Source organism: Allomuricauda sp. TY007 (assembly GCF_010468565.1).
Lineage (GTDB): Bacteria > Bacteroidota > Bacteroidia > Flavobacteriales > Flavobacteriaceae > Flagellimonas.
The window spans coordinates 1-208,136 of sequence record NZ_WUEG01000007.1 but is presented as its reverse complement, the minus strand read 5'-3'; the positions used below and the strand labels follow the sequence as shown (position 1 = coordinate 208,136).

Annotated in this window: 186 protein-coding genes, 3 tRNA genes, 1 other RNA gene and 1 pseudogene; 105 read left to right on the top strand and 86 right to left on the bottom strand. The window is 41.8% G+C overall.

All coding sequences use genetic code 11. The features are described 5' to 3' along the window. The first annotated feature begins 244 nt into the window (after positions 1 to 244). Complete coding sequence (locus GO009_RS09920; protein ID WP_163626053.1) at positions 245 to 382, top strand: hypothetical protein; 138 nt, start codon at positions 245 to 247, stop codon at positions 380 to 382. A 68-nt stretch (positions 383 to 450) separates the two neighbouring features. On the opposite strand, the gene GO009_RS09915 is transcribed toward GO009_RS09920, so the two are convergent. The 5 genes from GO009_RS09915 to GO009_RS09895 all read right to left on the bottom strand — a co-directional run bounded on the left by GO009_RS09915 (position 451) and on the right by GO009_RS09895 (position 5,781). After that, on the bottom strand, positions 451 to 1,200 hold the full coding sequence (locus GO009_RS09915; RefSeq protein ID WP_163626052.1) for a DUF2490 domain-containing protein: 750 nt from the start codon (positions 1,198 to 1,200) through the stop codon (positions 451 to 453). A gap of 1 nt (position 1,201) precedes the next feature. Then, positions 1,202 to 1,645 (bottom strand): PepSY-like domain-containing protein, encoded by a 444-nt coding sequence (locus GO009_RS09910; protein WP_163626051.1) that lies wholly within the window; start codon positions 1,643 to 1,645, stop codon positions 1,202 to 1,204. A gap of 69 nt (positions 1,646 to 1,714) precedes the next feature. Then, complete coding sequence (locus tag GO009_RS09905) at positions 1,715 to 2,995, bottom strand: cell wall metabolism sensor histidine kinase WalK (RefSeq protein WP_163626050.1); 1,281 nt, start codon at positions 2,993 to 2,995, stop codon at positions 1,715 to 1,717. Further along, positions 2,992 to 3,669: a response regulator transcription factor gene (locus GO009_RS09900; RefSeq protein ID WP_163626049.1), complete on the bottom strand. Its 678-nt coding sequence runs from the start codon at positions 3,667 to 3,669 to the stop codon at positions 2,992 to 2,994. The genes GO009_RS09905 and GO009_RS09900 overlap by 4 nt, the downstream gene beginning before the upstream one ends. A 294-nt stretch (positions 3,670 to 3,963) precedes the next feature. After that, positions 3,964 to 5,781 (bottom strand): alkaline phosphatase, encoded by a 1,818-nt coding sequence (locus tag GO009_RS09895; protein WP_203532428.1) that lies wholly within the window; start codon positions 5,779 to 5,781, stop codon positions 3,964 to 3,966. Between the two features lie 359 nt (positions 5,782 to 6,140). On the opposite strand from GO009_RS09895, the gene GO009_RS09890 reads away from it, so the two are divergent. The 14 genes from GO009_RS09890 (at position 6,141) to iolG (ending at position 26,413) form a co-directional block, all read left to right on the top strand. Beyond that, the gene (locus tag GO009_RS09890) at positions 6,141 to 9,302 is read left to right on the top strand and encodes a TonB-dependent receptor (protein ID WP_163626047.1); all 3,162 of its coding nucleotides are present in this window, start codon (positions 6,141 to 6,143) and stop codon (positions 9,300 to 9,302) included. 14 nt (positions 9,303 to 9,316) lie between these two features. Further along, positions 9,317 to 10,687, top strand: coding sequence for a RagB/SusD family nutrient uptake outer membrane protein (locus tag GO009_RS09885; RefSeq protein ID WP_163626046.1), 1,371 nt, complete (start codon positions 9,317 to 9,319; stop codon positions 10,685 to 10,687). 18 nt (positions 10,688 to 10,705) lie between these two features. Further along, entirely contained in the window at positions 10,706 to 12,229 is a 1,524-nt protein-coding gene (locus GO009_RS09880; protein ID WP_163626045.1) for a BspA family leucine-rich repeat surface protein, read from the top strand. Positions 12,230 to 12,294: 65 nt separating this feature from the next. Further along, positions 12,295 to 14,208 carry a hypothetical protein gene (locus GO009_RS09875; protein ID WP_163626044.1) on the top strand — a complete coding sequence of 638 codons (1,914 nt, stop codon included), beginning with the start codon at positions 12,295 to 12,297 and terminating at the stop codon, positions 14,206 to 14,208. 79 nt (positions 14,209 to 14,287) lie between these two features. Beyond that, positions 14,288 to 15,160, top strand: a complete 873-nt coding sequence (locus tag GO009_RS09870) for an alpha/beta hydrolase (RefSeq protein ID WP_163626043.1) — start codon at positions 14,288 to 14,290, stop codon at positions 15,158 to 15,160. Positions 15,161 to 15,352: 192 nt separating this feature from the next. Then, positions 15,353 to 16,396, top strand: coding sequence for a LacI family DNA-binding transcriptional regulator (locus GO009_RS09865; RefSeq protein ID WP_163626042.1), 1,044 nt, complete (start codon positions 15,353 to 15,355; stop codon positions 16,394 to 16,396). Between the two features lie 128 nt (positions 16,397 to 16,524). Then, positions 16,525 to 17,490 (top strand): class II fructose-bisphosphate aldolase, encoded by a 966-nt coding sequence (locus GO009_RS09860; RefSeq protein ID WP_163626041.1) that lies wholly within the window; start codon positions 16,525 to 16,527, stop codon positions 17,488 to 17,490. Continuing rightward, positions 17,487 to 18,362, top strand: a complete 876-nt coding sequence (iolB, locus tag GO009_RS09855) for a 5-deoxy-glucuronate isomerase (protein WP_163626040.1) — start codon at positions 17,487 to 17,489, stop codon at positions 18,360 to 18,362. The genes GO009_RS09860 and iolB overlap by 4 nt, the downstream gene beginning before the upstream one ends. Before the next feature lie 3 nt (positions 18,363 to 18,365). Next, positions 18,366 to 19,379 carry a 5-dehydro-2-deoxygluconokinase gene (iolC, locus tag GO009_RS09850; RefSeq protein ID WP_163626039.1) on the top strand — a complete coding sequence of 338 codons (1,014 nt, stop codon included), beginning with the start codon at positions 18,366 to 18,368 and terminating at the stop codon, positions 19,377 to 19,379. A 94-nt stretch (positions 19,380 to 19,473) separates the two neighbouring features. Further along, a complete protein-coding gene (gene iolD / locus GO009_RS09845; protein ID WP_163626038.1) occupies positions 19,474 to 21,333 on the top strand; it encodes a 3D-(3,5/4)-trihydroxycyclohexane-1,2-dione acylhydrolase (decyclizing) in 1,860 nt (619 codons plus the stop codon). A 27-nt stretch (positions 21,334 to 21,360) separates the two neighbouring features. Then, on the top strand, positions 21,361 to 22,959 hold the full coding sequence (locus GO009_RS09840; protein ID WP_203532427.1) for a solute:sodium symporter family transporter: 1,599 nt from the start codon (positions 21,361 to 21,363) through the stop codon (positions 22,957 to 22,959). Positions 22,960 to 22,998: 39 nt separating this feature from the next. Beyond that, entirely contained in the window at positions 22,999 to 24,471 is a 1,473-nt protein-coding gene (locus GO009_RS09835) for a CoA-acylating methylmalonate-semialdehyde dehydrogenase (protein WP_163626037.1), read from the top strand. A gap of 10 nt (positions 24,472 to 24,481) precedes the next feature. Continuing rightward, positions 24,482 to 25,387: a TIM barrel protein gene (locus GO009_RS09830; protein WP_163626036.1), complete on the top strand. Its 906-nt coding sequence runs from the start codon at positions 24,482 to 24,484 to the stop codon at positions 25,385 to 25,387. 18 nt (positions 25,388 to 25,405) lie between these two features. Beyond that, positions 25,406 to 26,413: an inositol 2-dehydrogenase gene (iolG, locus tag GO009_RS09825; protein WP_163626035.1), complete on the top strand. Its 1,008-nt coding sequence runs from the start codon at positions 25,406 to 25,408 to the stop codon at positions 26,411 to 26,413. A 703-nt stretch (positions 26,414 to 27,116) separates the two neighbouring features. Here the strand turns inward: iolG and GO009_RS09820 are convergent. From GO009_RS09820 to ssrA, 3 genes and pseudogenes are all read right to left on the bottom strand, one after another. Continuing rightward, positions 27,117 to 27,309 (bottom strand): annotated as a pseudogene (locus GO009_RS09820) (tyrosine-type recombinase/integrase); the annotation flags it as partial. A 20-nt stretch (positions 27,310 to 27,329) separates the two neighbouring features. Continuing rightward, positions 27,330 to 28,571, bottom strand: coding sequence for a site-specific integrase (locus tag GO009_RS09815; RefSeq protein ID WP_163626034.1), 1,242 nt, complete (start codon positions 28,569 to 28,571; stop codon positions 27,330 to 27,332). 235 nt (positions 28,572 to 28,806) lie between these two features. Further along, positions 28,807 to 29,206: a transfer-messenger RNA gene (ssrA, locus tag GO009_RS09810) on the bottom strand. A gap of 360 nt (positions 29,207 to 29,566) precedes the next feature. Here ssrA and GO009_RS09805 point away from each other — a divergent pair. Both GO009_RS09805 and GO009_RS09800 read left to right on the top strand, forming a co-directional pair. Then, positions 29,567 to 30,772 (top strand): NAD(P)-dependent oxidoreductase, encoded by a 1,206-nt coding sequence (locus tag GO009_RS09805; RefSeq protein WP_163626033.1) that lies wholly within the window; start codon positions 29,567 to 29,569, stop codon positions 30,770 to 30,772. 80 nt (positions 30,773 to 30,852) lie between these two features. Next, positions 30,853 to 31,122 (top strand): hypothetical protein, encoded by a 270-nt coding sequence (locus tag GO009_RS09800; protein ID WP_163626032.1) that lies wholly within the window; start codon positions 30,853 to 30,855, stop codon positions 31,120 to 31,122. 2 nt (positions 31,123 to 31,124) lie between these two features. On the opposite strand, the gene GO009_RS09795 is transcribed toward GO009_RS09800, so the two are convergent. After that, complete coding sequence (locus GO009_RS09795; RefSeq protein WP_163626031.1) at positions 31,125 to 32,240, bottom strand: Sb-PDE family phosphodiesterase; 1,116 nt, start codon at positions 32,238 to 32,240, stop codon at positions 31,125 to 31,127. A 214-nt stretch (positions 32,241 to 32,454) separates the two neighbouring features. On the opposite strand from GO009_RS09795, the gene GO009_RS09790 reads away from it, so the two are divergent. The 3 genes from GO009_RS09790 to GO009_RS09780 all read left to right on the top strand — a co-directional run bounded on the left by GO009_RS09790 (position 32,455) and on the right by GO009_RS09780 (position 34,277). Continuing rightward, a complete protein-coding gene (locus GO009_RS09790; RefSeq protein ID WP_163626030.1) occupies positions 32,455 to 32,913 on the top strand; it encodes a small multi-drug export protein in 459 nt (152 codons plus the stop codon). A 103-nt stretch (positions 32,914 to 33,016) separates the two neighbouring features. Further along, positions 33,017 to 33,886, top strand: a complete 870-nt coding sequence (locus GO009_RS09785) for a DUF808 domain-containing protein (protein WP_163626029.1) — start codon at positions 33,017 to 33,019, stop codon at positions 33,884 to 33,886. 22 nt (positions 33,887 to 33,908) lie between these two features. Continuing rightward, a complete protein-coding gene (locus GO009_RS09780) occupies positions 33,909 to 34,277 on the top strand; it encodes a DUF1801 domain-containing protein (RefSeq protein ID WP_163626028.1) in 369 nt (122 codons plus the stop codon). On the opposite strand, the gene GO009_RS09775 is transcribed toward GO009_RS09780, so the two are convergent. The 7 genes from GO009_RS09775 to kdsA all read right to left on the bottom strand — a co-directional run bounded on the left by GO009_RS09775 (position 34,274) and on the right by kdsA (position 43,146). Beyond that, a complete protein-coding gene (locus GO009_RS09775; RefSeq protein ID WP_163626027.1) occupies positions 34,274 to 35,845 on the bottom strand; it encodes a PepSY domain-containing protein in 1,572 nt (523 codons plus the stop codon). The genes GO009_RS09780 and GO009_RS09775 overlap by 4 nt on opposite strands. Before the next feature lie 3 nt (positions 35,846 to 35,848). Further along, positions 35,849 to 36,148, bottom strand: a complete 300-nt coding sequence (locus tag GO009_RS09770; RefSeq protein ID WP_163626026.1) for a hypothetical protein — start codon at positions 36,146 to 36,148, stop codon at positions 35,849 to 35,851. Positions 36,149 to 36,151: 3 nt separating this feature from the next. Continuing rightward, entirely contained in the window at positions 36,152 to 36,484 is a 333-nt protein-coding gene (locus GO009_RS09765) for a hypothetical protein (RefSeq protein WP_163626025.1), read from the bottom strand. A 2-nt stretch (positions 36,485 to 36,486) separates the two neighbouring features. Then, positions 36,487 to 37,203: a DUF4198 domain-containing protein gene (locus GO009_RS09760; protein WP_163626024.1), complete on the bottom strand. Its 717-nt coding sequence runs from the start codon at positions 37,201 to 37,203 to the stop codon at positions 36,487 to 36,489. 58 nt (positions 37,204 to 37,261) lie between these two features. After that, the gene (locus tag GO009_RS09755) at positions 37,262 to 39,598 is read right to left on the bottom strand and encodes a TonB-dependent receptor (RefSeq protein ID WP_163626023.1); all 2,337 of its coding nucleotides are present in this window, start codon (positions 39,596 to 39,598) and stop codon (positions 37,262 to 37,264) included. 103 nt (positions 39,599 to 39,701) lie between these two features. Continuing rightward, a complete protein-coding gene (locus tag GO009_RS09750; protein WP_163626022.1) occupies positions 39,702 to 42,164 on the bottom strand; it encodes a TonB-dependent receptor in 2,463 nt (820 codons plus the stop codon). A gap of 163 nt (positions 42,165 to 42,327) precedes the next feature. Then, entirely contained in the window at positions 42,328 to 43,146 is an 819-nt protein-coding gene (kdsA, locus tag GO009_RS09745) for a 3-deoxy-8-phosphooctulonate synthase (RefSeq protein WP_163626021.1), read from the bottom strand. A 73-nt stretch (positions 43,147 to 43,219) separates the two neighbouring features. Here kdsA and GO009_RS09740 point away from each other — a divergent pair, with 73 nt between their 5' ends. The 4 genes from GO009_RS09740 to typA all read left to right on the top strand — a co-directional run bounded on the left by GO009_RS09740 (position 43,220) and on the right by typA (position 46,917). Continuing rightward, the gene (locus GO009_RS09740) at positions 43,220 to 43,801 is read left to right on the top strand and encodes a hypothetical protein (protein ID WP_163626020.1); all 582 of its coding nucleotides are present in this window, start codon (positions 43,220 to 43,222) and stop codon (positions 43,799 to 43,801) included. Positions 43,802 to 43,866: 65 nt separating this feature from the next. Continuing rightward, positions 43,867 to 44,424: a hypothetical protein gene (locus GO009_RS09735; RefSeq protein WP_163626019.1), complete on the top strand. Its 558-nt coding sequence runs from the start codon at positions 43,867 to 43,869 to the stop codon at positions 44,422 to 44,424. A 54-nt stretch (positions 44,425 to 44,478) separates the two neighbouring features. After that, a complete protein-coding gene (locus GO009_RS09730) occupies positions 44,479 to 45,018 on the top strand; it encodes a hypothetical protein (RefSeq protein ID WP_163626018.1) in 540 nt (179 codons plus the stop codon). Positions 45,019 to 45,117: 99 nt separating this feature from the next. Further along, positions 45,118 to 46,917, top strand: a complete 1,800-nt coding sequence (gene typA / locus GO009_RS09725; RefSeq protein WP_163626017.1) for a translational GTPase TypA — start codon at positions 45,118 to 45,120, stop codon at positions 46,915 to 46,917. Between the two features lie 431 nt (positions 46,918 to 47,348). Here typA and ppgK read toward each other — a convergent pair whose 3' ends face one another. From ppgK to GO009_RS09700, 5 genes are all read right to left on the bottom strand, one after another. Next, positions 47,349 to 48,107 carry a polyphosphate--glucose phosphotransferase gene (ppgK, locus tag GO009_RS09720; protein WP_163626016.1) on the bottom strand — a complete coding sequence of 253 codons (759 nt, stop codon included), beginning with the start codon at positions 48,105 to 48,107 and terminating at the stop codon, positions 47,349 to 47,351. A gap of 95 nt (positions 48,108 to 48,202) precedes the next feature. Then, positions 48,203 to 48,886 carry a cell division ATP-binding protein FtsE gene (locus tag GO009_RS09715; RefSeq protein ID WP_163626015.1) on the bottom strand — a complete coding sequence of 228 codons (684 nt, stop codon included), beginning with the start codon at positions 48,884 to 48,886 and terminating at the stop codon, positions 48,203 to 48,205. Positions 48,887 to 48,980: 94 nt separating this feature from the next. Then, positions 48,981 to 49,784: a DUF3137 domain-containing protein gene (locus GO009_RS17910; RefSeq protein WP_163626014.1), complete on the bottom strand. Its 804-nt coding sequence runs from the start codon at positions 49,782 to 49,784 to the stop codon at positions 48,981 to 48,983. A gap of 375 nt (positions 49,785 to 50,159) precedes the next feature. Continuing rightward, the gene (locus tag GO009_RS09705; RefSeq protein WP_163626013.1) at positions 50,160 to 51,290 is read right to left on the bottom strand and encodes a DUF3137 domain-containing protein; all 1,131 of its coding nucleotides are present in this window, start codon (positions 51,288 to 51,290) and stop codon (positions 50,160 to 50,162) included. Positions 51,291 to 51,302: 12 nt separating this feature from the next. Then, positions 51,303 to 51,848 carry a LemA family protein gene (locus GO009_RS09700; RefSeq protein ID WP_163626012.1) on the bottom strand — a complete coding sequence of 182 codons (546 nt, stop codon included), beginning with the start codon at positions 51,846 to 51,848 and terminating at the stop codon, positions 51,303 to 51,305. A gap of 311 nt (positions 51,849 to 52,159) precedes the next feature. On the opposite strand from GO009_RS09700, the gene GO009_RS09695 reads away from it, so the two are divergent. The 3 genes from GO009_RS09695 (at position 52,160) to GO009_RS09685 (ending at position 58,651) form a co-directional block, all read left to right on the top strand. Then, the gene (locus GO009_RS09695) at positions 52,160 to 55,183 is read left to right on the top strand and encodes a tetratricopeptide repeat protein (RefSeq protein ID WP_163626011.1); all 3,024 of its coding nucleotides are present in this window, start codon (positions 52,160 to 52,162) and stop codon (positions 55,181 to 55,183) included. Positions 55,184 to 55,195: 12 nt separating this feature from the next. After that, positions 55,196 to 56,950 (top strand): TonB-dependent receptor, encoded by a 1,755-nt coding sequence (locus GO009_RS09690; protein WP_163626010.1) that lies wholly within the window; start codon positions 55,196 to 55,198, stop codon positions 56,948 to 56,950. An 81-nt stretch (positions 56,951 to 57,031) separates the two neighbouring features. Then, the gene (locus GO009_RS09685) at positions 57,032 to 58,651 is read left to right on the top strand and encodes an amidohydrolase (protein ID WP_163626009.1); all 1,620 of its coding nucleotides are present in this window, start codon (positions 57,032 to 57,034) and stop codon (positions 58,649 to 58,651) included. A 153-nt stretch (positions 58,652 to 58,804) separates the two neighbouring features. Here the strand turns inward: GO009_RS09685 and GO009_RS09680 are convergent, their stop codons facing one another. Beyond that, positions 58,805 to 59,338 carry a DUF2911 domain-containing protein gene (locus GO009_RS09680; RefSeq protein WP_163626008.1) on the bottom strand — a complete coding sequence of 178 codons (534 nt, stop codon included), beginning with the start codon at positions 59,336 to 59,338 and terminating at the stop codon, positions 58,805 to 58,807. A gap of 238 nt (positions 59,339 to 59,576) precedes the next feature. On the opposite strand from GO009_RS09680, the gene asnB reads away from it, so the two are divergent. Then, positions 59,577 to 61,247, top strand: coding sequence for an asparagine synthase B (gene asnB / locus GO009_RS09675; protein ID WP_163626007.1), 1,671 nt, complete (start codon positions 59,577 to 59,579; stop codon positions 61,245 to 61,247). 124 nt (positions 61,248 to 61,371) lie between these two features. On the opposite strand, the gene GO009_RS09670 is transcribed toward asnB, so the two are convergent. Then, entirely contained in the window at positions 61,372 to 61,902 is a 531-nt protein-coding gene (locus GO009_RS09670) for a hypothetical protein (protein WP_163626006.1), read from the bottom strand. A 326-nt stretch (positions 61,903 to 62,228) separates the two neighbouring features. Here GO009_RS09670 and gyrB point away from each other — a divergent pair, with 326 nt between their 5' ends. Together gyrB and GO009_RS09660 are read left to right on the top strand one after the other, a co-directional pair. After that, positions 62,229 to 64,169, top strand: coding sequence for a DNA topoisomerase (ATP-hydrolyzing) subunit B (gene gyrB, locus GO009_RS09665; RefSeq protein ID WP_163626005.1), 1,941 nt, complete (start codon positions 62,229 to 62,231; stop codon positions 64,167 to 64,169). A gap of 73 nt (positions 64,170 to 64,242) precedes the next feature. Continuing rightward, entirely contained in the window at positions 64,243 to 65,253 is a 1,011-nt protein-coding gene (locus GO009_RS09660) for a DUF6588 family protein (protein ID WP_163626004.1), read from the top strand. Between the two features lie 74 nt (positions 65,254 to 65,327). On the opposite strand, the gene GO009_RS09655 is transcribed toward GO009_RS09660, so the two are convergent. Beyond that, positions 65,328 to 65,699, bottom strand: a complete 372-nt coding sequence (locus GO009_RS09655; RefSeq protein ID WP_163626003.1) for a hypothetical protein — start codon at positions 65,697 to 65,699, stop codon at positions 65,328 to 65,330. Between the two features lie 245 nt (positions 65,700 to 65,944). On the opposite strand from GO009_RS09655, the gene mdh reads away from it, so the two are divergent. Both mdh and secDF read left to right on the top strand, forming a co-directional pair. Further along, positions 65,945 to 66,871 carry a malate dehydrogenase gene (gene mdh, locus GO009_RS09650; RefSeq protein WP_163626002.1) on the top strand — a complete coding sequence of 309 codons (927 nt, stop codon included), beginning with the start codon at positions 65,945 to 65,947 and terminating at the stop codon, positions 66,869 to 66,871. A 226-nt stretch (positions 66,872 to 67,097) separates the two neighbouring features. Next, positions 67,098 to 70,064, top strand: coding sequence for a protein translocase subunit SecDF (gene secDF / locus GO009_RS09645; RefSeq protein ID WP_163626001.1), 2,967 nt, complete (start codon positions 67,098 to 67,100; stop codon positions 70,062 to 70,064). Between the two features lie 61 nt (positions 70,065 to 70,125). Here the strand turns inward: secDF and GO009_RS09640 are convergent, their stop codons facing one another. From GO009_RS09640 to GO009_RS09605, 8 genes are all read right to left on the bottom strand, one after another. Beyond that, the gene (locus GO009_RS09640; protein ID WP_163626000.1) at positions 70,126 to 71,589 is read right to left on the bottom strand and encodes a glycosyltransferase; all 1,464 of its coding nucleotides are present in this window, start codon (positions 71,587 to 71,589) and stop codon (positions 70,126 to 70,128) included. A gap of 82 nt (positions 71,590 to 71,671) precedes the next feature. Beyond that, entirely contained in the window at positions 71,672 to 72,922 is a 1,251-nt protein-coding gene (locus tag GO009_RS09635) for an ATP-binding cassette domain-containing protein (RefSeq protein ID WP_163625999.1), read from the bottom strand. A 34-nt stretch (positions 72,923 to 72,956) separates the two neighbouring features. Then, positions 72,957 to 73,478: a GNAT family N-acetyltransferase gene (locus GO009_RS09630; RefSeq protein ID WP_163625998.1), complete on the bottom strand. Its 522-nt coding sequence runs from the start codon at positions 73,476 to 73,478 to the stop codon at positions 72,957 to 72,959. After that, positions 73,479 to 73,967: a DUF192 domain-containing protein gene (locus GO009_RS09625; RefSeq protein ID WP_163625997.1), complete on the bottom strand. Its 489-nt coding sequence runs from the start codon at positions 73,965 to 73,967 to the stop codon at positions 73,479 to 73,481. A 1-nt stretch (position 73,968) separates the two neighbouring features. Next, positions 73,969 to 74,931, bottom strand: a complete 963-nt coding sequence (gene lgt / locus GO009_RS09620) for a prolipoprotein diacylglyceryl transferase (protein WP_163625996.1) — start codon at positions 74,929 to 74,931, stop codon at positions 73,969 to 73,971. Positions 74,932 to 75,217: 286 nt separating this feature from the next. Further along, entirely contained in the window at positions 75,218 to 75,439 is a 222-nt protein-coding gene (gene yidD / locus GO009_RS09615) for a membrane protein insertion efficiency factor YidD (protein ID WP_163625995.1), read from the bottom strand. A gap of 63 nt (positions 75,440 to 75,502) precedes the next feature. Further along, the gene (locus GO009_RS09610; RefSeq protein WP_163625994.1) at positions 75,503 to 75,889 is read right to left on the bottom strand and encodes a DUF779 domain-containing protein; all 387 of its coding nucleotides are present in this window, start codon (positions 75,887 to 75,889) and stop codon (positions 75,503 to 75,505) included. 1 nt (position 75,890) lies between these two features. Then, positions 75,891 to 77,414 carry an aldehyde dehydrogenase family protein gene (locus GO009_RS09605; RefSeq protein ID WP_163625993.1) on the bottom strand — a complete coding sequence of 508 codons (1,524 nt, stop codon included), beginning with the start codon at positions 77,412 to 77,414 and terminating at the stop codon, positions 75,891 to 75,893. A gap of 213 nt (positions 77,415 to 77,627) precedes the next feature. On the opposite strand from GO009_RS09605, the gene GO009_RS09600 reads away from it, so the two are divergent. Beyond that, positions 77,628 to 78,536 (top strand): AraC family transcriptional regulator, encoded by a 909-nt coding sequence (locus GO009_RS09600; protein ID WP_163625992.1) that lies wholly within the window; start codon positions 77,628 to 77,630, stop codon positions 78,534 to 78,536. Here the strand turns inward: GO009_RS09600 and cysS are convergent. Beyond that, entirely contained in the window at positions 78,533 to 80,014 is a 1,482-nt protein-coding gene (cysS, locus tag GO009_RS09595) for a cysteine--tRNA ligase (RefSeq protein WP_163625991.1), read from the bottom strand. The two genes, GO009_RS09600 and cysS, sit on opposite strands and share 4 nt — an antisense overlap. A gap of 15 nt (positions 80,015 to 80,029) precedes the next feature. Continuing rightward, a complete protein-coding gene (gene folE / locus GO009_RS09590) occupies positions 80,030 to 80,710 on the bottom strand; it encodes a GTP cyclohydrolase I FolE (RefSeq protein WP_163625990.1) in 681 nt (226 codons plus the stop codon). Positions 80,711 to 80,843: 133 nt separating this feature from the next. On the opposite strand from folE, the gene GO009_RS09585 reads away from it, so the two are divergent. Both GO009_RS09585 and GO009_RS09580 read left to right on the top strand, forming a co-directional pair. Next, on the top strand, positions 80,844 to 82,649 hold the full coding sequence (locus tag GO009_RS09585) for a T9SS type B sorting domain-containing protein (protein ID WP_163625989.1): 1,806 nt from the start codon (positions 80,844 to 80,846) through the stop codon (positions 82,647 to 82,649). Positions 82,650 to 82,762: 113 nt separating this feature from the next. Continuing rightward, positions 82,763 to 84,202 (top strand): T9SS type B sorting domain-containing protein, encoded by a 1,440-nt coding sequence (locus tag GO009_RS09580; protein ID WP_163625988.1) that lies wholly within the window; start codon positions 82,763 to 82,765, stop codon positions 84,200 to 84,202. A gap of 177 nt (positions 84,203 to 84,379) precedes the next feature. On the opposite strand, the gene GO009_RS09575 is transcribed toward GO009_RS09580, so the two are convergent. Together GO009_RS09575 and GO009_RS09570 are read right to left on the bottom strand one after the other, a co-directional pair. After that, entirely contained in the window at positions 84,380 to 85,882 is a 1,503-nt protein-coding gene (locus GO009_RS09575) for an OmpP1/FadL family transporter (RefSeq protein WP_163625987.1), read from the bottom strand. 36 nt (positions 85,883 to 85,918) lie between these two features. Then, a complete protein-coding gene (locus tag GO009_RS09570) occupies positions 85,919 to 87,220 on the bottom strand; it encodes a hypothetical protein (RefSeq protein ID WP_163625986.1) in 1,302 nt (433 codons plus the stop codon). A gap of 95 nt (positions 87,221 to 87,315) precedes the next feature. Between GO009_RS09570 and proS the strand changes: the two genes are divergently transcribed. From proS to rpsT, 4 genes are all read left to right on the top strand, one after another. Continuing rightward, positions 87,316 to 88,791: a proline--tRNA ligase gene (proS, locus tag GO009_RS09565; protein WP_163625985.1), complete on the top strand. Its 1,476-nt coding sequence runs from the start codon at positions 87,316 to 87,318 to the stop codon at positions 88,789 to 88,791. 80 nt (positions 88,792 to 88,871) lie between these two features. Further along, positions 88,872 to 88,943, top strand: a tRNA-Glu gene (locus GO009_RS09560). Positions 88,944 to 89,014: 71 nt separating this feature from the next. Then, positions 89,015 to 89,086: transfer RNA gene (locus tag GO009_RS09555), tRNA-Glu, on the top strand. A gap of 35 nt (positions 89,087 to 89,121) precedes the next feature. After that, complete coding sequence (rpsT, locus tag GO009_RS09550) at positions 89,122 to 89,373, top strand: 30S ribosomal protein S20 (RefSeq protein ID WP_127141287.1); 252 nt, start codon at positions 89,122 to 89,124, stop codon at positions 89,371 to 89,373. A gap of 64 nt (positions 89,374 to 89,437) precedes the next feature. Here the strand turns inward: rpsT and GO009_RS09545 are convergent, their stop codons facing one another. From GO009_RS09545 to rho, 3 genes are all read right to left on the bottom strand, one after another. Continuing rightward, entirely contained in the window at positions 89,438 to 90,124 is a 687-nt protein-coding gene (locus tag GO009_RS09545) for a hypothetical protein (RefSeq protein ID WP_163625984.1), read from the bottom strand. An 814-nt stretch (positions 90,125 to 90,938) separates the two neighbouring features. Beyond that, positions 90,939 to 91,577 (bottom strand): hypothetical protein, encoded by a 639-nt coding sequence (locus GO009_RS09540; protein ID WP_163625983.1) that lies wholly within the window; start codon positions 91,575 to 91,577, stop codon positions 90,939 to 90,941. A 133-nt stretch (positions 91,578 to 91,710) separates the two neighbouring features. Further along, the gene (rho, locus tag GO009_RS09535) at positions 91,711 to 93,318 is read right to left on the bottom strand and encodes a transcription termination factor Rho (RefSeq protein ID WP_163625982.1); all 1,608 of its coding nucleotides are present in this window, start codon (positions 93,316 to 93,318) and stop codon (positions 91,711 to 91,713) included. 191 nt (positions 93,319 to 93,509) lie between these two features. On the opposite strand from rho, the gene GO009_RS09530 reads away from it, so the two are divergent. Beyond that, a complete protein-coding gene (locus GO009_RS09530; RefSeq protein ID WP_163625981.1) occupies positions 93,510 to 93,920 on the top strand; it encodes a DUF4293 domain-containing protein in 411 nt (136 codons plus the stop codon). Between the two features lie 66 nt (positions 93,921 to 93,986). Here the strand turns inward: GO009_RS09530 and GO009_RS09525 are convergent, their stop codons facing one another. After that, a complete protein-coding gene (locus tag GO009_RS09525; RefSeq protein WP_163625980.1) occupies positions 93,987 to 94,481 on the bottom strand; it encodes a metallophosphoesterase in 495 nt (164 codons plus the stop codon). An 88-nt stretch (positions 94,482 to 94,569) separates the two neighbouring features. Between GO009_RS09525 and truA the strand changes: the two genes are divergently transcribed. Both truA and GO009_RS09515 read left to right on the top strand, forming a co-directional pair. Next, positions 94,570 to 95,325 (top strand): tRNA pseudouridine(38-40) synthase TruA, encoded by a 756-nt coding sequence (truA, locus tag GO009_RS09520; protein WP_163625979.1) that lies wholly within the window; start codon positions 94,570 to 94,572, stop codon positions 95,323 to 95,325. Then, positions 95,309 to 97,081, top strand: coding sequence for an ABC transporter ATP-binding protein (locus GO009_RS09515; protein ID WP_163625978.1), 1,773 nt, complete (start codon positions 95,309 to 95,311; stop codon positions 97,079 to 97,081). The genes truA and GO009_RS09515 overlap by 17 nt, the downstream gene beginning before the upstream one ends. A gap of 5 nt (positions 97,082 to 97,086) precedes the next feature. Here GO009_RS09515 and cdaA read toward each other — a convergent pair whose 3' ends face one another. Next, entirely contained in the window at positions 97,087 to 97,875 is a 789-nt protein-coding gene (gene cdaA / locus GO009_RS09510) for a diadenylate cyclase CdaA (protein WP_163625977.1), read from the bottom strand. 44 nt (positions 97,876 to 97,919) lie between these two features. Beyond that, on the bottom strand, positions 97,920 to 98,753 hold the full coding sequence (gene folP / locus GO009_RS09505) for a dihydropteroate synthase (protein ID WP_163625976.1): 834 nt from the start codon (positions 98,751 to 98,753) through the stop codon (positions 97,920 to 97,922). A gap of 95 nt (positions 98,754 to 98,848) precedes the next feature. Here folP and GO009_RS09500 point away from each other — a divergent pair, with 95 nt between their 5' ends. The 12 genes from GO009_RS09500 to GO009_RS09445 all read left to right on the top strand — a co-directional run bounded on the left by GO009_RS09500 (position 98,849) and on the right by GO009_RS09445 (position 111,609). Next, positions 98,849 to 99,415, top strand: coding sequence for a DUF1599 domain-containing protein (locus tag GO009_RS09500; RefSeq protein ID WP_163625975.1), 567 nt, complete (start codon positions 98,849 to 98,851; stop codon positions 99,413 to 99,415). A gap of 10 nt (positions 99,416 to 99,425) precedes the next feature. Beyond that, positions 99,426 to 99,779: a four helix bundle protein gene (locus GO009_RS09495; protein ID WP_163625974.1), complete on the top strand. Its 354-nt coding sequence runs from the start codon at positions 99,426 to 99,428 to the stop codon at positions 99,777 to 99,779. 92 nt (positions 99,780 to 99,871) lie between these two features. Beyond that, entirely contained in the window at positions 99,872 to 101,011 is a 1,140-nt protein-coding gene (locus GO009_RS09490; RefSeq protein WP_163625973.1) for a BT_3928 family protein, read from the top strand. Between the two features lie 28 nt (positions 101,012 to 101,039). Beyond that, the gene (tpiA, locus tag GO009_RS09485; protein WP_163625972.1) at positions 101,040 to 101,789 is read left to right on the top strand and encodes a triose-phosphate isomerase; all 750 of its coding nucleotides are present in this window, start codon (positions 101,040 to 101,042) and stop codon (positions 101,787 to 101,789) included. Between the two features lie 3 nt (positions 101,790 to 101,792). Further along, positions 101,793 to 102,626: a 50S ribosomal protein L11 methyltransferase gene (prmA, locus tag GO009_RS09480; RefSeq protein ID WP_163625971.1), complete on the top strand. Its 834-nt coding sequence runs from the start codon at positions 101,793 to 101,795 to the stop codon at positions 102,624 to 102,626. Positions 102,627 to 102,649: 23 nt separating this feature from the next. After that, positions 102,650 to 102,925 carry an ATP-dependent Clp protease adaptor ClpS gene (locus GO009_RS09475; RefSeq protein WP_014031805.1) on the top strand — a complete coding sequence of 92 codons (276 nt, stop codon included), beginning with the start codon at positions 102,650 to 102,652 and terminating at the stop codon, positions 102,923 to 102,925. 164 nt (positions 102,926 to 103,089) lie between these two features. Continuing rightward, complete coding sequence (locus tag GO009_RS09470; RefSeq protein ID WP_163625970.1) at positions 103,090 to 103,692, top strand: hypothetical protein; 603 nt, start codon at positions 103,090 to 103,092, stop codon at positions 103,690 to 103,692. 259 nt (positions 103,693 to 103,951) lie between these two features. Next, the gene (locus GO009_RS09465) at positions 103,952 to 106,723 is read left to right on the top strand and encodes a TonB-dependent receptor (RefSeq protein ID WP_239057438.1); all 2,772 of its coding nucleotides are present in this window, start codon (positions 103,952 to 103,954) and stop codon (positions 106,721 to 106,723) included. Beyond that, positions 106,723 to 108,030: a DUF4249 domain-containing protein gene (locus GO009_RS09460; protein WP_163625968.1), complete on the top strand. Its 1,308-nt coding sequence runs from the start codon at positions 106,723 to 106,725 to the stop codon at positions 108,028 to 108,030. Before GO009_RS09465 ends, GO009_RS09460 begins: the two co-directional genes overlap by 1 nt. Continuing rightward, positions 108,027 to 109,343 carry a DUF4249 domain-containing protein gene (locus tag GO009_RS09455; protein WP_163625967.1) on the top strand — a complete coding sequence of 439 codons (1,317 nt, stop codon included), beginning with the start codon at positions 108,027 to 108,029 and terminating at the stop codon, positions 109,341 to 109,343. The genes GO009_RS09460 and GO009_RS09455 overlap by 4 nt, the downstream gene beginning before the upstream one ends. A gap of 11 nt (positions 109,344 to 109,354) precedes the next feature. Then, positions 109,355 to 111,127, top strand: a complete 1,773-nt coding sequence (locus tag GO009_RS09450; RefSeq protein ID WP_163625966.1) for a hypothetical protein — start codon at positions 109,355 to 109,357, stop codon at positions 111,125 to 111,127. 38 nt (positions 111,128 to 111,165) lie between these two features. After that, positions 111,166 to 111,609 (top strand): hypothetical protein, encoded by a 444-nt coding sequence (locus tag GO009_RS09445; protein WP_163625965.1) that lies wholly within the window; start codon positions 111,166 to 111,168, stop codon positions 111,607 to 111,609. 301 nt (positions 111,610 to 111,910) lie between these two features. On the opposite strand, the gene GO009_RS09440 is transcribed toward GO009_RS09445, so the two are convergent. From GO009_RS09440 to GO009_RS09430, 3 genes are all read right to left on the bottom strand, one after another. Then, entirely contained in the window at positions 111,911 to 112,366 is a 456-nt protein-coding gene (locus GO009_RS09440; protein WP_163625964.1) for a DUF2267 domain-containing protein, read from the bottom strand. Between the two features lie 42 nt (positions 112,367 to 112,408). Beyond that, positions 112,409 to 112,954, bottom strand: coding sequence for a flavodoxin domain-containing protein (locus tag GO009_RS09435; RefSeq protein WP_163625963.1), 546 nt, complete (start codon positions 112,952 to 112,954; stop codon positions 112,409 to 112,411). A gap of 89 nt (positions 112,955 to 113,043) precedes the next feature. Continuing rightward, positions 113,044 to 113,553 (bottom strand): nicotinate-nucleotide adenylyltransferase, encoded by a 510-nt coding sequence (locus tag GO009_RS09430; protein WP_163625962.1) that lies wholly within the window; start codon positions 113,551 to 113,553, stop codon positions 113,044 to 113,046. Between the two features lie 203 nt (positions 113,554 to 113,756). On the opposite strand from GO009_RS09430, the gene GO009_RS09425 reads away from it, so the two are divergent. From GO009_RS09425 to GO009_RS09415, 3 genes are all read left to right on the top strand, one after another. Beyond that, entirely contained in the window at positions 113,757 to 114,209 is a 453-nt protein-coding gene (locus GO009_RS09425) for a DUF2267 domain-containing protein (RefSeq protein WP_163625961.1), read from the top strand. Between the two features lie 110 nt (positions 114,210 to 114,319). Continuing rightward, positions 114,320 to 114,997 carry a WG repeat-containing protein gene (locus tag GO009_RS09420; protein WP_163625960.1) on the top strand — a complete coding sequence of 226 codons (678 nt, stop codon included), beginning with the start codon at positions 114,320 to 114,322 and terminating at the stop codon, positions 114,995 to 114,997. Then, entirely contained in the window at positions 114,994 to 115,755 is a 762-nt protein-coding gene (locus tag GO009_RS09415; protein ID WP_163625959.1) for an SDR family NAD(P)-dependent oxidoreductase, read from the top strand. Before GO009_RS09420 ends, GO009_RS09415 begins: the two co-directional genes overlap by 4 nt. Positions 115,756 to 115,804: 49 nt before the next feature. On the opposite strand, the gene GO009_RS09410 is transcribed toward GO009_RS09415, so the two are convergent. The 3 genes from GO009_RS09410 to ppsA form a co-directional block, all read right to left on the bottom strand. Continuing rightward, positions 115,805 to 115,975 carry a zinc ribbon domain-containing protein gene (locus GO009_RS09410; RefSeq protein WP_163625958.1) on the bottom strand — a complete coding sequence of 57 codons (171 nt, stop codon included), beginning with the start codon at positions 115,973 to 115,975 and terminating at the stop codon, positions 115,805 to 115,807. Between the two features lie 20 nt (positions 115,976 to 115,995). Next, a complete protein-coding gene (locus GO009_RS09405; RefSeq protein WP_163625957.1) occupies positions 115,996 to 116,397 on the bottom strand; it encodes a DUF302 domain-containing protein in 402 nt (133 codons plus the stop codon). A gap of 658 nt (positions 116,398 to 117,055) precedes the next feature. After that, positions 117,056 to 119,455, bottom strand: coding sequence for a phosphoenolpyruvate synthase (ppsA, locus tag GO009_RS09400; RefSeq protein ID WP_163625956.1), 2,400 nt, complete (start codon positions 119,453 to 119,455; stop codon positions 117,056 to 117,058). Positions 119,456 to 119,707: 252 nt separating this feature from the next. Here ppsA and GO009_RS09395 point away from each other — a divergent pair, with 252 nt between their 5' ends. The 4 genes from GO009_RS09395 (at position 119,708) to GO009_RS09380 (ending at position 121,650) form a co-directional block, all read left to right on the top strand. Beyond that, positions 119,708 to 120,217 (top strand): nicotinate-nucleotide adenylyltransferase, encoded by a 510-nt coding sequence (locus GO009_RS09395; RefSeq protein ID WP_203532426.1) that lies wholly within the window; start codon positions 119,708 to 119,710, stop codon positions 120,215 to 120,217. Between the two features lie 48 nt (positions 120,218 to 120,265). Beyond that, positions 120,266 to 120,472 carry a dodecin family protein gene (locus tag GO009_RS09390; protein WP_163625955.1) on the top strand — a complete coding sequence of 69 codons (207 nt, stop codon included), beginning with the start codon at positions 120,266 to 120,268 and terminating at the stop codon, positions 120,470 to 120,472. A gap of 132 nt (positions 120,473 to 120,604) precedes the next feature. After that, entirely contained in the window at positions 120,605 to 121,243 is a 639-nt protein-coding gene (locus GO009_RS09385) for a class I SAM-dependent methyltransferase (RefSeq protein ID WP_163625954.1), read from the top strand. After that, entirely contained in the window at positions 121,240 to 121,650 is a 411-nt protein-coding gene (locus GO009_RS09380; protein WP_163625953.1) for an archease, read from the top strand. Before GO009_RS09385 ends, GO009_RS09380 begins: the two co-directional genes overlap by 4 nt. Before the next feature lie 49 nt (positions 121,651 to 121,699). Here the strand turns inward: GO009_RS09380 and GO009_RS09375 are convergent, their stop codons facing one another. Together GO009_RS09375 and GO009_RS09370 are read right to left on the bottom strand one after the other, a co-directional pair. Then, on the bottom strand, positions 121,700 to 122,323 hold the full coding sequence (locus GO009_RS09375; RefSeq protein WP_163625952.1) for a phosphoribosyltransferase: 624 nt from the start codon (positions 122,321 to 122,323) through the stop codon (positions 121,700 to 121,702). Continuing rightward, the gene (locus GO009_RS09370; protein ID WP_163625951.1) at positions 122,316 to 122,981 is read right to left on the bottom strand and encodes a dienelactone hydrolase family protein; all 666 of its coding nucleotides are present in this window, start codon (positions 122,979 to 122,981) and stop codon (positions 122,316 to 122,318) included. The genes GO009_RS09375 and GO009_RS09370 overlap by 8 nt, the downstream gene beginning before the upstream one ends. A gap of 284 nt (positions 122,982 to 123,265) precedes the next feature. Here GO009_RS09370 and GO009_RS09365 point away from each other — a divergent pair, with 284 nt between their 5' ends. The 5 genes from GO009_RS09365 to GO009_RS09350 all read left to right on the top strand — a co-directional run bounded on the left by GO009_RS09365 (position 123,266) and on the right by GO009_RS09350 (position 127,074). Next, positions 123,266 to 123,517: a hypothetical protein gene (locus GO009_RS09365; protein WP_163625950.1), complete on the top strand. Its 252-nt coding sequence runs from the start codon at positions 123,266 to 123,268 to the stop codon at positions 123,515 to 123,517. Next, positions 123,514 to 124,059 carry a hypothetical protein gene (locus GO009_RS09360; RefSeq protein ID WP_163625949.1) on the top strand — a complete coding sequence of 182 codons (546 nt, stop codon included), beginning with the start codon at positions 123,514 to 123,516 and terminating at the stop codon, positions 124,057 to 124,059. The genes GO009_RS09365 and GO009_RS09360 overlap by 4 nt, the downstream gene beginning before the upstream one ends. Positions 124,060 to 124,124: 65 nt before the next feature. Then, complete coding sequence (locus GO009_RS17520) at positions 124,125 to 124,280, top strand: hypothetical protein (protein WP_203532425.1); 156 nt, start codon at positions 124,125 to 124,127, stop codon at positions 124,278 to 124,280. A 176-nt stretch (positions 124,281 to 124,456) separates the two neighbouring features. After that, the gene (locus GO009_RS09355) at positions 124,457 to 125,305 is read left to right on the top strand and encodes a universal stress protein (protein ID WP_163625948.1); all 849 of its coding nucleotides are present in this window, start codon (positions 124,457 to 124,459) and stop codon (positions 125,303 to 125,305) included. A gap of 50 nt (positions 125,306 to 125,355) precedes the next feature. Further along, the gene (locus GO009_RS09350) at positions 125,356 to 127,074 is read left to right on the top strand and encodes an adenosylcobalamin-dependent ribonucleoside-diphosphate reductase (protein ID WP_163625947.1); all 1,719 of its coding nucleotides are present in this window, start codon (positions 125,356 to 125,358) and stop codon (positions 127,072 to 127,074) included. A 14-nt stretch (positions 127,075 to 127,088) separates the two neighbouring features. Here the strand turns inward: GO009_RS09350 and GO009_RS09345 are convergent, their stop codons facing one another. Beyond that, the gene (locus GO009_RS09345; RefSeq protein ID WP_163625946.1) at positions 127,089 to 127,469 is read right to left on the bottom strand and encodes a hypothetical protein; all 381 of its coding nucleotides are present in this window, start codon (positions 127,467 to 127,469) and stop codon (positions 127,089 to 127,091) included. Between the two features lie 121 nt (positions 127,470 to 127,590). Between GO009_RS09345 and GO009_RS09340 the strand changes: the two genes are divergently transcribed. The 4 genes from GO009_RS09340 (at position 127,591) to GO009_RS09325 (ending at position 130,696) form a co-directional block, all read left to right on the top strand. Beyond that, positions 127,591 to 127,977, top strand: coding sequence for a hypothetical protein (locus tag GO009_RS09340; protein WP_163625945.1), 387 nt, complete (start codon positions 127,591 to 127,593; stop codon positions 127,975 to 127,977). Between the two features lie 172 nt (positions 127,978 to 128,149). After that, positions 128,150 to 128,941, top strand: a complete 792-nt coding sequence (locus GO009_RS09335; protein WP_163626057.1) for an ABC transporter permease — start codon at positions 128,150 to 128,152, stop codon at positions 128,939 to 128,941. Next, on the top strand, positions 128,938 to 129,717 hold the full coding sequence (locus GO009_RS09330) for an ABC transporter ATP-binding protein (RefSeq protein ID WP_163625944.1): 780 nt from the start codon (positions 128,938 to 128,940) through the stop codon (positions 129,715 to 129,717). Before GO009_RS09335 ends, GO009_RS09330 begins: the two co-directional genes overlap by 4 nt. A gap of 1 nt (position 129,718) precedes the next feature. Beyond that, complete coding sequence (locus GO009_RS09325; RefSeq protein WP_163625943.1) at positions 129,719 to 130,696, top strand: MlaD family protein; 978 nt, start codon at positions 129,719 to 129,721, stop codon at positions 130,694 to 130,696. 44 nt (positions 130,697 to 130,740) lie between these two features. Here the strand turns inward: GO009_RS09325 and GO009_RS09320 are convergent, their stop codons facing one another. From GO009_RS09320 to GO009_RS09310, 3 genes are all read right to left on the bottom strand, one after another. Then, positions 130,741 to 131,820 (bottom strand): response regulator, encoded by a 1,080-nt coding sequence (locus tag GO009_RS09320; protein ID WP_163625942.1) that lies wholly within the window; start codon positions 131,818 to 131,820, stop codon positions 130,741 to 130,743. Beyond that, complete coding sequence (locus tag GO009_RS09315) at positions 131,789 to 134,371, bottom strand: PAS domain S-box protein (RefSeq protein WP_163625941.1); 2,583 nt, start codon at positions 134,369 to 134,371, stop codon at positions 131,789 to 131,791. The genes GO009_RS09320 and GO009_RS09315 overlap by 32 nt, the downstream gene beginning before the upstream one ends. Before the next feature lie 475 nt (positions 134,372 to 134,846). Continuing rightward, positions 134,847 to 135,311 carry an Hsp20/alpha crystallin family protein gene (locus tag GO009_RS09310; protein ID WP_163625940.1) on the bottom strand — a complete coding sequence of 155 codons (465 nt, stop codon included), beginning with the start codon at positions 135,309 to 135,311 and terminating at the stop codon, positions 134,847 to 134,849. A 204-nt stretch (positions 135,312 to 135,515) separates the two neighbouring features. Here GO009_RS09310 and GO009_RS09305 point away from each other — a divergent pair, with 204 nt between their 5' ends. Next, positions 135,516 to 136,391 (top strand): universal stress protein, encoded by an 876-nt coding sequence (locus GO009_RS09305; RefSeq protein WP_163625939.1) that lies wholly within the window; start codon positions 135,516 to 135,518, stop codon positions 136,389 to 136,391. Here GO009_RS09305 and GO009_RS09300 read toward each other — a convergent pair. The 8 genes from GO009_RS09300 to GO009_RS09265 form a co-directional block, all read right to left on the bottom strand. Next, positions 136,385 to 137,062, bottom strand: coding sequence for an ABC transporter ATP-binding protein (locus tag GO009_RS09300; protein WP_163625938.1), 678 nt, complete (start codon positions 137,060 to 137,062; stop codon positions 136,385 to 136,387). The two genes, GO009_RS09305 and GO009_RS09300, sit on opposite strands and share 7 nt — an antisense overlap. A gap of 11 nt (positions 137,063 to 137,073) precedes the next feature. Further along, positions 137,074 to 138,336, bottom strand: coding sequence for an FtsX-like permease family protein (locus GO009_RS09295; RefSeq protein ID WP_163625937.1), 1,263 nt, complete (start codon positions 138,334 to 138,336; stop codon positions 137,074 to 137,076). Further along, positions 138,333 to 139,418, bottom strand: coding sequence for an efflux RND transporter periplasmic adaptor subunit (locus GO009_RS09290; RefSeq protein WP_163625936.1), 1,086 nt, complete (start codon positions 139,416 to 139,418; stop codon positions 138,333 to 138,335). Before GO009_RS09290 ends, GO009_RS09295 begins: the two co-directional genes overlap by 4 nt. Before the next feature lie 324 nt (positions 139,419 to 139,742). Further along, positions 139,743 to 142,217 (bottom strand): outer membrane beta-barrel family protein, encoded by a 2,475-nt coding sequence (locus GO009_RS09285; RefSeq protein WP_163625935.1) that lies wholly within the window; start codon positions 142,215 to 142,217, stop codon positions 139,743 to 139,745. Positions 142,218 to 142,297: 80 nt separating this feature from the next. Beyond that, the gene (locus GO009_RS09280; RefSeq protein WP_163625934.1) at positions 142,298 to 143,110 is read right to left on the bottom strand and encodes an AraC family transcriptional regulator; all 813 of its coding nucleotides are present in this window, start codon (positions 143,108 to 143,110) and stop codon (positions 142,298 to 142,300) included. A gap of 10 nt (positions 143,111 to 143,120) precedes the next feature. After that, the gene (locus tag GO009_RS09275; protein WP_163626056.1) at positions 143,121 to 144,221 is read right to left on the bottom strand and encodes a formylglycine-generating enzyme family protein; all 1,101 of its coding nucleotides are present in this window, start codon (positions 144,219 to 144,221) and stop codon (positions 143,121 to 143,123) included. 66 nt (positions 144,222 to 144,287) lie between these two features. Then, positions 144,288 to 145,970: a sulfatase gene (locus GO009_RS09270; RefSeq protein WP_163625933.1), complete on the bottom strand. Its 1,683-nt coding sequence runs from the start codon at positions 145,968 to 145,970 to the stop codon at positions 144,288 to 144,290. Positions 145,971 to 146,093: 123 nt separating this feature from the next. Beyond that, entirely contained in the window at positions 146,094 to 147,821 is a 1,728-nt protein-coding gene (locus GO009_RS09265) for a sulfatase (RefSeq protein ID WP_163625932.1), read from the bottom strand. Between the two features lie 283 nt (positions 147,822 to 148,104). Between GO009_RS09265 and GO009_RS09260 the strand changes: the two genes are divergently transcribed. The 5 genes from GO009_RS09260 (at position 148,105) to GO009_RS09240 (ending at position 156,304) form a co-directional block, all read left to right on the top strand. Then, complete coding sequence (locus tag GO009_RS09260; protein WP_163625931.1) at positions 148,105 to 148,701, top strand: RNA polymerase sigma factor; 597 nt, start codon at positions 148,105 to 148,107, stop codon at positions 148,699 to 148,701. Between the two features lie 92 nt (positions 148,702 to 148,793). Then, positions 148,794 to 149,828, top strand: a complete 1,035-nt coding sequence (locus GO009_RS09255) for a FecR family protein (RefSeq protein WP_163625930.1) — start codon at positions 148,794 to 148,796, stop codon at positions 149,826 to 149,828. 142 nt (positions 149,829 to 149,970) lie between these two features. Continuing rightward, positions 149,971 to 153,375, top strand: a complete 3,405-nt coding sequence (locus tag GO009_RS09250; protein ID WP_163625929.1) for a TonB-dependent receptor — start codon at positions 149,971 to 149,973, stop codon at positions 153,373 to 153,375. 18 nt (positions 153,376 to 153,393) lie between these two features. Further along, on the top strand, positions 153,394 to 154,827 hold the full coding sequence (locus tag GO009_RS09245; RefSeq protein WP_163625928.1) for a RagB/SusD family nutrient uptake outer membrane protein: 1,434 nt from the start codon (positions 153,394 to 153,396) through the stop codon (positions 154,825 to 154,827). Between the two features lie 22 nt (positions 154,828 to 154,849). After that, positions 154,850 to 156,304: a sulfatase gene (locus GO009_RS09240; RefSeq protein WP_163625927.1), complete on the top strand. Its 1,455-nt coding sequence runs from the start codon at positions 154,850 to 154,852 to the stop codon at positions 156,302 to 156,304. Between the two features lie 72 nt (positions 156,305 to 156,376). On the opposite strand, the gene GO009_RS09235 is transcribed toward GO009_RS09240, so the two are convergent. The 4 genes from GO009_RS09235 to GO009_RS09220 all read right to left on the bottom strand — a co-directional run bounded on the left by GO009_RS09235 (position 156,377) and on the right by GO009_RS09220 (position 159,894). After that, positions 156,377 to 156,625 (bottom strand): hypothetical protein, encoded by a 249-nt coding sequence (locus GO009_RS09235; protein WP_163625926.1) that lies wholly within the window; start codon positions 156,623 to 156,625, stop codon positions 156,377 to 156,379. 164 nt (positions 156,626 to 156,789) lie between these two features. Further along, entirely contained in the window at positions 156,790 to 158,175 is a 1,386-nt protein-coding gene (locus GO009_RS09230) for a S41 family peptidase (protein WP_163625925.1), read from the bottom strand. A gap of 72 nt (positions 158,176 to 158,247) precedes the next feature. Next, complete coding sequence (locus GO009_RS09225) at positions 158,248 to 159,378, bottom strand: AraC family transcriptional regulator (RefSeq protein ID WP_163625924.1); 1,131 nt, start codon at positions 159,376 to 159,378, stop codon at positions 158,248 to 158,250. Between the two features lie 442 nt (positions 159,379 to 159,820). Beyond that, a tRNA-Arg gene (locus GO009_RS09220) sits at positions 159,821 to 159,894 on the bottom strand. Between the two features lie 64 nt (positions 159,895 to 159,958). On the opposite strand from GO009_RS09220, the gene GO009_RS09215 reads away from it, so the two are divergent. Next, positions 159,959 to 160,471, top strand: a complete 513-nt coding sequence (locus GO009_RS09215; RefSeq protein WP_163625923.1) for an adenine phosphoribosyltransferase — start codon at positions 159,959 to 159,961, stop codon at positions 160,469 to 160,471. Here GO009_RS09215 and GO009_RS09210 read toward each other — a convergent pair. The 3 genes from GO009_RS09210 to GO009_RS09200 form a co-directional block, all read right to left on the bottom strand. Beyond that, the gene (locus tag GO009_RS09210) at positions 160,462 to 160,611 is read right to left on the bottom strand and encodes an SsrA-binding protein (protein ID WP_163625922.1); all 150 of its coding nucleotides are present in this window, start codon (positions 160,609 to 160,611) and stop codon (positions 160,462 to 160,464) included. The genes GO009_RS09215 and GO009_RS09210 overlap by 10 nt on opposite strands. A 518-nt stretch (positions 160,612 to 161,129) precedes the next feature. Further along, on the bottom strand, positions 161,130 to 162,872 hold the full coding sequence (locus tag GO009_RS09205) for a M56 family metallopeptidase (RefSeq protein WP_163625921.1): 1,743 nt from the start codon (positions 162,870 to 162,872) through the stop codon (positions 161,130 to 161,132). Then, on the bottom strand, positions 162,872 to 163,231 hold the full coding sequence (locus tag GO009_RS09200) for a BlaI/MecI/CopY family transcriptional regulator (RefSeq protein WP_163625920.1): 360 nt from the start codon (positions 163,229 to 163,231) through the stop codon (positions 162,872 to 162,874). The genes GO009_RS09205 and GO009_RS09200 overlap by 1 nt, the downstream gene beginning before the upstream one ends. Before the next feature lie 150 nt (positions 163,232 to 163,381). On the opposite strand from GO009_RS09200, the gene GO009_RS09195 reads away from it, so the two are divergent. Continuing rightward, positions 163,382 to 164,320: a calcium/sodium antiporter gene (locus tag GO009_RS09195; RefSeq protein ID WP_163625919.1), complete on the top strand. Its 939-nt coding sequence runs from the start codon at positions 163,382 to 163,384 to the stop codon at positions 164,318 to 164,320. 60 nt (positions 164,321 to 164,380) lie between these two features. Here the strand turns inward: GO009_RS09195 and GO009_RS09190 are convergent, their stop codons facing one another. Further along, a complete protein-coding gene (locus tag GO009_RS09190; RefSeq protein ID WP_163625918.1) occupies positions 164,381 to 165,391 on the bottom strand; it encodes a glutamine synthetase beta-grasp domain-containing protein in 1,011 nt (336 codons plus the stop codon). A gap of 211 nt (positions 165,392 to 165,602) precedes the next feature. Between GO009_RS09190 and GO009_RS09185 the strand changes: the two genes are divergently transcribed. The 9 genes from GO009_RS09185 (at position 165,603) to pyrF (ending at position 174,646) form a co-directional block, all read left to right on the top strand. Beyond that, positions 165,603 to 167,789 carry a glutamine synthetase III gene (locus tag GO009_RS09185; RefSeq protein ID WP_163625917.1) on the top strand — a complete coding sequence of 729 codons (2,187 nt, stop codon included), beginning with the start codon at positions 165,603 to 165,605 and terminating at the stop codon, positions 167,787 to 167,789. A gap of 80 nt (positions 167,790 to 167,869) precedes the next feature. Next, the gene (locus tag GO009_RS09180) at positions 167,870 to 169,048 is read left to right on the top strand and encodes an AIR synthase related protein (protein ID WP_163625916.1); all 1,179 of its coding nucleotides are present in this window, start codon (positions 167,870 to 167,872) and stop codon (positions 169,046 to 169,048) included. 48 nt (positions 169,049 to 169,096) lie between these two features. Further along, positions 169,097 to 169,537, top strand: a complete 441-nt coding sequence (locus GO009_RS09175; protein ID WP_163625915.1) for a ubiquinol-cytochrome c reductase iron-sulfur subunit — start codon at positions 169,097 to 169,099, stop codon at positions 169,535 to 169,537. Positions 169,538 to 169,558: 21 nt separating this feature from the next. Then, positions 169,559 to 169,996, top strand: coding sequence for a thioredoxin family protein (locus tag GO009_RS09170; protein ID WP_163625914.1), 438 nt, complete (start codon positions 169,559 to 169,561; stop codon positions 169,994 to 169,996). Beyond that, positions 169,993 to 170,988 carry an FAD:protein FMN transferase gene (locus tag GO009_RS09165; RefSeq protein WP_163625913.1) on the top strand — a complete coding sequence of 332 codons (996 nt, stop codon included), beginning with the start codon at positions 169,993 to 169,995 and terminating at the stop codon, positions 170,986 to 170,988. The genes GO009_RS09170 and GO009_RS09165 overlap by 4 nt, the downstream gene beginning before the upstream one ends. Positions 170,989 to 171,003: 15 nt before the next feature. After that, entirely contained in the window at positions 171,004 to 171,213 is a 210-nt protein-coding gene (locus GO009_RS09160) for a DUF4266 domain-containing protein (protein ID WP_163625912.1), read from the top strand. Between the two features lie 34 nt (positions 171,214 to 171,247). Beyond that, positions 171,248 to 172,543, top strand: a complete 1,296-nt coding sequence (locus tag GO009_RS09155; protein ID WP_163625911.1) for a DUF3570 domain-containing protein — start codon at positions 171,248 to 171,250, stop codon at positions 172,541 to 172,543. 162 nt (positions 172,544 to 172,705) lie between these two features. After that, complete coding sequence (prfA, locus tag GO009_RS09150) at positions 172,706 to 173,782, top strand: peptide chain release factor 1 (RefSeq protein ID WP_163625910.1); 1,077 nt, start codon at positions 172,706 to 172,708, stop codon at positions 173,780 to 173,782. A 42-nt stretch (positions 173,783 to 173,824) separates the two neighbouring features. After that, complete coding sequence (gene pyrF, locus GO009_RS09145; protein ID WP_163625909.1) at positions 173,825 to 174,646, top strand: orotidine-5'-phosphate decarboxylase; 822 nt, start codon at positions 173,825 to 173,827, stop codon at positions 174,644 to 174,646. A gap of 8 nt (positions 174,647 to 174,654) precedes the next feature. Here the strand turns inward: pyrF and GO009_RS09140 are convergent, their stop codons facing one another. Continuing rightward, complete coding sequence (locus GO009_RS09140; RefSeq protein WP_163625908.1) at positions 174,655 to 174,846, bottom strand: hypothetical protein; 192 nt, start codon at positions 174,844 to 174,846, stop codon at positions 174,655 to 174,657. Between the two features lie 204 nt (positions 174,847 to 175,050). Between GO009_RS09140 and GO009_RS09135 the strand changes: the two genes are divergently transcribed. Continuing rightward, positions 175,051 to 175,572, top strand: coding sequence for a hypothetical protein (locus GO009_RS09135; protein WP_163625907.1), 522 nt, complete (start codon positions 175,051 to 175,053; stop codon positions 175,570 to 175,572). Between the two features lie 184 nt (positions 175,573 to 175,756). On the opposite strand, the gene GO009_RS09130 is transcribed toward GO009_RS09135, so the two are convergent. The 4 genes from GO009_RS09130 to purU all read right to left on the bottom strand — a co-directional run bounded on the left by GO009_RS09130 (position 175,757) and on the right by purU (position 181,335). Further along, positions 175,757 to 176,461 carry a DUF4197 domain-containing protein gene (locus GO009_RS09130; RefSeq protein WP_163625906.1) on the bottom strand — a complete coding sequence of 235 codons (705 nt, stop codon included), beginning with the start codon at positions 176,459 to 176,461 and terminating at the stop codon, positions 175,757 to 175,759. A gap of 119 nt (positions 176,462 to 176,580) precedes the next feature. Beyond that, positions 176,581 to 178,869 carry a glycoside hydrolase family 65 protein gene (locus tag GO009_RS09125; RefSeq protein ID WP_163625905.1) on the bottom strand — a complete coding sequence of 763 codons (2,289 nt, stop codon included), beginning with the start codon at positions 178,867 to 178,869 and terminating at the stop codon, positions 176,581 to 176,583. Between the two features lie 71 nt (positions 178,870 to 178,940). Next, a complete protein-coding gene (locus GO009_RS09120) occupies positions 178,941 to 180,290 on the bottom strand; it encodes an MFS transporter (protein WP_163625904.1) in 1,350 nt (449 codons plus the stop codon). A gap of 196 nt (positions 180,291 to 180,486) precedes the next feature. Continuing rightward, complete coding sequence (purU, locus tag GO009_RS09115; RefSeq protein WP_163625903.1) at positions 180,487 to 181,335, bottom strand: formyltetrahydrofolate deformylase; 849 nt, start codon at positions 181,333 to 181,335, stop codon at positions 180,487 to 180,489. A 142-nt stretch (positions 181,336 to 181,477) separates the two neighbouring features. On the opposite strand from purU, the gene GO009_RS09110 reads away from it, so the two are divergent. Continuing rightward, the gene (locus tag GO009_RS09110) at positions 181,478 to 184,936 is read left to right on the top strand and encodes a methylmalonyl-CoA mutase family protein (protein ID WP_163625902.1); all 3,459 of its coding nucleotides are present in this window, start codon (positions 181,478 to 181,480) and stop codon (positions 184,934 to 184,936) included. Between the two features lie 8 nt (positions 184,937 to 184,944). Here the strand turns inward: GO009_RS09110 and GO009_RS09105 are convergent, their stop codons facing one another. Further along, positions 184,945 to 185,346, bottom strand: a complete 402-nt coding sequence (locus GO009_RS09105; RefSeq protein WP_014031733.1) for a hypothetical protein — start codon at positions 185,344 to 185,346, stop codon at positions 184,945 to 184,947. Between the two features lie 121 nt (positions 185,347 to 185,467). On the opposite strand from GO009_RS09105, the gene GO009_RS09100 reads away from it, so the two are divergent. The 3 genes from GO009_RS09100 to GO009_RS09090 all read left to right on the top strand — a co-directional run bounded on the left by GO009_RS09100 (position 185,468) and on the right by GO009_RS09090 (position 188,106). Next, entirely contained in the window at positions 185,468 to 185,920 is a 453-nt protein-coding gene (locus GO009_RS09100) for an Lrp/AsnC family transcriptional regulator (RefSeq protein WP_163625901.1), read from the top strand. A gap of 134 nt (positions 185,921 to 186,054) precedes the next feature. Next, on the top strand, positions 186,055 to 187,404 hold the full coding sequence (locus tag GO009_RS09095) for an alpha/beta hydrolase (protein WP_239057437.1): 1,350 nt from the start codon (positions 186,055 to 186,057) through the stop codon (positions 187,402 to 187,404). Between the two features lie 63 nt (positions 187,405 to 187,467). Further along, positions 187,468 to 188,106 (top strand): DUF1684 domain-containing protein, encoded by a 639-nt coding sequence (locus tag GO009_RS09090; RefSeq protein ID WP_163625899.1) that lies wholly within the window; start codon positions 187,468 to 187,470, stop codon positions 188,104 to 188,106. Positions 188,107 to 188,159: 53 nt separating this feature from the next. Here GO009_RS09090 and GO009_RS09085 read toward each other — a convergent pair whose 3' ends face one another. The 6 genes from GO009_RS09085 to GO009_RS17640 form a co-directional block, all read right to left on the bottom strand. Beyond that, positions 188,160 to 189,212, bottom strand: coding sequence for an outer membrane beta-barrel protein (locus tag GO009_RS09085; RefSeq protein WP_163625898.1), 1,053 nt, complete (start codon positions 189,210 to 189,212; stop codon positions 188,160 to 188,162). 140 nt (positions 189,213 to 189,352) lie between these two features. Then, on the bottom strand, positions 189,353 to 190,633 hold the full coding sequence (locus tag GO009_RS09080) for an ammonium transporter (RefSeq protein ID WP_163625897.1): 1,281 nt from the start codon (positions 190,631 to 190,633) through the stop codon (positions 189,353 to 189,355). A 34-nt stretch (positions 190,634 to 190,667) separates the two neighbouring features. After that, positions 190,668 to 191,006 (bottom strand): P-II family nitrogen regulator, encoded by a 339-nt coding sequence (locus GO009_RS09075; RefSeq protein WP_108246498.1) that lies wholly within the window; start codon positions 191,004 to 191,006, stop codon positions 190,668 to 190,670. Between the two features lie 269 nt (positions 191,007 to 191,275). Continuing rightward, on the bottom strand, positions 191,276 to 191,650 hold the full coding sequence (gene crcB, locus GO009_RS09070; protein ID WP_163625896.1) for a fluoride efflux transporter CrcB: 375 nt from the start codon (positions 191,648 to 191,650) through the stop codon (positions 191,276 to 191,278). Between the two features lie 16 nt (positions 191,651 to 191,666). Further along, on the bottom strand, positions 191,667 to 191,846 hold the full coding sequence (locus tag GO009_RS09065) for a hypothetical protein (protein WP_163625895.1): 180 nt from the start codon (positions 191,844 to 191,846) through the stop codon (positions 191,667 to 191,669). Between the two features lie 120 nt (positions 191,847 to 191,966). Further along, positions 191,967 to 192,155, bottom strand: coding sequence for a hypothetical protein (locus GO009_RS17640; protein WP_239057436.1), 189 nt, complete (start codon positions 192,153 to 192,155; stop codon positions 191,967 to 191,969). A gap of 39 nt (positions 192,156 to 192,194) precedes the next feature. Here GO009_RS17640 and GO009_RS09060 point away from each other — a divergent pair, with 39 nt between their 5' ends. Next, positions 192,195 to 192,581 (top strand): nucleoside triphosphate pyrophosphohydrolase family protein, encoded by a 387-nt coding sequence (locus tag GO009_RS09060; protein WP_163625894.1) that lies wholly within the window; start codon positions 192,195 to 192,197, stop codon positions 192,579 to 192,581. 144 nt (positions 192,582 to 192,725) lie between these two features. Here GO009_RS09060 and GO009_RS09055 read toward each other — a convergent pair whose 3' ends face one another. Next, complete coding sequence (locus tag GO009_RS09055) at positions 192,726 to 193,793, bottom strand: branched-chain amino acid aminotransferase (RefSeq protein ID WP_163625893.1); 1,068 nt, start codon at positions 193,791 to 193,793, stop codon at positions 192,726 to 192,728. Positions 193,794 to 193,899: 106 nt separating this feature from the next. Between GO009_RS09055 and GO009_RS09050 the strand changes: the two genes are divergently transcribed. The 10 genes from GO009_RS09050 to GO009_RS09005 all read left to right on the top strand — a co-directional run bounded on the left by GO009_RS09050 (position 193,900) and on the right by GO009_RS09005 (position 203,390). Continuing rightward, positions 193,900 to 194,376 (top strand): DUF4920 domain-containing protein, encoded by a 477-nt coding sequence (locus tag GO009_RS09050; RefSeq protein WP_163625892.1) that lies wholly within the window; start codon positions 193,900 to 193,902, stop codon positions 194,374 to 194,376. Then, entirely contained in the window at positions 194,373 to 195,038 is a 666-nt protein-coding gene (gene mnmD, locus GO009_RS09045) for a tRNA (5-methylaminomethyl-2-thiouridine)(34)-methyltransferase MnmD (protein WP_163625891.1), read from the top strand. Before GO009_RS09050 ends, mnmD begins: the two co-directional genes overlap by 4 nt. Positions 195,039 to 195,175: 137 nt before the next feature. Then, positions 195,176 to 196,120: a TIGR01777 family oxidoreductase gene (locus GO009_RS09040; RefSeq protein WP_163625890.1), complete on the top strand. Its 945-nt coding sequence runs from the start codon at positions 195,176 to 195,178 to the stop codon at positions 196,118 to 196,120. A 137-nt stretch (positions 196,121 to 196,257) separates the two neighbouring features. Then, positions 196,258 to 196,845, top strand: coding sequence for a nucleotide exchange factor GrpE (locus GO009_RS09035; RefSeq protein ID WP_163625889.1), 588 nt, complete (start codon positions 196,258 to 196,260; stop codon positions 196,843 to 196,845). A gap of 6 nt (positions 196,846 to 196,851) precedes the next feature. Beyond that, positions 196,852 to 197,973, top strand: coding sequence for a molecular chaperone DnaJ (dnaJ, locus tag GO009_RS09030; RefSeq protein ID WP_163625888.1), 1,122 nt, complete (start codon positions 196,852 to 196,854; stop codon positions 197,971 to 197,973). 180 nt (positions 197,974 to 198,153) lie between these two features. Beyond that, a complete protein-coding gene (locus GO009_RS09025; RefSeq protein WP_163625887.1) occupies positions 198,154 to 199,092 on the top strand; it encodes an ABC transporter ATP-binding protein in 939 nt (312 codons plus the stop codon). Beyond that, on the top strand, positions 199,082 to 200,419 hold the full coding sequence (locus GO009_RS09020; protein WP_163625886.1) for an ABC transporter permease: 1,338 nt from the start codon (positions 199,082 to 199,084) through the stop codon (positions 200,417 to 200,419). Before GO009_RS09025 ends, GO009_RS09020 begins: the two co-directional genes overlap by 11 nt. Positions 200,420 to 200,425: 6 nt before the next feature. Further along, positions 200,426 to 201,313: a mechanosensitive ion channel family protein gene (locus GO009_RS09015; RefSeq protein WP_163625885.1), complete on the top strand. Its 888-nt coding sequence runs from the start codon at positions 200,426 to 200,428 to the stop codon at positions 201,311 to 201,313. 6 nt (positions 201,314 to 201,319) lie between these two features. Next, positions 201,320 to 202,216 (top strand): DUF6268 family outer membrane beta-barrel protein, encoded by an 897-nt coding sequence (locus GO009_RS09010; protein ID WP_163626055.1) that lies wholly within the window; start codon positions 201,320 to 201,322, stop codon positions 202,214 to 202,216. 10 nt (positions 202,217 to 202,226) lie between these two features. After that, positions 202,227 to 203,390, top strand: a complete 1,164-nt coding sequence (locus tag GO009_RS09005; protein ID WP_163625884.1) for a sigma-54 dependent transcriptional regulator — start codon at positions 202,227 to 202,229, stop codon at positions 203,388 to 203,390. Between the two features lie 2 nt (positions 203,391 to 203,392). On the opposite strand, the gene GO009_RS09000 is transcribed toward GO009_RS09005, so the two are convergent. Further along, complete coding sequence (locus GO009_RS09000; RefSeq protein ID WP_163625883.1) at positions 203,393 to 204,103, bottom strand: hypothetical protein; 711 nt, start codon at positions 204,101 to 204,103, stop codon at positions 203,393 to 203,395. Positions 204,104 to 204,285: 182 nt separating this feature from the next. On the opposite strand from GO009_RS09000, the gene GO009_RS08995 reads away from it, so the two are divergent. Together GO009_RS08995 and GO009_RS08990 are read left to right on the top strand one after the other, a co-directional pair. Continuing rightward, a complete protein-coding gene (locus GO009_RS08995) occupies positions 204,286 to 205,170 on the top strand; it encodes a PPK2 family polyphosphate kinase (RefSeq protein WP_163625882.1) in 885 nt (294 codons plus the stop codon). Continuing rightward, positions 205,167 to 206,564: a M20/M25/M40 family metallo-hydrolase gene (locus GO009_RS08990; RefSeq protein WP_163625881.1), complete on the top strand. Its 1,398-nt coding sequence runs from the start codon at positions 205,167 to 205,169 to the stop codon at positions 206,562 to 206,564. The genes GO009_RS08995 and GO009_RS08990 overlap by 4 nt, the downstream gene beginning before the upstream one ends. A gap of 58 nt (positions 206,565 to 206,622) precedes the next feature. Here the strand turns inward: GO009_RS08990 and GO009_RS08985 are convergent, their stop codons facing one another. Next, on the bottom strand, positions 206,623 to 207,201 hold the full coding sequence (locus GO009_RS08985; RefSeq protein WP_163626054.1) for a PepSY domain-containing protein: 579 nt from the start codon (positions 207,199 to 207,201) through the stop codon (positions 206,623 to 206,625). A 133-nt stretch (positions 207,202 to 207,334) separates the two neighbouring features. After that, positions 207,335 to 207,622 (bottom strand): hypothetical protein, encoded by a 288-nt coding sequence (locus GO009_RS08980; RefSeq protein ID WP_163625880.1) that lies wholly within the window; start codon positions 207,620 to 207,622, stop codon positions 207,335 to 207,337. Positions 207,623 to 208,136: the final 514 nt, after the last annotated feature.

Genomic DNA, 208,136 nt, shown 5'->3' with positions numbered 1-208,136 from the left:
GCGCCGCCCTTGCCGAAAAGGTTCTTGCCCGACATGAACTGGTCAAGCACCTTCTTTTCAAATTCTGTCTGTTCCTCTGTTCTCATGGTTCTGTCTGAATAAAATTAATGTTTAAATCTATTTCAGACAGAGTTTAATTTACACCCTCGTTCCTATGGTCCTATTTCCGTTTCCCTGCCGCTCCAAAATTTTGTCTACCACTTGTTCCATGCTCAAATATTGTTTAACTAAAAATTCATTTATCATGGAAACAAAAACAAAACAAAGCGGAACCAAAAAAAACGGTAGCAAGACAGAAAGCATCCAATCAGGAGGTCAAGGACCAATTGACCAAGGAGGCTGGGATGGTTCGAACTTGCTTTGGCTTATTTCTTTAGTTTAATTTTTTGCTTCTGTGTCATATTCGTAATGGGCAATATTTTCATTCAAGTCCATTAACAGCCTTGTATTTTAGAATAAATTGTGAACTATGATATCAAGGCCAAAATAATGAGCGGTTTTTGAAAAGGACTTACCTAGAATGTTGTTCATGTATCCAATATTGAATGTTGTCCTGTTAATTGGACTTATGGAATAATAGATACAGAATCGAGCTTCTTTATATTTCAAGACGCCCCAATTATTTGTTCTACCCACCGAAAAAAGAGCTTCCATGGTTGTGGTAAGTTTTTGTGATTTTGATGAATTAAGGTTAACCTCTATTTTTGTTCTAATGCGTGAACGAAACTGGACGGTTTCCTTAGCAGGACTAAAATCCGGGTCAAAGAAATAGCGTAGTTCTGGCCGATAGGTTAAAGAAAATGCATTGTTCAAATATGAAAACCTGCCATAAATACGAAACTCTTGACGGGCATTGGGATTATCCAACAAATAAGGTCGCTCATCGATATAATTGTTCTGCCAACGATAACTCAGTGCTCCTGAATATTGCCATTGTGTGCTGAAACGATGCTTGATTTCTTGGTTTACAACGTAAATGACATTTCTTTCGAATGGATTAAAGTTGTTTGGGTTACTACTACTTCCCAAACCCAAATAAGTAGTTGAAGTCACCCCCTCTTTTTCTGACAACTTTTGTTTTAATCCAATAGCAAACCAACTAGCAGTATTGATATCACCCAGTCCGGGAGGGGAGATTTGGGCAAGACAGGTGGAATAGCATATTATTCCAAATAGTACGGAAAAAAAACTCTTAGACATACTAATCTACTGTTTTACTAAGTATCTTTCCCTTGCTGTCCACAACCACATTCCAGTCTTGGTGTATCAGGGAGTTAAGTTCCAAGCGGTACACTATTTTTTCATTTTCCGTGATACGTTCAAAATCATCAATGATATAGTTGCTAAAGTCCGATTTGATTTTTTGTTTAACGGCTTTGGGCAATTTACTTATTTGAATATCCTCTATATGCTTTACAATATTTCCTTCTTCGTTATACCATACCGTGTGGTTCAGGTACCAACCTGTTTCAAACTCAACACTGTAGAGAGTGCCGTCCATTTCCCATTCAATGTCCGTCGCTTTTTCGAATTCTACGCTGAATTGGTTTACGATTACAGATGGAACTTGGCTTTGCGGAATGTCCTGTGCATTGGAAAAATTAAGTGAGCAAGCCACCACAATGAGTACGATTTGCTTTTTCATTAGTAGTAAATATTAAGGTTTATACTACAAAGGAAAAGCCCAAATTTGGAAAGACTTGGGAATTGAAAACTATTTGAAAGTAAGTTCGAAACAGTGAAGGTCATTTTCGTGGGTGTAGGAAATTGAAAACCCATATAGTTCCGTGATAGCTTTTACCATTGATAATCCGAGCCCTGTGCTGTTAGGTTTACCCGTAGCTTTATAAAAACGCCTGAAAATGTTTGTATCGTTCAGTTTTTGACTCATACTGTAGTTCGATATTTTCAATGTTTCATCCATTATGGCAATATCAATTTTTCCGTTTTTCACATTATGTAGAACAGCATTTCTGATTAAATTGGAAATCAAGATGTTTGCAAGCGATTTGTCCATCATAACGGAAAGTTCCGCAGTATTCCTTATGGTTATTTTAATATTTTTGAATTCTATAATTTCTTTTAAGTCATCTATAGTTTGTGCAACAATTGTATTGATGGAAACATTGTGGCTGCCCATAAATTGATTGTTCTCAATCTTGGCCAATAATAATAGGGACTTGTTGAGACGGATTAAGCGTTGTGCTATTTGATAGGTTTCAGTTATCTTCTTGGCATCTGAATTCTCCAAGGTCTTGTTTTCCAGCACTAGTTCCAAGTTATTAGAGACTATGGCTAATGGAGTCTGCAATTCATGTGAAGCATTTCCAATAAATTGATTTTGTTGCTCATAGGTCTTGATGGTATGCTTCAACAAATTGTCCATTACTTTTTTTAAATCGGCAAACTCCTTGGTCTTTGTATTAATCTCGGGCAACTCTTGATGATAGCCAAGACGGAATCCTTTTAATTGGTCCAAAAGTTTGTAAAAAGGTTGCCATAGTTTTTTTAGAACAATCAAATTAATGGCTATAATGGATGTGATTAATATGGAATAGAGCAAAATGACGCCTTTCATCAATTCATTGATTAGGTCATCTTCCTCTACCATGGAATTGGCTACTTTCAGTTGATAGTATTTTCCATTGATTTCAAATGCGGTTATGAGCATGCGCACAGGCTCTGGTTCGGGCTCCTCATCATCGGCATCCTGCATATAGATTTCGGTATCAATGTATTGGTCTTTTTGGGCAAGTGCTTTTGGTGCGGTCATCCTTTGAATGGAAAAAAAACTCTCATCAAAATAACTTTTATCCAAAATACTGGAATCTTTTTTAGCATTTTGAATGATTAGCCGTTTGTAATTCTCTAGGCCTTCATCAATACTGCCTTTGATTTCATTAAGTGTGTTTATGTAGAAAATTATGCCCCAAAGAATGACAATGCCCAGAATGGAGATTGAAAGATATTTTAAGGATTGGTTTTGGAGCTTCATACCTCGATAAGCTTGTATCCAACACCATAGATTGATTCTAATCGGATGCCCGCCCCAGAATCATTCAACTTTTTTCGAAGATTTTTTATTTGGTAATACACGAAATCAAAGTTATCCGAATTGTCAGAATGATCTCCCCAGACATATTCTGCCAATGCTTCCTTGCTGACCAAACGGTTTTTGTTAAGTAAAAAGTAATTGAGAACACCAAATTCTTTACGGTTCAGAGGGATGTTGTTTCCATTTACCAACAGTTCGTGGTTATTCATTTCTAGGACAACATTAGCCATCTCTATGGAGTTCTTTCCATTTAGTTCTTTTCTTCGCAGCACTGCTTTTACACGAGCATTGAGTTCGGCTAAATAGAAAGGTTTGGTAAGGTAATCGTCCGCACCGAGCTCTAATCCTTCGAGTTTGTCATCCAATGAATCTCTGGCCGAAATAATGATGACATTTTCACTTTTATTCTCTTTTTTCAATTTCTTGAGAATATCCAACCCGCTTCCATTGGGTAACATAATGTCCAATAGGATGCAATCATACTCATAAACGAAAACTCTTTCAATGGCACTATGGAAATCCATGGCAAATTCAACTAAATAACCCTCTTTTTCCAAGGAATCTTTAATAGTATTGACCATTTGTGGTTCGTCCTCAATCAATAGAATTTTCATAAATCAAAATTAAGCTCGAAAGTTAGAAAGAAATGGGAACTTACCGGGATGAGGCCCGATAGTATGTTGTTAATGACAACTTTAAAGGGCAAGATTTGTTGAATTAAGCAGAATATTTCACTTCTAAGATAGCGAATACCAAAGCGGAGGGTAGTAGAAAGGGACCATGGAAAAGTAACTTAATCTATTAGCTAGTGGTGACAGGTTTTAATTGGAAAAAACTTGGGAACGGTTTTGTTCCCAAGCTCTCTCAACATCAGCATCTAAAAGCTAACTAAACTAATTGTTAATAATTCATTCACGGTATATGCTCAAGATGTTCATTATTTTATCGAAGACTTCACTGTTTTCATACACACCCTGAAACTCTTGGGAGTGTGGGCCATAGGCAAAAAGAGGCACCATGGCTGCAGTGTGGTCAAAAGTGGTGAAATCCCCTTCAATGGCCTTGCTTTTGAGATTACCCTGTGGAATGGCAAAACCAGAGGTTTCATGGTCAGCGGTAATGATGACAAGTGTATTTTTCGAAACATCGGCAAATTTTATGGCCTCCGTAATGGCCCTGTCAAAATCTATCCCCTCACTTACAATGCCCGCCACGTTTTTTTTATGTGCATACTTGTCTATTTTTGCACCCTCCACCATCAGGAAAAAGGGTTTGTTCTTTGCCTTTAGGAAATCGATGCTGCCTTTGGTCGCCCTAGCCAATGCATCTCCCCTTCCATCCAGAACACTCGGCACATCGCCATTGGAAAAAAAGTGGCCGATCTTCTCATGGCCAGAGTCATTAATATCATCAATGTGATCCACTAGGGTAAAGCCCATTAGGTTTTCCCTGTTTTCAAAATCGGTTTTGCCACCCCCTACAAATAGAGAAAGCTTGCTTTTGGATAAATCTGCTGCAATGGCGGTCACTTGTGACCGATCTTCCTGATGCGAGTAAAAGGAAGCCGGCGTGGCCCCGGTCAATTTGTCCGTGGTAACACAACCAGAAATAAAGCCCAATGTGGCCAGTTTTTCGGGAATATTTAGTAGAGGCTCCCTCAAGGTATCGAGGCCAATGGAACGATTGTATGTCTTGCTTCCGGTTGCCAAAGCAGTGCCTGCAGCAGCCGAGTCGGTGGTGAAATCATCCGCTGAGGCAGTTTTCAGGAAACCGATGCTCTTCAATTGTGTCAGGGTCAATGCCCCCCCATTGGCCAAGGCTGCCGAAGAGATATGGCTCAGCCCATTTCCATCGCCGATGAACAATATGATGTTTTTCACCGGTTTCTCCTTTTGATCTACGGTATATCGGGGAGTATAAACTTCAGAGAAAATCTTGTTCCTGTATCTCCTTTTTTCCAAGGAATTGACAAAATCGATGCAAACGAAGGGCATATCCGTGTTGATGAAATCCACTCCAAGATCAGCAAGTGCCCGCCAAGCCGTTTTGGTATCGGGAGTGGCCCAAAACCTAAAAGGTTTTCCATAGCTGTGTGCCTTATCGATAGTGGTCTTTACTTTGTCAAGGTCATCTGAGGTTAGTCTTCCCAACCCGTTCCAAGAAGAAATCTTCTTGAAGTTGAGACTGATTAAAGCCACTTTGTCCCAAAGTTTCTCGTTGTTGAAGTTTTCCAAGCTTTGATAATCAAACTTGATATATGGGGGATAGTTTGGGTAGGTTTCAGTGGGCGGACGATTTCCGGAAATGACCAAGGTGATATTGTTGTTCCCTATGATATCCGGGTATTTTTCCAACACATTGACCAATTCTTGCAGAGTCGGTTCCGATTCGGATTTGATATCGATGAGCACTTGGATGGCTTTTTGATTCCCAAGTTTTAGAGCCAAGGCCTTTTGTATAGGTTGGAGATAAAGATTTTCAATGTTCCTGTTCTCAATTATTTCGGATTCCTCATGAGTGGCGTATAATACTCCGTTTTTTAGAAATATATCCACTTCAAAAGATTGGAGACCACCAGAAAAAGCATCCCAAAAAGGAACAGCCTGTTCATAATCATTGTGTGAATGGATGCTCTGGCCATGGACGTTGGACTGGAATTGGAAGACACCAAAGATAATGACCAAATGGAGCAAGGAAATCTTGTACTTGTGTAATGTAAGGTGCATAGAAATCATTTATAAAGGATAGATTCATCCAAAGACCCAGTTGGGAAAATTGGACAATTCAAAACAACGACAAATAATACATTCTTTAAAAAAATATTGTGCAAAGGTTTGCACATAAAAAGGTGTTGCAGCCCCTAAGAATCAAAGAATTGGGAGGGAGTGCCTTCACACTCCTTGCAGAGACTGTTATCACCCTTTATAAAATGTTTTCAAATAGGGCATAAATAAGCGGTTAAATGCTTGCAAATTAAAGGTTAACCAATGCAAACCTTTGCATAAAGTTTTGATGTAGGCGTATTACCGAAATCGTTTTTTTATTGTTATTTGGTTGTCGAATTAACAATTATAATCAACCTAATATGAAGAAATTTAAATTTTTGGTAACAATTTTTCTAATTGGCCTTACAACGGTTTCGTGGGCCCAAAAGAAAATAAATGGTACTGTTATCGATAGTGATGGGTATCCTCTTCCAGGGGCCAGTGTTGTGGAGAAGGGAACAACCAATGGGGCTATTTCCGACTTTAATGGGGAATATTCCATTGAAACCAGTTCCGATACACCTGTTTTGGTGGCTTCTTATATGGGTTTTGAAACAATGGAAAAGACTGTTGGCCCATCAGTATTCACCCTGGATTTTGTTTTGAAAGAGGCCAGCAATGTTCTTGATGATGTGGTGGTCATTGGCTATGGGACAAGCTCCAAGGAAAAAATCACTGGCTCGGTGGTCAGTATAGATGCAGAAAGTATCCAGGAGTATTCCAACGCCAACTTCGACCAGGCCATAGTTGGAAAACTACCGGGGGTCGATATTTTGACCAACGCAAGAAACCCTGGGGATGGTAATACTATAACCATACGGGGGGCGGGCTCCATCACTAGAAGCGCAAACCCACTCGTGGTGGTCGATGGCTTTCCGTTGGCAGAAGGAAGCTCCCTCAATGTCATCAATCCCAATGACATTGCATCCATTGATGTGATAAAAGATGCGGCTTCCTCGGCCATTTATGGATCTCGGGCGGCCAACGGGCTTATCATGATTACCACGAAAGAGGGACGGAGCAAAAAAACGACAGTTCAGATTAATTCCGTGGCCGGGATACAAGAACGTACCGGGACATACGACCTTTTGAACGCTTATGATGCGGCCATTTTCTTTAGGGACGGACGAAACAACGCATATCTGAAAAACCATAACAATGTTAGTGTTAATGACACAGAGTCACAGCGTATTGCTAATGGAGCAAACGTGCGGGAACTTTTATTGGATTATACCCTTCCGTACCTGAATAACGAACAGGGTCTAATGGATTTTAACTGGGAAGATGCTGTGTACAGGGCAGGGATAGTACAGAACCACCATATAAATGTATCCGGTTCGAACGATGCCACCAACTATTCAGTATCATTGGGGTACACCGATGAGGAAGGTATAGTGATTACTGCAGACCAAAAACGTTATACCACTAACATCAAGTTCAACACCAAATTGAGTGAACGCTTGAAGTTCGGGGCAAACATGAACGGTTACTATTCCGAAAGAGGACTTACCAATGGAAGTAACCAATATAGGTTCCCTATAGATCCAGCAGGCAGAGCCATGGTATATATGTACCCATTTTTCTCTGCTTATGACGATTCGCACCCGACCGGGTACAATATTGAGGCACAGATTCGTGCAAACAGGCCCTATAATGCAAACTTGCAAGAAAACCCTGTGGCCATGGCAGAATTGTCCAAGTATGATAGAAGAGAGTTCAGGACTTTCGGAAATGCCTATCTTTCCTATGAGCCTATAGACAATCTGGAACTAAAGACCTCATTGGGTTATCTGTTAGACTACAAGTTTACCGACCAGTATGCGCCAATGCTCACCGGTGCATACCGTGAATTGATCAGTGAAAGAAATCCTCAGCAGGGGTCGGAAAGCAGAAGCGATCAGGGGGATGTTCTTATAGAGAACACGGCCAACTATACCTTCGATATTGGCCAGCATTCGTTCAATGCATTGGCAGGACAAAGTTTTCAGAAAAGCTCTTCATCTGGACTGTCCGTTGACGGGTTCGATTTTCCAAACGATATCATTGAAAATATAGATGGCTCTACTGTGCAGACGGCCGGGGCATCACGAAGCCGATGGACACAGCTCTCCTATTTTGGTAGGATTATGTATGATTACAAGGATACCTATTTCCTATCGGGATCCATACGTACCGATGGTTCCTCCAGATTCGGAAGGGACAATAGGTATGGAACCTTTGGTTCGTTCTCCGCAGGTTGGGTGTTGAGCAATGAATCCTTTTTTCCGGAAAATGATATACTCACGTTTGCAAAATTGAGATATAGTTGGGGGCAAACAGGGAATAATCAGATTGGCAACTATGCACAGTATGCCTCCATTGGCACAGGAAGGGACTATCCCTATGATGGTACGCTCCATCCCGGTGCCGCCCCGTCCAGTGCCCCATCCTATGCCCTTACTTGGGAGACTAATACTTCCAACAACTTTGGTGTGGATTTGAGTTTTTTCAACAAAATCAGGCTAGGGGTCGATTACTACGTAGCAGACATTACCGATCTTTTGTTGGACAGGCCGGTACCCAAACATACTGGTTTCAACAATTCTCTTCAGAACATTGGGGAAATGAGAAACAAGGGCTGGGAATTCCAACTCAGCGGATCTAATTTCAACTTGGGGGATCTAAGCTTTGGCTTTGATGCCAATTTGGCAACCAACAATAATGAGATTCTTTCCCTTGGAGGTGCCGATGAGTTGTTCGAAGGAGGAAATCAAAGATTCATTACCCGGGTAGGGGAGTCCTTGGCGAACCTTTATGGCTATAAGATCATCGGGATTTTGAAATCCGAGGAAGAAGTAGCTGAATATAACAATAGAAAGAATACTACCCTATCTGCAGAAGTGGGTGACTACATATTCCAAGACACGGATGGAAACGATACTATTGATGCCAATGATAGGGTGCTTTTGGGCGACTACAACCCCGAAGTAACCTATGGTTTTGGAATAAACCTCGCCTATAAAGGGTTTGACATGAGCTTGAACTTCAATGGAACCGTGGGAAGAATGGCCTTTGATGAGATGACTTCCAGATATTTGGAGTATGGGGAGGCGTTTACCAATACCAACTACCACTATTTTAACAATTATTGGGACCCTGTACATAATCCGGATGGTTTTTTAGCCCCTCCCGATGCTTATGGCAACACCGCTACAAGGTCTGCCAGTAGAAACCCCACCAATTACAACGTACTTGATGCGGATTACCTGAGATTGAGAAGCGTACAGTTGGGGTATAACATACCTTCCGACGTGTTGGAACAGTTGCACTTAAAGAACCTACGCGTATATGTCTCTGCCAATAACCTGCACACTTGGACCAAGTTCAGGGGAATGAACCCTGATGGAGGCAACACGGGCAACCCACTGAACAGAGGACATATTTTTGGCACAACGGCAGTTCCCAGACTCATTTCTGCGGGCATCAATCTAACATTCCAATAAAAAGAATTATGGTTATGAAACGAATATATATTTACACTTTGGCAATGCTTTCATGCTTTGCATGTGAAGACGAACTGGACCAATTTCCAGAAACAGGCATCTTGGCCGACAACTATTACACCACACAGGAAAATGTTGAATCGACAGTGACCGCTACATATAATGAGTTACAGGCACTCTATGATTATTACATGATACTGTGGGGAGAGATTCCTTCTGACAATGCATATATCCAAGCTCCAAACTCCAATGGAGGTGCGAGACCTTTGGAAGATTTTTCATGGATCAGCACCACTGGTTTTGTTGGGAGTATATGGGAGAATGCCTATGAGGGCATCTTATATGCAAATACCGTGTTGGATGTAATCGATAATGTGTTATATGACAGTGAATCCTTGAAAAGTATAAGGATTGGTGAGATGAAATTCATCAGAGCATTTTTATATGAGCAGCTTACAACAATCTATGGGGATGTTCCCTTGGTTTTGGAGGTGGACGATCCTACCAATGCGTTTGATGATGTCCGGACCCCAGTGTCTGAAATCTATACGCAAATCGAGGCAGACCTGTTGGATGCCATAACACTTCTGCCAAAAACCAATAGCGTGGGCAGGGCAAATGAATATGCAGCACGTGCCATTCTTGCTAAGCATTACATGAGACTAGGGGACTTTGGCAAAGCAGAGGCACAATTGGAAATCATCGTGGGTTCCGAAAAATATGACCTTGCTCCGATTGATGGCCTTTTTGGTGTGGAAAATGAAGGCAACGATGAAGATGTCTTCAGTATTCAGTACACCTCCAATTTAGATGGAATGAGTGAAGGAAGCCGGTTCTATTACATATTTACCCAACCTGATGACCAAGGGGGCATGGGGGCCATGGCCATGGAAAGTTCCCTGTACAATTTATACGAGGCAGAAGATCTTCGTCGAAACTTGATCAACGAATCCAACAATGTGTACTATATCAACAAATGGACACCATCACCCAACAGCAACAGGGAAGATGGTGGGGACAACCACTTTGTGGTCAGGTATGCGGATGTGTTGCTACTATATGCGGAATGCCTCAATGAGAACAACAAGACCTCTACTGCGGAGATTTATCTCAATAGGGTAAGGAACAGAGCAGGTCTGGACAACACCACTGCAAGCGACCAAGCAAGCATGCGCAATGCCATTGCCTTCGAAAGAAGGTTGGAATTGGCAGGTGAAGGCCACCGCTGGTACGACCTACTGCGAACGGGCAAAGCCATACAGACCATGAACAGTTTCTTCCAAACGGAGGGCAGAGATATCACCGTTGACCCCATAAGATTGTTGGCCCCTATTCCACAGGCTGAAGTTGATATTACGGATATGGAACAGAACCCCGGGTATTAATCAATAAAAACACAAACAATGAAACGATTTTATAAATTTTTCCTATTGATCGCATTTATCGGAGCTGCACTCAGTTCCTGTGATGTGGACAGTACAGACTTTTCCCTTGACGACAGGGACGTCTATATCGACTCCATAATCATAGAAGCCTCCAAAAACCCTTGTATTGAGGAAGATATTGAGGTTTCTGTTACCAATTATTCCAGAAGCATTACAGCTTCCCTTCCGGAAAATTGTGATGCCAGTGACATGGTGCTCACCATCCATTTGCAGGATGGAATCACAACCTCGCCTGCATCCGGGGAAAGTTTTTCTACTGGGACTTCCACCCTTTTGGTATCCGGATTTGGGCTGGAAGAGGAATACACCATCAATCTAAAAGTATTGGAACCGTTTGAGTCCGATGATGAATTTGTGTCCGTTTGGAGAGTGGATGCCAATGGCAGTATAACCCTTCCACTTATAGAGACCGGGACTTACAACTTCAAAGTATTCTGGGGCGATGGGCAGGAAAGTATAGTGGCCACCTACGACCTTGAGTCTGCCACGCACACCTACGCAGAGGCCGGTGACTATACGGTCACTGTTTGGGGAGAAATCAATGGGTTCAACTTTGATATGACCAAGGAGAGTGCGGCAAACATCATCGACATCACCAACTGGGGACAAGTTAAGTTGGGCAATGACGGCGGTTATTTTAGAAAGTGCACCAATCTGCAGATAACAGCAGAAGATGCCCCTGACCTAAGTGAAACCACCAATTTCAGGGAAATGTTCAGGGAGGCCACATCCTTTAACAGTAATATCAACCACTGGGACGTGAGCGGTGTCACAAGCATGTGGGACATGTTCTATAAGGCCAATAATTTCAACCAGCCTTTAGATCAATGGGACGTAAGTAATGTGACCACTTTTGAGACCATGTTCAGGGATACCGCTTTCGATCAAGACATATCCGGATGGGATGTGAGTAGTGCCACGACCATGAAAAACATGTTCAGGAACTGCCCGTTCAACCAGCCCATTGGTGATTGGGATGTTTCCAATGTGACCAGTTTCCAGTCCACCTTTAGGCAGAACGATGCCTTTGATCAGGACCTTTCGGGTTGGGGCGACAAATTGGGCAATGTGATTACCATGCGTGAGATGTTCAGGGAATCCGATTACAACGGCGACCTTAGTGCATGGGATATGAGCAAGGTAGTAAGCATGTGGGACATGTTCAAGGACAGCGGATTTAACAATCCCTCAATCAATAATTGGGACTTGAGCAGTATGGACAACATGGAAACCATGTTCGGTGGTGAAAATTGCGCCTTTAACCAGGATATTTCCGGTTGGGACGTGAGCAATGTGGTCAATATGCAGAACCTGTTCAAAGAAAACAAGGTGTTCAACCAAGACCTTTCGGGTTGGGACGTGAGCAACGTAATGTGCAATTACGATTTTGATACCGACGCACCCCAATGGGAAGATGCTAATAAACCCAATTTTGTTGCTGACAAAACAGATAACAATGAGTTCTGCAACAGGGATAATTGATATGGATTTATTTTTAATTGAAAAGGGACCCGATCAGGTCCCTTTTTATACTTTATATTAGTTGTATGACAAGATCAACTCTCTTCAGTATCGCATTGATGGGCTTTTTTGTGGCCCACGGATGCTCATCGGACAGCGGAGAACCCGCTGTGAAACCAGACCCCCCAAAACAGGGGCAGAATCCGGATCCTGATCCAGACCCTGTTGTTACGGATTCCACGACCGCCATATATAGGCAGTTTTTCTTTACAGGGACCCACAATTCCTATTCAGGAAATCTTGGAGGGATGAAAAGGGAAGGAATCGGGACACAATTGGAAAGGGGGCTCAGGTTTTTTGAATTCGACCTATTCACCTTCCATACCCAAAAAGCCTTGCAGACAACTTGGGCCGAGCAAGTGGATGGATTTACCGTGTTCGATCACATGGGAGAACCACATATCCTTTCCTATTCAAAAATCGGGGGCAGTATCAAAATATTCAGCCTGGACAATGGCAATCCACAAATAGTTTACCAGAATACAGGTGAAGGTTTGGAAGAAGTCGACAGGAAATTTTCAATACTGGCTTTTCAGGAAGGGCTATATATTTTTGGATACGAACCAATGGCCGGTGACTTTATCATTTACAGTTTCAATGGCACTTCACTGACTCCCTTGCATTCAGGAAACATAGGGGACACCAATGTGAACCTGTCCACTTTTGTGTTCAACAATACAGCCTACACAGCAGTGCATGCCAAGGACAGTACCACCTATAAGATTATCGAAATCTCTTTTGATGGTGGAGATGTTGCCCTTGGAGAAACACGCTATGAACAAAATTCCGTTCCCTCCAATGAAACCCTGTATCCTTTTGAGCAGGATAACAACCTTTACATGTTTAGGCACAATGTAAATACCGTCACTAATTTCAAGGTCGAATCGGTCGATACCAATGGAAACACTTGGACAACGAACGGCAACCAAACAAGCACATCAAGCCAGCTCACTGGCACGGTACAGGCTTCAATCACCAATGGAAAACTCTTTGTGAACTCCTATGGCGCCAATGGTGATGTAAAGGGTTCGCAATTGATCATGGACAATGGCAAGCCTAATTTGGTCAATGAGTACAACAATGAATCTGATATGTTGTCCGGTGCAGAAGCGGGTATGTACCCATCTGAAAATGGATATTACCTTTTTTTACAAAAAGATACATCCGTCCAATTGATGTCTATAGCGATAGGGGAACTTGTTTTAGGACATGATGCCCCAGGAGATGAGGTAGATTTAAGCGTGGACAATCCATCGTCCGTTTTCTTGGAAGATTGGATAACATATATCTCCAATTGGAGCAATGACAACCCAGGGCATGAACCCCTGTTCATTATGACAGAGCTCAAGGAGTACGAACAATGGATGGCTAATGCCAAATGGCAAAGCATCATTCGTTTGATGCAGGACAAGTTTGGGGACAAGCTGAGGTACCATAGTTCCAGCGGGTTCCATAATGAGGATCTGGTGGATCAAAACAAGATTGTTGATGGCAAGACCTTGTACTTTATGGACGAAAACGGGTCGAAGGAAGGGGGGCTGCTCGGAAAAGTGGTGCTCTATATACAGCCGAACAACAACATAACCAAGAGTGAGCACACCAACAACTTTCAGCCCTTTGCCACAACTGATGGCATACTGCAAGAAAACTTCCTCCAACTCAGACGGTACAGGGAAAACAACAAATTGGTGTCGCCCGATTGGAGAAACCCTGGGAACTATGGCAATGATATCGGGGCGTTCATTGATGCAAAAGACGACAGCTACATCAGTCGGATTTTCCACATGCAAAGCGCATCGGGTGACGGTCAGTACGACAATATCCGTTGCACCGATGTCATGTTTGCCGTTTCCGATAGGCCATATGAAGGCCTGTACACCAACTATGTGGAACAACAGAAAGTAAAGAACGATTTGGAAAAAGTCGTTGGCTGCGATTGAAAAAGGGCATCCAGAGAGCAATAGGAAACAGTAAAATTTAAATGCGCAAAACAGTTGATGGTCGACAAAAACTAGGAAAATGAAATATATTGTATCAATACTATTTTTATGGTCATTCCATTTGTGTATGGCCCAAAACCACATTATCCCCCTCTGGGAAGGAAAAATCCCGAATGCCAAAGAATCAAATCTCGAAGAAGTACAAAAGAATCCAAAGGCCAGGGTGATTTCAAAAGTCATAGGGCCTAGTTTGGAAGTGTATTTGCCATCCAGCGTCATCAAAACAGGCAAGATGGTCATGATATGTCCCGGGGGAGGATACGGTGTGTTGGCCTACGACAAGGAAGGAACGGATGTTGCCAAATGGCTCAATGGCTATGGCATAGCGGCGGCCGTTCTAAAATACAGACTGCCTGAGGACGAATCCAATGAGGTCCCGCACCTCACCCCATTGCTGGACGCCAAGAGGGGAATGGAACTGCTCCGCTCAAATGCGGAAGAATGGGAAATTGACCCCAACAAGGTCGGAATAATGGGTTTTTCGGCAGGAGGGCATTTAGCCTCCACACTTGGGACACACTTTGAAGATGAGAACCGACCGGATTTCATGGCACTTATCTATCCAGTGGTGACAATGAAAGAAGACTACACTCACAACGGTTCAAAGAAAAACTTGTTGGGGGAGCAGCTTTCCGACGATTTGGTGGAGCACTATTCCAATGAATTACAGGTAAGGGAAAACACGCCTCCCACATTTATCCTCCACAGTGCCGATGACGAAGTGGTCCCGCTGGAAAACAGCCTTCAGCTGGTCAAGGCACTCAAGGACAAAAGGATATCGGTTGAGATGCACATTTACCCGTATGGCGGACATGGATTTGCCCTGGCCCTACAAAAGGGTAGACTTGCAAAATGGGGCCAGTTTCTTTTGGATTGGTTGAAAGACATCTAGATAGGTAATATTTTTTCATTGAAAATCAATACGTTACGATTTTAAATTTGCAGTAACCAAATCTGTGGACGCGTAATGGAAAAAATAATTGTATTTTGTTAACAGGTCACTTCCAACCCTTAATAGTTGTACCTGTTCAGGGTTGAAAAGTACAAAAGAACCAGATGAAGAAAAGATTTATACCTATCCACTATGAAAAAGGGACGTGTCACCTTAAAGGATATTGCCGCCAAGCTCAACCTTGCCCCTTCCACAGTTTCAAGGGCTCTTAACGATCATCCCGCTATCGGGGACGATACCAAGAAAGCCATCAAAAAATTGGCCGAGGAACTGGATTATCAACCCAATCCCATGGCCTTGGGGCTCCTTCAAAAAAAATCCAATACTATAGGGGTCATAGTGCCCGAAATAACCAGTCACTTTTTTTCCGCTATTATTACGGGCATCCAGGATGTGGTGGGACCAACGGAATACAATATCATGATTTGTATTTCCAATGAATCCTACGAAGAAGAGGTCACCTTGGTGAAGAAGTTGTCCAAGATGCGGGTGGATGGTATTTTGGTATCCCCTTCATCGGGAACCAAGAGTTTTGACCATTTCAAGAATTTGCAGAAGAACGATGTGCCCGTGGTGGTTTTTGATCGGGACTGCCCAGGGTTGGAAAGCGACAAGGTTTTGGTGGACGATTATTCCGGGGCATTACAAGCTGTGGAATACCTCATACGTTCAGGCTGCAAAAGAATAGCCCATTTGGGCGGCCCTTTGAACCTGAGCACCACAAAGCATAGGCTCCAAGGCTATCTTGATGCTCTGGAGAAGAACAAGGTGCCCTTGCGAAAAGACTACATCCAACACGTTAAGGGGTTTTCCCATAAAGATGGTATCAAACCCACCAAGAGATTGCTGGAACTCGAAGATGCCCCAGATGCCATATTTGCCATTAACGATAATATAGCTGCTTCGGCCATGCACGTGGCCAAAAAAATGGGACTGGCAATTCCTGGTGACATTTCAATAGTCGGTTTTGATGACGAGCCCCATTCTTTATACTTTTCCCCTGCATTGTCTACCGTTTGGCAACCGGTGTACAGTTTGGGCATGTTGTCTGCCAGGATATTATTGCAACGCATAAAAAACAAAAATTCCAAGGAAGAATTCAGAATGGAAGTGTTTAAGCCGGAACTGGTAATAAGGGCGTCCTCTAGAGAAGATTCAGTCGGTATTTCCGATTGATTTTGATGTGGTTTTCATGCAAACCTTTGCATGGAGTTTTCGCCCCAATGCTTTCGGGCATAGCGTTTTTTTTGTTCTTTTAACCTCGGTTTAAGGCTTTTGTCTGACCACTAAAAAAATAAAAGGACATGGTTGTTTCTCCCAAGATTTTTTTTAACGACTGCTACGGCAAATATGCCATTGCGGCCGTAAATGTTTTTACAATGGAACAGGTGCACGGGCTTTTTAGTGCCGCACAGCGGGCCAATGCTCCTTTTATAGTGCAGTTGACCCCCGTGGCAAGGAGCTACGCCCATGCAAAAATGTTGTCCGCCATGATCGATGCCGCGGCAAAGATCTATCCCAAGGCTGTATATGCCGTTCATTTGGACCATGGCAATGAAGAGCATGCCTTTGACGCCATTAACTCGAAAAAGTACCAATCTGTGATGATCGATGCTTCCCACGATGATTTTGAGACCAATGTGGTGCGGACACGTACCGTGGTGGAAAAGGCCCACCAGGCCAATATGGTCGTGGAGGCTGAATTGGGTGTGCTCGCAGGTGTGGAAGACGATATCGACATTGCAGAGGAACATTCCTGCTACACCCAACCATCCGAAGTGGCGGTGTTTGTCAATGCCACAAAATGTGATAGTCTTGCCGTAGCGGTCGGGACCAGCCATGGGGCCTATAAATTTTCGGGAGGCCAGGGAATCCAATTCCATATACTAAAAGAAATACAGGATCGGTTGAACGGTTTCCCCATTGTACTGCACGGGGGCTCTGCCGTCAATGTAGGAGAGATAGAACGAATCAATCAAGCAGGTGGAAAGTTGACCGAGGGAGCAGCGGGTGTTTCTTCTGAAGAGATAGTAAAATCCATACAGTACGGTATTTGCAAAATCAATATTGCGACCGATACGAGATTGCTCTGGGCTAGGGTGCATCGGGAGTTTTTTAAACAGACTCCAGACTTGTTCGATCCAATACTGCCCGGAAAGGAATACATGCAAGAATACGAAAAGTTCATGTTGCAAAAATTTGAACTTTTGGGAGCCACTGGCAAGGCAGAAAGAATAAGGACAAACAACAAAATAGTAATGAGCAGATGAGAAAAGAATCCCATTTATTGGTCAAACCTCTTAAAATACCAGGAACATACCATAGCATAACACCAGAGACCGCAAATTGGAACTATCTGAGTTTTGGTGCTAGGGAAATGAGAAGGGGAGAGAACTGGGAACACAGTACGGGAGACAATGAAATGGTCATTGTGCTCCTCAGCGGAAACTTTAGAGTGAAGAGCGATAAGGGAACATGGGAAACGAAGAATGGGCGGAAAGATGTGTTCAGCGGAGTTGCACACACCCTCTACATTCCAAGGGACAGTAGGTTTGAACTGACCGCAACGAGCGATACTTTGGATATTGCCTACGGATGGTGCAAATCTGATGGGGAATATCCAGCAAAGTTTATCACGCCCGAAGAAACGCCTACGGTCATTTTTGGAGGGGACAACGCAACAAGACAGTTCAACGACTTGGTACCACCCGGTTTTGCATGCAGTAAGATTGTGGTGCGTGAAGTTTACACCCCATCGGGCAACTGGAGTTCCTTCCCCGCACACAAGCATGATGAACGGATTTTGGATGCAGAAGGAAATGTATTGGAGCCCGTTCAAGAGGAAACCTATTTCTACAAATTCCAAAAACCAGAGGCTTATGCCATTCAACAAGTATATACGGCAGACCGTTCTTTGGACGAAATAGTAAGGCCACGCCACAATGATGTGGTTATGATCCCAAAGGGATTTCACCCAGTAGTGGCGGAGCATGGTTTCCATTGTTACTACCTCAATTTTTTGGCCGGCACCGACCAGTGCTTGGCCAATACCACAGATCCCGATCATGAGTGGATCTATGGTTCATGGAAAACAAAAGACAATAGGTTGCCCTTGGTTACCGCACAAATGAACAAACACTAAAAGATGAGCAATAAGAAATACGATGTGATTACATTCGGAAGATCTTCCATAGACCTGTATTCGCAGAACATAGGTTACCCATTCAATGATATCAAAGGATTTGACGCCTTTGTGGGAGGCTCTCCTCTGAACATAGCGGTGGCTTGTGCCCGGCTTGGACTTCAACCCAGCCTGCTTACAGCGGTGGGCAAAGACAAAGTAGGTGAATTCATCATCAACTTTTTGAAAAAAGAAGAGGTGAACACAGACTGCATTCCAGTCAAAAATGGAGCACGAAGCAGTGCGGTCATTTTGGGCATCGAACCTCCCGACAGGTTTCCCTTAGTCTATTATCGCGATAATGCGGCCGATAGCCAAGTAGATATAGATGATGTACTGAAGGCCAACATACAAGATCATAAGATATTGCTCATAAACGGTACGGCCATGAACGTTGAACCCAGTAGGAGCGCAACCTTTCTTGCCGCCGAGATAGCTCAGAAAAATGATGTTGACATTGTTTTGGACCTCGATTTCAGGGCAGATCAGTGGCATGACTACCGTGCCTTTGGAATCACCGTAAGAGCCATTTTGCCCAAAGTCAAGATTGCGATAGGTACCGAAGAGGAAATTCTTGCGGCTACTCTTAGCGAGGCATCACAGGTGGTCATCAAACACCAACAGATATCGGCACCCGAGATCAAAGGGGATATTGAAAAATCAATAACATGGTTGCTTTCTTCGGGAATTGAGACGCTTTTGGTGAAAAGGGGCTCGGAAGGGGTAAGCATCTATTCAAAAGATGGTTCACGGGAAGATGTGCCCGGGTTTCCGGTAGAGGTCTTGAACGTATTGGGAGCGGGTGATGCATTTGCAGGCGGCTTTTTATATGGTCTGCTTCAAGGCTGGGGCCTGTACAAAGCATGCCGGATGGCCAATGCCAGCGGAGCACAGGTGGTGACCAAAAATGGGTGTGCCAATTTTATGCCGACCCTGGAAGAATCCCTGAAATTTATAGAGGATAAAGGCGGTTTCTGAAATATGGAACAGCCAGGTGCAATATCAATGAAGGAAAGATGAAACGGATTGTGAAAAGGTGCACTTTTAAGTACAACCAAAAAGAGAAAGATCAATGAAAACAATACGATTGACAGTGGCCCAAGCGACCATCGCATACCTTAAGAACCAATACGTGGAACGAGATGGCGGGGAGCACAAATTTTTTGCCGGATGTTTTGGGATTTTGGGACATGGAAATGTAGCAGGAATCGGGCAGGCACTCCACCAAGACCCGGAATTTCCGTTTTATGTGGCTCGTAACGAGCAGGGAATGGTCCATTCTGCAGTGGCCTATGCCAAGGTTAAAAACCGTTTGGAAACCTTTGTCTGTACCACCTCCATAGGGCCTGGAGCAACAAACATGGTCACAGGCGCAGCCTTGGCGACCATAAATCGGATTCCGGTACTGCTCATCCCTGGGGATATTTTTGCAACAAGACAAGTGGCTCCCGTATTGCAACAACTTGAATCCAATACTACGCAAGATATTTCTGTAAACGATTGTTTTAAGCCTGTCTCAAAATATTGGGATCGAATCAACCGGCCAGAACAACTGATTACTGCCCTACCTGAAGTCATGCGGGTATTGACCTCTCCTGCGGAGACAGGTGCGGTAACCCTGAGCATTCCACAGGATGTCCAAGCTGAGGCTTATGACTTTCCATCTGAAATGTTCGAGAAAAAAAAATGGACAATAGGGAGGACATTGCCTGATCGTAGCTTGTTGGCACGGGCTGTCTCACTCATTAAAACGAGCAAAAAACCGTTCATTGTTGCCGGGGGAGGGACCATTTATAGTGGAGCCACCGAAGTTTTGCAAAAAATGGTTGCCCGAACAGGAATTCCAGTGGCAGAGACCTATGCGGGGAAAGGATCGTTGCCCTATGATGTGCCCCAAAATTTGGGTGCAGTCGGTGTTACGGGAACCCCAGGGGCCATAGAAGTGGCCAAGGAAGCCGATGTGGTCATAGGCATAGGAACCCGTTACAGTGATTTTACCACCATATCCAAATCAGGCTTCCAAAACCCGAATGTCCGTTTTATAAATATCAATGTAACCGAATTCGATTCTTTCAAACACGGTGCAATTCCCTTGGTGGGAGATGCCAAGGTGATTCTCGAAGAATTGGATCGGCAACTTTCAGATTTTGAAGTAGGGGAGGGATACCGAGAAAAAGTAATGGAACTCAACAAAAGCTGGGATGATTTTGTATCCGGAATATATGCGGAAAAAAACGGAACACCTGCTTTTCAAGGCGAGGTCATAGGTGCCGTGAACAATTTTTCTGAAGCTAAGGACATTGTACTCTGTGCAGCAGGAAGCCTGCCCGGTGATCTACATAAATTATGGCGCACAAGGAATCCGAAAGGTTTCCATTTGGAATACGGATACTCTTGCATGGGCTACGAAATTGCCGGTGGCCTTGGCGCCAAGATGGCTAGACCTAATAGTGAAATCTATGTGATGGTGGGCGATGGCAGCTATTTGATGATGTCACAGGAGATAGTTACTGCCATTCAAGAACGGCAAAAGCTTACCATCATCTTATTGAACAATGATGGTTATTCCAGTATTGGTTCTCTTTCTGCTTCTTTGGGGAGCGAAGGTTTTGGTACATACTACCGATATCGTAACGTAGCAACGGAACATCTGGACGGTGGATTGCTGCCTGTGGATTATGCCGCGAACGCTGCGAGCATGGGTGCTCATGTCATAAAAGCATCCAACGTAGCCGAACTCAAGGAAGCCCTAAAAGAGGCAAAGACCATTGATAGGACCACTTTGATCTACATTGAAGTGGATCGCAAAAAAGGGGTGCCAGGTTTTGCTTGGTGGGATGTTGCTGTGGCCGAAGTATCTGAAAAAGATGCCGTCAAAGAATCTTTTGAAACCTATCAAAACAATAAGAAGACCCAAAAATATTACCTATAACCCCTCTCAACTAAACCAACCAATCCAATGGATTCAGATTTGATCATCATGCTGGCATCGTTTGTCCTTTTTACGGGAGGAGTTGCCCTCTTTACCTGGTACAGTCTAAGAAAAACCAACCTGAGTTCATCAGATGGTTACTTTTTGGGTGGAAGAAGCCTTACGGGGACAGTGATTGCCGGTTCCATGCTATTGACAAATATTTCTTCGGAGCACTTGATCGGCATGAATGGGAATTCATACGTCAATGGGTTCATCGTTATTGCATGGGAAGTGACATCTTCCATAGCATTGGTTGTGGCAGCCGTGTTTTTTGTACCCAAATACCTTAAAATGGGACTCACCACAATCCCCCAGTTTTTGGAGAACCGTTTTGACAGTTTTACACGTTCATTAGTAGCCGTCATCTTGATTTTTTCTTTTGTGGTCACTCTGTTGCCCATAGTACTGTATTCCGGTGCCATTGGTATAGAGAGCCTTTTTGGCGTATCGGAAATTTTGGGGGTGGACAAGACACAGGGCTTGTGGGTTACCGTGGTGGTCATTGGGGCCATAGGATCTATTTACGCCATCTTTGGGGGGTTAAGAGCGGTTGCATTTTCCGATACCATCAACGGGTTCGGCCTTTTGTTGGGCGGTTTGCTCATTCCCTTTCTCGCCTTGATGGCCATAGGTGATGGCAATGTATTGCACGGCCTAACCGAAGTATATGAATTTGCACCGCAAAAGTTCAATGTCGTTGGGGCACCCGATTCCGTACTGCCGTTTGAAGTGCTGTTCACGGGATTGATCATAAACCAGTTGTATTTCTGGGGTATGAACCAGACCATTGTCCAAAGAGCATTGGGAGCCAAAAACCTTAAGGAGGCACAAAAGGGTCTTTTGCTTACGGGTTTGTTCAAAATTCTGATTCCATTGATTATCGTGTTGCCAGGGGTAATCTGTTACTATTATTTTCAGGATGCCTATTATGGCAACCAGGACAGTGTTTATCCACAACTGGTAAAAAAGGTATTGCCAACATGGCTGATCGGTTTCTTTGCGGCCGTCATCATGGGTGCTGTATTGAGCACGTTCAACTCCGTACTCAACTCTGTGGCCACGCTGTTCAGCATAGACATCGTTAAAAAGCATATCAATAAGAATATAAGTGACAGCAAACTTGTGGTAGTCGGCAAGGCCACATCAGCAATTTTGGCGGTGGTAGCCATATTCGCGGCTCCTATGATGGCCAATGCACCGGACGGACTTTACCAATTGCTCCAAGAGCTTAACGGTATCTATTTTATCCCTATTGCATCCATTTTGTTAGCAGGGTTTTTCATGAAGCGCATTTCGGCCACAGGGGCGAAGGCGGCATTGATATTTGGACTTCTGTTCTACATTTTTATGTCGTGGATCTATACGGAACACGGGATCCATTTCGTGCATTTGTGGGGCATTGAGTTTGTCCTTAATGTGGCCATCATGTTTGTGGTCTCCCATTTTTATCCCCGAAAAAGTTCATACAATATGGTAGATGTGGGTGCGGTCAGCCTTGTTTCCTGGAAATACACCAAAGCGATGTCCATTGGGCTATGCTTGGTCACCATACTGATTTACATATTGCTCGGAAGCAATTCATAATAAAAAAAATTATTTTAATATAGCCTTAATAACAAGAAAATGAATATTTTAAAGAATTACATTGACGGAAAATGGTCCGAAAGCGCATCAAAAGATTCGATAGCGGTACATAATCCTGCCAATCAAGAAGTTTTGGCAAAGGTCCCTTACGGTGCGGATACCGCAAAGGATGTAGATCGGGCGACCAAGGCCGCACATAAAGCATACAAAGAATGGAGCAAAGTACCCGTTATGAAAAGAACACAGGTACTGTACAAGCTCAAAACCTTATTGGAGGACAATCGGGAAGCATTGGCAGAGGTCATTACCAATGAATCGGGAAAGACCAGGGCTGAATCGCTTGGGGAGATCCAAAGAGCCATAGAAAATGTTGAAGTGGCCTGTGGTACCCCTATGCTCATGGCAGGAGATGTCATAGAGGACATTGCCACGGGTATCGATGAGATGATGATCCGCCAACCACTTGGAGTGGCAGCCTGCATCACTCCGTTCAACTTTCCGGGAATGATCGTATTTTGGTTTTTGCCCTACGCCATTGCCACGGGGAATGCCTTTATCGTAAAACCATCGGAAAAAGTGCCCATGACCATGATGAAGGTCTTTGAACTGATCGATCAGCTCAATATTCCGGACGGGTTGTTGAACTTGGTACATGGAGGCAAGGAATCCGTAGATGCGATATTGGAAAACCCCATCATAAAAGGAGTAAGCTTTGTGGGAAGTACCCCGGTGGCCCGTTACATTTATTCCAAGGGAACGGCCAATGGAAAACGGGTGCAGGCACAGGGAGGAGCTAAAAACCCCGTGGTCGTACTGCCTGATGCGGATATTGAAATGTCTTCCAAGATCATTGCGGATTCAGTATATGGATGTGCCGGACAAAGGTGCCTTGCCGCCTCAACCATTATCACTGTGGGCGATGACAAAGGAGAGATCAAGGATTCCATTTATGAAACAGTAAAGAACAGGACCACGGGCTATGGTCTGGACAATGTGGATATGGGACCGGTGATTACCCCAGAAAGCAAAACAAGGATTGAAGGACTCATCCAAAAAGGGGTGGACGAAGGGGCCAAACTTTTGTTGGATGGTAGAAATGCAACGATTTCCGGATATGAAAAGGGAAATTTTATAACCCCCACCATTTTGGAAAATGTGGCCTTGGACAAAGAGTTGATACAAACTGAAATTTTTGGTCCGGTGATGAGCTTGATATCGATGAAGAACATTGATGAGGCCCTGCAATTTGTCAACAAAGGCAATTATGGGAACATGGCCTGCCTGTTCACGACCAGTGGTGCCAATGCCAGAAAATTCAGGAACGAAGCTGATGCAGGAAACATTGGAATCAACATAGGTGTTGCCGCGCCAATGGCTCAGTTCCCCTTCAGTGGTTGGAAGGATAGCTTTTTTGGCGATCTGCACGGCCAAGGGAAGCATGCCATTGAATTTTTCACACAGACCAAGGTGGTCATAGAACGTTGGCCAAATATTTGGTCGCGCAAATTTTAAAGGATAACAAATGATCAAGATAGCAAATGCCCCCTGTTCATGGGGGGCTCTGGAATTCGAACTCGAAAAAAAATCTGAAGAAATAGGTTTTGAACAAGTTTTGGACGAGATCAAGGAAACGGGGTATTTGGGCACCGAACTTGGCGATTGGGGCTATATGCCGACCAACCCTAACCTTTTGAGAAAGGAAATAACCAAAAGGGGCCTTCAGCTCTTGGGGGCCTTTGTTCCCGTTGCTCTGGCAGATAAATCAAAACACCTGGAGGGCCTTGAATCTGCCATGCGTGTAGCAAACCTGATGCACAAGGCCGGCTATGAAGATGCCTTTATCGTATTGGCGGACGACAATGCCTCGGTAGTGGAAAGAACTAAGAATGCCGGAAGGATAACTCCAGAAATGGGACTTTCACAGGCCCAATGGGAGGTTTTCGCAAAAGGAGCCAATCAAATAGCAAGGGCCGTAAAGAATGCTTTTGGCATAAGAACCGTTTTCCACCACCATTGTGCGGGTTATGTGGAAACCCCTGAAGAAATAGATACCCTTATGGAACTTACTGATCCCGATTTGGTGGGACTCTGTTTGGATATGGGCCATTATGCCTTTGGAGGAGGGGATCCGATAAAAGCTTTGGAAAAATACAGGGACAGGATTTGGCACGTTCATTTTAAGGATTATGATTCCAAAGCTGCCCTGAGATCCAGAAAGGCCCAAGGGGATTATTTCGATGCACTCAAAAATGGGGTTTTTTGTGAACTGGGGAAAGGAGATATTGATTTTAAGGCAATTGTGGATTTGTTGTGCCGGACTGGATACGATGATTGGATTGTCGTGGAACAAGATATTTTGCCGGGCATGGGAAACCCAAAAGCATGCGCCAAGTCAAATAGGGATTATATTAAAACATTGGGATTATAGTTTATAGAAATCAAATTCATGAAAAAACCAAAATTCGCCGTTGCCGGTTTGGGCAGAATAGGCAAGATTCATTTGGGCAACATTTGCCAAATGGAAGGGGTCCAAGTGGTCGCGGCCATGGATCCCTTGGAAGAGGGCAGACAATATGCCAGGAACAAGAACATACCGTACATTGCTTCTAACTTCGAAGAAATGTTGACAATGACCCCCATAGACGCTATAGTGATCTGCTCACCAACCGACACCCATGCAGATTATGTGGAGATGGCTGCAAAGGCCGGTATCCATGTCTTTTGTGAAAAACCCCTCGATCTATCATTGGAGAGGGTAGTGGAGGTCCTCGATATTGTGAACAAGGCCGGGGTCAAGCTCATGTTGGGCTTTAACCGTAGGTTCGACAAAGAGTTCAGAAAAGTAAAGGATTTAGTGAAGACCGGAGCTGTGGGTCAACCCCACTTGGTCAAGATTACCAGCCGGGATCCCGGGGCCCCGCCCATAAGTTACATTGAAAAATCGGGCGGACTCTTTTTGGACATGACCATTCACGATTTTGATGTGGCCCGTTTTGTGGTCGATAAGGAAGTGGAGGAGGTATATGCCAAGGGCGCCGTTCTTATAGACGAGGCCATTGGTAGGTCAGGTGATATAGATACTGCAGTGGTAACGCTTACATATTCTGATGGTACTATGGCCGTGATTGATAATAGTAGGGAGGCGTCCTACGGATATGATCAAAGGGTGGAGGTGTTTGGATCCAAGGGCATGGTTCAGTCCAATAACAACTTTATGGATTCCCATAAATTATACAACGATAAGGGCATACATGCAGCCTTGCCTTTACATTTTTTCTTGGAGCGGTATAGGGAAGCGTACAAGAACGAAATCTGTGACTTTGCAAAGAGCCTTGAAAATGATGACAAGACACCGGTTGATGGAAATGATGGACTTCAATCTTTGAAAATAGGTCTGGCAGCAATCAAATCACTTAGGGAGAATAGACCTGTTAAAATCACTGAGATATTTTGAATTAGGTAAAATACAAGTATTTATACTTGATTCTTTTGTGAACAAAGAAACCTATGAATGAAAATTACCTGTATTATTCAGATGTCGAGTTGGAAACTATCCATGCACCCGATAACCAAGGAAAAGGACTATATCGATTTTGACACGCCCTAAAACGTGAGATTACCTTCAAGGATATCTACAACATCGTTGGCACCAAATGGTTCACTCACGACATTGATTTTAGGGATGGAGAATTGAAACTGTATGGCGACAGTGCGTCGTCACCTCTCTGCTCTTTTTCGAAACCCTTGCGAGCACCTACACTTCGTTGAAAGTAGCCATGGGTTTTGAGGAATCGGGGATGGGCTTCGACGGAGAACTGGAAATCTACAGTAACGTTAAGAAAATCATCTTTGGGGGCACGTACTGTCAGTATATGGATTTCTCTGGATTTATCAGACAATTATCAAATATTATATAGAACTCATTCACCCTTTTCAATTCCTTCTGACAAACTTGAAAGAGTTAGAACAGTTTTGGAAACTGTAGATGGTTCTATAATATCTGATAGTATTCAAGAAAAAGACCCAAATACGCTTTTTCCATTGCAAGCTGCTCTTGGTTATGATGTAGCCTTACCCCTTTTAGGATATCGCTAAATTCATATTGACTTTGCAAATTCCAATAGGGCAGGGTCATTTTTCAGTTTTTCCATATCGTCCTAAATTTTGCTGTGCAATACCTTTGTGTAGATTTGGGTTGTTTTTAAAGAAGTATGCCCTAGCATTTTGCTAACAGATTCAATCGGCACCCCATTGGAAAAGGTAACGGTCATCGCAAAGGTGTGCTGCCCAAATGGTGGTCAATGTCTTTTTTATCTTGCATGACGTTGCGATTTCCTTCAAATAGGAATTGGTTCATTAATAATGAGATTCTACATCTTTTCAATTTTAGCTATACTTTGATTGCCTAAAATTTCTTTCAAAGCAGCCATATCTTCACTAACCTTTCTATCAATGATCTTGGCATAATGCTGGGTGGTCCTTAGATTTTTGTGACCTAACATTTGCCCCACTGTTTCTATCGGAACTCCATTGGAAAGGGTTATAGTGGTAGCAAAAGTATGTCTGGCTAAATGAGTGGTGAGATTCTTTTTGATTCCACAGAGGTCAGCAATTTCTTTAAGGTAGGCATTGGATTTTTGATTGCTCAAAACAGGTAATACACAATCCCCATTGATAACCTTGGGGTGGTCTTGGTATTTCTGGATAATACCCAGGGCAGTTGGGAGTAGGGGGATACCCAATCTGGATTTTGTCTTGGTACGTTTGGACTTGATCCAAAAGCTGCCATCAATATGTTTCACGATATTATCGGGATGTAATTTTTGGACATCAATATAAGAGAGGCCGGTATAACAACAGAACACAAACATATCCCGAACGATATTTAGGCGTTTTCCTTTAATATTTTTGTCCACTAATGCTTGCAATTCCTCTTTGGAAAGGAATTCCCGTTCTACTGTTTTGAACTGTACCTTATAATTGTAGAAAGGGTCTTTACTAATCCATTCATGAGCTACGGCCATTCGGATAATCTTTTTGAAATTGTTGATGTATTTCAAAGCGGAGTTATGGTTGCATTCTTTGACTGTTTTAAGGAAGTACTCAAATCCTTTGATGAATTTCAAATCGACATCCCGGACGGGGATATCCGATTTTTTGAATTCAGACTTTATAAATTCGGCCACATGGTTTCTTGTGGTATGATATCTTTTGTACGTGCCTAGTGCAAAGTCAATATCAATGAGCTTCTTCATCTGTTGGTTATGCCCATCAAAGAGTTCTAAAAGCATTTTATGCTTTTCACCTTTGCCCAAATATAAATTTTTTATATCCGAAGAGGTAAAGGGTTTATTGTCTTCTACAAGTTGACGGTGAATTCTATTTATTCTGCTCCTAACGGTATCCAAATACTGATTCAATTCATTTGCTTCAAGGTTCGTTCCCTTCATTTTCCCTGTACGAGCACTCCATTTTTGTGGGTCAACTTTGCGTGAAACACTGAGTTCACTTCGTTGACCATCTACCGTTAAACGTAGGTATATAGGCACTTTCACGTCTTTTTCCTTGTGTTTTCCTTTGAGATAAAATAGCTGAGAGAAAGAATGACTCATTTTTGGTATCTTTTTTAACAAAAATAAAAGTATAAAATATAAAAACATAGTTTTCATATTTAACACAAAATCAATTTCTTACAAATAAATCGGTGAGTCTTTTTGAGGTAAATTAATGCTCACCGAATAGGTCCCTTTTTTAATGATAATATTTGATATAAAATGAAATCAAGTAAAATAAAAAAACCTGTAAATCAGTAATTTACAGGTTTAATGTTGTGTTTTGATGGTGTTTCAGTGGAGCCGGAGGGATTCGAACCCTCGTCCAAACAAGCAATAACCATGCTTTCTACATGCTTAGTATCTGCTTAATTTTCGATGCATACCTGACCAGATACGGCCTAATATACACTTAGCTTCTTTAGGTTTTAGAGGTGTCGCCAAAGCGAACTGACACCCTTGTGTTGACTTTTTTGGTGCTCCTAAACGAATCGCCGTCAACAAGGGCTATTCAGGAACATCTCGCTTCCCTACCTTGTAGGGACGAGGCACATCTTACTATAATTCAGATTATGCGGCAAGAGCGTAATTATTTTCGCCAATTAAAAGTGTGAAACATGAGATTTACGAGCTATATCCCAGCGCTCGACATGCTTACATCGCCATTGGTCTTGCTGTCAAAACCGGTCGGCCCCATAATGAGTTAGGTAAGCTTTGCTTACCGTAAACGAATTATGCCCTGAGCGTAGTCGAAGGGCCTAAACGCTTTCTCACTTTTTTATCAAAGAACTTGCCTGCACTGAGTACTTCGACTACGCTCTGTATGAACTCTGTCGAAGTGTGGGCGTTACCAAAATATTGCTTCGCAATAGTTCGGTCGGGCTATCGGCTTTATCTTTTTCTGTTTCTCGATTCCGCTCGAAATGACAGAAAAAGGATATCACCTCTATCCCTAACGCGGTCGGCAAAGGTAACTCATATCCATCAAACAATAAAAAGTTTGCTTACCCTGCCTATTACTCTTATTTTGGTCAACAATTATACCAAAATCATATATGAAGTTCGGAATCATCAGGGAACGTAAAAATCCGCCCGATCGCAGGGTAGTGCTATCACCAGAAGAATGCCAAAATGTCCTTTCCACATATCCGGAAGCCCAAATTTTGGTCGAATCATCACCCATTCGGGTATTTTCGGACAAGGAATATATGGAAAAGGGCCTAGAGATTGTCAAGGATTTGGAAACCTGTGAGGTGCTTTTAGGTGTAAAAGAGGTGCCTATCGAAGCATTGATTCCCAACAAAAAGTATTTCTTCTTTTCCCATACCATTAAAAAACAGCCTTATAATAGAGAACTACTGCGAGCAGTACTCAACAAAAATATTGAACTGTACGATCACGAAGTCATTACCAACGCAAAAGGAGCTAGGTTGGTGGCCTTTGGCCGTTACGCGGGGATTGTTGGTGCCTACAATGGATTCAGGGCGTACGGTCTTAAATACGATTTGTTTCAATTGCCCAAGGCCGAGTCACTTCTGGACCAACAGGCTTTGATCGCCGAACTCAAAAAAATACAACTGCCCAATATAAAAATATTGCTTACAGGAAAGGGAAGGGTAGGCAATGGAGCCAAGGAAATGCTCGATGCCATGGGATTGAAGCAAGTGGCTTCTAGCGAATATCTATCCGACACATTCAACGAACCCGTATATTGCCAAATAGATGTGTCTCAATATGTAAAGCGCAAAGATGGCGCTAAAGGCAGCAAAGCCGACTTTTTCCAAAATCCAGAAGATTACAAATCTGACTTTTTCAGGTTTGCTAAAGTTACCTACTTTTATATCGCAGGACATTTTTACGGGGATGGAGCCCCCTATCTGTATACACGCGAGGATGCTAAACAGCCCGATTTTAAGATAAAAGTAGTGGCCGACATCAGCTGCGATATCGATGGGCCCGTAGCATCCACCATTCGTTCGTCCACCATAGCAGAACCCATTTACGGTTATGATCCCGTATCCGAAACGGAAACCAATTTTAAAAGCGAAAATGCCATTGCTGTAATGGCCGTGGACAACCTTCCGTGCGAGTTGCCCAGAGATGCAAGCGTAGGTTTTGGAGAAGCATTTTCCAAGCATGTAATTCCGTCCTTCTTTAACAACGATAAGGATGGGATTCTCGATAGGGCCCGCATGACCCAAAATGGGAAGTTGACCCCTCGGTACGCCTATCTTCAAGATTATGTAGACGGAAAAGAGTAGCCTTTTGGCCAAAAATACCTTCTAGAGGTTGGTAATGCATTGCTTTTTAGTATATTGTATGTCCTAACTCTTAAAAGCCTGTGACATTTAATTGGGTGTTTTCTGGAGATGACAATCCAGCAATGCAAAGAACCTGTATCGATTTGGAATACAGTCTCAGACCACGAATCATGCGATTCTTGTTGTCCAAATTCGATGTTGATGCAGATTTTGCCAGTTTTTACTTCGATGTGAACGTAGATAAACAATGGGTGTCTATCTCAGATAAAACCCCAAAAGAGTACATCCTCAAAATATCTTCAGACTTTGATCAAGCCATTAATGGCTCTCCTTTTTCGTCCGTGGCTTAAACTTATTCTTTCAACTTAACATTCCAAGTAACAATGGGATGCTCCTTTGGAGCAGTGTATGCCCCTAATGCCTTTAGTCTAATAGGTAGATCTACCAGTTTTTCCAAAGTTTTGATCCGTAGGGTTTTGGTGCCCCCGGCCGGTACTTTAAAAACCGGCGAACTGGAATAGAACGTGTAAGGCATTTGGTTTTCGAATATCAAATCGCTGCTGGTCACATTTTTTAAGGTAATCTCTAAAATGGAAGTGTTGTTAATATATTTGGCATTTTCAAATTTTAACGATGCATTGAGTAAAGGAACCAGATTTTCTTCTTTTCCAACCAAAAGCGAATTAAAAACAGCAACCGTTCTTCCTGCAAATAAGGCTTCTTTTAAGGATTCAATAGACCTTTCTTTGGCAAAAACCAAGGTTATGGGGCGGTCGTGCCCCTTTTCCACATAATCCCAATCAATAAGGCCATGTATATCGCTGGTGCCCATAATGGTCAAATTGTTTTCAAGGGCTAGGGCCAACGACTCTTCAGAATAATCAACCGTATTTATGACCTCTATTCCGTGCAACTCTCCCTTTTTGATCCGTACTTTTTGAAAATCGCTCAAAACAGGGTTTCCACTTGGCGATTGGGCATACCATGCGGGATGGTTCCAAAATACAAAGGCATCTTGCTTTTTGGCCTCTGCAAACGATTCTTCGGCCTCGTCTTTCAAAAGTTTGTTGGCATCTGCTATAAAAATGGCATTGCTATGACCCATGGGTGCCTGGCGGGTAATTTCGGACCCATGAACAATTAGCAGATCATGGTCTTTAGCTTCATTAAGTGCAATTTCGTACGATCTGTTCCTATTGGGGTGGAGAATATCTGCTGCGTGGGGCTGGTATTCAAGGTGTTCGGTAAGCGAAATCACATCCAAATTATCCCGAAGGGCTTCCATGACCCTAATATTGGGCCAAACATTGCCATCTGAAAAAACAGTGTGCTGGTGCAAGTCTGTTTTTAAGGTTTTGTATCCAGGTACATCGGGAAAAACAAGGGTTCTGGAACTTTGGTGCGAATGCTCTTGTGCAAATAGAGTGGAGGTTACGAGAAATAAGGCAAAAAAAGCTTGGAATTTCATGTTGATGGTTTTGTCAAAACTATAAAACTATATAATATGCTTCAATCGCAAGAAGTATATTTTACAAACTGTTAACCTGAGGGTAAAGTAGTTACATGTTTTTTGGTATTGGTGGTATTGTTCGGAAATCACAATTAATAAATATTTAAGGTTTCCAAAAGTGGAAATAAGTAAAATCCTCACTAGGTTTGTCGGTTGTAAAAATTGGTATTCCTTGCATAAAGATTTGATCATAGCAATACTGTGGAGCCTATCTCCTTTTGGGGAGGCCAAAGTTGGCATACCCTATGGCATGTACCAAGGGGTGAACGAGTATATGGTTTTTATAGCCTGTTTTTTGGCCAATGTATTGGTGTTCCCTATTATGATGTTTTTTTTGGAGCACATCAATCGGTATTTGATCAGATGGCGATTCTATAAGAAATCTGCTGTTTATGTGGGCCAAAGGGCCAAGAAAGGGTCTGGAAAAAAGGTACAGCGGTTTGGTTTTTTGGGCATTGTGTTGTTCGTGATGATTCCTTTGCCTGGCACAGGGGTGTATGCGGGCAGTATAGCGGCGTACCTTTTCAAAATGAAAAAACGGGAGGCCTTTGCAGCCAATACTATAGGAATCTTCTTTTCCTCTGTAATTGTTTGGGTTACCACTTTATTGTCCTTGGAAGGAGTTAAATAACATGGCAATCAAAGTATTTTTAGATTTTTTAATACACCAATATGCTTCGATTTGTTTATTTTGCTTCCAATCAATGAAGTTTCTTTAACCATAAAACACATATATGGCTTCAGGTTTTTTTGCTGTTTTGGATGATATTTCTGCACTTATGGACGATGTGGCAACGATGAGTAAAGTTGCTACAAAAAAAACAGCGGGTATTTTAGGGGACGACTTGGCGGTAAACGCCGAAAAAGCGACTGGTTTTTTGTCCAACAGGGAAATTCCGGTGCTTTGGGCCATAACCAAAGGCTCTTTTCTGAATAAGTTAATTATTTTGCCCATCGCATTTTTGTTGAGTGCCTATCTTCCGACCGCAATTACGATCATTCTTATTTTAGGAGGGGTGTACCTTGCGTATGAAGGAGCGGAGAAAGTATATGAGTACCTTTTTCATCGTAAGGAGGAAGCCCATGCAGAAGACCCTATTGATATTCCCGAAGAAGAACTGCCCGAACTGGAGCAAAAAAAAATAAAACAGGCCATTGTTACCGATTTTATCCTTTCCATTGAAATTGTCATCATTGCATTGAGCACTGTGGTAAACGAACCATTGACGATACGGATTGCAACGGTTTCGGTAGTGGCTTTATTGGCAACTGTCGGGGTATATGGCATAGTGGCTTTGATCGTTCGGATGGACGATTACGGGTATAGATTAATCCGTTTGAATGACCGTGACGATAGTTTCTCTGACAAAGTAGGTGGAGTGTTGGTTAATGCATTGCCACGTATCATTAAAGCACTCTCTGTTGTGGGAACCTTCGCCTTGTTATTGGTGTCTGGAGGAATCTTCAATCACAACATAGATTATCTTCATCATCTGTTTCCTGGTCTTCCCAGTTTATTGAAAGATTTTCTGGTTGGGTTGGTCATAGGTTTGGCAGCAGTTTTTTTAATGAAATTGGTGAAAAAGCTGTTCAAAAGAAAATAGGATACAGCTACAGAAATTGTATATGAACCCGGCCGAAGATTACATTCTTAATCAACCTGAACCGTTCAAAAGCATATTGATCCAATTACAAGTGTTGGTAGAAACCACGGTGCCCGAGGTAAGGCTGGACTTCAAATATAGGTTGCCATTCTATTACTTGAACGATAAACCATTTTGCTATTTCAACGCCTCCTGTAAAAAAGGATATGTGGATTTGTGCCTTTGGAATTCGGCACACCTTACCGTCCATTTGGATAAATTGGTCACCGATGGAAGAAAAGTGATGAAGTCCCTACGGTATTTTAATGTGGATGAAATTGACGGCAAGATTGTTGTTGAACTATTACAAGAAGCCAAATCCGTTAACCACAAAGGATTTTACAAAAGTTAGCTTTTGCTCGGAACCAGCTCCGACCTTTTGGTTTTCAGTTTAAAGAAGGCGATCCAAAGGGAAACAATACCTAAAAGCAGCCATAGTAAATCTACCAAAAGAATTTGCTGATATCCATTTTGATATGCTACCCAAAACCAATTACCCGTGGTAATTCCGTTTGCAATCGGAACCAATAAACCCAAAATTCCACCTGAAATCAATGTCCACTTGTTGGTGAAACCAATATCCTTTTTAAGGATAAAGAACACCGTTGCCGCCAACCAAATCGGGAAATAGGTTTGGTAGAGGAAGCCTCTGTTTACTTCGGGTACAAACTTTACAATAATGAATTCCAAAGCGGTAACGGGAAGCAAGCTAAGGCATATCGCCATATACCAATTGGCCACTTGCTTATTGAACTTACGACGCTTTTCTGGAACATTTTTTTTGTCCCGTGCCACCAACCAGATCATAATTCCGGATAGGATTACAAAACAGGAAACCAATCCAAGGATAAAGGAAATCACACGCAAGCCATAACCAGCGTAATCGCCAAAATGGAGTCGGAACATCATATTTTTCACTCCATCCAAATAGGAAGTTGGGGCAATCGGTACCTTTTCCTGCGCAATGGAACCATCGGAAATTTTGTAAATACGGTAACCGACCCCGTTCAATTTGGTGTTGTAACCAAGATATCCGCTGATGGCGGCATGCATATTTTTATCCCCATAATTAAAGATGTGTGCTTCCGTAACCCGAAAATCACCCCAGTCCGCTTTCATTTCTTCGACATATTGATCTAAGTTGACGGTGCCGTTCAATTTTTTATTCTGGAACTCGTAGACAGGGTGGTTGTACTCCAAGTCCTCAAACAACTTGTTTTGATCGCCATCGTACAGTCCCATTACAACTGGGAGAATCAAAATACCTTTGAGCAAAAAGAAAGCTCCGGTTACGGCATAAACAAACTGAAATGGAAATCCTATCACTCCCAAGGCTGTATGGGCATCGGTCCACATGGTTTTGAGCTTGGCCCAAGGTCTAAAAGTGTAAAAGTTGGAAACAATCTTGTTCCAATGCACCAAAATCCCCGTGATGATGGCAAATAGAAAAAAGAATGCCACCAATCCCGCCAAATACCTTCCGTAGGGGTAGGGGATTTGATCTAAAAAGTGCAGACGGTACAAAAACTCCCCCAAATGATAGTTCTCCGCATAGGTTTCCGTTTTGGTCTTGGCTACTGGATCTAAATAAAAGAATACAGGGGCCCGATCATCTTCCAAAGCCAACGAGTCTTTGGATGCACCCAGATTAACGGAAATACTTCTCTCGTTGTAATAATGCCGTAGTTCCACATCACGGCCATAAAGATTATATTCTTCGGAAAGATCGTTAAGGTAGCCGTTAATGCTACCGGGCAATGCATCTTCTTGGCTAACGGTATGTCCGCGTTCCCAATTGGCAATTTCATCCCTAAAAAAGGAGAAAGATCCTGTAAAGAAAATAACGTAGAGTGCTACGCTGATTACAATACCGCTTACGGTATGTGTGTGGAACAAGATATTGTAGATACGGTTTCCCATGGTTTAAACAAGAGGGTTGGTTTGATTTCCAAAATAAAATATGACAAAGAGCACTAAACTGGCCAAAAGGTAAATACCCCAGACTTTCCAGCCATTTTTGCCCAAAAAGGCAATAACCATTAAAACAGCCCAAAGGATAAAGGCCGTAAAGGTGCTGGTAATGATGACCGCCACATGGTTGAACCAACTGGCCAAGGCCATATGGAACATCACGGCCACAATAAGTCCGCCCAAAATGGCAGCGGTAATTTTGGCAAATCGTTGCGAGAATGATGGGGTCAAATATTTTTTGTTGGCAGGCATAGCTTAAAACAATATGGTTTCAAAAAGGATGGAACACAAAAAAAGAACACCCAAAAAGCGGTAGTTTAACAAGCGTAAGGGTGCCAAGAGAATCACTAAACTGGCAACCGTCATCAAAATGATAAAAAAAGTGAACGTACCCGAACCTAGTCCCCAATAAATACAGCTAAGCCCCAATGAAAAAATCATTAGGGCCAAACTGACATATTTTGAGGCTTTTTTATGCTCAGCTATAGAGTGTTCAAAACCAAGATTTCCCATTGCCGACATTTTTTTTGATGTACTGTACAGCAGGTAAAAGGAAATAAACGCAAGAAGGGAAATTCCGGTGGCCATGGTTATCTTTTTATGCAATAGGTGGCACAATGCCAGATAAATTCATAGTCCTCACCGTTATAGGTGCCGGGAATTTCTTCTTTGGTCGTCGTCTCCACAATGTACTTGGTGTCCCAAGGCAGGGCAAAGGAAACCTCTCCATTATCGTCGGTGTACAAGGTTTTGGACCACAGGTCCGCAACATAGACTTTAAGTTCGTTTTTTGCGATGGGCTCCCCCTTGTACAAAACTTGGAGCTTGATTTCTTTTCCATCATTTTCCAATTGTTTTACTACGATTCCATCTGGATTTGCCGTTTTTGTATCACCATCAGAACCTACTTGAACCTTTGCAGTGGAATGGTAATGCGTTTTGAAAATACCAAAGTCGTACTGGGTATAATCGATTACATCAATTTCATTGTTGTTCAGGGCAACGGTATAAACACCACTTTGTGACGGTGTGAAGCTGGCCAGATAATAATCTTCTTTGGCTTCGGTGCTTATTTCAGTTTTTGTGCCATCGGGAGCTATTACCCAAAGGGTAAATTTGGAAACGGCAGGAAACGCTTCGCCTTCCACTTTTTCAATCACACCATAGGTGTATTCCCCATAGTGCACGCGTACTTCCTGTGCTTGACCAAGTTTTCCAGTTCCATTGGTCTCTATCCACAAGTAATGGGCTTGGGCTGTAAGGGTCCCGAAGAGACAAGTTAAAAAGAGAATGAATTTTGTTTTCATAATGATTTACATTTATAGCCCTATGCGAGTACATAGGACTTGTTTAATTTGTTTGATGTTAAAAACTATATGCCACGGTAAGTCTTCCATTGATTCCGGGTTCCGATTGCCAATATAGATAGGAACCATAATTGGCACCGGAATATAGATATTCGTCCAAAATATTGTTGATGTTCAACTGAACCCTGAAATTGCTGTTTCTCCATGATAGGGCACCATCCATCCTAAAATAATCTGGAAGGTCTGACTGGTTATCTGCGGCCCAGGCCCAAGTAGATCTATCCACTTGGTATTGGTAGCCCAAGGAAACGCCGAACCCGTTCAACGATGATGTCTGGGCGAAGTTGTAGTTCAACCATCCATTGGTTACATGTTTGGCGTGGCCGGCCACTCTGGTGCCCACAATGTCCGGATTGGGGTCTTCGGTCACTTCAACTTTGGTGTTGGCGTAGTTCAAGATTACATTTAGCTCTGGGGTAATTTCCCCTTGCAAGTCGAACTCTATACCTTTTGATTGGACTTCGCCCAAATACATGGAGAAGTTGGGATTGGATGGGTCAGTGGTCAAAATGTTCTCTTTTGTAATTTGGAAGGCTCCCAATGAGGTTCTCAGGCGTCCATCGAAGAAACTCTTCTTAATACCGCCCTCAATATCGTTCGCATCAACAGGGTCGTTCAAAGGCTCCATATCAACACTCATTCCCGCTTGTGGCAAGAAAGATTGGTCATATAGTCCGTAGACGGTCAAATCGGGCAAAATATCAACACTCAATCCAACACGTGGCGTAAATACATCATCGTTTTCAGTTTTTCCTTGAGTGTACAAGTTCGTGTACCGTCCGGCCAAGGTCAATCGAATTTTATCCTCCAAGAAACCAATCTCATCTTGCAGGTAGTATCCTCTTAACGTATTTGCACTATATGGAGCACCTCCGTTTCTATATTGAACATTTACTGAACGGTCGAATTCTGGAATAGTGACGCCATATTGGGGATTGTAGATATTGAAAGGTGTAGCAGTATCTACAGGAAGTGTAACCGAAAAGTCGGCCCAATAGGCTTTTTCACTAAAGTCGAAACCTCCCAATATTTTATGGGAAACAGCGCCGGTATTGAAGGCTCCATTGATGTATAACTGGGCATATTTACCTACGGATAGTGCATCCCACTGGGATATAGTCCTAACAACATCTCCGGTATCGCTATCAAGTCCTCCAATCCATGCAGAGTTCCCAACTTGATCATATCTTAGGTATGCCATTTGACCTTCAACGCTCCAATTATCTGAAAATTCGTGTTTGGCATTCAAAAAGAAAGTAACTTCTTGGATGTCGGTTTTTGGATAATTGGTATCAACAAAATTGAAATCACGGGGCAGGCTCGCGTATCCATCTTCCACAGGCGCAAAAATATAGGCAGACCCCAAGAAGGATTCGGCATCCTGTAGGTTCATCTCTGCTGTAACGGAAGTTTTATCGCTAAACTTATAGGTTAGGGCAGGGGCAATGCCAAATCTATCGGTTTGCTCATTTCCTCTATGGCTGTCCGTAGTTTGATACATGGCGTTGAAGCGATAAAGCAACTTTCCATTTTCGGAGGCTTTGCCACCCACATCAATGGTACCGCGATAAAAATCAAAGCTTCCTGCCGTAAAAGAGGCATTGGCGACAAATTCTTCCGTAGGTTTTTTGGTGACTACGTTATAAAAACCACCGGGCTCGCCTGCGGACATCATGAATCCGGCTGGACCTTTTACAAACTCAATGCGTTCCACTGTGTTCATGTCTTCGGCCAAAGGCCCCCAACTGTCCTGAACGTTTACTCCGTTCCTAAAAGCGGGCAAACGGAAACCACGCATGTTGATTCTTGCAAACTGTCCCCAGTGTTCCAACATTGTTACACCACTTACGTTTCTGGTAAGCCCGTCCATTATGGTGGTAACCTGTTGGTCTTTTAACAGCTCATTGCTGATTACCTGTACATTTTGTGGAAGCTTCACCAATTCGGTTTTCAACCTTAGCGATGTTGAAGGTTCTCTTTCTAGATATTTGTTTTGATGGCCTTCAACAATCACTTCGTTAAGTTGTTCTTGTTTTTCCATCATTTTAACGGTTGGAACTTGTGTGGTTTGTCCAGCATTAATAGTGATGGTCTTAGTTTGCATACCATAACCCACCATAGAAAAGGTAAGGGTATAGGAGCCAGCTGCAAGGTTGTCGATTTTATAGGACCCCGAACTATCGGTTGTAGCACCCAAACTTGTGTTGGATAGCATGATGTTGACGTCGGGTAGGGGGGTGTTTCTTTGGTCTGTAACTTTTCCTTCCAAACCTCCTGTTTGAGCTTGCGAAAAAGAAAAGACAGCTAGGCTGAGGATGAGTAATATATTTTTCATTCTTATTTGTAATTGGTTTCCAATCATAAATAGTAGGCTGATACCGATTTTACTGGTAGGATTAAGAAGTAATGTGACAATTGTTTTTTTCATGGTACCTTACTTAGAATTTATAAGTAAAGTTGGCAGAAATACTTCTCAAGTTTTGTGGGCTGATGGTGGACCAACCTTTGTAATAGTCTTTGTTGGCTATGTTGTCCAACTTCAATGTGATTCTGAAGTCTCTTGCATCGTAAAAGGTTGATGCATTTAAAATGGTGTACTCATCAATGGCGAACGTACCGTTGGATCTGTTGAAGATTTTGTTTTCGCTGGCGTAGTTACCCCCAAAGCCAAGTCCAAAGTTCTCCAAGCTGCCTTGGGTAAATCTGTAGCTGGCCCAAACATTGGCCAAGTTCATTGGGCCTGCGCTTTCCGGTCTAAACCCTAGAAAACTGGTATCTCCTTCCACCAATTTGCTGTCGTTATAGCTGTAGCCTGCAACAATATTTAAACCATCGACTGGAGAAGCGATAATGCTCGCTTCAAAACCTTTACTGGTTTGTTCACCATCTTGAGTATAGAAATAGTTATCGGCATCGGTATCAATCCGTTGCGCCATATCACTTACGGTAATATCGTAGTAGCTGAAGGTTGCGGAAAGCCTATCGTTGAACAAGTTCAACTTGGTACCTACCTCAAATTGGTTCGCGTGTTCTGGGTTTAACGCCCTAACAGATGTGTTTCCATCGGATAGTTCCGTTACAGGAGCCACGTTGCTGAACCCGTTCATATAATTGGCAAAAAGGGAAACTCTGTTTAAAATAGGCTGATAAACCAATCCGAATTTTGGTGAAAAGGCGGTCTGATTGTACCCATCATTGGAAAAACGGTCCACCCGCAAACTGGCCATTGCTGACAATTCTGGCAATAGGTTGATTACATTGGAAGCGTAGGCACTGAAAATCTCTTGCTCAGCTTCGCTGAATTGTGCTCCCGGATTAGCCAAAGTGGCGATTCCAGCATCGGCACCTGCCTGGGTCAATACACCAGAGTCGTACCGACCTGTGCCCATTGGGGTTCCGTAGTAATCGTGTAGGGCAGGGGCAACGGCTTGGAATTCATCAGGGTTCGACCCAACATAGGCAAATCCTTGGTTTCCGTAGCCAGTACTGTTGTTGATGGTTCGTGTTTTAAGGTAATCCAGTCCAACTACCAAGCGGTTTCTCATGGTTCCGATATTGAAATCCCCGATAAAGTTCTGTTGGATATCGGTTCCCAAGGTCTCGGAGTTTTGGTTACTGGTGTAACGGGCCAGAATAATGCCGTCTTCCAAAGGTGTTCCTGAAAGACCTTCAACGGTCGAGCTTACCTCGTACAAGTAAGAGTAATACCCATCAGACTTTGCATTGGACCTCGAAATTACGGTCTGGGAGGTCCAAGAATCACTCAAAATATAGTTCATCTGGCCTTGTAAACTGTAGGTTGGAGTGTCGATATACAAATCATTGCTGGTGTAGGAACGTTTGAAATCGTAACCCAGTTCATCCAGATTGGTCACACGAAGCGGTGCTCCACGATCTAAAAATAACATCGTTTGGTTAGTGCTTCTACCGTTATAAAATTCGGTGTTGATGTTGAAAGAAAGTCTATCACTGGCCTGAAACGCCAAGGATGGCGCAAAAAAGAAGGACTTTCTAAATCCAGCATCTTGGTAGCTGTTTTGGGTATGGTATGAAGTGTTTACACGAAGCGCAATGTTGTTTTGGTCGCCCAATGTGGTATTTACGTCGGCACTTACACGGTTCAATCCGTAGCTGCCAGAAGTATAGGAGATATTCCCACCAAAACCGTAATATGGCTTTTTGGTATTGATGTTGATCAAACCACCGTAAGAAATTAAGCTACTACCATACAAAGTGCCCGAAGGGCCTTTGATTACTTCGATGGATTCAATATTGGCAGGGTCGGGACTTCCGTTGGTTAAACCTGGCAAACCGTTGATCATTGTGGGCTGTACGGCAAAACCACGCAACGAAAAATAACCAGCGCCGTCATTTCCCCTTCCAGTAGATTCCCAAAGTTTATCGATGCCCGGAGCATTCTTAAGGGCGTCATCAAAATTGGTAACAACCTGGTCTTGCAATAATTCCGTTGAGATGGAATTGTAAACCTGAGGGTTTTCGATGTCTTTGAGGGGCATTTTTGAGACATAAACACTTGCTTTGCGCGAGAATTTGTTGGTTTGGTTACCCTCAACTACAACCTCATTGAGCTGTTCTTGCCTTTCCACCAAAGTGATGGTTTGTATGTTAGTGGTTTGGTTAGCGTAAACAGTCACGGTTTTGTTCTGTGTGCCAAAACCTACCATCGAAAACGTTAAGGTGTAGGAGCCAGGAGCGAGGTTGGAAATTTCGTATTCCCCGGAATAGTCCGTATTTGTACCTAAGCTGGTGTTGGACACCGCAATATTGACATTGCCAAGTGGGTTGTTTCTTTGATCGGTTACTTTTCCTTTTAAGTTTCCAGTTTGTGCTTGAGAAGTAAAAAAAGCTGTGAAACTAAGAATGAGTAATATATGTTTCATTTTATTTGTAATTGGTCTAAATAAGTTTGAGCTGCAAATGTATGTTCCACTGCTAAATCAAGCAAAAAATATTTAGACTAATTATAAATAAAGTTTTTGTAAGTGATTTAAATTATTGATTTACAGAGTTATGAAATCAAAATTTTAACAATTTAAAGCGTATTTATAGTGAATTGATGGTCTTGCGGATGGCTGTTAAATCGGTCAACAATTTATCCAATAAACTTAAATCCAACATATTGGCGCCATCACTTTTGGCATTGGCTGGATCAAAATGGGTTTCCATAAAAAGTCCGTCAACACCTGCTGCGATTCCTGCTCGGGCCATGGTTCCGATCAAGGCAGGTCTTCCACCCGTAACTCCAGAAGATTGGTTGGGCTGTTGTAGGGAGTGGGTAACATCCAAAACCACAGGAGCATACTGTTTCATGGTGGGCACACCTCGAAAATCCACAATCATATCTTGGTATCCGAACATGGTTCCACGATCGGTGATCCAAACCTGTTCGTTGCCCGAATCCGTTACTTTGGCAACGGCATGCTTCATACTTTCGGGACTCATAAACTGTCCTTTCTTCAAGTTGACCACCTTTCCAGTTTCGGCAGCAGCCACGACCAAGTCGGTCTGTCTTACCAAAAAAGCTGGGATTTGAAGCACGTCAACATATTCGGCTGCCAAAGAAGCGTCAGAAATTTGGTGGATGTCCGTAATGGTGGGAATCTCGAAGGTCTCAGAGACCTTTTTCAAAATTTTCAAGGCTTTTTCATCACCAATCCCGGTAAAGGAATCAATACGGCTACGGTTCGCTTTTTTAAAACTCCCTTTAAACACATAGGGGATGTTCAGTTTGTCCGTAATACCGACCACCTTTTCAGCAATTCGCATGGCCATATCCTCGCCTTCAATGGCACAAGGGCCTGCCAACAAGAAAAAATTATCGCTGTCCGTATGTTTTATCTGTGGAATTTTGGTGATGTCCATTTCTTAAAGTTTGCACAAATATACTATTAAACGGTGGTATCCTTTTTAGATTTATCCAACTAAACCATCAACCATGAAGTATAAATTTGTTTTTATTGTCTTGTGTTTTATTTCTTCTTTTTCCCATGCACAATGGCAGGAACGGGGCGGTACTTTTGATTTGGCGCATTTAGAGCGCCATCAATTTAAATTGAATTTGTTGAGCCCTGGTTTTACTTATGAGCTGGGTATTTTTAAAAACCAAAGTATCTCTACCAACTTAGGTTTGGCCACTGCAACTTATGAAGAAGGCTACGTGTTCGGTTTGGCATCCAATAACCGATACCGCTATTACCATAATTTTAATAGAAGGGAAAGACTGGACAGAAACACTTCTGGTAATTCGGGAAATTACATTGCCGCCGCACAGGCCATTTTCTTTTCGCAATTACGAATTTCTACGGATGTGAAAGGTCCAGACGATTTTAATCTTGGATTTTACGGAATGGTCTACGGGATTCAACGTACCTACGAAAAAGGATTCAATTTTAACTTGGAAATAGGTGCTGGATATTATAAAGGGGATGGTGTACCCGATGGTTATGGACCTTTGATAAACCTTACTTTTGGATGGGTGGCCACAAAACGCAAAAAAAGGGACCCGTACCTTGATTAAATAAAGGCATCACAACATACTATTTTGATAAAGTTTGGGTTATATTATTACCAAATTAACCTACAATGCGTCGCTTACTACTTTTGGCATTTCTGTCCGCAGGATGTTTTGTACATGCCCAATACGGTACAAACTGCGAAATCCGTCAGTTTAAGCTCAATGCCATCAATCCTGGTGTCGAGTACGAAATGGCTTTGGGCGTAAACAGTACTTTGGATATTCGGGTGGCGTACCAAGCGGCTTTGGAGCCAGCGAGTTCCCAACCTTTGGAAGATTTCGATTTTTTCCCCGCCATAACCATTCAGAACAGATATTACCACAACTTAAATAGTAGAGAAAGGCGCAGAAGATCTATTTACGGAAATTCGGGCAATTATATTGCGCCAACTGCGGCCATTTTTTCTCCAGGCAGTCGAGTGGTCGAGGGACGATTGGTAGATGGTGTTCACGGCTACGGTGGTTTGGTGTATGGTATTCAACGCAGTTATGATTCAGGTTTTAGTTTCTCTATAGATGCAGGGGCAGGGTATTATGTGGGGCCGTTCAAAGGCACCATTCAGCCTGTGGTAAACTTGAGTATAGGTTGGATTATAAGCGAAAAGCGTTGGTGTGTTGGTTTATAACCTCTATCTGGTACAATATTTGATTGTTGATGAGGAAATTAAAACTAACCATTTATGAAAACTATTTCCTCTTTACTTTTATGTTTATCCATTGGAGCTATTGGAATTGCTCAATCCGCAAAGAATGTTGAAAACCATCAACTTACCCTGAATGTGTTGCTGCCAGGCATCATCTATGAGCAAGGAATTTCTCAAAACTCAACTATTGCAGCAGAGGCTACTATGGGTTTTGCCTATGTAGAGTCTAGTTTTACGGATAACGGATTCGGTATTTATCCCATTGGAAGGCTCCAATACCGACATTACTATAATTTTGAAAGACGGCTTGAAAGAGGAAAAAATGTCTCTGGCAATACCGGAAACTATATTGCGCCCACCATCGCCATTCAGGGAGGTAAGGCGATAATCGGGGATTTGGACCATGTTTCCGATTATTTTGGGGGAGTTGGTGCTGTGTACGGTCTTCAGCGTACAGGTCAGAAAGGATTACAATTTCGATTCGAGGTTGGCCCCGGTTATTTCTTTGATGAATTTGAAAGCAACTTCGGTATTTTTCTTGCCTTAAAGCTCGGTTGGGTTGTGAGTAAGGGGTAGAATTTTGGAACTCGCACTAAATCAATAAGATAAAAATAACATTTAGGTGTGTTGCACAACAAAAAATAGCAGTATCTTTGCGGGCTTAAAATTTAGGTTATGTCCAAAATCAAAAACATTGCAATCATTGCGCACGTAGACCACGGTAAGACTACCTTGGTCGATAAAATTATGTACCATTGCCAGTTGTTCCGTGATAACGAGAACAAAGGCGACCTGATATTGGACAACAACGACCTGGAACGGGAACGCGGAATTACCATCGTTTCAAAAAACGTTTCCGTTGTTTACAAAGACACAAAAATTAATATTATAGATACCCCTGGGCACGCCGATTTCGGTGGTGAGGTAGAGCGTGTTTTGAATATGGCCGATGGGGTCTTATTACTGGTGGATGCCTTCGAAGGCCCAATGCCACAGACCCGTTTTGTGCTTCAAAAGGCAATCGACCTTGGTCTGAAGCCCTGCGTGGTTATCAACAAAGTTGATAAAGAAAACTGTACCCCAGAGGAAGTACACGAAAAAGTGTTCGATTTGATGTTTGAATTGGGTGCGGAAGAATGGCAACTCGATTTCCCGACCGTTTATGGCTCTGCAAAAAACAACTGGATGGGCGAGGATTGGAAAACTCCAACCGAGAATATTGAGCCACTATTGGACATGGTCATTGAGCATGTTCCGGAATTTAAACCACAAGAAGGCTCAACCCAAATGTTGATTACTTCGCTGGACTTTTCTTCTTTTACCGGAAGAATTGCCATTGGTAGATTGCAAAGAGGTAAACTTCGTGAAGGACAACAGGTTTCTTTGGTAAAAAGAGACGGTTCCATTGTGAAGACCAGAATCAAAGAACTTTATACGTTCGAAGGTCTTGGTCGCTTAAAAGTTGAGGAAGTAGCTGCAGGAGATATTTGTGCGATTGTTGGTATGGAAGGATTTGAAATCGGTGATACCGTTGCCGATATTGAAAACCCCGAGAAATTGAAGACCATTGCTATTGATGAGCCTACCATGAGTATGCTTTTCACCATTAACGATAGTCCGTTTTTTGGTAAGGATGGAAAGTTTGTTACTTCCCGTCACATCAAGGAGCGTTTGGAAAAGGAGTTGGAGAAAAACTTGGCACTTCGCGTTCAAGAAACCGATAGTGCCGATAAATTCTTGGTATACGGACGTGGGGTATTGCACCTTTCCGTATTGATCGAGACCATGCGTAGGGAAGGTTACGAGCTTCAGATTGGACAGCCACAAGTAATTATTAAGGAGATTGATGGTGTAAAATGTGAGCCTGTGGAAAACTTGACCATTGATTTGCCGGAAGAAGTATCGGGAAAAGCTGTTGAGATGGTATCCATCAGAAAAGGTGAAATGACCAGTATGGAAGCCAGAGGTTCCCGAATGGTTTGTGAATTCATCATCCCTTCCAGAGGAATCATCGGTCTTAGGAACCAATTGTTGACAGCTACGGCAGGTGAGGCCATTATGGCGCACCGATTTTTGGAGTATCAACCCTTAAAAGGTGATATTCCACAGCGATTGAATGGTTCTTTGGTGTCTATGGAAAACGGAACTGCGATTCCTTATTCTATTGACAAACTTCAGGATAGGGGTAAATTCTTTGTGGACCCGGGAGAAGATATTTATGAAGGCCAGGTAATTGGAGAGAACTCCCGTCAGGATGATATGACAGTGAACGTTACAAAGACCAAAAAACTATCCAATGTCCGTTCTTCCGGGGCTGATGATAAGGCCAAGATTGTGCCAGCTATCAAGTTTTCCTTGGAAGAAGCTTTGGAATACATCCAAAAGGATGAATACGTTGAGGTAACGCCAAACCACTTGAGGATTAGAAAAATCTACCTAAAAGAAGTGGATAGAAAAAGAAACAAGGTAGTTTAGATATAATTCAATTTGACATTTGCATAAAGCGGATGGAGTAGCATACTTCATTCGCTTTTCTTTTTTTGATAGTTCTTGGTTGTCTTTTTGGTGGTTTGTGTCATTTCGAATGAATATGAGAAATCCCAAACACAAATAGATTTCTCAATTGTCACTGCGTTTCTCATTTCGAAATGACAAATGCTACGTCATTTCGAACGAACGTGAGAAATCTAATTTGTAATAGGTCATTCATTCACCTTGTTTATTAAGAATAATTTTTAGTTAACCTTTACAATTTCAATCATCAGGAGCGAGAAATCTAAGAATAACAATTGAATCTTCCTGACAAAATAGATTATTGGAGAAATTCGTGTAATTCATGTCAAACCATTAGCTCAGCATCAAATAACAGTGGAAACCTTGACTCCTAAAATCCTGAACCCTAAAAATTAGTGCAAATGCCCGTGGTGTTGCTCACGTAAACAAGATACGGCAGCTCCAATAATTCCGGCGTGGTTCATAAGTTCGGCCTTTACCACATTAGTCTCAATTTTGATGTGATGACTGAATTCCTCCCATTTTTTGGAGGTTCCGCCCCCAACGATTATAAGGTCTGGACAAACAATAAGTTCTACCAATTTTAAAAACTTATTGAAGCGTTTGCCCCATTTTTTAAAACTGAGATCTTCTTTTTCTTTGGCAGACGCAGCTGCCCATTTTTCAATCTTCTTAAATTTCTTGTAAGGAATCTGGCCCAATTCAAAATTGGGGATAAGTATGCCGTTGTAAAAAGCGCCGCTACCCAGTCCTGTTCCGATAGTGATCATAACCACCAATCCATCTTTTCCTTTGCCTACCCCATAGTTCATAGAGGCATATCCAGCAGCATCGGCATCATTCAAAACAGTAAATTCATTGCCAGTGTATTCGGTAAAAAGTTCATCAATATTTACGCCAACCCAACTTGGGTCTAAGTTTCCCGGAGATTTACATATCCCGTTTTTGACGATGGATGGAAAGCCACAGCCCACAGGGCCTTTATAATTAAAGTGTTCCACAATTTCGGCCACCACTTTGGCCATGTCTTTTGGTTTTTTTGATTTTGGGGTTGGAATTCGAAAACGTTCGGTCAACATTTCACCGGTTTCGGCGTTTACCAAGGCACCTTTTATGCCCGATCCGCCTATATCTATACCAAGAATTTCCATATAGGAAGCAATATTAGTTTGAACAAAGTAACAAAAACTTTTGGTGATCAGGTAATTGCATTGAAAATCAATGAGCTATATGTGTTTTTTGATGATTATATCGCTTTTTGAATGACTTCAAAAACTTTACTGCCATCACATTTCAGGGTTTTGTGCGGATATTTCAAAATCAAGGCGTAATCATGCGTAGCCATAATGATGGTTCTTCCGTTCTGATTGATATCCTGTAATACTTTCATGACCTCTACACTGGTCTGTGGGTCCAAATTACCCGTGGGCTCATCTGCCAAAATAAGTTCTGGGTCGTTCAATAGAGCACGGGCAATGGCAATGCGTTGTTGTTCGCCGCCAGAAAGTTCGTGCGGAAACTTAAAACCTTTGGTTTTCATGCCTACCTTGTTCAGTACCTCCTCTATTTTTTCGTCCATTTTTTTAGAATCGGTCCATCCCGTTGCTTTTAAAACAAATTGTAGATTGTTGTTCACGTTTCGGTCTGGCAGTAACTTGAAGTCCTGAAAAACAATACCCAGTTTTCTGCGTAAAAAGGGAATATCTTTTTCTTTGAGTGTTTTCAGGTCAAAATCCACTACTTGCCCGGTGCCTTGTTTTAGGGGAAGGTCGGCATAAAGCGTTTTCATAAAACTACTTTTCCCGCTACCGGTTTTTCCTATTACATAAACAAATTCCCCTTTTTTTACCTCAAGGTCAATATTGTTGAGAACCAAGTTCTCGTTTTGGAATACGGCTACGTTTTGTAATTTAACAATGGTTTCGGGCATAATTTCAATTCAAAAGCTACACAAAAGTATTTGAAATTAAGTGATCAGCATCAAAATTAATGGTTAAAGCTTATTTTTTGGAAAAAGGGGTGTATCATTTTTTCCAAATTTTAGTATTTAGGTTGAGGTCATCCACAATGTCGATGGCCATTACAAAATCTTCATAAAAAAGTTCGAGTACATTGGAGGTGACCAAATTTTGATTTAGCCGTAAACTCAGAAAACCATGGGGAATTTGTACCGCCATATAGAGTTTATTGTTCTTGAAGGACATGAGCACTGAGCCTCCCACTTTTTTCTTGAAAGCTGCGATTCGTCGCATCAATGAGGGCGATAGGATGTAACGGGCTTCCGTTTGGTCGGTGCTATAAACCACAAATTCATTTTCGAACTCGGTATCTTCCATATTCACCAACTGGTTCCGGTTGAGGTTCATGGACTGTAGTGTCTTGGCCATATACCCAATCCTTTTTTCATATTGATCGGGCAGTACAATGGTGCTGCCATTGAATTTTTTGTTGAAATCCATAATGGCGAACATTCCTGTAAAACTACTTCCCATTTCCTCGATACTGCTCTTTTTTTTGAACCAAGGCCTTAAATGGGTATACGCCATATAAAGTTGTAAAAAGAGAGGAATGTACATAAGGTAAGGATTGATTTGTGTCCCAATAATCTTCACATTTCCCATGGAAATAGAAATACTACCCACTTTTCCGGTGAGCACTCCCCGGTTCATATTGTAGGTTTGCTTCTTTGATTTTACCTTTACAAAAGGATTGTGTTTTGCCAGCAATTCGCTGTTTGCGATTTCATGGATATTGATTTGTTTTTTTGGGTTAAATCGAAACGTAGGGGCAATTTTTTTCAGAAGTGTCCGCAGGATTTGCTTTTCCACGGTCAGATATTTTTTTCTTAGGAGGTAGGATTTTGCAAAAATGAAATAACAAGTGCCACAAATAAAAGTTATTAATGTTTGAATGAACTCATACCATGGCACATTTTTTGGCATGGTTGAAGCCCATTCGGCCAGTTTATCATTAAACGGACCCCAAAAAAGAGGATAGGTTATTGTTCCCAAGAATATAAGGGGCACAGAGATGGAACCTATTACTTTATACCAATAATATTTTTTTCTAAGCGGTTCGGCCTTTTCCAGCAAGGGGAGCAGTTGTTTTTTAATGCTGCTGAAGTCCATGGTGCCAAGCTAGTTTTAGATTGGTTTGTTGTGAAGAGAATCTCCAATGTAGCATCAAATGCAAATGGTTAAAGCTTATTTTTTTGGAAAAAGAGATGCATCATTTTTCCAAATCTTAGTATTCAAGTTAAGATCTTCCACAATGCCGATGGCCGTTGTAATATCTTCATAGAAAAGTTCAAGTACATTGGAGGTGACCAAATTTTGGTTTTGCCGTAAGCTCAGAAAACCATAGGGCAATTGTACTGCCATGTAAAGTTTATCGTTCTTGAAGGACATAAACACTTGGCTTCCCACCTTTTTCTTGAAAGCTGTGATTCGCCGCATCAATGAGGGCGACAGAATGTAACGGGCTTCCGTCTGGTCGGTACTGTACACCACAAATTCATTTTCGAACTCGGTATCTTCCATGTTCACCAATTGGTCTCGTCCCAAGTTCATGGATTGTAGGGTCTTGGCCATGTATCCAATCCTCTTTTCATATTGATCAGGGAGAACAACGGTGGTACCATTGAATTTTTTATTGAAATCCATAGTGGCGAACATTCCAGTAAAGCCGCTTCCCATTTCGTCGATACTTTTCTCTTTTGTTAACCAAGGTTTTAGGTAGGTGTACGTCATGTATATGTGTGCATAGAAGGGAATGTACATAAGGTAGGGGCTAACTTGTAGCCCAACTGTCTTAACATTCCCCATGGAAATGGAAGTACTGCCCACTTTTCCAGAGAGCACTCCTTGGTTCATATTGTAGACTTGGTTTAGACTTTGGTCCTTTACAAATGGATTGTGCTGTGCCAGCAGTTCACTGTTTGCGATTTCCCGGGCATCAATCTGTTTGTTTGCATCAAAATGGAATGTGGGCACAATTTTTTCCAAAAGGGTTTCCAGGATTTCTTTCTCAATAGCCATGTATTTTCTTTTTTGGGAGTTGGCCATGGCATAGATAACATAGAAAACACCAATCAAAAAAAACATTGGCATTTGCAGGGATGTGAGCCAAATTTCTTTTTCGTTCAACCCTCTGGCCCATTCGGTAAATTGGTAATTGAAGAAGTACATAAAAATGGGAAGAACTATTATACTGCCTAAAAACAAAAGCATGGCAAGAGAGGTTGCTGCTTTATATTTGCGATACTTTCTTCTAAGTGGTTCAGCCTTTTCCAGCAAGGGGAGCAGTTGTTTTTTAATGCTGCTAAAGTCCATCATATAAATCTGGTTTTAGATTGAAATTTTAGGGACTTCGGCATCCGAAGGATCAATAATGAACATTGTTTTCGGGGTGTACCCCATCAATTTGGCAACTATATTGGATGGGAACATGTCCAAAGCAGTATTGAAAGCATATATCGCTGCATTGTAGGATCGTCTTGAGGCAGAAAGTTGCTCTTCCACTTCATTCAAACTGCTTTGCAACACAAGAAAGTTTTCACTGGCCTTGAGGTCTGGGTAGGCCTCAACGGTTACTTGGAGTTTGCCCAATTTGTCGCCCAACTGGTCTTCGAGCTGTATTCTCTCACGATCGTCCACCTTTTGATCAACGATTTGCTGTCTTAACTTCGTAATGTCCGTCAGGATTTGTTTCTCGTGTTTCATGTAGCCTTTTACGGTAGTTACAAGCTGTGGAACCAGGTCTGTTCTTTTCTTCAGCATTACGTCAATGCTGCTGTAGGCTTCTTCGGTCTTGTTCTTTTTGCTGACCAGATTGTTGTATATAAATATGAAGAGCAACAAAAAGACCAGCACAATAATAACTAAGTAGGTCATAATAAAAATTTACATTGAACATTTGGGACAACCTTAGGATTGCCCTTTTTTCAAAGCTGAAGGGGTTAATGCTTTATTTTAAATGTTGAGGTTTGAATTTGTTGTTCCAAAAAACGAAAGGAATAACCCTTTGAAAAGTGTTTTGAAACGTTTGGCCAGTGAGGTTGTCTGGCAACTTGGTGGTAAAAGTAACAATAAATGAATGTTGTACAAGCAGATATCCGTAAATTTCGGCAAATGACATTTTAAATATACTTTGGCTTTAATTTTGACGTTATGAGTAAAGTCAATCGAGAACAGCGTAGAACACTATGAATCGAAAAAACCTCTTTATTTTTCCCATTTTAATGGGAAGCTTTTTTGTGCTTTCTGCACAGGAAACCAAGATCTATACCCACGAAAACAAAGCCTATCAAGATGCTTTGGCGCTCTATAATAATGAGCAGTACCAAGCCGCGCAAAACATTTTTGAGTCCGTAAAGGCCAATACCAAAGATGGTGAAACCGAAGCCAATAGTGCTTATTATGCCGCAAATGCTGCCATTAGGTTAAATCAGCGGGGAGCGGATAAAATGATGGAAGATTTTGTGGAACGTTACCCTACATCCACAAAGCGAAACTCTGCATTTCTTGACGTGGCCGATTACTATTTTGAGACCGGAAAATACCCTTACGCTTTAAAATGGTACAAAAAAGTGGACGAAAACTCCATGCCATATTCAGAGCGTGACCGTTTTAATTTTAACAACGGATACGCTTTGTACGCATCTAAACGTCCAAAGGAAGCTGAACGTTATTTGAACAAGGTCACCACCTCCCAAAAATATGGCTCACAGGCCAAGTATTATTTGGGGTATATTGCCTATGAGCAGGACGATTACAGTTCCGCAAGCGCCCGGTTCGACCAAATTCAGGACCCCGAATTGCTCGATGAGAAGTTGTCGTACTACCAAGCTGACCTGAATTTTAAGCTCGGTAAGTTTGAAGAAGCCATCGCCATGGCCAAAAAACAATTGCCAAAATCCAATCGTCAAGAAGTTTCGGAACTCAATAAGATAATTGGCGAGAGCTACTTCAATCTGGAACAATATGCGGAGGCCATTCCCTATTTGGAAGAATACAAGGGCAAACGTGGCAAATGGAACAACACCGATTACTATCTGTTGGGTTACAGCCATTACAAGTTAGGCGATTATCAACAAGCCATCCAGCAATTCAATAAAATTGTGGGCGGAAGCAATGCAGTCTCTCAAAATGCATACTATCACTTGGCGGAGTGCTATTTAAAGTTGGACAAAAAATCCGAAGCCTTGAATGCGTTCCGAAATGCTTCCCAGATGGAGTTCAGCCCAGAAATCCAAAAAGATGCCCAGTTGAACTATGCCCGTTTGAGCTACGAAATAGGCAATGCTTATGAACCCGTTCCACAGGTGTTGACCACTTATCTGGAAAAATATCCAAAGGATGAGCATCAAATGGAAATTCAAGAACTTTTGGTGGACTCCTACATTACCTCCCGAAATTTTGAAGGTGCGATGCAACTGTTAGAGGAGAACAAAAACTATGCCAGCAAAGAAACCTATCAAAAAGTTGCCTATTATCGCGGAATAGAACTTTTTATAGATGGTGATTACGAAGAAGCTTGGGAAAGGTTGGATAAATCCTTAAAAAGTGCAGAAAACTCCAGTTTTGAGGCTCGTGCCTTGTATTGGAAAGCCGAATCGGCCTACAGATTGAACCGTTTTGAAGAAGCCTTGGTCGATTTTGTTAAGTTTCAAAATTCACCAGTTGCCAAATCGCTTCCGGAATATGATCAATTGGATTACAATTTGGGATACTCCTATTTCAAATTAAAAGATTACAATAATGCCATATCCTATTTTAAAAATGTGGTCAACTCCAATGCTATTGATGACCAAAGGAAGAACGATGGATATCTGCGCTTGGGGGACAGCTATTTTGTGACCAGCAAATACCAATTGGCGAAGAAGGCTTACGATGCTTCATCAAAGATGAACGGTCCCGAACGGGATTATGCAGCCTTCCAAAAAACACTTTGCGATGGCTTTTTGGGCAACAATTCAGCAAAAATTGATGGATTGAATGAATTTTTGACCATGTACCCAAGCTCATCATTGCGCGATGATGCCTTGTTTGAATTGGGGAATTCCTATATCAACAATAACCAAGAAAGTTTAGGACTTCAAACCTACGATCGAATAGTGGATGAATACTCGGGAAGTAGGTTCGCACCACGTGGACTGCTGCGTTCTGGATTGGTTTATTACAACTCCAGTCGTAACGATCAGGCGTTGGACAAGCTAAAAGAGGTGGTTCAAAAATATCCCAATACCCAAGAAGCCAAACAAGCCGTTGCCACTACCAAATTGGTTTATGTGGACGAAGGTCGGGTAAGCGAATATGCTGCTTGGGCGCGGAACTTGGATTTTGTTGAGGTAACAGATAGGGAACTTGACAATGCCAGTTTTGAATCTGCCGAAAGGAAGCAAATTGAAGGAAAAGCGACTGCCGCCATTCGAGGATACGAAGATTACCTGAACCAATTCCCGAATGGATTGCACGCCCAGAACGCCAATTTTGCCTTGGCGCAATTGTATTTTGCCAATGGCGAAAAAGATAAGGCCCTGCCAAAATATAAAGCGGTTGCCGATGGAGGAAATGGCGAATACACCGAACAGGCCTTGACCCGTGTTTGCGAAATTTATGTGGAAAAGCAAGATTACAATAGTGCCATTCCCTATTTGAAGAGGTTGGAGGGCACGGCAGATATTTCTGAGAACAAAACCTTTGCCCAATCCAATTTGATGAAAGGTTTTTATGGTCAAAAAGAGTATTCGCAGACCATTGCTTATGCTGAAAAAGTGTTGAGCGCTCCAAAAATCGATGACCGCATCAAAAGTGATGCGCAGATTATGATAGCGCGTTCTGCCATTGCCACCGAAAATGAAAGTTTGGCAAAAACGGCTTACCAAGATGTGAAGAAGATTGCTTCTGGAGAACTCGCTGCCGAAGCTTGGTACTACGATGCCTATTTTAAAAATAAGGAACAGGCCTATGAGGCTTCCAATGAGTCCGTTCAAAAACTGGCCAAGGATTATGCGGCCTACAAAGAGTGGGCAGGAAAGGGATTGGTGATTATGGCCAAGAATTTTCACAACTTGGGAGATGCTTTTCAGGCCACCTACATTCTGGAAAGTGTAATCTCCAATTTTTCTGAATTTGAGGAAATCGTTGCGGAAGCAAAAGGTGAGTTGGCCACTATCAAGGCCAAGGAAGCCGAGAGCAATTCATCCGTAGACCCCAACGAAAACTAAACGAGACACAGCATGCAAAAGAGAACCTATATATTTTCATTACTTTTTTTGAGCCTTTGTGGAGCCGTTATCGCCCAAGAAGAAGATAACATTGGTACAGAAACGGTAACGGTGGTAAAACCGTATTCCCCTACCGTTTCGGATGCCTTTAAGATTAAGTCGTCTCCATCCTTGAACGATTCCATTGTGCTTCAAAAGAAAAAAATCAATTACAGCATATTTTCCGTTCCAGTGGCATCAACCTTTACACCTGCAAAGGGCAAGGCCTCTGGAGTTGAAAGAACACCGCCGCCCACCTTGTACAATTCGTATGCATCGGTTGGTTTGGGCAATTATAACAATGCTTTGGTGGATTTTTATACCAGCAGGGATTTTAACAGGGGAGAGGATTTGTTGGATTTTGGTCTTACCCACAACTCATCGCGTGGTGATTTGGACTCAACACCCTTGGAAACTGATTTTTACGACACCAAATTGAATGCTTCCTATACCAAAAAGGACCGTTATATGGATTGGGGCGCAGCAATTGGGCTACAGCACCAGCTTTACAATTGGTATGGAATTCAGAGTGATTTGTTCAGTGAAGATGAGATCAATGCCATGGACGAGCAGCAAAATTATTTCAATGCGGAGGCCAAGGCGCATTTTAATATGGAAGATTCTTATTTTAAGAGTGGGGAGCTTTTGTTAAGACGTTTTTGGGACGCCACGGAATCTGCTGAAAACCGTGCAGTAATCAATCCAACTTTTGAGCTTCCCGTAACGGAGGAATTGATAACGATTTCCGCCAAAGTAGATTATGTAGGTGGTAGTTTTAAAAATGGAACTATTTCTGAATTGGATAACCCTGGCGAAAAGAATTACAGTAATCTACAAGCAGGGGTAACTCCAAGTCTTTTGATTTTGCGCGATGATTTGACCATTAACTTGGGAGCCAACCTTGTCTACGGACTGGATATGGAAAACAGCGAGAACAACTTTTATATTTATCCTGCTGTAACAGCTTCATACCGTGTTATGGACGAAAATGTAATCGCCTACGGTGGAATAGAAGGGGAGTTAAAGCAAAATTCCTATCACGATTTTGTGGATGAGAACCCTTACGTTTCCCCAACCTTGGATATTATTCCAACTGATCAGCAGTATGAAGGCTATTTGGGTTTGAAAGGGCAGTTGACCTCCAATGTGGGATACAATGTCAAGGGTTCGTATATGGCGGAAAACAGGAAGCCCTTGTTTTTTCATAATCCCATCAATACATCGAGAGATGACGAAAAAAGTTATCATTATGGCAACTCTTTTCAGGTTTTTTATGATGATGTAAAGACCTTGGGCGTGTTCGGGGAAATCAATGTGGATGTGAACCGTAACTTTTCGTTGGGCGTAAATGGAGAATTCTATGATTACGATACCGAAACGGATAACCCCGCTTGGAACTTGCCTTCCATTAAAGCATCTGTTTTTATGGATTATCAAATAAACGATCAATGGTATATGGGAGCCAACTTGTTCTATGTGGGAGAACGAGATGATTTGTTGGCAGAAACCAGTCCAGTAAATATTGCAAACCCGCCTATAGTTTACACACCGGTCACTTTGGACGGCTTTTTTGATGCCAATGCCCATGTGGGATATCGATTTAACGAGCAATTGTCCATTTTTGTGAAAGCTTCCAACATTGCAAACAACAATTATCAGCGTTGGGCCAATTTTAGGGTGCAAGGATTCCAGGCATTGGCGGGTGTATCGTATAAGTTTGATTTTTAAACAGCATTCGGACAAATTTTATTCAGGTATACACGATAGCATTATCCCTGTATTTTCTATTTTTGGTAGAAACCATCAAAAATGAAAAAGTTCTTTTTTCTTATCAGCATCGCTTTAGTTTTTTCTTGTACTACTAAAGAAGAAGTAGACCTAATCGTTACCAATGCAAACATCTATACGGTAGATGATAGTTTTTCCAAAGCATCCAGTGTTGCCATCAAAGACGGAAAATTTGTTGCGGTTGGCGAAACGGAGGAAATCTCTAAAAAATATACTGCCCAAAAGCAATTGGATGCCGAGGGCAAGACGATTGTTCCAGGTCTCATTGATGCCCATTGCCATTTTTATGGGTTGGGTCAAAATCAGCAAGTAGTGGATTTGGTCGGCACCCAAAGCTTTGATGAAGTAGTGGAAAGAGTGGTGGCGTTTCAAAAAGAGCGTCCATCAGATTTTATTTTAGGTCGGGGTTGGGATCAAAATGATTGGGAGGTCAAGGAATTCCCGACCAAAGATAGACTGGATGAAATTTTTCCTGATACTCCAGTGGCTTTGGAGCGTATTGATGGCCACGCCTATCTCGTGAACCAAAAAGCATTGGATATGGCGGGCATAACAGCTGATACCGAAACCGAGGGCGGTGAAATCGTAAAAGAGGAGGGCGAACTTACCGGGGTTTTGGTTGATAACCCTATGGGTTTGATCAACAAGGTGATACCGCCAGCCAGTTTGAAGCAAAAAATACAAGCACTTAAAGATGCAGAACAGATTTCTTTGGATTATGGATTGACCACGGTAAACGATGCCGGTTTGTCCAGAGATATCATTGAACTGATTGATAGCCTTCAGCAAACAGGCGAGTTATCCATTCGGGTCTATGCCATGGTGTCCAACTATCCCGAGAACCTAGATTACTTTTTGGATAAAGACATCATCAAAACAGAGGGCTTGAATGTTCGCTCCGTAAAAGTATATGGCGATGGCGCTTTAGGCTCAAGAGGGGCAGCGTTGAGAACACCCTATTCCGATAAGCCCGGACATTTTGGGGCTATGGTAACCCCTGTGGACCAAATTGAAGCCTTGGCAGAGCGAATAGCTGCGACCGATTACCAAATGAATACCCATGCCATTGGAGATTCTGCCAATATTGTAGTACTTCGAGCGTATGAAAAAGCTTTGGAAGGCAAAACGAACCGCAGATGGAAGGTGGAACACGCGCAAGTAATCTCGCCATCCGATTTCGATTATTTTGAAAATGGCATCATTCCATCCGTTCAACCCACCCATGCTACCAGCGATATGTACTGGGCAGAAGATAGATTGGGTGCCGAGCGGGTAAAGGGTGCCTATGCCTACAAAGATCTGCTGGATAAAGCCGGATTGGTGGCTTTGGGAACCGACTTCCCCGTGGAGCAAGTAAATCCATTTTTAACTTTTTATGCCGCGGTAGCACGTCAAGATGTGGAGCAGTACCCCGAAGGCGGTTTTCAAATGGAGAATGCCTTGAGCAGGAAAGAAACTTTGAAGGGTATGACCATTTGGGCGGCCTATTCCAATTTTGAAGAGGATGAAAAAGGGAGCATTGAACCAGGTAAGTTCGCCGATTTTGTAATCTTAAGCGATGATATTATGAAGGTTCCATCTGAAAAGATTCCGAATGTGACGGCGGAACATGTTTTCTTGGGCGGTGTTCAGAAAAAATAAGACTGTTTTGTCATTCTGAACTGTCACCCTGAGCGCAGTCGAAGGGGATGGTGAAGAATCTATCAATCCCCTTTTGTTAAAGTATTATGCGATGAAAGAGCAATAAAAAAAGCCCCAGTTTTGGGGCTTTTGTGCTGTAAAAACTGAAATTTTCTAGTAGCTGATAGGCAAGGTAACCCTTGTAGTTCCCCAACCCATAACCATATTTCCATCATCGTCAAAAGCAATACCAAAAGCTTCCAACTCTTCATTATCGGTAGAGGCTTTAGCAGTAGCGCGAACTACATCACTATCGCTATCGTACGAATAAGCGCCCCATTGGTGCAAGTTGCTGTTCAAGATAACGGTCCATTCATCTCCACCGGGGATGGTAAATAGAGCATAGGATCCAGCTTTTATAGTTTTTCCGCCAACAGTGGCATCCTTGTAAAATGTAATTTCAGTTGCTTCGTTTGCACCGGTTCTCCAAACCTTACCAACAGGGGCAAGTTCTGCCAAGCTACGTCCTTTTAACTGTGGACGGCTATAAATAACACGGGCAGCTTTATTGGTTTCCCTTGAGCTGGCAGGGTAGTAGGCAATGTCGGCCGGACTTTTGTCAAGTCCGCTAAATTTCTGGGCCGTGGCATCTGTGGTGAATGCCAGAGAGGTACAGAGCACTAAAAGTAGTAATGTCAATTTCTTCATGATTGTGATTTAAGTTCCTTGTAAAACTAGTTAATTAAATGTTTTTCAAATATACAGACGAGAAAATTAAGCAACCTTACAAAGCGTTCGGGTTAAAAGCATAAACAATAAATTATATTTCATTTTTGTTGTTTTTTGTATTTAAAAGTTTTTAATAGTAATCTAAAACTTGATTAATGTTTTATTTATAAATCTTTACATTCATTTTTGTTTCAAAATTGTTACTAAAATTATTTTTATGTGTGGTATAGTTTGCGCATTTGATGTAAAAGAAAGTACGGAAGTACTTAGGCCCCAATTGTTGGAGATGTCGAAGAAGGTAAGGCACCGTGGGCCCGATTGGAGTGGTATTTACTCCGATGACAAAGCCATTTTGGCCCATGAAAGATTGGCCATTGTGGACCCTGCTTCAGGAAAACAACCATTGTTCAGTGCCGATGGTAAGTTAGTTCTGGCCGCCAATGGTGAAATATATAATCATCAAGAGTTGAGAAAACAGTTTGATGGCAAATACGATTTTCAAACCCAATCCGATTGTGAAGTTATTTTGGCGCTTTATCAAGAGAAAGGACCGGACTTTGTTGATGAAATGAACGGAATATTTGGCTTTGCCATTTATGATTCCGAAAAAGATGAGTATTTCATCGCTCGTGACCACATGGGGATAATTCCATTGTACATTGGTTGGGACAAGAACGGGACCTTTTACGTAGCTTCTGAGTTGAAGGCTTTGGAAGGCACCTGTTCTAAAATCCAACTATTCCCTCCAGGGCACTACATGCATAGCTCCGATGGGGAGTTTGTAAAATGGTACAAGCGTGACTGGATGGAGTATGATGCCGTAAAGGAGAACGAGACCAGTATAGCAAAAATCAAAGATGCTTTGGAGGCAGCCGTGCACCGTCAGTTAATGTCCGATGTGCCTTATGGTGTGCTGTTGTCGGGAGGGCTGGATTCTTCCGTAACATCGGCCATAGCCAAAAAATATTCTCAAAAAAGAATAGAGTCTGGAGATACTGCCGATGCTTGGTGGCCACAACTACACTCTTTCTCGGTAGGGTTGGAAGGTTCGCCCGATTTGGCAGCGGCTCAAAAAGTGGCCGATCATATCGGAACCGTACACCACGAAATCAAATTTACCATTCAAGAAGGGTTGGATGCGATAAAAGATGTTGTATATAATCTAGAAACTTACGATATTACAACCATAAGAGCCTCGACTCCAATGTACTTAATGGCAAGGGTGATTAAATCCATGGGCATCAAGATGGTGCTGTCAGGTGAAGGGGCAGATGAATTGTTTGGTGGATACCTTTATTTTCACAAAGCGCCAAGCCCAAAGGATTTTCATGAGGAAACCGTAAGAAAACTGGATAAACTCCACATGTACGATTGTCTTAGGGCCAACAAATCTTTGGCTGCTTGGGGTATCGAAGGGCGTGTTCCCTTCTTAGATAAAGAGTTTATGGATGTAGCAATGAGCATTAACCCAAAAGATAAAATGATTAACGGCGAGCGCATGGAGAAATGGGTGGTACGAAAAGCATTTGAAGATTATTTACCCGAAAGCGTGGCTTGGAGACAAAAAGAACAATTTTCGGATGGTGTGGGATACAGCTGGATAGATACCTTGAAAGCTTTGGTAGAAGAAGAAATTACCGATGAGCAGTTGGAGAATGCCCATTTCAAATTCCCGATTCAAACCCCAACATCGAAAGAAGAATATTATTATCGTTCCATTTTTGAAAGTCATTTCCCTTCGGATGCGGCAGCATTGAGCGTGCCACAAGAACCTTCAGTGGCCTGTAGCACCAAGATTGCCTTGGAGTGGGACGAGGCGTTCAAAAACATGAACGACCCATCCGGTAGGGCTGTGGCTAAGGTCCATACCGATGCGTATGTGAAATAACCCCCGTTTAAACCAACCAAACGATATGAAGCAGTAAAGCTAACTTGTTTCATTTTTTAATTAGTCCGAAAAGCCCCTTATCCAAGGGGCTTTTTAGTTATTGTGGTCCAAGTTTTGTATTCAATTAGAAGTGAAGGGCAAAACCTATTCGAAATTCAAATATGCCCTCATCGGTAAAATCCTCATTGAGGCTCATGTTGTAGCGCAGTCCGGGCTCGACACTGATATGGTTGGAAAGGAAGATGGCGTATCCACCTTGTAAGCCCAGCCAAAGCGGACTTTCAGGAGCATCTTGAATACTGGCACCGGTGATATCCAATTGGAAGGGGATAGTACTGATGACATAATATTTAGCCCCCAATTTATAAGAGAAAATATTCAAGCCATCGTAATCTGAATAGCCCAGTCCTCCCTTAATGGCCAAGTCATCTGCAATAAAGTATCCCCCTTCGGCACCAATGCCCCATATTGTGGAACCATCTGACGAAACAAGTGAAAAACCGGTATTGGCCGAATGTCCTGTAAGTCCATCCCCGCCAAACCCTGTGTTTGCCTCAATAAGCCAACTTCCTTGACTTGTTTGTGTTCCGTCTTGTGCATTGCTCGTAAATGTAAATCCAATTGTTGCCACGAGCATAAATAAAAATTTCTTCATAATGTAAAATTTGAGTTTATATATTCGGTAAACATATCGTTTATTGAAAAAAAATCAAATTTTTTTGTCAAATCCGTAAAATCCATGCTTGTTTGGGTAAACAATAGGGTTTACTTTGTTCACGTTTTTGAGCCCATTATCCAAAAGAAAGTTTATTGACCAACCAACTATTGGGGGAGACTTCAAAATGAATGATGGGGAATGTGTGCTTTTCCACAGGATTTGTTGATAACTTAGACTGTTCAACAGGCTCTTATAGACCATTTGCATAGGGTATTGATTATATTTGTAGGATTTGAAATTTTGAGCCAAATACCGATAAATATATGAGCGAAGAAGCTAATAAGAAACAATACTCGGCGGATAGTATCCAGGCCCTTGAGGGAATGGAACACGTGCGTATGAGACCTTCCATGTATATTGGAGATGTAGGGGTCAGAGGTTTGCACCACTTGGTGTACGAAGTAGTGGATAACTCCATTGATGAGGCCATGGCCGGTCATTGCGATAAAATTGATGTAATCATCAACGAAGACAACTCCATAACTACACAGGATAACGGTAGGGGTATCCCTGTAGACCTTCACAAGAAAGAAGGAGTTTCTGCCTTGGAGGTGGTTATGACCAAGATCGGTGCCGGTGGTAAGTTCGATAAGGATTCCTATAAGGTTTCGGGTGGACTTCACGGTGTGGGTGTGTCCTGTGTGAACGCTTTGTCATCAAAATTGAAGGCTACGGTCTATAGAGATGGAAAAATTTGGGAGCAGGAGTATGAGAGAGGTAAAACTCTTTATCCTGTAAAAAGTGTTGGCGAGAGTAAAGAAACGGGTACCATCGTAACTTTTGTTCCTGACGACACCATATTTACACAAACAACGGAATATAGTTATGAAACCCTTTCAAATAGAATGCGTGAGCTTGCCTATTTGAACAAAGGGGTGACCATAACACTGACCGATAAAAGAAATAAGGACGAAAAAGGGGAATATATAGCCGAGACTTTCTATTCTGAAGAAGGGCTAAAGGAATTTATCAAGTTTTTGGACGGTACACGGGAACCGTTGATCCAGAACGTTATCTCCATGGAAGGAGAAAAGAACGGCATTCCTGTGGAAGTGGCCATGGTCTACAATACCGGGTATACCGAGAACCTTCACTCCTATGTAAACAACATTAATACACACGAAGGAGGTACGCACCTTTCCGGGTTTAGAAGAGGACTTACTTCGACCCTTAAAAAATATGCCGATAACTCGGGGATGCTGGATAAGGTAAAGTTTGAAATTTCGGGAGATGATTTTCGTGAAGGACTTACCGCCATTGTTTCCGTAAAAGTTGCGGAGCCACAATTTGAAGGGCAGACCAAAACCAAATTAGGTAACCGAGAAGTGACCAGTGCCGTTAGCCAGGCCGTTTCCGAAATGTTGACCGATTATCTGGAAGAAAATCCAGATGATGCCAAACAAATTGTGGAAAAGGTGAAATTGGCGGCCCAAGCGAGACACGCAGCTGCCAAAGCCCGTGAAATGGTCCAGCGTAAGAACCCAATGAGTGTGGGTGGATTGCCAGGGAAACTATCCGATTGTTCCGAGCAAGACCCGACCAAATGCGAAGTATTCCTAGTAGAGGGGGATTCCGCGGGTGGAACGGCCAAGCAAGGTAGGGATAGGAACTTTCAAGCCATTCTTCCGTTGCGAGGTAAAATCCTCAATGTGGAGAAAGCGATGCAGCATAAGGTTTTTGAAAATGAGGAAATCAAGAACATTTATACTGCCTTGGGAGTTACCATTGGAACCGAAGAGGACAGTAAGGCCTTGAACTTGGACAAACTACGTTACCATAAAGTAGTGATCATGTGTGATGCGGATGTCGATGGTAGCCATATTGAAACCTTGATCTTGACTTTCTTCTTCCGATACATGCGGGAGTTGATAGAAGGAGGTCATGTTTATATTGCCACTCCGCCACTTTACTTGTTGAAGAAAGGCTCTAAAAAACGCTATGCTTGGAACGACAAGGAGCGTGATGCCATCAATGCAGAAATGAACGGAGGTGCAAGTATCCAACGATATAAAGGTCTTGGGGAGATGAACGCTGAGCAGCTTTGGGATACGACCATGAATCCAGATTTCAGAAAATTGCGTCAAGTGCAGATTGACAATGCCACGGAATCAGACCGAATATTCTCTATGTTAATGGGGGACGAAGTGCCACCAAGACGTGAATTTATAGAGAAAAATGCCGTTTATGCGAATATAGATGCATAGGTAATAGCTATTTCACAACAAAAACTCGCCCCTCAAAGGCGAGTTTTTTAGTTTTGGGTAAAATTTCAACATCATGAAAAGAATAATTTTAGTACTAGCACTAGTTTCTGTAACCATGGGAAAAGCCCAGGACTTGAACGATATTTTTGTCGCAGGTGTGGCAGATGCCGAACGATTTGCCAATGCATATCTGGCCCCTGTGTCCGAGGCATCCATCTACAGTATTTCCAATGGATGGTACAATACCGCCGAAGCCAAACCTTTGGGGGGATTTGAAATTTCCATAATCGGAAACATGACCGGATTTAAAAACAAGGACGATAAAAAAGCATTTTTGCTAGATCCAGCCGATTATGAAAACTTGGATTTTGTAGATAACCCTGGTCAGGCGAGAATGGTAGCCACGGGTTTAGGGGATATTGAAGGAGTTGAAGTTTTTGTGGAGGATGAAAGTAGTTTGTTCAGTCAGGAGTTTGAGCTTCCTTCGGGGCTGGCTTCCGAAAATCTCAACTTTATCCCTTCAGGGTACCTTCAAGGAAGCGTTGGTTTGATTAAAGGTTTGGAAGTGAAAGCACGCTTTTTGCCCAAGATCAAGTTTGATGACGATGCAAAAATTGGCCTCTTCGGTGCAGGATTGCAATATGACTTTACCAAAATGTTACCGGCAGACAAGATGTTGCCCGTGGCCATCTCGGCGGTAATCGGCTATACCAACTTGAACGGAGAATACGATTTTACGGATTCTAATTTTATCGAAGGTGAGAACCAACGTATTGATGCATCCTTCAAAACATGGAATTTCAGTGCCGTGGTTTCTACAAAAAATATTCCTGTAATCAATTTTTATGGAGGATTGGGATACATAACAGGTAAATCGGACATTGATTTATTGGGGACGTACGAGGCCAACGGGCCTTTCTTTTCGGAAACCGTTGAAGATCCGTTTTCCGTTTCCAAAAATGCAAGCGGAGTTTCGGCCAACTTGGGTACAAGGTTAAAACTGGGCTTCTTTAGGCTCAACGCAGAATACAATATTTCTGAATTCAGTACTTTCACCTTTGGTGTCAACTTTGGGTTCAGGTAAAAAAACAAATCAACCAACCAATAAAGAAGGCCCCGTTTCCGGGGCCTCCTATTTTCATATATGTAGTCTTCACGTTATTCCCTGGTGGCGAAGACCGAGCCATTGTCCAAGGTTAATACTTCAGGTTCCTGTGCCTTTTTTAAACTAACGGTAATATCCGTTACTTGAGGGTCGCCATATATAATGGAATAGGCCCCATTGTCTTCGGACCATTTAAAATCAGTATAAAAAATTAATTTGGAATTGGAATATCTCTGGTACCTGCCCAGGTATACGTCGTTAAAAATCCATTCCTCTCGAACGGTACTAGTGCTTTTGTTCTCAATACTGGAAGATTCGGTTTTTGCCCAAATACCAAGAATAGGGTCGTGATTTTCTTGTACGCTTGTGCAGTTGCTCAAGGCAATAATGCCAATAATGGACAACAATGAAAAGAGCTTTTTCATGGGTCAAGTAGGTTAAATTAAAATTGGGACTATTAGAACGTAGGTTTGTAGGAAACTATTGCATAAAAAAGATAAAATATTTGCATTTCTTGTGTTCTTGGGGATTAATGAATCTTCTTCCCCTATTTTAATCGAACATCAGCTTTGTACGTTTTGAATGCTTGAAGTGGCTAAAACTGGTAAAAGTCAGCATTTTTCTGAGCCAAATGCCTTATTTTTGAAGACTAAAATTTAAATCTATACAAATGAAAGTTACCGTAGTTGGAGCAGGCGCAGTTGGAGCAAGCTGTGCTGAGTACATAGCAATGAAAAATTTTGCAGCAGAAGTTGTTTTATTGGATATCAAAGAAGGATATGCCGAAGGAAAGGCCATGGATTTAATGCAAACCGCCTCCCTTAACGGTTTTGATACCAAAATCACAGGAAGCACCAACGATTATAGCAAGACAGCGAATAGCGACATCGCAGTGATTACCTCGGGTATACCACGTAAGCCCGGTATGACGCGCGAAGAACTTATCGGAATCAATGCAGGTATTGTAAAAACGGTAGCAACCAGTCTTCTGGAGCACTCTCCAAACGTAACCATTATTGTGGTGAGCAACCCAATGGACACCATGACCTATTTGGTGCACAAGGCCACTGGATTGCCAAAGAACAGGATTATTGGTATGGGCGGTGCATTGGACAGTGCCCGATTCAAATATAGATTGGCCCAAGCTTTGGAAGCACCGATATCTGATGTAGACGGTATGGTGATAGGAGGACATAGCGATACTGGAATGGTACCTTTGATTGGGCATGCGACCAGAAACAGTGTAAAAGTTTCCGAATTTCTATCGGAAGAAAAAATGAACTGGGTAGTGGAAGAAACCAAAGTAGGAGGAGCCACATTGACCAAATTATTGGGCACTAGCGCATGGTACGCCCCAGGGGCAGCAGTTTCTGGATTGGTTCAGGCCATTGCTTGCGACCAAAAGAAGATGTTCCCATGTTCCACCCTTTTGGAGGGCGAGTATGATTTGAACGATATTTGCATTGGTGTACCAGTAATCTTGGGCAAAAACGGAATCGAAAAAATTGTGGAAATTGAACTATCCGATGCCGAAAAGGCCAAAATGCAAGAAAGTGCGGCTGGCGTTAAAAAAACCAACGGACTGCTAGAGGTTTAAACGCTACCATAATAACAACCAATTAAATTGTCATTTTGGACATTACCGTAATGAAATTGCCTATCAATTTAGGTGGAGATTTCTATGGTTGTCCAGAATGACAATTTCATTTTTAGGACATAACCGTCAACTGTAATTGCAATTACATCAATTTCTATTGTCAAATCTTATCGGAAATGATATATTTGCACGCTGTTTAAGAAAACTTCTAAAAAATTAACAATCAATGCAGAATAAAGGACTTATAAGGCTTTTCGCAATCCTTTTTGGCTTGGTGAGCATCTATCAGTTATCCTATACTTTTATTACAAGTAAATTGGAGAAGGATGCTGAAACATACGCAGTTAGCCAAATTTCGGAAGCTGAGGAAGATTATGTTGCAAAGCGTGAAGCTTTAGAGGCATCGTATTTGGATTCCATCAGTGACAACACTGTTTTGGGCTTTACGAGCTATGAGGATGCCAAAACAAAAGAGTTGAACAAGGGATTGGACCTTAAAGGAGGTATCAATGTAACCTTGCAGATTTCCGTAAAGGATATCTTGAAAGGATTGGCCAACAATACCAAAAACCCTGTTTTCAACAAAGCATTGGCAGATGCCGATGAAGCATCGACCAATAGTGATGACACTTATTTGGAGTTGTTTTTTGAGGCTTTTGATAAAATCAAAGGGGATACCAAATTGGCATCACCCGATATTTTTGCCAATAAAGGCCTTAGCGATGAAGTCAACTTTCAAATGACGGATGATGAGGTAAAACCCATTATCAGAAGAAAGATTGATGAATCCATTGTTTCTGCATTCGAGGTACTTCGTGAGCGTATCGATGGTTTTGGGGTAACCCAGCCCAACATTCAAAGAGAAGGAAACTCAGGAAGAATTTTGGTAGAACTTCCAGGTGCCAGGGATATTGCCCGTGCCCAAGAATTGTTGTCCAGTACGGCACAATTGGAATTCTGGGAAACCTACCCGCAGAGCAACCAAAGCATAGGAAACTTTTTGGTAAATGCCAACGAGCGTTTAAAAGAGATTTTGGAACCTGAGACAAGTGAAGATGAGGCTTCCAAACCAGAATCTGAGATTGATTCCTTGCTTTCCGATGTATCCCAAGACTCCTTGGATATGACCCAAGAGGCCAATCCAATATTGGGAAAATTGCTCCCAGCCAACCCAGGTAGTCATGCCATTGCCCGTGCCATGGTTTCCGATACAGCTGAGCTTGGTGCGTACTTAAGGATGCCAGAAATTAAAAGATTGTTGCCCAACGATATCCAGTTTACCAGGTTTCTTTGGGAGCGCCCCGCAAAAGATTCCGAAGTAGCTGACCTATATGCATTGAAATCCAACAGGGAAGGCACCCCAAGAATTAGCGGAGATGTGGTTTCCGATGCGCAGGATACTTTCGACCAGTTCAACAAACCGGCCGTTAGCATGACCATGAATACGCGTGGTGCGAAAGAGTGGGAGGAATTGACAGGGGATGCCTATAACAATCAAACTGGTATTGCCATTGTTTTGGACAATAAAGTGTACACCGCACCAGGTGTTTCTTCAGGACCTATTTCTGGAGGGCGTTCAGAGATTACAGGTACATTTACTGTAAACGAAACAAAAGATATCGCTAACGTACTGCGTGCAGGTAAACTTCCTGCTTCGGCCGATATTATTCAATCGGAAGTTGTAGGTCCATCCTTGGGACAAGAAGCCATTGATAGTGGTTTCATGTCCTTCATCATTGCAATGGTATTTGTGCTTGTATGGATGATTTTCTACTACGGTAGGGCAGGGGTATTTGCAGACATCGCATTGGTATTCAATATTTTGTTGATTTTTGGAGTGTTGACGAGCCTTGGAGCTGTATTGACATTGCCAGGTATCGCAGGTATTGTACTTACCATTGGTATGTCGGTAGATGCGAACGTACTTATTTTTGAAAGGATTAAAGAAGAGTTGGCCCGTGGAAAAGGAAAAGCACAGGCCATTGCAGATGGTTTTGGTAATGCTTTGTCCTCCATTTTGGATGCAAACATCACTACGGGATTGACCGCGATTATCCTGTTTATTTTTGGGTCAGGGCCTATTAAAGGTTTTGCCACAACATTGATGATCGGTATTGTTACCTCGTTGTTTACTGCCATATTTGTGACCAGATTAATGATCGAGGCCTATACGAGCAAAAAGGGAAGACGATTGGATTTCAGTACAGGAATTACCAGGAACCTGTTTACCAATTTGCATATCAATTTCTTGTCCAAGCGTAAGATAGCCTACATTGTTTCTGGAATCTTACTAGCCGTGAGCACCTTTTCATTGCTTACAAATGGACTGAATCAAGGGGTTGACTTTATCGGAGGACGCTCTTATCAAATTCGTTTTGAAAAAGCAGTAAGCCCTTCCGAAATTGCTTCTGAACTAAATACGGTTTTTGGTAGTGGAACCAATGTGAAGACTTTTGGAGATGCAAACCAGATAAAAGTAACAACGCCCTACAAAGTGGATGAAGAAGGAGTTGAGGTGGATACCGAGATTCAAAATATGCTTTATACCACGCTACAAAAATATTTGCCGGACGGAACATCTTTTGACGATTTCACCGTTGGTGCTTCGGAAAAATCAATAGGTATCCTACAATCCGTTAAAGTAGGACCGACCATAGCGGATGATATCAAGAAAAATGCCTTTTTGGCCATTATTGGATCATTGGCGGTAGTTTTTCTATACATTCTATTGCGATTTAGAAAATGGCAGTTCTCATTGGGCGCCGTTGTTGCGGTATTCCACGATGTAATGATCGTGTTGGGGATTTTTTCATTGACAGGAGACATTATGCCCTTCAATATGGAAATCGACCAAGCCTTTATTGCAGCGATTCTAACTGTGATCGGGTACTCCCTGAATGATACGGTGGTAGTATTCGACCGTATCCGTGAGATTACCGGTTTAAAAGGATTCCAAGGCGGGGAAAATATCAACCTAGCATTGAACAGTACTTTGAGTAGAACGTTGAACACCTCGCTTACCACATTGATCGTGTTGTTGGCCATCTTCATCTTTGGAGGAGAAAGCCTTAGAGGGTTTATGTTCGCGATGATCGTAGGTGTGATTGTAGGTACATATTCTTCTGTATTTATCGCAACACCTGTGATGTTCGACTCGTTAAAGAAGAAAATTGCTGCTGCTACAGAAGCATAGTTTTTCGTTTTTTTATATTACACTTTATAAGAAAGGCCCTCAATTTGAGGGCCTTTGTTTTTTAGGCTTTATTAGCTGACAATGTTTCCAGCCACGATAATAATTGACTGAACAGGGTAAAGTTCTGAATTACTCTGAGCTGCCCGTTAAATCCCCATTTATCCCTTTCTTTAGGATGATTGAGCATGTACGCCAATGTTCTGGACAAGCTTTCAATATCCGTTGGGTCGGGATTTATCTGTCCTGTTTTGTTATGGACTACCTGATATTTGAGTCCTGCAGCATTCGATACCAGTACCGGTTTCCTTTTCCACATGGCTTCCGTTGCGGTAAGTCCAAACCCTTCTTGAATGGAGTTTTGTACAATAAAACTAGAGGTTCGTTGTAATGCATTGACGATCAAAGCATTTTCTTTAGGGTTATCCAGCGGTAACAGCAAAATCGCAATATCGTTCTGCATGTTTTTATCCACTGTCTTATAGGTTTCTGTCAATTCCTGTAGCACCTCTTTGCCTTCAGGGTCATCGGATACAAATGCAGGGTCAGGACCTGCCATGACCAAAAGGGTCATTTCTATACGTTTGTACTCCAGACTTTTTGGGTCTCCGTTTTTACGGTTGTCCATCTTCATTTTAATAAAGGCTTCCATCAGTTCTTTAAAACCCTTGAGCCTATCCCACCGGGATATTTCCGTGATTATAGGGCGATAAATCAAATCCAGATTTACATCGGCATCCAAAAAATCAAAGGAACCGTCGGGCATCACTTTTCTTACCAAATGTTTGTACCGATGATAAAGTATGGCCTTGTGGTCATCCAAAACACCCGATTGATACAATATCCCGATGCACTTGTGCAATTGAAGCTCCCGGTTCTTATGGCTCAACGGGTCGATGGCAGGGGGGATAATGGATGTTCTATCTTTTAATGGTTTGGGTACATAAGAGGGGAGACTGAACACAAAATGGTCATAATAGTTAGTGTAAGGCTCCAAAAACTTCCAAACGGCATCGGTAACGGCTGTGTCTTCTTCCAAACCGATGTGGCACCGCCAAACAATGGAAACCTTCTTCTCTTTTTTGATCATGGCTGCCAAAGGCATGGGTTGAGGGTCATGGACCACTACAATGTCACCATCATTGATCAATTCCAATGCTTTGGCAAGATTGTTTTGGTTGACTTCTTCATAAATTTTGCGGTCCTCTTCTGTGAAAACTCCATCGCCACTACCGTGAATGGCATTATGGATTCGCTTGGTCAAGCTGAAAAAAGCATCCTTTTTGGCTTCGATAACAAGCCATTCAATGGATACACCCAGTTCTCGTAAAATTCGCATTTGACTGGGCAGCATTTCAGCAACACCACCACCAATTGCAGTGGAGTTTATCATCCAGATGGTTCGTCCACTCAAAGATTCAATGGGTTCTTTGGCCTGTTCCATAAAATCGAGGACAGAAGAGTAGAGGGAGCCGTACGCCTTGTAGTCTACAAGTTTGGCGCCTGGCTTAACGTTGATTTTTTGCATGTGAGGGAATAGTTAATGGTTGAATTCCCTTTAAGATAGCAAAAAAATGAATGGGTGGGTTAAGTGTTTGTTTGTGAAACTTTTATGATTTGGAAGTGATACCTGTGGAGCCTTTTTCCGACGGATGTAGTTCAAAAATATACTCTGGAGCTAGCTCTGGCTCTTTACGATGGGATACAAAAATGATAGCGGTTTCGCTTTCTTTGGCGATTTTGTTTACCAAGGACACAAAAAGATTCGCACTGGTATCATCCAACCCTGCCGTAGGTTCATCCAAAATAAGTAATGGTGGATGTTTTACCATGGAGCGCGCCATCATAACCAAACGCTTATTACCGGTACTTAGGTCGCGAAAGTGATCGTTTTTTCTATCGTTTAGTTGTAAAAGCTCAAGCCATTGGTTGGCCAATTGCTTTTCACGGTCCGTAGGTTGTACATAAAGCCCAATGGAGTCGTGGAGCCCGGAGATGATCATATTTTCCAGACTGTGATATCCTCGAAATTTGTCGGTAATGGCAGGAGCGTAGTACCCTATTTTTTGTTTGAGGTCCCAAACACTTTCTCCGCTCCCTTTTTTATGCCCAAAAATGGTCAGGTCCTGACCGTAGCCTTTGTGGCTATCTCCCGTAATCATGGAAAGAATAGTGGATTTTCCACTACCATTTGGGCCGATCAATTGCCAAAACTCTCCCTTTTTGATGGTCCAATCAATATTGTCCAGTACTTGATGACCATCAAAACTGACAGATACCTTTTTTAGGCTGACCAATTCTGTGCCCTCAACTTTAACCGGGGATAAAGGCGGTGGAATTGTACCATTAAAACTGATGGGTTCGTTTTTGTTTTCGTTCCAAAAAGCATCGGGCGAATCGTATTGATGAAGATTACTTCCATCCAGCTTAATAAAATTGGAAGTGTTGGGCAATATATCATCCAATCGACTCACCAATTGGACCAGAATTTTACTGGAAGCAATATCCAAAAGCTGTTTTTTTAACTTGGTCTGTGTGGCCATATCCAAATTATCAAAAGGATTCACCAAAACCATAAAATCAGGGTCTTGTTGCAACAAATAATTGAGCAAAGCCTTTTTTTGTTCCCCACTGCTCATCGTTTTTAAGGATTGTTCGCTATTCTTGGTCAGGATTTTAATATCATGCCGTTCTTCTTCATCCATGTACCGATTGATTTCTGACCGTGAAAAAAGCAGCCCGTTCAATGGTTGTAGTTCCTTTAAACCATCGATGGGTTGGTTGCGGAGCAGGTTATGCACCAATTGCTGCGTATTGGAATTGTTTTGTGTTAGGACGGCGTAGCTTTTGGGTAGCTTCATGTGGTAAAAAGGTATTGTCCCAAAAATACGATTATCATTTATTTACTCTAAAAATATGAACTGGATTATCCCTGTAGGTGGTGGTTTTGTCCAGGTGCATGCCATTTTTTATGGCCACTCTTTGTGATGGAATGTTATCCACATGGATTATGGAAATCAATGAATCTGCAAAGTTGTTTTCAAACGCAAACTTCTTACATTTTTGAGCTGCTTCGAATGCATATCCCTTTAGCCAAAACTTAGGAAGCACAGAATAACCGATTTCCAGTTCTTGTATATCGTCGACCGTTTGCACGAGCAGACCACAAATTCCAACCAATTCTCCCGATTCTTTTGAAATTAGGGCGTTCATCCCGCCCAACTTGTTTTCGTAACGTTCAAAAACCCTGTCGAACTGCGTTTTGCAAGCTTCAATAGGGTCAGTGGGAAGTCCTTCCCAAAACTGTGTGGATTTGGGGTTGTGGTAAAAAGGCAACCAATCATCAAAATCCGATTTTTTCAGCTTTCGAAAAATCAATCGCTCCGATGCTTGGTTTTCTAATAGATATTTGGGCATTTAATTACGTGAAAAGCTAATGCTGTCACCGACTTGCAACCCTAGTTGGTCCGAAAGTCCTGCATTTATCTCCAGTACATATTTTGCAGGTGCATTGGAGGGTAGGGTGTTTTCATCAAACGGTTTTGCATTTTTTTGAAAGCTAACAATTTTTTGGGCCTGACTAATATAGATGATATCCAAAGGAATTTCTGTGTTCTTCATATAGAAGTATTGCAAGGCCTCGGTAGGCTGTATGAACAGCATTCCTTGCTCCTTTTCCATGGATTTTCTGTACATGAGTCCTGTTTTGGTCTCATAATCTGTTTCTGCTATCTCTATATCAAAATTTGCCTTTACGGAGTCTGTTTCTGTAGCTATCACGGCGAGGTCCCCTTCCTTGGTAAAGGATATGGATTCTGTTTTAAGTGCCTGTTTAGATTCCGTTTTGCATGATGCCAGGGCAAGGACAAAAACCAAAAGGGCTATTTTTTCAAATTTGTACATCATATTAAAGTTCTACAGGAGGCGGTTTAAGCATAAAATAGATGCCAATAAATATCATTGGAATACTGAGCCATTGTCCTGTGGAGAGCATTCCCAAGGTATCTTCGAAACCACCTTGGCTTTTTTTGTAGAACTCCACAAAAAATCGAACTACAAACAATAGGACCATGAACAAACCAAAGAGAAAGCCCGGTTTATTCTTCCAATCTGTTTTCCAATATAAAAGGTATAGGGCCATAAATACAAATATGTAGCAAACCGCTTCGTACAATTGGGCAGGATGGCGATAGGGAATGGATTGTAAAATCTCCGAAAATTCAGGGTTATGTTGAATGGCTTTGTAAGCGGCATTCGGAGTTTGTTCCTTGGTGAGTGCCATAGCTTGATATGCCGGCATATCATCCGAATCCCTTATAAACCTTGTGGCCAAAAAATAAGATTTGTCCACTACTTTTCCGTTGATTTCGGAGTTGAAGAAATTACCGAACCTTACAAATGCTGCTCCGATGGCAGATGGAACCACCAATCTGTCCAATAACCAAAGCATTTTAATGTCCTTCCATTTACGGGTATACAACCAAATGCCAATAATGGCAGCGATAGTAGCCCCATGACTGGCCAATCCGGTAAAGCCGGTAAACTCATAACCATTGATGATGCCGAAGAGCGAACTGTCTGCACTTTCGCGTATGGGCAAAAGGATTTCGGCCAAATGGTCCTTGTAATATTCCCAGTCATAAAAAAAGACATGCCCCAAACGTGCACCGAGCATAATGGATACCACGGTGTAGATAAAAAGGGAATCCAGTTTTTCCATGGATTTCTTTTCGTTCAGGAAGATTTTCTTCATAATGAACCAGCCGAGAACAAAGGCTGCAATCCACAAAAGATTGTAATATTTTATTTGTAAAAAGCCCAGTTTAAAAAGGGTTCCTTCGGGGTTCCAGTCAAATCCTAGAAAGTACATTTAGATAAATTTTGGGACTAATATAACTACTTTGAATGGTTAGGCGGTTGGTTTGTAGGATTTTTGGTCACTATTAACTTTTCTAAACCTCCTTTTTGCTCCATACATACTTTATGGGATTTGTCGTACTTTGTTTGAAGGCTAAGTTTTTTTACTGCCAATTACCGTTTTTGGGTTTAGGTTGCTGGGTTATTTTGTTATTGAGTTATTGGAATTTGTTTTTTGGAATTCGGGACTTGATGCCCGATGCCCGAAGTCTGCACTTGAACTTGAAGCTTGAACTTCATCAAGGTACGGGGTCATAACCGCTTCCGCCCCAAGGGTTACAACTCGCTATCCGTTTGATGGAAAGCCAACCACCTTTGAACAGTCCATGCTTTTTTAAAGCTTCCAAGGTGTATTGAGAGCATGTGGGGGAATAGCGACATGTAGAAGGGAACATAGGGGAAATAAAAAGTTGGTAAAACCGTACCAACAGAACAAATGGCGCTATCAAAATTTTCTTCATGCTATCTATTGGTAAAAGATGGTTACAAGGTAGCAAAAAGCCCCGATAAAGTCGGGGCCTGATTTAAACTTCTTCGGCGGGTTGCACGGGTTCCAAATGTTCCCGCTCCTCATCCGTGTACAATCGTGACTTGATGACAAAACGGAGTCCCAGTGGAATTTCCAGACTGAAACTGGCACCACGTCCCGTAGTCACATCGACCGTGAGTTGTGTGTGTTTCCAGTATTCGAACTGGTCCTTGCTCATAAAAAAGTCGCTTCCGTGAATGGTGCCCAATTTTACATCGTTGTTGTCGAGCATTAACTCGCCCTTTGGGAAGCACATGGGGGAGGAGCCATCACAACAGCCTCCACTTTGGTGAAACATCAATTCACCATGGCGTTCCCTCAATTGATCAATGATTTTTATGGCATTGTCCGATACCAACACGCGTTTTATCAATTGCTCCATCCTAGAAAAAGCCCAATTTGTTCTTATCGTAAGAAATCAACATGTTCTTGGTCTGGGTGTAATGGCTGAGCATCATTTTATGATTTTCTCTTCCGATACCTGATTTTTTGTACCCTCCAAATGGTGCATGGGCGGGGTAGTTGTGGTAACAGTTTACCCAAACACGACCAGCCTGAATTTGTCTGGATATTTTATAGGCTTGGTGCATATCCCTTGTCCAGACTCCTGCGCCTAATCCGTATAGCGTGTCGTTCGCGATTTCCAAGGCTTCGGCTTCATCTTTAAATGTTGTTACACAGACAACCGGTCCAAAAATCTCTTCTTGGAAGACTCTCATTTTGTTGTTCCCCTTCAAGATAGTGGGTTGGATGTAATAACCACCTTCCAAACCTTCGTTGTAGGCGGCTTCTCCACCGGCAAGCACTTCGCAACCCTCTTCTTTACCAATTTGGATGTAGTTCAGGATTTTTTCAAACTGATCGTTGGATGCTTGGGCGCCCATCATGGTAGTTGGGTCCAGTGGATGCCCCAGTTTGATAGCTTTGGTACGCTCTACCACACGTTCAATGAATTTGTCGTAAATACTTTCCTGAACCAATATTCTGGATGGGCAGGTACATACTTCACCTTGGTTTAAGGCGAACATTACGGCACCTTCCAAACATTTGTCGAAGAATTCGTCATCGGCATCCATAATGCTTTCAAAGAAAACATTTGGGGACTTACCACCCAATTCCAAAGTAACGGGAATGATGTTTTTAGAGGCATATTGCATGATCAATTGCCCTGTGGTGGTTTCTCCCGTAAAGGCAATTTTTTTAATACGTGGACTGGAAGCCAATGGTTTTCCTGCTTCCAAGCCAAATCCGTTGATGATGTTGAGTACACCAGCAGGAAGGATGTCCTCTATCAGCTCCATCAGTATTAATATCCCTACTGGGGTTTGCTCTGCAGGTTTTAATACCACACAGTTCCCCGCAGCCAATGCTGGTGCCAATTTCCAAGCTGCCATCAAAATAGGGAAGTTCCATGGGATGATCTGTCCCACGACCCCTAGAGGCTCCATAACGTTCATGGAAACTGTATTGGAATCCAACTCGCTTACCGAACCTTCCTCGGCTCTGATCACTCCAGCGAAATACCTAAAATGATCTACGGCCAATGGCATATCTGCAGCACGGGTTTCGCGTAAGGCTTTACCATTGTCCCAGGTTTCGGCACGGGCCAGGGCTTCCAGGTTGTTTTCCATTACATCGGCGATCTTTAATAATAGATTGCTCCGGTAGGTAGCCGAGGAGTTGTTCCACTCCGGGGCGGCTGCCCAAGCGGCATCAATGGCCTTGTCCACATCTTCGGCAGTGGATCGGGCAATTTTGGTAAATGCATTTCCGTCTACTGGCGAAATATTGTCAAAATACTCTCCTTTGGTCGGCGGGGTCCATTTTCCACCGATGTAGTTTTCATACTGATCTTTGAACTTAGGTTTTTCCAAAACACTTTGTTCCGTAGTTTGAACATTGCTCATAATACTGTTTATTAAAGTTAAATTTTATGTATCTGCCTACTTTGTGCAAGTGACTGATTATAAAAGTATTGATTTTACATCCTGTACATCTGACGTATACTATTAATGACATGACCAATCCTCTTTGTTTTTATGGTTTTAACAAAAAATGGAGTCATATTTTTTATATTTAGTAAGTATTGAGGTTTTAATTTGATAAGTAGGTATTTAAATATGCAGTTGCCAGATAAATTTTTTAAGGAAAGAAAACTTGAAAATTTGGTCGAGAACCAAACTTCATATACATTGAACAATGCCTCCATGCATGTTTTTGAAACCCACTTACAAGCAGAAAAGGTGCTCCTTCAATTTAATAAACCTGTACTTGCATCTATGTTGATAGGGAAAAAAATAATGCACCTTCGGGATAAAAAATCTTTTGACTTTCTTCCAGGTGAATCCTTGATACTTCCTTCCAACGAAGTCATGTGTATTGATTTTCCTGAGGCGAACGAAGAGAATCCGACACGTTGTTTGGCCATGGCGATTTCAGATGAAAAAATCAATAAGGTTATCAACTTGATGAACGAATCCATGCCTAAGCACGATGGGTCTGAATGGGCTTTGATGGATTACAATTATCATTTTACCAACGATGCCAGCATTTATGGAATCATTCAGCGGTTATTGTACTTGTTTACGGAAAACCATCCGTCCAAGGACTTTTTTGTGGACAATATGCTGCAAGAATTGATTATTCGAATTTTACAGGGCAATACACGAGAAAAATATACCCAAAACGCTTCAAAATTAAGTTCCAGTAATAGGTTGGCCTATGTGATTGAATATATTTCCCAACACCTACACGAAACACTATCCGTTGGCGAGCTTAGCAAAAAGGCTTGCATGAGCGAATCCCATTTCCATAAAACTTTTAAAGAAGAATTGGGGATAACACCCATTGACTATATCAATAGCGAGCGAATAAAAATGGCCATTGACCTTTTAAAAAATCCCGATAGGAAAATAAAGGAGATTTATTTGGAATGCGGTTTTGAGAACCGTTCTTATTTTAACCGCTTGTTCAAGCGAAAAATCCATGTTTCACCAGGTGAATACCAATCAAAATTTGTGAAACACTAGTTTACGCTAAAGGTTGTACCGTCCTTGCCGTCTTTTAATTGGATGCCCAAAGCATTGAGTTCGTCCCTGATTTTATCGGATGTTGCAAAATCCTTTTTGGCGCGGGCATCATTTCTCATCTCGATCAATAGTTCCATAACTCCTTTTAAAGCATTGGAATCGTCTTTTGCCAAGGCTTGACCTTCTACGCCTAAAACGTCGTAAACAAAGGCTTTTAATGTATTGGCCAATAATTCTTTGTCGTCGGCTGTAATACTTTCTTTGTTCTCTTTTATGAGGTTGATGTGCTTCACGGCCTCGAACAACTGTGCAATCAAAATCGGTGTATTGAAGTCATCGTTCATGGCATCGTAGCATTTCTGCCTCCAAGCGGCCACATCAAAATCCGACGTATCACCTGTTTTTAATGTATCGATGCTATCTAGGGCATCCATTAAACGGTTGTATCCTTTTTCGGATGCTTGCAAGGCTTCATCACTCAGGTCCAAAATACTGGTGTAATGGGCTTGCATCATAAAAAAGCGAACCACGGCCGGGGTGTAGGGTTTGCTCAAAATATTGTTGTCCCCGCTAAAGATTTCCGAAGGATAAATGTTGTTGTCCGTGGACTTGGACATTTTTCTACCGTTAAGCGTCAACATATTGGCATGCATCCAATAGTTGACAGGGGATTTTCCCGTACTGGCCTCGGCTTGTGCTATTTCACACTCGTGGTGGGGGAATTTAAGATCCATTCCGCCACCGTGGATATCAAAGGTTTCGCCCAGATATTTGGTGCTCATGGCCGTACACTCCAAATGCCATCCAGGGAAACCATCTCCCCAAGGCGATGGCCAGCGCATAATATGTTGCGGCTCTGCCTTTTTCCAAAGGGCAAAATCCTGTGGGTTTCTTTTCTCATCCTGTGCGGTAAGTTCGCGAGTGTTGGTGATCATATCCTCCAACCTTCTACCGCTTAACTTGCCGTAATCGTGATCTTGGTTGAATTTGACCACATCAAAATAAACGGAACCGTTTACCTCATAAGCGAATCCTTTTTCAAGGATTTCCTTGATGATTTCTATCTGCTCAATAATGTGACCTGTAGCCGTAGGCTCAATGCTTGGCGGCAATAAATTGAACTGTTGTAGGGTGTTATGGAAATCCACGGTGTAGCGTTGAACCACTTCCATAGGTTCAATTTGCTCCAACTTGGCCTTTTTTGCAATTTTATCTTCACCTTCGTCTGCATCATTTTCCAAGTGCCCTGCATCGGTAATGTTACGGACGTAGCGCACTTTGTACCCCAAGTGCTTGAAGTAGCGAAAAATCATGTCGAAAGACATAAAAGTGCGGCAGTTGCCTAAATGCACATTGCTATAAACGGTGGGACCGCAAACGTACATGCCCACATGGCCTTCGTTTATAGGTTTGAATACATCTTTTTTTCCAGTAAGTGAATTATGGATTCGTAAGGATTGGTCTTTGTACAATTGCATTTAAACGGTTGGTGTTTAAAATTCGGTATCGAGATTGATGTAGTCCAAAAATTCCCTTCTTGTGGCCTCATCTTTAAACTTCCCACCATATTCAGCGGTTACGGTACTACTATCAATATCCCGTATGCCCCTGGAATTTACACAAAGGTGTTTGGCATCGATAACACAGGCAACATCATCCGTTCCCAACACATTTTGAAGCTCTTTTACAATCTGGATGTTCATCCGTTCCTGAACTTGCGGACGCTTTGCAAAGTAATCCACGATACGGTTCATTTTGGAAAGACCAACGACCGTTCCATTGGAAATATAGGCAATGTGCGCGCGCCCAACAATGGGCAATAAGTGGTGTTCGCAGGTAGAGTAAACCACAATGTTTTTTTCCACCAACATTTCGCCGTACTTGTACTTGTTGTCAAAAGTGGATGATTTTGGTTTTCTATCGGGATGTAATCCGCCAAAAATTTCTTGTACGTACATTTTGGCCACCCGTTTAGGTGTGCCTTTTAAACTGTCGTCATCCAAATCGAGACCCAGGGTAAGCATAATTTCCCTTACGCTTTTTTGTATTCTTTCGATTTTTTCTTCATCGCTCAATACAAAAGCATCTTCTCTTAAAGGTGTGTCCGATGAGGAACCTACGTGGTCGTTTCCTCTTTCTTCATATTGTTCTTCCAATGCCTGCTCTAGTTTCATAGCTATTGCTTAAGGAGAGCAAAGATATACATTAATGAGGGATTTAACATCTGCTTGCCGAGGTTTGACAACATAAATTATTGTTAAGACAAGTACCACGGTACTTTTATAATATCCAAACCTACAGTCTTTTATGATTAAACCTTTTGCCAAGACCTTACTACTGTTGCTGCTATTTTGGCAAACTGCGCAAGCGCAGGTGGCCCAAGATTGTATTAATGCCGTTCCTATATGCAGCAATACGCCTATAAATGGTGGAACAAATGGTTTTGGGATTGATGATTTTAATGGTGCGGCTTCCAGTGGATGCCTGGAGCAGACCACTACGGGTGTAATTGAATCCAATTCAGCTTGGTACCGTTTTCGAACCGCTGAATCTGGTCAGTTGGGCTTTAATATTGGTCATAATAGTAACGAAGATTGGGATTTTGCCCTGTATCGTGCGAGCGATTGTAGTGATTTAGGGGAGCCTATCCGTTGTAATTTTTTTGATAATAGCGAAAATACCAGTTTTATTGGAGTAGGGGAAGACCCTACGGGCGATGAGGATTCGGTGCATTACGAGGATTGGCTTCAAGTGGAAGCAGGAGAGGACTACTATCTCTTTATCAATAATTTTAGCAATATAAATTCGGGCTTTTCCATCCAGTTTACGGGAAATATTTGGGCAAACTACCCCAATAGTGCCTTGGATTGTTCCATTGTAAGCAATTTGTTGGGACCGCCCATTGCTGCTTGCGAGGGCGATAGTGTGGTTTTGGATGCCTCTACCTCTGGGGCCATGAATTACGAATGGTATATGGACTCGGGAAGTGGTTATCAATTAATCGCGGGAGCCAATGGTGCAACCCATACTGTTCAAAATTCTGGTCAGTACCGTGTTGTGGTAGATACATCCGCAGAAAGCATTGTGAGCGATGTGCAGGTTGGTTTTAACGATGTTCCGATTACAGGAACAGTTTTGGACGAAACTTTTTGTTACGAAGCGGATATGACCTTTGATTTGAACAGTAAAAATTATGAGGCATTGGGTGGTATGAATCAAGATGATTTTGTGGTCAGCTACCATAACTCACAGACCGATGCCGAAGCAGGGATAAATCCTTTGGAAAAACACTATATATTGACAGGTGTTTCTGATACGATTTACGTTCGAACCACCTCCTTGGCAAACCCTGATTGTTATGATGCATCCCAAAGCTTTGCTTTGAATGCTATAGAGGCACCTGTGTTGAGCTTTGATGAGAAAGTGGTCATTTGCGAGGCCGTTGGAAGTTTGGAAATCGGGGAAACGCAACCGAATGCCAATTATAGTTATCAATGGGGCACGGGTGAGCAAACACCATCCATTATGGTTTTGGAAGCTGGGGAATATAAGGTAACGGTCACCAATCAATCCAATGGAATTGTTTGTGAAGCGAGTAGGACGGTGTCCGTAGAAATTTCAACCATGCCACAGATTTCAAGTATTGATATTGACGATATGAGCGCTAACAATACAGTAACCATCAATACGGAAAACAATGGTGCGTATGAGTTCAGTATAGATGGGGGCGAATACCAGAGCAGCAATGTGTTTGAAGGTGTTCCACCGGGCGTGCATGCCGTGAGAATGCGCGACCCTTATGGTTGCGGGGAGGTCGAAGAAGATATTGTAGTGGTTGGATATTTGGCGATTTTCTCTCCCAATGGCGATGTGTTGAACGAAACTTGGCAGATAGAGGGGCTTTCTACCTTAAACTCGCCGATTGTTACGATTTATGATCGTTATGGTAAGCTCATCAAGCAGATGAACGAGTTTGATACGGGCTGGGATGGAAGTTTTCAAGGCAAGCCATTGCCATCCACCGATTATTGGTTCAAACTATCCTATGTGGATGATGATGGCAACCGAACTTATGCCAAGTATTTACAAAGCCATTTTTCCCTTCGCCGATAACAAGCTGGCCGTTTATTGATCAGCATCAAATTTTATTGCATAAATACATACTAAAAGGATAATTAATAGAGTTATATGAGGTGTAAGTAGCGTAACCACTAGCCCCAAATTCTATGAGAGCTCTATTTAGTGCTATCTGCCTTTTCTTTCTATTTCAGGTAGTTAGTGCCCAAAACTCACCAGATTGTAGAACTGCCATACCTGTTTGCGCCGATGCGCCCATTTTGGGAACTACTGATGGCGGCGGTGATATTGATGATTTTGATCCAGAGGTGATCACCCAAACAGGTTGTTTGGAAAAAGGAAGTGTGAGCTCGGCCAATATTGAGAACAATACGGAATGGTATGTATTTAGAGCAGGTGTCGATGGACAAATTGGTTTTGATATTGAAGCATTGCCCGTAAACCCCGGCAGCCCAATTACCGCAGAGTGGGATTTTGCACTGTACGGCCCTTTTGATGAAACTTCCAATGAAAATTTTTGTACCATAATCGGCGATGGAAGTGCGCAGCCCATCCGATGCAACTATGAATACAACGATACGGGTTTTACAGGAATTGGGGTAAACCCTGTAGATGGACGAGAAGGAGCGCCCTTTGTAAAGGGGAGTCAGAACACTTATGATGAATGGTTGAATGTTAGGGAAGGAGAAATCTATTACCTCTATATTAATAACTACAACACCAATTTTGATGATGAACCGGAATCTTTTGAGCTGACTTTTACCGGAACTTCGGTAGATGAGGATCAAAACAATGCCTTGGATTGTACACTTCGGGATGAGTTTTTAGGGTTTGATATTGTTGCTTGTGAAGGCGATCCGGATATCATTTTGTCAGCTTTGAATTCTCCATTTGGTCCAAATATTAGTAGAGTAGATTGGATTGTTGATCGAGAAGATAACGGTAATTTAGAGGTCTTGCTAACAAGTCCTGGTCAAACGGAGTATGTTGTTACTAGTCCAAATTCAGGGCGCTATTATGTTATTGTTGAGAATAATTTGGGACAAACATATAACGATGATGTTTTGATTACTTTTTACGGCACTCCAGAGCTGGATGAAGTTAGGGTAATCGACGATTTTGTGAATAGTGACCAGACCGACCCATACAATGTGGAGATTGTTCCCGTGGGGGATGGCAACTATGAATATGCCATTAATGGGGGTGAATTTCAGGATGATCCTGTTTTTAGGGATGTGCCCCCTGGAATAAACACTGTGGTCATTAACGATAAAAATGGTTGTGGAATGTCGGAACCTGAAGAGTTTTTGGTGGTGGGGTATCCAAAATTCTTTACGCCCAATAATGATGGGTTTCACGACAATTGGACGGTTTACGGCGTAGAGGAATTAATAAATCCAACGGTTTATATTTTTGACCGCTTCGGAAAACTTTTAAAACAAATTAATGTGAATGTGGGTTGGGATGGAACCTATAATGGCAGGGATATGCCTTCCTCCGACTACTGGTTCCGTTTGGAGTACGAGCGTGATGACGAGGGCATTTTAGTGGCCAAATCTGTTCGGCGGCACTTTTCGTTGGTTCGATAAAAAAAGAGGTCTAAAAAGTCAATTTTCGTCAACCTGAACTTGTTTTAGGTTCTCATAATGATTTGTTTATCAATATGATGAGATTCTGAAATACCTTGCCTGCCGGCAGGCAGGAATTCAGAATGACGCGTTTCACTATTTTTTAGACCTCTAATCATTGTTTATTTTTCTTCTTTTCTAGAATTTTAAAGTATACCCTAGAGAGATATTGGTGTTTATTCTGTTTATTAGGGCAGCACTATCAATCCCTCCATCAAAGAAATAGGAATTCACATCTTGCTCGGTTCTGCTGTAGGCCAAATCCAAGCGACTTGCCCCAAAATTGTAACCAATACCTGCGGAAAATCCATTGAGGTCGCCCACAAAATCGCTGTCGGCATAAGGGCTTTCTTCAAATCGGTAACCTGCCCTAAGACTAACTTGGTTTATCCTATATTCACCTCCTAAACGGTAGGAGTTGACCGCACCCAAAGTACCTGCAATAAAATCGTTCTCTGCGGCAAAACTAGGGTCGGAAGTGGGTCTAAGCTCTGCTTTGGACATATCTTGATAGGAGTAATCCAAACTGATAAGTCCATCTTGCCCAAAAACCAATGCCACACTACCTGTGTATTTTTCAGGTGTTTTTATCCTGTATTCATCATAAAGGTTTACAATACCAAAGTTGATAAAGTCAATATCCGATACCGCCAAATTGGAATTGATTCTTTGTGATGTGTCATCTGTCAAAGTATACCATGTTGGCGATTGGTAACTACCGCCCACACGAATGGATTGATTCAATTTGGCAATGGCTCCCAAGCTGAAGGAGAAACCATAACCTTCCGTGTGCAATAAATTGTCGAAAGAGGTGTATTGGATGGGCGATTCCGCATCATAGCCTTCCTCGTCCAAATAGGTAATTCTATCATACAGTACATTGTGGAAATTTACGGATGCACCTAAATACAAATCTTCTTTATATTGGCTGGCAAAATTCAAAGTGAACTTGCTATTGTATCCCGATGTATTCTGTAAATATCGTTGATTGACATTGCTATATTGCGTATTGGAAAAATAAGAGGTGTTTTCATCAACGTCATCAACAGGTTCAATGATTCCTGCTTGGAAACCAAGAAAAGCCTGCTGTGCGGAATACCCTAGATTGGCCCCGATATCCAAATACGCATCTTCAATAAATTCACCCTCTTGTGTGCGCAGTGGCCCTAGGGGTTCACCTTGTGCAAAGGTGAGGAAATAATTGTCGATACCCACGGATGTTGTTCCAGATGCAATAAACTCGTTGTCAAAATTTTGCACCATATCGTAATTGAAGGCCAATGCAATTTTTTTCCAAGGGCTATCGGTAGATGAATTGAATACGAACACCCCGCCCACTTGGTTAAAATCCAAAGAATTGGCAGTAGTGTTGCTTAGGGTGTTGCCATAAAGGGCATCGTTGTTTCTATGATAGTTGGAACCCGTTATGGACAATTCACTAAAATTGAATACGGCAGAACCTGCTGGGTTTACATTTAGTGCGGATAAATCACCGCCCAAGGCTCCAAATGCACCGCCCATAGCCTGAAACCTTGCGGTTCCTTGAATGTTTTCCGTGCTGTAGCGCAATACATCATCAATGGTTTGTGCACTTGCGAAAGTGCATGCCAATACCATTATGAAAGTTGAGATTCTTTTCATTTCTTATGATTTAGATTAATCAAAATAGTTTGTGGATTATGGTCTGCCACCTCTACCGCCTCTACCTCCGGAAGAACGTGATGCACCTCCTGAAGATCTACTTACGCCTGAACTTCTAGAGCTACTTCCTGAGCTTCGGTAGGTGCCACTGGATCTGCTGCTTCTTGAAGAGCCACTGCTACGGTAACTTCTTGAGCTTGACCTACTGGAAGAACGACTGTAATTTCTACTTGGTGTAGCACTTCTGGATTGATAGCTCCTAGTGGTTCGTCCAGAATTATAGCTTCTGGACGAGGGAGAACTACTTCTATTGTAGCTTCGGCTACTTCTTGAAGGAGTTGTGCCATAGGAACGACGTGTGGTTGTTGAACTTCTATTGTAACTTGGAGAAGTCCTTGTACTTCTACTTGTTCTATAGTTTCTATTTCTGGCAACGGCGTCTGCGCTTACCGATCTTCTTACGTTGGACCTGTTACTGTAGCCATTGGAACTTCTTCTATTGGCCAAACCATTGTTTCTGGAAACTGTTCCATTGGAACGTCCACTGTTGTTTCTGAACCTAGAGGAATATCCGCTTGATCTAGATGTTAGTGTAGTTCCTGGAATACGGGAAGCATAGCCTCTCCGTCCTGACATGTAGGCGTAGTTTCTGCCATAGTATCCTCTGTTATAGTATGGGCGGTTCCAATAACCACCGTAATAGCCGCCCCTGCCATAGTATCCACCCCATCCGAAGCCAGCACCAGCCCAGCCCCATCCGTTGTAGGGGTATCCCCAGCCGTAATATCCGGCCCAGCCCCAACGGTTATATCTCCATGGGTTGTTCCATCCCCAGCCAAGGCCTCCCCAGCCCCAGCCGGCATTCCATCCCCATCCGTTCCATAGCCATGGGTCGTTCCAACCATAATAGCCGCCCCATCCCCAACTGTTGTCGTATACGTTGATGGAAATACTTGTGGGATTATCGCCCCAACCGGGGTTTCCGTTATAGTTGTTGTTATAAGCAATGTAATCGGTTTGTTCTCCGTAAGGAATGGTATCGTTTTGGGCCTGACTCGAATAACTATCGACATCGGTAAAAACTTCGCTATCCAAAATTTCACCGTATTCGTTTGCTTTGTCGCCAAAATAATCGCCGTAAATGTTGTTCTCCTGTTCTTCAATTTTTACTGCTTCGGCATTTTTCTTTTCAACCCCGACAACACGGTTGTTGGTAGAGTAGATGCCATCATCGTAATAAGAAGCTTGCTGATAAGAACCACAAGATGCCATAAAGATGGCACTGACCATCAAAATGGACGGGATTCGTAATTTTTTATGGAGTAAAGTCTTTAACATGGCGCAATTTTTATTGTTGAACATACTAAAAATAATTAGTTTTACCCAATCATTTTTATTAATAAAGTCGCAAGTTTTGTGCCAAACTACAATAGATGGGTAAAAAGTTAACGAGTAGAGCGGAAGATTATTCCAAATGGTATAATGAACTGGTCGTAAAGTCAGATTTGGCTGAAAACTCGGGAGTTAGAGGATGTATGGTGATAAAACCCTACGGATATGCTATATGGGAAAAAATGCAGGGGCAGTTGGACAAGATGTTCAAGGAGACAGGCCATGAGAATGCCTATTTTCCGTTGTTCATACCAAAATCGTATTTGAGTAAGGAAGCCAGTCACGTAGAAGGTTTTGCCAAGGAATGTGCGGTTGTTACCCATTACCGATTGAAGAATGCCGAGGATGGAAGTGGCATTGTGGTGGACGAAGATGCAAAATTGGAAGAAGAGCTGATTGTTCGCCCCACATCCGAAACCATTATTTGGGATACTTACAGAAGGTGGATTCAATCTTACCGAGACCTTCCCTTAAAGATCAACCAATGGGCCAATGTGGTGCGTTGGGAGATGCGAACACGTCTTTTTTTGAGGACCGCTGAGTTTTTATGGCAAGAAGGGCATACGGCCCACGCTACTCGTGAGGAAGCTTTGGAGGAAGCTGAGCTTATGATGAACGTATATGCGGACTTCGCTGAAAAATATATGGCCGTTCCCGTGATCAAAGGAACCAAAACAGAGAGTGAGCGTTTTGCGGGTGCAGAAGAAACCTACTGTATTGAAGCATTGATGCAGGACGGAAAGGCTCTACAAGCCGGTACCTCTCACTTTTTGGGTCAGAATTTTGCAAAAGCTTTTGATGTAAAGTTCGCCAATAAAGAAGGCGGACAAGAGTATGTTTGGGCCACGTCATGGGGTGTGTCCACCAGATTGATGGGGGCATTGGTGATGACCCATAGCGATGATAACGGATTGGTGCTTCCTCCTCAATTGGCGCCGATTCAAGTTGTAATTGTACCAATATATAAAGGATTAGACCAGTTGGATGCCATTTCGGAGAAGGTGGAGCCCTTGGTAAAAGCGCTTCGTGATAAAGGCATTACCGTTAAATATGATACCCGAGATACCCATAAACCTGGCTTCAAGTTCAATGAATACGAATTAAAAGGAGTTCCCGTACGATTGGCCATTGGACAGCGCGATCTGGCAAATGGAACTTTTGAAGTGGCGCGCAGGGATACCCTATCCAAGGAAATTGTAAAAGCCGATGAGGTAGTGAACAAAGTGGTTTCTCTGATGGATGAAATTCAGGAAAATATCTTTAACAAAGCGTTGTATTATAGAAAGGGGCATATTACTGAAGTGGATTCCTATGACGACTTTAAAAAAATAATCGAGGAAAAAGGAGGTTTTGTATCTGCCCACTGGGACGGTTCGGCCGAAACCGAGGATAGGATAAAAGAAGAGACCAAAGCCACTATTCGCTGTATTCCACTTGATGTCAAGGAGGAAGAGGGTAAGTGTATGGTAACGGGAAAACCGTCCAATAAAAGGGTGTTGTTTGCAAAAGCATATTAAAGAGCTTGCAAAAAATAAAAAATACTGTTGCAAGACTTAAAAATAGTTGTATTTTTGCATCCGCAATTATGCAACCATATGGCCCGTTCGTCTAGGGGTTAGGACGCCAGGTTTTCATCCTGGTAACAGGGGTTCGATTCCCCTACGGGCTACAAAACAAGGTTTAAGCAGAAAATGCTTATTTTAAGATTGTAGTACGTTTAAACTTTGAAATTGAAATAATGGCCCGTTCGTCTAGGGGTTAGGACGCCAGGTTTTCATCCTGGTAACAGGGGTTCGATTCCCCTACGGGCTACAACAAAAGGATTTAGAAAGCATTAATTTTAAGCAATGGCAAACCATAAGTCAGCACTAAAGAGAATCAGAAGAAACGAAGCAGTACGTTTGCGTAACAGGTACCAGCACAAAACAGTGCGTAACGCCATCAAAAAATTACGTAACGAGGAAGACAAAAAAGCTGCTGAAGCTTTGTTGCCCACTGTTGTTGGTATGATTGATAAATTAGCCAAGAAAAACATCATTCATAGCAATAAGGCGGCAAACCTTAAAAGTAAATTGATGACACAGGTTGCGGCAATGTAAACCTGTACAGCAAAGATGTATCGACGCCTCCAATTTGGGGGCGTTTTTTTTTGCATCAGTTTTTTTACCTGAAAGCTTTTCGCTTGTGAATTAGCATGCCCACAAGAAAGGAGCCGTACATAATTAGGATCAATATTCTTAGTATGGTTCTAAAGTGGTAATCCACCCAAATTTTTGGAGCTTCATACCCAGTCCAAAACAGGAAGGGAAAAATCGAATGAAAGATTACCAATCCTATGCTCAGCCAATACATGAGGTTGTGCTTGTTAGGGTAAGGCGTAGGTTCTCCTCTTTTTTCTTTAAAGTAGAGCCAGATGTTAAAAAGTAAAATAAAGGAAGCGATCATATCGGCGTAGTAGAGGTTGCTGTAAAATGGATTTTGGAAAAATAGGCTTATGGCATAAGCCACAGTACTTCCCAACGCTCCCATTTTTATCCATTTTTTGTGTTCTTGCTTTTTAACCATCCGCCAGTAGATATAATAGAAAAACAAAAACGAAATAACGGAATAGATGTTAAATATAATAACGTTGTACCAGTTATACTGTTCAATATCCACTATTTGGAATTCGTCAAAATGTTTGATGAAGTATCCCAATAGTTCGGTGAGAAAGGTGTACATTAAGTAAATGGGATAGTACTTTAACGGAGTGTCAAAATAAGATTGGTAACAGGCCATGGACATGACCCAGACGATAAGATAGAACGGAAGAATGTACTGTTCGGTAATAAAGTTGTAAAATCCTTCCATTATGTTATGGGTAACTGCTTGATAATTGGCAGTCCTTGTTGTTGGTTGTGGTAAAAATAAGAAAAAAGCCCCCATATTTGGAGGCTCATATACTTAACGGGTGCTTACTTGTTTTGCTATCGAAAAGCCTTTCGTTTGTGAATGATTATACCTATTATAAAAGTCCCATACATAAAAACAATCAACATCATTAAAAAATCGTGTAAATGATATTCTACATAAATGTATTGTGCTTTATAGCCCATTAGGAAAATAAAGGGGAAGAAAATGTGGAATATCGCCAACCCCAAGCTTGTCCAGAACATAAGGTTATACTTTTGCGGATATGGATTTGTTTCTCTCTTTTTTTCTTTGAAATAAAGGCTTATGTCGACAAGTAAAACTATTGAAGCGACTAAATCGGCATAGTATAAATTAGTGTGAAAAGGGTTTTGGAAAATTAAGCTGATGATATAAGCCAGCACCCCCACAAGTGCACCATACTTAACCCAAGACTTATGCTTTTGTACTTTTAAAACCCGCCAATATATATAATAAAAGAATAAAAAAGTGACTACGGAGTATATGTTGAAAATTATAACGTTATGCCAATCATACCTTTCGTCTGAAAAAAATTGAAACTCTTCATTAAACTGAATAAAGTACCCTAATAGTTCAGTCAGAAATGTATACATTATAAATACAGGATAGAACTTTAAAGGGGTATCGAAATAACTTTTATAACGAGCTACGGCAAACAACCACGCTATCAAGTAGAGCGGGATTGTGTAATATTCAACTAATATGGTGTAAAGCTCGTTGGTCATCGGTGTTTTTAGTAATCACCATTTGGTGGCGGGCCACTTGTGCTTCTGTCCAATGTTAAACTTTGGTCTTCGTCTTGTATGTTTGTGGGAATCATATTAGCATAGGACTTGCTTTTCGCCTTTCTACTGCCAATGCCAGTTCCTAAAGCATCTTTTATAAGCTTTGCCTTTCCATCAGCACCGATATAGAAGCCGTATTCCTGGCCATTTACGTTCATGGTGGGGACGATAAAAATGGAATTCTGTCTGGGATGCACTACTTTTTTGCCATCAGGAAAATCCGGCTTATCCGGATAATTGGCAAAGTACAAGCGAAGTGATTCCACCTTTACGCCAGCTTCTTTGGCCTCTTGCTCTACAAATGCCATATATTGTTTTATTTCTGCGTAACTAAAAGATGAAAACCGAGCAGGAATATGCATTCTGTCAGGATATCGCTCCATTTCGTACTCCTTGATTATGCCAAGTCTGTGTTTGGTATAATTATCGTAGAGTGATTTGGATTCTTCTAAAGAAATAATGCCTTCGGGCGGTAAAACTTCTTCTGGTTCGGTTGGTTCTTCTTTCTTGGGGCCTTGTTGGCAAGCTCCAAGCAATAGTAATGCGGCTCCAAAAAATGCTATTAAAGCCGTTTTGTTGTTTTTCATAGTTAAGTATTTAATGTTTAGTTTTTGAGGAAACCGGACTAAAGATATGCCTTTTCTATAAATTGACTCAACAAAAAACCCTTCAAAGAACTTGAAGGGTCTGTAATCTTATGGTATGGAGTGTTGTAGGTTTTTACTCGTTCATGGTGAGCAAAAACTCCTCGTTGTTCTTGGTTTGCTTTATACGTTGCTCCATAAACTCCATAGCTTCAACAGGGTTCATGTCTGCCAAATATTTGCGCATGATCCACATACGTTGAATGGTGTTTTCGTCTAACAATAAATCGTCTCTTCGTGTTGAGGAAGAAATCAGGTCGATGGCAGGGAAAATCCTTCTGTTGGATATCCTTCTGTCCAACTGAAGTTCCATATTTCCTGTTCCCTTGAATTCCTCAAAGATAACTTCGTCCATTTTGGAACCTGTCTCCGTTAATGCAGTAGCGATAATGGAAAGCGAACCGCCGTTTTCAATATTACGGGCTGCTCCAAAGAAACGTTTGGGTTTGTGCAGTGCATTGGCGTCCACACCACCACTCAATACCTTACCGGATGCAGGTTGTACGGTGTTATAGGCACGGGCCAAACGTGTAATGGAATCCAAAAGGATCACTACGTCGTGACCGCATTCCACCAATCGTTTTGCTTTTTCCAATACAATATTGGCAACCCTTACGTGCTCGGTTGCTTCCTTGTCAAAAGTTGAGGCAACTACTTCGCCACGCACGTTGCGTTGCATATCGGTAACCTCTTCGGGGCGTTCGTCAATCAATAGAATGATTTGGTATACCTCGGGGTGGTTGGCCGCAATAGCGTTGGCTATATCCTTAAGCAACATGGTCTTACCCGTTTTGGGTTGGGAAACGATCATTCCCCTTTGTCCTTTCCCGATAGGGGAGAACAAATCCATGATCCTTGTTGAAATTGTACTTTGTTTTTCTGCCAATTTGAACTTTTCCTTTGGAAACAATGGAGTAAGGTGCTCAAAGGCAACCCTGTCACGAACCACCTGTGGGTCCAATCCATTGATTTTGTTCACTTTGATCAATGGGAAATATTTTTCCCCTTCTTTTGGAGGTCTAATATTTCCTAAAATCGTATCTCCGGATTTTAACCCGAACAACCTGATTTGAGATTGTGATACATAAATGTCATCGGGAGAAGAAAGATAATTGTAATCGGAAGACCTCAAGAATCCGTAGCCATCTTGCATAATGTCTAGCACACCTTCACTCTCTATGATGCTGTCGAACTCATATTCAGGTTCTTTGTACCTGTTTTTCAGGTCCTTGTCAAAGTTGCTGTTCTTTTTGTCGTGGTGGCCTTTGTTGTGTTGGCTCCTCCTATTGTTGTTTTGATTCTTCTGTGGAGTGTTGCTTTGCGACTTATTGTCCTGTGGCTTGTTATCCTTTTTTTGGGGTTTTCCTTGCGGTTTGGAGTCCTCTTTCTTGTTTCTGGGCTCTCTTTTTTGAGGTGCTTTTTGGGTAGAATCACCTTCAGTACTTTTTGTCTCCGAAGCTTTAGGGCGTGGAGCTCTGGGCTTTTTAGGTTTTGGCGCTGGCTTTTCGTCTGCGCTTGCTGTAACAGTTTCTGCCACGGCTTTAGGGTTGGATGCTTGAACGTCCAGTATTTGGTATACTAGATCCAACTTTTTCAATGATTTGAATTTGGGAACATTAAGACCCTTTGCAATTTCTTGCAACTCAGGAAGCTTTTTAGCTTTTAGATCTGAAATCTCGAACATTAAGTAATGGAATAAGTTAAACTTGTGTTATTCTAAAATTTGAAGTAAAGTTATCTTTGGATACTACTGGAGTAAGAATTCCGAGGTAGGTGCTTTATTATAACGAGACAATATTACAAATAATTTTTCAAGAATAAGGCCTTATTTATCAAAAAGACGCCTATTTTTGCCATTCGAAATCAATTTACACAATGATTCAGCGGATACAAACGTTATTTTTACTGATAGTTGGCCTTATATCGGGCATACTTCCGTTTTTCCTGAATTTATGGGTGGAAGTAGGCGGAAGAGAAGTATTTGCCCAAGATCAAGTTATTGTAAGCTTGGTTTTTTATGTGGTAACCGTCTTGGCCGTAGTTTCGATTGTAATGTACAAGAAAAGACAAAATCAATTTGTGGTAAACAGATTGAATATGATATTGAACCTTTTTTTACTAGGATTTTTCGTTTATCGATCACTAAGCCTATCCGGAGAAACTGTGGTTTCTGAGAAGGGTATTGGGATGCTGATTCCTGTATTTTCTATCGTTTTTCTGGTTCTGGCCAACAGAGCTATCAAAAAGGATGAAGATCTTGTAAAATCTGTCGATCGCTTACGTTGAACCTAACATCTTAGTAGTATTAGTGCGAAAAAACCCTGGCTTTGGCCGGGGTTTTTATGTTTTGGGCTATCGTTTGCCCAGTTCAATTACCTCAAGGTCGCTAATCTTATCCCCATTGATCACAAAACGAAGCATGGTACGCATTTGATGAAAACCATATTTGCCGCAAGCTCCTGGGTTCATGTGCAAAACCCCCAATTTTTTATCGTTCATCACTTTTAAAATATGGGAGTGTCCACAAATAAATAGTTTGGGCGGATTATTTCTAATTTCTTCCCGTACCCGAACATCGTACCTGTTGGGATAACCCCCAATGTGCGTGATCCATACATCCACTCCCTCGCACATAAACCTGTTGTTTTCCGGGAATTCTTTTTGAATCATATGGTCATCAATGTTCCCGTGTACCCCCCGAACAGGTTTTAGAGCTTCCAACTGGTCGGTAACGGATAAACTTCCAATATCGCCCGCATGCCAAATTTCATCAGCCTGTGCGGCATACTTTAAAATGGTGTTGTCCATGTGGCCATGGGTGTCGGAAAGCAATAAAATCTTCGTCATTTCGCTAAAAATATGCTAAAACCTCAAGGTTGAATTTGTGTTGGAAAGGATTGAATTATCTTTATGGGCTTAAAAGTAAGGGATCGCATTGAGATATTTTATCCAATTTTCTTATTTCGGAAAAGCATATCACGGCTGGCAGAACCAACCTAATGCCATAACGGTACAAGAGGTTTTGGAAAAAGCCCTGTCCACACTTTTACGTGAAAAGGTAGAAGTGGTGGGAGCTGGTAGAACCGATGCTGGCGTGCATGCAAGGCAGATGTTCGCTCATTTTGATTTTAAGCCCATCTCCGATACAGATGATTTAATATATCGGTTGAACGCCTTTTTGCCGGACGATATTGCGGTGCAAGGAATCCATCAAGTTGCTATTGAAGCCCATGCCCGGTTTGATGCCGTGCAACGTACCTACGAATATTGGTTGGTGAAAGAAAAAGATCCATTTCTTTTTGATCATGCCCATTTTGTAAAACATTCGCTGGATATAGATGCCATGAACAAGGCAGCTAAAATATTGTTGGAATACACCGACTTTGAATGTTTTTCCAAATCCAATACCGACGTAAAAACGTTTAATTGCGATGTTCGCGAAGCTCACTGGAAAATTGATTGTGATAAATGGGTGTTCACCATAACCGCCGATCGGTTTTTACGAAATATGGTCCGCGCTGTGGTAGGTACTTTGTTGGATGTGGGCATGGGAAAAATGTCTCCTGAGGATATCCATCAAATTGTTGCGAGTAAAGATAGGGGGGAGGCAGGTGTCTCCGTCCCCGCAAAAGGATTATATTTGACCAAGGTTTCATATCCAAAAGAAATTTTTGATGAGCAAAAAGGATGATGTAGGAAAAGCGTTTGATTTTAGACTGTTCAAACGGGTTTTTTCACGGACCAGACCCTATAGGGGCATTTTTTGGTTGGTGGCCATTGTGGCCATCCTCTCCGCAGCATTTGCCATTGGGATTCCGTTGTTGGTAAAAAATATTATCAACCAATCTCTGGAAAACAAGGACGCAGGCCAATTGCTCAATAATGTATTGTTGATGCTTGCCTTTTTACTTGGTCAGGTTACTACACAATTGTTGTTCAACTATTATGCGAACTTATTGGGCGAGTCCGTGATCAAGGATATCCGAATCAATCTTTTTGAAAAGATGACCAGCTTTAAAATGACCTATTTTGATAATTCTTCCATTGGGGTTTTGGTTACAAGAGCGGTTGCGGATATGCAACGAATAGGGGAAATATTCAGTCAAGGATTTTTTATGATTGTGGCCGATGCCCTTAAAATGCTATCGGCAGCCATCATTATGGTGGTCATTAACTGGAAATTGGCCTTGATTGTGTTTGCCATTATGCCTGTTATTTTGATTGCTACGCGTCTCTTTCAGCAAGCCATGAAGGTGGCCTTTGTTGAGGTGCGCGCCCAAGTATCCAACCTTAATTCCTTTGTGCAAGAGCGTATCGCAGGAATGAAAATCGTGCAACTCTTCAACCGAGAGGAAATTGAAAAGGAAAAGTTCCGAGTCATCAACGAAAAGCATCAAAATGCTTGGTTGAAAACGGTATGGTACAATTCCATATTTTTCCCAATAGCGGAAATTTCCAACTCCATTGGTATTGGATTGGTGGTGTATTTCGGTGTGATTCAGAATATAGAAAATGTGGGGATGGACAACAAAGGGGCTATCGTGGCCTTCTTTTTCTTGATGGATCTGTTGTTCCGTCCCCTTCGTCAGATTGCGGATAAGTTCAACACCCTACAAATGGGGATGGTAGCTGCTAACCGTGTGTTCAAAATTTTGGATACCGACAGCCATATTGATGATAACGGCACCGTTGAGAAAGAAGACGTAAAAGGCGATATTGAATTTAAAGATGTCCGTTTTGGTTATGTGCCCGATGAAGAAGTACTTCACGGAATCTCATTCAAAGTGAAAGCTGGGGAAACAGTGGCCATAGTTGGTGCAACGGGAGCAGGTAAATCTACCATCATCAATCTGCTCAATCGATTCTATGAAATCAGTTCCGGAAAAATTTTGGTGGATGATGTGTGCTTGGACGACTATACCTTAAAATCACTACGTTCCCATATTGCGATTGTACTGCAAGATGTTTTTCTGTTTGCCGATACCATTGCAAATAACATTTCGCTTCGCGATGAATCCATAACCACGGAACAGATTGAAGCAGCTGCCAAGCAAATTGGCGTTCACGAATTTATTTCGAGTTTGCCAGGAGGTCACCAATACAATGTGAAGGAACGCGGAACCATGCTTTCCAGTGGCCAACGCCAGCTGATTGCCTTTTTACGCGCCTATGTAAGCAATCCAAGTATTTTGATTCTGGATGAGGCTACATCCTCCGTGGATACGTACTCTGAGCAACTGATACAGCAGGCGACCGATAAGATTACCGAAGGGAGGACCTCAATTATTATCGCGCACCGATTGGCGACCATTAAAAAGGCGGATAAGATCATTGTAATGGATGCCGGTAAGATCGTTGAAATCGGCACCCATAAAGAACTTCTTAAAAAAGGTGGTTACTACAACGATTTGTATACTGCCCAGTTCTTGGCCGAGGAGGTGGCTTGATTGTCTTATTGCTCCAAATCCTTTTTAATGCGTTTTACCAATTCTTCCCTGTTTTTAAAAGGGATGAACTCTCCATTTTTAATGTAAGAGATGGAGCCTGTTTCCTCACTGACCACCAAGCACAATGCATCGGTTTTTTCTGTGATTCCCACGGCGGCCCTATGTCGTAATCCAAAGCGGAGGGGAATATTACGGTCGTTGGAAACAGGTAGGATCACTCTGGTGGCAGTGATAAAATTATCTTGAATAATAATGGCACCATCGTGCAGTGGACTGTTCTTGAAGAAAATACTTTCCAAAATGGGTTGTGTGATCTTAATGTCCATCGCATCACCCGAGGATTTGACAAAATCCAAGGAATTGTTACGTTCAATTACGATCAAGGCCCCCGTTTTGGAAGTGCCCATACGTTCGCAAGCACCTATAATGGCATCTACATCGGTACTAGTGGAAATGGCCTCTTGCTTTAGGAATTTAAAATGCTTGAAAATATTCCGTTTGGAAGCAAAGTTGGTGGAGCCGATCATCAGTAAAAACTTTCTGATTTCCTGTTGAAACACAATGATCAAGGCAATAAGACCAATGTTCATAAACCCGCCGACCATACTACTGATCATTTTCATTTGTAGCAATTCGGTTAGTTTCCACAGTGCCCAAACAATCACTATTCCGATAAAAATATTGATGGCCACTGTGCCCTTGACCAGTTTATAAATATAATACAGGAGTGCGGCCACGAGGACTATGTCGATGATATCCGTAATCTTGAACTCGAGAAAATTTAAAAAATCCAACCGCAGTGTTTTTGTAAAATTAGCAAAAATAGGAGAACCTCAAATTAGAGTGCATTCTCTTTTAAAGCTTCCACAAGTTTAATACATTCCGAGGCCTCTTTTACATCGTGGGCCCGAATAATGTTGGCTCCCCTTAAAAGTGCAATGGTGTGCAGGGCCGTTGTGCCGTTCAATGCCTCTTGTGGCGATGATTTCAAAACTTTGTAGATCATGGATTTTCTGCTCAGCCCTATCAAAATGGGCAAACCAAAGGTTTGGAACATATCCAAGTGGTTCAATAGTGTGTAGTTTTGTTCCGTTGTCTTGGCAAAGCCAAATCCAGGGTCTAGGATGATATCGTTGATTTTTTTTGAAGTGGTCTCTTGTATTTTTTCTGAAAAATAAATTCTCAAGTCTTTAATCAAATCATCATACGTTGCTTCTTTTTGCATGGATTGGGGAGTGCCTTTCATGTGCATCATAATATACGGAACTTGGTATTTGGCAATGGTTCCAAACATTTCATCATCCAAATTTCCAGCTGCAATATCGTTGATGATGGCAGCACCATGTTCAATACTTTTTTCAGCCACTTTGCTTCGGAAGGTATCCACGGAAATCAAAGTATCCGGGAACTTTTTAAGGATAAGGTCGATGACGGGAATCATCCGTTTCAACTCTTCGTCTTCTGGAACATGCTCGGCACCAGGTCGGGAACTGTAAGCGCCCATATCTATAAATGTAGCATCATGGTTGAGCATATATTCAACTTGGCCGAGTATGGATGCCTCGTCCTTGTACTTTCCGCCATCAAAAAAAGAATCGGGCGTAAGGTTGAGTATGCCCATCACTTTGGGCGTTTTTAAGTCTACAAGCTCACCTTTGCAGTTTATGGTCATAAAAAATATATGCTTTGTTGGGTTTCATTATCTTTGGCAAAGTGCTCGTGGGCACAGATAAGTTGGACGAAATTTACGCAAATTAGCAACAATACATGCAGCATACTTCCCAACAATACGATGAGGTGATACAAACCTGTCGTGAATTGTTTTCAAAAAAGGCCAAGGATTATGGTACTGCTTGGCGAATCCTGAGGTTACCTTCCTTAACGGATCAGATTTTTATAAAAGCACAGCGTATACGAGGTCTTCAACAGAACGAGGTGAGAAAGGTGGACGAGGACGAGCGTTCCGAGTTTATCGGAATCATCAATTATTCCATTATGGCGTTGATCCAAATTAAAAAAGGGGTGGTGGAACAGCCAGACCTTACTGCCGAAGAGGCCATTGCGCTATATGATGAGCAAGTTGCCATTACCAAGAAGCTGATGGAGGACAAAAACCACGACTATGGAGAAGCTTGGCGGGATATGCGGGTAAGCTCCCTCACGGATTTGATTTTGCAAAAGTTGCTACGCGTAAAACAGATTGAGAACAATAAAGGAGCAACCTTGGTAAGCGAAGGCGTGGATGCCAACTATCAGGATATGGTTAATTATGCAGTTTTCGCGCTCATACACTTGGGTGAAAATTCCAAAATCCAAGCACCAAAATCCAAATAACAAATATTACATGCCCTCCGATAAAAAATATGACTTGGAAGAAAGGACATTTGACTTTGCAAAGGATTGTAGGAAATATGTAAAATCATTGAAAGCTTCCATTGGTAATTTGGAAGATGGAAAGCAGTTAATACGATCATCTGGTTCAGTGGGTGCGAACTACATTGAGGCGAATGAAAAATTAGGCGAAAAGGATTTTCAATTTAGATTGAGAATTGCCAGAAAAGAAGCGAAAGAATCTGGATATTGGTTGCGATTGCTAAAAGAGATGAATCCCGATGATGATTTGGTCAAAGATTTAATAAAAGAATCGTTGGAATTGAGAAGGATTTTATCTTCAATTCTAAATAAGGTTAAGCGTTAGAAAGTTTAGCATTTGGCATTTGAAATGTGGAATTTGGAATTTGGTGCTTTGGATTTGTTTTTTGTTTCTTGAAAAAATTATTTTGATAGTATATGAAATATTTAGTTTGGATATCAAGAATAATAGTAGGGGTGTTGTTCATTATCAGTGGACTGATAAAATTGAACGACCCCATGGGTTTCTCCTTTAAATTGGAGGAATATTTTAGTCCAGGGGTGTTGGATTTGCCATTTTTAACCCCATTGGCATTGTCCATATCTGTTTTTGTGGTTATTGTCGAGGTGATTTTGGGCATTTTACTATTGATTGGATTTAAACCTAAATTCACCGTTTGGAGCCTTCTGCTCATGATCGTATTTTTCACATTCTTGACTTTTTATTCTGCCTATTTCAATAAAGTGACGGATTGCGGATGTTTTGGAGATGCCATCAAACTAACCCCTTGGGAGTCCTTTACCAAAGATGTGATTCTTTTGGTATTTATTTTGATACTGTTTTTCGGCAGAAAATATATTACGCCATTGTTCAGCCCTAAAACCAATTGGATTGTTGGCGGAGTGGCGTTGCTGGCATGTATGTTGTTTGCAAATCATGTATTGGCCCATTTACCTTCGGTAGATTTTAGACCTTATAAAATTGGGGCAAATATTCAGGAGGGAATGTCCGTTCCCGAAGATGCTCCAAAACCCATTTACGAGTATGCATGGCGTTTTAACGTCAACGGTATAGAGGAAATTCATATTACGCAAGGAGATTACCCCACTGTTGATGGAGAATTCATCGATGTGGAAACCACCGAAATCCAAGAAGGGTACGAACCGCCCATACACGACTTTACTATTGAACAAGAAGGTCAGGATTATGCCGCAGAATTACTGGAAGAGGATAAATTGGTAATGGTGATTGCCTACGATTTAAATAAAACAGGCGGATTAACAAAAGGAGCTACTGCTGAAGAAATTCAGGAGACACAACAAGAAATTTATCCAGAGGTAAAGAAAACGACTGATAAAGCGATTGAAAACGGCTACAAAGTCATAGGTATGTCCGCTTCGAGTAGCGATATGGCAAATAAGATAATCGATACTTACGGACTGGATTTTGAGTTCTATTTTACAGATGAAACAACTTTGAAGACTATTGTACGTTCCAATCCAGCTATTTTAGTGCTCAGTAAAGGGACTATTCAGCAAAAGGTCCATTACAACGATTTTGACGAACTTACTTTCTAATCATAACACTAAAGAAAAAACAAATAACATGAGAACAAAGATTGTAGCGGGAAACTGGAAGATGAACAAGAACCTTCAGGAAACGGAGGAATTGTTGGCCGAGCTTTCCGCTAAACTACCCGATACCGATGCAGATGTGATAGTAGCACCAACTTTTGTTAACCTACAGGCGGCAAAACAAGCACTACAGGATTCTAAAATACAAGTTGCTGCCCAGAATATGCACTTTGCTGAGAGTGGAGCCTATACAGGTGAGATTTCAGCTGATATGTTGCTTAGCTTGGATGTTGATGTTGTTATCCTAGGTCACTCCGAAAGGCGCGCTTACTTTGGTGAAGACGATGAATTATTGGCCAAAAAGGTAAAAACCGCCATTGAAAAAGGGCTAAAGGTTATTTTCTGTTTTGGAGAAGAGTTGGAGGATAGAAAGTCCGACAACCACTTTGCTGTTGTGGAAGGCCAATTGAAAAACGCCCTTTTTGATTTGGATCCCAGCGCTTGGAGCAAGATTGTTTTGGCTTACGAGCCTGTTTGGGCCATTGGTACGGGGGAAACTGCCAGTCCAGAGCAAGCACAGGAAATGCACGCATTCATTAGAAAAACAATTGCAGATGGATTCAATTCATCCATTGCCGAGGATGTTTCCATTTTGTACGGAGGAAGTGTAAAGCCTGCCAACGCGGCCGAGATATTTTCAAAGCCGGACGTGGACGGTGGTTTGATTGGAGGCGCTTCTTTGGTGGCTACCGACTTCACGGATATCATCAAGGCAATTTAAACCATGTCCTTGGTCTACCTCGAGTACGATTTTAAAATAAACCCGCTCCAACCCGCAACCGATATTTTGATTGCGGAGTTGGGGGAATTGGGTTTCGAAAGTTTTGTGGAAAACGAAACAGGACTTTTGGCCTACATCCTAAAATCCAAATGGCGTGGTGGTGTATTGGAAGACTTGTTCGTATTCCAAAATCCAAATTTTGAGATAAGCTGGACCAGTAAAGAGATTGAACAGCAGAATTGGAACGCAGAATGGGAAAAAAACTTCCATCCCATTAAAGTAGGGGAAAAATGTATGGTTCGTGCACCTTTCCACGAGGCCGTTGAGGTTGATTATGATATCGTCATAGAACCGAAAATGAGTTTCGGCACCGGTCACCACGAAACTACACACATGATGTTGCAACATATTTTGGATACGGATTTTTCAGGAAAATCGGTCTTGGATATGGGATGCGGAACAGGTGTCCTTGCTATTTTAGCCAAGAAGAAAGGAGCTGGCGATGTGGAGGCCATTGATATTGATGAGTGGTGTTTTTTGAATACCCAGGAAAATGTAGAGCGGAATAACTGCGCAGATATAAAAGTTTTTCAGGGCGACAGTAGTTTGCTGGATGAAAAAAAATATGATGTTATTCTGGCCAACATCAACCGGAATATTTTATTGGAAGATATTCCTATATACACAACTTGCTTAAAAAAGGGAGGTTTCTTATTTTTAAGTGGCTTCTATTTAGAGGATTTGGATGCAATTTCTTCAAAATGTGGCGCCTACGGTTTGGAATTTGAAAAAAATCTGGAGAAGAATAACTGGGTTGCAGCAAAATATGTAAATTAGAAAGACGTAAACTCCAAGAGATTATGGGAACCAAAGAAAAAGAGTTGGAAGATGTCCTTCTGGATGAAGAGACCACAAATGAGCACGAGATAGTTCTTTTTAATGATGATGTAAATACCTTTGATTACGTTATTGAAACACTGATCAATGTTTGTGAGCATACGCCCGAACAGGCCGAACAATGCTCCTTGATTGTGCATTACAAAGGGAAGTGTACCGTGAAAACGGGAGAGTATGCTGCCCTAAAGCCTAAATGTAGCAAGCTGTTGCAGGCGGGCCTAAGTGCCGAAATTGTTTAACTTGCCAATTCCAGCAAAAGTTCTCCATCTCAAACCGATATAACAATATTTCAAAACTAAAGTCCATGTATTGTTTACCTTAAATTAGAATATCTTACCGTCCCAATTCTTTACATTTAGCCTAAACAACCAAAAACCAACCCACTAACCACCCATTCTGAAAAATGAGTGAATTTTTTAAGGCTGAATTAAAAGACCGTTTTTTGGAATATGCTTTGGAGCGAAACGATTACTTCCAAGTCCAAACCCTTTATGATGAATTTTTAAGACCCAATTATAGTCTGGAATATGCTCAAAAATTGGTGCAGGAAATTCAAACTTACGACCCTGATTTGCTGGATATAATGAGTGGCAATGGAATGGACATTTTTATGTTGGCCTCTACGCCCAATACCGAAGATTTTTTGGATGAAGGTGGATTCATGAACCTCTATGTTAAGGAAGAAGAGAAATGGGATACGTTTCTTGGGCAGTTATCGGGTACGCCAAAATTGACCAAGGAGGAAAGAAAACTATTGAAGAAGAACACTCCTGATTTGAAACGGGAAAAAGTGATGCTCGTAGGACTTATAGTAGCGGTGACGATCAGCTTTTTGTTTACATTGATCAGTATTTTTAAAGAAACTTTCTTGGAGCCGGAATATGTCCCTGCCGACGAGTTTGAACGAAAAATCAATCAGTTGCAAGAACAGTATATTTTGGAGAACGAGAAAATGCAACGGGAATTGGAAAACGCGCAACGTGTGCTGGACTCATTGCAGGAATAAGTCGAAAAAAAGGCAGCGTTCAAGCGTAGGTGATACATTTTTCACTCATCAATTGAGATTGTTTTATTTGCTGTTTAAATTGGGCCCAAAAATTTTGATGAACTGTTAATTTCAAGCTACTGAATTTAGAAGACCTCTATTTTTTTAAGAGTTAATGGGTTTTTAGTGAGATAATATCATTGTCTTATTAATTTTTTGTTAAATTGTAGCAAGCTAATTCAACAAACCATTGACTTATTTTACTGAACCTCGTTCTTCTTTGATAAAGAAGGGAAGTTTATTGACCATGCTTTTACTGGTGCAATTTGCTTTCTCACAAAATGTGCCCATAACAATTTCGGGTGAATCTAAAACTTCTTCTGAATTTTTTAAGGAATTGGAAGACAAATCCGGTTATTCATTTTTCTACCTAGATGACTGGATTGAAGATTTAAAGGTGGAACAAAACTTTCAAGAGGCTACTATTTCCAATATTCTGGAAGTCGTCCTATCCGAGACTCAATTGAATTTTTACCTTCTTGAGGAAGAAAAAAGGGTGTTTTTGTTACAGAACACAGTTATCTACGATGAACTACCCCCAAGTTTTTATCAAACAAAGGACACCTTGGGAAGTGCAACGGTTGTGCAAGGTAAAAGAAATGTTCCTCCTCCCACATTTTATAATGATGAAGTATCCCAGACCACTGAAAAACTTCCAGTTGTTCGAATAGGAAGAGCCAATGAACAGCATTTAAGGCCAACCTACCGATTGTCTGGGCGGGCAATCAACGCCGAAACAGGTGCTCCTATACCTGATTTGGCCATTAGAGTGGGAGGTAGAAGTGGTGTAACCGTCACAAACGAGCAAGGGGAGTACGAGTTGGTGTTACCAGCTGGTTATAACCTTATTTCCACTAGTGCCATGGGAATAAGGGATTCGGAACGTAAAGTTATCATGTACAACGACGGTACCCTGAACCTTCAATTACAGGAGAGCTTGGAACAGTTGCAGGAAGTTGTGGTCGAAGCAGATGCCGTAAGCAATGTTGAAGAAGCAGTTTCCGGTAGCGAAGAGATAAGCTCCGAAGAATCCAAGGACATACCTCTGGTATTGGGAGAGCGAAACATTTTGGAGGTAGCCAAAGCATTACCTGGAATTTCCTCGGCCGGCGAAGGAGCTTCGGGACTGAATGTAAGAGGAGGGAAAACCGACCAAAACTTGGTACTGTTGGACGACGCGGTAATTTATAACCCAACTCATTTCTTTGGGATTTTCCAAGCATTGAACCCATTCACAACGGAAAAAGTGAACATTTATAAAGGAGCACCGCCCGTGGAATTTGGTGGCAGGCTTTCTTCGGTGCTCGATATTGAAACAAAGAACGGGGATACTCAAAAAATATCTGGAGAGGGTTCCATAGGACCAGTTACCGGAAATCTGGCTTTGGAAATTCCGTTAAAAAAGGAGGTTTCTTCCTTGGTTGTTGGAGGTAGGGGAGCCTATGCCGATTGGATATTGAAAGCTTTGGATGATGAAGACTTGAGCAATAGTGAGGCGTCATTTTTTGATGGTATAGTAAAGTACCATCACAAGTTCAGCGAAAACAGCGAAATTCGTGGCACCGCCTATTATAGCAAGGACAATTTTAGCATCACTTCCGATTCGCTCTACAATTACAGCAACCGTTTGGGTTCTGTACGCTGGGCACATAAACTGAGCGAGAAAAGCACTGGAGTGCTTACGGCAAGTAACAGCAACTATAATTTTGGGATTGATTACGATGACGAGGGGAGCAGTGACTTTGAACTGGACTACACCATCAATGAATCAGAGCTAAGGTATCGGTTGAACACCCGTTTGAACGATGCCCATACACTCGATTATGGCATATCGGGTAAATATTACTCCGTAGATCCCGGGAGCATTGAACCCAAAGGCAATGATTCCAATGTAGAACCTATAACCATAGACCGAGAACAGGCATTGGAAGGAGCTTTGTTTATTGGGGACGAGTTTAAAATATCCGATAAACTACTGATCAATGTGGGAGCCCGCTATGCTTTTTATGCGGCCATGGGGGAAGCAACACAGAATACCTACCAAGAGGGTGCACCACGAAGCGAATCCACTGTACAGGACACTATAAGCTATGATAGCGGTGAATTTATTAAAACGTATGGGGGACCAGAGGCTAGGGTTGCTGCTAGATACTTGTTTACCCCGGATTTCTCGGTTAAGGCAAGCTTTAATAATTCGTATCAATTTATACATACGCTTTCCAATAATACAACAGTGTCCCCGATTGATACTTGGAAACTTTCGGATTTGAACATCAAACCCCAAAAAGGATATCAGGCAACCTTCGGATTCTTCAAAAATTTCAATGAGAACATGTATGAGTTGAGCTTGGAAGGGTATTACAAACGTATGGACGATGTGCTCGATTTTAAAACCGGGGCCGACTTATTGCTCAATGAAAATGTGGAGACCGAAGTGCTTCAAGGAGAAGGGAAAGCCTATGGAGTGGAATTCCTTTTAAAGAAAAATAGAGGAGATCTTAACGGTTGGCTGAGCTATACCTATTCCCGATCTAAATATAAATTTGATGGGGATACCAGTGAGGAACGCATCAACAATGGAGAGTTTTTCCCATCCAATTTTGACAAACCGCACGACCTGAGTGTTATTGCCAATTACAAGTTTACAAGAAGGTATAGTGTATCCATGAATTTTGTGTATCAAACGGGAAGACCTATTACGTATCCTACGGGAACCTTTAGGTTCAATAATGCCGATTATGTCACTTTTAGTGATCGTAACAAATATCGGATACCCGATTTTTATCGCTTGGACCTGGGAATCAATATTGAGGGGAATCATAAAAAGAACAAATTGGCCCATAGTTTTATAACCATTCAGGTGTACAATGTGCTGGGCAGGAATAATCCGTACTCCGTTTTTTTTGTGACGGATGATGGTGAAGTAAAAGCATTGCAAAGCTCCATTTTTGGAATGCCCATACCCTCCATAACCTATAATTTCAAGTTTTGATGAAATTTCAAAAAGGTTCATATCGAATTATTTTGGGAATCATATTTCTGGCATCTCTTGGGGCATGCTTGGACGAACTCGAACTTGATACGCTTGCCGAAGATGAACAAACCGCTGCTTTGGTGGTAGAGGCTGTCCTAACAAATGAAATGATTACCCAAAAGGTGTATCTGAGCCGAAGCAGCCTGCGTTTGGACCTCGAGACCGATACCGTTTACAATCCATACATTCCCCTGGGCAGCCGCCCCATTGATTCGGTGGATATGGAAGGCGGTGCCACGGTCCGTGTATTGGGCGACAATGGTACCGAATACGGTTTTACCGAAGGTGATGATGGCATCTACCTCTCCAATCAACAATTTGCGTTGGAAATGGGAGTTGGATATACCTTGGATATTACAACCAGTGATGGCACGGGATATACCTCTGACCCTTTAACTGTAGAGGGAACCTCGCAACTTACCAATGTGTATGCTGAAAGAGCTGTTAGCGACAGCGGAGTGGAAGGAGTGGCCATTTATGTGGATAGTCAACCCCAGCAAGGAAATACGCAGTTTTACCGCTATACCTATGAGGAAACTTATAAGATAGTGGCGCCAAATTGGCTTCCCGTGGATTTTGAGCTCACCGGTTATGACAACTCCGTCTTTCCCCCTGAATATAATCTGGAGATAGTGGAACGGGAAGTGCAGAACCGGATCTGCTACAATACTGTTCCATCCACGACCATAGAGCAAATCAGTACGGCAGGTAGTCCCGATAGGTCAATTTCCAAACACATGGTTCGGTTTATTGGTAAGGACAATTTTATTATTTCGGAACGCTATAGTATTCTGGTGCAGCAACAGGTCCAGTCAGCCGATGCCTATTCTTTTTATGAGACTTTGAAAAGTTTTTCGCAATCGGATAATATATTTTCCCAAATACAATCTGGTGCCATCTATGCCAATGTGCATAGAAAGGATGGGACAAGTGAAAATGTTTTGGGATATGTAGAAGCTGTAGGGGTGTCGGACCAACGACTGTTCTTCAATTTTGATGATTTCTTTTCGGAAGAAGAACTGCCAGAGTTCCCCTTTAACTGTAATCCTATGACGGCAAGAATTTATAATGAACCACCTCCCCCTTCCTGCCCAGAGGATTTGTTGAGCAGATTGGACAATGGTACGGTCACTTATTTTGGTGCCTATGACGAAAATTTGGTGCCCAATGCATCATGTCCTGGCCCTTATGTTTTTGTGCCCCGAGTATGTGGAGACTGTACCTTGTTGGGAAGTAATGTAGAACCAGATTTTTGGGAAGAATGAAACTGTCAAGACTCATATGGCCAGTATTGTTATTGTTCTGTCTTGGGGCATGCTTGGACGAGCTTGAACTTGATACGCTTGGCGAGGAGGAGCAAACCGCTGCTTTGGTGGTAGAGGCTGTCCTAACAAATGAAATGATTACCCAAAAGGTGTATCTGAGCCGAAGCAGCCTGCGTTTGGACCTCGAGACCGATACTGTTTACAATCCATACATTCCCTTGGGCAGTCGCCCCATTGATTCGGTGGATATGGAAGGCGGGGCCACGGTCCGTGTATTGGGCGACAATGGTACTGAATACGGTTTTACCGAAGGTGATGATGGCATCTACCTCTCCAATCAGCCATTTGCGTTGGAAATGGGAGTTGGATATACCTTGGATATTACAACCAGTGATGGCAGGGAATATGCCTCTGACCCTTTAACTGTAGAGGGAACCTCGCAATTGACCAATGTGTATGCTGAAAGAGCTATAAGCGATAGCGGAGCGGAAGGTGTGGCCATTTATGTAGATAGTCAACCCCAGCAAGGAAACACGGAATTTTATAGATATACTTTTGAAGAAACTTATAAAATAGTCTCTCCTTTTTGGGCAGGCAGTGATTTTGTGTTAACAGACTATGACCCCTGTGCTTTGCCTGTACCTACATACAATTTAGAGGTTGTACCCAAAGAAGTGGAGAATAGGGTATGTTATAATACCGTTTCTTCAACTATTATTGAACAGTTGAGTACTGCGGGAAATCCCGAAAGCAAAGTTTCCAAGCACATGGTACGTTTTATTGGTAAGGACAATTTTATTATTTCGGAACGATACAGTATTCTGGTGCAACAACAAGTACAATCTGCCGATGCGTATTCTTTTTATGAGACTTTGAAAAGCTTTTCGCAATCGGATAATATATTTTCCCAGATACAGCCAGGAGCGCTTTATGCAAACGTGCATAGAAAGGATGGGACAAATGAAAATGTTTTGGGGTATGTGGAGGCCGTGGGGGTGTCGGACAGGCGACTGTTCTTTAATTTTGAGGATTTTTTCCCCGACGAAGAACTACCTGCCTTTCCTTTTGATTGTTTTTTGCAATCCGTTCCTGAATCCCATCCGTCATACTGTATTCAAGAACCCGTTTCCAATCCCTGTCCACAATCCATAATAGAAAGAGTAAACATAGGGACCATTAGTTATTTTTCGGGATACGATGAGAATTTGGTACCCTATGCATCTTGTCCTGGGCCTTACATTTTTGTTCAAAGAATTTGTGGAGACTGTACCTTGTTGGGAAGTAATGTAAAACCAGATTTTTGGATAGATTAAAAACTTAGCTTATGAAAAAACAATGGGTAATACTTATGGTTCTCGCAACGTTGTCCTTGCCCGTTCAAGCTCAATACGTAATAAGTAGTGAAGAGGAATTGGAAAACCTAAAAAGCCTACCGCAAGAAAAGGTGTATTTGCACCATACCGGTCCCATTGTGTTCACGGGAGAGTACCTACACTATGCCTTTTATTGCTTCAATGCGCAGAACAATCGCGCCAGCAATATAAGTTTTGTGGGTTACGTAGCCTTGGTGAACCCACAAGGGGAATATGTGCTGGAACAAAAGGTTAGACTTCAAAAAGGTAAGTCACAAGGCGATTTCTTTGTTAATACCCATGTGCCTTCAGGAAATTACAAATTGCTCGGCTATACCCAATGGATGAAAAATAACGGTATGGAGCAAGTTTTTAAGGATGATTTGGTCATTATTAACCCTTATCAAATAGATCAATCACAATTGTTGCCCGATAATTTAGAAGAGAAGGCAATAATTGGCGAAAAATTGAGTCAACCTGTGGACTCATCGGTAGTACAAATAAAATTGGAACAAGAAATTTACGGAACTAGGGAAAAGGTTGTTGTAAATCTTAAAAACTACAAAGCGCAGCTTGGTCACGGAAATTACACCCTAAGGGCTCAAAAAAAGAGTGAAATGTTGGTGTTTCCCTCCATAAATGCCATTTCCTACGCCAACAAATATTTTAATGTAAAGGGAGAATTGGACAAAACGGTGGGTGACAGTCTTTTTCTGCCGGAACAGCGTGGAGAGCTATTGTATGGAAGAGTGACCAATGGACAAGGAATCCCTGTTTCCGATGCCAAAATGGTGGTGTCGGTTCCGGGTGAGGAGTTTCTGCTAAAATTTGCCACAACGGACAGTCATGGCAATTTCTATACCTATTTGAGAAAAAATTACAAATTGGGTAGGGCCATTGTGCAAGTTGCAGAAAATGCCCAGAATGTTGAGGTTTCTCTGGGTAAGGTTCCCCATCTTGATGCTTCCCAACTGATATTTGATCAATTCCATATAAAACCCGAATATTCCGAAGCTATTGCACAACGCAGCATACATAATCAATTGGAGAATCAATTTTACTCCGTAAAACCGGATTCCATTCTTTTGGGAACCCCCATAGATCCTTTTGATGGTGGTATGCCCGAAACCATAAATTTAGCCGATTTTACACGCTTTCCCACCTTTCAAGAGACGCTCGTAGAGGTGCTCAACTATGCTGGGTATCGAAACAATCCGGATGGAAGCGATTACATTCGCATAGCCCAAGATTTTGAAACCTATAACGAAAAGGCCAACGATTTCCCTGCCATTGTGCTGTTTGATGGGGTGTACGTGCCAGACCATGAAAAAATCAAGGACTTTGATGCTAGACAAATACAATCCATTAGTTTGGTTCGAGATCAGTTTAGAATGGCAGGTAAGGATTACCAAGGCATGATGGCGGTAAAAACCATAGAAGGCGATTTTTTTGAAAACTATGCTCCCGAGTACGGTATCAATGTTCCTATTGAAAAACCTATGCCCAAAAAGAATTATTATAAGCAGCGTTACACTACGGAGCAAATGGGCAAGAGAATCCCCGATTACAGAAGAGTGTTGTTGTGGGAGCCCCATGTTGAGGTAGGAGATGATACAGACTTACAATTTGAGTTCTATACCTCTGATCTTACAGGGGAGTTTGAAGTGGTTTTGGATGGATTTACCACTTATGGCAAACCAATAACCGTCTATAAAACCATTGTTGTAAAAGAAGCGAGTCAATAGTTGTATCTTTAAAATATTGATTGTTAAACTTACGAACCATGAAAAGAGCATTCCACACATTGATCATATTTATCGCCATAGTTATTTTTGGCAGTGTTGATGCTATTGCGCAAGTTCGGTTGGATGCCGAAACGGTAAACGATTTAAAAAGCATCAAGCAATTTGCCATTGGGGTCAGTGATGAACGCCATTTTAAAGGCGCATTGAACATGTATGATCTTTTGGTGGAAAGCGGGGTAGAGATAGTCGATTACGAAGTCGTTGTTAAAGGAAAGGTAGTTGCCGAGTTGGTAAAGGGATCCAAACTGGAAACCTTTTTTCAGAAATACAAATCCAAGGTGCGCGTTAGTATATGCAGTGTGGCCATGGAAAAATTAAATGTGTCGGCGGACCAACTTATCGACGGATTGGTGCCGGTGCCAACGTGGTCTGTACGAATACTCCAACTTCAGGCCAAGGGGTATAATACATTAACGTATTGAGCTTTTTAGTATTTTAATGCAAGGCACATTGCAAAAGGATGGATTTCCTTTCATTATCAAAAAATATTTTAACTGCAAACCAGATTGCAAGGGACACATTGGTGTTGGGCAACATCCGTAGCTTGTTCTGCTTAGACAGGAATTTACATAAAAAATGAAAGATGACCTGAATTTGGATTAAAGTAAAGTACGGATTTTATAGATTGGGTCGGCAAAAAAACACCCATTCGCCCACCTAAGGTTGGTTCTACGATTCAATATTTTCCATAAGGTATTAGCAAGAACAATACTTTTATATGGTTTATGCATTCATTATGTGAGATGGAATTATATTTTTTAGACCTTTTGGCAATACATCCCTGATATCCTCCAGCTCGCCTTGGGAAACATATCTTTTTAAGAACGAAAATGTGGTATGGATATAGTTTTCCGCTACATCATTATTATAGCCAAAGTCGTTGATGGCTGCGGAGCCATCTTGCTTTTTCACGAGATCGATAAAATCCGTCAAATTCTTGACCCTGCCCCTTTTTTTACCAATGGCCCATCCATTAACATATAATGCCTTTATGAGCATGGGCAGTTGTGCAATAAGTTGTAGGGACTCTGTTGGAGAGACAATGTCCCTTAAGGCGTGCAATATGGACGTTAAGATCCTGCCAGCTCTGTCCTTGTCGTTCTCCATGGATAGCTGTTTGGCGTAGTCATTTAAAAAAGTATTTCCTTCTGTGATATATTGATCAAAATTGAATCCCATGACTTTAGCTTTTAAGTGAATTGTTTTGGGAAGATTGAACCACTAACCTGTTGATGATGCGACGCTTTCTGTGCAAAAGTTGAGGACGAATGATTTCACATTGTCCCAGTCCGTATATTCATGGTCCCTGGAAGTATCAGTACTGCCTCCTTCTTTTTTGGCGATCATGCGCATGATGAGCTTTTTGAAATAATCGTATTGGGTATATCTCAAAGCTCCAGCAAAATGACGTACCTCGTCTGGAGTCCACCCTGTGCGGGCCAAGAAGTCCGAAGTCATTTTTTTGATATCTTCATGCTCCTCCTCAATACTGGATGCAATGGCCATGGAAACCGAAAAAAATGCGGTATGTTTTTTATTGAGGCTGTCCAGATGACGCATAACATAATCGGTTACACTACTTTGGTATTTTTGCATGTGAACAGAGGCACCTATCATAACAGCCGCAAAACGATCGGGGGAAGGAGGGTCTTGCGTGGCATCGGCAATGACCACTTTGTGTTCCCCCCCTTGAAGCACTTCTTCCATGAACCTGGCTATTTTTCGGGTCTGTCCCTCACTGGTACCATATACAATTAAGATTTTCATTTTGTAAGTTTTTAGCGTTTCAAATTATTTTTTGGAAATCAATCTGCGTTCCTTTCCCCATTTGTGGTTTTGGTTGTAAGGATACGGGCTTATAAAAAGTTTCCGTCAGCATCCAATTTTACCCTGATGGCCTCATCACCGTTCACCAATTTGATCTTGTACTGTTTAACAGGGCTACGGTCGTCCACATAGCGTACCATATAGATGTCCTTGGTGATGGTCCATCCGGGAAATCGTTTCACCACGGCTTCCCTTACGTTTTGGGGTAGGCTAATGTCCTTGAACTTTTCGGCAGTCCTTATAATCTTCCCATCCTTATCATACGCTGCCAAGACCATTCCTTCCGGAATGTAGAAAGCCACCTCGTAATAGTCATACTCATCCATATAAATGTCCGAGTTCTTGATATCGTAGGCGGCTGCCTTTCGCTCTAAAAGTTGAACAGGGACAGAAGCAACCTCAGCTGTTTCCACATTGTTAAGGTACTTGTAGTTCACGGCACGGACCACCACTTCAGCGAGTTCTTCCGTTTTGGTGATTTGGCCAAAGGATGGGAAGGTCAATCCCATCGCTAATAGAAATAACAGTGATTTTTTCATGACGTTTCAAATTAGTGTTAATGTTTTAGCGTGAAATTACCCGTACAGCATGTATGGCACAATGATCTGGATCATCGAGCACTCTACGATGATTTAATACTGAAAAAATAGGTTGCCGAGGTTTATGGGTGACATTGACGGCGGTCATTTCAACAAACCATTTTAAACACCATTTTTATGGGTGAATCTTAAAAATAAAAGCTATGGCACTCAATTTCAATCAATACGCACAGGAAGGCAATACCTTCTTGAACGAATATGCCAAACAATTGGGCATGGGAAAAGACACCGAAAAAGCGGGCAGGATATTTGTTTCGATCATGCATGCCTTACGGGAGCTCATATCTGTGGAAGAATCACTGCAACTAATTGCGCAACTGCCCACGTTTCTCAAAGGAGCCTATGTAAATGGTTGGAACCCCAAGAAAAAGAAATCGGGCATCAAGCATCTGGATGAATTTATTGAACTGGTTAAGCAATTTGATGGGCGTTCCGCCATCCACGACTACGGGGAAGAGAACGACCTCGCCGAGACTTACATTGATGTCACATTTTTATTTCTACGGAAATATGTGTCCTTGGGCGAAATGGAGGACATCCGGAACGAACTACCCAAGGACCTCAAAAGTTTGATCTATTCCAATTTAATGTTTTAAAACAATTTCGCAGATGTAATGAAGCCTTGTCAAAAAGGTGCTCTACTGATTTAAATCATTGTTGTAAATCAACTTGTGACCTACCTTCAAATAATCTAAAAACATGTATTATGAGACTAAAATATTTGGCGGGACTGGCTTTTTTGGCCCTTCCATTTTTAGTAGGAGCACAAACCCTGGAGACTATGAACGAACCAACGGTCAAAATAAGGGATCTGGACGAAGTGGGGCCTTTCAGCGAAGGGCTGGCGGCCATCCAAAAAGATGGTAAATGGGGCTTTATCGACGAAGATGGAAATCTGGTCATAGATTTTCGGGATGATGTGGTTTGGGACCAAAATGCGGATGAGTCGAAGCGTGATATCGAGGGAATCAAGTATCCAAAATTTAAGAACGGGCTATGTGCCATCCAAGAAATAAAGGATGAGGGAATTCCGTATTTCGGGTTTATGGATACCCAAGGAAACATTGTGATCGAACCTGAATATCTGAATGTTACAGCGTTTAAAGATGGCAGGGCCATCGGAATCTATTGCAGAAGAACCTTCAGGGGTAAAAACGACTTCCAACTGAACATTTATGAGTACGCCTTCACCGAGGTTGTACTGAACACCAAGGGTGAAATTATATGGCCCATCAGCAAAAGAGAAGACATTTCGATAACCAAACGGCGTTATCAAATGCCCGAGTTGAAGGCGTCCTTTATCTCACCCGACCTAATATTGGTCAAAACTGGCGACAACGATTTCCAGATCAGCAATATCAGTACACAAATTCAGAAACCATGAAAAGATTGGACGATAAAGTGGCCATAATCACCGGAGGTGCCGCAGGAATAGGCAAGGAAACAGCCAAAGTTTTTTTGCAAGAAGGAGCCAAAGTGCTTTTGGTGGACATAGACAAAAACGCCCTGAAAGAAACAGTTGAAGAGTTCAACGACGCAAATGTTGTCCATTGTACGGCAGATGTTTCCAAAACGGATGCTGTAAAGGAATATGTTCGGACAGCATTGGATAAGTTTGGTAAAATTGATGTTTTTTTCAACAATGCCGGAATTGAGGGCACCTCAAGCCCCATAGCAGACTACCCGGATGATACTTTCAACAAGGTCATCGATATAAACTTGAAAGGCGTTTGGTATGGGTGTAAATATGTGATTCCCAAAATGGAGCAGGGAGGAAGTGTCATCATCACTTCTTCCGTGGCCGGATTAAAGGGGTTTGAAGGTTTGGGTGCCTATGTGGCCAGTAAACATGGCGTTGTGGGCATTATGCGTACCGCTGCGCTGGAGTTTTCCAAGAGAAACATACGGGTGAACACCGTCCACCCAGGCCCTGTGGAAACCAACATGATGCGTAGGATAGAGGCCGACATTTCGCCAGAGGACAGCCAACGGGCCAAAAAAGGATTTGAAGCCAGTGTGCCCTTTGGTCGTTATGCCGAAACAGGCGAAATCGTGAATTTGGTACTTTTCCTTGCTTCGGATGAAAGCAAATATATCACAGGGAGCACCTATGTTGTGGACGGAGGAATGGTCATTGCCTGATTGTTTTTAGGTCTTGGTGCCGTTCCATCGACCCGGGCAAATAGAATGGTTAGAGAACTTTTTCTTGCTCAAAGTTTTCCTCTCTTGGATGGATAAACTTACCTTTTTGATAGCATTTGTGGCAATAATCCGTATTGATGCTGCCATCCCGGTTGGTTCCAAAATCGGTGAGATGGTACATGGGCATGCCACAGTGTTGGCAAATGTTTGAAGCTTCCATGGCTACGATCTTTATTTGGATCAATGACTTTCTTGAAGGGCCTCTATCACTCTCTTGAGTTTATCCCTGACTTCTTCGGCTATCCCGGTCAGTTCCTCATTGTGGACTCCCACCATCGAAGCTATGGGGTTCACTGCTGCCACCTCTATGTTGCCATCTTCGGCATCCCTTACAATTACATTGCAGGGCAACATGGTGCCGATTTTGTTTTCGATTTGAAGTGCCTTATGGGCAAATGAAGGGTTACAGGCTCCCAAGATGGTGTAATGGGGAAAATTCACATTCAGTTTCTGCTTCAAGGTATTCCGAATATCAATTTCTGTCAAAACCCCGAAACCTTCGTCTTTAAGTGCCGAGGTGGTTCTTTGTATGGCTTTCCCAAAAGTGATTTCACTGAGAACGGTACTGAAATAATATTCCATTTTGATCAAAAAAATTAAAAATTGTGACTGGCCACGCCACTGTAAAGAAGAGTGGGGTAATTTAAAATGGAAACAGGGAGCCAAAACTCCCTGTTTCTTTCGAAAGGCTTGAGTTGCTTTCTGCCTTAAACTTTCTCTACCATCTTATTGCTAAAATGTTTAAGAATGATTGTACAGTGGACAATCCAAACCTTTCTAGTTTATGCATCTTCTCAGACCATAAACATTTTATAGGTATTTTTCCATGGAGAGGAGGATTGTTCACCTCATTTGAAAAAATGTGGTTGATTGCATATCCTCGTGCCTTTTAAAAACACCATTTATGACCGTTGGGTAGTTTTCCAATAAAGGTTTTTGGAGAAACCGGGACATCGAAATGTCCCGGTTTCACAGAAGAAGTTATCCTATCCAACGCTCTTTTCTGGAATGCTACTTACTTTTATCCCTAAACGCTTTCACCGCTCCAAAAGGAGTCAAAAAATAGTTGTATCCTCTTCTGCATTTCTTACACCAATGGTTTTTATCTTCAAAGAACGTATTGTATCTTAATCTTGGCACTAAATTAAGGCGATTGTTCCGCTTGTGGAATGATTTGGATCAGTTTGGTGCTTTTTTTCAAACTTTAACATTTTAGATTTCGGTTCCGCTTCCCACTTTTTCAAGCCAAAAAAGTGCTCTTTCTGTCCACCATTCGCTTTTCTGCCTTGCCAATGTTCTCCATGCCCTGCAGCAGTGCATCCGGGTTAAAGGAAATACTATTTATTCCCTGATCCACCAAAAACGTGGCAAACTCAGGAAAATCACTTGGGGCTTGGCCGCAAAGTCCAATTTTGGTCTCGGTCTTTTTTGCGGATGAGATGGCCATGGAAATCATCTTTTTGGCAGCGGCTTCATTTTCATCAAATAGGTTGCCCATGATTTCCGAATCACGGTCGATGCCTAAAGTTAGCTGTGTAAGATCGTTGGATCCGATGGAGAACCCATCAAAAATTTGTGCAAACTCCTCGGCCATGATCACATTGCTGGGAATTTCCACCATAGTATAGATCTCAAGCCCGTTTTCTCCTCTTCCCAAGCCGTTTTCCTCCATCATCAAAAGGACTTTCTTGCCCTCCAAAGGGGTGCGGCAAAAGGGCATCATTACTTTAAGATTGGTCAAACCCATAATATCCCTGACCCTTTTAATCGCCGCGCATTCAAGGGCAAATCCGGCCTTGTATCGTTCGTTGTAATAGCGGGACGCCCCCCTAAAACCCAGCATTGGATTTTCCTCTTCGGGCTCAAAATCCTTTCCTCCGATGAGGTTGGCATATTCATTCGTCTTGAAATCGCTGAGGCGCACAATGACTTCCTTAGGATAAAAAGCTGCCGCAATGGTGGCAATTCCCTGTGCAAGCTGGTCTATAAAGTAATCCGTCCTGTTCGGATAGCCCTCTGTGAGTTTATCGATCTCTTTTTTCACCTCTTTGTTTTTGATGCTTTCAAAATTCACCAAGGCCATGGGATGGATCTTCACCGAATGTGTAATGATAAATTCCATACGCAACAACCCTACGCCATCATTTGGATAAAAAGAAAGCTGGAACGCACTCTCGGGGTCGGCCAAGATCAGTTTGACCTCGGTTTTGGGTTTGTGAATATTGGAGAGGTTTACTTTGTTCTCCTCAAACTGCAAAGCCCCATCGTAAACATGGCCCGTTTTGCCCTGGGCACAGGAAAGTGTCACCATTTGGCCGTCCTGGAGCCTATCGGTGGCATTGCCGCAGCCAACAATGGCCGGCACCCCCAATTCGCGGGCCACGATGGCTGCATGGCTGGTACGTCCACCTTTGTTGGTAATAATGCCTCCCACTTGTTTCAGCAGCGGATCCCAATCGGGAGTTATCGTATCGGTTACGATCACGTGCTCCGAACTCAGGTTCTTGGCTTCCTTGGGGGACTTTAACTGGGTGACCTTGCCCACCCTGATTTTGCTGCCCACAGCATTTCCTGAAACGAGTTTGGTTCCTTTTTCAATCAGTCTGTACTGGACATAAGTGTTCTTGTCCTTGCCCTGATGTACTGTTTCTGGCCGTGCCTGAATGATGAAAAGTTCTCCGGATAGCCCGTCCTTTGCCCATTCAATGTCCATGGGCTTTTGGTAATGGTTCTCTATGGCCAGGGTCCAATGGGCCAGTTGCCCTATTTCTTCATCGGAGAGGACAAATAGGTTCTGTTTGGCAACCGGGGTCTGGATGTTTACCGTTGGCTCCCCAGACCTTTCGGTGTTATAGATCATGGTCAAACGCTTGTCGCCCTTCTTTTTTTGGAGGATAGGGAAATGCCCCGTTTTCAAGGTGGGCTTAAAAACATAGAATTCATCGGGATTAACATTGCCTTGGACAATGTTTTCCCCAAGGCCCCAAACACCCGAAAGCAAAATGACGTTTTCAAAACCCGATTCTGGTTCTATCGTGAACCCCACCCCAGAACAGCCTTCGTCTGCCCGAACCATTTGCTGCACACCTACCGAGAGGGCAACATTCGAATGTTTGAAGCCTTTGTCATTTCGGTATTTGATGGCCCGATCCGTGTATAGGGAGGCAAAACACTTTTTCACCGCTTTCAAAAGGGCCTCCTCTCCTTTTATGTTCAAAAAGGTATCATGTTGACCAGCAAAGCTCGCCCCGGGAAGGTCTTCGGCCGTCGCACTGCTCCTCACAGCAACCGTGGCAGGGTGTTTCTTGTCAAGATTTTGATAGGCTTCCACTATTTTTTGGGAAAAGGTGTCGGAGAAGGTACCGCTTAAAATCAGTTCTCTGGCTTTTTTGCCTATTTCGGACAAGTTGCGGTAGGTGGAGATATCCAAATTGGCCAAAATGTCTTCCAAAGGTTTTCGGAGGTGGTTTTTGTCCAAATAATCCCAGAAGGCATCCGATGTGGTAGCGAAGCCGTTGGGAACTCGAACCCCTTCCTTGGTCAGTTCATTGAACATTTCGCCCAGAGAAGCATTTTTACCTCCTACTTTGGGTAAGTCATCTATATGTATCTCATTGAAAGGTTTGATGTAAGTGCCCATGGTTTTGGATTTAGGCAACAAATATCATGGCGAGGTTAATAATTCCCAATGATTTATGTCAGTCCAAACACTATCAGTATGGTAGATAACTATCAAGTTCACAATAAATTGAAAATAATAATACAATATTTGAAGGAGTGATCTAGGTCATTGTGAAAGGTATGGCTTCCCAATAATTTTAGTGATAACAATGCCACAGATCCAATACGGGATCAACGGTATTGCCCAGACATTAACAAAAACACTATAATCATGAAAAAGTTACTTTTAACACTATTGTCCTTGGGGATTGCCATCTCTTTGCATTCCCAGATCATCAAGACAGAAGAATTGTCGGAGGTGATTGTTTACGCGACCAATTACAAGTATCTGAACAACATCGATACTGAGGAAGAAGCTTCTATCCCTGTTGAAATGCTGAGGAGAAAAGTGGCGGCCTTCGATGTAAAAGGTTCTGAGTATTATCAGGATGACTATGACCTGTACAACATCAATTTCTTTATCCCCGAAGGAAAGATACTTGCCGCCTATGACAAGGACGGAAGAATCATCCGGACTGCGGAAAGGTTTAAGAACATTAATTTGCCCAATACCGTAAAAAAGGCCGTTTTGGACAGATTTCCCGAATGGACCATTACCAAGGACATCTATTTGGTCACTTACCACAACGAAAAAGGTGCCACCAAAAAATACAAATTAAAATTGGAAAATGGTGACAAGGTATTGCGGGTGAAAGTGGATGAGAAAGGGGAATTTCTATAAGCTTCGGCCTGTACCGGGCTATTTTACAAATCATAAAATTATAATATCATGTCAGTATTGAAAGTCGTTGAAATTTTGGGAAACTCCACGGTGAGTTTCGAGGATGCCGTAAACAACATTGTAAAAGAGGCGTCAAAAACTATTAGGAACATCAAATCTGTTTACGTGAAGGACATGCAGGTCTGTATAAAGAACAACCAAATTTCCGAGTACCGTGTAAATGCAAAGGTTACTTTTGGAATAGATGGTGAATAATTCCTAGTTAGTTGGTTTTGTTTGTATGGTCCGTGCTGGTCTTCTGGCTTCGGGCCATATAATTTGTAATGGTCGACCTGCATTATTGTGGATCGTGCGACCAATAACTAAATTTTCTAAAAACAGTAAGCTATGGCAACTACAGAAGTATTTGATGAATATGTGTCGCAATACGAGCAATGGTATGAGGATCACCCCGAGGTGTATCAATCCGAAATATTGGCATTGCAGGAGCAGTTTTTGGAACTGCCCCAGAACATTAGGGGCATTGAAGTAGGCCTGGGTACCGGAAGGTTTTCCGAGCCCTTGGGCATAAAAGAGGGTATAGAACCTTCTTTGGAAATGGCCAAAAAAGCATACAACCGAGGGGTCGAGGTCATGAAAGGCAAGGCCGAACACTTGCCCTATGCCGCAATGCATTTCGATTTTGTACTGTTTGTCACCATTTGCCATTTCAAAAATGTAAAAAAAGCCCTGTCCGAAGCATATCGGGTTTTAAAGTCCGATGGGGCCATCATAATTGGGTTTTTGGACAAGGAACGCAGTATTGCCCAATCCTATATGGCAAAAAGGGACCGGAGCCATTTTTACAGGAACGCTACTTTTTATTCGGTAAGCGAGTTGGAACAACTGCTGAAAAAAACAGGGTTCAAAAACCTGAAATACAACCAGACCCTTTTTGGTGAACTGGAAAACATTAAAGAGGTACAGACACCCAAAGAAGGGCATGGATCGGGGTCTTTTGTGACCGTAAAAGCGATAAAGCCATGAATGGGTTGGTAAAGTATAAGACAGAAATTGAGGTAAAGGTCCTGGCACCCTCGCTCGAGGAGCTTTTGAGGGATAATCTTGGAACCATGAACAATATCCTGAAAAGCGGAGGTTGTGACAACCTAGATCATTTTGACTGTCAGATGAGCGCTGAGATTTCGGCAGATAATGCAACCGATCTCTTGGTCGATTTCCTCTCGGACATACTTTCCCTTACCTATATGCATAAAAACCTTTTCTGTAATGTTTATTTTTCAGAACTGTCGGAGAACAGTATCTCGGCCCATCTCTATGGCAAATGGATGGATGGGTTCGATAAAAGGATAAGGGGTGTTTCATATCTCGGCACCCATGCGGGAAGGAATGGGGAAAATATTTGGGAGAGCCATGTCATTTTTGATATGTAGATGAACCACAGAATGAGTCATTCCATTGAATTGAAGATCACATTTTCCACTATCGGCCCGCCTGTTCTAACAAAGTGGTGGCCGCTTCCTCGGAGACTTGTTCAAATTCTGAATAGAACTGCCCAACGGCATGAAAGTTATGGGGAGTGATCAGGCAGATCACCTCATCAATGTATTTGGAATCCTGAAGGTTTTGGATGGCACCCCGGGGCGCAACGGGAACAGCCACTATGGTTTTTTGTGGATGCTGGTTTTGGACCAATTGGGCCGTTACTTTTATGGTATTGCCGGTCGCGATGCCATCATCCACAATAATGATGGTCTTACCCTTCAAAGATATAGGTGCCCTATTCTGGTGGTACATTTCAAATCTACTTTGTAGTTTTTTACGGATGCGTTCCGTTTCCTCGGTGATGTAGCTTTTGGCCACTCCATGGTCATTGGTAAGGACCACATTTTCCAGACTTACGGCCCCAATGGCGTATTCCTTGTTGTAGGGGTGGCCGATTTTTTTGGAAAGAGCTACATCCAACGGGGCGTTCAAGGCTTTGGCAATGATCATCCCCAAGGGAATCCCGCCTTTGGGTATGGCAAGTACCACTACATTCTTGTCCTTGTATTTTTCAAGTCTTTCTGCCAATTGCAGTGCGGCATCTGTTCTGTTCCTAAACATTTCCCTCTATAATTTTTTCAAACCATTTCAATAACCAAGCACTTGACACATCTGCCACTTCTCTTAACTTGCCCGGTTCCTCAAACAAGTGTCCCGCATCGGGGATTATTTCCAGTTTTTTCTTGCATTTTAGATTTTCGTATGCTCTTTGGTTCAACGAGATTACATAGGTGTCCAGAGAGCCTACGACCAATAGTGTGGGTGCCTTTACTTTGTAAAGTTCGTCCATGGCCAGGTCCGGTCTTCCTCCGCGGGATACCACAGCTTTGATAGTGTTTCCAAAAAAAGCCGCTGCCCTGAGTGCTGATGCGGCACCGGTGCTGGCACCAAAATATGCTATGGGCAATTCCTTGGTTTGTTGGTGTTCTTGGGCCCATTGCGTTGTTTTGATGAGGCGTTGGGTGAGTTTGTCAATGTCGAACCTATTTTCATAGATCTTGTCCTCGGATTCGGTTAAAAGGTCGAACAAAAGTGTGGCCATCCCTTTCTGTTGCAATATATTGGCAACATAGTTGTTTCTCGGACTCAAACGGCCACTGCCACTTCCGTGGGAAAAAAGAACCAAGCCCTTGGGATGGACAGGGATGTGCAAAAATCCCTCCAAGACAACATCTTTAAGGGATATGTGAATCATTGTATTTTGTTCTTCTGTCTTCATGTTTTTCTCTTTGTTAGAAATCCATGGCTTTTTACAGTATTGAGTGTTTTAAGCATCCATCCAAAAATGAGGCACAAAAATGCCCTATACTGTGTTGTGCCCAATTTGAATAGAAAGTTAAAACCAAGACTTGACTCTATCAATGATGTTCATCATTCAAGGTGTTCATTTTAGTATGATTAAGATCATTTTCAAAGTATGCCTTAGCCACTAATTTTATTGAATTATCATCATGAAAAGCGAATAAAGTATACATGCATTGTAGTTAACAGTTGCCTAAAACCATGAGAGAGTTGAATTCCATATTGAACAGGATTACCATATTGACCAATACCATGGAATCGCAATACCCTGAACTATACCACTTTTTGGATGAAGATCCCATGACCCTTCCTGTGCTGTCCCATCCCAATATAGATCAAAAGACCTTGGAAAACTATCTGCAAAGTTTGGAGGAGCTTTTGGGTCAATATGCAAAGACCCATAATAGGAGTGCCCATTCGGTGCAAAAGGAACCTCAAAAAAGGAAAACATGAAAGTGAAACGGTACAAAGTGGTGGTTTGGATATTGATTATGGTCGTGGCCTTATTCTTCTTATTGGCGTTATGGTACAAGAATAACTATTCCATGGATACGGTAGAGGCACATTCGGTATATTCCCCAACGTTCGACAAAAGACTGCTCATTGCCACCCAGGGGAGCACTTTTAAAGATTCCTTGGTACAGAACGTCGTCCGCTATTACGAAAATGATTCGGTATTCATTAAGATAATAGACATTTCCGATCTTCCCAGGATAGACCACTCAGATTTTAATGCAGTATGCTTATTACATACTTGGGAATATGGAAAACCACCCGAAGCGGTCGATGCATTCGTTAACGCTAACAAGAACCATCTTAAAAAGATTATCGTACTCACTACGTCGGGAGAAGGAAGCAACACCATTGAGGGAGTAGATGGCTTGGCAGGCGAATCCGTCATAAAAAATATAACCCTGTATACGGATTGGATCATATTGAAACTGGATACTTTATTGCCTCTTGAAAACAGTAACAACTACCTTTTAGAATTTTAACATTGCCGATCATCTTATCCTTTTCTATGCAGATGGGCTGGAATCAATCATTAAAATAAAGTATAATGAAACTCAACAAGAATTGGCACATTGCAAACAAAATGCCCAAAAATCCTACTGTAGATGAACGGATAGTGTGGCATTTGGAACACCAAAAGAATTGTGGGTGTAGGGATATTCCAGAGAAATTGAAATTGGAAATGAAAAAAAGAGGTCTGTAAACCAAATCTAAGTCAAGATGTAATAAGAACATTATCTCTTAAAAACATAAATCGGGCCTTACACTAAGCAAGGGAAAAAATGGGTAAAGGGCGGTAAGGTTTTGAAAATGACCTAAGTCATGGTTTGGCCGCTTCTTATATTCTAATTTTGGTGAACATTTCCAAATAGATGTACTATGAAAAAGGTATTGCTTCCGACTGATTTTTCCCAAAATGCAAAAAACGCCATTATCTATGCTCTAAAGCTTTATAAGGATGCGCCATGTACCTTTTATTTGTTGCACACTTATGGTATTCCCGTGTACAGTATTGAAAGTTGGACAATGGATTCCTATGAAACAAACCCTTTGGTCTTTTACCAAAACCAGACAATGGATCAACTAAATGCATTGAAGGAAGAACTGGAAGCCGATTATGCAAACCCCAAGCACAAATTTGTATTGCAAGGAGCCTTCAATCAACTAGTGGATGAAATAGGGGAGTTGGTAAAAAAAGAAGGGATAAACTTGATTGTGATGGGAACAAAGGGTGTTACCGGAGCCAAGGAATTACTGTTTGGCAGTAATACCGTCCATGCTATAAAAAAAGCAAAATGTCCACTAATAGCAGTTCCCGGGGAATTTGAATACGAAAGCCCTAAACAAATCCTATTTCCTGTGGATTTAGAGGTTGATTATGATAAAAAAATAATTGAGGAACTTCTTTTTTTGGCAAGTGAAAATAATGGGAATATCAACATCCTGCATATTTCAACGGGTAATAGTATGACAGAATTCCAGATGAAGAACAAGGGAAAACTCGAACAGCTTTTGAAGCCCCATACTTATATATTCCATGAGGCTCCGATCAATGGGGTCATAGAGGGGATCAATGACTTTCAAAAAAAGAACAAAATCAATCTCTTGGTCATGATCATGAACAAACATACTTTTTTAGAAAGCCTGTTCATCCGGCCGGTTATCAGAAAAATAGGCATGCATCTCGATATCCCATTTATGGTTTTGCCCCATCTCGAAGGAAAGTAACCACAAGGCATGTTTTCCATCATAATTGAGTGGGAATATTTCAACATACCATGAAACGAACAACCAATGCACAGCAGTTGTTACAGGCAAGATACTTGCTCAGGAACCCTTCGGGAAAGATTATTGAAACACCCCATGGGCTTTTTAAGAGAGTAGCCAAACATATTGCAAGTGTAGAGGAGGAGAAGAATAAAGCTGGCTGGGAGGGTAGGTTTTACGATTTGATGGCCAATCTTCATTTTTTGCCCAATTCACCGACCTTGATGAACGCAGGATTGCCCAAAGGACAGCTGAGTGCATGTTTTGTGCTTCCGGTAGAGGATAGCTTGGACGGTATTTTTAGCACACTGAAGAGCACTGCCCTGATTCATCAAAATGGAGGGGGTACTGGATATAATTTTTCAAAGCTTCGGCCCCACGGGGACAGAATTGTATCTTCCGGAGGGACTTCTTCGGGCCCGATTGCCTTTATCAAAATATATAACACGGCCACGGAGCATGTAAAACAAGGTGGGAAAAGGAGAGGGGCCAATATGGGAATCCTGAATGTGGATCATCCGGATATTGAGGCATTCATTTTGGCAAAATCCGAAGGCAAAACGCTCCAAAACTTTAATCTTTCCGTGGGGATTACCAATGATTTTATGAAGGCGGTAAAAGAGGATGCGGATTGGAATCTGACCAACCCAAGAACGGGAGAAGCAACAAAAGCCATTAAGGCAAAATCTTTATGGGGACTGATTGTTTCCCAAGCATGGAAAACTGGGGATCCCGGGCTCATTTTTTTGGATACCATCAATAAACACAACCCAATTCCCGACCAAGGCATTATCCAAAGCACCAATCCCTGTGGGGAAGTGCCACTTCTTGAATATGAAAGCTGTAATCTGGGTTCTTTGAACCTTTCCAAGATGCTCAAATCAGAAAAGGGCAAAAGAAAGGTTGATTGGGATATGCTCGAAAAGACTATCGAAGCCTCAATGAGGTTTTTGGACAATGTGATATCGGCAAATCATTACCTAATACCTCAAATTGAGGCCCGGACCAAGAATTCCCGTAAAGTAGGGCTGGGCGTGATGGGCTGGGCGGAAATGTTGGCCCGATTGGAAATTCCCTATGCTTCTGGGGAAGCCGTCAGCTTGGGCGAGGAGATCATGCGTTTCATTCGATCCAAAAGTTATGATGTTTCCGAATCACTTGCAGGGGAGCGAGGGGTGTTTCCCAAATGGGCAAATAGCATTTTCCATCCAAACAGACCCATGAGAAATGCCACCTGCAACAGCATTGCCCCTACGGGAAGCATTTCGATTATTGCGGATACGTCATATTCCATAGAACCCTTGTACGCCATTGCCTATCGTCGTGTCGGGATCATGGGGAACAAAACTCAGACAGAAATCAATTCCGTTTTTGTGGAAAACATGAAGACACTTGGGCTATGGACGGAAAAGTTGAAATCGGAGGTGTTGGAAACGGGAAGTGTCCAGCGCTCGAAAATGGTTCCTAAAGAGCTCAAAAAGTTGTTCGAGACCAGTTTGGAGATACCCTGGCAATATCATTTGCGCCACCAACATGCTTTTCAAAAATATACGGACAATGCTGTATCAAAGACCATAAACCTGTCCAAAGAAACCCCAGTGGAAACCGTTTCGGAGATATATTGGACCGCTTGGGAATATGGATTGAAGGGAATCACCATTTACAGAGACGGCAGCAAAGCGGACCAAGTATTGCAAGCCTGTAGGCTGAACAAGAGCTCCAATTGCTGAAGAAGCTTTATGGCTTATTTGTTCCTTCTTCCAACACTTTTATTGCTTCGTCCCCTGTCCGCATTGTTCTGATCGTGATACCGCCTAATGTCATCCTCATAGTAATTCCTGATACGTTCATACCGAGATCGGTTCAGGTCTTGCGTACGGTATCGGGGCGGTAATACTTTTCTCCTTAGCCATACCCCGCCATCAAAATAGATGTAGGTTCTGGCCGATAGATCGTAATAAATGCTCAGTTCCGGAAAATAAACATATCGTACAGTTTCAATTCTGTTGGGATAAAACCAGGGTGGGGGAGGGTCTGCCAAATTGTGCGAAACCAACACAGGGCCACAGCTCTGCATTGCCATAAACAAAAGGACCATTGCCGAAAATGACCAAATTCTTTTCATAATGTACCATATTTAGCAAGGCAAAGTAATATAAAAGGGACCCTGGAAAAATGATTCAGATCATTCCATGGGAGTATGGAGTGGGGTAGTTTTGGGATAGAACATTAAGTGGTTAATAATCATGGAAAAAGTAATCATAAACAACAGTGACCTGCATTTTGAACACAAACAGTGGGATTCCGAACTTGCTTTTTGGAAAGATGAGTTAAAATCGTTCAACCTTCGTTTGGATGAACTGGTAAAGCGATGGACCAAAAAGGAGGTGCTCCAAAAATTGGAACATTACCAAAACGAGTTCATGCTCCACAAAGGCATCATTGAAAAGCTCCAAGGGGAGATACAGGTACATGAAGCAAACATAGCGGCCCAAGAAAGGACCGGCAAGCCCGCCCTGGATACCATTTTGGTCAAAAATCATTCGGAGTTTAGAAAAAAAATGGAAGAACAGCGACAGATCTATGCCGATCTGAAAAAGGAATTCTTTCGATTCTTGTCGCAATACATGTAAAAATAGCGGCTTGCCATTGCTGAGGCCCCATGTGTGTACAAAATTTGGGAAGGTGTATTTGCTGATATATGGAAGTTTCAATGCTTCATAAAAATAGTTGAGCTTCAATATGGACGACGGTTTTTATGATAACCGTCATTTCAGTACCCGTTTTGCCAGCCTATTTTTGAGTATGGAAGACTTGGCAGTTCCCATGAAAATTATGGAAAGGACCAAACTTTTTTTTAAAGAGGTGGGCAACCTTTCCCATTTTGCGGGCCGTTTCTTTAAACAGGCCCTGAACCCCCCGTTCGAATTCAAGGAGTTGTTGAGACAATGTTACCAAGTAGGGAACAGGTCCCTGCTCCTGGTGATGGCCACAGGTTTTATCATTGGTCTGGTACTTACCCTGCAATCCAGGCCCACGCTCATAGAATTTGGGGCCGTTTCTTGGATGCCCAATATGGTAGGAATTTCCATAGTCCGCGAAATTGGCCCTGTGATCACGGCCCTGATCTGTTCGGGACGGATAGCTTCCGGTTTTGGCGCAGAGCTCGGTTCCATGCGGGTTACGGAGCAGATAGACGCCATGGAAGTATCTGGTACTAACCCCTTCAAATATTTGGTGGTAACCCGTATTTGGGCCGCCACGCTCATGCTCCCCTTGTTGGTCATTTTTGGGGATTTGGTAGCACTGTATGGTTCCTCGCTCGTGGAAAATCTAAAAGGGGATGTCTCCTTTAGGTTGTATTTCAATACGGTTTTTGATGCGCTCTCCTTCGGAGACCTGGTACCTGCGACCATCAAATCCTTTTTCTTTGGATTTGTCATTGGGCTAACGGGCTGTTACAAAGGATATAACTCGGATAAGGGGACCGCAGGGGTGGGCATTGCGGCCAATTCGGCCGTGGTCATGGCATCCCTGCTATTGTTCGTGGTCGATTTCATTGCTGTTTTTGTCTCAGATATATTTTATGAACTATGAATCCAAAACAAGAACACATTGTGGAAAAGGCCAAGGTTGATGACAATGTGGTGATCAAGATTGAAGATTTGCATGTCAGTTTTGGGGACAACCATGTGCTGAAAGGGTTTAATATGGCACTGCGCAAAGGGGAAAACTTGGTCATCATGGGTAAATCAGGTTCGGGCAAGTCCGTACTGATCAAGTGTATGGTGGGTCTCTTGACCCCGGACAGGGGGTGTGTGGAAGTGCTGGGAAAGGATATCAGTAGCCTGGACCAGCATGCTTTGGATGAGCTTCGTTCCCATATTGGGTTCCTTTTTCAAGGGAGTGCCCTTTATGACTCTATGACGGTACGTGAAAATCTGGAATTTCCCATGCGAAGGCATAGAAATAAATTTGGTAAAGAAAAGGATACCCTTCCGTATGTCATGGAAGCCTTGGAGAATGTGGGTTTGGCCCATACCTTGGATTTGATGCCCGCTGAACTGTCCGGGGGAATGAAAAGGCGCGTTGCCTTGGCCAGGGCAATCATTTTAAGGCCAAAATTGATCATGTACGATGAGCCCACCAGTGGATTGGACCCCATAACAGCAAAGGAGATCATCGAGTTGATGCGCAACATCCAAAAAAAGTATGGTACCTCGGCCCTGATCATCACCCATGACGTGGATTGTGCAAGGGTCGTTTCGGAACGGATGGTCTTGCTGGTGGATGGAACAAATTATGCCGAAGGCACCTACGGGGAACTGTCGGCATCGTCGGACCCTATGGTAAACGCATTTTTTAAAAAGTGATATGGCTTCAAAAACTTCATCTGAAAACATAAGGCTTGGCATCTTCGTGGTGGCCGGAACTTTACTGCTGCTCATCGCGGCCTATCTTATTGGAAACCGACAGAACATGTTCGTGAAAACCTTCACCCTCAGCGCTGTTTTCAAAAATGTGAACGGACTGCAAAATGGCAACAATGTACGTTTTTCAGGGATTAACATTGGTACGGTCAACCGCATCGAGATGATGAACGACACCACCATTTATGTATATATGACCATTGAGGACAAAATGCGGGATCACATCAGAAAAAATGCCATTGCCACAATTGGTTCCGATGGTTTGGTGGGCAGTATGTTGGTGAATATTGTTCCAAGTGTGGGAAAGGCCGATTTGGTGCAGAATGGAGACGAACTCCAATCGTACAGTAGGATTTCATCCCAAGATATGCTCAGTACGCTCAACGTTACAAACGAAAATGCCGCTTTGCTGACATCGAATCTTTTGAAGGTGACCCAATCCCTGATGGAAGGAAAAGGGGTTTTGGGCCGTTTGCTCAACGATTCGGTGATGGTGCAGGACTTGCAACGGATCATAAAAAATCTTGAGCGGAGCAGCCATCATGCCAACGCCACACTCTTGGAACTGGAGGCCATTGTGGGAAAAATTGATATGGAGGAAAGTGTTGCCGGGGTAATACTGACAGATACCGTGGCAGCCGGAAATATCAGGAACAGCATTGAAAACTTGGAGACATCAAGCCTGGAAATCAGGCAAATGACCCGCGACCTGACTAAATTGATACAAGGTATGGACACAGAGGAAGGGATGCTCCATTTGGTATCCCAAGATACAACCATGGCGAACCTCCTTATGAAGACCATGCACAACATAGAAGAGGGAACGGATAAGTTCAACCAGAATATGGAAGCACTAAAACACAACTTTTTAACGAGGAGGTATTTTCGGAAATTGGAAAAGGAAAAAGCCCAAAAAGATTGAAACGTTATTTTAATATTGAGTTTCCCGACCTACGCTTCATGAAATCACACCATATCGTCAAAATCGGCGATACGTTTCAACCTATCCTTGTCCAACAACGTGAGTTTTCTCCGCTTGTCGGTGCCCACTAGGCCAATCTCCCTGAACTTGGTAAGGGTTCGGATGGCAGTTTCCTTGGCCACACCGATCATGGAGGCAAAATCTTCCCGTAGCATATCCACTCCTTTGTGCTGGTCATCTTTCAGGATTCCTTTTTCGTGAAGTTCCAACAATGCTTTTGCCGCGCGCCTATCCACGGACGAATAGGCAATATCCAACAACCTTTCCTGCAAATGGGCCATGTTGTTGGAAATGATCTCAAGGAATTTATTGGCGACTTCTTTGTCCTGATAGACCAAGTGGATGAAATCTTCCTTTGGAATGCCAAGAACCGTGGCATGCTCCATAGCAATGGCAGTCTCAAGATAAGTGCCGCCATTGCCCAAAAGGGAGAGCTGTCCCACAAAATCCCCTGGGCCATAAAGGCCCGTTACCATTTCCTTGCCCTCTTCCGTACCTCTGTACGTTTTGATGTTTCCCTCCTCTATAAAATAGAGAAAATGTGCAGCATTCCCTTCCCTGTAAACAACTTCCCTATCACGGAAAGATTGGGATTCCCTGTCTTGTGAGGTGAGTTCCTTGCCCAGATATTCTGATGCTTCTTTAAAAAAAAGGTTGATCCCAACGGATGTTTTGGAGAAATGTTGGTGGATAAAACTGCTTTTCTTTAACCGCATTGCTATGGCATCCAAGAGTTCTTGCGTTTCATAAGGTTTGTAGATGTAATCATCCGCCCCCAAGTTCATCCCCATTCTCATGTCCTCTTTTCTATCCTTGGCAGTCAAAAAGATAAAGGGAATCTTGGAGGTCCTTGGATCCTTGCCCAAGACTTCAAGTACGGTATATCCATTGGCCTCGGGCATCATAATGTCGCTTATGATCAGATCTGGAAGATGTTCCAATGCCATTTGGATGCCAGATCGGCCATTATCGGCGGCCAATACTTCATAATTGGCCATTTCAAGGATTTCCATAGTGTTTTCCCGGAACTCCTTATGATCTTCGATTACCAGTATTTTTTTCATTTGTATAGTGTTTTTTGGGAAACTCCAGTTTAAAGGTGCTTCCATGGTTTTCCCTGCTTTCAAAATCTATTTTTCCGCCCATGAGCTCCACATATGTTTTGACTAAATGAAGACCGAGACCTGTACCTGCAATGTTGACACTGTTCTTGGCCCTGAAGAAACGCTGAAAAAGATGCTTTTGGTCATCTTCCGGAATTCCTATTCCTCGATCTGTTACACAAAGGTGCAGTTGGCGGTCCTTGTCCTCGATTTTTAAAATGATGGGTTGGTCCTCATCAGAATATTTGATCGCATTGTTGAGCAGGTTCGAGAGCACTAGGTGCATAAGTTTAGGATCCAAAAAGGTTTCCAGTTCGACTTTTTCACTTTCCAGAATGATGGACTGCCCTTTTCTCTTTCCCATTCTCACTTTTTCAATCAGGGACCTGGAAAAATGGATAAGGTCAAAATATTCGGGCGAGGCCTTGGTCTCTCCCTCGTCCAATTTGGTCACCGACAGGAAATCGTTGAGTATGTTGACCAAATGCCGAACATTGGACTTGATCTTTTCCAAATGGGCCAACCTTTTATCGTCCTTGTCGGGAGTGTTCAACCTTTCTATGAGTGAAGCGGAGGAAAGAATGACACTCAGTGGTGCCCTGAACTCGTGAGACGTTGTACTGATGAACTGGGTCTTCAGCTCGCTCAGCTCTTTTTCCTTGATAAGGTTTTGGAGCATTTTTTCTTCGTTCCGTTTTCTGTCCGATATATTGAATAAGACAAGAAGCGCAAGGGAGGCCTTTCCATTTTCAATGAACAGGGGGGTGGTGTTAACGATATAGTTTCTTTTTTGGTATTCTATTTCAAAACTTAAATGTTTGCCTCTCAATGTTTGCTTTATGCAGGTCAGTAAGAGCGGTTTGCTATTTGCCGAAAAACCATCAAGCTCGTTTATGGACAATTCCCGGTTTGAACGGATCTGGTGTTGGAGGAACTTTAGTTCGGTACCTTCCACAAAGCTTATTTGCATTTGCTCGTTTACCAGAATGAGGGCACCCTTTGGAAATTTTTGGGCAATGGACAATAAAATAGCTTCGTGAATTTCCGCTCTTTTTTCCGCTACTTTGGTTTCTACTGTTTGCGCTACCAACTCAAAGTTGACCACATCTAACTCCATCAAGGTTTTTTTTAGGTCTTGTCCACTCTGTTTCACTTTCATTTCCAGACCTTTGGATCTCGCTTCCAATCGCTCTTGGTTCATTAGGAGTCTTTTTCTGATTTTATCCTGTTCAATGGTCAAACCTACGAGTCCCGCCATCTCATCCACTAAGTCTTCCTTCTGGGGCGACCTCATAAATCCATCGGGATAAAAAATGGACAATACGCCCATAACGTTGTCATCTATGTCCAATATGGGAGTGGAACTGATAGATTTGATGCCTGCTTCGGTCAGTGCAGCCTCATGTCTGGACCATGAAAGCTCTTCAAGGATATTGGTAACACTTTCCTTTTTTTTGGTCTGCATGGCCCGCAAACATGGACACGGGGCGGATGTCTCCAAAATTTGGTCCATGGCCTTGGCAATGGCAGGATGGATCTTGCTTCCAGATATTCTTTTAAGGACTTGTTCGCTCTCATCATACAAACAAATGGCAACAGTGCCGATTCGCATTTGTTGTTCCAACACATCTTGAATCCGGTCAAAAATGTTTGGCAATGGCTTTTTTTTGATAATCATTTCCAGCACATCGTTCTTTGCTTTTCTCAGTAATTCAAGGTTTTTTCGCTCCGTTATATCATTTTGAATGCCTATGAAGTGGGTGGTTTTACCATGGACATCACGAACCGGGGTAATGGACAGTTCGTTCCAGAACAGAGAGCCATCTTTTTTATAATTTCGGATTTCTACATAACATGCGGACTGTGTCGAGAGCGCTTCGCGGATGATTTGAATTTCTTGCTGTTGGCGATCGTCAAGTTGTAGAAAATTGCAATTTTTTCCGATAACCTCCTCGTCGGTATAGCCCGTAATTTTTTCAAAAGCCTTGTTGACATAGATGATGGGAAACTGCTCCAATTGGGCATTGGAGATTACAATCCCATTTCCTACTTCTTCCAAAGCCCTTTCCTTGATAATATTGATGTTACCGCCCATAATTTGAGCAGTAATATCTTGCATATATCCTTCCAAAAAGACCGTGCCTTCTTTTTTTTCAACCGCAACTCCAGTTTCGCTGATCCAGTGTACACTTCCATCTTTGTCCATTATGCGGTACTCGAGCTGAAATTTTTCCTTTTTGTCAACAGCCGTTTGGATCTTGTTCCAAACATCTTCCTCGTCCATATGATGGATCAGGGATGTCCATGTGATGCCGCCTGTCCTGCAAAATTCCTTAGGCCAATATCCTGTGATCCATTTACATCCATCACTAATGAACTGCATGGTCCTGTTCTTATCGTTTTTACAGCGAAATACGATGCCCGGAAGGTTTTCCACCAATGTCCGTAGCTTTCGGTCCCCCTCAAACAAAAGGGAGGTGCTTTTTCCTTTTTTGAAGTTTCGCTGTTTCATTTTCGAGGTCGATCTTTAGGTCATAACAACAGGTTAAGATTGAGGAAATTTTTGATTATTGTTTTGGGTCTTACTAAAATTAGATGGCATTATACCAGTGAAAGTGTTTTTTGGCGCTATATTGTAATGGAGCAGTAACAAAAACCCAATCAAATATAGTATGCGTTTGCTTATTTTATTATGATAAAAATCATGTTCAAACGTGCTGATTTATTGATGTAAATATTTGTATACCAGTTTATTTAAGGAATTCGAATGAATGGTTTTAAGGTTGTTCGGACACAAGCTAAGTTGCATTGTTTTGGAAACTGAAAGAAGCGATGCGACCTATTTGAAAAGGCATGGCCAAGGAGTAGGGCAAAGGCATTCTTCAGCATAGCAGGGATTAGGGAATGTAGTATAAATGTAAAATCCCCATTGCAGATAGGAATGAAATGTGGAGATAGCTGCAATGGAGATTGGGATCAAGGTATATTTATGAGACTTCGATTACCTTGGGCTTCTTTTTTTTGGCCTCTTCTTTTTTTGCCAGTTTGAACCTGAGAATACCATCGTTATATTTTGCATTGACTGCATCATCTTTAATGGTGTCCGGCAATTGTACGGAACGTTCAAAGGAATTGTGGCTGAACTCTCTTCGAGTGTAATTCGCATCCTTTTCTTCTTCGGATGTCGATTTTTCCGCTGAAATGTTCAAACATCCGTTTTCAATGGTGACCTTGAAATCTTTCTTGTCAAAACCAGGTGCTGCAAGTTCGATTTCATAATCATTGTCGGTCTCTTTGATGTTCATGGCCGGAATCATGCTTTTTCCGTTCCAAAATCTACCTTTTAATAGGTCGGAATCCCATACTTCGTTTTCGAAAAAATCATCAAAATCAAAGAAATTAGATTTGATAAGGTTTCCAAAGGGTCTGCTTCTAAACTTAACTAATGACATGACACATTTTTTTTAGGTTACACAATAATGTTTTCACAACTTAACTGGAACCAAGGTAATTAGCGGCTTGCTGTATTGAAATGATGTGCGTCACCCATGAAGGGAATCACCTGAAAAAAAATGCCCGCTACTCTCATTTTGATATATGGAAAGGCTTTTTCGCAATTTGTATGTGACCAAGGTCATTTTTAAACAGGCTGCGACATGATAGTTTTGGACAAAAAACTTATGGGACCTATTGTTTGTGCTACAGATTGTTCCAACAATGCCGCGGCAGCTCTAAAAATGGCCAATGCCCTTAGCGAAAAACTTGATTCAAGATTGTTGGTGCTGCATGTTTTCGATTTGAATGTAGCGCTATTAACCCCCTTGAGCATGACATATGCCAAGATGGAGAAAGAGGCATTTGAAGAAAATCGCAAAAAACTGGCTGATTTCTGTAAAAAACATCTGGGACAGATCAAGGATAGCACAAAACTCCAGTTAATGGTAAGGGAAAATGCAATAGTAACCGATGCCATCGTTGACGTGGTCAAGGAGTTTGATGCATCTTTAGTTGTAATGGGAAGCAAGGGCAGCAACGCATTCAGGGATTTGATAATGGGCAGCAATACCAAAAAAATGATCCAGAAAAGCCTCTCTCCCTTCTTGATGGTACCACCAACTACGGATAAATTTTTAATAGAGCGGATAACTTATGCCTCTGATTTTGAAGAAACTGATATCCATGCCATAGATTGGCTCATCAACACCTTGGCAGATCCATATCAAGCTTTTGTTAAAATAATCCATGTTAGTACCTTGGATTGGGAAAAAGGGGAGCAGCAGATGCACTATTTCCAAAAACAGCTGAAAAACAAAGTAAAGTATGAAAAATTGGAATTTGAACTGATTCATTCGGACAATGTTTTCCTTGACTTGGAGCGGTGCGCTCAGCGCGGGGAAATGGATGTCCTGATTATGCTGGAGCGTCACAATAAAAATACTTTGTTCCCCTTTGCCCATAAGGATTTTGTCAAGCAGATGATGTCCAAGATTCAACTTCCATTGCTCAGTTTGAACAAAAACTTGTTTCATTGAGCGATTATCTCCCCGTCTTCCAACTGAACGATACGATCGGTACGTTTGGCGAAATCTTCATCGTGGGTCACCACCAAGAGCGATAGCCCCTGTTCTTCCTTGAGTTTTTTGAAGATGTTGAACACATTTTCAGAATTATGGCTGTCCAAGTTGCCAGTAGGCTCATCGCCCATCAAAATGGTCGGATCATTGATCAGGGCCCGGGCAATCGCAACGCGTTGTTTTTCCCCTCCGGAAATCCGGGAGGCACGCTGGTGCGCCAAATGGCCTATATGGAGCATGTCAAGTTTTTGCTGGGCATTGCGTTCAATCTCGGCAGGGGATTTTTCGCCGAGTTTTTTGGCAGGCAACATCACATTTTCCAAAACACTGAATTCGGACAACAAATAGTGGAATTGAAACACAAAACCGATATTCTTGTTGCGGATGCGGGACAGTTCTCTTTGGGATCTGCCGGTTACCAGGTCATTGTTGAGGTACAATTTCCCAGTATAATCCGTGTCCATAGTGGAAAGAATGTACAACAAGGTGGATTTTCCAGATCCCGACTTTCCCATGATGGAGGTAAATTCACCTTTTTTTACACCAAAGGAGATGTTCTTGAGTACGTGGAACTCTTTCGGCTTGTGAAAGTATTTGTTGATATCCTTGGTTTCCAATACAAATTCCATAAACAGTGGGATCAAGTTCCTCTAATGATTTTTACAGGATCGATATTTTTGGCCTTGTTGGAGGGCAGATAACCAGCAATAAAGGTTGATAAAAGGGCAAAAGTGATTCCAATTACATAATAGGTCGGGTCGTAATTTACAGGATAAGTGGTGATGGTGGGCAGGGCCTCTGTCTCAAAAGGGGTCTGGTCGATAAGTTTTGAGAGGACAAACCCGATCAGCAGTCCCAAAATACCCCCTGCAACACCAATGATCATGGCCTGCCCCATAAAGATGAGTTGCACGTCCGTTCCCGAAAATCCGGTTGCCTTGAGTATGGCAATGTCCTTCATTTTTTCATAAATAAGCATGTTCAGGATGTTGTAAATGCCAAATCCGGCCACAATGAGCAGGGTGATGGAGACCGCATAGGTAATAAGGTTCCTGATGTTGGAACCCGTTTCAAACTGTGCATTGGCCTCGTTGATCCCCATGGCTTTGACATTGAACTGTTTTTCCAATTGTTCCGCCATGGATTGGGCCTCGGTAATGTCCAACAATTTGATGTTGATATCCGTGACATAATTTTCTGCTTCCCCCAAAATGCGCTGTACGGTCTTCAGATTGGTAAAGCTTTGGATATTGTCCACTTCTGCAATGCCACTTTGGTAAATGCCCACTATTTTCAAGGGAAATATATTTCCGGACACCGTACTTATCTGCACCCTGTCACCAAGCGATAAAGACATTTTTTCGGCAAGTCCGGATCCCAATAGAATACCATTCTCATTATTTTTCAAGGCTTCGGGGGAGCCTTCCACAATATTGTCCCGTAGGTTGGACAATCGGACTTCTTCCATGATATCTACCCCGATAAGATTGCCTCCCAGTTCCATGGAACCGGATAGATAAAAAATCTGTGCCCTTAACTGTGGTGTGGCCCCATACACGTTTGGCTGTTTTTTTAGATAATTGAGAATGGGTAGCGCATTGTGGATTTTTTTCTGGCTCAATTTGGGTTTTATGGAGTGCACCACGTTGAATGCGTTCTTGAAATCGTCATAAAGGGCAATGGGTTGTTCAGGGGAGGGACGGATTTCGTTATAGATGTGAATGTGGGGAGTTTGGTTCAGCACCAGATCATCCAGCATGGTGTTCAGCCCTGTCATAAAACTCACCAAGGTGATGTAGGAACCGATTCCGAAGGTGACCCCCAGAGTGGCGGTCACGGTGGATTTCATCTTGGTGAGAAGATGGGTCTTGGCAATGCCCAATATCACGTTCCAATTGATCATGGTTCAGGTTTGTATATGGCCGTGTTTTCGTTGATTCCATCCAAAATTTCCACCATGACCATGTTTTCAAGGCCGATGGTCACGGAAGTTTCACCCTCATCTGTAAGCACCTTAGATCCATTGATCAGATATGCTTTTGGAATAACGAGGGCTTCTTTCTTTTCGGCGATGACAATATTCCCTTCTCCGGAAAGACCGGGATACAAAGTCTCAGGAGGGTCATTGAACAAGGCCTCAACTTTGAAAGTTTGTGAGCGTTCATCTTTTCTGGGGTAGATTTTGTCCAAGGTGCCTTCAAAAACGCTTGCATTATAGGAGTCGAGTGTAATGAATACCTTTTGTCCAATATGAAGTTTCACGATATCTACCTCGTCCACCAACAACTCCACTACAAACGTATCGCTCTTGCCGATGGTTGCCACAGGCTCCACAGTGTTCACGATTTCTCCGGGATTTTTGTAGAGCGCATACACCGTTCCGTTTATTTTGCTCATGATGGTGAAATCGTTGGTGGTTGTGAGTGAGGTTTTATAATTGTTTTCGGCTTGTCTAAGTTGGGTTTCCAGTTCGTTTTTGGCCTGATCGAATTTCTTTTTTAGGAGTTCCAGCCGGTTTTGGGATAGTTCATAGACCAGTTTTTTGTTGTCAAACTCCACTTTAGAACCAATGTTCTGGTCCCAGAGTTTTTTTTGGCGGTAATAGTTGATGGAATCGTTTTTGAGCTGGAGTTTTGCCGCTTCGATTTCATCCTCGATACTGCTCAGCACTGCCGCAGTGCCACTGTAATTATTTCGGGCCAGTTCAAGGGCCAACCGGGCATTTTCCTTGTTCAGTTCGGGCGAGGTGTTGGTAATCTGTAGAATTTGGTCTCCCTTGGCCACTTTATCGCCTTCTTCCACCCAGATTTTGTCCAGAATGCCCATGGCCACGGAGTGTACCTGGTACATGCTGTCGGGCTGCACAGTGGCGGAAGCATATACAGATTCCGTCATTGGCAACTTCTCCGGATATGTTTTCTCCTTTTTTTGGGTACAAGAGAATAGGAGGGAGGTGAAGATGGCGAACAGCGAAAAGTATTTCATTGCAATTGACATGGGATATTGTTCAAATTACCAATAAAATATGGATATGAAATATGAGCAAGATCAGTAAACGAGTCATAATCCAAACTGATACTGATTCAGATTATGGTAAAAGAGCCATTATTACCTAAATATTGAATCCTTCGAAATAGAATGTAGATATGCTTGCTGTCCATCAAAAACAACATTATAAAAAATGCTTTTGGGTGCTACCTGATTTTGGTGGGCATTGTTAAAGGGGGAGAGGTGTAGGATATTCAAAAACTGGGAATTGTCCCTGTGTATATGGTGATTTTTCAAATAATTTATGGTTTCAATAATCGATTAAAATTCTTTTTTTCCAAACTCACTGTCGATGAACCTTGATTTGTTCTTTCTGTTATTGAAGGTGTAGGAGAGGTTCAGGATGATCATATCCACTTCGTAGACATAATTGGTGGTTGTATAAAACTCATTCTCCCTAAAAGTGGTAATTCTTTGCTCATTGGTGTCCAGTAGTCCAAGGTCTATATTCTGCCACTGCAATGTTGCGCTAAGGCGATTGTTAAAAAAGGTTTTTCTAAAAGTGAGGTTAGGGGAGTAGAAACGGGAATCTTGTCCTTGGGCCGTGTTTCTATCCGAAATATAGTTGAAGGTAAACTGGAGTGATGCTGTTTCGGAAAAGTCAACGGTGCTGTTGGCATTGAGGGAATATACAAAGGTTTCGGAATCTACAGCCCTATTGTCAAAAAAACCATCAATTGTATAGTTGTAGAAGTTAGCGCCCACAAAGTTTGACCAATTATTCGTGGGTTCGAATTGTGCCCCCAGTTCAAGACCCAAGGCATGTGCCTTTCCCACATTGCTATATATTCGGTTCAAGATGGTATCGTTGTGGATAGTATTGACACGGTTGACCAGATTTTTTACATCTTGGTAATAAACTGTGGCATAAATCGAGTTTCCCCCTTTAAAGTTTTTGGTTACTCCCAACTCGAACAAATCAATAAATTCTGGCTTTAATGTAGGGTCTCCCTGTTCCAAAGTCTCGGAGTGTTCCCGTTCTGGAAACGGGTTCATTTTAAATGTGGTGGTGCGTTCCACTCTTTTGCTATAGGCGGCTTTTACTTTGGTATTGTTCTTAAATGTGTATTGCACCGAAGCGGATGGGAACAGTTTTATGTAATCGTACACATAGGTGGTATCTATGGTATTGGTCTTGTCCCTAAGGTCAAATTCCCGATTCATGGCTTCGACCCTTGTTCCCGCTGAATATTCCCATGATTCTTTTTTACCACTCAATTGGGCATAACCGGAATGTAATTTTCTTTTGAGGTCCACCTCGCTCGAAAATTCTGGTACCAGTTCAAACTGACCAGTTACATTATTTCTTCTTTCATAAACAAAATCGCCCGTATGATTCAACAATCGGTACTGGTAACCTGTTTCCAATTGCCCAAAGGAAAATGGACTCCATATATAATCTAGCTGAAAGCGAATTCCGTGCAAAGGGTTGTCGTTGGTATTGTATTCGTCCTGCAGAACCGTGTTTGTATCCGGGTATCCGAGATTGCGGTTGGTGGTCGGGCCTCCCAACAAGGTATATTCATATAGGAATGATGTGGAAAGTTTGGAGGTGTTGTTAAAGATGTGGGCATAATCCAGGCTTCCCAAAACAAAGTCACCTTTTCTGATCCTCAGGTTCTCGTTAAAGTACTGCATGGTATACACACGATTCCCAGCCATTGCCGGTGTTATGGCATGGTTGTCATAATAAAGGATGTCTGCAGTCCTGTCCTTACTGCGTTTGCCTGCATAAAAACCGAGGGAATATGTATTGGTAGTGTCCGGAGTGTAATCCACCGAAAACCTTCCGCTATAGTTCACCTCGTCAAAACTGCGTTCCCCATCGGATGGAAACTGGGTCAATGTATCGTTAATGATGGTAAAGACATCCCCTTCGCGTCGTCCTCCAAGGTCATTTCGCTGGTAGTTGGCCCCAAGGGAAATGTTCCAATCGCCCTTGATCACGTTATAGGTAGCATCAATGCCATAACGTTGATGGGCCTCTGCGTTGTCATATTTTTCTATGGATGGGAATCCTCCTTTTATATTGATTTGGGCAAATGCCCCGTCAATAGCTCCTTTTTTGGTGATTATGTTGAGAATTCCAGCCTTTCCTTCAGGATCATACTTGGCCGAAGGAGCTGTAATCACTTCAACTTGGTCAATGGAGTTGGCAGGTAGTTGGTTCAATAAGGTCGTTGCACCTCCCTGCACAGGTTTACCATTGAGCAAGACTACAAAGCCACTACTGCCCCGCACATTGATTTCGCCCAAACCGTTTACCGTAACCGAAGGAATGTTCCTTATCACATCCGTAGCACTTCCCCCTTGACTGTTCTGAAAATTGGTGGCATCGAAAACCTGTCGGTCAATTTTGTTGATAATGGCCGCCCGTTCTCCCTCAACAACAACTTCATCCAGTTGATTTTCGCCCATGGACAATGCTATGGTTCCAAGCTGTATTGTAGCGTTTCTATTGGGGATTTCAATATCCTTGACCACTCTTGTGCGATATCCTATAAAGGAAGCCTCAAGATAATAGGTGCCTTTTTTTACTCCCTCCATGGTAAAATTTCCATCTAAATCCGTGATGACCCCTGTAATCAGCTGTTCTGAAGATTGGTCATACAGGGCCGCAGTGGCATATTCCAAGGGGTTTTGCTCCGTTGCATCGACAATTTTTCCAGTAATCTGGGCGGATGTAACGGTTGTGAACAAGAGCAGAAGAAAGCAGAAGGGGAATCTGGACAACATAGTTTAAGGCTGATATTATTTGCCTCAAAATTAAATACCGCAATAGTGTGATTATAGTCCTTTTGAAAAAAGAATGGTACCTATAAAACCTTGTTTTTCTTGAACTGTAGTGGGGTAACTCCCTCAAACCGTTTAAAATATTTTATAAAATGGGAACTATCTTTAAAATTTGAGGCATAAGCTATTTCGCTTATAGAAAGGTTGGTGTAGGTAAGTTGGCGTTTTGCTTCTTTAATGATCTGTTGGGCAATTACCTGTGAAGCCGTCTTTCCGAACTCTTTTTTACAATGCGTGTTTAGGTTCTGGGAGCTGGTATGCAATAAATCAGCGTAATGTGAGACATCATTTCTTGGGCTTTCTTGAAGTAGCTGTTTAAAATGAAATGCCAAATTCTGTTCCGAATGGGATTTGTTGGGTGCGTAGTGCAATATTTTGGACAGCAGGGCCTTAAGAATTCCTTCTACCGTAATTTGGGAACCTTTTGCTTGGTCCTTAACCAGTTCGGAGGCCAATTTAAAGAGGGAATTGAGCGATGCATCAATGGGTACTTCAAATGCTCGGTGATTTTCAAGCTGTCTGAATTGATCATTGATTTGTTTGTCCAATGTTTTGTCCAAAAAACCATCTTTAATTATAATAACATACCCTTCGGGTACGGTATCAATCTGCCAATGGTGCACTTCATCTTTTTTGATGATAAAAGCTATGGGAGGTTTGATTTCATACGAATCTTGATCCATATAGTGAAAACCCGATCCCTTGCTAAAATAAACCAGTTCCAGATACTTATTGTGCCGGTGTGGTCTGGTATAGCGTTTGTTCACATCAAAGGGCTCGATTTTTATATCCAGTACATGTGAAATCTTGTTGTTCACTTTAATTGCTGTACCCATACCTTTAAAATTATGGCATATTTGCTGAGCGAACGGTCCTAAAGCCCAAATGTTCCATACCCGAATCCGGACTGGTGGCCATGCGTGCGGAAATTCTATAGCTTGCACAATAAGAAGCACTACAGAGGAACGATCCTCCTTTGATCACGCGTTCCTTGGCATAAGGGTTATTTGAATTGAACGCACTTGCTGCCCCTGTTGGGTTCTGTGCGACCTCCCCGCTCGAAGCCAGCTTTTGATAGTAGTTGGTGTTGTACCAATCACTGGTCCATTCCCAAACGTTGCCGGCCATATCGTAAAGGCCAAAATCGTTTTTGGGGTAGCTCATGATCGGTGCTCTGCGTTCAAAACCGTCTTCCATCGTATTTTCCACAGGAAATTCGCCTTCCCAAGAATTGGCATGAGAACTGAGCCGGTCGATGTCGTTGCCCCAAAAAAACTTGCTGTCCGTTTTTCCGGCACGGGCCGCAAACTCCCACTCAGCTTCCGTGGGCAATCTACGTCCTGCCCATTTACAATAGGCCTGTGCATCCTCGTAGGCTATGTGGACCACAGGATGGTCTTCTTTGCCATTAATATTGCTGTCGGGACCATTGGGATGCTTCCAACTGGCACCGATCTTCCATTCCCACCATTGGGAGTAATCATACAGGTTGGGGACACTGGATTTTGTTTTTTTAAAAACCAAAGAACCCGGCTGTAGAATGGAATCGTGGGGTTTTTGGGTGCCTTCGGGCAACTGCTTTTTCATTTCTTCCCAATCTATCTCACGTTCGGCCATGGTAACATAGCCAGTTTCCTCAACAAATTTGGCAAACTGGGCATTGGTTACCTCATGAATGTCCATAAAAAAACCATCTATCGCAACTGGGTGTCTGGGCTTCTCGTGTGCCATGGCCATCTTATCCGATTCTACAGCACCTTGGTAAAATGTCCCTCCAGGTATCCATACCATGCCTTCGGGAGCTTCACTGGGAGCTTTGCTCGGCTTTACATACTCTGTTGTTTTGGAAGTGCCAATGCTTTCTTTTGATGGGTCCGTTTTGGATTTACAGCCAATAAACAGGGTAAATAATAAAAAGTAAAAAGAAAAGGTATGCTGAGGTGTCATTTTGTTTTCGTTTTTTAAACGTTTTTGTCCGAAGTATTCTGCAATGGTTCGTGAGATGTTCAAGCTTTACTCCCTGTTTTTTAAATACTCCTGATACAATTTTTTCATCTCTTCGGGTGAAAGCTTCCAATACTCGATCAAAGGGTTTTTCTTCACTTTTTCATTGTATTCCTCTATAAATTGTTGGTTTAAGGAATCATTGTCTTCATATTTTATCCTGAGCTCCTCCAGTTGTTTGTGTAGTTTGTCCTGAACCTCTGCATATTCGGGATTTCCGTAAATGTTGCTCAGTTCATTGGGGTCCTTCTGCAAATCATACAATTCCCACACATCCATATCGTAATAGAAGTGAATCAATTTATACCTATCGGTGGTAATTCCATAATGACGTCTTACATCGTGTTCCGAAGGATGCTCGTAATAATGGTAATAATGAGCCTTTCGCCAATCGGATGGTGTATTTCCTTCCAATACGGGCACTATGCTTTTTCCTTGCATATCTTCCTGAATTTTGGTTTTTGCAATATCCAGAAAGGTTTCGGCGAAGTCGAGATTGGAAACCAAATCGGTATTGACCGTTCCGGGCTTAACGGTTCCGGGCCATTTTACCAATAAAGGGGTGCGCAAGGATTCTTTGTACATCCACCGTTTATCGAACCAACCGTGTTCCCCTAAATAAAAGCCTTGGTCGGAGGTGTAGATGACTATGGTATTCTCATCTAGCCCAGCATCTTTTAAATAGTCCAAGACGTGGCCTACACTTTTGTCTACCCCGGCCACACTGGCTAGGTAATCCCGCATATAGCGTTGGTATTTGAATCGGGTGAGATCGTCGCCTTGAGGATTGTCCTTTTTGAATTTTTCATTGATCGGGCCATAGATGGAGTCCCACATTTTTTGTTGTTCCGCGGTAAAACCATTTTGAGGCTGGTCCGTTATTTTGAGATCTTGTTCCATTTTCATTGCTTCGGAAATGGACATATAGTTTAAGGAAGCTACCTCCCTGTTTCCTGAATAGTCATCAAACAAGGTTTCAGGTTCGGGAATCTCAACATTTTCGTACATGCCCAATTCATTGGGGCCGGGCTGCCAAGGCCTGTGTGGGGATTTATGTCCAAGAAACAGCATAAAAGGTTGCTTTTGGGACTTAACGGAATCCATCCATTTAATGGCCTTGTCGGTAATAATTTCAGTGGTATAGCCCTCCAATTGATACTGTCCTTCCTCGTTGATGAAGGTAGGGTTGTAATAGGAGCCTTGTCCAGGTAGGATATCCACATAATCAAAGCCTTTGGACGGGGTATCTCCCAAGTGCAGTTTTCCCAAAACCCCTGTCTTGTATCCAGCTTGTTGGAGGAGTTCTCCAAATGTCTGTTGGCTAAAATCGAATTTGGTACCAATGGTATTGTCAATAAATCCGTTTTGATGACTGTACTTTCCTGTGAGGATGGTTGCTCTTGATGGCCCACAGATGGAGTTTGTGACCAAGCAATTGTCAAATAGCATTCCTTCCTTGGCGATTCTATCAATATTTGGCGTTGGAGCAACTTCAGCCAATCGTCCGCCATAAGCACTTATGGCTTGATAAGCATGGTCATCGCTTATTATAAAAACAATATTGGGTCTTTTTTTACTTTCTTCTTTTTGAGTTTCATCCTTTTTTGAATTACTCTTACAGGAAACCAATAAAAGGGATCCAAGAAAGATGTACAGTAGGTTGGTAATTGGTTTGCTTAGTTGATGTATCATTGGTTCTTAAATATAAACGATGTGTGCAAAATCCCTTAATTGCTAAAGTTAATAAAAAGCTATTGGGGTTCAGGTTGTTTTATGGTTTGTTCTTTGTGTGCTTTTTTCTTTTTACACTGTAATTTAATTGAATTTAAAGGTTGTTTCAGTGGGTGTATATCCAATACGGTGTGCATTTATCTGTATGGTTTGCCCCTTTTTAAGGGGAATTATACCTCCTTTATAAACCGACCATGGTTTGGGAACAGTAACTGTTGTTTTGTCATTTTGAGGCATTAAGTAATAGAAATCCCATGTTTTTACTTTTCGGGCGATTGTACTATCACTGATTGGCCCTTCAAAAATACGATAGCCAATTGACGCACCTTCGGTATCACAAGAAATGGATATACCATCAGCGCTTTTGTCAATAATAGGTTTACTGGTTTTGGGAGCCTCACCCTTTCCTTGCCACCAAATGTCCAATACCATTTCCTTTTCGGGAATTTCACCCATATCCCCTACATCTTCCAACCATTGAAACAGTGCTCGTTTTAATTCTTCTTTCTTTTTCTGATACGATGGTTCATCTGCCAAATTATGGACTTCATCCGGGTCTTTGGCTGTATAATACAATTCTTCTTGGGGCTTGGGGGTTTTAAACCAGTCCATTAAAAAGGGATTCGTAATGGTGCCGGCATCCCTCATTTCTATGATTTCCTTCATACTGGCCATTTGTTTTCTATAAGCCAAATCTTGATACTTTGATACTTCGGGGACAAAATTGTAAACGTATCTAAATGTGCCGTCGCTAACAGAGCGAACCCGATCATATTTATTGGCCATTCTATCTCTGCCTGCAAACACATATTGATTTTTTTCTTGACTCTTCTTAGGTCCCAAAAAGGCCTTTCCCTGTAAATAATCGGGTATTTCTGCCCCTGCAATGGAAAGCATGCTTGGAGCAAAATCAATAGAACTGATTAGGTCATTGTTCACTGTGCCCGCATTGGTTCCTTTTGGGTATTTGACTATGAAAGGAATATGCAGGCCTCGCTCTAAAACCTCACGTTTCATCCAGGGTAGGTTGCCGCCATGATCACTATAAAAAATGACATAACTGTTATCATATACGCCATCTTCTTTCAATTGTGTAATGAGCTCGCCAACATCACTGTCCATTTGCTCAATTCTAGTGTATAAAGCAGCTTTATCGTGTCGCATTTGTGCCGTGTTCTCGTAATACAGGGGCAAAACCATGTCATCAGGTTGATGGTATAAAGAATCTGGTGGGGAAATGATTTGGGACTCGTGGGAAATGGCAAAATTAAAGACACTGAAAAAGGGTTGTCCAGAAGCCCTGTTTTGATATGAGGCCGCCACACTGCTTTCGTCCCATACCGTTACCGGCTCTTCAAATTGATAGTCTTCCTTGGCATTATTGGTGGTATAGTACCCCACTTTTCTTAAATATTCTGGAAATGCCTTCACATTTTTGGGCAATACGGCCGAATAACTAGGAACTCCCTCGGGCATTAAGCTAGGTCTGTTCTTTGTTCTCATATGGGAAGTCCCAATAGAAATTTGGTTCATCCCAGTGATGATCGAGGACCTACTTGGCGCACAAACACCGGCAGTGGTATACACACGGGTAAAACGAACCCCTTCTTGTGCCAAGGCATCAATGTTAGGAGTGTTTACCGTAGCATCTCCATAAGCTCCGATGTAGGGAGAAATATCCTCGCAAACCACCCATACAATATTGGGTTGATTTTGGGATAGAACAAAAGAGAATGGAACGAAGAACATTAAGAACAATACGAATGATTTGGTTTTGGTCAAAATATGCTTCATGGATAAAATGGAGTTCATCTGTAGGAGTTTTATAGGGTTCCTATATTTTATAGAGCAACTCCAGGGCAAGATATAGACAAGGCATCCGGATTTTTCTTTAAAACGGGGAGTGTACCTTGAAAAAACGAAGAAAAGTAAGATTCTAATATGTTTCTATATTACACTTAAATTATCATTTGTTTAAAAAATTTATATATTTGAATCCAAACTTGTTAAAATATAAGTTTATAATTGTGAATTTGACAATTGTAAATTTTTCAACAGATACAAGTTACTTCAACTAACTAAACAAACTCAAAGAATGCCTCTTTCAACTAATCAAAAGGGTGATGCATTGGATTTCCAACAAAAGCTGTTGGAACGTTTGCACCGTGGGGATATCGAGGCGCTTGGATGTTTGTACGATATGCATGTAGATCATTTGATGGAGTTTGGGTTGCATTATGTCTCAGATGTATCCTGGGTGGAAGATCAGGTACATGACCTTTTTTTGGATTTGTTCAAAGCGAGGCACAAGGCATTGCAAATCCAAAACCTTAAGGCTTACCTGTCCACTTCTTTAAAGCGGAGGTTATTCAAAAAAAATAAATCCAAGGAATTGTTGATCGAAGAAGATAGTTTCAAACGATTGTTGAAGAGCGATTCAAACTACATCGAGACTTCTTCGGAGAATAAATGGATAGATGCAGAACAGGTTGAATATGTAAAGCAATCCCTTAAAACTGCTATGGATTCTCTCACTAACCACCAACAGAGCATCCTACACCTCCGGTTTGTTGAGAATAAATCCTATGGTGAGATTGCAGAGCATATGGAAGTTTCCAAGGCTTCTGCCAGAACCTTGTTGTACCGTAGCTTAAAAATACTTCGCAAAAAGGTGCAATTACTTCTTTTTTAAAAAAAATCATTTTTATTTGTCTATACTCCCCACATTTCTTCCTCTTATATATGGAAGGGTGTACAATTATGCCCTCGAATATGTAAAAACTTATGGATCATACTCCAAAAAAAGGTTGGTCAAAAGAAAGAAAGGCCGATTTACGAAATAGATTACTCACATCTGCCAAAAAGGAGGAAGAACTCCGTATACGTCGAAAAAGGCGTCAATTTTATTGGGCAGCAGCGGCTTTATTGCCGATTGTTTTAACATTGGGTTATTTTTTGAATGAGTCCGCTGCCGAACCCACGATAGACCAGTTTGTAAGGGATATGCCCAAGACCGCTCCTCAAAATCCGGACAAGGTCACTGTAATTTTAGGTGAGGGGAACCAAGTAGCTCTGGACGAGGAAGAGGGACATGTGGAATACTCGAAAACAGGTTCCAATGTAAGCATGGGGAACGGAAAAAGTATAGAGCAACAGATAGGAAATACTGACAAGCCCACTTTTAATACCGTTATGGTTCCCTATGGAAAAAGAAGTTTCATCAAACTTTCCGATGGCACCAAAGTATGGATCAATTCAGGATCCAAGCTTGTTTTTCCTGCTGCATTTTCAAAAAAGTCCAGGGAGGTCTATTTGGAAGGTGAGGCCATTTTTGAAGTGGCCCATAATAAGAATAAACCTTTTAGGGTAAAATCCAGCAAGCAAAGTATAGAGGTGTTGGGCACCGTGTTCAACGTATCCCATTACTCCGAAGATGAAGTAATGCAGACTGTGCTTAAATCCGGTAGTATAAGAATTACTTATGAAAATGAAGACAAAGGTTTTTTGATGAAGCCGGGAACACTTTCCAGCTTTAACAAAAAATCCAAAAAAATCAGTACCCAGGAGGTTGACCCCGACGATTATTTCTCTTGGCGGGATGGATTCTTGACCCTGGACAACAGTAGTTTGGGGGAAATAGCTTCCCGCTTGTCCAGATATTATAACAAACCCATCTTTTTTGGAAATAATGAACTGGCGTATCAAACTTTTTCCGGTCGTTTGGATCTATCCGAAGATATGGTTCGGGTACTCAGGACAATAAAAGAAACCACAGATTTTCAAATTGTAGAAAACCAAGAAAGCATATTGCTCAAATAATAACCAACAAAAACAACTACTGCCAATGAAAAATTGAAAAAGAAGAATAAAAAAAGCCAAAGGATGCGCCAACACCCCTTGGCCTATAATGCGTTTTATCGCATAAGATTAACGACAAAACTATTAACTGAACGACAAAATTATGAATTATCACACTAGATGTGCGCATTTTTTGGGCATAAATGTGACCAGACACATCATTTTAGACCTAATGAAATCTTTTGCACTTTTCTTAGCTGTTGGATTGACAACGCTTTTTGCGAAGGAAACCAATGCCCAATCCAAAATGACCCTCGACTTATATGAGGTAAAAGTGGAAACCTTATTGGATGAGATCCAAAAGAACAGCGAATACATATTTTTTTATAAAGATGGCACCCTTCCTGCCAGTGACCGAATAACCGTAAACAAAAAGGATGCGACACTTCAAATGATTTTGGAGCCCGTATTGGAACGTTTCAATTTAGGGTTTAAAGTACAGGATCGTCAAGTGATCATATTTAAAAAACCAACCCCAATCCCTTCAAAAATAAATACTCCAGTAATCCAGGCTTCGGTATCGGGAACGGTTACCGATAAAGGTGGTATGCCATTACCAGGAGCCAGTGTGCTGGAAAAGGGAACCACCAATGGTGTGCAGACCGATTTTGACGGAAATTTTTCTATAGAATTGTCTGATGAAAATGCTGTGCTGGTCATCTCCTACATTGGATTTGGCTCCAAAGAAATCAATGTTGCGGGCCAAACCACCGTTAATGTTATTTTGGAAGAAAGTGCAGCTGCATTGGATGAAATTGTGGTAGTGGGATATGGTACCCAAAAGAAAAGCGATTTGACCGGTTCGGTGACTTCCTTGGGCCAGGATGATATGAACCCGGGAGCCAATGCATCTGTGGATCAAATGATGCAGGGTAGAGCTGCTGGGGTGCAAATAACCCAGGCAAGTTCCGCGCCCGGTGGGGGCTTGGCCATTCGAATTCGAGGGTCGAGTTCCTTGAATGCCAGTAATGAGCCTTTATATGTGATTGATGGTTTTCCAATAGATAATAGCCCAAACTTGAGTGGGGGCGGTGCTGCACAGGTAGGGGATAATCAAAGTCCACGAAACCCCCTGAACTCGTTAAACCCAGCCGATATCCAATCCATTGAAATATTAAAGGATGCCTCAGCTACGGCTATATATGGATCAAGGGGAGCCAATGGGGTTATATTGATAACTACTAAAAAAGGTAGTCAAGGAAAGGTCAATATTACCTATGACGCCTATGCAGGTCTTCAGACTGTGGCCAAGAAAATCGACCTTTTGAGTACATCCCAATATATTGATGCTATTAATTCCCTTTCTGCCGACCAAGGGAACCCTCCCGTGTTCTCTTCAGAGGAGATAGCTGCCATTGGCAATGGTACCGATTGGCAGGACCAAGTGTTCCGTTCGGCTCCTATTAGCAGTCATAACCTATCCCTAAGTGGCGGGTCGGAGAAAACATCTTTTTATGCTTCTTTAAATTACTTTGATCAAGAAGGGGTAGTACAAAACTCGGGAATCAAGCGATATACCGGAAGAATTAATATTGACACCAAAATAGGTGAGAAAGCCCAAGTTGGATTAAATTTCAATACGAGCTTGGTGAAGGATAACAATAATGTAGATGGTATCCAGACCAATGAAAATGCCGGCCCCATATATGCATCCTTATTATATGACCCTACAGAACCTATATACAATGACGATGGTAGTTTTGCCCAATCGGCAAACCTAACAGTGAACAATCCTGTTACCGTGCTCAATGCCATATCTAGTAAAAATGAGACCAACCGGACCTTTGGAAGTGCATTTCTAAACTATAATTTTACAGATGACTTATCAGGGAAATTTAATTTTGGTACAGATAGGCAAACGTCTAGAAGAGATATATATAATAATTCAAACACTATATACGGTGCTGCTGCAGGAGGTATAGCCAACATCAATGTACTTGAAAGATCCAATTATCTTTTTGAATATACCATGACGTATAACAAAGAGTTTAATGAAAACCATATCCTTACTATTCTAGGGGGTACTACCTATCAAAAATTCAGTACTCGCTTCTTCTCGGGAAATATTAGTGGTTTTCCTACCGATGATCTGCTCACCAACAATTTAGGCTTGGGTAATACCAATAATGATGATCTGGAAAGTGGTAAGGAAGAGAATACCTTGCTTTCCTATTTAGGACGTGTCAACTATACGCTTTTTGATAAGTTTTTGCTTACCGCTTCCCTACGTGCGGACGGTTCCTCTCGATTTGGGACGAATAATAAATGGGGATACTTTCCTTCCTTTGCCTTTGGTTGGAAGTTGGAAGAGGAAGACTTTGTTCCCGAAGCCTTCAATCAATTGAAATTACGTGCAAGTTGGGGACAGACAGGAAACCAGGAAATTGGAAACTATGCTTCGCAACTAACCTTTGGTACAGGGCCAAATGTTGTATTGGACGGGGCTTTGCAAAGTTCTGTAATTCCTCAGCGAATAGCCAACCCTGATTTAAAATGGGAGACTACGGAGCAGTTTAACATTGGTCTTGATGCTTCTATACACCAAGGTCGTTTTAGCACTACTTTGGATTATTTTGTAAAAAGTTCCAAGGATCTTCTGTTCAACCTACCATTGCCCGTGGCATCAGGATATCCTTCTATTCTTACCAATGTAGGAGAAGTGAGGAATAGTGGTTTTGAATTTTTGTTCAACTCTACCAATATTTCTACCGATAATTTTTCATGGAAAACATCCTTGAACTTTTCGGCCATTAAAAATGAAGTGGTTGATTTGGGACGTATTGAAAGTATTGTTACAGGAAGTATCCAATCCGTTGGAAATACAGCTGTCATCAAAGAAGGGGAGTCATTGGCTTCTTACTACGGATATGTGGTCACTGGAATATTCCAAGAAGGGGATGATATTGCTGGTTCGGCACAGCCAACCGCACAACCTGGCTTTCCAATTTTTGAAGACCGTAACGAAGATGGAGCGATTACTCCATTGGATCAGACGATTATCGGAAACCCGTTCCCTGATTTCACCTACGGTATCCAAAACTCCATTTCTTGGAAAGATTTTCAATTGGATTTCTTTTTCCAAGGCCAGGAAGGGGCTGACCTAATCAATGTTAACTTGATAGAATCCTTGTATCCGGCAAACTTTAGGAGAAACAGGATCGCAGAGCAAATTTTGGATCGTTGGACACCTCAGAATACAAATACCAAATGGCCATCATCCGTTAACCCTAATGCCTATGGTGGAAGCAAGGTGAATTCCCTTACCGTGCAAGATGCGTCCTATTTTAGGTTGAAAAATGTGATGCTGAGCTATAATGTTCCGGTAAGGAACTTGGACTTTTTGAATGCACTGCGTGTCTATGTAACAGGGCAAAACCTGTTTACCATAACCAACTATGTTGGTTTTGACCCAGAGGCCAACTCCTTCGGAAGAAGCAATGTTAGGGCGGACTATAGTAGCTACCCTTTGGCCCGTACTTTCCTTTTGGGACTGACAGCTAATTTTTAAGACTCAAAACATAAAGAAATGAAATTATATAGAATAGTTATAATTGCCTTAATGGCAACCGTTTTTACAGCTTGTGAAGATAAGCTGGATGAAGAAGTTTTTTCCGAACTGTCACCATCCAACCTCCTGAACAATGAAAAAGGGCTGTCCTTTTTATTAAATTCAGCTTACACCTATGGACATAGGGTAGGCGCGGTATCATCGTGGGCTCCCTATCATATGAGCAGCATGACCGCTGGCGAAACATGGGGGGTAGGAGGCTCTATCGAAAATCTTTGGGTAGCCGAAATGGATTTTACCTGGGACTCCAACCATGCTCATTTTTTGTCGGTATGGCAGGTACATTACAACAGTATCCGTGATGCCAATCTTGTTTTGGACAATTTGGACAATGAAAACCTTTCGGAAGATTTTAAACAATTGACCAAGGCAGAGGCTCATTTTTTAAGAGGATGGAATTATGCAGCCCTTTATAATTGGTTTGGAGGAGTCCCATTGTATACATCGTCTGAAGATGAGCTGTTACAACCAAGGGCAACAGCCGAAGAGACCCGTACACTTATTGAGCAGGAGTTAACTTTAGCGGCAAATGGTTTGCCCAAGGATGAACCACAATTTGGAAGAGCTTCAAAAGGGACAGCTTTGGCAGTACTTTGTAAATTTTACCTGAATACAAAGCAATGGCAGAAAGCTGCTGATGCCGCTCAAGACGTAATTGATTTGCAGAAATATGATTTGCTTGGAGATTATGGAGACATTTTTGCTTACGATAACGAAGGTAACCAAGAGTTGATTTGGGTGCTTCCCAAGGATGGAGCTACATTGACGGATACGGGGCAAGGGCTCAACGCATTGACTTTTCCACCTGATTTTCCGATGCCATTCTCTAACAACTCTGTATTTGCGGCACGTACCTACCTTTTTGATGATTTTGTAAATTCCTTTGAAGAAACCGATACCCGTCAAAATCAAATTATTACCGAATGGACAAGCACCAATACGGGCGAATTGGTCACAGGACTTGGAAACGATCAGTCCTTCCCATATAAACTGCCTTTTGAACCCAATTCAGTAGGTGCATGGGCAGGAAATGACCTGCCAGTAATTCGTTATGCAGATATTTTATTGAGTAGAGCCGAGGCTTTGAACGAAATCTCAGGCCCGACCCAAGAGATTATTGACCTTATAAATGATGTTAGGGAAAGAGCGGAAGCTACGCCATATACTTTGGCAGGGTTTACCAAAGAATCTCTTCGTGATGCTATTTTACAGGAAAGAGAGTGGGAGTTTTATTGGGAGGAGAAAGCTCGAGAAGATCAGATAAGACACGGTGTGTTTATTTCCAGGGCCCAGGCTCGCGGAAAAAATGCGCAGGATTATCATGTATTGTTCCCTATTCCCCAAGTGGAGTTGGATGCGAATCCCAACTTGGAACAAAACCCAGGTTATTAATTCATAAAACCAAAGAATCAATATGTTCAATTTTAAAAAGATTAACAAAATACTCTGGGTTACCGCAGGATTTCTTGTGGTAACCACAGTTTGTTCCTGTCAGGGAAATCAAGGGGGGCAAACGGAAGACACCGAAGTTGCATTAAGGGATAAACCAAATTTTGTCATCATTTTTGCTGATGATTTGGGCTATGGCGACTTAAGTTCTTACGGACATCCGACCATTAGAACCCCGCATTTGGACCAAATGGCCCATGAAGGCCAAAAATGGACCAACTTTTATGTGGGAGCCAGTGTTTGTACGCCCAGTCGTGCTGCTTTAATGACGGGAAGGCTACCCGTGAGAAGCGGTATGGCCAGTAGCGAAGTTCGTGTACTTTTCCCCGATTCGCACAATGGTTTACCACAAAAAGAAGTTACCATAGCGGAGCAAATGAAAGAGGCAGGCTATGCAACAGCAGCAATAGGGAAATGGCACTTGGGACACAAAGAAGAGTATCTTCCTACCAGTCATGGTTTTGATTCCTATTTTGGAATCCCCTACAGCAACGATATGGACAATGTGGTTCCCTTTAAGTCAATGGGGGGGTATTTTGAATTTTGGAAATCCGAAGAACGAAAGGATATCAATACGTTCAATGTTCCTTTAATGAGGGATACGGAAATCGTTGAACGTCCAGCAGATCAGCATACCATTACCAAGCGGTATACCGAAGAGGCTGTAAAATTTATCAACGAGAAAAAAGATGAACCTTTCTTCTTGTATTTGGCACATAACCTCCCCCATGTACCCCTGTTTGCTTCAAAAGAATTTGAAGGCACCAGCCCAAGGGGTTTATACGGTGATGTGGTAGAAGAGATAGACCATAGTGTTGGCCAAGTACTTGATGCCTTGAAACAAAACGGCCTTGCAGAGAATACCATTGTGGTGTTTACATCCGATAATGGTCCTTGGTTGATTATGAATGAAGAAGGAGGAAGTGCGGGCTTGTTAAGAAATGGCAAAGGATCTACTTGGGAAGGTGGAATGCGCGAGCCCTGTATTTTTTGGGCACCGGGTAGAATAAAGCCCGGTATAGTTACCGATTTGGGAACTACCATGGATTTGTTTACCACTTTCAGCAACATGGTCAACGTACCAATACCAACGGACAGGGTTATGGATGGAGTGGATTTAGCCCCCGTATTGTTTGAAGGACAGAAGAGTTCTAGGAATGATATGTTCTACTACCGTGGAGACAAACTCTACGCTGCTAGGGTAGGCGATTATAAGGCACATTACATTACACAGGATCCTTATGGTCCCGATGCTGTGGAGCATGAGACTCCATTACTCTTTAATTTGAGTGTGGATCCATCAGAGAAATATGATATTTCCAAAGAAAACCCCGAAATCATAGCCAAAATCAATGAAGCAGTCAAAATCCACAATGATAATATGGTAAAAGGTCCCGATCAATTAAAAGATCGTGGCTAAAGGAATCTATCTTGGTTTAGTTAATTTTTTGATAGAGATTCAGGAGAAAAGCACGGTGAAAGCCGTGCTTTTTTAATATATCATAAACCTAAAAATCATATCTGATTGCATATTAAAGGCTTGCTTTAGCCCCAAGTCTGTGCCTTTTTTTGTAGAATCACCCACACCATTGAAGTCTCCGAGTTCTGTCAGTTTTGAAAAGTAGGCGTCAGCTACTTCACTCCGTTTCACCGTATCAGACGTATGCTCTTCATGCTTTTTTTTGACGGCTGCAATACAGCTCAAGCTTATTAACACGATGATAACCGGTAAAATTCTCATTTGTGATTTTTGATGCAAAACAAGTTATTCAAAAGGGTGTATGATTGTAAAAATGGAAACAATTTATTCATTTTGATTTATCCAGTTTATACTCCTTGATGTTAACTTGTAGATTAGGGTGTGGCTGGATTGATTGTATCCATTGGTAATTGCCAATTTATAATTTAATCTTCTATACTTTTCAATAACCCCTCTAAAATTTCATCTTTCTCATCCAACAAGTGGTCTTTGATTAGAATATCGGGGATAATACCTGTGCCTTTGTCCACCCCATTTATGCGTTCAATTTTACCTTTAGAAACATCAACAGTGACTCCTGTTTTTGGTAGCGGATAATTGTAAATGGAGGCATAAAGATTAGGATATTCTCCTGTTTCTTCTCCAACAATGGTTCCCCAGCCGTAATCCTGGATTTGAGCGGCGGTGACGGTAGATTGTGAATATGATTGTCGATTCACCATTACATATACCTTACCCGTAAAGCGCTTTTCTTTAGGTTGAGGTTTTTGATACCTAAAATCATAATTATATATTTCACCATCTTTATGTTCTAAAATCGATTGCCAATAGGCTTGGGTGGTGTCTTTCGTCCTTCTTGTGTTTTCTTTGAGTTGTTTACTGGTTTTTAATTGAAACCGTGATGCCCATTTAAAAGGTTTATCGGCGATATAAGACACTAAATAATCACCAAAGGCGTCATCGCCACCGGAATGGTTTTTTAAATCTATAATCAGGTTTTTGGAGTTGTTATGCTTTATTTCAACAAAAGCGGAGTCTATGAAGTGTTTGTATTGTTCTAAATCGCCTCCAAAATCACCTGGCCTTAGATAGGCAGAGGCTTTTTCAAGAAACTGTAAATTTCTGTTATGTTTTAAAATATCACCTCTCTTCATTTCAAAATCTTCAACGGCCCTTATGGACTTTAGATGATACTTTCGGCGTTTGCCATTTGCTAAAATTTCAACGTCAAAGCTATTCTTCTTTCCGAAAACCAGCCAGTAAAACCTGGGAAGCGTCATGTTTTCCAATTGAGCATGTTTAAAGTACAAACGTTCGGCAGAAATTTGAGGATAAATATCTTCAAACACCTTTTTAATAGGCCGTCCGTTAATATTTAATAATTCAGCTCCAACTGCAATATCAGTATGTTCAGACCAGTTTTTTCTTACCATTGCTTTGCCATTTTCAATGGCCACTTCTAGCGGGAACAATGTTCCACCATTTTGGGCATAGGCGATATATTCAGGGATTGGAAAAGGGATTCGGGTATGCCCGTTGTTTACCTGAGAAACGATTCGTTGAAATAGTTTTTTCGCTTCCAGACTGCTAAAACTGTCTTTTTGAATGCTTTGTTTTATCTCGATATAGTTCCTTTCAAAAGTCTCTTTTGTGATGAAAGCGTATAAATTGATATGGGTTTCTTCCAAAGACATTTTTAAATAAGCTAAGTCTGATAAAATATCTGCTCTTGAATATTGCTGTGCTATCGTAGATTGACTTATAATCAAAACACACCAAAACAAGATTTTTCTGTAACATTTCAGTTTCAAAAAACATCTATTCATTTTCATTAATTTTCGGCAAACATATTGATTAGAAAGCGTCTTGTAGACCGACTGCGTCTATCCGGACGTTTTTTTGAGGGTTTTAAGGTATTGACTTGGTGTGATTTGTGTAAATTTCTTAAAAACATGGTTAAATGTGGACTTGGAATTAAACCCGCATTCATAGGCGTGACCTAAAAGCGACAATTGATCTCGTTCAGGAGATTTCAATCGGTGTTTAAACGCTTCAACCCGATATGAATTGATCAAATCATAAAAATTTTGATGGCAGTTCTGATTAATTTTTGTGGAAAGTTCTTTTGGTTTTATGTTTAGCAATTTAGCCAACATGGAAAGATTCAGTTCTGGATTGAGGTAAGGTTTTTTTGTGTTCATCAATATTTTCAACTTGGCAAGAAACTCGTCATCTTTCCTAAGATGTGTATCAATTGATGTCTTTTTATCAGGTTTTAAAAGCACCACTTCCCTTTCTTTTTGAATATACCCTCTAAACCCTAGCCAACACGTTATGGTAGAGAGTAGTACAAAATTTGGCAGGAAGTAATACCCTCTGTATGCTCTGTCAAAAATAAACCGGTCTATCTCAGTTAAAATTTGCCAGAAAATAAAGTACCCGGCAAAAATAATGATTGGCGTTTGTAACCATTTATGCGAAAGGTGTTCAATTTTGGAGTAGTACTCTTTAAGCCGGTCTTTGTATTTAATCAGCATCATTAATGACACAACACTATACGTTAAAATTGAAATTACGCCTAACCATTGCTCTGCTAAATAGATATAAGAATAAGTGGGCATTTCCTCTAGATACAAACCGTTAGAACCTATCCTGTAGATGGCCGTCCTGTAAAAGATGAACTCCAAGGCCAATGGAATATAATGGATGAAATGTTTTGTTTGGAATTTGAATTTTGGTTGGGTAATGCATTTGGTGTAGAAATACAAACACGGCCCAATTCCATAAAGCATTTCCATCTGAATATACCTGAAGATGTAAAGCAGGTTGTAGTCTTTCAACACATTTACCATTACTATGTTCAAAGGAACCAACGCATAAAAAAACACCAATAAGGCTAAAAAGATGTTGGCCAAGCGCCTTGGTTTTTTTACTAGAATCAGTCCACTTAAGAGTATGGCCTGTAGGTTTAAAACACAAATAATAGTAAATAAAATTGGATTGGATTCAATCATTTTTTTAATTCCCTTATTTAAGATATCAAAAGGACATAAGCTTCGAGCTTTAGTATTTATGAGTATAGTTTACCTGATGCATAATTTCAGCAATAGGCGCTCTGTTTAGCTTGCAATTCTCAAAAGGTTTTTCTTTAGGGATATTAACATTAGTATGCTTTATTTCCATCAATGAAAACTTTAAACAATTTAGTTGTGTTGGAAAAAATGAATTCCAAAGGGGGTGCTTTAAAGATAGAAAAACCTGTCAGAAAAGATTAATCTTATGAAGAAACGATTCGTGCTAGTGGGTAGTTAGTGGGACAAAACCAGTTTTTTTAAAATATAATTCATTGATAATCAATAATTTAAAAATTAACTTCAACTTGAGTGCGACCCCAGTAATATTCAAAATAAAAGCCTAAGCATCAAGTGCTTAGGCTTAAAAAAGGGTTTAAACTTGTGACCGCGGCAGGATTCAAACCTGCAACCTTCTGAGCCGTAATCAGATGCGCTATTCAGTTGCGCCACGCGGCCTTATTTAAGGGCTGCAAATATATTTCTTTTTAACTTTACCACAAAACCCTAGCATACAAAAATAATGGATTTTACACACTACATCCGCGATATTGAGGACTTCCCTACGCCCGGTGTTGTTTTTAAGGACATAACCCCGCTGCTAAAAGACCCAAGTGCTTTCCAAAAGGCCGCGGATGCCCTGTTGGCTTTGGTGGGCAACACGAAAATAGACAAAGTTGTTGGGGTGGACAGCCGTGGGTTTATTTTTGCACCCATGCTGGCCGAAAGACTTGGAGCTGGTTTTGTTACTGTCCGTAAGTCGGGAAAACTACCATATAAGACGATTTCCCAGTCTTACAATCTGGAATATGGTACTGGAACGTTGGAAATACATGCGGATGCCATAGAAAAAGGGGAGAGGGTATTGGTACATGATGATGTTTTGGCTACTGGAGGTACGGCCCAAGCCGTTTGTAAATTAGTTGAAAAATTAGGGGGGAAAGTGGTACAATGCAATTTTTTGATTGAACTCACCTTTTTAAATGGGGCTGAAAAAGTAAAGGGTTACCAAAAAGAGACACTTCTTCAATTTTGATCCAATGCTTTTTTGGTAACATAGTATCTCCATCCTATAATGGCCATTTGTAATTTAGATGCCTTGGAAAGGTCCAAGTCCCTTTTAGAGTAGGAAGGGAGTACTACTTTGTTGATTTTTGCCAAGATCTTGTAAAACATATAATTGCATTGGTTTTGGGCAAATATAGGTAAAGCTGTTTACAAGGTAGATTCATAATTTTGAAGTAAGTAAAATCCTTCGCTCTACATAAATATTATTGTTAAGAGTTGAACTAGAAGTGCGATGAAAAATTTTACGATTGCTATCATTTGATTGATTTTAGGTTTTAAAAAACGGTGACTATTTTATTGTTTCTTCGAATATATAATGATAAAAGTCATGCTTCCAAACAATTAGGCTAAAATCAATGTAATTGCATACGAGATTGTATTTTAAAAAACGCAATGTATCTATAACTGTAAGTTTATGTCTTGTGAAAAATAATGAATTGAAACCTATTCATCTACTTAAGATAATAAAATGTTAGATTTGAAGGACCATTTTAAGTGGTTTTTTGAAAAGCAAGGGAGATTTTGTTTAAAAATGAGCCTATTTTTAGGTTTTCGTTTGGCGACACAAAAAAGAACCGCCTTAAAAGACGGTTCCTTGGACTATTCAAAAAATGATTATACTGTAATCATTTACCTTTTTTGGTGGTTATTTCGACTACCCCGTTTTTTGCCTTTTTACCGTACTTCTCCACAGCCTTATCACCTTTAAGTACTTTCATGCTCTCAATGTCTGAGGGGGAAAGTTCTTTTATGGCTTTTGATTTTGATTTTTTTCCATCCACAATAAATAGCGGTTCATCTTTACCGTCAGAATCAATAAAAAAGAAACTTGCATCGTCATCGTTACTGATTACTTCAATGTCTTCATCGTCATCCGAATCTTTAATGACCATTACATTATTGTTCCTTTTTACTTCAATATCCTTGTCTTTATCTGTACTAAAGATCACCATGTTGCTTCCTTCGCCTTTCTTTTCAATTTTTTTAATGGTAATATGTTTTACGTCCTCATCATCTTTAATATGTAATTTTTCAGACTTTTTGTTACTTAGTCTTTTACCGTCTACAATTACAACTTTTTCATCATCTATTTTTTTAATGACGACTTCGGTTTCATCATCGGTGGTCCAGGACCTCGTTCCCTTTATTTTTCGAATGCTTACATGTTTGTCTTTGCTCGCGTTCCAAAAGGAGACTGCATTGTTTTCATCATCATAAATAACTGTAATTGGACCAATGGGGCCATCGGAGTTACTACTGTAGTTTCCGTTCACTTTTTTGCCCTCATCATTTTTACCGCTCAATTGCAGAGAAATTTCAATAATCTCTTTTGCATCATTTCTAACGACGGTGTAACTGAAGTTTATACCATCTTTGGCCAAATCTTTTTTAATATTATCGAGTTTGGCATCTGATGTATTTTTGTCTACGGTGAATTCAATCTTTTTGTTGTCTTTTGATTTTTTTTCGCTCATTGAGCTTCCTGCACTGTCGGAATCCCTATAAAGATAGGTTTCCTCAATACTGAAACTCACTAGAAGCAATCCCAACAACGGTACTACGGCCAGGGTTTTTAAAACATTGATTTTCTTGGATTGATTTTGATTTAACATGACTATTCGTTTTTTGATTAATGAATTATAAAATGAATTGGCTATAATGTATTCTTGCCTGTCTACCGCCTGCTTCAGCATCAGGTATTGATAGAATTTTTTATCTTCTGCATACGCTATGGCAAAATGGTCTGCCAAATATTCCAAATTTTGCCTCACAGCACTTTTGTAGAGCCACAATACAGGGTTAAACCAGAAAAATATCTTTAAAACCTCAAGAAATAAGATATCCAATGTATGGTACTGGCGGGCATGTACCTTTTCGTGTTCTAAAACCGAATGCAGTTCGTTGGGCTCAAAAAGTCTTGGATTATAAAAAATATAGTTAAAGAAAGAGAAAGGGGATATCTGTTTTTCCGTTTCCAAGTGTAAATAAGGAGTTTCCTTTCTTTTATGGGCATTTTCGGCCAATCTTTTTAACAAAATCAATCGAATTATAAACTTTGCCAACAAAATGGCACTTACCATACTATATAAGGCAAGGAGTATGTTTTCCGTAGTAATCAAACTGCTTTCGGCAAGTGCAGAGGTAGCTTGATCTCCCAACTCATCGGCCTGAATAAGCATGGGTTTGGAAACCACCACCTTTTTTTGAATTTTGATGAAGGGAAATACAAAAGCGAGTATTAATCCAGATAAAAGAAACATCCGGTTTTCCTTAAATAAGGTATCACGCTTCAAAAAAATATGGTACACCGCTAAAAACCCCCCGGAGATAAGGACAGATTGTAAGAGGTACATGAATATGGGCTCCATTATTTTTTCTTTTCTATTAGGTCAATAATCTCTTTGAGTTCTGTAACGGATATTTTTTCCTCTTGAGCAAAGTGGGAAACCAAACTTTTAAAAGAGTCATTGTAATAATCTGCAATGGCTGAGTTCACATACTTTTTCCGGTATTCCTCTTTACTTACTATTGGAAAATATCTATGGGTATTGCCAAAGGCCTCATAATCCACAAACCCTTTTTCCTGAAGATTTCTCACAATGGTGGACAAGGTATTGTAATGGGGTTTTTCACCTTGTATTTCCTCAAGTATTTCCTTTACAAAAGCCTTTTTCAGTTCCCAAAGGATTTTCATGATCTCCTCTTCCTTGTTGGTCAATTTTTGCATGATGTATCTGTTATCTGTTCAAACGTAATACTAATATTTTAGTTAAACAACTATTTTTATAGTTTATTAACTATTTTTATAGTTTTTATTTTTGAAAGAACCTTCTTTGACCAGTGATTCTTCCCGTATCTTTGCGAAAAATTTTACTTTTTGGGAAATCTGTTTTTTATAGTTTCGGGATTGGTCCTCTTGATAGCCGGGGGGAATTGGTTGTTAAAATCGGCAGTTGCCTTATCCTTAAGATTGTACATCCCTAAAATTATTATTGGTATGACGGTGGTGTCGTTCGCTACCTCTGCTCCAGAACTTATTGTTAGTGTAAAAGCTGCGTTAGATGGTTTCCCGGACCTTTCTTTGGGAAATGTGGTGGGTTCCAATATTGCCAATCTGGGATTGGTTTTGGCAATCACCATAATTATGGGAAGCATAAATGTGCGGAAGAGTTTTTATACCACCGATTGGCCTGTAATGATGGTCGCTTCGCTTTTGTTCTGCGGTTTTATCTATTTTGATGGAGAGCTTCAGCAATATGAAGGGATTATTCTTGTGTCCCTACTATTTGTGTTCTTGGTGTACCTACTTAGGTTTCAAAAAACAGCAGTTGTTGATGAAATGCCCGAAGATGATGTGCCGCTACCATTATACAAGATCGCACTTTTTTTGGGAATTGGTGGAACGGCACTTTGGGGAGGTTCCGAATTACTTATAAATGGAGCAGTGGGCCTTGCATCCTCTTTTGGGGTAAGTGATCGTGTAATTGGAATAACCATTGTTTCCGTAGGAACAAGTATCCCAGAACTGGCAGCATCAGTAATAGCGGTGCTAAAAAAAGAGAAGGCTATATCCTTGGGAAACTTGATAGGTTCCAACATTTTTAATTTGCTGGCCGTTTTGGGAATTACCTCAATAATTACTCCGATAACCGTTATGGACGAAGGGTTGTTGTCCAGTGATATTTTTTGGATGTTGGGGATTTCTTTCCTTATCCTTCCTTTGGTATTCTTCCCAAAAGGATTGCGATTGGGTTGGCGGGACGGATTGGTGCTATTGGTATTTTATGCCACCTTCATCTATTTTACCATAAAATAAAAACCGCCCCATAAAAGAGACGGTTTTCACCTATAATCAACAACTAATTTATATAAATACTTATACTGTTACGGATTTAACCGTTTTCACGATTACGGCCGCCACCTTGTAAGGGTCTGCGTTAGAAGCAGGTCTTCTATCTTCCAACCATCCTTTCCAACCTTTCTCTACGGTCATAATTGGAATTCTGATGGAAGCACCTCTATCGGAAATTCCATAGCTGAAATCAGAAATGGAAGCAGTTTCGTGCTTACCGGTCAATCGCTCATCATTGTACTCACCATAAACGGCAATGTGCTCTTTGGTTACCGGACGGAAAGCTTCGCATACTTTTTCATAAACTTCTTTAGATCCACAAGTTCTCAAAAGGTTGTTGGAGAAGTTGGCGTGCATACCAGAACCGTTCCAGTCGCCTTTGATGGGTTTTGGGTGGTACTCAATATAATAACCATAGCTCTCGGTCAATCTTTGTAGCATATAGCGTGCCACCCAAATTTCATCACCGGCTTTTTTGGCGCCTTTGGCGAACAATTGGAATTCCCACTGACCAGCGGCAACCTCTTGATTGATGCCTTCGAACTGAAGACCGGCGTCCAAACAAAGGTCGGCATGCTCCTCAACAAGATCCCTGCCCCAAGTGTTTCTTCCACCAACGGAACAGTAGTATAGCCCTTGTGGACCAGGGTAACCGCCAACAGGGAAACCTAAAGGGAGTTGGGTTGCAGTATCCATAATAAAGTATTCCTGCTCAAATCCAAACCAGAAGTCATCATCTTCATCGTCAATAGTAGATCTGGAGTTGCTCTCGTGTGGGGTTCCGTCGGGATTCAACACCTCGGTCATTACCAAATAACCGTTTCTTCTAGCTGGGTCGGGGTAAATGGCAACAGGCTTTAACAAGCAGTCAGAAGAACCGCCTTCGGCTTGTTTGGTAGAAGAACCATCAAAAGACCACATGGGGCAGTCTTCCAATTTACCGCTAAAATCTTCCTCAATTCTAGTCTTGCTTCTAATGTTGGCCGTTGGTTCATAACCATCCAACCATAGATACTCTAATTTAGATTTGCTCATAATTCTGGTAGTTAATCGTTCTCAATTTTATGATTCACAAAAATAGTTTTTTCATTTAATTATCAATGTTTTGCAGGGGTAAAATCACAAATTTGCACCTATTATTTATATTACCCCTATTTTATTTAGGGCAGAATGAAAAAAAAGTAATTTTTGAAGTATATTTTATTAAATTGTTAATTGTAGATTTGAAAATTAAATATTATTGAAAATGCCTAAAACAAGATTCCAAGCCTTGGCAGAAAGCCGCAATAGGGAATATGCCACTATCAATGAAACAGGGAAAAGGTCTGACCTGTTCGGTAAGCACGTATTTAATGAAGAAAAAATGCTGCAATTTTTGACAGCAGAAGCATTGGATAAAGTAAAATCAGCCATTTATCAAGGAAATAAGATCGACAGAAAGATTGCCGACCAAGTCGCCGAGGGCATGAAAGCTTGGGCCCTATCCATGGGAGCCACTCATTACACACATTGGTTTCAGCCATTAACAGGGGCCACCGCAGAAAAACACGATGCATTTTTTGATCTCCTTCCCGACGGAAGAGCCATGGAGAAGTTTGGGGGGGCACAATTGGTGCAACAAGAACCTGATGCTTCCAGTTTTCCGAGTGGGGGAATCAGAAACACTTTTGAAGCACGCGGCTATACGGCTTGGGACCCGACTTCTCCAGCATTTATTTACAAAACAACCCTATGTATACCCACCATATTTGTAGCTTATACAGGGGAAGCACTGGACAATAAAGCGCCTTTGTTGAGGGCGTTGCAAGCCATAGATCAGGCTGCAACGGGAGTAGCGCAGTATTTTGATAAGAATGTAAGAAAGGTGCATGCCACGCTAGGGTGGGAGCAAGAATATTTTTTGATTGATAAATCATTGGTCAATTCCCGATTGGACCTCTCCGTAACCGGCCGGACCCTGGTGGGAAGTTTTTCCGCTAAAGGTCAACAACTGGATGACCACTATTTTGGAGTGATACCGGCTAGGGTGCTGGGCTTTATGAGTGAACTGGAAAAGGAATGTACCAAGCTTGGAATCCCTGTAAAAACGCGCCATAATGAGGTGGCACCCAACCAGTTTGAGCTGGCCCCCGTTTTTGAAGAAGCCAACCTCTCTGTGGACCATAATCTATTGTTGATGGATGTAATGGAGGAGATTGCCGACAAGTACAATTTTTCCGTACTGTTCCACGAAAAGCCATTTGCGGGCATCAACGGGTCGGGCAAGCACAACAATTGGTCCTTGGGTACCGATACAGGGGTGAACCTATTGAGTCCAGGTACCACCCCCATGAAGAACCTTCAGTTTTTGACCTTCTTCGTGAACACCATCAAAGCGGTGGACACGTATGAGGAGTTGTTGAGAGCATCCATTGCCTCCGCGAGCAATGACCACCGATTGGGGGCCAATGAGGCACCACCACCCATCATTTCTATATTTATAGGTAAGCAATTGAGCGATGTATTGGATGAACTGGAAGGCGTTTCCAAAGGAAAATTGTCCCCACAGGAAAAAACGGAGCTCAAACTCAATGTAGTAGGTAAGATTCCTGAAATCTTATTGGACAACACAGACAGAAACCGAACTTCTCCCTTTGCTTTTACGGGGAACAAGTTTGAGATGAGGGGCGTGGGATCCAAGACCAACTGTGCCAAGCCCATGACCACGCTCAACACTATCGTTGCCAAACAGTTGACCGACTTTAAAAAAGAAGTGGATACGCTGATTGACAAGAAAAACCTGAAAAAGGACGAGGCAGTCTTCAATGTGCTTCGAGAATACATAAAAACCTCCAAGCGCATCCGTTTTGAAGGAGATGGTTACGGTATTGAATGGCAAGAAGAAGCAAGAAGGCGAAAACTGAGCTTCAATAAAAACACACCCGAGGCACTCCAAGTAATCACATCAAAGGAAAGTTACGAACTCTTCAAGCAAATGGGGGTGATGAACGAAGTGGAGCTCAAGGCCCACAAAGAGGTAGAGTTGGGCGCTTATATTTTCCATATTCAGATTGAAGGTCGTGTATTGGGCGAAATGGTGTACAACCACATCATTCCCGCGGCGATCAAGTACCAAAACATGCTGCTGGAGAACATTCATGGGTTAAAAGAGGTCTATGGAGCGGCACACAAGAAAGTGGCCGAAGGCCAGCTGAACATTTTGGAACAGATCGGCGAACATATCGTGGAGATCAAAAAACTTACCGATGAAATGGCGGATGCTCGTAGAAGGGCCAATGGCATGTCGGTGGTGGATAAAAAGGCCCAGGCTTATTGCAATAATGTGAAACCGTATTTTGATAAAATCCGGGAACACTCGGATACATTGGAGAAATTGATCGCGGATGAATTCTGGCCATTTACCAAATACAGGGAAATGTTGTTTTCTAAATAGAACAATCTGGAATAATTGAAAAGACGGAAAGCATATCAATAGTTTGATGGCTTTCCGTTATTTTTGCCCAAACCTTTCATATGTCATCGGATACCAGTAAAAGATATGCGCAAAGAGGCGTTTCCGCCTCCAAAGAAGATGTGCACAACGCAATCAAGAATATTGATAAAGGACTTTTCCCCAAGGCATTCTGCAAAATTGTACCCGATTATTTAACAGGTAGCGAGGACCATTGTTTGGTGATGCACGCCGATGGAGCAGGTACCAAATCCTCCTTGGCATACATGTACTGGAAAGAAACAGGCGATGTTTCGGTCTGGAAAGGCATTGCCCAAGATGCACTTATTATGAATGTGGATGACCTGATTTGCGTAGGTGCCACCGATAACATACTGCTCTCCTCAACCATTGGGCGAAACAAAAACTTGATTCCTGGTGAAGTAATTTCGGCCATCATCAACGGTACTGAAGAATTGATTGCCGATTTGGACAAGCACGGGATTACCATCCGTTCCACGGGAGGTGAAACTGCCGATGTGGGCGATTTGGTAAGAACCATTATCGTTGATTCCACGGTAACGGCCCGAATGGAACGAAAAAATGTGATAGATAACGCCAATATTAAAGCTGGAGATGTAATTGTTGGATTGGCTTCTTTCGGAAAGGCGAGTTACGAGACCGAATACAACGGCGGTATGGGCAGCAATGGATTAACATCTGCCCGGCACGATGTATTCTCCAAATACCTGGCTGAAAAATACCCGGAAAGCTTCGATGCTTCGGTTCCGGAAGAATTGGTGTATTCCGGAAACACAAAACTCACAGATGCGGTACCCGATTCTCCATTAGATGCTGGGAAATTGGTGCTGTCCCCAACAAGAACCTATGCACCCATCATTAAAAAAGTATTGGAAAAATATACTTCCGAAGAAATACATGGTATGGTGCATTGTAGTGGAGGAGCACAGACCAAGATTCTTCATTTTGTGGATAATCTTCACATTGTCAAGGATAATATGTTTGCCATTCCACCCCTGTTTAAACTGATTCAAGAACAATCGGGAACGGACTGGAAGGAAATGTACCAAGTTTTTAATTGTGGTCATCGAATGGAACTCTATGTAAATGAGAAGGTTGCAGAAGAAATCATTTCCATTTCCAAAAGTTTTGATGTGGATGCCCAAATTATTGGTCGGGTAGCATCTGCTAGCAGTAAAAAGTTGACAATCCAAAGCCCGTACGGCAAGTTTGATTATTAATATACGATTTACCTTGAAATAGCGTTCTTGTAATAAACCTCCCACGCTATGGAAAGAAAAGAGTTTCTGCGAAGTTTGGGCGCAGGTGCAGCCTTTGCACTTACATTCCCCTGTTTACAAGGGTGTTCCAAGGATGAAATTGATGGGAATCTGGTCGATGAACCTACAGGAGTCGATTTTACCATTGATCTTACTTCAGCTGAAGCAACAAATCTTTCCGAAAACGGAGGTTTTATTTTAAAGAACTTAGTGGTCGTTGCCAGAAACCTACAAGGGGAATATGTGGCAGCAAGCCAAGTTTGTAGTCATCAATCTTATGATCAGGTGCGTTTTGTGGACCAGAGCGGAGGTATTTTTTATTGCGATGTACATGGTTCAAGGTTTGGTCAGGATGGAACCCCGCTAAATCAGGTTGATGGAACCCCGGCCAAGGCACTGACAGTTTACAATACGGAACTCGATGGCTCCATTTTACGGGTTTATGAATAGTTTTTTGGAATCCCAAATCGAATGAAAAAATTAATCTACATACTCCTATTCGCTAGCTGTGGTATGCTTCAGGCACAACAATGGCAAGAAAATTTTGATGATGCCCTTACCAAGGCCTCAGCCGAAGATAAACCTATTGTTTTGGTCTTTTCCGGTTCGGATTGGTGTGCGCCATGTATCCGTTTAAAAAAACATGTTTTTGATAGCGAGGAGTTCAAGGCCTATGCCTCTGAGCATTATGTGATGTATGATGCCGATTTTCCCCGTAAAAAGAAAAATCGACTACCCGAAGAAAAATTAAATACAAACAAGTCCTTGGCCGAAAAGTATAACCCAAAGGGTTATTTCCCATTGGTTGTGGTAATGGACAAGAACCAAAACGTTTTGGGCACCACAGGTTTTGTGGCCCGAACGAGTCCCGAAAAATATATCAGAACACTTAACAAATTTCTAAAATGAAAAGCCTTATAGCCTTTATCTGCAGTTTTTCTTGTCTGCTGTCGTTTGGGCAGTCGAGGCAAACAGATGTTACTGTAAAAAAGACCCTAAAACTAATGGGTACCCGGTTCGAGATTACCGTAGTGGCACCGAACGAGGATATTGGCTACATTAATATAGACGAAGCTGTTTCGGAAATTGAGCGTATAGAAAAAATCATCTCATCATGGGACAAGGATTCCGAAACATCTTTAATCAACAAAAATGCTGGGATCAAACCTGTGAAGGTGAGTCAAGAATTGATTGATCTAATCGAACGATCCATCAAAATATCGGAAATAACAGATGGAGCCTTTGATATTACCTATGCCTCCATGGACGAGGTTTGGAGATTTGATGGGACTATGGATAAAACCCCTTCAGAAGAAGAAATTAAAAAATCCATTGCAAAGGTTGGGTATCAAAAAATACAATTGGACCAAGAAAACCAAACCGTTTTTTTACCCGAAAAAGGAATGTGCATTGGGTTTGGTGCTATCGGAAAGGGGTATGCGGCGGACAGGGCCAAAGAACTCTTGGTGTCCAAAGATGTGAAAGGAGGAATCATCAATGCTTCGGGCGACCTTACCACTTGGGGCACCAAAGTGACCGGTGAAAAATGGTTGGTAGGTATTGCAAATCCACTGAGTAAGGATAAAGTGTTCAGTTGGCTGCCAATAATAGAATCTTCCGTGGCTACTTCGGGCAATTATGAAAAATACATAGAGCTCGACGGAAAAAAGTATTCGCACATCATTGACCCGCGAACAGGATATCCTACCACAGGTATTAATAGCGTATCGATTTTTGCAAAACAAGCTGAATTGTGCGATGCCCTCGCCACCGCAGTTTTTATAATGGGCAGGGACGTTGGTCTGCACATGATCAACCAGATTGATGGAGTAGAGGCTGTTGTGGTGGATTCCGAAAATAAAGTCCATAAAAGCTCAGGTATCATGTTTGATACTAATTAGTACATTTAATAAAATATGGGAAGACCTCTTTTTTTGCTACTACTCTTGATTTTCTCAAGTTCCTGCGTGGCCGTTCGTGAATACGATAAAGTTTATGTGAACGACGAAGAGATGCAGTTGAGTGCGCGACCCTACGAACGTTTTGAAACCAATTTCCATATTTATAGAGAGGCCTCCTCTGGAGCCAATGGAGGCAAAACAGGTGGCGGATGCGGATGTAATTGAATGGGAACTTCAAATGATTAACTTAAAAAACCTCATGACCCAATCATCCAAATCAGCGAAAACCGTTTTTGTAGTCTTATTATTTTTGATGGCATCTTTGGGTTGGTCACAACAAGATGACACTTCCTATAAAAAACGTGTTTTGGAGGCAAGTGAGGTGGATTTGCTTTTTAGTTATTACAATCAAGATGGGCAAAATGCGGCAGTAACTGGTGGGGAAGGTACCGAAGAGTTAACGGATGCCACCTCGAGCATAGTTCTTAGAATGCCCATGAACGAAGACGATATTTTAACGGTGGATGTTGGCCTTTCTGCCTATACTTCTGCATCTTCCAGTAATGTAAACCCTTTGGATGGCGGTGTAAATGTTACCCCGTTCGATGCTTCATCAGGAGAATCCCGAAAGGATTTGTTGGCCTACATCAACCCGACATACCAACATAGTTCCGATGACCGAAACACCATTTGGAGTGCCAATGCCTATTTTTCATCGGAATACGATTATTTCTCGATTGGATTCGGCGGTAGTTATACCAAGTTCTTCAATGAAAAAAACACAGAGATAACCCTGAGCGGTAAAGTTTTCTTGGATAAGTGGAATGCTGTTTACCCTATTGAGCTCCGTGATGGATTTTTTGATGATCGCATCACGGGAAACGGTACTTACAATCCGATTTTTTCGGAGTTTGACAAGGAAAACAGGAATTCCTATTCACTTTCCTTGAGTTTCTCCCAGATTTTGAGTCAAAAATTGCAGGGAGCATTGTTTATGGATGTGGTTTCCCAGAACGGATTGTTGAGCACGCCATTCCAGCGTGTGTATTTCTCGGATTTTGAGGATTTTTATATTGACGAGTTTCAGTTGGCGGATAATGTGGAGCAATTGCCCGATAGCCGATTCAAAATACCTGTGGGCGGTCGGTTGAATTATTATTTGAACGATTTGGTCATCCTGCGTTCCTACTACCGTTTTTATTGGGATGATTGGGGCATCAGTTCACACACGGCCAGTTTGGAAGCTCCATTTAAGCTTACGGATAAGTTTACCTTGTACCCAACCTACCGGTACTATACTCAGACTGCAGCGGATTATTTTTACCCGAAGGAGCAGGCGTTGTCCACCTATGAGTTTTATACTTCAGATTACGATTTGTCCGAATACGATGCCCATCAATATGGGATAGGGGTACAGTACAAGGACATTTTTACAAGTGCCCGAGTACTCAATTTTGGTTTGAAAACCATCAACCTGCGATTTAGCCAATATGATCGTAGTGATGGCCTCAATGCCTTCATTGTTACCCTTGGTACTACTTTTGTTGGAAACTGACCTCAATTTCTCATAGTGGGTTTGATTTTCCGGTGTTTTAGGTCGGAATGAATTAATTTTATTCGTTTGAACACCTCGTTGGCTTGCTCCGAGGTAGTTGATTTTAAAAAATAATCCAACGAAAAAATCGTAAATTCGCATTCCCATTAGGAGGATTGATTTATGCTAGACAAACTCAACATTGTAAAACAGCGTTTTGATGAGGTTTCGGACCTGATCATACAACCCGATATTATTGCGGACCAAAAAAGGTACGTAAAGCTGAACAAAGAGTACAAAGACTTGAAGTTGCTCAGCGATAAACGCGACGAATACATAGCCCTTACCAACAATATCCAGGAAGCAGAAGAGATTATTGCCGACGGTAGTGATACAGAAATGTTGGAAATGGCCAAAATGCAACTGGATGAGGCCAAGAGTGCCTTGCCCAAATTGGAAGAAGAAATTAAATACCTTTTGATTCCGAAGGACCCCGAGGATGAAAAGAACGTGGTTATGGAAATTCGTGCGGGAACCGGTGGCGATGAGGCCAGTATTTTTGCGGGTGACCTGTTCCGTATGTACACCAAATACTGTGAATCCAAAGGATGGAAGACCAATGTTATCGATTTGAGCGAAGGAACCAGTGGCGGATACAAGGAAATCCACTTTGAAGTCAATGGCGAGGATGTATACGGAACCCTAAAGTTTGAGGCAGGGGTGCACCGTGTACAACGTGTACCACAGACCGAAACCCAAGGTAGGGTACATACGAGTGCGGCTACCGTTATGGTGATTCCCGAGGCGGAAGAGTTCGATGTTCAAATAGATCCGAAAGATGTACGGATAGATTATTTCTGTTCCTCTGGACCTGGTGGACAATCGGTGAACACGACATACTCAGCAGTGCGTTTAACACACGAACCCACAGGGATTGTGGCACAATGTCAGGACGAAAAATCCCAACACAAGAACAAGGACAAGGCGTTTAAAGTGCTTCGTGCCCGTTTGTACGATATGGAATTGGCCAAAAAACAGGCCGAAGATGCTGCTAAACGTAACTCTCAGGTAAGTAGTGGAGACCGTTCGGCAAAAATTCGCACCTACAATTATCCGCAGGGTAGGGTGACCGATCACAGAATTGGATTGACCCTTTATGATTTACAGAACATCATCAACGGGGATATCCAAAAAATCATCGATGAGTTGATGTTGGTGGAAAACACGGAAAAACTCAAAGAAGCCTCGGAGATATTTTAAGCTGTTAAAACCAAGTTCAAGTACGGTCGAGAATCCATCAAAATGAAGATTGAAGATTTAATTGCCCAGATACATCAAAAAAAATCGTTTCTCTGTGTTGGTCTCGACACGGACTTGGATAAAATCCCAAAGCATCTTCTAAAAGAAGAAGACCCCATTTTTGCTTTCAATAAAGCTATAATTGATGCTACGCATCCGTATTGTGTAGCCTACAAACCGAATATTGCTTTTTATGAGGCTTACGGTCTGGAAGGATGGAAATCCTTGGAGCGAACCATGGCATATTTGAATGCCAATCATCCAGAAATGTTTACCATAGCTGATGCAAAACGAGGCGATATCGGGAATACTTCCACACGCTACGCCAAAGCATTTTTTGAGACCATGGATTTTGATTCCATTACCATTGCCCCATACATGGGCAAAGATTCTGTGGAACCCTTTTTGGAATTTGAGGATAGGCATACCATTTTATTGGCGCTTACGTCCAATCAAGGTGCTTTTGATTTTCAGACCAAAAATGTAGATGGCCAGGAATTGTACAAAGAAGTATTGTCCGTTTCCAAAACCTACAAAGGTTCGGAACGGTTAATGTATGTTGTTGGTGCGACTAAGGCTACTTATTTGGAAGATATTCGAAAAATTGTTCCAGAAAGTTTTTTGTTGGTACCTGGAGTGGGAGCGCAAGGAGGAAGTTTGCAGGAAGTTTGCAAGTATGGAATTACCAAGGATGTAGGTTTGCTGGTAAATTCCTCCCGGGGCATTTTGTATGCCTCCACCGATTTGGATTTTGCCGAAGTAGCTACGAATAAGGCACAGGAAATCCAGCAGCAAATGGAAATTGAACTGTCTAAACAGAAATAAGGTTCAGTTTACAGGCTTTCCAATACTTTTTTAATGCTCTGTGCTTTACTTTTAAAGAATTCACCCAATTGATTATCCTTACCGGCAACACTAGCGGCCTTTTCCATAAAATTTTGGTGCATTACCTCCAAAACCGAGGCTGCTTGGCTTAAACCTGTGATGGGCGTGACCGATCCAACTTTACAATACTGATTATTCATAGCTCTCAAGATTTGTTAATAACAAAGATACGTTCAAAACGGGCTTGTGGATTATGCCCAAGGGTGGTATACATCTATAAATCAGGTAATTTATCTAAAATTTAACGTATGGGTTCCTAACTGGCTTGATAGATTACATTTAGGTCGGATAAAATTAACGTACCTTTAAAAGGAGTCCTTTTTTGATAAAAAATTATGCTCATCATGAGGAAATCTGTCTTGACCCTGACCATTTTACTTCAGTTTGTTCTATATGCCCAAAATGATGACAGTTGCAATTGCTGTACGGAAAATCACAGGGCTTTTGATTTTTGGATAGGAGAATGGAATGTGGTCAATTCAAAGGATGGAAGCCCAGCCGGGTCCAGTATGATCAGTAAGGGACAAGATGGCTGTGTTATCCACGAGAAATGGACAAGTGCCAAAGCAGGATATACGGGAACCAGTCTTAATTTTTACAATGCAGAAATTAATCAGTGGGAGCAATTGTGGGTGGACAATGCTGGGGATGTTCTAAAATTGAGGGGCAATAAGGTGGATAACCAGATGATTTTGGTTTCGGAGGAGTTTGAAAAGGATGGTAAAACCTTTATAAATCGAATCACATGGACCAAAAACGATGATGGAACCGTGAGGCAATTATGGCAGGTTCTCGGAGAAGGGAACAGTGTCTCAATTGTTTTTGATGGACTTTACCGAAAAGTTCAGAAAACAAAAAACCGGTGAAGAACACCGGTTTTTAAACTAACTAACTCAAAAAAATGCTAACTCAGATAACTTGTACAAAATTCAAGTTTAACCTTCAGACCAAGGTTAATTTAACTTTAGGATTTTGTTATAATTATTCTTAATTATTGAGTTTATAACGTTTTAATTTTTGAGTTATTGCGTTTTTATCAAAAAATTATGATTAATCCTGAAGAGCGAACACCTTTTTTAACAAATCTGTTGTTCTTGACGAAACTTTTGTCCTAATTTCCTTTTCTTCCACAGCAATCATCGTATATACACCTTCCAAAGCTTTGTTGGTGGTATAATCCGTTAAATCCGGGTTTACATCATTGGTCAACGGCAGGCTGTTGTACTTTGTTATGATATTGCTCCAGATTTGGTCGGCCCCTACTTTTTGGAACGAGTTTTTGATGACCGGATTGAATTTGTTGTACAATTGTGTTTTAGTGGCCCGTTGTAAATACTGGGTCGCAGCATTGTCGTTCCCCAAAAGAATTTGTTTGGCATCATTGAAAGTGATGCCCTTTACCGCATCCACAAATATTGGAGTGGCTTCGCCAACAGCATCCTCTGCGGCACGGTTTATTATTCTCAAGCCTTCATCCGCCAAACTGGACAAGCCAACATCACGCAAGGTTTTGTCCACTTTTTGTAATTCTTCCGGAAGCAAGATCTTTACAAGCTCGTTCCTAAAAAAACCGTTTTCCAGAGCTAGCTTGTCCACTTGTTTTTCAATGCCCATGTTCAGGGCTTCCCGTAATCCTTGTGCTATTTCGGCATTCCCGATTCCTGTGGTTCCTTGGGGCAATTGGTTTACAACTTGCTGGAGTTCCGCACACCCCACGAGCTGAAACACCAAAACGCATAGCAATAATCTTTTCATGGTTAAATTTTAAAGTTGATGTGAAAATACTTCGAATGCCCTTAAAATCGCCTTTTTTTATAAATTTTTAGCTGAAATCACCTAAGTCCATACATTGTCGTGTTCTTTTCTTTGATGAATTAAGTGGATAAAGTAATTGGTTTTTCATTGACGAGGATTTCTAGAGGTTCGCCAGCGTCAATATCAAAATTAGCTCCCTTTTGGGTTATGGTCACTTTTAAAATCCTACCTCTAAAATTTATCTTAAATGAATATTTTTCCCATTGTTCCGGGATTTTTGGAGCAAAGCAAAGCTTTCCATATTTCACTCTCATACCTCCGAAGCCTTCAACAATACTCATCCAAGTACCGGCCATCGAGGTAATATGAAGTCCTTCTTCAACCTCCTTGTTGTAATCGTCCAAATCCAATCTGGATGTGCGGAGGTAAAAGGTGTAGGCTTGCTCCATGCGGTCCAATTTCGCAGCTTGAATAGCGTGTACACAGGGTGATAATGAAGATTCATGAACAGTGAACGGCTCATAAAAATCGAAATGCTTTTCCAATTCTTGTTCTGTAAAATGGTCTTCGAAAAAATAAAACCCTTGCAAGGTATCGGCCTGCTTAATGTACGGAGATCTTAGAATGCGGTCCCAGCTCCAATGTTGGTTAATGGGGCGTTCTTTTTTGTTCAACTTGGCCACGCGAACCAAATCTTTGTCCAAGAACCCATCTTGCTGAAGGTAGACTCCATGTTCTTCGGAATAGGGCAAGTACATGTGGGCGGCTACTTTTTTCCATAATCCAGTTTCGTCGTTGCTCAATTGGGTTTTTTCCAAAACTCTTTTGTAGTCGTTGGGATACCCCTGCAGCACATAATTTAATTGCTCCAAAGTATATTCCAAACACCATTTGGCCATATAGTTGGTGTACCAGTTGTTATGAACGTTGTTTTCGTACTCATTGGGCCCGGTTACTCCCAACATCACATATTTGTTGCGGTTTTCGGACCAGTTGACGCGCTGCTGCCAAAAACGGGCTATTCCAATTAGAACCTCTAGCCCCATTTCTGGAACATAGCTATAGTCTTGGGTGTATCTTGTATAGTTATAAATGGCATAGGCTATGGCACCGTTTCTATGGATTTCCTCAAAGGTGATTTCCCATTCATTGTGGCATTCTTCACCATTCATGGTCACCATTGGATAGAGGGCTGCTCCGTTTTTAAAACCTAGCTTTTCAGCGTTTTCAATGGCTTTTTCTAAATGGTTGTACCTGTATTTGAGCAATTTTCGGGCTACTTCTTGATTCTTGGTCGCCATATAGAAAGGAAGGCAGTATGCCTCGGTATCCCAATAGGTGCTACCACCATATTTTTCTCCTGTAAAACCTTTGGGGCCAATATTCAATTTAGAATCTGTTCCCGTGTAGGTCTGATTCAGTTGAAAAATATTGAAACGGATACCTTGTTGTGCTTTTACATCGCCTTCGATATGGATATCGCTCATTTCCCAAACTTGTGCCCAAGCTTTTTTCTGTTCTTTCAGAAGTCCATCAAACCCAAGGGAAGATACTTCGTCCAAAACAACGTTGGCAGCTTCCATTAATTTGTTCGCGTCATGGTTTCGGTCTACCGTGTACCCTCCGTATTTGAATAAACTCACTTTTTCTCCTTTCTTTACCTTCTGAGCAAATTCGAAGCCAATGGAAAGTTCTTCTTTGTTCTCGGAATCGGGTGTAGTTTTTATGTTGTCGCCATGCACCAAATGGGTCTGCATAAAAGTGCACACATTAAAATGTGTTTTCATGGTGTGGGACTCAATAAAGGCCCTGTTTTTTTCTGATGTTACCTTTGTAGTGTTCCAAAACTTGTCGTCCCAGTTGCTGTCCTCATTGGTAATCCCCGCATCGACATAGGGTTTAAAAACAATTGATGCGTCTGTATTAAGCGGAGTGATATCAAACTTAATGGCTCCGACTTCATCATGCGATAGACTCAAAAATCGTGTGACGACGACTTCAAGTTCAATGTTGTTAGGGGGTGTGGCGACAAAGCTTCTTTGGTACCAACCCTCTTTCATATTCAGTTCGCGCTTAAAATTTTTAACGTTGGAGCAGGTGGCCAAATCCAAAGATCTTCCATCAATCTCAACATCGATACCGATCCAATTTGGAGCGTTCAATACTTTGGCAAAATACTCGGGATAACCATTTTTCCACCATCCTACACGGGTTTTATCGGGATAATACACTCCACCGATATAGCTGCCTTGGAAGGTAGGGCCAGAATAGGATTCTTCAAAATTGGCACGTTGGCCCATGGCTCCATTTCCAATACTGAATAAACTCTCGGAAGATTTGACGCGTTCTTTATCGAAACCTTCTTCAATAAGGCTCCAAGGTGTGGGCTGTATGTAATCTTGATTCATTTAACTATTAATTGACTTGTTATTTGATTGTTTTAAACCTGTGTTTTTATCAAGGTTACCCAATTTTTGGGTTAAATCGAGGGCATATCATCTAAATCATCGACTCTGGAAACCAATAGGGCTGCAATTAAAAAAGCCACGCCACTTGTCATCAAAGCAAAAATGGGTTGTCCATTATAGAGAAACTGTACCATAGGACCTCCAACCAATGCGTTTATGATTTGTGGGATTACAATAAAAAAATTGAAAATACCCATGTAAACGCCCATTTTTTGAGGAGGAATGGCCCCAGCCAATATAGCGTAGGGCATTGCCAAGATACTGGCCCATGCAACTCCGATGCCTAGCATGGAAAGTATCAACCAATTTTCGTTCGGCATAATATAAATGGACAGAAAACCAAGGGCACCGATAATCAATGATATGGCATGGGTTTTTTTACGTCCAATTTTTTTGGCAATTGCAGGCAAGAAAAAGGCAAAAATGGCGGAAACCCCATTGTATACCCCGAACAATATCCCCACCCAATCACCAGCATTTTGATAGGCTGTACTTTGACTATTGTTGGGATCTAGACCATAAATATGACCAGCAATGGCCGGAGTGGCAAACACCCAAAGCCCAAATAGCCCAAACCAGGAAAAGAACTGCACCCAGCTTAATTGACGCATGGTCTTTGGCATTTTGGCAAAATCGGTAAATATATCGATTAGGCCGCCTGTGGATTTTTCCGGTTCCTTGACTTTTTCGTTTTGGTTTAAAAGAGCCATTTCCTTGGGAGTGTACTCTTTTGTAGTAAACACTGTAACTGCCACACTAATAATGAGCACCAATGCACCTATTACAAAGGAAAGCAGTAAGTTCAAAGGAACTTCTCCCGCCGCAGCCGTATTGCTGATTCCTGCCCAATTCGTCAAAGCGTAGGGCAACCAAGAACCTATAACTGCCCCTACACCAATAAGAACGGTTTGAACACTGTACCCTAAAGTCCGTTGGTCCGATGGCAATATATCTGCTATCAAAGCCCGGAAAGGCTCCATGGCAATGTTGAAAGAGGCATCCATCACCATAAGCATACCGGCCCCAACCCAGAGTGAGGGCAAAAGAGCGGTGAACATATCCGCATTGGGCATAAAAATGAGCCCCAATGAAGCCAAAAGGGCACCCGTCAGAAAATAAGGTCTTCTGCGCCCCAACCTAGTCCAAGTCTTGTCGCTGTAATAACCTACAATAGGTTGTACAATAAGTCCGGTAAGTGGAGCAACGATCCAAAACCAAGAAAGTTCGTGGACGTCGGCGCCAAAGCTTTGGAGAATTCTACTGGCATTGGCATTTTGGAGGGCAAAGCCCATCTGAATTCCAAGGAATCCGAAACTGAGGTTCCAGATTTCCCAGAAACTTAATCTACGCTTTTGAAACATTGTGATAGAGTGTTAAATACACAATTTGAACAGCTTATATCGTTTTAGAATACTTTTAGGGAAAGTAAAATAAAACATTATCGTGGACAAACTTTAATCCCATAAAATGGGTTGAAATCCCCAATGCTCTGCGTCGAAAAGGCTTTAAGGTTTGCTGGTTTGAATATCTCGTGGACCTGCCCCGAGGTAGTTGAATTTAGGAGAAAATAACGGTCTTATTGTTGTAGACCATAGTTTTTCTTGCTACATGAAGTTGTACGGCGCGGGAAAGAACTATACGTTCCAAATCCCTGCCTTTTGCAATAAAATCCTTAACGGAATGCGTATGCGAAACTGTGGTAACATCTTGTTCAATAATAGGGCCTGCGTCCAAATCCTCGGTCACATAATGGCTGGTGGCACCGATAATTTTCACACCTCTTTCAAAAGCAGCGTGATAGGGTTTTGCCCCTGCAAAAGCAGGTAAAAAAGAGTGATGGATATTAATGATTTTCTGAGGGAATTCATCAATCACCTTTGGTGATACTATTTGCATATATCTGGCCAAAACAATAAAATCAACGCCGTATCGCTCTAAAAGTTCGAGCTGCTTGTCTTCGGCCTCTGCTTTATTTTCTTTGGTTACGGGAATGTGGAAATACGGAATATTGAACTGCTCTGCCACATACTCCAAATCCTTGTGGTTGCTCAAAATAAAAGGAATGTCCACAGATAATTCGCCAGAGTTGTATCGGCTTAGCAAATCGTATAGGCAATGATTGTACTTGGAAACAAAAACGGCCATTTTTGGTCTGTACTCATCCGTATATGCATCCCATTCCATGTTAAAATCAGTAGCCAACCCCTGACCGAAATCTTCTTTGAACTTGGGTAGGTCCAATTCCTGTTCAAATTCACTCTTCAAACGCATAAAAAATACGCCCGCCTGTTTGTCCACATGTTGGTCAAGGTACACAACATTTCCTTTTTGCTGATGGATAAAGGTAGTTACGGAACGAATGATTCCAGATTGGTCCGGGCAATTGATAAGAATGGTCAGTTTCATTGAACATGTTTGAACGGATAAAATTATGGTATTCAAAAAAGGAAGTCCAAACTTTTATTATTTTTTGTATAATCTTAATCAAAACCAATTTTCATTTGCATTTTCTGTAAATTGCAGGGCGAAAACAGACCTTTTATTGCAGATGGAACAAATTAAACCCTACACCCCTAAACATAAAATCAGAATTGTAACCGCAGCTTCTCTGTTCGATGGACACGATGCAGCCATCAATATTATGAGAAGGATTATCCAAGCTACAGGGGTCGAAGTGATTCATTTGGGGCACGATAGGAGCGTGGCCGAAGTGGTGGATTGTGCCATTCAAGAGGATGCTAATGCCATAGCAATGACCTCTTACCAAGGAGGGCACAATGAGTATTTTAGGTATATGTTTGATTTGTTGAAGGAAAGAGGCGCAGCGCACATCAAAATCTTTGGTGGTGGCGGAGGTGTCATCCTTCCAGAAGAAATTAAGGAGTTGATGGATTATGGGATTGAACGAATTTATTCTCCGGACGATGGTAGGGAAATGGGGCTTCAAGGAATGATCAACGATTTAGTGAAACGATGTGATAATGCCGTTCCCGATTTAAACCTTCCTAAAGGAAAGTCACTGGAAAACGAATTGGAGAAAAAGCATCCGAATACCTTGGCTCGATTGATTTCATTGGCCGAGAACCGTCATAAAGAGTACGAGAAATTTCAACAAGAAATTGAACAGAGACAGGCCAACGTACCTGTTTTAGGCATCACGGGTACAGGTGGAGCAGGAAAATCGAGTTTGGTCGACGAATTGGTTCGACGCTTTTTGATGGATTTTCCCGATAAGCATATCGGTATTGTTTCGGTAGATCCCTCAAAACGAAAAACTGGAGGCGCGCTTTTGGGTGATAGAATCCGAATGAATGCCATCAATAGCGATAGAGTGTACATGCGTTCTTTGGCTACGCGACAGTCCAATTTGGCCCTGTCCAAACATGTATCTGAGGCGGTTCAAGTGCTGAAAGCTGCAAAATATGACCTGATTATCCTGGAAACCTCCGGAATAGGGCAATCCGATACCGAAATATTGGAGCATAGCGATATATCCCTCTACGTAATGACGCCAGAGTTTGGTGCGGCCACGCAATTGGAAAAAATTGACATGCTGGACTTTGCCGATATTGTTGCCATCAATAAGTTTGATAAACGTGGTGCTTTGGACGCCCTTCGCGATGTAAAAAAACAATATGCCCGTAATCATGGATTATGGCATGCCAATGAAGATGAACTGCCCATTTACGGAACAATTGCTTCACAGTTCAATGATCCCGGGATGAACAATCTCTACAAAAAGGTGATGGACACTTTGGTGGAAAAAGTGGGTTCCAGTTTGGAATCTACCATCGAGATTACCCAAGAAGTGGCAGAGAAAATCTACGTGATCCCACCAGCTCGCACCCGATATCTTTCAGAAATAGCAGAGAATAATAGAGGTTATGATGCTAAAGCGAAGGAAGAATCCAAAATAGCTCAAAAGCTTTACGGTATCTTTTTGACATTAGCTTCTACTTTGGAAATAGACCAAGAACAAGCTGAAAAGCTGTTTTTGGATAAATCAGGCTTGAACGAAGAGGAAATTCAATCATACCTAAAAAGTGATAAATCCAAAGAATTTATTTCACTACTGATAAAGGAGTTTGACAAAGTCAAGATGCACTTGAATCCGCATTATTGGGAGGCTATTTTAAAATGGAAGGAAAAGGTTGCTCGTTACAAAGCGGAAATCTACTCCTTCAAAGTCCGGGACAAGGAAGTCAAAATTAAAACGCATACCGAATCCTTGTCACACAGTCAGATTCCTAAAGTTTCCCTGCCCAAATACCAAGCGTGGGGGGATGTTTTACAATGGATCTTGCAAGAGAACGTGCCAGGTGAATTTCCATACACAGCAGGCTTGTATCCATTTAAAAGAGAAGGGGAGGACCCGACCCGAATGTTTGCAGGTGAAGGCGGACCGGAGCGGACAAACCGCCGATTCCATTATGTAAGTATGGATATGCCCGCAAAACGCTTGTCCACCGCTTTTGATTCGGTGACTTTGTACGGGAACGACCCCGACCATCGCCCTGATATTTATGGAAAGATTGGTAATGCAGGAGTGTCCATTTGTTGTTTGGACGATGCCAAAAAACTGTATTCAGGATTCGACCTGAGCAGCCCAATGACTTCGGTAAGTATGACCATTAACGGTCCTGCTCCGATGCTGTTGGCATTTTTTATGAATGCTGCCATAGACCAAAACTGCGAGAAATACATCAAAGAAAATGGTTTGCAGAAAAAGGTCGAGGACAAAATCAAAACCATCTTTAAAGAGAAGGGGATAGCACAGCCCCAATATTATGGGGAACTTCCCGAAGGGAACAATGGCTTGGGATTGATGCTTTTGGGTGTTACGGGTGACCAAGTGCTGCCAAAAGAAGTGTATCAGGAAATAAAGGCCAAGACCCTGAACCAAGTTCGAGGTACGGTACAAGCCGATATATTAAAAGAAGACCAGGCGCAGAACACCTGCATTTTCTCGACCGAGTTTGCCCTAAGGTTAATGGGCGATGTGCAAGAATATTTTATTGAACAACAGGTTCGTAATTTCTATTCGGTTTCCATATCGGGTTACCATATTGCAGAGGCGGGTGCCAACCCCATCACGCAGTTAGCTTTTACGCTGTCCAATGGGTTTACCTACGTGGAGTACTATTTGAGCCGAGGGATGGACATTAACAAATTTGGTCCAAACCTTTCGTTCTTCTTTTCCAATGGAGTAGACCCGGAGTATGCGGTAATTGGTCGCGTAGCTCGTCGTATTTGGTCCAAAGCCCTGAAAGAGAAATATGGGGCCAACCCGAGAGCGCAAATGCTCAAATACCATATTCAAACTTCGGGAAGGAGTCTGCATGCGCAGGAAATTGATTTTAACGATATCCGTACCACGCTTCAGGCCCTGTATGCGATTTATGATAACTGTAATTCATTGCACACCAATGCTTACGATGAAGCCATTACCACACCGACTGAGGAATCGGTGCGCAGGGCCATGGCCATACAGTTGATCATTAATAAAGAATTGGGTCTGGCCAAAAACGAAAATCCAATTCAAGGATCATTCATTATTGAAGAATTGACGGATTTGGTGGAAGAGGCCGTTTTGATGGAGTTTGACAGGATTACCGAACGTGGTGGTGTACTTGGTGCCATGGAAACCATGTACCAGCGTTCCAAAATACAAGAAGAGAGCCTTCATTATGAAACTTTAAAGCACTCCGGGGAATATCCCATTATTGGAGTGAATACATTTTTGAGTTCCAAAGGCTCACCTACCATTTTACCTGCCGAAGTAATACGGGCTACCGAAACCGAAAAGGAAAATCAAATCAAAACCTTGCAAAATCTGCACAAAAGGGAAGCTGGTGAAGCTGCGAAACAGTTGAACGAATTACAGGAAGCGGCTATCAATAATGAAAACATTTTTGCAACATTGATGGAAGCTGCCAAATATTGCTCATTGGGCCAGATTACCGAAGCTTTGTTCCAAGTGGGAGGGCAATACCGAAGAAATATGTAAGGGGGAACTTAGTCGTTCTTGTTGATCAAGGACTTTCTCCATTTTTTAAAGGAGACCCGGAAAATGCGAATCTCTCTGCGCAGGAGGTTCAAGTATTCTTTTTCCTTAACGCCGTCTCTTTCCAGTCCATTACAATATGCAAGAATGTTGCGGGTCATAATGTTTACGTAAGAAAGGCTTCTCATTCGTGAGGAATGGCAATTGCTCAATGCAGCTTGTTCCACTTCTTTCGTAATCAAATCGGCATCCGCCAAAAGGGATTTGGAAATGTCGTCCCGGAAGGAATCTATTTTACGCAAAGACAGAATTTCCCTGTTTTGGGCAAAATAAGCCGCAACCGCTTCGCTCATGTCGCGTAGCGCCAAAGATTTACGATAAACACCTAAGGAGTTAAGGGAGTTTCTCTCCATTTTCAATAGCAATTTTGTACCATAAAATTAAGCATGATTTAAATTTTTTTACTTTTGTTAATAAAGTGAGTGTTCGATTTTACTTTCGATAGTAAAAAAATAGTGGTAAATTTCTTTTGATATGAAGATAGATGACTTGAATTGGCAAATACTGAATCATTTGCAGCAAAATGCGAGGGAATCTTTTGCCAATATTGGAAGGAAAATCGGGTTGACACCACCCGCTGTGGCAGAACGCGTAAAAAAGATGGAAGACCTCGGGATTATTGAGCGTTACGGCACTAAAATTTCTTATGTAGAGGCCGGGTATCAGCTGAAGGCCATTATTATGTTGCGTGCCTTTATGGGGAAACTCAAACCGTTCTTGGATAAGGTCAAAACGTTTCAGGAAGTGGTAAATTGTTATCGAATTACGGGCAATGAGAACATCATTATGGAGGTAGTGCTTCGTGATCAATCGCATTTAGAAGAGTTTATTGATGAACTGATCGTGTATGGTGAATGTAGAACACACATTGTATTGTCCAACGTTGTGGCCAATTCCCCCATCAAGAAAAGTAAAACAGTTAAATAGTTTTCTTGTTAAATTGATGATTAGGGAACAGACTTTGGCTAGATTATTGTTAAAATAGGGTTATGAGAAAAACATATTTGTTACTGCTTTTAACTATTTTTTGCACATTTTCTGTCTTTTCGCAACAAATAGTTTTGAAAAAGGGGGAGATTATTGATAATCTTTCGGTCAACGATTCAACCAAGAATACCTACTCCCTTTATATTCCCAAAACATTCTCCATGGATAAAAAGTGGCCGTTGCTCATGATTTTTGATACGGAGGGGAATGAGAAAAAAGCACTGTCAATGTTTGTGGTTGCCGCGGAAAAGGAAGGTTATGTTTTGGCGGCACCAAAGTTACTGGACAGTATTTCTTTGACCAAGAATATGGTAGTAGCTGGCCAAGCAATCCAGAAAGTAACAAGTCTATTGCCAATACATAATGATCGGGTTTATGCTGCAGGCGAGGATTCTGGAGGGCAATTTGCCAGTTTGGTGCCCATTCTTATCAATGGGGTCAATGGTGCCATCTCCATTGGCGCTTCTTTATCCAATAGCGAACTCATTAATGTTAAGAAGCCTTTTCATTTTGTGGGTATGGTCAGTAAAGAAAACTTTAATTATTCATTTATGTTGACGGACACCAAGCTGTTGGACCGCTATAAATTTCCCAATCAGGTTTTGCTGTTCGATGGAAATGGCGATTGGCCGGGCGTTGATTACTTGGAGAAGGGAATGCAACTCTTCACCCTCGATGCCATGGGACGAAAATGGATTCCCCAAGATACATCCTATATCGAAAAAGCGTACCAGGAAGATTTGGCAAAGTTAAATCAGTTGAAAAGTATTGGCGACTTATTGTGGGCGGAACAATATATGACAGAAATGATGTCCATGTACGGGGCGTTGAGAAATATGGATTCTCTAAGGTCGGTACAGCGAGATCTTCGGAGAAACAAGGATTTTAAAACCTTGAAACGAGCAGAAAACGCTGCTTTCTTAAAAGAGTCTATGCTGAAAGAAGATTATCAATATTATATGGAGGAGGATGTTTACACCCATAATTTCAACAATTTGGGTTGGTGGAACCACCAAATGGGCGAGATAGAAAAGTTTATTTCTGGTTCAAAACCGTATGAAAAACAAATGGGACATCGATTAAAGGGGTTTGTAAATGCATTGGCAGAGGATTACATTGACATTATAGCTTCGGAAAAAGTGGTTGATGAAGATGCCTTGGCATTTTTGTATATGCTGAAAACAATTTTGGAGCCGGACAACTACGAGTATTACCTAAAAACTATTTCACTCAGTGCTAAAAATGATGATTTTGGTACTTCGTTGTTCTATTTGGAAGAGTTGTTGAAAAAGGGTTTTAAGGATAAGGAAAAGCTCTATAGTCTGGAAAATACAGCCTTGTTCCGCATTACCCCGGAGTTTAACGAGCTTGTCTCAAAATATTTGAAAGACGCGCGGTACGATATTAAGGTCGATGAAAATTAATCTACCATGTAGACTTGACACTGATTTAGTTTAGAGCTGTATTTTTGTACAAATACTTTCTGAATGAAATACGCAATCCTACTTTCAGTTATATTCCTAACAGCCTGTGGTCAAGGTAAAAAATATCATGATGAAGAAAAGACGGTAGCAGTTGAATCTGACTTGATCGCCGGTATTCTTGAATATCAAAAAGAACAGAACGAAAGTTTTAAAGACCCGGATTCCTCTCCTTTGCCCGACAAATACCGTAAAGATTTTGAAGGTCTCGATTTTTTTAAGCCGGATACATCATACATTGTAAAAGCACGATTTGAACGTACTCCCAATGCAGAGCCTTTTTTGATGCCCACCACTACGGATAGGCAGACCCAAGAAGTGGTCTATGGAATTGCCCATTTTACCCTAAACGGTGCAGCGCATCAATTGGAGGTTTATCAAAGTCTGGATTTGATGGATGACGAGGAATACAAAGATTATCTGTTTTTGCCTTTTTTGGATAATACCAATGGTGAAGAAACGTACGGTGGTGGCAGGTATATCGATCTCACTATTCCTGAAGGCGATACGTTGGTAATCGACTTTAACAAAGCATATAATCCTTACTGCGTGTATAACAAAAAGTACTCCTGCCCTCTAGTGCCAAGGCAAAATTATTTGAGAACTAAAGTGAGAGCAGGAGTGAAAAATTTTAACAAGGACTAAAAAAGCCTTATTCCAATAGGATTAAGGCTTTTTTCGTGTCATATCTATATTGCTTAGAAGGAGTATATCGCAGCGAACAATACGGAAGCCAAACTTCCGGTCGGAGCCAAATCATTGTCGATAAAGGCATCTTCAGAGGCGCTGTCCAATCTAACTTCTGGCTTAAGGATCAAGTTGCCTATAGTGGCGCTTCCCGTTAAAGTAACAGCGAACACATCCAAATCACCAGCTAGTGAATCTGTTTGGTCTATAGCACCCAAATCCGTTTCGGTAAAATACTCACCTCGTAATCCCAGGCTGAAAGTGTCTGAAATTGCATATTGGGGATAAAGTGCCACACCTGCAAAATCTACTTCAACGTCGCTGTTGTCATAATAAGCGGCATTGATTCCCAAGAAGAACTCATCGGAAAGGTCAAAACCACCAGTATAGTCAACCTCGAAACCACCTTGGCTGTGCAAGAAGTTCAAAAACTGACCAGAGTATCCCAATTGTGCGCCCACGGCGTAATCACCTGTCGGGTTGAACTCGGTCAAATCTGTTGGATTCATTACGGCCACCATGGCAGACCAATCGTTACCTAAATCAAAATCGGCCTTAAGACCTGTATGGCTAAAAGGACCGTAAGAAAATAGGTAGGAAGTACTGTAGTTAAAGTTTGCCGCAGGAGAAATTACTTCATACCCCAAAAAGGTGTTGAAGTTACCAAAGGTAAGGGTCACCGCATCACTAACGTTCCAATATACGTACAATTGGTTGATGATGTCGCCAGTTGCTGAATACATTGGTGATTCAAAAATAGCATCCGTACCACGTGGGCCAAAAACCAAATCGGCCACAAAACCTACTTTTTCACCTTCGTAAGCGGCAATAACATTTGCCATGCCCAAAGAGAACCCTGGTAGTTGTGCAAAAGAGGATCCTGGGGCTATCCATTCCTCATCATTTGGAGCGGTGATGTTTGCTCGGTAATAAGCGTCCACCGTACCGCTAAAGCTAAATTTAGGAGTGGTTTCTTCTTCCTGTGCAGAAGCTGAAAATGTTACCATTGAAATAATGGCGATGGCCAAAATTTTTCCGAAATTTGTATTTATAATCGTTTTCATATCATAATCGTTTTAAGTTGTCCTTTTATTGAAGGACGGTTGTTTAATTGTGAGTTTGATTGAAAAGGTTATTCAACGGAGCGTTTGGCAGAACGCTCCGTTCCTTTTTACAATCTTGTTGTGAGTTTGAAAGACTTGTTTTATTTGTCTTGGGAAATGTGTTCTGGATAAGCTTCCACTCCATGCTCGTGCAAATCCAAACCTTCAACTTCCTCTTTCTCAGATACCCGTAGTCCAATGGTTTTCTTCAAAATAAAGAGTACTATAAAGGAAGCAACAGCAGCCCAAACAATATAGGCCAACGATCCGTAGGTCTGTACCCAAAGTAGTTTTCCGCTACCTCCGTAAAACAATCCGCCATCCAGTGCAAATAGGCCAATTAGTACGGTTCCAAGGAATCCACAAACCCCGTGAACGGAAATGGCACCTACTGGGTCGTCAATCTTAAGTTTTTTATCAATAAATTCAATGGACGCAACCACTACAATACCACATAGCAGACCAATGGCAAGGGCTCCCCAAGCATTTACGGACCCGCATCCGGCGGTAATACCTACCAAACCGGCCAAAGCACCGTTCAATGTCATGGAAATATCCGCTCTACCATATCTGGCCCAGGTAAAGAACAGGGCTGCAATGGCACCAATGGCAGCGGCAAGGTTGGTGTTTATGATAACACTGGTTGCAGCGATGGTATCGTCACCGCCCCAAGCCAATTGGGAACCACCGTTAAATCCAAACCATCCCAACCAGAGGATAAATACACCCAATGCTCCAAAGGCCATATTATGACCTGGAATCGCCTTGGCCTTTCCATCTACATATTTACCAATTCTTGGGCCAACCAAAATGGCGGCTACCAAGGCAGCGGCACCACCTACGGCATGTACTACGGAAGAACCTGCAAAATCAACGAATCCGGCTGTGTTTAACCATGCATCGTCGTCAAAAGGCCAGTACCAGCTACCTGAAATGGGGTAAATTAAAGTGGTGAGGATTGCGGAGAAAATCAAATAAGTGGAAAATTTGGTTCTACCTGCAATTGCTCCCGATACAATAGTGGCTGCTGTGGCACAGAAAACTGTTTGGAAGAACAGGTTGTGCCAATCATCGGCGCTAAAAAAGAAATACCCTTGATCGGATGGGCTAGATCTAAAAAATCCTCCGCCCACTAAATCGCTTCCATACATAATGGCGTAACCTACGGCCCAAAACATTATGGAGCCTACGGCAAGGTCCATAACGTTCTTCATTATTATATTACCGCTGTTTTTGCTTCTGGTAAAACCTATTTCCACAAGGGTGAATCCTGCTTGCATAAAAAATACCAAAACGGCGGCAAGTGTAATCCACAAGGCGCCCATATCGCCAGTTATGGCTTCAACGGCTTTATCTATCGCTTCTTGTTCTTGTACAATCATAATCTAAGTTTTTAAGTTTTTTGGCTATTAAATGTTAGTTGATTCCTGCGCTACCGCTTTCCTTGGTCCTAATTCTGTAAGCTTCGATAACATCGGAGACGAAAATTTTTCCATCACCAACATTACCCGTACTTGCAGTGTCCAATAAAACATTCACGGTTTTTTCCAGAAAGTCATCGCTAACTACGATAACCAAATACCTTCGCTGTATATCGCTCGTACTGTACGATATGCCACGATAGACATGTCCTTGTTTTTCATTTCCAACCCCTGTTACATCCCAGTAACTAAAGAAGTTGACCTCAATTTGATGCAGGGCTTTTTTTACCTCATCAAATTTGGATTTTCTAATAATTGCCTCGACTTTTTTCATAATTAAGTAGTTAATTGATGATTCAAATATATATGAATTCAATACAGACCACCTAAAATGAGAGGGTTGTTGTTCAATTTTTATGAGTATTAAAAAAATACCCCCTAAAATTTAGGGGTATTGAATTTTAAATTATTTTTTGTTATGTATTTGTTGATTTTGTATTAACATTATGTGTCTAATGCTTTGTTTTTATCAATAGAAGTGCCACAAAACATGTAAAATGTTTAATTTTTAACAAATTTTAACGATAAAAATACAGTTTGTAACTAATGGATGTGTCGGGCAATCCATAATCCCAACACAACGGCCAATACACCAATGCCAATACTCGAAATCATGTAAATGGCTAAATTGAGAAGTTCGCCATTCTTTAAATAGGTATGCTTTTCAAAAGCAAATGCAGAAAAAGTAGTGAAGCCACCGCAAAATCCAGTAGCCAGAAAAAGAGTGTTGTTATGGGATAGTAGATTGCCCTTGGCAGAGAGACCTAAAAAAAGACCAATTAAAAGACAACCTATAATATTGACCAAAAAGGTCCCCAAAAAGAAATTATGGAAAAGGGGGTTGAGGGGTTTGGAAATCAAATAACGTAGAACGCTACCAATTCCTCCGCCCAAAAAAACAAGTAAGGCTTGCTTCATGCCTTAAAGGTACAAACTAAACCGCTTCTTTGTACTCGGTTTCTACGGCCTCACGGGGGAAAAGTTTGGTGGTTGAGTTCTCAGAAATCCGTTGCATAGGTTTTGTAAACCTTTCTTTAGCTCCGTTGACACTGAAAATCAACAGAACGGCATTAATGGTAAGCAAAACAAAAAGAATACTTAAAAATACAGTCATTACTGGTTAGGTGCTTAAAGTATTGTTAAAACAAAAGTACGTTTTTTCCTATAAGAACGAAATACAGGGCCAACTATTGTTGTTAAACAATTGATTTTTGTGGTAAAGACAAATAAAATGTTAATTTTTGAGGAAGTGTTTAATCAAAAACAGGATAATTATAAATGTTAAGAAGGCAGCTAGAATCCAGATGACACCTTTATAATTTTTTTTGTGCAATTTCTTGTCCTTTCGATAAGAAAATGAGATGATTGCCACAAAAGCTATAAAAAATAAGGCTGCGAAAATTAGCTGTCCCGTACTGAACATATTTTATATTTTTATGCAAAGCTAAATCAAATAAGTGTAATGGAAAGTAAAATTAAGGCCGTGGAGCTCTTCCACAATTCTTTTGGTCTCGGAGTTTCCCAAGAGCCAAAGGCAGATTTGGGAAAGGACAAAAACAATCTAAGGTTCAATTTGATGGATGAAGAGAACCGTGAGTATTTGGAAGCCGCCAATAACAATGATTTGATTGAGGTGGCCGACGCGCTTGGGGATATGCTCTATATTTTATGTGGGACCATATTGGAGCACGGCATGCAATATAAGATTGAAGAAGTGTTCGAGGAGATTCAGCGGAGTAACATGAGTAAGCTCGGTGCGGACGGAAAGCCTATTTATCGTGAAGATGGCAAGGTGTTAAAGGGGCCGAACTATTTTAAACCTGACATTCAAACTATAATTGATAAATAAAAGAGTGTGTCTAAAAAGTATTAAAATACGTCATTCTGAATTTATTTCAGAATCCCATCATACTGATAAACAAATCATTGTGAGAGCCTGAAACAAGTTCAGGTTGACGAAAATCGACTTTTAAGATACACTCTTCTTTTCTTACTAGATGACTTCGTGTCGCCATCCAAATTTATCTTCGGCACGGTTGTATTGAATGTCCGTGATTCTTTTTTTCAATAAAGAAGCATAGCTTTCTTCAATCTCGGGCAATGTATAATCCTTGCCGTGGTAGCCAAAGCCAGAAATCGGAGACACTACCGCAGCCGTACCTGCACCGAACATTTCTTTTAAAGAGCCATTTTCCGCAGCCTCGACCAATTCGTGAACGGATATTTTGCGAACCTCGGTCTTAATGCCTTCATCTTTGGCAATGTCCAAAATGCTCTTTCTCGTTATTCCGTCCAAAATACGATCGCTGGTAGGGGCGGTCATTAATGTATCGTTGATTCGAACAAAAACGTTCATGGCTCCTGCCTCCTCAATAAATTCGTGTGTATTATCGTCTGTCCAGATTACTTGTTGATAACCCTTATCCGCTGCCAACTTTGTTGGATAAAACTGTCCGGCATAGTTACCACCTGCTTTGGCGTAACCTACGCCACCGTTTGCTGCTCGTGAATAGGTTTCTTCTATCAAAACTTTCACTTTTCCCGAAAAATAAGCCCCTGAAGGTGCACAGGCGATGATGAATTTATATTCATCGGCCGGTGAAGCGTGAAACCCATTTCCAGAAGCAAAAACAAAGGGTCTAATGTATAAGGAACTGCCTGGGTTTTGAGGAATCCAGTCACTCTCCAATTGAATAAGTGCATTGAGCCCCTCCATAAAATAAGCTTCGGGTATTTCTGGAATGGCCAATCTTTGGGCCGACTTGTTCAATCGTTTCCAATTTTCTTCTGGTCTAAAAAGCCAAACTTTTCCACCTTCGTCCTTGTAGGCCTTCATCCCTTCAAAAATAGATTGTCCATAGTGGAAAATCTTTGCAGATGGGTCCAGGGTAATCGGCTGGTAAGGCACCACTTTGGGAGCAGACCACTCACCATTCTTATAATCACAGACCAACATATGGTCGGAATAAACACTTCCAAAGGAAAGATTGTCAAAATCCACATCATGGATTTTTGAGTTTTTGACTCTTTCTATAGCTATTTTATTCGCTAATGTTTCCATATCACTTACATTTACAGGGATAAAATTAGCTATTTATTGTTAGTTTTGGACGTTAATCAAATCTAAATATTATACTTGACCCACAATTACTTAAATGTTATCAAAAATGAGACTTTTTAACACTTTTGCTACAATTATTTTACTCGGTATGGCACTGGTTTCATGTAAGCAAGAAACCATTAAAGGCGATTATTTTGGAGAGGAATTCAAAGTTTCTGGAGAGGCTTCCAAAACATCAGCTCCATTTAATGAAATTTCTGGAAGGGATTCCCTGCAGACCCAAATAGTTGGTGAGATCAAGGAGGTATGCCAAGCCAAAGGGTGCTGGATGAAGGTGGAACTGGAGTCCAATGAAGAGGTATTTGTCCGTTTTAAGGATTACGGTTTTTTTGTGCCAAAGGATGCCGCAGGAAAAAAAGTGGTGATGAACGGTGCGGCTTTTTTTGAAGAAATGTCCGTAGAAGACCAAAAACACTACGCAGAGGATGAAGGTGCTTCCGAAGATGAACTGGCCCAAATTACCGCTCCCAAGAAAACGTTGAGGTTTGAAGCAGACGGGGTATTGATTGCCAGCCAACCTTGAAGCGAAGAATAATCACAACTGGCGACGGTTCCAAGACCATCCAAATAGAAGATTGGGACGAACAGTACCATTCCAAACATGGTGCGGTTCAAGAAGCCTATCATGTTTTTATTGAGCATGGTCTGTGGTTATTTCAGAATCGAAAAGTCCATCTGTTGGAAATAGGTTTTGGTACGGGCCTCAATGCACTTATTACCCTAATAGAAGCTTCCAAACAACAATTGAGTGTTGATTATGTTGGGGTTGAGGCGTTTCCGGTTTCCTTAGAAGAGGTAAATCAGTTGGACTATTGCGAGCAGTTGGGTTTTGAAGGATTGGAGCAAATGTTTCAAAAAATGCATAGTTGTCCATGGGAAAAAGTCATTTCGATCACAACCGATTTCACACTTTCAAAACAAAAAAAGGATTTTAAGGAAATCAGTCAGCAAAACCAGTTCAACCTTATATATTTTGATGCATTCGGTGCTAGGGTCCAACCCGAACTTTGGACCGAAGCCATTTTTTTGAAAATGTACCAAGCACTAAAAGCCAACGGGGTTTTGGTCACTTATGCCGCCAAAGGCAGTGTGCGCCGAGCCATGCAAGCTGTTGGTTTTACCGTAGAACGATTGCCCGGCCCACCAGGGAAAAGAGAAATGCTAAGAGCCACAAAACAGGAGTGATAGCCAATATTCTGTTAAGGAAAATGCTTTTGGTGTCATAAATAGGTTTAAAGTTTAAACAAATATGTTAAACCTAAATTAAGGTCTCATAAACAGTCGATTAAACCTATAACTTTGCGTAAAATGATTGTGATTGTATGAAGGTGTTGATAACAGGAGCTACTGGATTGGTTGGGCGGGCCATAGTTGAGGTTTTGCATCAAAAGGGCATTCCAGTAAATTATTTGACCACAAGCAAGGGGAAAATTACTTCCGACGAAGATTTTCAAGGATTTTATTGGAATCCTGCCAAAGGTGAGATAGATACAGACTGCTTTAATAATGTGCAGGCCATAATCAATCTGGCCGGGACAAGTATAGCCAAGCGTTGGACCCCCCAGCATCGAAAAAAAGTGATCTCCAGTCGTATAAATAGTTTACAAACCCTAAAAAAAGGGTTGGAAAACTCCAATAACAACGAAGTTGAATGTCTTGTTTCAGCGTCGGCTATTGGTATATATCCAGATTCTATTTCGGATTATTATGATGAGAGCACATCCAAAGTTGATGGAGGTTTTTTGGGCGAGGTAGTTCAAAAATGGGAAGCCGAGGCCGAAACCTTTGAAACAATTGGTGTAGATGTCGCTAAAATTAGGATAGGTCTCGTACTGTCAACAGAAGGTGGTGCCCTGCCCAAAATGGCAAGGCCTGTAAAAAACTTTGTTGGCGCACCGATTGGTAGTGGTGAACAATGGCAATCTTGGATACATATCAAAGATTTGGCGCAAATGTTCGCTTTTGCGGCAGAAAACAACTTTCGGGGCACATATAATGGTGTGGCCCCCAATCCAGTCACCAACACAAAACTTACCAAGGAACTGGCCAAAATTTTGGAAAGACCCCTGTGGTTACCAAATGTACCCGCATTTTTCTTAAGGCTGGTTTTGGGAAAAATGGCTACTCTTTTATTGGCAAGCCAACGGGTGAGCAGTAAAAAAATAGAAGAAGAAGGATTCTCTTTTCAGTATGTGAATATTTGTCAAGCCTTAAAACAATTATATACACCACAAGAAAAAGGTATGCCTGCATCTGTTGAGGCATAGAAAAATCAGAGTACACAACTTTTTGAATAATTAAAGCCCGCTTTGGCGGCTTTTTTTATGTTTTGCGGTGACATTTTGACATTTTTGGACAATTGGCAGTACTTTTGCCACTTCAAATCGGAATAAAACATTAGAACATGAGCAATAAAAGTAAGGTTGAGGAAATGGAAGATGAGCCTAAAAAAGGGCAAACCGAAGAAAGTACTGAACTGAACGATGAACATATAGAAACCGAAACCACGGAAGAAATCCAAGAAGAAATCCAAGAAGAAATTTCTGAGGAGGAGAAGCTGCGTGAAGATTTGGCAAAAGAAAAAGAAAAGTTCCTAAGGCTTTTTGCCGAGTTTGAAAACTATAAGCGAAGAACTTCCAAGGAGCGTATGGACTTGTTCAAGACAGCCGGACAAGAGGTCATGGTGGCTTTGCTTCCTATTTTGGACGATTTTGAACGTGCGTTAAAAGAGCTTTCCAAATCCGAGGACAGGGAAATGTTCAAAGGCGTGGAACTCATCAGCAATAAATTCAAAGAAACCTTGAAGAACAAAGGTTTGGAACAAGTTGAGGTAAAAGCGGGGGATACATTTGATGCCGAGGTGCACGATGCCATCACCCAGATACCTGCACCGGACAAGAAAATGAAAGGGAAAATCATAGATGTCGTGGAAAAAGGCTTCAAGCTTGGTGACCGCATTATAAGACATCCAAAAGTTGTTGTTGGAAACTAAAACTGTATGAAGGAGGATTATTACGAAATATTGGGAGTCTCCAAAGGAGCTTCAGCCGCAGAAATAAAAAAAGCCTACAGGAAAAAGGCCATCGAGTTTCACCCGGACAAAAACCCAGGTGATGCCAAGGCGGAGGAAATGTTTAAAAAATCTGCCGAGGCTTATGAAGTACTGGGCAATCCTGACAAAAAGGCAAAATACGACCAATTTGGACACGCTGCCTTCGATGGAAGTGGCGGATTTGGCGGTGGAGGTATGAACATGGACGATATCTTCAGTCAGTTCGGTGATATTTTTGGTGGCGCCTTTGGCGGTGGCGGAGGATTCAGTGGATTTGGCGGATTTGGTGGCGGACAGCGCAGAGCCAAGGGAAGCAACCTTCGTATCCGTGTTAAGCTAACGCTGGAAGAAGTGGCCAATGGTGTGGAAAAGAAAGTTAAGGTAAGACGGAAGCGTCAAGCTGACGGGGTTACCTATAGAACTTGCCCTACTTGTAACGGTACCGGACAGATTACCAAAATCACCAATACCATTTTGGGCAGAATGCAAACAGCCACCACCTGTACAACTTGTGGGGGTGCTGGGCAGTCCATAGATAAAAAACCTGCTGGAGCCGATGCCCAAGGGCTCAAGGTCGAAGAAGAAACCGTGTCCATTAAAATTCCACCAGGGGTGGAAGATGGCATGCAGCTAAAAGTATCCGGCAAAGGTAATGATGCCCCTGGAAACGGTATTGCAGGAGATTTGTTGGTCGCCATTGAAACTGTTGAGCACGAAACGCTAAAACGTGAAGGTGACAATCTGCATTACGATTTGTACATAAGCATGCCCGAAGCCGTTTTGGGAAGTTCCAAAGAAATTGATGCCATAGGGGGAAAAGTTCGTATAAAATTGGAACCAGGGCTACAGTCCGGAAAGATTTTAAGACTTCGCGGTAAGGGAATCAACAGCCTTAACGGGTATGGAGCGGGAGACTTATTGGTGCATGTAAACGTATGGACACCAAAAAATATAAATAAGGAGCAGAAGGAGTTTTTTGAGCGTATGCAGGACGATGATAATTTTGTTCCAAGGCCCGAAAAATCGGATAAATCCTTTTTTGAGAAGGTAAAAGATATGTTCTCTTAAGAGAAAAATCCTTCTGTTTAAATAAAAAACGTATATTTGAAACTGATGTTGGGTGACCGATATCTAATTTTCTTTTTCATAGCAATTTTTTTCCCATCCTTGATTTTTTTAAGGGTGGGTTTTTGTTTTTATAGGAAAATAGGTAGCTAGCAAATACATATCTTTGAAAAAATAGTTTACATGGATCATATCCTTGTTGCCAAAAATGTGACCAAAACCTATGGTGATTACACAGCGCTGAGCAACATTTCACTACAAATTCCCGAGAATTGCATATACGGACTTTTGGGCCCCAATGGAGCAGGCAAGACTTCCTTTATCAGGATTATAAATCAAATAACACACCAAGATTCCGGTGAAATTCTGCTTAATGGTGAGCCCTTGGCTCCAAAGCATATAGCATCCATTGGGTATTTGCCCGAGGAAAGGGGGCTGTATAAGAGTATGAAGGTGGGGGAGCAGGTACTTTATTTGGCACAGTTAAAGGGATTGTCCAAAAATGAGGCAAAAACAAGGCTTAAATATTGGTTCGATAGGTTAAATATTGGTGACTGGTGGGATAAAAAAATACAAGAACTTTCCAAAGGAATGGCCCAGAAGATACAGTTTATAGTCACCGTGCTGCACGAACCCAAACTATTGATTTTTGATGAACCTTTCAGTGGTTTTGATCCTATTAACGCCAACATCATCAAAGATGAGATTCTTCAATTAAAGGAAAAGGGTACATCCATCATTTTTTCCACACACCGTATGGAGTCGGTGGAAGAGCTTTGTGAGTACATTGCCCTTATCCATAAGTCCGAAAAAATATTGGACGGAAAACTGTCGGATATAAAAAAGGCTTACAAGAACAACATTTTTAATGTGGGTGTGCAAATGGAGAAAGATGCAGAGGCCTTTATGCGTTCTTTGGAACAAAAGTTCAACATTCTTTCTTCGGAAATAGATGCTTTGGAAAATCAAATACATTTTAAGGTGCAGTTGCCATCATCGCATACGGGTGATATTTTAGCGGAACTCTCCAAGGTATCGAACATAAACAGGTTCGAAGAAACCATACCTTCGGCCAACGATATTTTTATTCAAACTGTAAACAACAAGGACAATGGCAAGTAAACTTGGTTTAATTATAAAACGCGAATATTTGGCCAAGGTGCGCAACCGTTCCTTTATTGTTATGACCATTTTGAGCCCACTCCTAATGGTGGGGATGGTTGTTCTTATTGCGTATTTGGCCAAAATAAATGATGATGAGACCAGGGTAGTCTCCGTTTTGAACGAAAGTGCCTTCTTTCAAAGTGAATTTAGTCCATCCAAGAATATATCCTATGTCCATCTGGACGACTTGACCTTGGAACAGGCGAAGGACTCGACCAATTCCTTGGAATATTATGGGCTGCTCTATATTCCCCAAGGAGCAACGGTCGAGGAGGTGTCCAATGCCTCGTATCTTTTTACCAAGGACAATCCCAATACCTCTGTGACCAAAGAATTGGAGGATATTTTTCAAAACCAATTGCGACAAGATCGTTTGCAAAAATTAGGAGTAACCTCAAAACAGTTTTCCAGTGTGGAAAAACCTTTTGAAATTAACCTATCCACATTCGATGGGGAAAAAAGTGTGAGGGGCATCAACGAGATCAAAGCTATTATCGGAGGAGGTTTTGGCTATGCGATCATGATGTTCATCATTATTTATGGGGGCTTTGTGATGCGTAGTGTTATCGAGGAAAAAACCAGTAGGATTATTGAAGTGATCATATCCTCGGTAAAACCTTTTCAATTAATGCTCGGGAAGATTATAGGAAATTCTTTGGCAGGAATCACCCAGTTTACCATTTGGATCATTTCCGCATCATTGTTGATGTTAGTGGCAGTGATGATTTTTGGAATAGACTTGACGGCACTATCAAGCGACAATGGAGTGACTCCTGGACCAATGGGAATGTCGCAATTGGGCACTATGGATGATAAAATGATGATGTATGCCAAGGAAATCTACGATATTCCATGGGGCTTGCTTATAGGGTCATTCTTTATTTATTTTATACTTGGTTACCTTATTTATAGCTCCATTTATGCGGCTATTGGTGCCGCGGTGGACAATGAGACGGATACACAACAATTTATTTTCCCTATTATATTACCTTTAATGCTGGCTATTTATGTTGGGTTCTTTTCGGTTTTTAGCAACCCGCATGGCCCCATTGCAATTGGGTTTTCGTTGTTTCCATTAACATCGCCCATTGTAATGCTGATGCGCTTGCCGGGAGGAATAGGGGAAGGAGGAGTGCCTTTGTGGCAATTTTTGTTGTCCGTTTTTCTTTTGATGGTTACCTTTTTGGGTATTGTGTCATTGGCGGCCAAAATTTATAGGACAGGTATCTTAATGTATGGTAAAAAACCAACATACAAAGAATTGATAAAATGGTTAAGATATTAAAATAGTATGCAAGAAGGCGCAGAAGAAATAAAGGAAATCATTACGAAAGATGTTTGGGGGACCATAAAGGATTTTTTGGACCTTGGATTCCATATTGGTCAAGGCGAAAAGGCTATAAATCTTACCATTGGGCTTTTACTATTGTTGACGATTACGATAGTGGTGACAAAATTTTTGCTGAAATGGCTGCGCCGCATCTTTACCCGAAAAATGCAGCAGGAAGACAAACAAAAGTTTTCCAGTGTATTCAAATTTATCCATTACGTCGTTTACCTCATTGCTGTATTGGTCACTTTAAGTGCAGCGGGAGTGGATATCACTTTAGTGATTACGGCCTCAGCAGCACTTTTTGTAGGTTTGGGTCTTGCATTGCAAGAGTTGTTCAAGGATATTCTCGGGGGTATTTTTATCATAGTTGATAAATCGCTACAGGTAGGCGATGTTGTGGAGGTTGATGGTAAGGTAGGTAAAGTCTTCGAAATCAAGCTCCGCACCACAAGGGCCATTACCCGAGATGATAAGGTATTGATACTGCCCAACCACAAATTTATAAGCGATATAGTATACAATTATACCCAAAACCATAGAACCACACGAGAAAAAGTAAGTGTAGGTGTTGCCTATGGTAGCGATGTGGATTTAGTGACCACTATTTTGGAAGAAGTGGCCAATACCCAAAAACAAGTGCTCAAAAACCCTAAACCATTTGTACTGTTCGAGGATTTTGGGGATTCGGCATTGATTTTCTCCATATACTTTTTTACCAACGATACCTTCCGAGATCCACGGATAAAAAGTGAAATGCGCTATAAAATCAACGCCAAGTTCAAGGAGAACAACGTTAGCATCCCGTTCCCGCAACGCGATATACATATTATTCAGCCAAAACAATAGACACACATAAAAACCTCAACCCACCATATTGCAATTTGGAAGTGGATCACTTTCATTGTAATACTTTGTAGCCATAGTTTATGGGCACAGAGCACAGATATTTTTAGGCTGGAATACCTTAATATTCCCGAAAACGATAGCGGTGTCAAGACACAGCGCTACAAAGCATTGCTCAATTTTCCCATACAATTGAACAACAATAAGGATTACCTGGTTACAGGTGCCGAATATAATCGTTTTGATATGGGGTATTCAGCAGACCTTCCATTTGATAAAAAAGAGATGATTCGCTTCCATGTCATTGATTTTAATTTGGGATTGATCAAAAAATGGAACGAGAATTGGAATTTTGTGGCCATATTGACTCCTAGATTGGCATCCAATTTATTGGATGGTGTGCTGCAGGATGATTTTTTTATGAATGGTTCGGCGGCTTTTTGGAAAGAAAAACCAAAAGCAGATAAACCTTTTCGGGTGGTTTTGGGGCTGACTTACAACAGTACTACTGGGATTCCCGTTCCGCTGCCCCTGATCCATTACTATAAAAAGTTCCACCCAGACTGGTCGTTTATAGTAGGAGTGCCAAAATCCAACCTGAAATATCATTTTGATAAAAAACACAGTTTGGAGTTGGCACTGTTCTTGGACGGTTACTTTTTAAATCTTCAAAACGATATTGTTTTGGATAATGGGTTGGCAGCTTCCCGGATTTCGTTCAACACTTTGGTAGGTAGTTTGGGGTATCAATACAGCATTTCCAAGAGTATGTCCTTTTTTGCCATTGTGGGAAGCAGTGTGTACCAAGAGGGCAAATTAAGAAATAAAGATCGTGGCGAGGTGTATTTGTTCAATAACGATGCAAATTTTTATATTAGAACAGGTTTCAAAATAGGAATATTTTAAATAGCAGTATATGTCAAAAATTTTGATAGTAGAGGACGAATCGGCAATTAGAAGGGTATTGGTAAAAATATTGGCCGAAGAAAACGATGGTTATAATGTAGTTGAGGCCGAGGACGGCCTAGCAGGAATTGAAGCCATCAAAAAGGAAGATTTTGACCTAGTGCTCTGCGATATCAAAATGCCAAAGATGGATGGGGTAGAGGTTTTGGAAGCCGCCAAGAAAATAAAACCAGAGATTCCATTTATAATGATTTCAGGTCATGGTGATCTCGACACAGCAGTAAATACGATGCGGTTGGGGGCATACGATTACATCTCCAAACCACCGGATTTAAACCGATTGCTTACCACAGTTCGCAATGCTTTGGACCGAAAGGAACTCGCCGTGGAGAACAAGGTGCTCAAGAAAAAGATTTCCAAGAACTATGAAATGATTGGGGAGAGCAAGGAAATAAATGCCATAAAGGACATGATCGAAAAAGTAGCGCCTACCGATGCCCGGGTTCTGATTACGGGTTCCAACGGTACTGGTAAAGAACTCGTGGCCCATTGGGTGCATCAAAAAAGCCCGCGTTCATCGTCCCCGTTTGTTGAAGTGAATTGTGCAGCGATTCCTTCTGAGTTGATTGAAAGTGAGTTGTTTGGACACGTCAAGGGCGCATTTACATCTGCTGTTAAGGACAGGGCAGGAAAGTTTGAAGCGGCCAATAAGGGAACCATATTTTTAGATGAGATAGGCGATATGAGCCTTTCGGCCCAAGCCAAAGTGCTTCGGGCCCTGCAAGAGAACAAAATCAGTCGCGTAGGTTCGGATAAGGACATTAAAGTGGATGTTCGGGTACTTGCGGCTACCAATAAGGATTTAAAAAAGGAAATTGAAGCAGGTAAATTCCGAGAAGATCTTTACCACCGTTTGGCCGTGATCCTGATCAAGGTTCCCGCACTCAACGATAGGCGAGACGATATACCTTTATTGATAGAACATTTCGCCAAAAAAATAGCATCCGAACAAGGAACAGGACAAAAGAGTTTCTCCAAAAAGGCCATAGAATTGCTTAAGAGTTATGATTGGACGGGGAATGTACGCGAACTCCGCAATGTTGTGGAACGTTTGATTATTCTAGGAGGTAAGGAAGTATCCGAGGAGGATGTGAAACTATTCGCCAGTAAATAAACCTAGTGGCAATCACCTAATTTTTCCAGAGCATCTTTAGCCAAGGTTTTAACCCGTTGGTGATATTCCTTTTTATGTTGCGATAGGTTGGTGTTCAACAAGGTCAAACGAGATTCTTCATAAATATTGGTAATAAACCTGTGAGCTTCTTCACAGTTCACATCAGAAACCACTTTATCCAAGGAAGACTCAAACCTCAATAAACAGCTGTGCACCTGTTTTTTTACCGTAGAACCATGTGTCAACATCATTCCGTTCTGAAAACCCAGAACTTCCTTGGTGTTCAGTACCAGTACATTGCTTCCATAATCACTGGAAGTTTGTTGCCCGAACTCCTGTAACACATTAATGCCGATTATAGTGCTCTCCAAAGCCTGGTGCAATGCCGCTTTGAATTTTGGTGAAACACTGGTTTTTGTAGCCGTTTTTAAATGGGAAAGTGTAATTTCCAAACTTTCAATGGCACCCTCGCAGCCACAGTCCAAAAAATTGCCCTTTGTTTTTTCAATACCGTTCAACGCTTTGTAGGCGTGGTACTTGGCCATATTTAAATTGTCGGCCACCACAGCCTCTTGGATTTTACTTTTGATGTATTCCAAATTGGTGCTTGCATATTGGCAGGCATTTGCAGGTGTAGTGAACGAAGCCATGAGCCAAAGGCCAAAAAGACCAATAGCAAAGACTATAAGTAGGATAATCTTTCTGCTTTTCATAACGATTTACAGATTTGGGACGCTGTGTCGTTGATAATCATAAAGTTACGAATTTCATCGTCCAGAGGAGAAAATAGATCGATTAAAGAACCAACTTTGGGCACAAGTGGTCAAAGTATCGATGAACTACACATTTAATAAGTAGGTTGAAGGAGTGATCAAAAAGAATTATATTCATTCCTATGAAAGAAATCAAAACAGAAGACTACAAGGTAGTTGATTCGGTAAAGCTATCTGAAAAAGACACCTACGAGGATTTTGGTGCATCCAAGAAGAAACTCAAAAAGGAACTGAAGAATATCCGAAAGGACCTTGGAGATTTTCAAGATACGCTCTACGCCCACGGAAAGTATGGAGTGCTGGTCTGTTTACAAGGAATGGACACCGCGGGCAAGGACAGTTTGATCAGGGAAGTTTTTAAAGATTTTAATGTTAGGGGAGTGGTGGTGCATAGTTTTAAGGTGCCATCCACCTTGGAAAAAAAGCACGATTACCTTTGGCGGCACTATATTGATTTGCCCGAAAGAGGAAAATTTTCTGTCTTTAATCGTACACACTACGAAAATGTATTGGTGACCAAGGTCCATCCAGAATATATTTTGGGAGAGAACCTGCCAAAAGTGGAATCTGTGGACGATATTGATGATGATTTCTGGGAAAGGCGCTATCAGCAAATCAATAATTTTGAAAAACATGTTGCCGATAATGGCACCATAATCTTCAAGTTTTTTCTGCATCTTTCCAAAGAAGAACAACGGCAACGCTTATTGCGCAGAATCCGTTTAAAGCAAAAGAATTGGAAGTTTTCTCCAGGCGACCTCGAAGAGCGAAAACTTTGGGATAATTATCAAGAGTGTTATGAAGAAGCTTTGGGCAAAACTTCCAAGGAACATGCTCCATGGTACGTAATACCTGCTGATAACAAAAAAGCAGCTAGGGTAATTGTGGCCTCCATCATGATGGAAGCGTTAAAAAAGTACAAAGATATTGAGGAACCCGAGCTGGACGATGAAATAAAAGCTAATTTAGAAACCTTTAAACAAGAACTGGAAAAAGAAACCACATGAGAACAGTCCTACTTTTGGCCTTTTTGTTGGTCAGTACCCCATTTTTTTCTCAGACCGAGGACGAAAAACAAATAAAAGCAATTTACGATGAAGCCCTGACCAATGGTAAGGCTTATGATTGGCTGAACTACCTTTCCAACCAAATTGGTGGACGGCTTTCAGGTTCCGTACAAGCACAACAGGCCGTGGATTATACCAAGGCACAATTGGACTCACTGGGATTGGACAAGGTTTGGTTGCAACCCGTAATGGTGCCTAAATGGGTAAGGGGAGTTCCTGAATTTGCCTACTTTGAAACAAAGCCTGGGTTGACCACCAACGTGCCCATTTGTGCACTTGGAGGATCAGTGGCAACACCCGCCGGCGGTTTAAAGGCCAACGTGGTCGAGGTCAAGGGCATTGAGGATTTGGAAAAGTTGGGAAAAGATAAAATAGAAGGCAAGATTGTTTTTTATAACCGTCCGATGGACCCAACACTGATCAATACCTTCTCTGCATATTCAGGTTGTGTGGACCAACGCTATTCTGGTGCGGCCGAAGCCGCAAAATATGGGGCATCGGGCGTTATTGTACGTTCCATGAACCTTCGTTTGGATGACTATCCGCACACAGGCTCCATGAGTTATGGTGATACTCCAGTGAACCAACGCATACCAGCGGCGGCCATTAGTACAAACGGTGCGGAGTTGTTGAGTACTACGCTTAAATTAAATCCTGATGTAAAATTTTACTTCAAGCAAAACTGTAAGCAACTGGAAGATGTGCAATCCTACAACGTAATCGGAGAAATAACAGGAAGCACCTATCCCAACGAGATTATGGTGGTAGGCGGTCACTTGGATTCTTGGGATTTGGGAGATGGTTCCCATGATGACGGAGCTGGGTGTGTACAGAGTATGGATGTGTTGAGGCTTTTAAAGGAAACTGGATATCAACCAAAACGAACTTTGCGCGTTGTCCTTTTCATGAATGAAGAAAATGGAATGCGAGGTGGCAATAAGTATGCGGAAGTCGCCCGAGACAAAAACGAACAACACATATTTGCATTGGAAAGCGACTCTGGCGGGTTTACGCCTAGAGGTTTTTCCATTGATGCTTCTTCGGAGAATGTGAAACAGATTCAAGGATGGAGGGATTTGTTCGAACCGTACTTGGTTCACCTGTTTTACGAAGGAGGAAGTGGTGCGGATATAGGTCCGTTAAAAGAGGATGGGATAGTATTGGCGGGATTGCGACCCGATACCCAGCGCTATTTTGACCATCACCATGCCGAAAACGATACTTTTGAGCATGTGAACAAACGTGAATTGGAATTGGGAGCAGCTACGATGGCCAGTTTGGTGTACCTCATAGATAAATACGGAACCATTCCCACTAAAAAAGTAAAGGGATAAAATATTTGTTGTTTGTAAAACAAAGCACCGTTCAAGCCGATGGTTTGGACGGTTTTTTTTATGTAATAGCCTTATTTTTAGCTTTCTTCATGCGTTTGGGTCCATACCAGAGCCAAAATCCGGTAATGGTGAAAATCAAAAGGGAAATACCCATCACCGATGTGTACACAAGTTTTATATAACCGTTTGTTCCGAGGTAATCATCCACAATGGAACCGTCATGAATGTTTTCTAAAAAATCGGACCTTCGTTGCCCAATGGAAAGAACTTTGCCCGTGGCGCCGTCCAGTTGCACCTCGTAAAAGGAGTTCACGAACAGAAACTTTACCGAACCTTTTTCTTTTCTAATATCAATACGGTCTACCTCAAAAGATGTGTGCGATATTTCGTCATGGATTGTATGGAGGGCAATGGTATGTAGACTGTCCACTGGTAACCATTCCTTTAAGTTGGCAGTAGTTCCTTGTTGTGTTTCTGGGAGAATATATCCGTTTGAGTTTTTTTTCCATCCCAAAATGAGACCGGATACGGAAATAAAAAAGAAAAAAATGAACAAGAATGCTCCTGTGGTTCTGTGTACTTTTCGAAATATGCGTAATACTTTGGCTTGCTTCTTCCTTTTGCCCATTCGTGCCAGTTAAAAAGCCTAAATATCATCAAAATTTATGAAAGGATTATGCGTAGTTACGCCTGAACTTTACGAGAAATCTCGTATTTAACAAAAATTTTAGAATATAAATGATGTTAGGCTGTTCCAGCCTATAAAAAAGTTAACTACCTGCCAAAGGAGAGCCAAAAACACCCACGGCCAATTCTGCCCAGATAAGAAGGAAAAGAATGACAATAGCAACGATGATCAGATACCTTTTTTGGATGGTTTTGGTTTTTCTGATGGCAAGGTCGATAGCGAAACCCAATGTCAACAGTAAACCGCCTGCCGCTATAAAATCAAACAAAGACCATTGTACTTCGGATGAGAATTGCATGGCTATAAACGGAATTACCAACAATGCCAAAATGGAGGATAGAATTACTACTTGTCTTTTGCTGATGGTCATGGATAATGTATTGATTAATGCTAAGGTAATCTATTAAGTGTTTAGTTGGAGAAGTTTTGAGGATAACAGTATTTGAAAGTAATTTTTTCGTTTACGATTTTAGCCCGTTTCACAAAAATGATTAGAGGTTAATAATTAGAAAAGACTGCCAGTTAAATTCATAATAGACTGTTTATATTAAAAAGTTAATGGTTCAATCCAAGTTGAACTAGGGGTAACAGTAAAAATCAATTAAAGTTAAATTGCATGTGCTATATGATAACTGTTACATAGGAAAGTCACGCCCAAAAAGGTAAGTATTTGGCATGTTTTTTTGAGTTGCTTTCAGGGTCAAAATCTTTTATTAAGCCGGATTTTATTGATTCTGAAAGGGTCTGTAAATTAAACTCTGTCCGTTGTTTCAATTCCTTTGGGGCTAGCCCCAAAGGAATTGGTGTTTAATATCAGGGGTATCCGTTCCCCAAATTTAATGTAAAGTTGTTGAACGGTCAGGCTCCAATTGTGCAAAGGGCTG

What these genes read in the sequence shown, in the direction of transcription:
- GO009_RS09920 (WP_163626053.1), top strand. Translation starts at nt 245, where the DNA reads ATGGAAACAAAAACAAAACAAAGCGGAACCAAAAAAAACGGTAGCAAG.
- GO009_RS09915 (WP_163626052.1), bottom strand. Translation starts at nt 1,200, where the DNA reads ATGTCTAAGAGTTTTTTTTCCGTACTATTTGGAATAATATGCTATTCC.
- GO009_RS09910 (WP_163626051.1), bottom strand. Translation starts at nt 1,645, where the DNA reads ATGAAAAAGCAAATCGTACTCATTGTGGTGGCTTGCTCACTTAATTTT.
- GO009_RS09905 (WP_163626050.1), bottom strand. Translation starts at nt 2,995, where the DNA reads ATGAAGCTCCAAAACCAATCCTTAAAATATCTTTCAATCTCCATTCTG.
- GO009_RS09900 (WP_163626049.1), bottom strand. Translation starts at nt 3,669, where the DNA reads ATGAAAATTCTATTGATTGAGGACGAACCACAAATGGTCAATACTATT.
- GO009_RS09895 (WP_203532428.1), bottom strand. Translation starts at nt 5,781, where the DNA reads ATGCACCTTACATTACACAAGTACAAGATTTCCTTGCTCCATTTGGTC.
- GO009_RS09890 (WP_163626047.1), top strand. Translation starts at nt 6,141, where the DNA reads ATGAAGAAATTTAAATTTTTGGTAACAATTTTTCTAATTGGCCTTACA.
- GO009_RS09885 (WP_163626046.1), top strand. Translation starts at nt 9,317, where the DNA reads ATGAAACGAATATATATTTACACTTTGGCAATGCTTTCATGCTTTGCA.
- GO009_RS09880 (WP_163626045.1), top strand. Translation starts at nt 10,706, where the DNA reads ATGAAACGATTTTATAAATTTTTCCTATTGATCGCATTTATCGGAGCT.
- GO009_RS09875 (WP_163626044.1), top strand. Translation starts at nt 12,295, where the DNA reads ATGACAAGATCAACTCTCTTCAGTATCGCATTGATGGGCTTTTTTGTG.
- GO009_RS09870 (WP_163626043.1), top strand. Translation starts at nt 14,288, where the DNA reads ATGAAATATATTGTATCAATACTATTTTTATGGTCATTCCATTTGTGT.
- GO009_RS09865 (WP_163626042.1), top strand. Translation starts at nt 15,353, where the DNA reads ATGAAAAAGGGACGTGTCACCTTAAAGGATATTGCCGCCAAGCTCAAC.
- GO009_RS09860 (WP_163626041.1), top strand. Translation starts at nt 16,525, where the DNA reads ATGGTTGTTTCTCCCAAGATTTTTTTTAACGACTGCTACGGCAAATAT.
- iolB (WP_163626040.1), top strand. Translation starts at nt 17,487, where the DNA reads ATGAGAAAAGAATCCCATTTATTGGTCAAACCTCTTAAAATACCAGGA.
- iolC (WP_163626039.1), top strand. Translation starts at nt 18,366, where the DNA reads ATGAGCAATAAGAAATACGATGTGATTACATTCGGAAGATCTTCCATA.
- iolD (WP_163626038.1), top strand. Translation starts at nt 19,474, where the DNA reads ATGAAAACAATACGATTGACAGTGGCCCAAGCGACCATCGCATACCTT.
- GO009_RS09840 (WP_203532427.1), top strand. Translation starts at nt 21,361, where the DNA reads ATGGATTCAGATTTGATCATCATGCTGGCATCGTTTGTCCTTTTTACG.
- GO009_RS09835 (WP_163626037.1), top strand. Translation starts at nt 22,999, where the DNA reads ATGAATATTTTAAAGAATTACATTGACGGAAAATGGTCCGAAAGCGCA.
- GO009_RS09830 (WP_163626036.1), top strand. Translation starts at nt 24,482, where the DNA reads ATGATCAAGATAGCAAATGCCCCCTGTTCATGGGGGGCTCTGGAATTC.
- iolG (WP_163626035.1), top strand. Translation starts at nt 25,406, where the DNA reads ATGAAAAAACCAAAATTCGCCGTTGCCGGTTTGGGCAGAATAGGCAAG.
- GO009_RS09815 (WP_163626034.1), bottom strand. Translation starts at nt 28,571, where the DNA reads ATGAGTCATTCTTTCTCTCAGCTATTTTATCTCAAAGGAAAACACAAG.
- GO009_RS09805 (WP_163626033.1), top strand. Translation starts at nt 29,567, where the DNA reads ATGAAGTTCGGAATCATCAGGGAACGTAAAAATCCGCCCGATCGCAGG.
- GO009_RS09795 (WP_163626031.1), bottom strand. Translation starts at nt 32,240, where the DNA reads ATGAAATTCCAAGCTTTTTTTGCCTTATTTCTCGTAACCTCCACTCTA.
- GO009_RS09785 (WP_163626029.1), top strand. Translation starts at nt 33,017, where the DNA reads ATGGCTTCAGGTTTTTTTGCTGTTTTGGATGATATTTCTGCACTTATG.
- GO009_RS09780 (WP_163626028.1), top strand. Translation starts at nt 33,909, where the DNA reads ATGAACCCGGCCGAAGATTACATTCTTAATCAACCTGAACCGTTCAAA.
- GO009_RS09775 (WP_163626027.1), bottom strand. Translation starts at nt 35,845, where the DNA reads ATGGGAAACCGTATCTACAATATCTTGTTCCACACACATACCGTAAGC.
- GO009_RS09770 (WP_163626026.1), bottom strand. Translation starts at nt 36,148, where the DNA reads ATGCCTGCCAACAAAAAATATTTGACCCCATCATTCTCGCAACGATTT.
- GO009_RS09765 (WP_163626025.1), bottom strand. Translation starts at nt 36,484, where the DNA reads ATGGCCACCGGAATTTCCCTTCTTGCGTTTATTTCCTTTTACCTGCTG.
- GO009_RS09760 (WP_163626024.1), bottom strand. Translation starts at nt 37,203, where the DNA reads ATGAAAACAAAATTCATTCTCTTTTTAACTTGTCTCTTCGGGACCCTT.
- GO009_RS09755 (WP_163626023.1), bottom strand. Translation starts at nt 39,598, where the DNA reads ATGAAAAATATATTACTCATCCTCAGCCTAGCTGTCTTTTCTTTTTCG.
- GO009_RS09750 (WP_163626022.1), bottom strand. Translation starts at nt 42,164, where the DNA reads ATGAAACATATATTACTCATTCTTAGTTTCACAGCTTTTTTTACTTCT.
- kdsA (WP_163626021.1), bottom strand. Translation starts at nt 43,146, where the DNA reads ATGGACATCACCAAAATTCCACAGATAAAACATACGGACAGCGATAAT.
- GO009_RS09740 (WP_163626020.1), top strand. Translation starts at nt 43,220, where the DNA reads ATGAAGTATAAATTTGTTTTTATTGTCTTGTGTTTTATTTCTTCTTTT.
- GO009_RS09735 (WP_163626019.1), top strand. Translation starts at nt 43,867, where the DNA reads ATGCGTCGCTTACTACTTTTGGCATTTCTGTCCGCAGGATGTTTTGTA.
- GO009_RS09730 (WP_163626018.1), top strand. Translation starts at nt 44,479, where the DNA reads ATGAAAACTATTTCCTCTTTACTTTTATGTTTATCCATTGGAGCTATT.
- typA (WP_163626017.1), top strand. Translation starts at nt 45,118, where the DNA reads ATGTCCAAAATCAAAAACATTGCAATCATTGCGCACGTAGACCACGGT.
- ppgK (WP_163626016.1), bottom strand. Translation starts at nt 48,107, where the DNA reads ATGGAAATTCTTGGTATAGATATAGGCGGATCGGGCATAAAAGGTGCC.
- GO009_RS09715 (WP_163626015.1), bottom strand. Translation starts at nt 48,886, where the DNA reads ATGCCCGAAACCATTGTTAAATTACAAAACGTAGCCGTATTCCAAAAC.
- GO009_RS09705 (WP_163626013.1), bottom strand. Translation starts at nt 51,290, where the DNA reads ATGATGGACTTTAGCAGCATTAAAAAACAACTGCTCCCCTTGCTGGAA.
- GO009_RS09700 (WP_163626012.1), bottom strand. Translation starts at nt 51,848, where the DNA reads ATGACCTACTTAGTTATTATTGTGCTGGTCTTTTTGTTGCTCTTCATA.
- GO009_RS09695 (WP_163626011.1), top strand. Translation starts at nt 52,160, where the DNA reads ATGAATCGAAAAAACCTCTTTATTTTTCCCATTTTAATGGGAAGCTTT.
- GO009_RS09690 (WP_163626010.1), top strand. Translation starts at nt 55,196, where the DNA reads ATGCAAAAGAGAACCTATATATTTTCATTACTTTTTTTGAGCCTTTGT.
- GO009_RS09685 (WP_163626009.1), top strand. Translation starts at nt 57,032, where the DNA reads ATGAAAAAGTTCTTTTTTCTTATCAGCATCGCTTTAGTTTTTTCTTGT.
- GO009_RS09680 (WP_163626008.1), bottom strand. Translation starts at nt 59,338, where the DNA reads ATGAAGAAATTGACATTACTACTTTTAGTGCTCTGTACCTCTCTGGCA.
- asnB (WP_163626007.1), top strand. Translation starts at nt 59,577, where the DNA reads ATGTGTGGTATAGTTTGCGCATTTGATGTAAAAGAAAGTACGGAAGTA.
- GO009_RS09670 (WP_163626006.1), bottom strand. Translation starts at nt 61,902, where the DNA reads ATGAAGAAATTTTTATTTATGCTCGTGGCAACAATTGGATTTACATTT.
- gyrB (WP_163626005.1), top strand. Translation starts at nt 62,229, where the DNA reads ATGAGCGAAGAAGCTAATAAGAAACAATACTCGGCGGATAGTATCCAG.
- GO009_RS09660 (WP_163626004.1), top strand. Translation starts at nt 64,243, where the DNA reads ATGAAAAGAATAATTTTAGTACTAGCACTAGTTTCTGTAACCATGGGA.
- GO009_RS09655 (WP_163626003.1), bottom strand. Translation starts at nt 65,699, where the DNA reads ATGAAAAAGCTCTTTTCATTGTTGTCCATTATTGGCATTATTGCCTTG.
- mdh (WP_163626002.1), top strand. Translation starts at nt 65,945, where the DNA reads ATGAAAGTTACCGTAGTTGGAGCAGGCGCAGTTGGAGCAAGCTGTGCT.
- secDF (WP_163626001.1), top strand. Translation starts at nt 67,098, where the DNA reads ATGCAGAATAAAGGACTTATAAGGCTTTTCGCAATCCTTTTTGGCTTG.
- GO009_RS09640 (WP_163626000.1), bottom strand. Translation starts at nt 71,589, where the DNA reads ATGCAAAAAATCAACGTTAAGCCAGGCGCCAAACTTGTAGACTACAAG.
- GO009_RS09635 (WP_163625999.1), bottom strand. Translation starts at nt 72,922, where the DNA reads ATGAAGCTACCCAAAAGCTACGCCGTCCTAACACAAAACAATTCCAAT.
- GO009_RS09630 (WP_163625998.1), bottom strand. Translation starts at nt 73,478, where the DNA reads ATGCCCAAATATCTATTAGAAAACCAAGCATCGGAGCGATTGATTTTT.
- GO009_RS09625 (WP_163625997.1), bottom strand. Translation starts at nt 73,967, where the DNA reads ATGATGTACAAATTTGAAAAAATAGCCCTTTTGGTTTTTGTCCTTGCC.
- lgt (WP_163625996.1), bottom strand. Translation starts at nt 74,931, where the DNA reads ATGTACTTTCTAGGATTTGACTGGAACCCCGAAGGAACCCTTTTTAAA.
- yidD (WP_163625995.1), bottom strand. Translation starts at nt 75,439, where the DNA reads ATGAAGAAAATTTTGATAGCGCCATTTGTTCTGTTGGTACGGTTTTAC.
- GO009_RS09610 (WP_163625994.1), bottom strand. Translation starts at nt 75,889, where the DNA reads ATGGAGCAATTGATAAAACGCGTGTTGGTATCGGACAATGCCATAAAA.
- GO009_RS09605 (WP_163625993.1), bottom strand. Translation starts at nt 77,414, where the DNA reads ATGAGCAATGTTCAAACTACGGAACAAAGTGTTTTGGAAAAACCTAAG.
- GO009_RS09600 (WP_163625992.1), top strand. Translation starts at nt 77,628, where the DNA reads ATGCAGTTGCCAGATAAATTTTTTAAGGAAAGAAAACTTGAAAATTTG.
- cysS (WP_163625991.1), bottom strand. Translation starts at nt 80,014, where the DNA reads ATGCAATTGTACAAAGACCAATCCTTACGAATCCATAATTCACTTACT.
- folE (WP_163625990.1), bottom strand. Translation starts at nt 80,710, where the DNA reads ATGAAACTAGAGCAGGCATTGGAAGAACAATATGAAGAAAGAGGAAAC.
- GO009_RS09585 (WP_163625989.1), top strand. Translation starts at nt 80,844, where the DNA reads ATGATTAAACCTTTTGCCAAGACCTTACTACTGTTGCTGCTATTTTGG.
- GO009_RS09580 (WP_163625988.1), top strand. Translation starts at nt 82,763, where the DNA reads ATGAGAGCTCTATTTAGTGCTATCTGCCTTTTCTTTCTATTTCAGGTA.
- GO009_RS09575 (WP_163625987.1), bottom strand. Translation starts at nt 85,882, where the DNA reads ATGAAAAGAATCTCAACTTTCATAATGGTATTGGCATGCACTTTCGCA.
- GO009_RS09570 (WP_163625986.1), bottom strand. Translation starts at nt 87,220, where the DNA reads ATGTTAAAGACTTTACTCCATAAAAAATTACGAATCCCGTCCATTTTG.
- proS (WP_163625985.1), top strand. Translation starts at nt 87,316, where the DNA reads ATGGGTAAAAAGTTAACGAGTAGAGCGGAAGATTATTCCAAATGGTAT.
- rpsT (WP_127141287.1), top strand. Translation starts at nt 89,122, where the DNA reads ATGGCAAACCATAAGTCAGCACTAAAGAGAATCAGAAGAAACGAAGCA.
- GO009_RS09545 (WP_163625984.1), bottom strand. Translation starts at nt 90,124, where the DNA reads ATGGAAGGATTTTACAACTTTATTACCGAACAGTACATTCTTCCGTTC.
- GO009_RS09540 (WP_163625983.1), bottom strand. Translation starts at nt 91,577, where the DNA reads ATGAAAAACAACAAAACGGCTTTAATAGCATTTTTTGGAGCCGCATTA.
- rho (WP_163625982.1), bottom strand. Translation starts at nt 93,318, where the DNA reads ATGTTCGAGATTTCAGATCTAAAAGCTAAAAAGCTTCCTGAGTTGCAA.
- GO009_RS09530 (WP_163625981.1), top strand. Translation starts at nt 93,510, where the DNA reads ATGATTCAGCGGATACAAACGTTATTTTTACTGATAGTTGGCCTTATA.
- GO009_RS09525 (WP_163625980.1), bottom strand. Translation starts at nt 94,481, where the DNA reads ATGACGAAGATTTTATTGCTTTCCGACACCCATGGCCACATGGACAAC.
- GO009_RS09515 (WP_163625978.1), top strand. Translation starts at nt 95,309, where the DNA reads ATGAGCAAAAAGGATGATGTAGGAAAAGCGTTTGATTTTAGACTGTTC.
- folP (WP_163625976.1), bottom strand. Translation starts at nt 98,753, where the DNA reads ATGACCATAAACTGCAAAGGTGAGCTTGTAGACTTAAAAACGCCCAAA.
- GO009_RS09500 (WP_163625975.1), top strand. Translation starts at nt 98,849, where the DNA reads ATGCAGCATACTTCCCAACAATACGATGAGGTGATACAAACCTGTCGT.
- GO009_RS09495 (WP_163625974.1), top strand. Translation starts at nt 99,426, where the DNA reads ATGCCCTCCGATAAAAAATATGACTTGGAAGAAAGGACATTTGACTTT.
- GO009_RS09490 (WP_163625973.1), top strand. Translation starts at nt 99,872, where the DNA reads ATGAAATATTTAGTTTGGATATCAAGAATAATAGTAGGGGTGTTGTTC.
- tpiA (WP_163625972.1), top strand. Translation starts at nt 101,040, where the DNA reads ATGAGAACAAAGATTGTAGCGGGAAACTGGAAGATGAACAAGAACCTT.
- prmA (WP_163625971.1), top strand. Translation starts at nt 101,793, where the DNA reads ATGTCCTTGGTCTACCTCGAGTACGATTTTAAAATAAACCCGCTCCAA.
- GO009_RS09475 (WP_014031805.1), top strand. Translation starts at nt 102,650, where the DNA reads ATGGGAACCAAAGAAAAAGAGTTGGAAGATGTCCTTCTGGATGAAGAG.
- GO009_RS09470 (WP_163625970.1), top strand. Translation starts at nt 103,090, where the DNA reads ATGAGTGAATTTTTTAAGGCTGAATTAAAAGACCGTTTTTTGGAATAT.
- GO009_RS09460 (WP_163625968.1), top strand. Translation starts at nt 106,723, where the DNA reads ATGAAATTTCAAAAAGGTTCATATCGAATTATTTTGGGAATCATATTT.
- GO009_RS09455 (WP_163625967.1), top strand. Translation starts at nt 108,027, where the DNA reads ATGAAACTGTCAAGACTCATATGGCCAGTATTGTTATTGTTCTGTCTT.
- GO009_RS09450 (WP_163625966.1), top strand. Translation starts at nt 109,355, where the DNA reads ATGAAAAAACAATGGGTAATACTTATGGTTCTCGCAACGTTGTCCTTG.
- GO009_RS09445 (WP_163625965.1), top strand. Translation starts at nt 111,166, where the DNA reads ATGAAAAGAGCATTCCACACATTGATCATATTTATCGCCATAGTTATT.
- GO009_RS09440 (WP_163625964.1), bottom strand. Translation starts at nt 112,366, where the DNA reads ATGGGATTCAATTTTGATCAATATATCACAGAAGGAAATACTTTTTTA.
- GO009_RS09435 (WP_163625963.1), bottom strand. Translation starts at nt 112,954, where the DNA reads ATGAAAATCTTAATTGTATATGGTACCAGTGAGGGACAGACCCGAAAA.
- GO009_RS09430 (WP_163625962.1), bottom strand. Translation starts at nt 113,553, where the DNA reads ATGAAAAAATCACTGTTATTTCTATTAGCGATGGGATTGACCTTCCCA.
- GO009_RS09425 (WP_163625961.1), top strand. Translation starts at nt 113,757, where the DNA reads ATGGCACTCAATTTCAATCAATACGCACAGGAAGGCAATACCTTCTTG.
- GO009_RS09420 (WP_163625960.1), top strand. Translation starts at nt 114,320, where the DNA reads ATGAGACTAAAATATTTGGCGGGACTGGCTTTTTTGGCCCTTCCATTT.
- GO009_RS09415 (WP_163625959.1), top strand. Translation starts at nt 114,994, where the DNA reads ATGAAAAGATTGGACGATAAAGTGGCCATAATCACCGGAGGTGCCGCA.
- GO009_RS09410 (WP_163625958.1), bottom strand. Translation starts at nt 115,975, where the DNA reads ATGGAAGCTTCAAACATTTGCCAACACTGTGGCATGCCCATGTACCAT.
- GO009_RS09405 (WP_163625957.1), bottom strand. Translation starts at nt 116,397, where the DNA reads ATGGAATATTATTTCAGTACCGTTCTCAGTGAAATCACTTTTGGGAAA.
- ppsA (WP_163625956.1), bottom strand. Translation starts at nt 119,455, where the DNA reads ATGGGCACTTACATCAAACCTTTCAATGAGATACATATAGATGACTTA.
- GO009_RS09395 (WP_203532426.1), top strand. Translation starts at nt 119,708, where the DNA reads ATGAAAAAGTTACTTTTAACACTATTGTCCTTGGGGATTGCCATCTCT.
- GO009_RS09390 (WP_163625955.1), top strand. Translation starts at nt 120,266, where the DNA reads ATGTCAGTATTGAAAGTCGTTGAAATTTTGGGAAACTCCACGGTGAGT.
- GO009_RS09385 (WP_163625954.1), top strand. Translation starts at nt 120,605, where the DNA reads ATGGCAACTACAGAAGTATTTGATGAATATGTGTCGCAATACGAGCAA.
- GO009_RS09380 (WP_163625953.1), top strand. Translation starts at nt 121,240, where the DNA reads ATGAATGGGTTGGTAAAGTATAAGACAGAAATTGAGGTAAAGGTCCTG.
- GO009_RS09375 (WP_163625952.1), bottom strand. Translation starts at nt 122,323, where the DNA reads ATGTTTAGGAACAGAACAGATGCCGCACTGCAATTGGCAGAAAGACTT.
- GO009_RS09370 (WP_163625951.1), bottom strand. Translation starts at nt 122,981, where the DNA reads ATGAAGACAGAAGAACAAAATACAATGATTCACATATCCCTTAAAGAT.
- GO009_RS09365 (WP_163625950.1), top strand. Translation starts at nt 123,266, where the DNA reads ATGAGAGAGTTGAATTCCATATTGAACAGGATTACCATATTGACCAAT.
- GO009_RS09360 (WP_163625949.1), top strand. Translation starts at nt 123,514, where the DNA reads ATGAAAGTGAAACGGTACAAAGTGGTGGTTTGGATATTGATTATGGTC.
- GO009_RS17520 (WP_203532425.1), top strand. Translation starts at nt 124,125, where the DNA reads ATGAAACTCAACAAGAATTGGCACATTGCAAACAAAATGCCCAAAAAT.
- GO009_RS09355 (WP_163625948.1), top strand. Translation starts at nt 124,457, where the DNA reads ATGAAAAAGGTATTGCTTCCGACTGATTTTTCCCAAAATGCAAAAAAC.
- GO009_RS09350 (WP_163625947.1), top strand. Translation starts at nt 125,356, where the DNA reads ATGAAACGAACAACCAATGCACAGCAGTTGTTACAGGCAAGATACTTG.
- GO009_RS09345 (WP_163625946.1), bottom strand. Translation starts at nt 127,469, where the DNA reads ATGAAAAGAATTTGGTCATTTTCGGCAATGGTCCTTTTGTTTATGGCA.
- GO009_RS09340 (WP_163625945.1), top strand. Translation starts at nt 127,591, where the DNA reads ATGGAAAAAGTAATCATAAACAACAGTGACCTGCATTTTGAACACAAA.
- GO009_RS09335 (WP_163626057.1), top strand. Translation starts at nt 128,150, where the DNA reads ATGGAAGACTTGGCAGTTCCCATGAAAATTATGGAAAGGACCAAACTT.
- GO009_RS09330 (WP_163625944.1), top strand. Translation starts at nt 128,938, where the DNA reads ATGAATCCAAAACAAGAACACATTGTGGAAAAGGCCAAGGTTGATGAC.
- GO009_RS09325 (WP_163625943.1), top strand. Translation starts at nt 129,719, where the DNA reads ATGGCTTCAAAAACTTCATCTGAAAACATAAGGCTTGGCATCTTCGTG.
- GO009_RS09320 (WP_163625942.1), bottom strand. Translation starts at nt 131,820, where the DNA reads ATGAAAAAAATACTGGTAATCGAAGATCATAAGGAGTTCCGGGAAAAC.
- GO009_RS09315 (WP_163625941.1), bottom strand. Translation starts at nt 134,371, where the DNA reads ATGAAACAGCGAAACTTCAAAAAAGGAAAAAGCACCTCCCTTTTGTTT.
- GO009_RS09310 (WP_163625940.1), bottom strand. Translation starts at nt 135,311, where the DNA reads ATGTCATTAGTTAAGTTTAGAAGCAGACCCTTTGGAAACCTTATCAAA.
- GO009_RS09305 (WP_163625939.1), top strand. Translation starts at nt 135,516, where the DNA reads ATGATAGTTTTGGACAAAAAACTTATGGGACCTATTGTTTGTGCTACA.
- GO009_RS09300 (WP_163625938.1), bottom strand. Translation starts at nt 137,062, where the DNA reads ATGGAATTTGTATTGGAAACCAAGGATATCAACAAATACTTTCACAAG.
- GO009_RS09295 (WP_163625937.1), bottom strand. Translation starts at nt 138,336, where the DNA reads ATGATCAATTGGAACGTGATATTGGGCATTGCCAAGACCCATCTTCTC.
- GO009_RS09290 (WP_163625936.1), bottom strand. Translation starts at nt 139,418, where the DNA reads ATGAAATACTTTTCGCTGTTCGCCATCTTCACCTCCCTCCTATTCTCT.
- GO009_RS09285 (WP_163625935.1), bottom strand. Translation starts at nt 142,217, where the DNA reads ATGTTGTCCAGATTCCCCTTCTGCTTTCTTCTGCTCTTGTTCACAACC.
- GO009_RS09280 (WP_163625934.1), bottom strand. Translation starts at nt 143,110, where the DNA reads ATGGGTACAGCAATTAAAGTGAACAACAAGATTTCACATGTACTGGAT.
- GO009_RS09275 (WP_163626056.1), bottom strand. Translation starts at nt 144,221, where the DNA reads ATGACACCTCAGCATACCTTTTCTTTTTACTTTTTATTATTTACCCTG.
- GO009_RS09270 (WP_163625933.1), bottom strand. Translation starts at nt 145,970, where the DNA reads ATGATACATCAACTAAGCAAACCAATTACCAACCTACTGTACATCTTT.
- GO009_RS09265 (WP_163625932.1), bottom strand. Translation starts at nt 147,821, where the DNA reads ATGAACTCCATTTTATCCATGAAGCATATTTTGACCAAAACCAAATCA.
- GO009_RS09260 (WP_163625931.1), top strand. Translation starts at nt 148,105, where the DNA reads ATGCCTCTTTCAACTAATCAAAAGGGTGATGCATTGGATTTCCAACAA.
- GO009_RS09255 (WP_163625930.1), top strand. Translation starts at nt 148,794, where the DNA reads ATGGATCATACTCCAAAAAAAGGTTGGTCAAAAGAAAGAAAGGCCGAT.
- GO009_RS09250 (WP_163625929.1), top strand. Translation starts at nt 149,971, where the DNA reads ATGAATTATCACACTAGATGTGCGCATTTTTTGGGCATAAATGTGACC.
- GO009_RS09245 (WP_163625928.1), top strand. Translation starts at nt 153,394, where the DNA reads ATGAAATTATATAGAATAGTTATAATTGCCTTAATGGCAACCGTTTTT.
- GO009_RS09240 (WP_163625927.1), top strand. Translation starts at nt 154,850, where the DNA reads ATGTTCAATTTTAAAAAGATTAACAAAATACTCTGGGTTACCGCAGGA.
- GO009_RS09235 (WP_163625926.1), bottom strand. Translation starts at nt 156,625, where the DNA reads ATGAGAATTTTACCGGTTATCATCGTGTTAATAAGCTTGAGCTGTATT.
- GO009_RS09225 (WP_163625924.1), bottom strand. Translation starts at nt 159,378, where the DNA reads ATGATTGAATCCAATCCAATTTTATTTACTATTATTTGTGTTTTAAAC.
- GO009_RS09215 (WP_163625923.1), top strand. Translation starts at nt 159,959, where the DNA reads ATGGATTTTACACACTACATCCGCGATATTGAGGACTTCCCTACGCCC.
- GO009_RS09210 (WP_163625922.1), bottom strand. Translation starts at nt 160,611, where the DNA reads ATGTTTTACAAGATCTTGGCAAAAATCAACAAAGTAGTACTCCCTTCC.
- GO009_RS09205 (WP_163625921.1), bottom strand. Translation starts at nt 162,872, where the DNA reads ATGGAGCCCATATTCATGTACCTCTTACAATCTGTCCTTATCTCCGGG.
- GO009_RS09200 (WP_163625920.1), bottom strand. Translation starts at nt 163,231, where the DNA reads ATGCAAAAATTGACCAACAAGGAAGAGGAGATCATGAAAATCCTTTGG.
- GO009_RS09190 (WP_163625918.1), bottom strand. Translation starts at nt 165,391, where the DNA reads ATGAGCAAATCTAAATTAGAGTATCTATGGTTGGATGGTTATGAACCA.
- GO009_RS09185 (WP_163625917.1), top strand. Translation starts at nt 165,603, where the DNA reads ATGCCTAAAACAAGATTCCAAGCCTTGGCAGAAAGCCGCAATAGGGAA.
- GO009_RS09180 (WP_163625916.1), top strand. Translation starts at nt 167,870, where the DNA reads ATGTCATCGGATACCAGTAAAAGATATGCGCAAAGAGGCGTTTCCGCC.
- GO009_RS09175 (WP_163625915.1), top strand. Translation starts at nt 169,097, where the DNA reads ATGGAAAGAAAAGAGTTTCTGCGAAGTTTGGGCGCAGGTGCAGCCTTT.
- GO009_RS09170 (WP_163625914.1), top strand. Translation starts at nt 169,559, where the DNA reads ATGAAAAAATTAATCTACATACTCCTATTCGCTAGCTGTGGTATGCTT.
- GO009_RS09165 (WP_163625913.1), top strand. Translation starts at nt 169,993, where the DNA reads ATGAAAAGCCTTATAGCCTTTATCTGCAGTTTTTCTTGTCTGCTGTCG.
- GO009_RS09160 (WP_163625912.1), top strand. Translation starts at nt 171,004, where the DNA reads ATGGGAAGACCTCTTTTTTTGCTACTACTCTTGATTTTCTCAAGTTCC.
- GO009_RS09155 (WP_163625911.1), top strand. Translation starts at nt 171,248, where the DNA reads ATGACCCAATCATCCAAATCAGCGAAAACCGTTTTTGTAGTCTTATTA.
- prfA (WP_163625910.1), top strand. Translation starts at nt 172,706, where the DNA reads ATGCTAGACAAACTCAACATTGTAAAACAGCGTTTTGATGAGGTTTCG.
- pyrF (WP_163625909.1), top strand. Translation starts at nt 173,825, where the DNA reads ATGAAGATTGAAGATTTAATTGCCCAGATACATCAAAAAAAATCGTTT.
- GO009_RS09140 (WP_163625908.1), bottom strand. Translation starts at nt 174,846, where the DNA reads ATGAATAATCAGTATTGTAAAGTTGGATCGGTCACGCCCATCACAGGT.
- GO009_RS09135 (WP_163625907.1), top strand. Translation starts at nt 175,051, where the DNA reads ATGAGGAAATCTGTCTTGACCCTGACCATTTTACTTCAGTTTGTTCTA.
- GO009_RS09130 (WP_163625906.1), bottom strand. Translation starts at nt 176,461, where the DNA reads ATGAAAAGATTATTGCTATGCGTTTTGGTGTTTCAGCTCGTGGGGTGT.
- GO009_RS09125 (WP_163625905.1), bottom strand. Translation starts at nt 178,869, where the DNA reads ATGAATCAAGATTACATACAGCCCACACCTTGGAGCCTTATTGAAGAA.
- GO009_RS09120 (WP_163625904.1), bottom strand. Translation starts at nt 180,290, where the DNA reads ATGTTTCAAAAGCGTAGATTAAGTTTCTGGGAAATCTGGAACCTCAGT.
- purU (WP_163625903.1), bottom strand. Translation starts at nt 181,335, where the DNA reads ATGAAACTGACCATTCTTATCAATTGCCCGGACCAATCTGGAATCATT.
- GO009_RS09110 (WP_163625902.1), top strand. Translation starts at nt 181,478, where the DNA reads ATGGAACAAATTAAACCCTACACCCCTAAACATAAAATCAGAATTGTA.
- GO009_RS09105 (WP_014031733.1), bottom strand. Translation starts at nt 185,346, where the DNA reads ATGGAGAGAAACTCCCTTAACTCCTTAGGTGTTTATCGTAAATCTTTG.
- GO009_RS09100 (WP_163625901.1), top strand. Translation starts at nt 185,468, where the DNA reads ATGAAGATAGATGACTTGAATTGGCAAATACTGAATCATTTGCAGCAA.
- GO009_RS09090 (WP_163625899.1), top strand. Translation starts at nt 187,468, where the DNA reads ATGAAATACGCAATCCTACTTTCAGTTATATTCCTAACAGCCTGTGGT.
- GO009_RS09085 (WP_163625898.1), bottom strand. Translation starts at nt 189,212, where the DNA reads ATGAAAACGATTATAAATACAAATTTCGGAAAAATTTTGGCCATCGCC.
- GO009_RS09080 (WP_163625897.1), bottom strand. Translation starts at nt 190,633, where the DNA reads ATGATTGTACAAGAACAAGAAGCGATAGATAAAGCCGTTGAAGCCATA.
- GO009_RS09075 (WP_108246498.1), bottom strand. Translation starts at nt 191,006, where the DNA reads ATGAAAAAAGTCGAGGCAATTATTAGAAAATCCAAATTTGATGAGGTA.
- crcB (WP_163625896.1), bottom strand. Translation starts at nt 191,650, where the DNA reads ATGAAGCAAGCCTTACTTGTTTTTTTGGGCGGAGGAATTGGTAGCGTT.
- GO009_RS09065 (WP_163625895.1), bottom strand. Translation starts at nt 191,846, where the DNA reads ATGACTGTATTTTTAAGTATTCTTTTTGTTTTGCTTACCATTAATGCC.
- GO009_RS17640 (WP_239057436.1), bottom strand. Translation starts at nt 192,155, where the DNA reads ATGTTCAGTACGGGACAGCTAATTTTCGCAGCCTTATTTTTTATAGCT.
- GO009_RS09060 (WP_163625894.1), top strand. Translation starts at nt 192,195, where the DNA reads ATGGAAAGTAAAATTAAGGCCGTGGAGCTCTTCCACAATTCTTTTGGT.
- GO009_RS09055 (WP_163625893.1), bottom strand. Translation starts at nt 193,793, where the DNA reads ATGGAAACATTAGCGAATAAAATAGCTATAGAAAGAGTCAAAAACTCA.
- GO009_RS09050 (WP_163625892.1), top strand. Translation starts at nt 193,900, where the DNA reads ATGAGACTTTTTAACACTTTTGCTACAATTATTTTACTCGGTATGGCA.
- GO009_RS09040 (WP_163625890.1), top strand. Translation starts at nt 195,176, where the DNA reads ATGAAGGTGTTGATAACAGGAGCTACTGGATTGGTTGGGCGGGCCATA.
- GO009_RS09035 (WP_163625889.1), top strand. Translation starts at nt 196,258, where the DNA reads ATGAGCAATAAAAGTAAGGTTGAGGAAATGGAAGATGAGCCTAAAAAA.
- dnaJ (WP_163625888.1), top strand. Translation starts at nt 196,852, where the DNA reads ATGAAGGAGGATTATTACGAAATATTGGGAGTCTCCAAAGGAGCTTCA.
- GO009_RS09025 (WP_163625887.1), top strand. Translation starts at nt 198,154, where the DNA reads ATGGATCATATCCTTGTTGCCAAAAATGTGACCAAAACCTATGGTGAT.
- GO009_RS09020 (WP_163625886.1), top strand. Translation starts at nt 199,082, where the DNA reads ATGGCAAGTAAACTTGGTTTAATTATAAAACGCGAATATTTGGCCAAG.
- GO009_RS09015 (WP_163625885.1), top strand. Translation starts at nt 200,426, where the DNA reads ATGCAAGAAGGCGCAGAAGAAATAAAGGAAATCATTACGAAAGATGTT.
- GO009_RS09005 (WP_163625884.1), top strand. Translation starts at nt 202,227, where the DNA reads ATGTCAAAAATTTTGATAGTAGAGGACGAATCGGCAATTAGAAGGGTA.
- GO009_RS09000 (WP_163625883.1), bottom strand. Translation starts at nt 204,103, where the DNA reads ATGAAAAGCAGAAAGATTATCCTACTTATAGTCTTTGCTATTGGTCTT.
- GO009_RS08995 (WP_163625882.1), top strand. Translation starts at nt 204,286, where the DNA reads ATGAAAGAAATCAAAACAGAAGACTACAAGGTAGTTGATTCGGTAAAG.
- GO009_RS08990 (WP_163625881.1), top strand. Translation starts at nt 205,167, where the DNA reads ATGAGAACAGTCCTACTTTTGGCCTTTTTGTTGGTCAGTACCCCATTT.
- GO009_RS08980 (WP_163625880.1), bottom strand. Translation starts at nt 207,622, where the DNA reads ATGACCATCAGCAAAAGACAAGTAGTAATTCTATCCTCCATTTTGGCA.